The sequence below is a fragment of the Roseomonas sp. OT10 genome, assembly GCF_020991085.1.
Lineage (GTDB): Bacteria > Pseudomonadota > Alphaproteobacteria > Acetobacterales > Acetobacteraceae > Roseomonas > Roseomonas cutis.
The window spans coordinates 671,905-897,600 of record NZ_CP087719.1 but is presented as its reverse complement, the minus strand read 5'-3'; the positions used below and the strand labels follow the sequence as shown (position 1 = coordinate 897,600).

Annotated in this window: 195 protein-coding genes, 1 tRNA gene and 1 pseudogene; 83 read left to right on the top strand and 114 right to left on the bottom strand. The window is 73.4% G+C overall.

Annotation, left to right across the window (positions count from 1 at the left end; translation table 11 throughout):
• Positions 1–19: 19 nt before the first annotated feature.
• The 4 genes from LPC08_RS04130 to LPC08_RS04115 are packed head-to-tail and all read right to left on the bottom strand — an operon-like array spanning position 20 to position 4,224.
• Positions 20–1,066, bottom strand: coding sequence for a polysaccharide deacetylase family protein (locus LPC08_RS04130; RefSeq protein WP_230451476.1), 1,047 nt, complete (start codon positions 1,064–1,066; stop codon positions 20–22).
• Between the two features lie 35 nt (positions 1,067–1,101).
• Entirely contained in the window at positions 1,102–2,226 is a 1,125-nt protein-coding gene (locus LPC08_RS04125) for a glycoside hydrolase family protein (protein WP_230451475.1), read from the bottom strand.
• A 31-nt stretch (positions 2,227–2,257) separates the two neighbouring features.
• The gene (locus LPC08_RS04120; RefSeq protein ID WP_230451474.1) at positions 2,258–3,508 is read right to left on the bottom strand and encodes a polysaccharide biosynthesis/export family protein; all 1,251 of its coding nucleotides are present in this window, start codon (positions 3,506–3,508) and stop codon (positions 2,258–2,260) included.
• Between the two features lie 14 nt (positions 3,509–3,522).
• Positions 3,523–4,224, bottom strand: a complete 702-nt coding sequence (locus LPC08_RS04115) for a sugar transferase (RefSeq protein ID WP_230451473.1) — start codon at positions 4,222–4,224, stop codon at positions 3,523–3,525.
• A 706-nt stretch (positions 4,225–4,930) separates the two neighbouring features.
• On the opposite strand from LPC08_RS04115, the gene LPC08_RS04110 reads away from it, so the two are divergent.
• Positions 4,931–5,503, top strand: coding sequence for a LysR substrate-binding domain-containing protein (locus LPC08_RS04110; protein ID WP_230451472.1), 573 nt, complete (start codon positions 4,931–4,933; stop codon positions 5,501–5,503).
• 71 nt (positions 5,504–5,574) lie between these two features.
• Here LPC08_RS04110 and asnB read toward each other — a convergent pair whose 3' ends face one another.
• Genes asnB through LPC08_RS04095 form a run of 3 tightly spaced genes read right to left on the bottom strand, consistent with a single transcriptional unit; the run spans position 5,575 to position 9,351 of the window.
• Entirely contained in the window at positions 5,575–7,335 is a 1,761-nt protein-coding gene (gene asnB / locus LPC08_RS04105) for an asparagine synthase (glutamine-hydrolyzing) (RefSeq protein WP_230451471.1), read from the bottom strand.
• 1 nt (position 7,336) lies between these two features.
• Entirely contained in the window at positions 7,337–8,368 is a 1,032-nt protein-coding gene (locus LPC08_RS04100) for a glycosyltransferase (RefSeq protein ID WP_230452975.1), read from the bottom strand.
• Between the two features lie 14 nt (positions 8,369–8,382).
• Entirely contained in the window at positions 8,383–9,351 is a 969-nt protein-coding gene (locus LPC08_RS04095) for a glycosyltransferase family 9 protein (protein ID WP_230451470.1), read from the bottom strand.
• Between the two features lie 134 nt (positions 9,352–9,485).
• Between LPC08_RS04095 and ygfZ the strand changes: the two genes are divergently transcribed.
• From ygfZ to LPC08_RS04070, 5 genes are all read left to right on the top strand, one after another.
• Positions 9,486–10,364 (top strand): CAF17-like 4Fe-4S cluster assembly/insertion protein YgfZ, encoded by an 879-nt coding sequence (gene ygfZ / locus LPC08_RS04090; RefSeq protein WP_230451469.1) that lies wholly within the window; start codon positions 9,486–9,488, stop codon positions 10,362–10,364.
• Positions 10,365–10,571: 207 nt separating this feature from the next.
• Positions 10,572–11,804, top strand: coding sequence for a M20/M25/M40 family metallo-hydrolase (locus LPC08_RS04085; RefSeq protein WP_230451468.1), 1,233 nt, complete (start codon positions 10,572–10,574; stop codon positions 11,802–11,804).
• A gap of 172 nt (positions 11,805–11,976) precedes the next feature.
• Positions 11,977–12,441 carry a hypothetical protein gene (locus tag LPC08_RS04080; RefSeq protein WP_230451467.1) on the top strand — a complete coding sequence of 155 codons (465 nt, stop codon included), beginning with the start codon at positions 11,977–11,979 and terminating at the stop codon, positions 12,439–12,441.
• A 304-nt stretch (positions 12,442–12,745) separates the two neighbouring features.
• Complete coding sequence (locus LPC08_RS04075) at positions 12,746–13,102, top strand: type II toxin-antitoxin system RelE/ParE family toxin (RefSeq protein ID WP_230451466.1); 357 nt, start codon at positions 12,746–12,748, stop codon at positions 13,100–13,102.
• Positions 13,099–13,413: a helix-turn-helix domain-containing protein gene (locus LPC08_RS04070; RefSeq protein ID WP_230451465.1), complete on the top strand. Its 315-nt coding sequence runs from the start codon at positions 13,099–13,101 to the stop codon at positions 13,411–13,413. The genes LPC08_RS04075 and LPC08_RS04070 overlap by 4 nt, the downstream gene beginning before the upstream one ends.
• Positions 13,414–13,625: 212 nt before the next feature.
• Here LPC08_RS04070 and LPC08_RS04065 read toward each other — a convergent pair whose 3' ends face one another.
• Positions 13,626–14,366, bottom strand: a complete 741-nt coding sequence (locus LPC08_RS04065; protein WP_230451464.1) for a hypothetical protein — start codon at positions 14,364–14,366, stop codon at positions 13,626–13,628.
• Here LPC08_RS04065 and LPC08_RS04060 point away from each other — a divergent pair.
• The 7 genes from LPC08_RS04060 to ureG all read left to right on the top strand — a co-directional run bounded on the left by LPC08_RS04060 (position 14,365) and on the right by ureG (position 19,409).
• Entirely contained in the window at positions 14,365–14,973 is a 609-nt protein-coding gene (locus tag LPC08_RS04060; RefSeq protein WP_230451463.1) for a transposase, read from the top strand. The genes LPC08_RS04065 and LPC08_RS04060 overlap by 2 nt on opposite strands.
• Positions 14,974–15,049: 76 nt before the next feature.
• Positions 15,050–15,352 (top strand): urease subunit gamma, encoded by a 303-nt coding sequence (locus LPC08_RS04055; RefSeq protein ID WP_230451462.1) that lies wholly within the window; start codon positions 15,050–15,052, stop codon positions 15,350–15,352.
• 76 nt (positions 15,353–15,428) lie between these two features.
• On the top strand, positions 15,429–15,734 hold the full coding sequence (locus LPC08_RS04050; protein WP_230451461.1) for an urease subunit beta: 306 nt from the start codon (positions 15,429–15,431) through the stop codon (positions 15,732–15,734).
• Positions 15,735–15,738: 4 nt separating this feature from the next.
• Complete coding sequence (ureC, locus tag LPC08_RS04045) at positions 15,739–17,451, top strand: urease subunit alpha (protein WP_230451460.1); 1,713 nt, start codon at positions 15,739–15,741, stop codon at positions 17,449–17,451.
• Complete coding sequence (locus LPC08_RS04040; RefSeq protein ID WP_230451459.1) at positions 17,451–18,017, top strand: urease accessory protein UreE; 567 nt, start codon at positions 17,451–17,453, stop codon at positions 18,015–18,017. The genes ureC and LPC08_RS04040 overlap by 1 nt, the downstream gene beginning before the upstream one ends.
• Positions 17,980–18,714: an urease accessory protein UreF gene (locus tag LPC08_RS04035; RefSeq protein ID WP_230451458.1), complete on the top strand. Its 735-nt coding sequence runs from the start codon at positions 17,980–17,982 to the stop codon at positions 18,712–18,714. Before LPC08_RS04040 ends, LPC08_RS04035 begins: the two co-directional genes overlap by 38 nt.
• Before the next feature lie 62 nt (positions 18,715–18,776).
• Positions 18,777–19,409 carry an urease accessory protein UreG gene (gene ureG / locus LPC08_RS04030; protein WP_230451457.1) on the top strand — a complete coding sequence of 211 codons (633 nt, stop codon included), beginning with the start codon at positions 18,777–18,779 and terminating at the stop codon, positions 19,407–19,409.
• 51 nt (positions 19,410–19,460) lie between these two features.
• Here the strand turns inward: ureG and ada are convergent, their stop codons facing one another.
• The 12 genes from ada to LPC08_RS03965 all read right to left on the bottom strand — a co-directional run bounded on the left by ada (position 19,461) and on the right by LPC08_RS03965 (position 31,339).
• Complete coding sequence (ada, locus tag LPC08_RS26155) at positions 19,461–20,564, bottom strand: bifunctional DNA-binding transcriptional regulator/O6-methylguanine-DNA methyltransferase Ada (protein WP_304622059.1); 1,104 nt, start codon at positions 20,562–20,564, stop codon at positions 19,461–19,463.
• Between the two features lie 68 nt (positions 20,565–20,632).
• Positions 20,633–21,481, bottom strand: coding sequence for a pyridoxal kinase PdxY (gene pdxY / locus LPC08_RS04015; RefSeq protein WP_230451456.1), 849 nt, complete (start codon positions 21,479–21,481; stop codon positions 20,633–20,635).
• Between the two features lie 16 nt (positions 21,482–21,497).
• Positions 21,498–22,247, bottom strand: a complete 750-nt coding sequence (locus tag LPC08_RS04010) for a glucose 1-dehydrogenase (protein ID WP_230451455.1) — start codon at positions 22,245–22,247, stop codon at positions 21,498–21,500.
• Positions 22,248–22,385: 138 nt separating this feature from the next.
• The gene (locus LPC08_RS04005; RefSeq protein WP_230451454.1) at positions 22,386–23,903 is read right to left on the bottom strand and encodes an ABC transporter substrate-binding protein; all 1,518 of its coding nucleotides are present in this window, start codon (positions 23,901–23,903) and stop codon (positions 22,386–22,388) included.
• 37 nt (positions 23,904–23,940) lie between these two features.
• On the bottom strand, positions 23,941–24,786 hold the full coding sequence (locus tag LPC08_RS04000) for an ABC transporter permease (RefSeq protein ID WP_230451453.1): 846 nt from the start codon (positions 24,784–24,786) through the stop codon (positions 23,941–23,943).
• Complete coding sequence (locus tag LPC08_RS03995; protein ID WP_230451452.1) at positions 24,783–25,787, bottom strand: ABC transporter permease; 1,005 nt, start codon at positions 25,785–25,787, stop codon at positions 24,783–24,785. Before LPC08_RS03995 ends, LPC08_RS04000 begins: the two co-directional genes overlap by 4 nt.
• The gene (locus tag LPC08_RS03990) at positions 25,787–26,842 is read right to left on the bottom strand and encodes an oligopeptide/dipeptide ABC transporter ATP-binding protein (RefSeq protein WP_230451451.1); all 1,056 of its coding nucleotides are present in this window, start codon (positions 26,840–26,842) and stop codon (positions 25,787–25,789) included. Before LPC08_RS03990 ends, LPC08_RS03995 begins: the two co-directional genes overlap by 1 nt.
• The gene (locus LPC08_RS03985) at positions 26,839–27,843 is read right to left on the bottom strand and encodes an ABC transporter ATP-binding protein (protein ID WP_230451450.1); all 1,005 of its coding nucleotides are present in this window, start codon (positions 27,841–27,843) and stop codon (positions 26,839–26,841) included. The genes LPC08_RS03990 and LPC08_RS03985 overlap by 4 nt, the downstream gene beginning before the upstream one ends.
• A complete protein-coding gene (locus tag LPC08_RS03980) occupies positions 27,840–28,733 on the bottom strand; it encodes a PfkB family carbohydrate kinase (protein WP_230451449.1) in 894 nt (297 codons plus the stop codon). The genes LPC08_RS03985 and LPC08_RS03980 overlap by 4 nt, the downstream gene beginning before the upstream one ends.
• Positions 28,734–28,779: 46 nt before the next feature.
• A complete protein-coding gene (locus tag LPC08_RS03975; protein ID WP_230451448.1) occupies positions 28,780–29,556 on the bottom strand; it encodes a glutamine amidotransferase in 777 nt (258 codons plus the stop codon).
• Between the two features lie 14 nt (positions 29,557–29,570).
• Complete coding sequence (locus LPC08_RS03970) at positions 29,571–30,554, bottom strand: LacI family DNA-binding transcriptional regulator (RefSeq protein WP_230451447.1); 984 nt, start codon at positions 30,552–30,554, stop codon at positions 29,571–29,573.
• A 161-nt stretch (positions 30,555–30,715) separates the two neighbouring features.
• The gene (locus tag LPC08_RS03965; RefSeq protein ID WP_230451446.1) at positions 30,716–31,339 is read right to left on the bottom strand and encodes a TetR/AcrR family transcriptional regulator; all 624 of its coding nucleotides are present in this window, start codon (positions 31,337–31,339) and stop codon (positions 30,716–30,718) included.
• Positions 31,340–31,462: 123 nt separating this feature from the next.
• Between LPC08_RS03965 and LPC08_RS03960 the strand changes: the two genes are divergently transcribed.
• Together LPC08_RS03960 and modD are read left to right on the top strand one after the other, a co-directional pair.
• On the top strand, positions 31,463–32,461 hold the full coding sequence (locus LPC08_RS03960; RefSeq protein WP_230451445.1) for an SMP-30/gluconolactonase/LRE family protein: 999 nt from the start codon (positions 31,463–31,465) through the stop codon (positions 32,459–32,461).
• Between the two features lie 106 nt (positions 32,462–32,567).
• Positions 32,568–33,440, top strand: coding sequence for a ModD protein (modD, locus tag LPC08_RS03955; protein ID WP_230451444.1), 873 nt, complete (start codon positions 32,568–32,570; stop codon positions 33,438–33,440).
• Positions 33,441–33,502: 62 nt separating this feature from the next.
• Here modD and LPC08_RS03950 read toward each other — a convergent pair whose 3' ends face one another.
• Entirely contained in the window at positions 33,503–33,976 is a 474-nt protein-coding gene (locus LPC08_RS03950) for a UPF0262 family protein (protein WP_230451443.1), read from the bottom strand.
• On the bottom strand, positions 33,966–34,442 hold the full coding sequence (locus LPC08_RS03945) for a DUF983 domain-containing protein (protein ID WP_230451442.1): 477 nt from the start codon (positions 34,440–34,442) through the stop codon (positions 33,966–33,968). Before LPC08_RS03945 ends, LPC08_RS03950 begins: the two co-directional genes overlap by 11 nt.
• Positions 34,443–34,657: 215 nt before the next feature.
• On the opposite strand from LPC08_RS03945, the gene LPC08_RS03940 reads away from it, so the two are divergent.
• A complete protein-coding gene (locus LPC08_RS03940) occupies positions 34,658–35,002 on the top strand; it encodes a hypothetical protein (protein WP_230451441.1) in 345 nt (114 codons plus the stop codon).
• 461 nt (positions 35,003–35,463) lie between these two features.
• Here the strand turns inward: LPC08_RS03940 and LPC08_RS03935 are convergent, their stop codons facing one another.
• The 5 genes and pseudogenes from LPC08_RS03935 to LPC08_RS03915 all read right to left on the bottom strand — a co-directional run bounded on the left by LPC08_RS03935 (position 35,464) and on the right by LPC08_RS03915 (position 40,643).
• Positions 35,464–35,823 (bottom strand): DUF952 domain-containing protein, encoded by a 360-nt coding sequence (locus tag LPC08_RS03935; protein WP_230451440.1) that lies wholly within the window; start codon positions 35,821–35,823, stop codon positions 35,464–35,466.
• A 32-nt stretch (positions 35,824–35,855) separates the two neighbouring features.
• On the bottom strand, positions 35,856–37,574 hold the full coding sequence (locus tag LPC08_RS03930) for a stimulus-sensing domain-containing protein (protein WP_230451439.1): 1,719 nt from the start codon (positions 37,572–37,574) through the stop codon (positions 35,856–35,858).
• 86 nt (positions 37,575–37,660) lie between these two features.
• Positions 37,661–38,383, bottom strand: a pseudogene (locus LPC08_RS03925) (ABC transporter ATP-binding protein); the annotation flags it as partial.
• 98 nt (positions 38,384–38,481) lie between these two features.
• The gene (locus LPC08_RS03920; RefSeq protein WP_230451437.1) at positions 38,482–39,525 is read right to left on the bottom strand and encodes a FecCD family ABC transporter permease; all 1,044 of its coding nucleotides are present in this window, start codon (positions 39,523–39,525) and stop codon (positions 38,482–38,484) included.
• Complete coding sequence (locus tag LPC08_RS03915; RefSeq protein ID WP_230451436.1) at positions 39,522–40,643, bottom strand: ABC transporter substrate-binding protein; 1,122 nt, start codon at positions 40,641–40,643, stop codon at positions 39,522–39,524. Before LPC08_RS03915 ends, LPC08_RS03920 begins: the two co-directional genes overlap by 4 nt.
• A gap of 228 nt (positions 40,644–40,871) precedes the next feature.
• Here LPC08_RS03915 and LPC08_RS03910 point away from each other — a divergent pair, with 228 nt between their 5' ends.
• The 12 genes from LPC08_RS03910 (at position 40,872) to phbB (ending at position 57,156) form a co-directional block, all read left to right on the top strand.
• Complete coding sequence (locus LPC08_RS03910) at positions 40,872–41,513, top strand: CDP-alcohol phosphatidyltransferase family protein (RefSeq protein ID WP_230451435.1); 642 nt, start codon at positions 40,872–40,874, stop codon at positions 41,511–41,513.
• The gene (locus tag LPC08_RS03905) at positions 41,513–42,517 is read left to right on the top strand and encodes a phosphatidate cytidylyltransferase (RefSeq protein WP_230451434.1); all 1,005 of its coding nucleotides are present in this window, start codon (positions 41,513–41,515) and stop codon (positions 42,515–42,517) included. Before LPC08_RS03910 ends, LPC08_RS03905 begins: the two co-directional genes overlap by 1 nt.
• A 13-nt stretch (positions 42,518–42,530) precedes the next feature.
• Entirely contained in the window at positions 42,531–43,235 is a 705-nt protein-coding gene (locus LPC08_RS03900; protein ID WP_230451433.1) for a lysophospholipid acyltransferase family protein, read from the top strand.
• Positions 43,236–43,608: 373 nt separating this feature from the next.
• Positions 43,609–46,272 (top strand): pyruvate dehydrogenase (acetyl-transferring), homodimeric type, encoded by a 2,664-nt coding sequence (aceE, locus tag LPC08_RS03895; RefSeq protein WP_230451432.1) that lies wholly within the window; start codon positions 43,609–43,611, stop codon positions 46,270–46,272.
• A gap of 72 nt (positions 46,273–46,344) precedes the next feature.
• Positions 46,345–47,631 (top strand): dihydrolipoyllysine-residue acetyltransferase, encoded by a 1,287-nt coding sequence (gene aceF / locus LPC08_RS03890; RefSeq protein ID WP_255702298.1) that lies wholly within the window; start codon positions 46,345–46,347, stop codon positions 47,629–47,631.
• A gap of 25 nt (positions 47,632–47,656) precedes the next feature.
• Positions 47,657–49,702 (top strand): dihydrolipoyl dehydrogenase, encoded by a 2,046-nt coding sequence (gene lpdA, locus LPC08_RS03880; RefSeq protein WP_370643290.1) that lies wholly within the window; start codon positions 47,657–47,659, stop codon positions 49,700–49,702.
• Positions 49,703–49,902: 200 nt separating this feature from the next.
• Positions 49,903–51,291: a dicarboxylate/amino acid:cation symporter gene (locus tag LPC08_RS03875; RefSeq protein WP_441295827.1), complete on the top strand. Its 1,389-nt coding sequence runs from the start codon at positions 49,903–49,905 to the stop codon at positions 51,289–51,291.
• Between the two features lie 35 nt (positions 51,292–51,326).
• The gene (locus LPC08_RS03870; protein ID WP_230451430.1) at positions 51,327–52,709 is read left to right on the top strand and encodes an NAD(P)/FAD-dependent oxidoreductase; all 1,383 of its coding nucleotides are present in this window, start codon (positions 51,327–51,329) and stop codon (positions 52,707–52,709) included.
• Between the two features lie 29 nt (positions 52,710–52,738).
• Entirely contained in the window at positions 52,739–53,914 is a 1,176-nt protein-coding gene (locus LPC08_RS03865; RefSeq protein ID WP_230451429.1) for an acetyl-CoA C-acetyltransferase, read from the top strand.
• A 107-nt stretch (positions 53,915–54,021) separates the two neighbouring features.
• Positions 54,022–56,073, top strand: coding sequence for a PHA/PHB synthase family protein (locus LPC08_RS03860; RefSeq protein ID WP_230451428.1), 2,052 nt, complete (start codon positions 54,022–54,024; stop codon positions 56,071–56,073).
• Between the two features lie 19 nt (positions 56,074–56,092).
• Complete coding sequence (locus LPC08_RS03855) at positions 56,093–56,374, top strand: DUF6489 family protein (RefSeq protein ID WP_230451427.1); 282 nt, start codon at positions 56,093–56,095, stop codon at positions 56,372–56,374.
• A 59-nt stretch (positions 56,375–56,433) separates the two neighbouring features.
• A complete protein-coding gene (gene phbB, locus LPC08_RS03850; protein ID WP_230451426.1) occupies positions 56,434–57,156 on the top strand; it encodes an acetoacetyl-CoA reductase in 723 nt (240 codons plus the stop codon).
• 521 nt (positions 57,157–57,677) lie between these two features.
• Here the strand turns inward: phbB and recJ are convergent.
• From recJ to LPC08_RS03825, 5 genes are all read right to left on the bottom strand, one after another.
• Positions 57,678–59,474, bottom strand: coding sequence for a single-stranded-DNA-specific exonuclease RecJ (recJ, locus tag LPC08_RS03845; RefSeq protein ID WP_230451425.1), 1,797 nt, complete (start codon positions 59,472–59,474; stop codon positions 57,678–57,680).
• A complete protein-coding gene (gene glpX, locus LPC08_RS03840) occupies positions 59,467–60,459 on the bottom strand; it encodes a class II fructose-bisphosphatase (protein WP_230451424.1) in 993 nt (330 codons plus the stop codon). The genes recJ and glpX overlap by 8 nt, the downstream gene beginning before the upstream one ends.
• Positions 60,460–60,477: 18 nt before the next feature.
• Positions 60,478–61,770 (bottom strand): homoserine dehydrogenase, encoded by a 1,293-nt coding sequence (locus LPC08_RS03835; RefSeq protein WP_230451423.1) that lies wholly within the window; start codon positions 61,768–61,770, stop codon positions 60,478–60,480.
• A complete protein-coding gene (locus LPC08_RS03830) occupies positions 61,767–63,005 on the bottom strand; it encodes an LL-diaminopimelate aminotransferase (RefSeq protein ID WP_230451422.1) in 1,239 nt (412 codons plus the stop codon). The genes LPC08_RS03835 and LPC08_RS03830 overlap by 4 nt, the downstream gene beginning before the upstream one ends.
• A gap of 107 nt (positions 63,006–63,112) precedes the next feature.
• Entirely contained in the window at positions 63,113–63,715 is a 603-nt protein-coding gene (locus tag LPC08_RS03825) for a hypothetical protein (protein WP_230451421.1), read from the bottom strand.
• Between the two features lie 131 nt (positions 63,716–63,846).
• Between LPC08_RS03825 and LPC08_RS03820 the strand changes: the two genes are divergently transcribed.
• The 3 genes from LPC08_RS03820 (at position 63,847) to LPC08_RS03810 (ending at position 67,254) form a co-directional block, all read left to right on the top strand.
• Entirely contained in the window at positions 63,847–65,679 is a 1,833-nt protein-coding gene (locus LPC08_RS03820) for a PHA/PHB synthase family protein (RefSeq protein ID WP_230451420.1), read from the top strand.
• A gap of 112 nt (positions 65,680–65,791) precedes the next feature.
• Positions 65,792–66,682, top strand: coding sequence for a 3-hydroxyisobutyrate dehydrogenase (gene mmsB / locus LPC08_RS03815; RefSeq protein ID WP_230451419.1), 891 nt, complete (start codon positions 65,792–65,794; stop codon positions 66,680–66,682).
• Positions 66,679–67,254 (top strand): NADPH-dependent FMN reductase, encoded by a 576-nt coding sequence (locus LPC08_RS03810; protein ID WP_230451418.1) that lies wholly within the window; start codon positions 66,679–66,681, stop codon positions 67,252–67,254. Before mmsB ends, LPC08_RS03810 begins: the two co-directional genes overlap by 4 nt.
• Before the next feature lie 37 nt (positions 67,255–67,291).
• Here LPC08_RS03810 and LPC08_RS03805 read toward each other — a convergent pair whose 3' ends face one another.
• The 15 genes from LPC08_RS03805 to LPC08_RS03735 form a co-directional block, all read right to left on the bottom strand.
• Entirely contained in the window at positions 67,292–68,014 is a 723-nt protein-coding gene (locus LPC08_RS03805) for a haloacid dehalogenase type II (RefSeq protein WP_230451417.1), read from the bottom strand.
• A 29-nt stretch (positions 68,015–68,043) separates the two neighbouring features.
• Entirely contained in the window at positions 68,044–69,282 is a 1,239-nt protein-coding gene (locus tag LPC08_RS03800; RefSeq protein ID WP_230451416.1) for a metal-dependent hydrolase family protein, read from the bottom strand.
• Positions 69,283–69,294: 12 nt separating this feature from the next.
• A complete protein-coding gene (locus LPC08_RS03795; RefSeq protein WP_230451415.1) occupies positions 69,295–69,789 on the bottom strand; it encodes a GAF domain-containing protein in 495 nt (164 codons plus the stop codon).
• Positions 69,790–69,813: 24 nt separating this feature from the next.
• Positions 69,814–70,713, bottom strand: coding sequence for a branched-chain amino acid ABC transporter permease (locus LPC08_RS03790; protein ID WP_230451414.1), 900 nt, complete (start codon positions 70,711–70,713; stop codon positions 69,814–69,816).
• Positions 70,714–70,717: 4 nt separating this feature from the next.
• Positions 70,718–71,584, bottom strand: a complete 867-nt coding sequence (locus tag LPC08_RS03785) for a branched-chain amino acid ABC transporter permease (protein ID WP_230451413.1) — start codon at positions 71,582–71,584, stop codon at positions 70,718–70,720.
• The gene (locus tag LPC08_RS03780; protein ID WP_230451412.1) at positions 71,584–72,795 is read right to left on the bottom strand and encodes an ABC transporter substrate-binding protein; all 1,212 of its coding nucleotides are present in this window, start codon (positions 72,793–72,795) and stop codon (positions 71,584–71,586) included. The genes LPC08_RS03785 and LPC08_RS03780 overlap by 1 nt, the downstream gene beginning before the upstream one ends.
• A 1-nt stretch (position 72,796) precedes the next feature.
• Complete coding sequence (locus LPC08_RS03775; RefSeq protein ID WP_230451411.1) at positions 72,797–73,555, bottom strand: ABC transporter ATP-binding protein; 759 nt, start codon at positions 73,553–73,555, stop codon at positions 72,797–72,799.
• Positions 73,552–74,340, bottom strand: a complete 789-nt coding sequence (locus tag LPC08_RS03770; RefSeq protein ID WP_230451410.1) for an ABC transporter ATP-binding protein — start codon at positions 74,338–74,340, stop codon at positions 73,552–73,554. Before LPC08_RS03770 ends, LPC08_RS03775 begins: the two co-directional genes overlap by 4 nt.
• Entirely contained in the window at positions 74,337–74,990 is a 654-nt protein-coding gene (locus LPC08_RS03765; protein WP_230451409.1) for a TetR/AcrR family transcriptional regulator, read from the bottom strand. The genes LPC08_RS03770 and LPC08_RS03765 overlap by 4 nt, the downstream gene beginning before the upstream one ends.
• A gap of 167 nt (positions 74,991–75,157) precedes the next feature.
• Entirely contained in the window at positions 75,158–76,129 is a 972-nt protein-coding gene (locus tag LPC08_RS03760) for a tripartite tricarboxylate transporter substrate-binding protein (protein WP_230451408.1), read from the bottom strand.
• 63 nt (positions 76,130–76,192) lie between these two features.
• Positions 76,193–77,149, bottom strand: a complete 957-nt coding sequence (locus LPC08_RS03755) for a tripartite tricarboxylate transporter substrate binding protein (protein ID WP_230451407.1) — start codon at positions 77,147–77,149, stop codon at positions 76,193–76,195.
• Between the two features lie 151 nt (positions 77,150–77,300).
• Positions 77,301–78,248 carry a transglutaminase family protein gene (locus LPC08_RS03750; RefSeq protein WP_230451406.1) on the bottom strand — a complete coding sequence of 316 codons (948 nt, stop codon included), beginning with the start codon at positions 78,246–78,248 and terminating at the stop codon, positions 77,301–77,303.
• Positions 78,249–78,383: 135 nt separating this feature from the next.
• Complete coding sequence (locus LPC08_RS03745) at positions 78,384–79,532, bottom strand: 2-methylaconitate cis-trans isomerase PrpF family protein (RefSeq protein WP_230451405.1); 1,149 nt, start codon at positions 79,530–79,532, stop codon at positions 78,384–78,386.
• Positions 79,529–82,189 carry an aconitate hydratase AcnA gene (gene acnA / locus LPC08_RS03740; protein WP_230451404.1) on the bottom strand — a complete coding sequence of 887 codons (2,661 nt, stop codon included), beginning with the start codon at positions 82,187–82,189 and terminating at the stop codon, positions 79,529–79,531. The genes LPC08_RS03745 and acnA overlap by 4 nt, the downstream gene beginning before the upstream one ends.
• Positions 82,186–82,911, bottom strand: a complete 726-nt coding sequence (locus tag LPC08_RS03735; protein ID WP_230451403.1) for a GntR family transcriptional regulator — start codon at positions 82,909–82,911, stop codon at positions 82,186–82,188. Before LPC08_RS03735 ends, acnA begins: the two co-directional genes overlap by 4 nt.
• Positions 82,912–83,446: 535 nt before the next feature.
• On the opposite strand from LPC08_RS03735, the gene LPC08_RS03730 reads away from it, so the two are divergent.
• Entirely contained in the window at positions 83,447–83,848 is a 402-nt protein-coding gene (locus LPC08_RS03730; RefSeq protein WP_230451402.1) for an HNH endonuclease, read from the top strand.
• Between the two features lie 606 nt (positions 83,849–84,454).
• Here LPC08_RS03730 and LPC08_RS03725 read toward each other — a convergent pair.
• Entirely contained in the window at positions 84,455–85,171 is a 717-nt protein-coding gene (locus tag LPC08_RS03725; RefSeq protein WP_230451401.1) for a nucleotidyltransferase family protein, read from the bottom strand.
• Between the two features lie 14 nt (positions 85,172–85,185).
• Positions 85,186–86,175, bottom strand: a complete 990-nt coding sequence (locus LPC08_RS03720; protein ID WP_230451400.1) for a GDP-mannose 4,6-dehydratase — start codon at positions 86,173–86,175, stop codon at positions 85,186–85,188.
• Positions 86,176–86,532: 357 nt separating this feature from the next.
• Here LPC08_RS03720 and LPC08_RS03715 point away from each other — a divergent pair, with 357 nt between their 5' ends.
• Genes LPC08_RS03715 through LPC08_RS03660 form a run of 12 tightly spaced genes read left to right on the top strand, consistent with a single transcriptional unit; the run spans position 86,533 to position 99,839 of the window.
• Positions 86,533–88,065 (top strand): GumC family protein, encoded by a 1,533-nt coding sequence (locus tag LPC08_RS03715; RefSeq protein WP_230451399.1) that lies wholly within the window; start codon positions 86,533–86,535, stop codon positions 88,063–88,065.
• A 2-nt stretch (positions 88,066–88,067) separates the two neighbouring features.
• A complete protein-coding gene (locus LPC08_RS03710) occupies positions 88,068–88,880 on the top strand; it encodes a glucose-1-phosphate cytidylyltransferase (RefSeq protein ID WP_230451398.1) in 813 nt (270 codons plus the stop codon).
• Positions 88,881–88,891: 11 nt separating this feature from the next.
• Positions 88,892–89,890, top strand: a complete 999-nt coding sequence (locus tag LPC08_RS03705; protein WP_230451397.1) for an NAD-dependent epimerase/dehydratase family protein — start codon at positions 88,892–88,894, stop codon at positions 89,888–89,890.
• Complete coding sequence (rfbG, locus tag LPC08_RS03700) at positions 89,887–91,017, top strand: CDP-glucose 4,6-dehydratase (RefSeq protein ID WP_230451396.1); 1,131 nt, start codon at positions 89,887–89,889, stop codon at positions 91,015–91,017. The genes LPC08_RS03705 and rfbG overlap by 4 nt, the downstream gene beginning before the upstream one ends.
• Positions 91,014–92,024: a glycosyltransferase family 2 protein gene (locus LPC08_RS03695; protein WP_230451395.1), complete on the top strand. Its 1,011-nt coding sequence runs from the start codon at positions 91,014–91,016 to the stop codon at positions 92,022–92,024. Before rfbG ends, LPC08_RS03695 begins: the two co-directional genes overlap by 4 nt.
• A 2-nt stretch (positions 92,025–92,026) precedes the next feature.
• Positions 92,027–93,340, top strand: coding sequence for a lipopolysaccharide biosynthesis protein (locus tag LPC08_RS03690; protein ID WP_230451394.1), 1,314 nt, complete (start codon positions 92,027–92,029; stop codon positions 93,338–93,340).
• Positions 93,337–94,824 carry an O-antigen ligase family protein gene (locus LPC08_RS03685; RefSeq protein ID WP_230451393.1) on the top strand — a complete coding sequence of 496 codons (1,488 nt, stop codon included), beginning with the start codon at positions 93,337–93,339 and terminating at the stop codon, positions 94,822–94,824. The genes LPC08_RS03690 and LPC08_RS03685 overlap by 4 nt, the downstream gene beginning before the upstream one ends.
• Positions 94,821–95,816 (top strand): hypothetical protein, encoded by a 996-nt coding sequence (locus LPC08_RS03680; protein ID WP_230451392.1) that lies wholly within the window; start codon positions 94,821–94,823, stop codon positions 95,814–95,816. Before LPC08_RS03685 ends, LPC08_RS03680 begins: the two co-directional genes overlap by 4 nt.
• On the top strand, positions 95,813–96,967 hold the full coding sequence (locus LPC08_RS03675; protein ID WP_230451391.1) for a glycosyltransferase family 4 protein: 1,155 nt from the start codon (positions 95,813–95,815) through the stop codon (positions 96,965–96,967). The genes LPC08_RS03680 and LPC08_RS03675 overlap by 4 nt, the downstream gene beginning before the upstream one ends.
• A complete protein-coding gene (locus tag LPC08_RS03670; RefSeq protein ID WP_230451390.1) occupies positions 96,954–98,165 on the top strand; it encodes a glycosyltransferase family 4 protein in 1,212 nt (403 codons plus the stop codon). Before LPC08_RS03675 ends, LPC08_RS03670 begins: the two co-directional genes overlap by 14 nt.
• Positions 98,162–98,962: a glycosyltransferase family 2 protein gene (locus tag LPC08_RS03665; RefSeq protein WP_230451389.1), complete on the top strand. Its 801-nt coding sequence runs from the start codon at positions 98,162–98,164 to the stop codon at positions 98,960–98,962. Before LPC08_RS03670 ends, LPC08_RS03665 begins: the two co-directional genes overlap by 4 nt.
• A 46-nt stretch (positions 98,963–99,008) precedes the next feature.
• Positions 99,009–99,839: a class I SAM-dependent methyltransferase gene (locus LPC08_RS03660; RefSeq protein ID WP_230451388.1), complete on the top strand. Its 831-nt coding sequence runs from the start codon at positions 99,009–99,011 to the stop codon at positions 99,837–99,839.
• A gap of 549 nt (positions 99,840–100,388) precedes the next feature.
• On the opposite strand, the gene parE is transcribed toward LPC08_RS03660, so the two are convergent.
• The 4 genes from parE to LPC08_RS03640 form a co-directional block, all read right to left on the bottom strand.
• Positions 100,389–102,362 (bottom strand): DNA topoisomerase IV subunit B, encoded by a 1,974-nt coding sequence (parE, locus tag LPC08_RS03655; RefSeq protein WP_230451387.1) that lies wholly within the window; start codon positions 102,360–102,362, stop codon positions 100,389–100,391.
• Between the two features lie 98 nt (positions 102,363–102,460).
• Positions 102,461–102,991 (bottom strand): DNA starvation/stationary phase protection protein Dps, encoded by a 531-nt coding sequence (dps, locus tag LPC08_RS03650; protein WP_230451386.1) that lies wholly within the window; start codon positions 102,989–102,991, stop codon positions 102,461–102,463.
• 116 nt (positions 102,992–103,107) lie between these two features.
• Positions 103,108–104,700, bottom strand: coding sequence for an MFS transporter (locus LPC08_RS03645; protein WP_230451385.1), 1,593 nt, complete (start codon positions 104,698–104,700; stop codon positions 103,108–103,110).
• A gap of 161 nt (positions 104,701–104,861) precedes the next feature.
• The gene (locus tag LPC08_RS03640; RefSeq protein ID WP_230451384.1) at positions 104,862–105,524 is read right to left on the bottom strand and encodes a glutathione S-transferase family protein; all 663 of its coding nucleotides are present in this window, start codon (positions 105,522–105,524) and stop codon (positions 104,862–104,864) included.
• A gap of 205 nt (positions 105,525–105,729) precedes the next feature.
• On the opposite strand from LPC08_RS03640, the gene LPC08_RS03635 reads away from it, so the two are divergent.
• Positions 105,730–106,950 (top strand): polyhydroxyalkanoate depolymerase, encoded by a 1,221-nt coding sequence (locus LPC08_RS03635; protein ID WP_230451383.1) that lies wholly within the window; start codon positions 105,730–105,732, stop codon positions 106,948–106,950.
• Positions 106,951–107,013: 63 nt separating this feature from the next.
• On the opposite strand, the gene LPC08_RS03630 is transcribed toward LPC08_RS03635, so the two are convergent.
• The 5 genes from LPC08_RS03630 to LPC08_RS03610 all read right to left on the bottom strand — a co-directional run bounded on the left by LPC08_RS03630 (position 107,014) and on the right by LPC08_RS03610 (position 113,726).
• The gene (locus tag LPC08_RS03630) at positions 107,014–108,303 is read right to left on the bottom strand and encodes an NCS2 family permease (protein WP_230451382.1); all 1,290 of its coding nucleotides are present in this window, start codon (positions 108,301–108,303) and stop codon (positions 107,014–107,016) included.
• A gap of 94 nt (positions 108,304–108,397) precedes the next feature.
• Entirely contained in the window at positions 108,398–110,977 is a 2,580-nt protein-coding gene (locus tag LPC08_RS03625) for an HWE histidine kinase domain-containing protein (RefSeq protein WP_230451381.1), read from the bottom strand.
• 26 nt (positions 110,978–111,003) lie between these two features.
• Positions 111,004–111,630, bottom strand: coding sequence for a biliverdin-producing heme oxygenase (locus LPC08_RS03620; RefSeq protein ID WP_230451380.1), 627 nt, complete (start codon positions 111,628–111,630; stop codon positions 111,004–111,006).
• Between the two features lie 148 nt (positions 111,631–111,778).
• A complete protein-coding gene (gene glnA / locus LPC08_RS03615) occupies positions 111,779–113,227 on the bottom strand; it encodes a type I glutamate--ammonia ligase (RefSeq protein WP_304622058.1) in 1,449 nt (482 codons plus the stop codon).
• Between the two features lie 160 nt (positions 113,228–113,387).
• Positions 113,388–113,726 (bottom strand): P-II family nitrogen regulator, encoded by a 339-nt coding sequence (locus LPC08_RS03610; RefSeq protein ID WP_230451379.1) that lies wholly within the window; start codon positions 113,724–113,726, stop codon positions 113,388–113,390.
• Positions 113,727–114,098: 372 nt separating this feature from the next.
• Between LPC08_RS03610 and LPC08_RS03605 the strand changes: the two genes are divergently transcribed.
• The 3 genes from LPC08_RS03605 (at position 114,099) to LPC08_RS03595 (ending at position 116,477) form a co-directional block, all read left to right on the top strand.
• Entirely contained in the window at positions 114,099–115,292 is a 1,194-nt protein-coding gene (locus LPC08_RS03605; RefSeq protein WP_230451378.1) for an aminotransferase, read from the top strand.
• Positions 115,293–115,390: 98 nt separating this feature from the next.
• Positions 115,391–115,466 (top strand) — tRNA-His (locus LPC08_RS03600).
• Between the two features lie 201 nt (positions 115,467–115,667).
• Entirely contained in the window at positions 115,668–116,477 is an 810-nt protein-coding gene (locus LPC08_RS03595) for an aspartate dehydrogenase (RefSeq protein WP_230451377.1), read from the top strand.
• Positions 116,478–116,602: 125 nt separating this feature from the next.
• On the opposite strand, the gene LPC08_RS03590 is transcribed toward LPC08_RS03595, so the two are convergent.
• On the bottom strand, positions 116,603–117,394 hold the full coding sequence (locus LPC08_RS03590; protein WP_230451376.1) for a DUF2189 domain-containing protein: 792 nt from the start codon (positions 117,392–117,394) through the stop codon (positions 116,603–116,605).
• A gap of 384 nt (positions 117,395–117,778) precedes the next feature.
• On the opposite strand from LPC08_RS03590, the gene glgX reads away from it, so the two are divergent.
• The gene (gene glgX / locus LPC08_RS03585; RefSeq protein ID WP_230452971.1) at positions 117,779–120,034 is read left to right on the top strand and encodes a glycogen debranching protein GlgX; all 2,256 of its coding nucleotides are present in this window, start codon (positions 117,779–117,781) and stop codon (positions 120,032–120,034) included.
• Positions 120,035–120,084: 50 nt separating this feature from the next.
• On the opposite strand, the gene LPC08_RS03580 is transcribed toward glgX, so the two are convergent.
• The 11 genes from LPC08_RS03580 to LPC08_RS03530 form a co-directional block, all read right to left on the bottom strand.
• On the bottom strand, positions 120,085–121,680 hold the full coding sequence (locus LPC08_RS03580) for a hydantoinase/oxoprolinase N-terminal domain-containing protein (protein ID WP_230451375.1): 1,596 nt from the start codon (positions 121,678–121,680) through the stop codon (positions 120,085–120,087).
• Positions 121,677–122,753: an S-methyl thiohydantoin desulfurase family protein gene (locus LPC08_RS03575; RefSeq protein WP_230451374.1), complete on the bottom strand. Its 1,077-nt coding sequence runs from the start codon at positions 122,751–122,753 to the stop codon at positions 121,677–121,679. The genes LPC08_RS03580 and LPC08_RS03575 overlap by 4 nt, the downstream gene beginning before the upstream one ends.
• A 3-nt stretch (positions 122,754–122,756) precedes the next feature.
• Positions 122,757–123,440, bottom strand: a complete 684-nt coding sequence (locus tag LPC08_RS03570) for an AroM family protein (RefSeq protein WP_230451373.1) — start codon at positions 123,438–123,440, stop codon at positions 122,757–122,759.
• Positions 123,433–124,500 carry an ABC transporter ATP-binding protein gene (locus LPC08_RS03565; RefSeq protein WP_230451372.1) on the bottom strand — a complete coding sequence of 356 codons (1,068 nt, stop codon included), beginning with the start codon at positions 124,498–124,500 and terminating at the stop codon, positions 123,433–123,435. The genes LPC08_RS03570 and LPC08_RS03565 overlap by 8 nt, the downstream gene beginning before the upstream one ends.
• Before the next feature lie 7 nt (positions 124,501–124,507).
• Positions 124,508–125,536 (bottom strand): extracellular solute-binding protein, encoded by a 1,029-nt coding sequence (locus LPC08_RS03560; RefSeq protein WP_230451371.1) that lies wholly within the window; start codon positions 125,534–125,536, stop codon positions 124,508–124,510.
• An 11-nt stretch (positions 125,537–125,547) separates the two neighbouring features.
• Positions 125,548–126,327: an ABC transporter permease gene (locus LPC08_RS03555; RefSeq protein WP_230451370.1), complete on the bottom strand. Its 780-nt coding sequence runs from the start codon at positions 126,325–126,327 to the stop codon at positions 125,548–125,550.
• Position 126,328: 1 nt separating this feature from the next.
• Positions 126,329–127,210 carry an ABC transporter permease gene (locus tag LPC08_RS03550; RefSeq protein ID WP_230451369.1) on the bottom strand — a complete coding sequence of 294 codons (882 nt, stop codon included), beginning with the start codon at positions 127,208–127,210 and terminating at the stop codon, positions 126,329–126,331.
• A 4-nt stretch (positions 127,211–127,214) separates the two neighbouring features.
• Positions 127,215–127,547: a DHCW motif cupin fold protein gene (locus LPC08_RS03545; protein ID WP_230451368.1), complete on the bottom strand. Its 333-nt coding sequence runs from the start codon at positions 127,545–127,547 to the stop codon at positions 127,215–127,217.
• Positions 127,544–131,374 (bottom strand): hydantoinase B/oxoprolinase family protein, encoded by a 3,831-nt coding sequence (locus tag LPC08_RS03540; protein WP_230451367.1) that lies wholly within the window; start codon positions 131,372–131,374, stop codon positions 127,544–127,546. Before LPC08_RS03540 ends, LPC08_RS03545 begins: the two co-directional genes overlap by 4 nt.
• Before the next feature lie 12 nt (positions 131,375–131,386).
• The gene (locus LPC08_RS03535; protein ID WP_230451366.1) at positions 131,387–132,166 is read right to left on the bottom strand and encodes an IclR family transcriptional regulator; all 780 of its coding nucleotides are present in this window, start codon (positions 132,164–132,166) and stop codon (positions 131,387–131,389) included.
• Positions 132,167–132,373: 207 nt separating this feature from the next.
• Positions 132,374–133,075 (bottom strand): glutathione S-transferase family protein, encoded by a 702-nt coding sequence (locus LPC08_RS03530; protein WP_230451365.1) that lies wholly within the window; start codon positions 133,073–133,075, stop codon positions 132,374–132,376.
• Between the two features lie 102 nt (positions 133,076–133,177).
• Here LPC08_RS03530 and glpK point away from each other — a divergent pair, with 102 nt between their 5' ends.
• Positions 133,178–134,671, top strand: coding sequence for a glycerol kinase GlpK (gene glpK, locus LPC08_RS03525; RefSeq protein WP_230451364.1), 1,494 nt, complete (start codon positions 133,178–133,180; stop codon positions 134,669–134,671).
• Between the two features lie 432 nt (positions 134,672–135,103).
• Here glpK and LPC08_RS03520 read toward each other — a convergent pair whose 3' ends face one another.
• Positions 135,104–136,633, bottom strand: a complete 1,530-nt coding sequence (locus LPC08_RS03520) for a lipopolysaccharide biosynthesis protein (protein ID WP_230451363.1) — start codon at positions 136,631–136,633, stop codon at positions 135,104–135,106.
• A gap of 296 nt (positions 136,634–136,929) precedes the next feature.
• Between LPC08_RS03520 and LPC08_RS03515 the strand changes: the two genes are divergently transcribed.
• Positions 136,930–137,292 carry a plasmid stabilization protein gene (locus LPC08_RS03515; RefSeq protein ID WP_230451362.1) on the top strand — a complete coding sequence of 121 codons (363 nt, stop codon included), beginning with the start codon at positions 136,930–136,932 and terminating at the stop codon, positions 137,290–137,292.
• A 119-nt stretch (positions 137,293–137,411) separates the two neighbouring features.
• Here LPC08_RS03515 and aptA read toward each other — a convergent pair whose 3' ends face one another.
• Positions 137,412–138,740 carry an omega-aminotransferase AptA gene (aptA, locus tag LPC08_RS03510; RefSeq protein ID WP_230451361.1) on the bottom strand — a complete coding sequence of 443 codons (1,329 nt, stop codon included), beginning with the start codon at positions 138,738–138,740 and terminating at the stop codon, positions 137,412–137,414.
• Positions 138,741–138,876: 136 nt separating this feature from the next.
• Complete coding sequence (locus LPC08_RS03505; RefSeq protein WP_230451360.1) at positions 138,877–140,934, bottom strand: thioredoxin domain-containing protein; 2,058 nt, start codon at positions 140,932–140,934, stop codon at positions 138,877–138,879.
• A 136-nt stretch (positions 140,935–141,070) separates the two neighbouring features.
• On the opposite strand from LPC08_RS03505, the gene mnmE reads away from it, so the two are divergent.
• From mnmE to otnC, 3 genes are all read left to right on the top strand, one after another.
• Positions 141,071–142,408 carry a tRNA uridine-5-carboxymethylaminomethyl(34) synthesis GTPase MnmE gene (mnmE, locus tag LPC08_RS03500; protein ID WP_230451359.1) on the top strand — a complete coding sequence of 446 codons (1,338 nt, stop codon included), beginning with the start codon at positions 141,071–141,073 and terminating at the stop codon, positions 142,406–142,408.
• A 103-nt stretch (positions 142,409–142,511) separates the two neighbouring features.
• The gene (locus tag LPC08_RS03495; protein ID WP_230451358.1) at positions 142,512–143,522 is read left to right on the top strand and encodes a Bug family tripartite tricarboxylate transporter substrate binding protein; all 1,011 of its coding nucleotides are present in this window, start codon (positions 142,512–142,514) and stop codon (positions 143,520–143,522) included.
• Between the two features lie 110 nt (positions 143,523–143,632).
• A complete protein-coding gene (gene otnC, locus LPC08_RS03490) occupies positions 143,633–144,262 on the top strand; it encodes a 3-oxo-tetronate 4-phosphate decarboxylase (RefSeq protein WP_230451357.1) in 630 nt (209 codons plus the stop codon).
• A gap of 47 nt (positions 144,263–144,309) precedes the next feature.
• Here otnC and parA read toward each other — a convergent pair whose 3' ends face one another.
• Together parA and LPC08_RS03480 are read right to left on the bottom strand one after the other, a co-directional pair.
• On the bottom strand, positions 144,310–144,936 hold the full coding sequence (parA, locus tag LPC08_RS03485; protein ID WP_304622057.1) for a ParA family partition ATPase: 627 nt from the start codon (positions 144,934–144,936) through the stop codon (positions 144,310–144,312).
• A 109-nt stretch (positions 144,937–145,045) separates the two neighbouring features.
• Complete coding sequence (locus tag LPC08_RS03480) at positions 145,046–146,206, bottom strand: EAL domain-containing protein (protein ID WP_230451356.1); 1,161 nt, start codon at positions 146,204–146,206, stop codon at positions 145,046–145,048.
• Positions 146,207–146,574: 368 nt separating this feature from the next.
• Here LPC08_RS03480 and LPC08_RS03475 point away from each other — a divergent pair, with 368 nt between their 5' ends.
• The 3 genes from LPC08_RS03475 to LPC08_RS03465 all read left to right on the top strand — a co-directional run bounded on the left by LPC08_RS03475 (position 146,575) and on the right by LPC08_RS03465 (position 149,699).
• The gene (locus LPC08_RS03475) at positions 146,575–147,822 is read left to right on the top strand and encodes an ABC transporter substrate-binding protein (RefSeq protein ID WP_230451355.1); all 1,248 of its coding nucleotides are present in this window, start codon (positions 146,575–146,577) and stop codon (positions 147,820–147,822) included.
• Positions 147,823–147,865: 43 nt separating this feature from the next.
• The gene (locus LPC08_RS03470; protein WP_230451354.1) at positions 147,866–148,684 is read left to right on the top strand and encodes a cyclase family protein; all 819 of its coding nucleotides are present in this window, start codon (positions 147,866–147,868) and stop codon (positions 148,682–148,684) included.
• Between the two features lie 262 nt (positions 148,685–148,946).
• On the top strand, positions 148,947–149,699 hold the full coding sequence (locus tag LPC08_RS03465; protein WP_230451353.1) for an SDR family oxidoreductase: 753 nt from the start codon (positions 148,947–148,949) through the stop codon (positions 149,697–149,699).
• A 32-nt stretch (positions 149,700–149,731) separates the two neighbouring features.
• Here LPC08_RS03465 and LPC08_RS03460 read toward each other — a convergent pair whose 3' ends face one another.
• The 4 genes from LPC08_RS03460 to LPC08_RS03445 all read right to left on the bottom strand — a co-directional run bounded on the left by LPC08_RS03460 (position 149,732) and on the right by LPC08_RS03445 (position 153,749).
• Positions 149,732–150,907, bottom strand: coding sequence for a Rossmann-fold NAD(P)-binding domain-containing protein (locus LPC08_RS03460; RefSeq protein ID WP_230451352.1), 1,176 nt, complete (start codon positions 150,905–150,907; stop codon positions 149,732–149,734).
• Positions 150,907–151,959 carry a ring-opening amidohydrolase gene (locus tag LPC08_RS03455; protein ID WP_230451351.1) on the bottom strand — a complete coding sequence of 351 codons (1,053 nt, stop codon included), beginning with the start codon at positions 151,957–151,959 and terminating at the stop codon, positions 150,907–150,909. The genes LPC08_RS03460 and LPC08_RS03455 overlap by 1 nt, the downstream gene beginning before the upstream one ends.
• 110 nt (positions 151,960–152,069) lie before the next feature.
• Positions 152,070–153,038, bottom strand: a complete 969-nt coding sequence (locus LPC08_RS03450; RefSeq protein ID WP_230451350.1) for a Bug family tripartite tricarboxylate transporter substrate binding protein — start codon at positions 153,036–153,038, stop codon at positions 152,070–152,072.
• Between the two features lie 123 nt (positions 153,039–153,161).
• Entirely contained in the window at positions 153,162–153,749 is a 588-nt protein-coding gene (locus tag LPC08_RS03445; protein WP_230451349.1) for a nucleoside 2-deoxyribosyltransferase, read from the bottom strand.
• 145 nt (positions 153,750–153,894) lie between these two features.
• On the opposite strand from LPC08_RS03445, the gene LPC08_RS03440 reads away from it, so the two are divergent.
• Together LPC08_RS03440 and mgtE are read left to right on the top strand one after the other, a co-directional pair.
• A complete protein-coding gene (locus LPC08_RS03440; protein ID WP_230451348.1) occupies positions 153,895–155,076 on the top strand; it encodes an enolase C-terminal domain-like protein in 1,182 nt (393 codons plus the stop codon).
• Between the two features lie 243 nt (positions 155,077–155,319).
• Positions 155,320–156,723 carry a magnesium transporter gene (gene mgtE / locus LPC08_RS03435; RefSeq protein ID WP_230451347.1) on the top strand — a complete coding sequence of 468 codons (1,404 nt, stop codon included), beginning with the start codon at positions 155,320–155,322 and terminating at the stop codon, positions 156,721–156,723.
• Between the two features lie 496 nt (positions 156,724–157,219).
• Here the strand turns inward: mgtE and LPC08_RS03430 are convergent, their stop codons facing one another.
• Both LPC08_RS03430 and LPC08_RS03425 read right to left on the bottom strand, forming a co-directional pair.
• A complete protein-coding gene (locus LPC08_RS03430; protein WP_230451346.1) occupies positions 157,220–158,590 on the bottom strand; it encodes an MFS transporter in 1,371 nt (456 codons plus the stop codon).
• A 160-nt stretch (positions 158,591–158,750) separates the two neighbouring features.
• Positions 158,751–159,512: an SDR family oxidoreductase gene (locus LPC08_RS03425; RefSeq protein WP_230451345.1), complete on the bottom strand. Its 762-nt coding sequence runs from the start codon at positions 159,510–159,512 to the stop codon at positions 158,751–158,753.
• Between the two features lie 128 nt (positions 159,513–159,640).
• Here LPC08_RS03425 and LPC08_RS03420 point away from each other — a divergent pair, with 128 nt between their 5' ends.
• Complete coding sequence (locus LPC08_RS03420) at positions 159,641–160,675, top strand: L-idonate 5-dehydrogenase (RefSeq protein ID WP_230451344.1); 1,035 nt, start codon at positions 159,641–159,643, stop codon at positions 160,673–160,675.
• A gap of 570 nt (positions 160,676–161,245) precedes the next feature.
• Here LPC08_RS03420 and LPC08_RS03415 read toward each other — a convergent pair.
• The 3 genes from LPC08_RS03415 to LPC08_RS03405 form a co-directional block, all read right to left on the bottom strand.
• Positions 161,246–162,442 carry a patatin-like phospholipase family protein gene (locus LPC08_RS03415; protein WP_230451343.1) on the bottom strand — a complete coding sequence of 399 codons (1,197 nt, stop codon included), beginning with the start codon at positions 162,440–162,442 and terminating at the stop codon, positions 161,246–161,248.
• A 110-nt stretch (positions 162,443–162,552) separates the two neighbouring features.
• Positions 162,553–164,307, bottom strand: a complete 1,755-nt coding sequence (locus tag LPC08_RS03410) for an HAD family hydrolase (RefSeq protein WP_230451342.1) — start codon at positions 164,305–164,307, stop codon at positions 162,553–162,555.
• A gap of 126 nt (positions 164,308–164,433) precedes the next feature.
• Complete coding sequence (locus tag LPC08_RS03405) at positions 164,434–164,967, bottom strand: DUF3833 family protein (protein ID WP_230451341.1); 534 nt, start codon at positions 164,965–164,967, stop codon at positions 164,434–164,436.
• Positions 164,968–165,152: 185 nt separating this feature from the next.
• On the opposite strand from LPC08_RS03405, the gene cuyA reads away from it, so the two are divergent.
• Entirely contained in the window at positions 165,153–166,166 is a 1,014-nt protein-coding gene (gene cuyA / locus LPC08_RS03400) for a D-cysteate sulfo-lyase (RefSeq protein ID WP_230451340.1), read from the top strand.
• A gap of 63 nt (positions 166,167–166,229) precedes the next feature.
• On the opposite strand, the gene LPC08_RS03395 is transcribed toward cuyA, so the two are convergent.
• The 8 genes from LPC08_RS03395 to LPC08_RS03360 form a co-directional block, all read right to left on the bottom strand.
• Complete coding sequence (locus LPC08_RS03395; protein WP_230451339.1) at positions 166,230–166,943, bottom strand: metallophosphoesterase; 714 nt, start codon at positions 166,941–166,943, stop codon at positions 166,230–166,232.
• Positions 166,940–168,427: a cryptochrome/photolyase family protein gene (locus tag LPC08_RS03390; RefSeq protein WP_230451338.1), complete on the bottom strand. Its 1,488-nt coding sequence runs from the start codon at positions 168,425–168,427 to the stop codon at positions 166,940–166,942. The genes LPC08_RS03395 and LPC08_RS03390 overlap by 4 nt, the downstream gene beginning before the upstream one ends.
• The gene (pdeM, locus tag LPC08_RS03385) at positions 168,424–169,164 is read right to left on the bottom strand and encodes a ligase-associated DNA damage response endonuclease PdeM (protein WP_230451337.1); all 741 of its coding nucleotides are present in this window, start codon (positions 169,162–169,164) and stop codon (positions 168,424–168,426) included. Before pdeM ends, LPC08_RS03390 begins: the two co-directional genes overlap by 4 nt.
• A 313-nt stretch (positions 169,165–169,477) precedes the next feature.
• Positions 169,478–172,030: a ligase-associated DNA damage response DEXH box helicase gene (locus LPC08_RS03380; protein ID WP_230451336.1), complete on the bottom strand. Its 2,553-nt coding sequence runs from the start codon at positions 172,028–172,030 to the stop codon at positions 169,478–169,480.
• A gap of 142 nt (positions 172,031–172,172) precedes the next feature.
• Positions 172,173–173,186 (bottom strand): Bug family tripartite tricarboxylate transporter substrate binding protein, encoded by a 1,014-nt coding sequence (locus LPC08_RS03375; protein ID WP_230451335.1) that lies wholly within the window; start codon positions 173,184–173,186, stop codon positions 172,173–172,175.
• A 136-nt stretch (positions 173,187–173,322) separates the two neighbouring features.
• Positions 173,323–174,114 carry an ABC transporter ATP-binding protein gene (locus LPC08_RS03370; RefSeq protein WP_230451334.1) on the bottom strand — a complete coding sequence of 264 codons (792 nt, stop codon included), beginning with the start codon at positions 174,112–174,114 and terminating at the stop codon, positions 173,323–173,325.
• Complete coding sequence (locus LPC08_RS03365) at positions 174,107–174,952, bottom strand: ABC transporter permease (RefSeq protein WP_230451333.1); 846 nt, start codon at positions 174,950–174,952, stop codon at positions 174,107–174,109. The genes LPC08_RS03370 and LPC08_RS03365 overlap by 8 nt, the downstream gene beginning before the upstream one ends.
• Positions 174,952–175,911 (bottom strand): ABC transporter substrate-binding protein, encoded by a 960-nt coding sequence (locus LPC08_RS03360; protein ID WP_230451332.1) that lies wholly within the window; start codon positions 175,909–175,911, stop codon positions 174,952–174,954. Before LPC08_RS03360 ends, LPC08_RS03365 begins: the two co-directional genes overlap by 1 nt.
• A gap of 185 nt (positions 175,912–176,096) precedes the next feature.
• On the opposite strand from LPC08_RS03360, the gene LPC08_RS03355 reads away from it, so the two are divergent.
• Positions 176,097–177,236: an iron-containing alcohol dehydrogenase gene (locus tag LPC08_RS03355; protein ID WP_230451331.1), complete on the top strand. Its 1,140-nt coding sequence runs from the start codon at positions 176,097–176,099 to the stop codon at positions 177,234–177,236.
• A 10-nt stretch (positions 177,237–177,246) separates the two neighbouring features.
• On the opposite strand, the gene LPC08_RS03350 is transcribed toward LPC08_RS03355, so the two are convergent.
• A complete protein-coding gene (locus tag LPC08_RS03350) occupies positions 177,247–178,077 on the bottom strand; it encodes an IclR family transcriptional regulator (protein ID WP_230451330.1) in 831 nt (276 codons plus the stop codon).
• Positions 178,078–178,212: 135 nt separating this feature from the next.
• Here LPC08_RS03350 and LPC08_RS03345 point away from each other — a divergent pair, with 135 nt between their 5' ends.
• The 6 genes from LPC08_RS03345 to LPC08_RS03320 all read left to right on the top strand — a co-directional run bounded on the left by LPC08_RS03345 (position 178,213) and on the right by LPC08_RS03320 (position 186,300).
• Positions 178,213–179,181: a cupin domain-containing protein gene (locus LPC08_RS03345; RefSeq protein ID WP_230451329.1), complete on the top strand. Its 969-nt coding sequence runs from the start codon at positions 178,213–178,215 to the stop codon at positions 179,179–179,181.
• 150 nt (positions 179,182–179,331) lie between these two features.
• Complete coding sequence (lysA, locus tag LPC08_RS03340) at positions 179,332–180,672, top strand: diaminopimelate decarboxylase (RefSeq protein WP_230451328.1); 1,341 nt, start codon at positions 179,332–179,334, stop codon at positions 180,670–180,672.
• Positions 180,669–183,335 carry a DUF4175 domain-containing protein gene (locus tag LPC08_RS03335; protein ID WP_230451327.1) on the top strand — a complete coding sequence of 889 codons (2,667 nt, stop codon included), beginning with the start codon at positions 180,669–180,671 and terminating at the stop codon, positions 183,333–183,335. Before lysA ends, LPC08_RS03335 begins: the two co-directional genes overlap by 4 nt.
• Before the next feature lie 191 nt (positions 183,336–183,526).
• On the top strand, positions 183,527–184,504 hold the full coding sequence (locus tag LPC08_RS03330) for a peptidylprolyl isomerase (RefSeq protein WP_230451326.1): 978 nt from the start codon (positions 183,527–183,529) through the stop codon (positions 184,502–184,504).
• Between the two features lie 3 nt (positions 184,505–184,507).
• Positions 184,508–185,746 (top strand): bifunctional glutamate N-acetyltransferase/amino-acid acetyltransferase ArgJ, encoded by a 1,239-nt coding sequence (gene argJ, locus LPC08_RS03325; protein ID WP_230451325.1) that lies wholly within the window; start codon positions 184,508–184,510, stop codon positions 185,744–185,746.
• A gap of 203 nt (positions 185,747–185,949) precedes the next feature.
• Positions 185,950–186,300 (top strand): hypothetical protein, encoded by a 351-nt coding sequence (locus LPC08_RS03320; RefSeq protein WP_230451324.1) that lies wholly within the window; start codon positions 185,950–185,952, stop codon positions 186,298–186,300.
• A gap of 30 nt (positions 186,301–186,330) precedes the next feature.
• On the opposite strand, the gene LPC08_RS03315 is transcribed toward LPC08_RS03320, so the two are convergent.
• Positions 186,331–187,629, bottom strand: a complete 1,299-nt coding sequence (locus tag LPC08_RS03315; RefSeq protein WP_230451323.1) for a sulfite oxidase — start codon at positions 187,627–187,629, stop codon at positions 186,331–186,333.
• A gap of 192 nt (positions 187,630–187,821) precedes the next feature.
• Between LPC08_RS03315 and dctP the strand changes: the two genes are divergently transcribed.
• The 5 genes from dctP to LPC08_RS03290 are packed head-to-tail and all read left to right on the top strand — an operon-like array spanning position 187,822 to position 192,027.
• On the top strand, positions 187,822–188,847 hold the full coding sequence (gene dctP / locus LPC08_RS03310; protein WP_230451322.1) for a TRAP transporter substrate-binding protein DctP: 1,026 nt from the start codon (positions 187,822–187,824) through the stop codon (positions 188,845–188,847).
• Entirely contained in the window at positions 188,844–189,446 is a 603-nt protein-coding gene (locus LPC08_RS03305) for a TRAP transporter small permease (protein ID WP_230451321.1), read from the top strand. Before dctP ends, LPC08_RS03305 begins: the two co-directional genes overlap by 4 nt.
• A gap of 10 nt (positions 189,447–189,456) precedes the next feature.
• Entirely contained in the window at positions 189,457–190,749 is a 1,293-nt protein-coding gene (locus tag LPC08_RS03300) for a TRAP transporter large permease (protein ID WP_230451320.1), read from the top strand.
• Complete coding sequence (locus tag LPC08_RS03295) at positions 190,749–191,633, top strand: alpha/beta hydrolase (protein ID WP_230451319.1); 885 nt, start codon at positions 190,749–190,751, stop codon at positions 191,631–191,633. Before LPC08_RS03300 ends, LPC08_RS03295 begins: the two co-directional genes overlap by 1 nt.
• Before the next feature lie 10 nt (positions 191,634–191,643).
• A complete protein-coding gene (locus tag LPC08_RS03290; protein WP_230451318.1) occupies positions 191,644–192,027 on the top strand; it encodes a RidA family protein in 384 nt (127 codons plus the stop codon).
• A 49-nt stretch (positions 192,028–192,076) separates the two neighbouring features.
• On the opposite strand, the gene LPC08_RS03285 is transcribed toward LPC08_RS03290, so the two are convergent.
• Together LPC08_RS03285 and LPC08_RS03280 are read right to left on the bottom strand one after the other, a co-directional pair.
• Entirely contained in the window at positions 192,077–193,141 is a 1,065-nt protein-coding gene (locus LPC08_RS03285) for a tripartite tricarboxylate transporter substrate binding protein (protein WP_230451317.1), read from the bottom strand.
• A 92-nt stretch (positions 193,142–193,233) separates the two neighbouring features.
• Positions 193,234–194,223 carry a quinone oxidoreductase family protein gene (locus tag LPC08_RS03280; RefSeq protein WP_230451316.1) on the bottom strand — a complete coding sequence of 330 codons (990 nt, stop codon included), beginning with the start codon at positions 194,221–194,223 and terminating at the stop codon, positions 193,234–193,236.
• A gap of 90 nt (positions 194,224–194,313) precedes the next feature.
• On the opposite strand from LPC08_RS03280, the gene LPC08_RS03275 reads away from it, so the two are divergent.
• Positions 194,314–195,474, top strand: a complete 1,161-nt coding sequence (locus LPC08_RS03275; RefSeq protein WP_230451315.1) for a mandelate racemase/muconate lactonizing enzyme family protein — start codon at positions 194,314–194,316, stop codon at positions 195,472–195,474.
• A gap of 577 nt (positions 195,475–196,051) precedes the next feature.
• On the opposite strand, the gene LPC08_RS03270 is transcribed toward LPC08_RS03275, so the two are convergent.
• From LPC08_RS03270 to cobD, 5 genes are all read right to left on the bottom strand, one after another.
• Positions 196,052–196,945 carry a hemolysin family protein gene (locus tag LPC08_RS03270; protein ID WP_230451314.1) on the bottom strand — a complete coding sequence of 298 codons (894 nt, stop codon included), beginning with the start codon at positions 196,943–196,945 and terminating at the stop codon, positions 196,052–196,054.
• Positions 196,942–197,442, bottom strand: coding sequence for an rRNA maturation RNase YbeY (gene ybeY / locus LPC08_RS03265; protein ID WP_370643287.1), 501 nt, complete (start codon positions 197,440–197,442; stop codon positions 196,942–196,944). Before ybeY ends, LPC08_RS03270 begins: the two co-directional genes overlap by 4 nt.
• Complete coding sequence (locus tag LPC08_RS03260) at positions 197,426–198,472, bottom strand: PhoH family protein (protein WP_230452970.1); 1,047 nt, start codon at positions 198,470–198,472, stop codon at positions 197,426–197,428. Before LPC08_RS03260 ends, ybeY begins: the two co-directional genes overlap by 17 nt.
• 62 nt (positions 198,473–198,534) lie before the next feature.
• The gene (gene miaB, locus LPC08_RS03255) at positions 198,535–199,929 is read right to left on the bottom strand and encodes a tRNA (N6-isopentenyl adenosine(37)-C2)-methylthiotransferase MiaB (protein WP_230451312.1); all 1,395 of its coding nucleotides are present in this window, start codon (positions 199,927–199,929) and stop codon (positions 198,535–198,537) included.
• A 194-nt stretch (positions 199,930–200,123) separates the two neighbouring features.
• Positions 200,124–201,104, bottom strand: a complete 981-nt coding sequence (gene cobD / locus LPC08_RS03250; RefSeq protein ID WP_230451311.1) for a threonine-phosphate decarboxylase CobD — start codon at positions 201,102–201,104, stop codon at positions 200,124–200,126.
• On the opposite strand from cobD, the gene cbiB reads away from it, so the two are divergent.
• Positions 201,087–202,121: an adenosylcobinamide-phosphate synthase CbiB gene (gene cbiB / locus LPC08_RS03245; protein WP_230451310.1), complete on the top strand. Its 1,035-nt coding sequence runs from the start codon at positions 201,087–201,089 to the stop codon at positions 202,119–202,121. The two genes, cobD and cbiB, sit on opposite strands and share 18 nt — an antisense overlap.
• 514 nt (positions 202,122–202,635) lie before the next feature.
• Here the strand turns inward: cbiB and LPC08_RS03240 are convergent.
• Both LPC08_RS03240 and hpnA read right to left on the bottom strand, forming a co-directional pair.
• On the bottom strand, positions 202,636–203,796 hold the full coding sequence (locus LPC08_RS03240) for a glycosyltransferase (RefSeq protein WP_230451309.1): 1,161 nt from the start codon (positions 203,794–203,796) through the stop codon (positions 202,636–202,638).
• Positions 203,793–204,806, bottom strand: coding sequence for a hopanoid-associated sugar epimerase (gene hpnA, locus LPC08_RS03235; RefSeq protein ID WP_370643286.1), 1,014 nt, complete (start codon positions 204,804–204,806; stop codon positions 203,793–203,795). The genes LPC08_RS03240 and hpnA overlap by 4 nt, the downstream gene beginning before the upstream one ends.
• A gap of 168 nt (positions 204,807–204,974) precedes the next feature.
• Between hpnA and LPC08_RS03230 the strand changes: the two genes are divergently transcribed.
• Complete coding sequence (locus LPC08_RS03230; protein ID WP_230451307.1) at positions 204,975–205,622, top strand: ABC transporter substrate-binding protein; 648 nt, start codon at positions 204,975–204,977, stop codon at positions 205,620–205,622.
• A gap of 121 nt (positions 205,623–205,743) precedes the next feature.
• Positions 205,744–207,024, top strand: a complete 1,281-nt coding sequence (locus LPC08_RS03225; protein WP_230451306.1) for a glycerate kinase type-2 family protein — start codon at positions 205,744–205,746, stop codon at positions 207,022–207,024.
• A gap of 39 nt (positions 207,025–207,063) precedes the next feature.
• Here LPC08_RS03225 and LPC08_RS03220 read toward each other — a convergent pair whose 3' ends face one another.
• Entirely contained in the window at positions 207,064–207,789 is a 726-nt protein-coding gene (locus LPC08_RS03220) for an MgtC/SapB family protein (protein ID WP_230451305.1), read from the bottom strand.
• Between the two features lie 165 nt (positions 207,790–207,954).
• Between LPC08_RS03220 and LPC08_RS03215 the strand changes: the two genes are divergently transcribed.
• Positions 207,955–209,607 (top strand): peptide chain release factor 3, encoded by a 1,653-nt coding sequence (locus tag LPC08_RS03215; RefSeq protein WP_230451304.1) that lies wholly within the window; start codon positions 207,955–207,957, stop codon positions 209,605–209,607.
• Positions 209,608–209,620: 13 nt separating this feature from the next.
• On the opposite strand, the gene LPC08_RS03210 is transcribed toward LPC08_RS03215, so the two are convergent.
• The 4 genes from LPC08_RS03210 to LPC08_RS03195 all read right to left on the bottom strand — a co-directional run bounded on the left by LPC08_RS03210 (position 209,621) and on the right by LPC08_RS03195 (position 214,684).
• Positions 209,621–210,490: a YihY/virulence factor BrkB family protein gene (locus LPC08_RS03210; protein ID WP_230451303.1), complete on the bottom strand. Its 870-nt coding sequence runs from the start codon at positions 210,488–210,490 to the stop codon at positions 209,621–209,623.
• Between the two features lie 248 nt (positions 210,491–210,738).
• On the bottom strand, positions 210,739–210,981 hold the full coding sequence (locus LPC08_RS03205) for a DUF2171 domain-containing protein (protein ID WP_230451302.1): 243 nt from the start codon (positions 210,979–210,981) through the stop codon (positions 210,739–210,741).
• Positions 210,982–211,538: 557 nt separating this feature from the next.
• Positions 211,539–212,735, bottom strand: coding sequence for a multidrug effflux MFS transporter (locus tag LPC08_RS03200; RefSeq protein ID WP_230451301.1), 1,197 nt, complete (start codon positions 212,733–212,735; stop codon positions 211,539–211,541).
• A 119-nt stretch (positions 212,736–212,854) separates the two neighbouring features.
• Positions 212,855–214,684, bottom strand: a complete 1,830-nt coding sequence (locus LPC08_RS03195) for an ABC-F family ATP-binding cassette domain-containing protein (RefSeq protein WP_230451300.1) — start codon at positions 214,682–214,684, stop codon at positions 212,855–212,857.
• Positions 214,685–214,800: 116 nt separating this feature from the next.
• Between LPC08_RS03195 and LPC08_RS03190 the strand changes: the two genes are divergently transcribed.
• Both LPC08_RS03190 and LPC08_RS03185 read left to right on the top strand, forming a co-directional pair.
• Positions 214,801–216,153: an LLM class flavin-dependent oxidoreductase gene (locus LPC08_RS03190; RefSeq protein ID WP_230451299.1), complete on the top strand. Its 1,353-nt coding sequence runs from the start codon at positions 214,801–214,803 to the stop codon at positions 216,151–216,153.
• 637 nt (positions 216,154–216,790) lie between these two features.
• Positions 216,791–218,500, top strand: coding sequence for a DEAD/DEAH box helicase (locus tag LPC08_RS03185; RefSeq protein ID WP_230451298.1), 1,710 nt, complete (start codon positions 216,791–216,793; stop codon positions 218,498–218,500).
• Between the two features lie 598 nt (positions 218,501–219,098).
• Here LPC08_RS03185 and LPC08_RS03180 read toward each other — a convergent pair.
• From LPC08_RS03180 to LPC08_RS03170, 3 genes are all read right to left on the bottom strand, one after another.
• Entirely contained in the window at positions 219,099–219,614 is a 516-nt protein-coding gene (locus LPC08_RS03180) for a DUF3060 domain-containing protein (RefSeq protein WP_230451297.1), read from the bottom strand.
• A 99-nt stretch (positions 219,615–219,713) separates the two neighbouring features.
• On the bottom strand, positions 219,714–220,538 hold the full coding sequence (locus tag LPC08_RS03175; protein ID WP_230451296.1) for a S8 family serine peptidase: 825 nt from the start codon (positions 220,536–220,538) through the stop codon (positions 219,714–219,716).
• 13 nt (positions 220,539–220,551) lie between these two features.
• Positions 220,552–220,899 (bottom strand): hypothetical protein, encoded by a 348-nt coding sequence (locus LPC08_RS03170; RefSeq protein ID WP_230451295.1) that lies wholly within the window; start codon positions 220,897–220,899, stop codon positions 220,552–220,554.
• Between the two features lie 162 nt (positions 220,900–221,061).
• On the opposite strand from LPC08_RS03170, the gene LPC08_RS03165 reads away from it, so the two are divergent.
• Positions 221,062–222,660, top strand: a complete 1,599-nt coding sequence (locus LPC08_RS03165; protein ID WP_230451294.1) for a zinc-binding metallopeptidase family protein — start codon at positions 221,062–221,064, stop codon at positions 222,658–222,660.
• Between the two features lie 164 nt (positions 222,661–222,824).
• Positions 222,825–223,250 carry an OsmC family protein gene (locus LPC08_RS03160; protein ID WP_230451293.1) on the top strand — a complete coding sequence of 142 codons (426 nt, stop codon included), beginning with the start codon at positions 222,825–222,827 and terminating at the stop codon, positions 223,248–223,250.
• A gap of 161 nt (positions 223,251–223,411) precedes the next feature.
• Here LPC08_RS03160 and LPC08_RS03155 read toward each other — a convergent pair whose 3' ends face one another.
• The 3 genes from LPC08_RS03155 to def all read right to left on the bottom strand — a co-directional run bounded on the left by LPC08_RS03155 (position 223,412) and on the right by def (position 225,278).
• Positions 223,412–223,999 carry a hypothetical protein gene (locus LPC08_RS03155; protein WP_230451292.1) on the bottom strand — a complete coding sequence of 196 codons (588 nt, stop codon included), beginning with the start codon at positions 223,997–223,999 and terminating at the stop codon, positions 223,412–223,414.
• Between the two features lie 149 nt (positions 224,000–224,148).
• Positions 224,149–224,763 carry a COQ9 family protein gene (locus tag LPC08_RS03150; RefSeq protein WP_230451291.1) on the bottom strand — a complete coding sequence of 205 codons (615 nt, stop codon included), beginning with the start codon at positions 224,761–224,763 and terminating at the stop codon, positions 224,149–224,151.
• Entirely contained in the window at positions 224,760–225,278 is a 519-nt protein-coding gene (def, locus tag LPC08_RS03145; RefSeq protein ID WP_230451290.1) for a peptide deformylase, read from the bottom strand. Before def ends, LPC08_RS03150 begins: the two co-directional genes overlap by 4 nt.
• A gap of 201 nt (positions 225,279–225,479) precedes the next feature.
• On the opposite strand from def, the gene rpsU reads away from it, so the two are divergent.
• Positions 225,480–225,683: a 30S ribosomal protein S21 gene (rpsU, locus tag LPC08_RS03140; RefSeq protein ID WP_019459559.1), complete on the top strand. Its 204-nt coding sequence runs from the start codon at positions 225,480–225,482 to the stop codon at positions 225,681–225,683.
• Positions 225,684–225,696 lie beyond the last annotated feature (13 nt).

Sequence of the window (225,696 nt, the reverse complement as noted above, 5' to 3'; positions counted from 1 at the left end):
GCGGGGGGGGGGCGCCGCCTCACCCCAGCGGCGCCGTCACCACGCGCCGCAGCGGGCGGCGCAGGGCGTTCGCCAGGCCGCTGAGCTTGACGCGCACCGCCTCGGGCCCGTCCTCCGGCCCGATGCCGTGGCGCGGCCAGACGCAGGGCTGCCCGAGATGCGCCGGGAAGAGGTTGCCCGGATGGGTGGTGACGGCGGTGCGGAAGCCGAGGGCCTGGGCCAGCCGGGCCTCCCGCGGGCCGGTCGTCACGGGGGTGCCGAAGGGGTAGGCGAAGTGGCGCACCGGCAGTCCGGTCTCCGCCTCCAGCCGCTCGCGGCTGCCGCCCATCTCGGCCAGCGCCGCCGCCTCGTCCAGGGTGGCGAGGCTGGGATGCGACAGGGTGTGCGCGCCGATCGTCACCCAGGGCGAGGCGGCGAGGCGGCGCACCATGTCCCAGCCCATCATGTGCCGGCGGGCCAGGGCAGCGAAGTCCACGCCGTAGCGCTCCGCCAGCGTGGTCGACACGGCGGCGACGGCATCCGGCCGGGCGCGCAGCATGGCGGCGGCGGCGCGGGCATAGGCGGCGTGCTTTGCGCGCCCCTCCGCCGCGGGCAACTCGGCGGCGCCGTCGAGCGGCAGGCGCAGCGCCCCCTCCCGCGCGATGGCCTGGTCGAGCCCGTACCACCACAGCGGCGCGGTGCCGTCGACCAGCCCCGGCGCGACATAGACGATCGCGGGCACGCGCCGGGCCTCCAGGATCGGCAGCAGGATGTCGTGGTTGTCGCGGTAGCCGTCGTCGAAGGTCAGGCAGACGAAGCGCCCCGGCCGCGGCGCGGCCAGGCGCGCGGCCGCCTCCTCCAGCGTGACGGCGGCGATCCCTGCCGCCGCCAGCGCATCCAGCAGGCGGCAGAACAGCCCGGGCGTGACGCTGTTCCGGCGGTTGGGCCCGAAGGTCAGCGTGGGATCGTCCGGCTGCACCCGGTGGAACATCAGCACCGCGCCCGCGCCGCCATGCAGCGGCCGCGCCAGCGCATCGAGCCGCAGCCCGGCGAGCAGGCGCAGCAACAGGGGGCGCAGCGCCGCCACGTCAGCCGTGCCGCGTCATGCCGGGCGGCACGGCATCATGGGCCGCAGGGTGCCTCGGCCAGCACGATCTGCGATTCCAGGCCGCTGCTCGGGCTGGCGAAGTACCACAGGCGCGCGCGCCCGTCCTCGATCAGCGCATGCGGCCCGCCCAGCGACCAGGCATCCGGCTGGCCGGGGCGCGGCGACAGGATGGGGTTGGCCGGGTTGCGCTGCCAGGCGATGCCGTCGGCGCTCCAGGCATGGCCGATGGCCCCGCGCTGGATCTCGACGCCGTCCCGGTAATCGGCGGGGGCGCTGCCGAAGTAGAACATGTGGAAGCCCGCCTTCGGATCCGCGACCACGTTCACATGCGTGGTCCACATCTCGTCCCAGGCGCCCTTGCCGCCCAGGGTCAGGACGGGCGCGGGGCGGCGCGTCCAGGCGATGCCGTCCGGCGAGGTGGCGTGGCCGATGCGGTAGGTGCGGAAGGAGCCGCGCGGCTCGCCGAGCCCGACATACCACATGCGGTAGAGCCGCGCAGCGGGGTCGTAGAGCACGCTGGGCTCCAGCACCCCGCCCATGCGGCAGGTGGCGGGATCGGCGGGATTACCGCAGAGCGGCTTCTCCCAGTCCTGCTGCGCCTCCAGCACGGGCTGGGAACGCCGGGTCCAGGTGATGCCGTCCGGCGATTCCGCCATGCCGATGGCGTAGGTGATGCTGCCCTGCGGCCGGTGGTTGCCGGAATAGTACAGGCGGTAGCCGCCTTCGGGCGTGCGCAGCACGTTCGCCGTCTCGATCCCCGGCGCGTCCCAGCCATCGGCCGGCGGCGCCAGCACCAGGTCCATCACCCGGTCCGGCGCGGAGGCCTTCTTCCAGATGCGCCAGGTCAGCCCGTTCGCGCTCTCGGCATAGGCGATGCCGGTGCGCTGCCGGCTGTCGGCATTGGTGAACCACAGCCGGTAGCGGCCGCCCTCGTGCAGCACGGAGGGATCGGCGGCGATGCGCAGCGGGCTGAGCGGCCCGTTGGCCAGCGTGCGCATCACCTCCACCCGCTGCCAGGGGCCGGGGAAGCGGCATTGCGGCTCGGCCGCCAGGGCGGTCGCGGGCCAGAGGGCCGGGGGCAGCGCCGCCGGGGGCAGCAGGGCCAGCGACAGGGCCAGGGCGCGGGTCCGGGCGGTCATGGCACCATACCGCCTCCGCCCGGCGCGCCCGTCAACGCGCCGCGGTCTCGACCAGGTCGCCCGGCCGCAGCGGCGTGTCCGCGCGGGCGGCGATCCGCTCCGTCCCGCCGCCGGACTGGCGCAGGATGACGAAGCGGTCGGCAGCGTCGCGCGCGCCGCCCGGCGCCGGCAGCGCCTCGCCGACGCGGGTCAGGGAGGCGTGGCTCTCCTCCAGCGTGACGGTCAGGCCGTTGAGCAGATCCGCGTTGTCGCGCAGCCAGCCCGTCACCTCGATCTGGCGCTGCTGCTCCAGCCCGTTCGCGGACTGCTCCAGGCGCACGATCTCCTGCCGGGCGCGGGCGATCTGGGCGGCGATCTGGCGGCGGTCGCTCTCCAGCTGGATGGACAGGCGCTGCAGCTCGTTGATGCGGGGGGTGCGCGGCGTCAGCCCCTGGCGCAGCAGGTTCTGTGCGTAGCGCGTCTCCTCCAGCACCAGATCGCCCTCGCGCTGCTTCGATTCCGCCTGCTCGGTCAGCGCCTGGATCTCGGCGCGGTAGAGCGCCGTCTGGTCGGCGATCATCGCCTTCTGCGTGCGGATCACCTCGTCGCGCTGCGCCATCATGCGCCGCTCGCTCGCCACCACCTCCGCCGCCTTCTCCTCGGAGAGGTAGCGCCGCGTGTCGGGGGCGGTGAAATCCGCGGCGCCGTCGCGTTCCGCCTGCAGCCGCTCGCGCCGGATCAGGGCGAGGCCGATCCCCTGCTGCGCCTGCCGCAGCTTCTCGCGCAGGTTGCCGATCTCGATCTGCGCGCCCAGCTCCTCCGTATCCACGGCGCGCGGCCCGCCGGCCGCGGTGATCGCGTGCAGCACCGTCATGCCGAACTGGAAGGGATAGCTGCCGGGCCGGCGCACGTCGCCCGCGACGAAGACCGGCCGCGCCTCGACCAGGTCGAGCGTGACGCGCGGGTCGAGCAGGAAGGCATCCTCCTTCAGCCGCGCCTGGATGGCGTCGCGCAGCGCGGAGAGGGGCAGGCCGGAAGCGGGCAGGCTGCCGAGGAAGGGCAGGGACAGGGTCCCGCCCGGCAGGATGCGGAACTCGCCCGAGAGATCCGGGCGGCGGAAGACCGAGACGGCGACGCGGTCGCCCGGGCCGAGCAGGAAGTCCGGCGTCTCCGCCCGGGCCGGCGCGGCGACCAGCGAACCAGCGAACGGGGACCCGGCGACGAGGGAACCGGCAAGCAGAAGGGCAAGGAAGGCCGTGCGGCCCCCCCTGCCCGTCCGGTGCCGCCGGCGCCCGGCCGCCATGGCCGTCCGCGGGGTCAGATCAGGCCCGCCGCGGCATGCGGGCGCGGCCGGGCATGGCTCAGCAGCAGGTCCATCACCTGCTCCGGGGTGAAGCGGTAGCCCGGCACCAGCCCGACCAGCACGGTGCCGACCAGGATGCGCAGGTCCAGGAGGGGCGAATAGGCATGCTCCACCACGTGGCAATAGGTCGTCTCCAGCATCAGGCGGTCGCGGTCGGAGATGTGGTCGCGGCCGATCAGCTGCACCGGGCCGGTCAGGCCCGCGGGGGTCAGGAAGCGCGTCTCGGCATCGGGGTACTCCTCGCGCAGCGAGGCGATGACGTTCTCCGGCAGCGGCCGGTTGCCGACGAGGCTCATCCTGCCCAGCAGCACGTAGCAGAGCTGCGGCATCTCCGTCAGCATCAGCCGCTCGATCCAGCGCCCGATGGGGGTATAGACGGGGGAATCGCTGGGCGTGTTGAGGAACCGCACGCCCGCCACCGGCACCGTGTCACGGTTGATCAGGCGGTCGGCGTTGCGCCGCATGGTCCGGAACTTCGCCACCGGCATGGTGATGTCACGATAGACGCGTCGTCGCGAGACGTAGAGGACCGGCCGGCCCTCCAGCGCCAGGATCAGCAGCGCGGCGATGGCGAGGACGGGGATCGCGAAGACCGCGGCCGTCAGCACGATCAGCAGGTCGAAGCCTTGCTTCTGGGCAGGCATCCACTGAGCCATGGTCCGAACTCCTTGCGACGTCTGTGCAAAGGTTCGAGCTTCGTAACGAGCAGCGTGCCATTCGTCAAGAAATGTTAACGAATATGGATTGAATTAATTTTGCGGCATGAATTTGAGACGATGAATCCATGCAGGCCGGCGCTGCCGGTCCATGGCTCCTTCAGGAATGGCGTGCCGCGGACGCGCGGCGTCCTGCCGAGGAGTGGTTCTGGACCCCCCGCCGCTGGCCGGCACCCTCCGAATGGACGATGCGAGGCAAAATTCGCGCCGGGCCTCCTGCCCTGCGACGCCAGGCCCTGCTCTGCGACGCCGGGGTCGCCCCGTGGCCCGGCGCCACGGCGCTGCGGCCGGACGACCCGGCGAAGCCCCCCGCCACCCGCGAGGCATCGCCCCACGAACGCCACGGCACCCCCTGGAGCGACCCGGCCCGGCGCGCGTCGCGGCCCATACCAACGGCGGGATGGCCTGACCTGTCGTTCTATCGTGCTCCGGCGTCGGACCGGGAGGGGACGCCGTCCCCTCCCAGACCCTCCCCTGCCGGGGCCACAAGCGGGCCCCGGTCCCCGCTGGGAGTTTGGTGCTTCCGGTAGACGTCAGCCTGCGGGCGGAACCCTGACGGAATGCGGACAGGCGGGACTCTGAAAGAAACATCAGAGGCGTCAGCGCGAGCGGAGGCCCTACCCGCCGAGGAGCATGGCTCCTCGTCGTGCCGTCGTTCATCGAGCCCCACCTCGGGGAGTTCGCCCGCCGTCATCCCCTGATCCGGCTGGAGGTGGTCGTGGATGACGGGCTGGGCGACATCGTCCGGGACGGCTGCGACGCCGCCATACGCCTGCTGGAAGCGGTGCCGGACAGCATGATCGCCATACCGGTCACGCCGCCGGTCGCGATGGCGGTGGTGGCCTCGCCCGCCTATGTCGCGGCGAACCAGCCACCCGCCGGCCCGGAGGACCTCGCCCGCCACAACCGCATCGGGTACCGGCAGACCGCCAGCGCCGTCCTCTACCGACGGGAGTTCACCGATCCCGGCGATGGGCGCGACCTGTCGATCGAGCCGCAGGGCCATCTCGTCACCAACAGCGACGACGTGATGACGAGCGCCGCCCTCAGGGGATCGGGCTGGTCATGCACATGGATTTCGCCGTGCGGGCGCATCTCGCCAGCGGCCTGCTCGTCCGGGTGCTGGAACCATGGTGCCCGCCCTTCGACGGTTTCCAGCTGTATATCCCGACGCGCGAGCAGATGCCGGCCGAACTGCGCGCCGTCGTCGATGTCCTGACGGAGAAGCGCCGTCTCCTGCCGTCCTGGGGGAAGGCGGGAAGGGCCTGGCCTCTCCCCGCGCCAAGCGCCCTACCGCTGCGCCAGCACCTCGAACACGTTCCCGGCGTCGCTGCGTCGCTCGACATGCCGCGCGTGCCACAGCGCGTAGAACAGCAGGTGCCACGCCGCGAAGCCCTCGCGCTTGTTCGCGGCGGCTCGGAACAGCGGCAGGATGCGGCCGGGCCTGGCGATCTCCGCCACGCCGGGCTGCGCCGCCACCAGCGGGGCGAGGCGGTCCGCCTGCCCGGCGATCCAGGCGCCGACCGGGACAGTGAAGCCCTTCTTCCTCGCGAAGGGCTTCGAGGCGGGGAACTCCCGCTCCAGCCAGCGGCGCAGCAGCCACTTGCCGGACTCCCGCCGCACCTTCAGCGAATCCGGCAGGCGCCAGGCGGCCTCCACCACGCCCTGGTCGAGGAAGGGCACCCGCCCCTCCACCGCATGCGCCATCAGGCAGCGGTCGAGCTTGGTCAGCAGGTCGTTGGGCAGCCAGTCCGCGACGTCCAGCGCCTGCGCCGCCATCAGCCGCGTGCGGCCCGGCAGGGCGACGGCGCTCTCCGCCGCGGTCAGCCCGTCGCGCCACAGGCGCGGCGGGTCGCGCAGCACGTCCAGCCGGTCGAAGGTGCCGTGCGCCCGCATCGCCTTGCCACCCAGCCACCAGGGCCGCATCGCGGCGCGGTAGCGGCCGTAGCCGCCCAGCAGCTCGTCGCCGCCCTCGCCGGAGAGGACGACCTTCACCTCCTCCCGCGCGCGGCGCGCCAGGAACCAGGTGGGGATGATGGCGTAGTCGGCGGCCGGGTCGTCCATGGCGCCGACGATGCGCGGCAGGTTCTGCCAGACCTCCGCCTCGCCGACCTCCAGCCGGACGTGGCGGGCGCCCGCGGCGGCGGCGGCGGCGGCGGCCTGCTCGCGCTCGTCCGTGCCGTGGCCGCTGGTGTCGAAGCCGGCGGTGAAGGCCAGCACCGGGCGGTCGTTCAGCCGCGCCATCATCGCCAGCACGGCGGCGCTGTCCGTGCCGCCCGAGAGGAACATGCCGTAGGGCACGTCGGAGCGCTGGTGGAACTCGACGCTCTCGCGGAAGGCCGTGCCGAAGCGGGCCAGCGCCGTCTCCTCGTCCACCTCCTCGGGCGCGCCCGGCGGCAGAGCGTCGCGCCGCTGCCGCTCCACCACCGCGCCCTCGGCGATGGCCAGGGTCTCGCCGGGCAGGACGCGGTGGATGCCCTGGAAGATGGTCTCGGCGCCGGTCGTGAACTGCAGCTGCAGCAGCTCGTCCCGTGCCTCCGCGCGCAGGCGCGGCGCGACCAGCCCCGCGGCGAGCAGCGCCTGCGGCTCGGACGCGAAGGCGATGCCGCCCGCGACCTCCGCCCAGTAGAGCGGCTTGATGCCGAAGGGGTCGCGCGACAGCACCACCTGCCGCGCGGCGCGGTCGTGGATGGCGATGGCCCACATGCCGCGCAGCGTGTCGGCGAAGCCCAGCCCGTCGCGCCGCCACAGGTGCAGCGGCGGCTCGCAGTCGCTGCCGGTGACGCAGGAGAGGAGGTTCTCCTGCCGCAGCTCCCGGTAGTTGTAGACCTCGCCATTGCCGACCAGCGCGGCCGCGCCCGCGAAGAGCGGCTGGTCGCCGCCCGCCAGGTCGATGATGGCCAGCCGCGTGTGCGACAGCGCGACGTTGCCGGAGACGTGGTGCCCACGCCCGTCCGGGCCGCGATGCGCCAGCGCGCGGGTCAGCGCCTCCAGCACCGTCGGGTCGGGGGTCTGCCCGGCTTGCAGGGCGAGGCCGGCGATGCCGCACATGTCAGCGCGCCTCCCCGGCCCCGGGGGGCGCCATGGTGGGCGCCACGGCGGCGAGGAAGCCGCGCCAGCGCGCGATCACCGGCGCCTCCGCATGCACCGCCTCGTACTCGGCGCGCCCGGCGGCGGCCAGGCGCAGGGCCAGCGCCGGCTCCTCCAGCACGCGGCGCAGCGCGGCGGCCAGCGCGCCCGCATCGTCGACCGGCACCAGCAGCCCCGTCTCCCCGTCGCGGATCACCTCGCCCGGCCCCTGCGCCGCGGCGGCGACCACCGGCCGCCCGGCCGAGAAGGCCTCCAGCACCACGTTCCCCAGCGGCTCGTGACGGGAGGGGCAGACCAGCACGTCACAGGCCGCCAGCAGCGCCCCGGTGTCGCGCCGCCAGCCGAGGAAGGCCACGCGCTCCGCCACGCCCAGCTCCGCCGCCAGCCGCTCCAGCGCGGGCCGCTCCGGCCCCTCCCCGCCCAGGGAGAGGTGCACCCCCGGCAGCCCCGCCAGGGCCCGCAGCAGCACGTCGAAGGCCTTGTTCCGGTGCAGCCGGCCCAGCGCCAGCAGCCGGCGCATCCCCGGCGGCGCGGGCAGGGCGGCGGGTGCCGCGCCGCGCAGGTCGGGCGCGAAGTTCGGCAGGTGGTGCACCCGATCGGCCGGCCAACCCTGCGCCGCGATCCAGCGGGCCAGGTCGCGCGTGTTGCCGACCAGATGGTCGCAGCGGCGATAGTGCCTCAGGTCGTAATACCCCCCCAGCCGCCCCACCAGCGTCCACGGCCCCTTCGGCGCGAAGCGCGCGGCGCGGTTCATCCAGGCCACCGTCACCGCCGGCGCGAAGCCCCGCAGCGCGCTGCGCAGCCGCGGCCCGGTGAGGAGGTCCAGCGGCCCGCCGAAGCGCAGCCCCAGCGGCGCCAGCCCGCCCTCCCGCAGCCGCGCCATCCGCCCCGGCTCCGTCCGGACCACCGGCAGCACCTCCTCGCCCGCGGCGTGCAGGGCGATGCAGAGGCGCTCGTAGAAGGTCTCCGCCCCCCCCAGCACGGCGCCGGCCATCACCTGCGCCACCCTCACGCGGCGACGCCCCCCGGATCCAGGCGTCCCGCATCCGGCCCGGCCTGCCGCGGCAGCAGCGCCCGCGCCGCGGCGAGCACCGCCTCCACCTCCAGGCCCGCCATCGTGCCGTCCGGCGCCACCACGGCCCGGGCGGCGCGGCCGACCGGCGCGTACTCCTCCGCCGGGGTGGGTCCGAACAGCCCCAGCGTCGGGGTTCCCGCCGCGGCGGAGAGGTGCATCAGCCCGGAATCATTGCCCACGAACAGGGCGCAGCGCCGCAGCACCGCCGCCGCCTCCGGCAGGGACAGCCGGCCGATCAGATCCAGCGCCCCCGGCAGCGCGGCCACCAGCGGCGCCGCCATGGCCCGCTCCTGCGCCCCCGGCCCGCCCAGCAGCACGATCCGCGCTCCCGGCAGCGGCCCGCCCGGCGCCGTCAGCGCCGCCGCCAGCGCCTCGAACCGCTCCGCCGGCCAGACCTTGCCGGACCAGTTCGCCGTCGGTCCCAGGGCCAGGATGGGGGCCAGGATGGGGGCCGCGACGGTACCGTCGGCCCCATCCAGCAGCGCCGCCGCCCGCGCCTCGTCCGCCGGTGCGGTCCAGGCCACCGGCGCGGGCGGCGGCGACAGCCCCAGCACCGCCGCGATATGCCCGATCCGGTGCCCGCGCCGCCGCCCGCCGCGCATCACCGCCCGCCGCCGCGTCGGCACCAGCCAGGACAGGGCGGAGCCGCGCAGGTCCACCACCAGGTCCCAGCGCGTCCGCACCACCCGCCGCCACAGGTCGAGCCAGTGGGCGGAGAGCGGCCGCTTGGCCAGGACGATCGTCGCCTCCCGCCGCGGCAGGCGGGCGAAGACCCCCTCCGCCACCGGGCCGCAGGCGATGGTGAACCGTGCCTCCGGATGGGCCCGCAGCAGGTGGTCGAGCAGCCCGGTGGAGAGGACGGCATCGCCGATCCGGGTCGAGGTGACGAAGAGCACACGCATCGTGCCGGGGGCCATAGCACGGACCGCCGCCCTTGCCGCCCCTCGCCGTCGCAGGCGCCGGCCCTGCGCCCCGCGCATTCCCCCCCGCGCATTTTCCATTGCCCTCGCCGGTACCCCGCGCCACCTCTCCCCCCATGCCGATCGCGACCCTCCCCGACCGTGGCGTGCTGGAGATCTCCGGCGAGGACCGCCTCCCCTTCCTCCAGGGCCTCGTCTCCAACGACGTGACCGGCGCCGCTCCCGGCGACGTGACCGGAGCCGCTCCCGGCGACGTGACCGGCGCCGCCCCCGGCACCGCCGTCTGGGCCGCCCTCCTCACCCCTCAGGGCAAGTGGCTGGCGGATTTCTTCCTCCTGTCCGACGGCGTCCGCCTGCTGCTGGATGCCGAGGCCGCGCTCCTTCCCGCCCTGCTCCAGCGCCTGTCCCGCTTCCGCCTGCGCGCCCGCGTCGCCCTGCGCGACGCGTCTGCCGACTTCACCGTGGCCGCCGCCTGGGGCGGGGCCGCCCCGCCCGCCGGCGCCCTCGCCGCCCCCGACCCGCGCCTGCCCGAGGCGGGCTGGCGCCTCCTTCTCCCCGCCGGCACGCCCCTCGCCGCCGACGCCAGCGCCGCCGACTACGACCGCCACCGCTTGGCCCTCGGCCTGCCCGACGGCTCCCGCGACATGGAGGCGGAGAAGTCCGTCCTGCTGGAGGCGGGCTTCGACGAGCTGCACGGCGTCTCCTGGACCAAGGGCTGCTACATGGGCCAGGAGCTGACCGCGCGGACCAAGTACCGCGGCCTGCTCAAGCGCCGCCTCGTCCCCGTCGCCGTGGACGGCCCCCTGCCCGCGCCCGGCACCCCCATCCGTGCCGGCGAGCGCGAGGTGGGGGAGGTGCGCTCCGGCCGCGACGGCACCGCCCTCGCCCTCCTCCGCCTCGACGCGCTGGACGCCGCCGGTCCGCTGCTGGCCGGGGAGGCACGCGTGGCGCCGCGGATCCCGGCCTGGATGCGCCTGCCCCAGGCGGCGGGCTGAACGGCGGACGGTAAGGCCGGGGGCGCCGCCGCCCCGGCCCGCCCCCGGCGGAGGCCGCCTCCCCCCGGTCCGGGGCGGATCCCGATGGCCGGCCAGCGCCGCCGACGCCCCCTCGCCGGGAGGCGCGGTGCGGCGCCGGGGGTGGTTCCCCTCCCCCGCCCTTCGGCCCTATGCGGGAACGGACACCCCCGCGCACCGGAGCACCCCATGGCGGCACCCCAGGACCAAGCGATCCGCGATTGGCTGACCCGGCAGCGGGAGGCACAGACGGCCTTCCTGGCGGAGATGGTGAAGGTCCCCTCCGACAACCCGCCCGGCGACTGCACCGCCCATGCCGAGCGCACCGCCGCGCTGCTGGAGGGGCTGGGCCTGGTCGTCGAGCGCCACGTCGTGCCGGAGGCCCTGGCGCGGGAGCACGGGATGGTCTCGGCCACCAACCTGGTCGTGCGCCACCGCTTCGGCCCCGGCCCGGTGGTGGCGCTGAACGCGCATGGCGACGTGGTGCCGCCGGGCGAGGGCTGGACCCAGGACCCCTACGGCGCCGCCGTCGTGGACGGATGGATGTACGGGCGCGGCGCCGCCGTCTCCAAGAGCGACTTCGCCACCTATGCCTGGGCGCTGCTGGCGCTGCGCGAGGCAGGCGGGCTCAGCGCCGGCACCGTCGAGCTGCACCTGACCTATGACGAGGAATCCGGCGGCGAGATCGGCCCCGGCTGGCTGCTGCGCGAGGGGATCAGCAAGCCCGACCTGGCCATCGGCGCCGGCTTCTCCTACGCCGTCACCAACGCCCATAACGGCTGCCTGCACCTGGAGGTGCAGGTGGACGGCCGCTCCGCCCACGCCGCCATGCCCTTCACCGGGGTCGATGCGCTGGAGGCGGCGACCGGGCTGCTCGGCGGCCTCTACGACTGGCGCAAGGGGCTGGCGCAGCGCGTCTCCGCCATCGAGGGCATCGGCGCGGCGCAGATGACCGTCGGGCTGATCAAGGGCGGCATCAACACCAACGTGGTGCCGGACCGCGTCACCTTCCGCCTCGACCGCCGCATGATCCCCGAGGAGCAGCCTGCGGCGGTCGAGGCGGAGCTGCGCGCGGTGATCGCCCGGGCGGCCGCCGCCTTCCCGCGGGCCACCGTCACCGTGCGCCGCATCCTGCTGGCCGAGCCGCTGGTGCCGCTGCCGGGCGGGACGCGGCTGACCGAACGGCTCTGCGCCCGGGCCAGCGCGGTGATGGGCGAGGCGATCACGGCGAAGGGCGTGCCGCTCTACACCGATGCCCGCCACTACGCGGCGGCCGGCGTGCCCATCGTCCTGTACGGGGCCGGGCCGCGCACGATCGAGGAGGCGAACGCCCACCGGGCGGATGAGCGCCTGCCGCTGGCGGATCTGTACAAGGCGACGGAGGTGGTGGCGTTGGCTCTGCGGGACCTGTTCGAGGGGTAGGCGCGGAGGCGCGGCCGCCCTGTGCCGCGATGCGTTGCCGCGGCGCGGAGCGGCACGGGGCGCTTGTTGCCGCTGCGCGGCACAAGGCGCGTTGACGCGGCGCGGTTCGGCGCGCGACCGTGCCGGGCATGGCGGCCGCGACCCGCGCGGCGTCCTCCACCGGCGGGGCGGCATGGACGGCGAGACCATCATCCTCCTGGGCGTCGGGATGTTCGTGGCGGTGTTCCTGCTGTCCGGCGGCCTGGCGCTGTGGCTGATGCGCCGGCTGCGCCGGGCCTCGGACCAGCCGCTCTCGCACGGCCCGGACGGCAGCGTCGTGATCCCCGTGCGGGGCCTGTCGCGCCGCTTCTCCGCCTTCGCCTATTCGCGGAACAGCATCAGCCCGCGCTTCGCCATCGGGCGCGACGGCGTGCGCTTCAAGGTCTTCCGACCCGACCACTGGCCGTTCAGCGCCATCGAGCGGGTGGACGCGCCCTGGACGCCGTTCGGCACCCGCATCGCCCTCAAGGCGAGAGGCAGGGGGACGCTGTTCGTGGACGTGGCGGGCGAGGCGAAGGGGCGCGAGCTTCTCCGCGCCCTGCCGGCGGGGCTGGCCTTCACGCCGCGTGCGAGCGGGATGCGGGATGGCGTTGCGTGAGGTGTGCCGGGTGGAAGGGGGTGGCGCGCCGTCCCGCTCGTGGCCAGCGACGGAGGACCTGTCGGTACGGTGAGGGCTGGTTGACCTGTCGCAGGCAGGGGCGCTGCCCCCTGCACCCTGGCAGGAAGCTCAGGTTCGTGCACCTCCCGGAGTCTGACGCGGGGTGGAGGGGTTCGGCGGGTCAGGCGAGGCGGTCTGGCGGACGTCATCGCCTGTTGTAGGCAGTGCCGGGCCGTGCGCCACCGGAAGGTGGGGTGTCCGAAGGTGATGACCCGCAAAGTCCACTGTTTCATCGGATACAGCAATGCTGTATTCTTTCCGTGTGCCGCCGAAGCACTCCATCCTTGAAACGTCGATTTTCACACGACAGGCGGATGCCCTGCTGGCCCGCGACGAGCGCGCCGAGATGATCGACACACTTTCCGCCGACCCGCTGGCCGGCGACGTGATCCCCGGTCTGGGCGGCGTCCGGAAGCTGCGCTGGGCACCGAAGGGTCGGGGCAAGAGCGGTGCCTTCCGGGTGATCTACTATCTGCTGACCGACGATCTGCCCGTGCTGGCCCTGCTGCTCTACGGCAAGAACCAGCAGGCCGACCTCAGCTCCGCGCAGCGGGCGGCGGTGCTGACCCTCGCCAAGGCCATGAAGGAGGGCCGGAAATGAGCCACGACACCGACAAGGATACCGAGTTCGGCCGCGACCTGATCGCCTCGCTGGAGGAGGCCGCCGCCATCCTGCGGGGAGCGGCTGAGCCTGCGCGGGTTCACCTGGCGCCGGACGTGCCCGATGTGCGCGCCATCCGGACCCGTATGGGGCTGACCCGCGAGGCCTTCGCGGAGCGCTTCGGGCTCAGGCTCAGTGCCGTGCGGGATTGGGAGCAGGGGTTGCGGAAGCCGGACCCGGCCGCGCGGACGCTGCTGCGGGTGATCGAGCGCGAGCCGGAGGCGGTGGTGCGAGCGTTGGTGGGTGAGTAGGGGCGGCCATGACACGACGCCGTCATCGCCGCCGCTGATCGGTCATCGCCGCAGTCCCATCCTTTCCTGCCATGGTTGCGATCCTCGCTGACAACTTGACAGGGCGCCTCGGCCGAAAGCATCGCAGAAAGCTGTGATGCTGGCTCCCTCATGCTGGTCTGGGGGAGCCATGCAGCGCGGCGCTTCGAATGGCGGAGCATCCGTTGCGACCTCTAGTTTTGTGTGGGAGACCGCGGCTTATTATCACTCGGCGCAATACTGGGCGCTGAAACCACGGAAACATTCAGGTTTGGAAGCTTGTCGATTTCGGCCTTTATTAGAGGCACGCTTGCAGCAATAATTTCCCGCCGCAATCTCAAATATTCCTCTCGCCCGATCCTTCCATTCAAATAGTCTTGGCAGACCGAAGTTGTTTGGTCGCGCGCAAACTGCAAACCTTGAGATCGGCGAGTCATGGCCATGACGGCAGTTGCGAGGGCTCTCTCGTACGAGCCTGCCCCTTGTACATTTCCGCTCTCACCTGCTGCGGCATTAACTGTTCCAGTTGCTTCAAATGAAGTGGCGATTCGTGAGGCCACCGCTTCAGCTGCATCCGGTGGAGGTTCGGCGCAAAAGGAACCTGCTGGCTGACTATTGCCGTCGCCCCTATCCAATGGATTTACGCGGAAGGTCACGATTCTATATGAAGCGCCCGTAGATATAACACCAATTTCTGCCGTGCTGCGGGTGAATAATCCGGGAACGTGAAGCTCCGTCATTGGTTCTTCGCGAGCATTAGAACAGCCTATGGCGGACAGTAATACGCAGGGCCACAAAAATTTTTTGGCCATCATGATGACACTCCATCTTTTTCCTATCATTACCATAAAGAAAAGACTTGTTGTAGATTTTTCGAAGCACAAGACGTAGGAAAACTTGCCTATAACTCGGCTTTCTGCTACCCTTCCTCCCATGTCCCTCCTCCCCCACACCCCCCGCCTCTCCCCTCCCACCCCCTGGTCCCCCCTCTCCGACGCCGCCTGGGCCGCCCTCCTCCCCCACCTCGCCCGCGCCGACCCGCGCGGCCGCCCCGTCCCCGACCTCCGCGCCCGCATGGACGCCATCTTCCACGCCGCCCTCTCCCGCGCCCCCTGGGCCGCCCTCCCGCCCCGCTTCGGCAAGCCCGACACCGTCGCCCGGCACTTCCGCCGCCTCACCCATGCCGGCCTCTGGCAGCGCCTCCTCCTCGCCCTTGCCGAGGCCGACTCCGCCCACCCCCTCCGCACCATCGAGCACGCCATCTGCCGCGCCTGCCGACGCGCCGCCCGCCTCCTCGGCTTCCCCTTCCTTGTCTTGATCCGACGCCTCGGCCTCCGCTCCGCCCTGAACGGACCGCCCTGGCTCCTCCCCGATCCCCTTTTGTCCGAAACCCTCGCCCGCACCCCCATTCCGGACCCGGATACCGCGCCGCACGGCCAGCGCGGCCCGCTGCGCGCCCTCCTCGCCACCCTCCGCGCCCTTCACCGCACGGCGGCAGGCCGCGCCCGCATCCCCCTCTCCGTCCGGCACGCCTGGCCATGACCCCCACCCCTGGACCGCACCCGCGCCGCGCCCCTAACCTCCGCTGCACCGCGACACAGGCCGGACCCATGCGCCCATGCACCTGACCCCCCGCGAGAAGGACAAGCTGCTCGTCGCCATGGCGGCGATGGTGGCGCGCCGCCGGCTGGAGCGCGGCGCGAAGCTGAACCACCCGGAATCCATCGCCCTGATCACCGACTACGTGGTGGAGGGCGCGCGGGACGGTCGCAGCGTGGCGGAACTGATGCGCGACGGCGCCACCGTCCTCACGCGCGACCAGGTGATGGAGGGGGTGCCGGAGATGATCCACGAGATCCAGGTCGAGGCGACCTTCCCCGACGGCACCAAGCTCGTCACCGTCCACGAGCCCATCCGATGAGCGCCAGGCGGTCGCGAGCCCCGCAGCGCAGCGAGGAGCGGAGCGTGAATCGCATGGCCCGACAGGATTCCTGCCGATGATCCCCGGCGAACTCCTCCCCGCCTCCGGCGAGATCGAACTGAACCCCGGCCGCCCCGTGACCGCGCTGGAGGTCGCCAACACCGGCGACCGCCCCATCCAGGTCGGCAGCCACTTCCACTTCGCCGAGACCAACCCGGCCCTGTCCTTCGACCGGACCAAGGCGCGGGGCCAGCGCCTCGACATCGCCGCCGGCACCGCGGTGCGGTTCGAGCCGGGGCAGACCCGCAGCGTGAACCTCGTGCCGATCGCCGGCGCCCGCGTCATCCACGGCTTCCGCGGCGAGACGGAAGGGAAGGTCTGATCCCATGCCCGCCAGGATTTCCCGCAGCGCCTATGCCGGCATGTACGGCCCCACCACCGGGGACCGCCTGCGCCTCGCCGATACCGAGCTGGTCATCGAGGTGGAGAAGGACCTCACGACCTACGGCGAGGAGGTGAAGTTCGGCGGCGGCAAGGTCATCCGCGACGGCATGGGCCAGTCCCAGGTCACGCGCGCGGCCGGCGCGATGGACACGGTGATCACCAACGCCCTGATCCTGGACCACTGGGGGATCGTGAAGGCGGATGTCGGGCTGCGCGACGGCCGCATCGCCGCCATCGGCAAGTCCGGCAACCCCGACACCCAGCCAGGCGTGGACATCGTCATCGGCCCGGGGACGGAGATCATCGCGGGGGAGGGCAAGATCCTCACCGCCGGCGGCATCGACGTGCACATCCACTTCATCTGCCCGCAGCAGATCGAGGAGGCGCTGGCCTCCGGCGTCACGACGATGTTCGGCGGCGGCACCGGCCCCGCGCACGGCACGCTGGCGACGACGGCGACGCCGGGCGCCTTCCACCTCTCGCGCATGATGCAGGCGGCGGAGAGCTTCCCGATGAACCTCGGCTTCCTCGGCAAGGGCAACGCCGCCCTGCCGGCGGGGCTGGAAGAGCAGATCGTTGCGGGCGCCGCCGGCCTCAAGCTGCACGAGGACTGGGGCACCACGCCCAAGGCGATCGACACCTGCCTCGCGGTCGCCGATGCGCTGGACGTGCAGATCGCCATCCACACGGACACGCTGAACGAGGCGGGCTTCGTCGAGGACACGATCAGGGCGATGGCCGGCCGCACCATCCAGGCCTTCCACACGGAGGGCGCGGGCGGCGGCCACGCGCCGGACATCCTGAAGCTGGTGGGCGAGGCCAACGTCCTGCCCAGCAGCACGAACCCGACGATGCCCTACACGGTGAACACGCTGGACGAGCATCTCGACATGCTCATGGTGTGCCACCACCTCGACCCCCGCATCCCGGAGGACGTGGCCTTCGCCGAGAGCCGCATCCGCAAGGAGACCATCGCGGCGGAGGACATCCTGCACGACCTCGGCGCCATCTCGATGATGTCGTCGGACAGCCAGGCGATGGGGCGGGTGGGCGAGGTGATCATGCGCACCTGGCAGACCGCGCACAAGATGAAGGTGCAGCGCGGCCGCCTGCCGGCCGAGACGGGCGACAACGACAATGCCCGGGTCAGGCGCTACGTCGCGAAGTACACGATCAACCCCGCGATCAGCCAGGGCATCGCGGAGCATGTCGGCAGCGTGGAGGTCGGCAAGCTGGCGGATCTGGTGCTGTGGAGCCCGGCTTTCTTCGGGGTGAAGCCGGAGATGGTGCTGAAATGCGGCACCATCGCCTGCGCGCCGATGGGCGACCCCAACGCCTCCATCCCCACGCCGCAGCCGGTGCACTACCGCCCGATGTTCGGCGGCTTCGGCAAGGCGATGCTGCACAGCGCCGTCACCTTCACCTCCCAGGCGGCGCTGGATGCGGGGATCGCCGGACGCCTCGGCCTCACCCGCCCGCTGCTGCCGGTGCGCAACACCCGCGGCGGCATCCGCAAGACGGACATGGTCCACAACGGCGCGCTGCCGCGGATCGAGGTGGATGCGGAGACCTACGAGGTGCGCTCCGATGGCGAGCTGCTGATCTGCGAACCCGCCAAGGTCCTGCCGATGGCGCAGCGGTACTTCCTGTTCTGATGGCCGGGGACGCCAGCCTGCGCCGCGCCACCACCATCCTCCCTGCCGGGGGGTGGGTGGCACGCACCGCCCGCGACACCGTGACGCTGGATTTCGACGACCGCTTCCGCCGCCGCAAGCGCTACCTGGCCGAGGGCGGCACCGAATTCCTGCTCGACCTGCCGGAGGCGGTGGTGCTGCACGACGGCGACGGGCTGCTGCTGGAGGGCGGCGGCGTCATCGCCGTCCGCGCCGCGCCGGAGCCACTGGTGGAGATCACCGCGCGCGACGCGCACCATTTGCTGCGCCTCGCCTGGCACCTGGGCAACCGGCATCTGCCGGCGCAGCTCTCGGCCGACCGCATCCTGATCCGCGACGACCACGTGATCACCGCCATGCTGACGGGCCTCGGCGCCACGCTGCGCCCCGTCTCCGCCCCCTTCGACCCGGAGGGCGGCGCCTATGGCGAGCACAACCGCAGCGACCACCAGCATTTCCGCGCGGCGGGCCATGCCCACGGCCCGGGCGGCCACGACCATGGCCACGGCCATGAACACCACCACGGCGACGGTGACCACCATCACTGAGCCCCCTGGGACAGCCACGGACCCGGCCGCTCTCTACCGGCTGCTGTCCTGGCTCAGCCCCGGCTATCCGATCGGCGCCTTCAGCTACAGCCACGGGCTGGAGGCGGCGGTGGAGGATGGGGCGGTGCGAGACCGCGACAGCCTCGTCGCCTACGTCGCGACCGCGCTGACGGCCGGTGCGGGGGCGGTGGACGGCCCGCTCCTCGCCGCCGCCTGGCGCGCGGCGAGCGCCGGGGACGACGCCGCGCTGGACGCGGCGGCGGAGCTGGCGGCGGCCTGGCGCGGCACGGCCGAGACGGCGCTGGAGAGCCTCGCCCAGGGCAACGCCTTCGCGGCCGTCACCGCCGCCGCCTGGCCCAATCCGCGCTTCGCCGCCCTGATGGCCCGCCACCCGCGCCGCCTCGCCCATCCCGTGGCCTTCGGCGCGGCGGCGGCGTGGCAGGGCGTGGCGCTGCGCGACGCCGCCTTCGGCTGGCTGGCGGGCTTCGCGGCCAACCTGGTTTCCGCCGGGGTGCGCCTCGTGCCGCTGGGCCAGACGGACGGGCAGGTGGCGACCGCCGCGCTGCTGCCCCATGTGCAGGCCGCGACCGGGGCTGCGCTGGCGGCGGCGCTCGACGACATCGGCACCGCCGCCCCGGTGCTGGACCTCTTCTCCATGCGCCACGAGACGCAATACACGAGGCTCTTCCGCTCATGACCGCAGCTTCGCCTGGCCATCCGATTCAGACCTCCGTGCCCGAGGGGCACTCCGGTCATCGGATGGCGCACGGCCCCTTCCGCGTCGGCATCGGCGGGCCCGTGGGCTCGGGCAAGACGGCGCTGACCGACCGGCTGTGCAAGCACCTCCGCGACCACTACGACATCGCCGTCATCACCAACGACATCTACACCCGCGAGGATGCGGAGTTCCTGACCCGCAGCGGCGCCCTGGCCCCCGAGCGGATCACCGGCGTCGAGACGGGCGGCTGCCCGCACACCGCCATCCGCGAGGATGCCTCGATCAACCTTGCCGCCGTACACGAGATGACGGAGCGCTTCCCCGCGCTGGAGGTGCTGTTCATCGAGAGCGGCGGCGACAACCTGGCCGCGACCTTCTCGCCCGAGCTGGCGGACCTGACCATCTACGTCATCGACGTCTCGGCCGGCGACAAGATCCCGCGCAAGGGTGGGCCGGGCATCACCCGCTCCGACCTGCTGGTGATCAACAAGATCGACCTCGCCCCGCTGGTGGGCGCCGACCTCGGCGTGATGGACCGCGACGCGCGGAAGATGCGCGGCAGCCGCCCGTTCCTCTTCACCAACCTGAAGGAGAACAAGGGCGTCGCCGAGATCGCCGAGTTCGTCCTGACCAGCGGCGGCCTGCCCCTGCGGCACCGGGCCGCGCTTGCCTGACGGGTCCGGCGCCGCCGGATCCACCCCGGCGGCGCGGGTGGAGGGCCGGCCTCAGCCCCCGCGCCCGGACCGGGCCGCCGCCTCGCCCGCCAGAAGCGCCTGCTTGCGCGGCACGCCCCAGCGATAGCCCGTCAGGGCGCCGTCCTTGCCGACCACCCGGTGGCAGGGCACGGCGAGCGAGACGGGATTCCGGGCGCAGGCCCGGGCCACCGCCCGCACCGCCTCCGGCGCCCCCAGCGAGGCGGCCAGGCCGCCATAGGTCCGCGTCTCGCCCAGGGGGATGGCCCGCAACGCCTCCCAGACCCGGCGCTGGAAGGCGGTGCCGCGCAGGTCCAGGGGCAGGTCCAGCGCTGCCCGCGGCTCCGCCACGAACGCCACGGCGGACCGGACGATCTCCGCCAGGGCCTGCTCCGCGGGCTCGATCCTGGCCTGAGGGAAGCGGGCGCGCAGGTCGCCCTCCAGCGCCTCCGGCGGCTCGCCGAAGCCCAGGAAGCAGACGCCCTTCTCCGTGGCCCCCACCAGCAACGGCCCCAGGGCGCTCTCGGCCAGGGCGGTGCGGATCACCTCGCCCTGCCCGCCGCGACGGGCGGCGCCGGGCGTCATGCCCAGAACGCGGCCGGGCCGCTCGTAGACCCGGCTTTCGCTGCCGAAGCCTGCCTCCGCCACGGCATCGGCGACCCGCGCCCCGTCATGCAGTGCGGCGGAGAGGCGCCGGGCCCGCACCCCCTCGGCATAGGACCGCGGGGTAACGCCGGTAATGTCCCGGAACAGCCGCAGGAAGTGGTGCCGGGCATAGCCCGCCCGCTCCGCCAGGCGGGCCAGGGAGGGGATGGTCTCCGACTGCTCGATCAGGGCACAGGCGGCCCGCACCGCCTCGGCCTGCAGCGCCGCCCGCTCGCCGCGGGGGTCGCAGCGGCGGCAGGCGCGGAAACCGGCGGCCTCGGCGGCCGGGCCATCGGCGAAGAAGCGGGTGTTGCGGCGCAGCGGTGGCCGGGAGGGGCAGCCGAAGCGGCAGTACACGCCCTGGGTGGTGACGGCATAGACGGCGTCCCCGCGCGCCTCGCGCCTTTGCAGGGAGGCCCAGAGCGCCTCCTCCTCCACCGGCCGGGTGCCGGCCGGGTTGGCTTCCGGGATCAGGTCTGGGGTATCGCGCATGTCGCTACCTCCCATGTCCGGCCCGGACGGCGCCATCCGGGCGTTGCGCCCGCATCCGGGGACCGGCCTCAGCAGGGCTCGGCGACGAAGGTCTGGCTGGGCCGCACGAACTCGTCCTGGGCGGCAACGGTCAGGATCTCGCGCGACCCTGCCTCGGCGGTGCGGGCCAGCAGCCCATGGATGGAGGACGCCGCGGAGGAGACGGCCACGCGGACATCGCGCCAGCGCAGGCAGTGGAACAGGAACAGCGCCGCGATGGCGTCCCCCGCGCCGTTGACGGAGATGGGCAGCAGCGGCGTGCGCACGCGCCAGAAGGCGGGACCGTCCGCCGCCAGCATCTCGATGCAATCCGCCGGCGTGTCCTCGACGTGCAGCGAGGTGACGAGGACGATGCGCGGCCCCTTCGCCTGGAGCGCGGTGATGGCGCGCCGGGCATCCGCCAGGGTGTTGACGGGGCGGCCGGTCAGCCATTCCAGCTCGAACTGGTTCGGCGTGACGATGCCGGCGGCTGGGACGGCGCGGTCGCGCATGAATTCCGGGATGCCGGGGCGGACGAAGATGCCCCGCCCGACATCGCCGATCACCGGGTCGCAGCAGTAGAGCGCCTTCGGGTTCAGCGCCTTCACGCGCGCGGCGGCGTCCAGGATGGCCTCGCCGATCGCGGCATCGCCCATGTAGCCGGAGAGCACGGCATCGGCCTTGCCGAGCACGCCGCGCTCCTCGATCCCCGTGACCAGGTCGCGGATCAGCTCCGCGCCAAAGACCTGGCCGCGCCAGGCGCCGTAGCCGGTGTGGTTGGAGAACTGCACCGTGTTCAGCGCCCAGACCTCCGCCCCCAGCCGCTGCAGCGGGAAGACGGCGGAGGCGTTGCCCACGTGTCCGTAGGCGACCCAGGACTGGATGGAGAGGATGTTCATGGCCTCTCCTTCCTACTCAGGCGCAGCGGCCGCCGTCCACCGGCAGCAGCACGCCGGTGATGAAGGAGGAGGAGTCCTCGGCCAGCCACAGGCAGGCATTGGCGATGTCGGCGGGGGTGGAGAAGCGGCCGAGCGGGATGGTGGCCAGGAAGCGCTGCCGGTTCTCCGGGGTGTCCGGCATGCCCATGAAGCTCTCCAGCAAACCGGTGGCGCCGATCACCGGGCAGACGGCGTTCACCCGGATGTTGTCCTTCGCGAATTCCTGCGCCATCGCCAGGGTGATGGTGTTCGCCGCCCCCTTGGTGGCGTTGTACCAGGTGAGGTTGGGGCGAGGCCGCAGCCCGGCGGTGGAGGAGACGGTGATGAAGGACCCGCCCTTCCCGCCGTTGCGGCGCATGGCGGGGATGGCGGCGCGGGCCATCAAATAGAGCGACTTCACGTTGATGGCGAAGACGCGGTCGAACTCCTCCTCGCTGACGTCCAGCGACGGCTGGTTGCGGTAGGTCCAGCCGGCATTGTTCACCACCGCGTCGAGCCGGCCATGGGCCTGGAGCGCCGTGTCCACCATGGCCTGCACGTCGGCGGTGCGGGCGACGTCGCCACCCACCGGCGTGCCGCCGATCTCGCCCGCCACGCGCTTCGCCCCCTCGAGGTTGAGATCGGCCACCACGACCTTCGCCCCCTCGGCGGCGTAGAGGCGGGCGATCCCCTCGCCGAAGCCGGACGCGGCACCGGTGACGAGCGTGACCTTGTCCTTCAGGCGCATGACATTCCCCCTGTTCTGCCCGATGCGGCGGCGCAGCGCGATGGCTCGGACGGCAGCAGCCTGCCGCCGGCCCGCCGTGCCGCGCGATCCCTAGAGCATATCGCCGCCCGGGGGAATCACCCCGGGCGGGGCTTCCGCTCAGGTGGCCTTGGCGTCGAACAGGCGGAACACGGCGTCGGGGTATTGCGTCCAGCGCAGCCGCCCGACCGAGGCCTGGAGGATGGCGTCGAAGTGCAGGAACAGCATCGGCGCGTCCTCCTGGACCTGCCGCTGTGCCTGGCGATACAGGGTGGCCCGCTCCGCCTGGGCGGAGGTGGCGCGCGCCCGCTGCAGCAGCTCCGTCACCGCATCGCTCTCGTAGCCCGCGAAGTTGTTCGGCCCGCCCTTGGTGAAATAGAAGTACATGTTGCCGTCCGGGTCGTAGCGGCCGGACCACGGTGCCATGCAGATGTCGAAGTCGCGCTGGCGCAGCACAGTGATGAGGCTGGTCGGGTCGATCTGCCGCACCTCGACCTTGAAGCCGGCGACGTTGCCGGCCGCCTGCAGCACCTGGGCGATGCGCACCATCTGGGGCGAGTTGGTCACCGTCACGGTCACCGGCACCGGCTGCGTGGCGCCCACCTCGGCCAGCAGGGCGCGGGCGCGGGCCGGGTCGTGCGCGATGCCGGTGGCGGATTCGTCGAAGGCCCAGGGCACGGCGGGGGAGAGCGGCCCGCGGGCGACGCGGCCGGTGTTGAAGTAGACGACGCGGTGGATGACCTCCGGGTCCACCGCCGCGCTGAAGGCCCGGCGCAGGCGCGGATCGTTGAAGGGCGCGCGGGTGCAGTTGAAGGCGAAGGCGTTGAAGCCGAGCGAGGGCATCTGCGACACGCGCAGGTTCGCCTCCCGCTGCAAGGCCGCCACGGACTGGGGCGGGATCGCGTCGATCAGCTGCAGCGTGCCGGAGCGGAGGTTGGCGAGGCGCACCGTCTCGTCCGGCAGCGGGCGGAAGACCAGCCGCGCGAAGGGGTGGCCGTCGCCCGCCCAGTAGCCGGGGAAGCGCTCCAGCACCAGCTCGCTGTTCTTGGTCCAGCTCGCGAGCTTCCAGGGCCCGGCCCCGACCGCCCTGGCCGCGAAGTCGGCGCCGAGCGAGCGGACCGCGCTGGGCGAGACCATCATGCCGGCGCGGTTCGTCAGCACCAGCGGCAGCGGCGCATAGGGCGCGGAGAGCCGGATCTCCACCGTGCGCGGGCCGGTGACGGCGACGCCCGCGAGCGGCCCGAAGTCGGAGCGGCGGATGGAGCCCCCCGCCGGGTCGGTATAGCGGTCGATGTTGAACTTCACCGCCTCCGCGTCGAGCGGCGTGCCGTCGTGGAAGGTCAGCCCCTCGCGCAGCGTCAGCACATGCGTCAGCGGGTCCTTCTGCTCGTGCGTGGCGAGGCCGGGGAAGACCTGCCCGTCCGGGCGGGCGACCAGCAGCGTCTCGTGCAGGTTGTAGAGGACCTGGTTCTCGAAGAAGGAGCCGGCGAAGGCCGGGTCCAGGGTCACCGGGTCGGAGACGACGCCGATGCTCAGCGTCCCGCCATTCTCCTGCGCCGCCGCGCCGCGCGGCAGGGCGAGGGCGGCCGGTGCGGCGAGGGCGGTGCCCAGCAGCGCGCGTCGGGTGGTTCCGGTCATGGCAGCGGCACTCCAGCGGTTCGGGGTTGGCGTGACGTCATCCGCGCGGGTCCAGCCGGTCGCGCAAGCCGTCGCCCAGCAGGTTGAAGCCCAGCACGGTGAGGAAGATGGCGAGGCCGGGAAACCAGGCGAGCCACACCGCCTGGTCGAGGAAGCCCACGGCATCGCGCAGCATGTTGCCCCAGGTCGGGGTCGGCGGCTGCACGCCCAGCCCCAGGAAGGACAGATAGGATTCCGTGATGATGGAGGAGGCGAGCAGCAGCGAGCCCTGCACCAGGATCGGCGAGAGGGTGTTGGGCAGCACGCAGCGCCACAGGATCGTCACTTCGCCGAAGCCGAGCGCCCGCTCCGCCGCCACGTAGTCCAGCGACCGCACCGCCATGGCCTGCCCGCGCGCCACCCGCGCCAGCACCGGGAGGTTCACCGCGGCGATGGCAATGACGGTGTTGACCAGCGAGGCACCCAGCGCCGCCGTGATGCCCAGCGCCAGCAGGATGCCGGGAAAGGCGAGCAGCACGTCCATGCAGCGCATCAGCACCGCGTCCACCCAGCCGCCGGCATAGCCTGCCACCAGCCCGATGGGCACGCCCAGCAGCAGCGCGGCGCCGACGCTGGCGACGCCGACCAGCAGGGACACCCGCGCCCCAGCCAGGATACGCGCCAGCACGTCGCGGCCGAGATCGTCCGTGCCCAGCCAATGCGCGGCGGAGGGCGGCGCGAGGGTGGCGAGGAAGTCCGGCTCCTCCGGCGCATGGCCGGCGATCCAGGGGGCGAGCAGGGCGAGCAGCAGCACCGCCACGACGAGGACGAGGCCCAGCCCGGCGCGCGGCCCGGAGACGAGGCGCCGGCGTGGCGCACGGGCCGTGGTGGCCGTGGCGCTCATGCGCGCCGCCGCAGCCGCGGGTCGAGCACGGCGTAGAGCAGGTCGGTGGCGAGGTTGATCAGCACGAAGAGCGTCGCGGTCACCAGGATCGCGCCCTGCACCACGGGATGGTCACGGGCGAAGATGGCATCCACCGTCAGCTTGCCGATGCCGGGCCAGGAGAAGACGCTCTCCGTGATCACCACCCCGCCCAGCACCTGCCCGAACTGGAGGCCCACCAGCGTCACCACCGGCAGCAGCGCGTTGCGCAGCGCGTGGCGCCACACCACGCGGCGGGCGGGCAGGCCCTTGGCCCGGGCGGTGCGGATGTAGTCGGCCGACAGCGCCTCGATCATGGCCGAACGGGTCATGCGCATCGTCGCCGCCGCCATGGCCGCGCCGAGGGTCAGCGCCGGCAGCACCAGATGCCGCAGCGCCGCCAGCGGATCGGTGCTGAAGGGCACGTAGCCCGAGGAGGGAAGCAGCGGCAGGTGCACCGACAGCCCCAGGATCAGCAGCAGCCCCAGCCAGAACGAGGGCAGCGAGAGGCCGCAGAGGGCGAGCAGCGAGGCGGCGAGGTCGGCCGGCCGGTCGCGGCGCGTCGCGGCCACGATGCCGGCGGGAATGGCGATCAGCAGCGACACCGTCATCGCCGCCACGGCGAGCTGGAGGGTGGGCACCAGCGCCGTGCCCACCATGGTGAGCACCGGCCGCCCCGTCTGGATCGAGCGGCCGAGGTCCCCGGTCAGCACCGCCCCGAACCAGGCGAGGAAGCGCGCCGGCAGCGGCTCGTCCAGCGCGTATTTCGCGCGCAGCGTGGCGACGGCGGCCGGATCGGCCTCCAGCCCCAGCATGGCGGTCACCGGATCGCCCGGCACCAGCGCCAGCAGGGTGAAGGAGAGCAGGCAGAGGCCGAACAGCACCGGCAGCAGGGCCAGCAGCCGCCGCGCGACGGCGCCCAGGGGGATAGGCCGGGGGATAGGCCGGGGGATCCCCCACGGACGCTTGGCCGCGGGCCGCATCAGGCGGCCGCCCCGGCCCGGTCGCGGGCCCGGCGGTAGGCGGCGACCCGGGCGGCGAGCGGCCCCCGCTCCGCCGCCTCGGGGGGGCGCGGCGCGGGCTCCGGCAGCATCTCGGCGAAGAGGCAGGCGGAGGCGTGGCCCCCACCCAACGGCCGCAACGGCGGGTGCTCGCCCGCGCGGCAGACGTCGCGTACCTCGGGGCAGCGCGAGGCGAAGCGGCAGCCGGGCGGCGGCGCGGTGGGATCGGGCGGCTCGCCGGCGATCGGGGCATGGCGCCGGGCCCCCGTCTCCGCCCGCGGCGCGGCGGCGAGCAGGGCGCGGGTATAGGGGTGCGACGGATGGTCGAAGAGGCGCGCCGCCGGCCCCGTCTCGACCACCCGCCCGGCATACATCACCGCCACCCGGTGGGCGAGGTGACGCACCACCGCAAGGTCGTGCGAGATGAACAGCAACGCCACGCCCGTCTCGCGCTGCAGCCCCTGCAGCAGGTTCACCACCTGCGCCTGCACGGAGACGTCGAGGGCGGAGACGGGCTCGTCGCAGACGATCGCCTCCGGCTGCACCGAGAGGGCGCGGGCGATGGCGATGCGCTGCCGCTGCCCGCCGGAGAACTCGTGCGGCAGCCGGTCCAGCGCCGTGGGCGCCAGGCCGACGCGCTCCAGCAGGGCGGCGGCGCGGCGCGGCGCCTCCCGCGCATCGGCCAGCCCGTGCAGGCGCATGGGGCGGCAGAGCACGTCCCGCACCCGCTGGCGCGGATCGAGCGAGGCATAGGGGTCCTGGAACACCACCTGGAGGCGCCGTCGCGCCGCCCGCAGAGCGCCCCCGCGCAGGGCCCGCAGATCGGCGCCGTCGAGGGCGATGCGCCCGGCATCCGCCTCCTCCAGCCGCAGCAGCAGCCGGCCCAGGGTGGACTTGCCGCAGCCGCTCTCCCCCACCACGGCCAGGGTCTCGCCGCGCTCCAGGGTCAGGTCCACGCCGTCGACCGCCAGCAGGCGCCGTCCGCCGGCCAGGGCGAAGCTCTTGCGCAGCCCCTCGGCCCGCAGCAGCGGCGTCATGCCGGCGCCTCCGCCAGGGTGTCCACGGGCGCGCGCCAGCAGGCGGCGTCGTGCTCCGGCCCGAAGGCGCGCATCGGCGGCGGCTCGGCGCAGATCTCCGCCGCGAAGGGACAGCGCGGCGCGAAGCGGCAGCCGGGCGGGGCGGTCCCGGGGGCGGGCATGCGGCCGGGGATGGGCTCCAGCCGCTCCACCGTGTCGGAGAGGGAGGGGCGGGCGGCCAGCAGCGCCAGGGTGTAGGGGTGCTGCGCCGCTTGGAACAGCGTGGCCGCGGGCGCGCGCTCCACCACCTGCCCGGCATACATGACGCAGACGGCGTCGGCGACCTCGGCCACCACGCCCAGGTCGTGGGTGATCAGCAGGATGGCGGTGCCGGTGCGGTCGCGCAGCTCGGCGAGCAGGGCGAGGATGCCCGCCTGCACCGTCACGTCCAGCGCGGTGGTGGGCTCGTCCGCGATGATCAGCGCCGGCTCGGTGGCGAGCGCCATGGCGATCATCGCGCGCTGGCGCAGCCCGCCCGACAGCTCGTGCGGGTAGGCGTCCAGCCGCCTTTCCGCCGCGGGCACGCCAACCGCGCGCAGCGCCTCCAGCGCACGGGCGCGGGCCGCGGCGGCGGACAGGCCGCGATGCACGCGCAGGGATTCGCCGATCTGGTCGCCGATGGTGAAGACCGGGTTCAGCGACGTCATCGGCTCCTGGAAGATCATCGCCATGCGGTCGCCGCGCAGGCGGTTCATGCCGCGCTCGTCCAGGGCGAGCAGGTCCGTGCCCGCGAAGCGCAGGGCCGTCGCGGTGACGGCGGTGATGCCCGGCGGCAGCAGCCGCATCAGCGCCATGGCGGTGACGCTCTTGCCCGAGCCGCTCTCCCCCACCACGCAGAGGATGCGCCCGGGATCGAGGCGCAGCGAAACCCCCTCCACCACCGGCACGCGCCGGCCTGGCGGGCCGAGGGCGATGGTGACGTCCTCCAGCCACAGGGTCGGGGGCGGGAGCGCCGGGGTCATGCTGCCGCCAGGGCGCGCAGGGTGGGCCCGTCCGGCAGGGCGTCGAAGGCGCCCTCCCGCTCCACCGTCCGGGCGCCGGCGCGCTGCGCCGCGGCCAGGGCCGGCTCCGGCGCCGCGCCGGCGGCCAGCATCGCCGCCAGCACGCCGCAGAAGGCATCGCCCGCCCCTGTGGTGTCGCGCACCCGGGCCGGCGCGGCCGGCAGGCGGCGCACGCCCGCCCCGGTGGCCATGGCCAGCCCGGCGGCGCCGAGCGTGACGACCGCCACGGCCGCGCCGGCCCGGTGCAGCGCCAGCGCCGCCGCCTCCGCCTCCAGCCCGGTCAGGTCGCGCGCCTCCACGGCATTCGCGACGGCGAGGTCGAGGCCCGGCAGCAGCGCCATGGCCGGCCAGCGCAGCGGCGCGAGGTTGAGCAGGCATCGCGCGCCGGCCGCCCGCGCCGCGGCGAGGGCGGCGGCGGTGGCGTCCAGCGAGAGGTTCCCCTGCAGCAGCACCCAGCCGCCGGCGCCGGCCTCCGCCGCAAAGGCCGCGGCCGGCGCCGCCCCCAGCGCATCGGCGCAGGCCCCGGCGGTGACGATGGCGTTCTCGCCATCGGGCGAGACCAGCAGCACCGACAGGTCGGTGGGCGGGCCGGGGTGGTGGAACGTCGCGTCCAGGGGCTCCGCCGCGAGGCGCGCCGCGACCTCCCGGCCCTCCGCATCCGTGCCCAGGGGCGCGCAAAAGCGCACGGGGCCGAGGCCGCAGCGGGCGGCCGCCACCGCCTGGTTCAGCCCCTTGCCCCCGGGCGCCCGGCTGGCCGCGCCGCCGACCAGCGTCTCGCCCGGACGGGGCAGGCGCGGCACGGGCAGGCGCAGGTCAAGTCCTGCATTGCCGAGGACGCAGAGGCGGCTCACCGGCGTGGCGGCCTCCGCGCCGCGGGGTGGGAGGGGCTGCCCGGCATCAGCGCGCCCCGGTCACCCAGGAGAGCACGTTGCGCCACAGCGTCGCATAGCCGGGCCAGCGGACGAAATCCTCCGGCAGCCAGTGCGGGCCGATGTCGGAGGTCCAGGCCAGGGTCCGCCCCTCGCCATGCCGGCCGGTGACCAGCAGCGGATGGCCGCCCTGCTCCGCCGGCAGCCGCGCCAGGATCTGCACGTCCTCCCGCTCCCGCGCCATCACCTCGTTGGCGCCCAGCAGCAGCGGCCACTCCCCCTCCAGCCCGCGCAGGATGGGGTGGTCGGCGGGGCCGGTGATCTCCGGACGGAAGCCCTCCGGGGCCTCGATACGGTCGTCATAGGGCAGGCAGGTGACGGGCAGCGCCGCCTCCACCGGGGTGCGGTGCCAGCGGCCGCGCCCGTCGAAGCCCTGGAAGGTCAGGTAGCCGCCGATCATCACCAGCCCGCCGCCGGCCGCCGTCCAGTCGCGGATCAGCTTCAGGCGGTTCGGCGTCGGCCGGCCATGCAGCCAGACGGATTGCGGCAGCAGCAGCGTGTTGGCGCCGATGTCGGAGAGCAGGATGGCGCGGTAGTCCGACAGCCCCTCCAGGGTGAAGGGAAAGCCCTCCGCCGCCTCGTGCGCGGTCATGTAGGTCAGGTCGAACGCGCTGTCCCGCAGCGCCTCGGCCAGCGGCTCGGCCCCCTTGTGGAAGGTGACGCTGCCGAAGGCGTCGAATCCCTTGTAGTGGGTCGCGGCGCTGACCCAGCTCTCGCCGACCAGCAGGACCTTGGTCTTGGGCAAAACGGCGTCTCCCCTCAGCATCCGGGCGGCGCGACGGAGCCGCGCGCGATCAGTTCCACCGGCAGGCGCAGCGGCGCCTGCGGCACCGGCCCGCCGCGCAGCCGCGCCAGCAGCAACGCCACCCCCTGGCGGCCCATCTCGGCGACCGGCTGGCGGATCGCGGTCAGCGGCGGCTGCATCAGGCCCATCGGGCCGACATCGTCGAAGGCCACGACCGACAGCCTCCCCGGCACCGCCACGCCGCGCTCCCGCGCCGCGAGCAGCAGGCCGAGCGCGGTCTCGCCGGAGCTGGCGAAGGCCGCCGTGGGCGGCTCGGCCATGGCGAGGAGGCGCAGCCCGGCGGCATGGCCGGCGGCGGCGAGGTAGTCCCCCGCCGCCTCGAACACCACCGCCCCGCCGCCGGCGGTGACGGCGGAGCGGAAGCCCGCGGCGCGCTCGGCCGCGCTCATCACCCCCGGCGGCCCGCCCAGCAGGGCCAGGCGCCGGTGCCCGGCCGCCAGCAGGTGTTCGGCGGCGAGCCGGCCGCCGGCCAGGTTGTCGGCGAAGACCTTGGGCACCCGCGCGCCGGCCACGTCCTCGTCCAGCAGCACCAGCGCCTGGCCGTGCCGGGCGATTGCCGTGGCCAGGGTGCCGTCGTCGGCGTGGTTGGTGACGAAGAGCACGCCATCCGCATCGGCACGCTGCAGCCGGGCAAGGTCGTCCAGCTCCCGCCCCAGGCGGTTGCGGGTGGCGCAGAGCAGCAGGTCCTGGCCCTGCGCCTCCGCCTCCGCCTGCACCGCGTCGGCCAGGGCGGCGAAGAAGGGGTTGGCGATGTCGGGCAGCACCAGGCCGAGCGTGTCGCTGCGCCCCAGGCTCAGGCGGCGGCCGAGCGGGCTGGGGCGGTAGTCCAGCTCCGCGACGGCCGCACGGATGCGCCGCGCCGTCTCCTCCGGCAGGTGCAGCCCGCCGTTGAGGAAGCGCGACACCGCGGCCGGGGACAGGCCGGCGAGCGCGGCCACGTCCTGCAGCCGCGCCGCGCCCGTGCGATCAGGGCGGCGCCCCTGCCCTGGGGCCGGAAGGGTTCGGTCGGCGGAAATGCCAGCACGCCTTGTAAAGCGGTTTACCGATCATCCTACGGCCATGGCGGCTGTCAAGCGCCATGGTGCGGCCCGGGGCCGCGTCAGGCCGGCGCGAGGATCGCCTCCACCCCGGCCGCGCAGAAGCGGGCGAGGCGTTCCGCCAGGGCCTCCGGCGCCTCCTCCGGCGTGAGGCTGCCGGTCAGGCGGCGGAGCCGGTCCGTCCCGGCCATCGCGGTGACGAGCGCCCCCATGGCGAAGAGATAGGCCTCCACCAGCGCGTCGCGCGGCGCATCCGGGTGGAGGCGGGCAAGGGCGGCAAGGAAGCGCTCGGCGGTCGGGTCGAAGAAGTCGGCGATGATGCCACGCTCCGCCTCGCGCGGGCTGGTGGCCTCCAGCGCGGTCAACAGGGCGAAGGCCGCGCCCTGGGCCCCGGTGCCGAAGCGCTGCCGCACGGACGGGCCGACGAAGGCACGCATCAGCGCCGTGACGTCGCCAGGCGGGGCCTCGGCCAGCGCGGCGGCCCGCGCGGCCGCCAGGGCCTCCGCCCGCCGGGCGAAGACCGCGCGGTACAGCGCCTCCTTGGCGGCGAAGTAGTAGGTGACATGGGACAGGCGCACCCCCGCCTCGGCCGCGATGTCGCGCATGGAGGCCCCGTCCGGCCCGCCCCCGGCGGCAAAGAGCCGTTCGGCGGCATCGAGGATGCGGTCGCGGGTCGTCTCGCTCATCGCGGGCATCACGCGGGGGCCCCGGGCGCTTGTCAAAGCCGGGCCGCGGGGCTTCTCTTGGTCGAACGTCCAAGACCAGGAGGAAGATCCATGCCAGGGGCAGGGCCAGGGGCAGGCAATCCGTTGCGCGGCTTCGTCGTGGACCCGGCCGCGATCCGCCATGTCGGGCGTGACCTGCAACGGCCGGAATGCATCCTGGCCGAGCGCGACGGCACGCTCTGGTCGGCCGATGCGCGCGGCGGGGTGATGCGCATCGCCCCGGACGGGACGCAGCGCTTCGTCGGGCAGCGGACGCCCGCCTTCGCGGCCGCCGCCGACGATGCGGAGCGCTTCACCACCGGCACGCTGCCGAACGGCCTGGCCTTCGACCGGGCGGGGCGCTTCCTGATCGCCAATTTCGGCACCGATCGGCTGGAGCTGATGGAGCGCGACGGCACCTCCCGCGTGCTGCACGATTCGATCGACGGGATGCCGATCGGCAAGGTGAACTTCGTGCTGCGCGACCGCCGCGACCGGGTCTGGCTGACCGTCTCCACCCGCCGGCGGAACTGGATGGAGGCGATGCGCCCCGGGCCCGGCGACGGCTATGTCGCCATGGCGGACGGGCGCGGGCTGCGGGTGGTGGCGGAGGGCTTCGCCTTCACCAACGAGATCCGCTTCGACGCCGCGGAGGAATGGCTCTACGTCGCCGAGACCACGGGGCGGCGCATCACCCGCCTGCGCATCGGCGACGACGGCGCGGTCACGGGGCGGGAGGTCTTCGGACCGAGCGAGATCGCCCCGGGCTTTCCCGACGGCATTGCCTTCGACGCCTTCGGCAACCTCTGGATCGCGCAGGTGATGGCCGACCGCGTGCTGGCGCTGACGCCGGAGGGCGAGCTGCTGACCCTGCTGGACGACGGCGATCCCGCCGCCACCGCGGCGCTGGAGGCGGCGTTCCGCGCCGGCACCGCCACGCCGGCGGACATGCTGGCCGCGGGCGGGCGGCTCGCGCCCTGGTTCGCCAGCATCACCTTCGCCGGGCCGGACCTGCGCACCGCCTGCATCGGCAGCCTGCGCGGCACCACGATTCCCTGCTTCCCCAGCCCCGTCGCCGGCCTGCCCATGGCGCACTGGCGGTAGGCGGCCGCCCGCAACGCCTGTGCCCGGCGCAGCCCGGCAACGCGCGCGCGGCGCTTGAGCCGCCCTGGCGTTTCGGCGCCTTATCGGCGGCGAGAGGACGCCGCCCATGAGCTTCGCCATCGCCCCATCCCGCCTGGAGGCCATGCTCCAGGAGGACTCTCCCTATGGCGACCTGACCACCGCCGCGCTGCGGCTGGCCGAGGTCCCGGGGCGTGCCGTGCTGCGGGCCGGGGCGCCGATGACCGTCTGCTGCCCGGAGGAGGCGGAAAGCCTGTTCCGCCTGGCAGGCGCCACGGAGGTGCGGCGCTTCTGCACCACCGGCGCGCAGCTCGAACAGGGCAGCCCGATCCTGCAGGCCGAGGGGATGCTCGGCGCGCTGCATCGCGCCGCCCCGGTGGCGCAGTCGCTGCTCGGGGCCACCTCCGGCGTGGCCACGCGGGCGGCGAGTATCCGCGCGGCGGCCCAGGAGGTGCGGGCGGAGGTCTCGGTCGCCTGCTCCCGCCGCCACCTGCCGGGGACGCGCGACGCGATGCTGAAGGCCGTGATGGCGGCCGGCTGCGTGCCGCACCGGCTGGGCCTGTCCGATGCGGTACTGGTGCTGGCGCAGCACCGCGCCCTGCTGGGGCGCGAGCCGCCCTATCTCTGGGTCGCCCGGCTGCGCGCCGCGGAGCCCGCCCGCCGCATCGCCGTCGAGGTGGCGAGCGTGGACGAGGCGGTGCAGCTGGCCCATGCCGACGTGGACATCGTCCAGCTCGCCGGGCTGAAGCCCGAGCAGGTGGCGGAGGTGTCCAAGGCGCTGGGCCGCCATCCGCGCCGGCCGCTGCTGGCCGCCGCCGGCGGCGTGACGGAGGCGAACGCGGCGGCCTATGCGCGGGCCGGAGCGGACGTGCTGGTCACCTCGGCGCCCTGGGCGGCGTCCCCGCTGCCGGTTTCGGCATTGCTGGAACGGGCCGGGCGCCGGCTGGCGGAAGCGGGGTAGCGGCTGCGGCCGGCTGAGGTTCGGCGTGGGGCCAGCCGTCCGGCCGGCGGCGCCCCGCCGCCCTATACCCGGTTGTGCAGGGCGCAGACCAGCGTGAAGAGCCGGCGGGCGGTGGCGAAGTCCACCTCCACCCGCCCGGCGAGGCGCTCGCGCAGCAGTTCCGCCGCCTCGTCATGCAGGCCGCGGCGGCCCATGTCGATCGCCTGCACCCGCGCGTCCGGCCCTCCCCCGGCCACCGCCTCCTCATGGCTGCCGACCACCATCAGGTAGTCCTTGATCAGCCGGCGGAACGGACCGAGCGCCAGGGCGTAGCCGTGCAGTGGCGTGTCCGCGGCATCGCGGATGTCGAGCAGCAGCCGCCCGTCCCGCAGGTCGAGATTCAGCCGGTAGGGACCGGGGGGCAGGCCGGGCGGGTCGAAGCGGTTCTCCGCCAGCAGGTCGGCCACGGCCTGGTTGCGATCGGCCTCGGCATAGGCGCTGGGCGAGGCCACCCCCGGGGGCAGGCGGATCTCCGCCAGGCGCTGGTCAGACGTCACGCCGCGAATCATCCGGGGAGGAGGCCGGGGCCGGCGCGCTGCCGCCGAAGCCCAGGCGCAGCATCAGCCCCACCGTCGCGCCCTTGACGGGCCGCAGCAGCAGGGTAGAGGCGATGGCGAAGAGCGGCAGCCACACGGCCATGTGGACCCACATCGGCGGCTCCCAGTTCCGCTCCACCCAGAAGACCACCGGCACCAGCAGGTGGCCGACCAGGAAGATGGTGAAATAGGGCGGGGCGTCGTCCGCCCGCAGCGAGCCCAGGGGAGCGTGGCAGACGCTGCATTCCGGCACGACCGTCAGGTAGCCCTGGAACACCCGGCCCTCGCCGCAGACCGGGCACCGGTTCACCGCCCCCCGGCCCAGCATGGTCCAGAAGCTCGGAAGGGGCGCAGCCGTGGCCACGTGACGCCCCGGCACCCAGCGCGCGGGCGTGGCTTGCAGGGGCCGGGCCGCAGGCTGATCCATGTCGGGGTCTCCACTCCTGGCGGGCCCAGCTCTGGCAGGGCCTTCTTGTGCAGTGCAATATCAGTTCTAAGGGTAGCCGCTTTCAAGGAGGAATGCGCGCGGCGTCCAAAGGTGTACAGACCTGCGCGAAAGGTGATCCTTCCCTCGGGCACCGCCGGCGCCCGGCCCCGGCGTTAACCGCATGGCAGCCCGCCCTGCCTCAGGCTGCGGGAAGGATGCATTCCCTTCCGATCCTGCTCTCCGGCCTTCTCCTGCTCGGCGGCGCTGCCTGGGCGGATGGTGTGGGTGAGGGCTTCGGCGACGCCTTCCCCCAGGGCGCCCCGCCCATGCCCGTCTGCAACGCCCCGCGCGAGGGCGTGGCGGCCTGCCTTGGCGGCAAGCAATGCCTCTGCCGCTTCGAGCGTGGTGGCAGCCTGACCGGGCGCCAGGACGGGTTCCGCTGGGATTGCGGCCCGCTCCGCCCCGCCTGCCCGGACCCTGCCCCGCCTGCCGCGGTGCCGATGCCCCTGCCCCCGGTGGTCCTGCCGGACTGGCCCTGGACGCCCCGGCCGAGTCGCTGATACCGAAGGTGGAATGACCTGAACTGTCCGTCATGGTCCGGCGGCGGACCGGGAGGGGATGCCGGCCTGCGGCATCGACGCCGTGCGTCGATCCCCGTCCCGGACCCTCCCCTGCCGGGGCCACAAGCGGGCCCCGGTCCCAGCTGGGAGTCTGGTGCTGCGCGGCTGCCGTCAGCCTGCGGGCTGAACCCTGACGGAGCGCGGACAGGCGGGACTCCGAAGAAAGCTTTCAGAGGGCGTCAGCGAGTGCGGCGGCCGGTCCCGCCGAGGAGCATGGCTCCTCGGCGCCGTGACCCCGTCGCAGGCTGTCCCGCGGCAGCACCCTCCGGGTCCAGGGCCCGCAGGGTCCTGGCGGAGTGGGGGTATCGGGGGCGAGGCAGCGCCTTGCCCCCGGGCCACCCGCGCTACGCCGGCACGGATCGAGGTATCGCACCGCGCGTATGAGGCGCGGCGGCAGCCGGTCAGGGGATGCCGGGCGGAAATTGGTGCAGCCCGTCCGGGCCGAGCGGCAGGGGGACCGCGGCCTCCACCGCCGCGACCGGCAGGGCGCCGTAGAGATGCGGGAAGAGGCCGGGCCGCCGCCCGCCCGCCGCCGGCTCCCAGCGCAGTGCCGCGCCCAGGGAGGCGGCCGGCACCGCCAGCAGCCACAGGTCCGCCTCGCCCGCGCGGTGCTTCGCGGCGCTCTGCCGCAACTGGGCGGCGGTGGAGAAGTGCAGGAAGCCGTCGCGCCGGTCGTCGGCGGAGCCGTGGTAGGCGCCGGCCGCCTCGGCGGCGCGCCAGTCCTCGCCGCGGACCATCGTGTAGATCAGGGCCTCGTTCATGCCTTCGGTCCGGATGGGGGGGTACGGCCGCGTCAGCTCGCGGGCAGGCGCACGACGAAGCGGGCCCCGGCCACGTGACCCGCGGCGTCGCGGCGGTTCTCCGCCATGATGCGGCCCGACAGCCCCTCGACGATCTGGCGGCAGATGGACAGGCCGAGGCCCGAATGCTGGCCGAAGCGCTCGCCCAGCGGCCGCTCGCTGTAGAAGCGGTCGAAGATGTGCTCCAGCTTGGCCTCGGGGATGCCGGGGCCCTCGTCCTCGACGCAGATCTCCACCATCGCCCCGGTGGGCCGCGCCCGCACCGTCACCGTGCCGCCGGGCGGCGAGAAGGAGACGGCATTGCCCAGCAGGTTGCGCAGGACCTGCACCAGCCGTCCCTCCACGCCGCGCACCACCAGCCCCTGGGCCGGCGCCTCCAGCACCAGCTGCGGCGCGTCCTCGCCCTGCCGCGTGGCCGCGTGCAGCTCGGCCAGGGCGGAGAGGATCGGGGCGATGTCCACCGGCTCGGTCGCGGTGCGCGACAGCTCCGCATCCACGCGCGAGGCATCGGCGATGTCGCCGATCAGCCGGTCCATGCGCACCGCATCCTCGGCGATGATGGCCAGCAGACGGTTGCGGTGCTCCGGGTTCTCGATCCGCCGCAGCGTCTCGATGGCGGAGCGGACGGAGGTGAGCGGGTTGCGCAGCTCGTGCGCGACATCCGCCGCGAAGCGCTCGTTGCTGTCCACCCGCGCCCAGAGCGCCGTCGCCCCCTCCTGGAAGGCACGGGCCAGGGTGCCGATCTCGTCGCCGCGCGCCAGCAGCGGCGCGGGCACCGAGCCGGCGCGGCCCTTGCCCTGGCGCATCGCCCGGGCGGCCTGGGCCAGGGCCAGGATCGGCGAGGCCAGGGTGCGGGCGAGGTAGAAGGACAGGCCCACCGTCACTGCCAGCGCCAGCACGAACAGGCCCAGCACGCTGCCGCGGATCTGCACCAGCCGGCGGTCCACCTCCCGCGCCTCGCCGGTGAGCAGCACGATGCCCACGGACTGGTTGGCCCGCCGCGCCGGCTCCGCCACCGACACCAGCAGCCGGCCGTCGCCCGTGCGGCGGACATAGGGGTTCACCCCGCCCTCCAGGGCGAGGCGCAGCTCCTCGCGCCGCTCATTGCCGTTCTGGCCGCCGAACTCCGGCTGCCAGTCGAAGGACGGCGCATCGGGACGCAGGTCCACCACGACGTCGTTCGGCGCCCGCGGCGCGCCCCCCCAGCGCAGCAGGCTGGTCACCAGCCAGTCCGCCAGCCCGCGCACCGCGCCGGGCGGGTCGGGCGGCGGCAGCGGCTCGGTCACGATGCTGCCGCCCGAGCCTTCCCGCACGCGGCTGTCCGCCACCAGCAAGCCGTTGATGTCGAAGAGCTTGGCCTGCACGTTGGGGCTCGGCTCGGCCAGGCGGCGCAGCAGCGGGCGCGCCGCCTCCGGGTCCAGGATCGGCTTGTCGTCGCGCATGCGCACGGCCGCCTCGGCCACGCCGTTGGCGTAGATGCGCGCCTGGGTCCGCAGCCCCGCGACCTCGGCCGCAAGCAGCCCGTTCTGGTACTGGTCGAGGTAGAGCAGCGAGGCCGCCAGCAGGAAGGGCGGCAGGGCGTTCAGCAGCAGGATCCGCCGCAGCAGCGGCGAGACGCGCCAGGACGATCCTCGCCCCGCCCTGGCCGGGGTGACGGACGGGTCGGCGAGGCGGGCCGGCGACAGGCCCTGTGGCGCGATGCCCTCGGGCATCCTCCCTCCGCGGCGTGGAATGCCCGGTGTAGCCCCTCCGGCGCCGGCTGGGGAGGGTGCCCCCGGGCCGGGCCGGGCGCGGCCGGTCAGGCCCGGGCCGCGCCGTCCTCCCGCGGCAGGGCCGCGTCCGCCAGCACCAGCAGGTGGTTCTGCGAGCAGCGCTCGATCCGCGCCTGCACCCCGTAGACGCGGGCCAGCATGGCGGAGGTCATCGTCTCCTCCGGCGTGCCGTCCGCGTCCAGGGCGCCGTCGTGCAGCATCACCACCCGGTCCGAGAAGCGCGCGGCCAGCACCAGGTCGTGCAGCACCACCACGCCGACCAGCCCGTGCTCCAGCACCATCTCCCGCACCAGCCCCATCACCGAGAGCTGGAAGCGGAGGTCCAGCGCACTGGTCGGCTCGTCCAGCAGCAACACCTCCGGCTCGCGGATCAGCGCCTGGGCCAGGCCCGCGAGCTGGCGCTGCCCGCCGGAGAGGCGGTCCAGCCCGCGCAGCGCCAGGTCGGCCACGCCCAGCCGCTCCAGCAGGGCGAGGCCGCGCCGCGCCGCCTCCTCGCCGGTGACCGGGCCCGAGGCGGGGGCCACCGCCTTGAGCGCGCCGACCAGCGTCTCCAGCACCGTCAGCGCCACGCCCTGGGGCAGGCCCTGCGGCATGTAGGAGACGTGGCGCGCCCGCTGCCCGATCGACATGGCGGCGAGGTCGAGCGGCCCCAGGCGGATGGCGCCCTTCGCCGGCACCAGCCCGGCGAGGCCGCGCAGCAGGGTGGACTTCCCCGCCCCGTTCGGCCCGACCAGGGCGGTGAGGGTGCCCGGCAGCATCGGCGCCAGGGAGAGGTCCCGGATCACCTGCCGCCGGCCATAGCCGACGGAGATGTGCTCCGCGATCAGCGGCGCGCGCACGTGCTCCGTCACGCGGCGCGCCCCCGGCCGAAGACCAGCGCGATGAAGACGGGCACGCCGACCAGGGCGGTGACGATGCCGATCGGGATCAGCAGGCCGGGGACGAGCAGCTTGGCCGCGATGGAGGAGAGCGAGAGCAGCAGCGCGCCGCAGAGCGCCGAGGCCGGCAGGAAGAAGCGGTGGTCCTCGCCCACCATCAGCCGCGCGGCGTGCGGGCCCACCAGCCCGACGAAGCCGATGGTGCCGACGAAGGCGACGGAGACGCCGGCGAGCAGGCTGACGCGCAGCAGCGCGCCGCGGCGCAGGGCGGCGGCATCCACGCCGAAGGAGCGCGCCCGGTCCTCGCCCAGGCGCAGCGCCGTCAGCTTCCAGGCGGCACGCACCAGGAAGGGGACGCAGACGGCCAGGGCCAGCGCGGCCACGCCGATCTTGGGCCAGGTGGCGCGCGCCAGGCTGCCCATGGACCAGAAGACGAGCTGCTGCAGCGCCTGCTCGGTGGCGACGAACTGGAGCAGCGCGACGAGCGCGTTGAAGGCGAAGACCAGGGCGATGCCGAACAGCACGAGGGAATCCACCCCCGCCCCGCGCAGCCGGCTCATGAAGTGCAGCAGCATCATCGAGCCGAAGGCGAAGACGAAGGCATTGGCCGGGATCAGCCAGTCCTGCGGCACCCAGGGCACGCCGCGCCCGAGCACGATAGCCAGCGCCGCGCCCAGCGAGGCGGCGGAGGAGACGCCGAGGGTGAAAGGGCTGGCCAGCGGGTTGTTCAGCACCGTCTGCATCTCCGCCCCCGCCAGCGCCAGCGAGGCGCCGACGAGGACGGCCATCAGCGCATAGGGCAGGCGCACGTCCCAGACGATGACGCGCAGCGGCCCCGTCGCGGTGGAGGGCGAGAAGACCACCGCCAGCAGGTCCCCCGGCGGCAGGCGGGAGGGCCCGGTCAGCACGTCGCAGGACAGCGCCACGACCAGCAGCACGGCGAGCAGCGCCAGCAGCGCCTGGCGCCGCAGGAGCAGGCGGCGATAGCCCGCCGCGGCGGTGGCGGCGCTCAACGCAGCGACACCCAGTAGGTCCCATCGAGTGGCACGGCCAGGAAGCGCGCGTTGATGGCGGCCAGGGTCGCGCCGGGGTCGAGATCGGCGAAGATCTGCGGGTGGAACCACCGCGCCATCGCCTCCAGCGCCAGGATGTTCAGCGGGCTGTTGTAGAAGCTGTGCCACAGGCCGTGGGCCCGGCCCTCCCGCACCGCCGGAAGTCCCGCGATGCCCGTGCGCGCCACCGTGCCGCGCAGCGCCGCGCGCGCCTCCGCCTCGGTGACGCCGGCGCCCAGCTTCGGCGCACCATCGGCGCCGCCGCCCGTGCCGCCGGTGGCGACGTAGACCGCCGGCTGCTGCGCCACGACGTATTCGGTGTTGAGCTGCCCCAGCGCGCCGGGGATGATGTCAGCCCCGATGTTGCGGCCGCCGGCGAAGGCGATGAACTCGCCCAGGTTGCCGCGGCCGGGAGAGCCGCAGCATTCCCGCCCGCCCCCCGCCCGCATCTCCATCAGCACGGCGGGTTGGGCGGGGTTGGCGGCGGCCAGGGCGGCGCGGATCCGGTCCATCCGGCCCTGGACGAAATCCAGGTACTCCCGGGCCTGCGCCTCCCGCCCGATCAGCCGGCCCACGAGGCCGATGCTGCGGGCGGAGTTCTCCAGCGGCTCCTGGCGGAAGTCGATGAAGACGACGGGCACCCCCGCGCGCTCCAGTTGCGCCACCGCCTCGGCGGCCTTGCCCGGCCCGTGCCCGTCCAGGCCGAGGATGGCGAGGTCCGGCCTCGCATCCAGCGCGCGCTCGATGGAGAAGGTCTCGGCGGCCGAGGCGCCGACCACGGGGATCCGCGCCGCCGCCGGGAAGCGGGCGACGAACTGGGCATGGCCCTGGGGATCGGTGCGCTGGAACTCGCCCATCCAGGCGGCGACCAGCCCGGCCGGGTCCTGCCGCTCCAGCAGGGCGAGGAGCTGGATGAAGCGCCCCTCCCCCAGCAGCAGCCGCCTGGCCGGGGCGGGCAGCGTCACCTCGCGGCCGACGACGTCGCGCACGGTCACGGCCCCGGCGGCGCGGCCGAGGGCGGGCATGGCCAGGAGGCCGGCGAGCGGCAGCAGGCCGCGCCGGGGCAAAGGCAGGGTCAAGGAGCGCCTCGCAACGGATCGATCGCGCAGACGATAATCATTCGCGCCTCTCAGGGAAACCTCGTGTCCGGAAGGGCTGACCCGCTCCGCCACCATCCGCCCCGCCACCGGGAATCGGCGGCCGACTGACCGGAGGTCGGACCCGTGCCAGGATCGGCGCCACACGGCCAAGGGAACGATCCGGGAGATGCTGCGGTGACGGCGGAGCAGGGAGGAGAAGCGGGCGGGATGCGGGCGCCGGGCGACAGGCGCCCGATCGCGGCGCGGGATCTGGCGGTGACGGGGCGGGTGGCCGCCTGGCTGGTGCGGCGCCGGGCCTCGGCGGACGGAATCTCGCTCGCCGGCATGGCTGCGGGGGTGCTGGCGGGTCTCGCCTTCGCCGGCACCGCCTGGGCGCCGGAGGCGGCGCGGCCGCTCTGGCTGGCCGGTGCGGTGCTGGTGCAGTTGCGGCTGCTGGCCAACCTGCTGGACGGGATGGTGGCGGTCGGGCGCGGCATCGCCTCGCCGCTGGGGGAGCTGTTCAACGAGGTCCCGGACCGCGTCTCCGACACCGCCGTGCTCTGGGGACTGGGCGTGGCGGCGGGGGCGCCCGCGCTGGGGCTGGGGGCGGCGCTGGCCGCGATGGCGACCGCCTATGTCCGCGCCGTGGGCAAGGCGGCCGGGGCGCCGAGCGACTTCCGCGGCCCCATGGCCAAGCAGCAGCGCATGGCCCTCGTCACCGCGCTGGGTGCCTGGGGGGCCCTGGCGCCGTTCTCCTGGCAGGCGGCGGCCGCCCTGCCCGCCTGGGCGCTCTGGCTGATCCTGCTGCTGTCGCTCGCCACGGCCCTGCGCCGGCTGGCGGGCACGGCGCGCGCGCTGCGGCGGGCGTGATGCTGCACCGTCCGACCGCCCCCGAGGGCTTCGCCCGCGCCTTCGAGCATCCGGTGACGCAGGGCATCGTCGCCGCCACCGCCGCCGTGCTGCTGCTCGCGGCCCTGGCGATCGGCGGACTGCAGCTCGCGGGCCGGCTGTCGCCCGCGCTGCGGCGGGAGCTGTGGCTGCGGCTCGGCGCCTGGATGGTGCTGCTGCCGCTGATGCTGGGGCCGGTGCTGGCTGGGCGCGCCTGGACCATCGGCGCGGTCACGGTCCTCGGCCTCGCCTGCCTGCGCGAGTTCGACCGCGCCACGGGGCTGTTCCGCGAGCGCGTGCTGGTGGCGATCGTCGCGCTGGGCATCCTGCTGGTGAACCTCGCCGCGCTGGACCACTGGTACGGCTTCTTCGTCGCGCTCTGGCCGCTGACCACGGCGGCCATCGCCATCGGCACCATCCCGCAGGACCGGCCGGAGGGCTACGTGCAGCGCGTGGCGCTGGGCGTCTTCGCCTTCATGCTGTTCGGCGCGGGGCTCGCGCATCTCGGCTACATGGCCAACGATCCCGGCTACCGTCCTCTGGTGCTGCTGCTGCTGACCGCCGTCGCGCTGAACGACGTGGCTGCCTTCACCTTCGGCAAGCTGTTCGGACGCCGCAAGCTGCTGCCCGCCACCAGCCCGAACAAGACCGTCGCGGGCGCGCTGGGGGCGCTGGCGACGACGACCACGCTGGTCGCCTTGGTGGGCGCGCGCATCTTCGCCGGAACGCCGATGGCGAACCCGGCCTTGCTGGTGCTGCTGGGCCTGCTGGTCAGCATCGGGGGACAGTGCGGCGACCTGATGCTGTCCTCGATCAAGCGCGACCTGGGCATCAAGGACATGGGGGCCGCGGTGCCCGGCCATGGCGGCATCCTGGACCGCTTCAACAGCCTGCTGCTGGTGGCACCCATCGCCTTCCACCTGATCGGCTACCTCGTCGGCTTCGGGCTGGACCAGCCGACGCGCGTGCTGACCGGGGGGTCGTGAGGTGAAGTGGGAGATGAAGCCCGCGCGCGACCTCGGCCTCGCGCCGGGCGAGCGGCTGCGCAGCCAGATGCGGGAGGCGGGGCTGGGCGGCGCGCTGCTGCAGGGCGTCTGGCGCCGGCTGGTGCGGGGCTACCTGCGCGCCGCCCATTCCCTGTGCGTCGAAGGGCGCGAGAACCTGCCGGCCTCGCCACCCTTCGTGCTGGTCGCCAACCATTGCAGCCACCTCGACGCGCTGACCCTCTCCGCCGTGCTGAGCGGCGAGGCGGCGCGGCGCGCGCATGTGCTGGCGGCGGGGGACTACTTCTTCGGCAACGCCGCCGCCTCGGCCTTCGCCGCCTATGCGGTCAACGCCCTGCCCGTCTGGCGCAAGCGCACGGGGCGGCGCGACATCGCGACGCTGCGCGAGCGGCTGGTGCAGGACAGGCTGGTCTACATCCTGTTCCCCGAGGGCACGCGCAGCCGGGACGGTCGGATGGGGCCCTTCCAGCCGGGGCTGGGCGCGCTGGTCGCGGGCACGGCGGTGCCGGTGGTGCCCTGCCACCTCCACGGCGCGCATGCCGCTTGGCCCGCGGGGCGCGGCCTGCCGCGGCCAGGGCCGCTGCGCCTGGTGATCGGGCCCGCCCTGGACGCGCGCGGCCTGACCAACGACCGCGCGGGATGGGAGGCCCTGGCACGGGGCTGCGAAACCGCCGTGCGCCAACTGGGCGAGGCCGGATAGCCACCGCATTCTTCTAAAAGACAAAGATCAACTCAGGCAAATGAGCGTGTCGGTTGCGCAACCATCCGCCCCGGCCGATAGTCCGAAACCTTTCGGGCGTCGGCCACGATCTTGTGGGGTTGCCGCCGGCGCCTCTAGGTGAGGCCATTCGAGTGTCGGCATCGCCAGCCAGGAGAACACGTCGACAGGGACGGAAGCCGCCGTGTCAGCCCATGCGAATTGACACGAATATTACGCCCTCCCCCCTATTCCTTGTCGATTTGTGACACCCTATGGTGATTCGGCAGAAGGAAGTTGCGTCCGTTTCCCGGGCCAGTCTCCGGGTCGCGGCCGGTGGGGTCGCGTGCGAAGCGCCGCCCCTGGGAGGAGACCTATGGAGCAGCTGCGCGACATCGACCCGATCGAGACCCGGGAGTGGCTCGATTCCCTCGAAGGCGTCATCGAGGTGGGCGGGCAGCTCCGCGCCACCTACCTGCTCGACGAGCTGATGCGGCGGGCGCGCCAGCGCGGCGCGCCGGTGCCCTACTCCGCCACCACGCCCTACCTGAACACCATCCCGACGGAGCTGGAGGCGAAGCACCCCGGCGACCGGGAGATCGAGCACCGCATCCGCTCCTACATCCGCTGGAACGCGCTCGCCATCGTGCTGCGCGCCAACAAGGAAAGCTCGGAGCTGGGCGGCCACATCGCCAGCTTCCAGTCCTCCGCCACGCTCTACGACGTGGGCTTCCAGCACTTCTGGCACGCGCCCTCGGCCAATCACGGCGGCGACCTGATCTATGCCCAGGGCCACATCTCGCCCGGCATCTATGCCCGCGCCTTCCTGGAAGGCCGGCTGTCCGAGGCGCAGCTCCTCAACTTCCGCCAGGAGACCGAGGGCAAGGGCATCAGCTCCTACCCGCACCCCTGGCTGATGCCGGATTTCTGGCAGTTCCCGACCGTCTCCATGGGCCTCGGCCCGCTGATGGCGATCTATCAGGCGCGCTACCTGAAGTATCTCCAGGGCCGCGGCCTGGCCGACACGGCGAACCGCAAGGTCTGGGCCTTCCTGGGCGACGGCGAGACGGACGAGCCGGAGAGCCTGGGCGCGATCTCGCTGGCCTCGCGCGAGAAGCTGGACAACCTCGTCTTCGTCATCAACTGCAACCTGCAGCGCCTCGACGGGCCGGTGCGCGGCAACGGCAAGATCATCCAGGAGCTGGAGGGCAACTTCCGCGGCGCCGGCTGGAACGTCATCAAGGTCATCTGGGGCGGCGGCTGGGATCCGCTGATCGCCTCCGATGACGGGCTGCTCGTCCGCACCATGGAGGAGACGGTCGACGGCGAGTACCAGGACTTCAAGTCGAAGAACGGCGCCTATGTCCGCGAGAAGTTCTTCGGCAAGCACGCCGAGCTGAAGGCGCGGGTCGCCAACATGACGGACGAGCAGATCTGGTCGCTCGCCCGTGGCGGCCACGACCCGCAGAAGGTCTACGCCGCCTACCACGCGGCGGTGAACACCACCGGCAAGCCCACGGTGATCCTGGCCAAGACGGTCAAGGGCTATGGCATGGGCGAGGCCGGCGAGGGGCAGAACATCACCCATCAGCAGAAGAAGATGGGCGAGACGCACCTCAAGGAGTTCCGCGACCGCTTCGGCCTGCCGCTGACCGACGCGCAGCTCAAGGAGATCCCCTTCCTGCGCTTCGAGGAGGGGTCGAAGGAGCTGGACTACCTGCGCGCCCGCCGCGCCGCGCTGGGCGGCTCGCTGCCGCAGCGCCGGGCGAAGACCTCGGTGCAGGTGAAGGCGCCGCCGCTCTCCGCGCTGGAGGCCCAGACCAAGGGCACCGAGGGGCGCGAGATCTCCACCACCATGGCCTTCGTGCGCATCCTCAACAGCCTGCTGCGCGACAAGGGCATCGGCCAGCGCATCGTGCCGATCGTCCCGGACGAGAGCCGCACCTTCGGCATGGAGGGGATGTTCCGCCAGTTCGGCATCTTCTCGCAGGTCGGGCAGCTCTACCGCCCGCAGGATGCCGACCAGCTCATGTTCTACAAGGAGGACAAGCGCGGCCAGATCCTCCAGGAGGGGATCAACGAGGCGGGCGCCATGTCCTCCTGGATCGCGGCGGCGACCTCCTACTCGACCTCCGACCAGCCGACAGTGCCGTTCTACATCTACTACTCGATGTTCGGCTTCCAGCGCATCGGCGACCTGGCCTGGGCGGCGGGCGACATGCGGGCGCGCGGCTTCCTGATCGGCGGCACCTCCGGCCGCACCACGCTGAACGGCGAGGGGCTGCAGCACGAGGACGGGCACAGCCACATCCTCTCCGCCACCATCCCCAACTGCGTCTCCTACGACCCGACCTTCTCCTACGAGGTCGCGGTGATCGTGCAGGAGGGCCTGCGGCGGATGCTGGAGGCGCAGGAGGACGTCTTCTACTACATCACCACGCTGAACGAGAACTACGAGCACCCGGCCCTGCCCGAGGGCGCAGCGGAGGGCATCCTCAAGGGGCTCTACCCGCTGAAGTCGGTGGAGGCGTCGGACAAGAAGGCGCCGCGGGTGCAGCTGATGGGCTCGGGCGCGATCCTGCGCGAGGTGATCGCGGCGGCCGACCTGCTGGCGCAGGACTGGGGCGTCTCCTCCGACGTCTGGAGCGCGCCGAGCTTCACCGAGTTGGCCCGCGACGCGGTGGATGCGGAGCGGTGGAACCTGCTCCACCCCACGGAGACGCCGCGCCGGAGCCATGTCGAGACCTCGCTCGCCGGCCGCCAGGGCCCGGTGATCGCGGCGACCGACTACATGCGCCTCTATGCGGAGCAGATCCGCGCCCATGTCCCCGGCCGCTACCGGGTGCTCGGCACGGATGGGTTCGGCCGCTCCGACTACCGCCGCCGGCTGCGCGACTTCTTCGAGGTCGACCGCCGCTGGGTGACGGTGGCCGCGCTGGAATCCCTGGCCAAGGACGGGGCGATCCCGGCCGCCAAGGTGGCCGAGGCGATCGCGAAGTACGGGATCGACCCGAACAAGCCGAATCCGGCGAAGGTCTGAATCCCCCTACCCCACTGCGCGTCCCGGGCGGCGGAAACCCCGCCGCCCGGCCGGGATGGAAACACGGCGAAGGTGCCAGAGATGAGCCAGATCACGGTCCCCGACATCGGTGACTTCAAGGACGTGCCGATCATCGAGGTGCACGTCTCCCCCGGGGACACGGTCCAGGTGGACGACACGCTGATCACCCTGGAATCCGACAAGGCGACCATGGAGGTCCCGGCCAGTGCCGGCGGCAAGGTCGCGCAGGTGCTGGTCAAGGTCGGCGACCGGGTCAGCCAGGGCACGCCGCTGCTGGTGCTGGAGGGCGGCGCCCCCGCCGCCGAGGCGCCGGTGACCCCGCCCCCATCCGTCATCGCGCAGCAGGAGCCCGCGCCGCAGGACAAGGCCCCGGTTCCCGCCCCTGCCCCGGTCAGCACCCGCGCCGGCGGCACCTCGCCCGACTTCTCCGGCGTGCATGCCAGCCCCGCCGTCCGCCGCCTGGCGCGCGAATTGGGCGTGGACCTGACCGCGCTGAAGGGCAGCGGCGAGAAGGGCCGCATCACCCCGGACGACGTGAAGGCCTTTCTGCGCGGTCCCGCGCCGGCCGCCGCCGCGGCGGCTCCGGCCCCCGCCGCCGGCTCGGGCATCCCCGAGATCCCGGCCGTCGACTTCTCCAAGTTCGGCGCGATCGAGAGCAAGCCGCTGGCGCGCATCAAGCGCCTCTCCGGGCCCCACCTGCACCGGTCGTGGCTGAACATCCCGCACGTCACCCACAATGACGAGGCGGACATCACGGAGATCGAGAAGTACCGCAAGGAGCTGGACGCCGCGGGCAAGGAGAAGGGCTACCGCGTCACCCTGCTCGCCTTCCTCATCAAGGCCAGCGTCTCCGCGCTCCGCGCCTTCCCGGAGTTCAACAGCTCGCTGAGCCCGGAGAAGGACGCGCTGATCTTCAAGAAGTACTACAATATCGGCATCGCGGTGGACACGCCGGACGGGCTGGTCGTGCCCGTCATCAAGGATGCCGACCGCAAGGGCATCGTGGAGCTGAGCCAGGAGATGGGCGCCATCTCCAAGAAGGCGCGCGACGGCAAGCTGGGCGCGGCGGACATGTCCGGCGGCACCTTCACCATCTCCTCCCTGGGCGGCATCGGCGGCACGGGCTTCACCCCCATCGTGAACGCGCCGGAAGTCGCGATCCTGGGCGTGGTGCGCTCGAAGATGGCGCCGGTCTGGGATGGCGCGGCCTTCCAGCCGCGGCTGATGTTGCCGCTCTGCGTCTCCTACGACCACCGCGTGATCGACGGGGCGCTGGCCGCCCGCTTCACCCGCCACCTCGCCCATGTCCTCGAGGACGTGCGCCGGCTGGTGCTGTGACGGGAATGGAAGGGAGGCGGCGCGCATGAGCGTGGAGATCAAGGTCCCCGATATCGGGGACTTCAAGGACGTGCCCGTCATCGAGGTGCACGTGGCCGAGGGTGCGACGGTGGCGGTGGACGATCCGCTGCTGACGCTCGAATCCGACAAGGCCACCATGGACATCCCGGCGCCGCAGGCGGGGACGGTGGCGAAGCTGCTGGTCAAGCCGGGCGACCGGATCAGCCAGGGCACGCCGATCCTGCTGCTCGACGGGGCGGAGGGGGGCGCCGCGGCGGCCCTGCCCGCGGTGGCGCAGGCAGCGGCCCCCTCCGCGGCCCCCGCAGGCGCGGCGGAGATCGAAGTCCGCGTTCCCGATATCGGCGACTTCAAGAACGTGCCGGTGATCGAGGTGCATGTCGCCGCCGGCGCCACGATCCAGGCGGACGACCCGCTGCTGACGCTGGAATCCGACAAGGCGACCATGGACATCCCCGCCCCGGCCGGGGGCGTGGTGAAGGCGCTGAAGGTCGCCGTCGGAGAGCGCGTCAGCCAGGGCACGCTGATCCTGACGTTGCAGGGCGCGGCCGGTGCCGCCGCCCCTGCCCCGGCCGCCCCCGCGCCCCAGGCCGCCCCAGCCATCGCCGCCCCGGCGGCGAAGCCCGCCGCCGGCAAGGGCGACCTGCATGCCGAGGTGCTGGTGCTGGGCGCCGGCCCCGGCGGCTACACCGCCGCCTTCCGCGCCGCGGACCTCGGCAAGCAGGTGGTGCTGGTGGAACGCTGGCCGAGCCTGGGCGGCGTCTGCCTGAACGTGGGCTGCATCCCGTCCAAGGCGTTGCTGCACGCGGCCAAGGTGCTGGACGAGGCGGAGGAGGTCGGCCATGCCGGCATCACCTTCGCCAAGCCCTCGGTGGACATCGACGCGCTGCGCGGCTGGAAGGACGGCGTGGTCAAACGCCTGACCGGCGGGCTCTCGGGCCTGGCCAAGCAGCGCAAGGTCACGGTGGTCCAGGGGCTGGGCCGCTTCACCGCCGCCAACGAGGTGACGGTGGAGGGCGAGGCCGGGCGCAAGACCATCACCTTCGACCAGGCGATCATCGCCGCGGGGTCGGAGCCGGTGACGCTGCCCTTCGTGCCGCATGGCGATCCGCGGGTGATCGACAGCACGGGCGCACTGGCACTGGCGGACGTGCCGAAGAAGCTGCTCGTCATCGGCGGCGGCATCATCGGGCTGGAGATGGCGACGGTCTACCACAGCCTCGGCTCCGCCGTGACGGTGGTCGAGCTGATGGACCAGATCATTCCCGGCGCCGACAAGGACATCGTCACGCCGCTGATGAAGCGGATCGAGAAGCGCTACGCCGCCATCCTACTCAAGACCAAGGTGCTGAAGGTCGAGGCGACGGCCGAGGGGCTGGTCGCGACCTTCGAGGGGCCGAAGGGCCAGAGCAGCGAGACCTTCGACCGGGTCCTGGTCGCCGTCGGCCGCCGCCCCAACGGCAAGCTGATCGGCGCCGAGAATGCGGGCGTCGCAGTGGACGAGCGCGGCTTCATCCCGGTGGACCGGCAGCAGCGCACCAACGTGTCGAACATCTTCGCCATCGGCGACGTGGTCGGCCAGCCCATGCTCGCCCACAAGGCGGTGCATGAGGGGCGCGTGGCGGCGGAGGCGGCCTCGGGCAAGGCCAGCTTCTTCGACGCCAAGGTCATCCCCTCCGTCGCCTATACCGACCCCGAGGTGGCCTGGGTCGGCATGACGGAGAACGAGGCGAAGGCGAAGGGCATCAAGCTCGGCAAGGGGGTCTTCCCCTGGGCCGCCAGCGGGCGCTCGCTCTCGCTTGGCCGCGACGAGGGCATCACCAAGGTGCTGTTCGACGAGGCGACGCACCGCCTGGTCGGCTGCGGCATCGTGGGGCCCAGCGCGGGCGACCTGATCGCGGAGGCCGCGCTCGCCATCGAGATGGGCGCGGATGCCGAGGATATCGGCCTGACGATCCACCCCCACCCCACCCTGTCCGAGACGATCGGCATGGCGGCGGAGGTGTTCGAGGGCACGATCACCGACCTCTACATCCCGAAGAAGAAGGGCTGAGGCCGGCATGACCACCCCGGCCGGACGACAACCGCGCCCCGCCCCGACCGGGGCTGCGCGGGTGGGGGCCGTCCGGCCGCCGGCTCCCGGAAGAGCCGCCATGCGGGCGGCCATGGCGGACCGGGCCTCCAGGCACTACCTTTCCGCGACGCGCCATCCCCGGGCCGAGGCCCGAGGCCCGGCCTAGGAGAACCGCCGTCATGGACATGCCGGCCCACGCCGCGCCGATTCCGGCCCCGCCGCCCCGCAAGCCGCACCGCTGGTATTCGAACCTCTATGCCCAGGTGCTGGTCGCCATCACCCTCGGCGTGCTGCTGGGGCATTTCTGGCCGGAGATCGGCGCCTCGATGAAGCCGTTGGGCGACGGGTTCATCAAGCTGATCAAGATGCTGATCGCGCCGATCATCTTCTTCACCGTGGTCCATGGCATCGCCAGCATGGACGACATGAAGCGGGTCGGGCGCGTCGGGCTGAAGGCGCTGATCTACTTCGAGGTGATGACCACCGCCGCGCTGATCATCGGGCTGGTGGTGGTGAACCTGTGGCGGCCGGGCGCGGGGATGAACGTCGATCCGGCGGCGCTGGATACGCGCGCCATCGCCACCTACACCTCCCAGGCGGCGCACCAGACGACCGTCGACTTCCTGCTGCACATCATCCCCAACACCGTCGTCGGCGCCTTCGCCGAGGGCGAGATCCTCCAGGTCCTGCTCTTCGCCGTCCTCTTCGCCTTCGCGCTCCAGGCGCTCGGCCCGCGCGGCCAGCCGGTGCTGCACCTGATCGACCTGACGGCGAACGTCTTCTTCAAGATCGTCGGCTACGTGATGAAGCTGGCGCCGCTGGGCGCCTTCGGGGCGATGGCCTTCACCATCGGGCGCTACGGCGTGGGCACGCTGGTCTCGCTCGCCTCGCTGATGGCCGCCTTCTACGTGACCTGCCTGATCTTCGTGCTGGGCGTGCTGGGCATCGTGGCCTGGCTGTCGGGCTTCTCGATCCTCAAGTTCATCCGCTACATCAAGGAGGAGCTGCTGATCGTGCTCGGCACCTCCTCCTCGGAATCCGTCCTGCCGCGCATGCTGGCCAAGATGGAGAACGCGGGCGCGGACAAGTCCGTGGTCGGGCTGGTGATCCCCACCGGCTACTCCTTCAACCTCGACGGCACCTGTATCTACCTGACCATGGCCGCCGTCTTCCTGGCCCAGGCGACCAACACCCCGCTCTCCCTGGGGCAGGAGCTGGCGCTGATCGGCATCCTGCTGCTCACCTCGAAGGGCGCGGCGGGCGTTACCGGCTCCGGCTTCATCGTGCTGGCGGCCACCCTCGCCTCGCTGGGCACAGTGCCCGTGGCCAGCATCGCGCTGATCCTGGGCGTGGACCGCTTCATGTCCGAGGCACGGGCGCTGACCAACCTGGTCGGCAACGGCGTCGCCACCATCGTGGTCGCGAAGTGGGAGGGGGCGCTGGACATGGCCCGGCTGAACCGGGTGCTGAACGGCGAGACCGAGGCCGAGGCCGACGCGCCGGAGGACGTGGCGATCGCGCATGACGCGGCGGGCGAGACCACCCTCGCCAGCCGCCAGTCCCACTAGCGTCGCACGGGCTGGCGATGGCGGACAGGGCGGGCATGTCGGACCGGGAGCAGGGCGGCGCCGCGGCCGTGGCCGCCACCCCCCGCGCGCCCGAGACCCGGCCCGATCCCGGCCTGCACCGCATCGTCATCGTGGGCGGCGGCGCCGGCGGGCTGGAGCTGGCGACGCGGCTGGGCGACACGCTCGGCCGGCGCGGCGAGGCGGAGATCTCCCTGGTCGACCGCGGCCGCCGCCACCTGTGGAAGCCGCTGCTGCACGAGGTCGCGGCCGGCAGCATGAACGTGGACGAGCACGAGCTGGACTATCTCGCCCAGGCGCACTGGCACCATTTCCGCTTCCGCTACGGCGAGATGATCGGCCTCGACCGCGCCGCGAAGCAGGTGTTGCTGGCTCCCACGCTGGACGAGGAGGGGCGGGAGATCACGCCCCGCCGCACCATTCCCTACGACACGCTGGTGATCGCCGTCGGCAGCGTGGTGAACGATTTCGGCACCCCCGGCGTGGCGGAGCACGCCATCGCCCTCGACACCCTGGCCCAGGCGGAGCGCTTCAACCGGCGCCTAGTGAACGCCTGCCTGCGCGCCCATACCCAGCACGGGCCGGTGCGGCCGGAGCAGCTCCACGTGGCCATCATCGGCGCCGGCGCCACGGGGTCGGAGCTGGCGGCCGAGCTGCACCGCACGACGCGCACCGTCATCGCCTATGGCCTGGACCGGGTGGACCCGGAGCGCGATATCCAGATCACCCTGATCGAGGCGGCGGAGCGTATCCTGCCCGGCCTGCCGCCGCGAATCTCCGCCGCCGCGACCGGCGTGCTGACGCGGCTCGGCGTCGAGATCCGGGTGAACGCCAAGGTCAGCGAGGTCCGCGCCGATGGCGTGCAACTCGCCGATGGCGGCTTCATCCCCTCCGAGCTGGTGGTCTGGGCGGCGGGGGTGAAGGGGCCGGCGGTGCTGGCCGAGCTCGACGGGCTGGAGGTGACGAAGACCAACCAGCTCGTCGTCGGGCCGACCTTGCAGACCACGCGCGATGCGGACGTCTTCGCCTTCGGCGACTGCGCCGCGGCGCCCCGGCCCGGGCACGACCGCCCCGTCCCGCCCCGCGCCCAGGCGGCGCACCAGCAGGCGGAGCACCTGTTCCGCCAGCTCCGCCGCCGGCTGCGCGGGGAGGCGCCGGAGCCCTACACCTATCGCGACTTCGGCTCGCTGGTCTCGCTGGGCGAGGAGCGGACGGTGGGGAACCTGATGGGCTTCCTCTCCGGCAAGAGCATGATGATCGAGGGCTTCGTCGCCCGCATCATGTACCAGTCGCTCTACAAGATGCACGAACGCGCGCTGCACGGCTGGCCCAAGGTGGCGCTGACGACCCTGGCGCGGCTGATCACGCGGCGGACCGAGCCGCATGTGAAGCTGCACTGACGGTTTCCCGACAAGGAAGGAAGCGAGAGATGGACGACATCGTCATTGCCTCGGCGGCGCGGACGCCGGTGGGCGCGTTCAACGGGGCCCTGGCCGGGCTGCCGGCCTCGGCGCTGGGCACCATCGCGATCAAGGCCGCGCTGGAGCGTGCGGGGGTGAGCGCGGAGGAGGTGGACGAGGTGATCCTCGGCCAGGTCCTGACCGCGCTGGGCGGGCAGAACCCGCCCCGCCAGGCGGCGGTGAATGCGGGCATCCCCGTCGAGCGCACCGCCTTCGCGATCAACCAGGTCTGCGGGTCCGGCCTGCGCTCCGTCGCGCTCGCGGCACAGCAGATCCTGACCGGCGACGCGTCCATCGTGATCGCGGGCGGGCAGGAGAGCATGAGCCAGTCGCCGCACGCCGCGCACCTGCGCAACGGGCAGAAGATGGGTGACCTGGCCTTCGTCGACACGATGATCCGCGACGGGCTGTGGGACGCCTTCAACGGCTACCACATGGGCACGACAGCCGAGAACGTGGCCAAGGCCTTCCAGATCACCCGCGAGCAGCAGGACGCCTTCGCCGCCGCCAGCCAGCGCAAGGCAGGCGAGGCGCAGAAGGCGGGCCGCTTCGACGAGGAGATCACGGCCGTCACCGTGAAGGGCCGCAAGGGCGACACGGTGGTGGACAAGGACGAGTACCCGAAGCCGGAGACGACCGCCGAGATCCTGGCCAAGCTGCGCCCCGCCTTCTCCAAGGACGGCACGGTGACGGCCGGCAACGCCTCGGGCATCAACGATGGCGCCGCCGCCTTCGTGGTGATGAAGGCGTCCGAGGCGGCGAAGCGCGGCATCACGCCGCTGGCGCGCATCGCCTCCTGGGCCACGGCGGGGGTCGATCCGACCATCATGGGCACCGGGCCGATCCCGGCGTCGCGCAAGGCGCTGAAGAAGGCCGGCTGGAACATCCAGGACCTCGACCTGATCGAGGCGAACGAGGCCTTCGCGGCGCAGGCCTGCGCGGTGAACAAGGACCTCGGCTGGGACCCGGACAGGGTGAACGTGAACGGCGGCGCCATCGCGCTGGGCCATCCGATCGGCGCCTCGGGCGCGCGCGTGCTGACGACGCTGCTCTACGAGATGAAGCGGCGCGGCGCGAAGAAGGGCCTGACCACGCTGTGCATCGGCGGCGGCATGGGTGTCGCCATGTGCGTGGAAGCCGCCTGAGGCGGTGACGCGCCGGCCCCGGGGCGATCCCGGGGCCGGCGCCCCAGAACAGCCGGACGGGGAGGAACGGGAAGAACGCCATGGCACGCAGCCCCAGAAGCAGGAAGGTGTCTCCCGCAGCCGAGGAGATCCCCGAGCCGCCGCCCGCCGAGGCCCTCCAGGCCCCGGACGGCGACGTGCGCCCGCCCGAGGCGAAGGGACCCGACGCCCCGCCGGGCTGGACCCCGCCGGAGCCGCCGCCCGCCGAGGCGGGCGCCGAGACGGGCGGCCCGCCGGGCCCCGATGCCATGCTGGGCCTCTGGTCCTCCTGGATGCGGGCCATGTCCGGGGCCACGCCCGCCTGGAGCAACCCGAGCGCCGCCTGGTGGCAGGGCGCGGGCGACGAGATGGCCGGCGCCTTCCTGGCCGGCGGGGTGCGGCAGGTGAACGAGGCGCTGGCCCGCGACCCCGTGCTGCGCGCCGTGGACAAGGTGTGGAACGCCAACCCGCTGCGCCAGGTGGTGCCGGTGGACTGGGCGGAGATCGCCCGCGCGCTGCGGACCGTCTGGCTGCGCTCGCTCGGCAACCCGGCCACCGCCATGGCCGCGGCGGCGGAGCTGAACGCCTCGCTCTGGCGCACGGCGATGGAGAACTGGAACGAGGCGAGCCGCCGCTGGCTCGGCACCGCCGAGGCCGCGGCGCCGGAGGCCAAGGGCAGCGACAAGCGCTTCGCCGCGCCGGAATGGCAGAACAACCCCGCCTACCGCACGCTGAAGGACGCCTACCTGCTCGCCTCCGACTGGCTGCTGCGCCAGGGGGAGAGCGGCGACATGGACGAGGCGGAGCGGCAGCGGCTGAACTTCCACCTGCGCCAGTTCGTCGATGCGACCAGCCCGTCGCTGATGCTGCTCTCCAACCCCGCCGCGCTGAGGCGCGCGATGGAGACGGGCGGCGCCAGCCTCGCCGACGGCGCGCGCAACCTCGCCAACGACCTGCGCGAGGGGCGGCTGTCCATGGTGGACGCCACCGCCTTCGCGCCGGGGCGCAACCTCGCCCTCTCGCCGGGCAAGGTCGTCCACCGCAGCAAGCTGATCGAGCTGATCCAGTACGCGCCGACGCAGGAAAGCGTGCACAAGGTGCCGCTGCTGCTGCTGCCGCCCTGGATCAACAAGTTCTACATCCTCGACATGCAGCCGAAGAACAGCCTGGTGAAGCACCTGAACGACCAGGGCTTCACGGTGTTCATGGTGTCGTGGAAGAACCCCGACGCCTCGATGGACGGCACCACCATCGAGGACTACATCGACCTGGGCGTGCTGGAAGCCAGCGACGTGGTGCGCGACATCACCGGCAGCGCCAAGGTCAACATCATGGGCTACTGCATCGGCGGCACCATGCTGGCGATGGCGCTGTCCTGGCTGGCGGCGAAGGGGGACGACCGCTTCGCCTCGGCGACCTTCATGGTCTCGCTGCAGGACTTCTCGAAGGTCGGCGACACCGCCGTCTTCGTGGAGGAGCCGGCGGTGGACCTGATGGAGCAGCAGATGATGGAACGCGGCTACCTGGACAGCCGCGAGATGTCCAACATGTTCAACCTGCTGCGCTCGAACGACCTGATCTGGGCCAACGTCGTCAACAACTACCTGATGGGCGAGAAGCCGCCGGCCTTCGACCTGCTCTACTGGAACAGCGACGGCACGCGCATGGCCCGCGCCGCGCACAGCTGGTACCTGCGCAACACCTACCGCGAGAACAACCTGATCAAGCCGGGCGCGATCCGCCTCAAGGGCGAGGCGATCGACCTGGGGAAGATCACCCTCCCCCTCTACGCCGTCGGCGCGGAGAAGGACCACATCGTCCCCTGGGACGCGGCCTGGCGCATCACCAAGCTGGCGGGCGGCGAGGTCCGCTTCATCCTCGCCTCCAGCGGCCACATCGCGGGCATCATCAACCCGCCCGGCGGCAAGGGCACCTACTGGACCCAGCCGGCGGAGGCGCCGGAGGTGGCGACGGCGGGCGAGTGGCGCCGCGCCGCCGAACGGCACGACGGCAGCTGGTGGACGGACTGGACCGCCTGGCTGGCGCAGCGTTCCGGCCGCAAGGGCCCGCCGCCGCCGATGGGCAGCGCGTCCCATCCCCCCTTGATGGACGCGCCGGGCGACTACGTGATGGAGAAGTAGCCGGGAAAGGGTTCGGGCCATGAAGTTCAACATCGAGGTGGACTGCACGCCGGAGGAGGCGCGAAGCTTCTTCGGCCTGCCCGACGTGAAGCCGATGCAGGACGCCGTCATGGCCCGGATGGAGAAGCAGATGCTGGAGGCGTTGTCGGCGACGACGCCGGAGGCGCTGTTCAAGGCATGGATGCCGCTCTCTCCCTGGAACCCCGCCCAGGCGCAGGAGATGATGGCCAACATAATGCGCGCGCCGTTCGGCAACATGGGTGGCTCCGCCGGAGCGACCGGCGGCAAGCGCGAGAAGTGACCGGCGGCCCGGTCCGGGCCGTCGGAACGTTTGGGGCTTCACAGCAAGGAGGAATCTCCATGGCACGCGTAGCATTGGTGACGGGCGGGCAGCGCGGGATCGGCGCCGCCATCAGCGAGGCGCTGAAGGCGCAGGGGCGGACGGTCATCGCCTCCTATGCCGGCAACGAGGCGGCCGCCGCCGCCTTCACCGAGCGCACCGGCATCCCGACCCGCAAGTTCGACGTGGGCGACTTCGAGGCCTGCCGGACGGCGGTCGCGGCGATCACCGAGGAGTTCGGCCAGATCGAGGTGCTGGTGAACAATGCGGGCATCACCCGCGACGGCACCATGAAGCGCATGGACCGGAAGATGTGGGACGAGGTGATCGACACCAACCTCGGCTCCTGCTTCAACCTGTGCAAGCTGGTCTGGGACGGCATGACGGCCAAGAAGTTCGGCCGCATCGTCAACATCGGCTCGATCAACGGCCAGGCCGGCCAGTACGGTCAGGTGAACTACGCCGCCGCCAAGTCGGGCATCCACGGCTTCACCAAGGCGCTGGCGCAGGAAGGCGCCAAGGGTGGCATCACCGTGAACGCCATCGCGCCCGGCTACGTGGACACGGAGATGGTCCGCGCGGTGCCGCCCGACGTGCTGGAGAAGATCATCGCCCGCATCCCGCGCGGCCGGCTCGGCACGGCGGAGGACATCGCCCGCGGCGTCGCCTTCCTCACCGCGGACGAGGCGGACTTCATCACCGGCTCCACGCTGTCGATCAACGGCGGCCAGCACATGTACTGAAGGCCAGCGGGCGGCGAGGGCCATGCCTTCGCTGCCCGGTGGCAGAGGGGGCGCCGACAGTTGCGCCCCTTGTCCAGGCGCAGACCTCATGCGTGCGGCGGGATGCGTTGGCGTCCGGCGCCCGTGGCCCGGGGGCAAGGCGCGGCCTCGCCCCCGTACCCCCACTCCGCCAGGACCCTGCGGGCCCTGGACCCGATTGGCGCTGCCGCGGGACAGCCTGACACGGGGTCACAGCGCCGAGGAGCCATGCTCCTCGGCGGGACCGGCCGCCGCACTCGCTGACGCCTTCTGAAGTTTTTCCAGAGTCCCGCCTGTCCGCGCTCCGTCAGGGTTCAGCCCGCAGACTGATACCCACCGCACAGAACCAACTCCCAGCGGGGTCCGGGGCCCGCTTGTGGCCCCGGCAGGGGAGGGTCTGGGAGGGGACGGCGTCCCCTCCCGGTCCCACGCCGGAACACGACAGCACCACAGGCCAGGTCATCCCGCCGTCCGGATCAGGTCCCCTTTCTCGGGCCGGGACCTCAGGCGCGGGCGGCGTCCTGCACGTGCAGGCTGGTGGTGACGGTGCCGTTCCAGCTTTCCGCCCGCAGCGCGCCGCACAGGTGGACCGGCGCCCCGCCGGAGGTCAGGAGGAGCTGCGCCAGCGGCCCGTCCTTGGCGCGGAAGCAGATGGCCTTCAGCCGTCCGCCCCCCTCCCCTTCCAGGAAGGCGCGCACCGTCCCGCCCTCGCGTCCGACGCGGTCGGCGCGCACGATGCGGGCCCGGCGCAAGGCGAAGAGGGGCTCCTCGTTGCCCGGACCGAAGGGCGCTAGGCGTCCCACCTGCCCCGCCATCTCGGCCGTCGCGGCCTGGACGGACAGCGTGCCCTCCACCGCCAGGTCGGCCGCGGCTGGCAGGGCGTTGGCGTGGCTCAGCCGCTCGGCCAGGAAGGCGCGCAGCTCCGACTCCCGGTCGGGCGCGAAGGAGAAGCCGGCGGCCATGGCATGCCCGCCGCCGGTCAGCAGCAAACCTGACTGCCGGGCGGCGATGATGGCGGCCCCCAGGTCGACGCCAGGGACCGAGCGGCCGGAGCCACGCGCCACCCCGTCGGCGATGCCGGCCACCAGGGACGGGCGGTTGAAGCGTTCTTTCAGCCGGCCGGCGACGATGCCGACCACGCCGGGATGCCAGCCCTCGCGGGAGACCAGCAGCACGGGGCTGCCCGCATCCGCCTGCCGCTCGCCCTCGGCGATGGCGGCACCCAGGACGTCGGCCTCCACCTCCTGGCGCCGGCGGTTCACCGCGTCCAGCCGCTCCGCCATGGCGCGGGCCTCGACCGGGTCGTCCCCGGCCAGCAGCCGCAGGGCGAGGTCCGGCTCGCCGATCCGGCCGGAGGCGTTGATGCGGGGGCCGAGGACGTAGCCGAGCGTATGGGCGGTCGGCGCCTCCTTCACCCCGGCCACCTCCAGCAGCGCGGCGATGCCGGGGCGCTCGCGCCGGGCCATCACCTTCAGCCCCTGCGCGACCAGCGCGCGGTTCAGCCCGGTCAGCGGCATCACGTCGCAGACGGTGGCCAGCGCCACGAGGTCCAGCAGCTCCAGCAGCCGCGGCTCGTCGCGATGGGCGAAGAAGCCGGAGCGGCGCAGCACCCGCTGGGTCGCCACCGCGGCCAGGAAGCCCACCGCCGCGGCGCAGAGATGGTTCAGGCCGGAGGTGCAGTCGATCCGGTTGGGGTTGACCGCCGCGACGATCCGGGGCGGCGGGCCCTCCGCCTTGTGGTGGTCCAGCACGACCACCTCGGCGTGGCCGCGCGCCGCCTCCAGCGCCTCGTGCGCCGCGATGCCGCAATCGACGCAGACGATCAGCGTCGCGCCGTCCTCGCAGAGCCGGGCGATGGCGGCCGGGTTGGGGCCGTAGCCCTCGCGGATGCGGTCGGGGACGTAGTGCTCCGCCTCGCAACCCAGGGCGCGCAGCACCCGCACCATCAGCGCGCCGGAACAGGCGCCGTCCACGTCGTAGTCGCCATAGACCGCGACCCGCTCGCCCTCGCGCACGGCGCGCGCCAGCCGGTCGGCGGCCGCGTCCATGTCCACGAGGCAGGAGGGGTCGGGCAGCAGCGCCCGCAGCGTCGGGTCGAGGAAGTCCGGCGCCGCCTCCGGGCTCACGCCCCGGCCGGCGAGGAGGCGCCCGACCAGCTCGGGCACCGCCAGGCGCTGGGCGATGGCGAGGCCCAGCCGCTCGTCGCCGCCGCGCCAGACCCAGCGGCGGCCCGTGACGCTCTGGGCGACGCCGAGGACCGGTTCGGCGCCCGCCGCTCTGCCGGGCTCCCCGTCAGGCAAAGAAGCGGCCCGGCTTCAGGGTCTGGTTGTGGTGGCCCTCGATGTAGCGGACGGTGCCCGTCTTGCTGCGCATGACGATGGAATGCGTCACGGCGCCCTGGCCGGTCTTGCGCACGCCGCGCAGGAAGGCGCCGGTGGTCACGCCGGTCGCGGCGAAGATCACGTCGCCCCGCGCCATCTCGTGGGTCGAGAACTTCTTGTGCGGGTCGAGGATGCCCATGGCCTTGGCGCGCTCGACCTGGCTGTCATCCTCGTAGAGCAGCCGGCCCTGGAGCTGGCCGCCGATGCAGCGGAAGGCGGCGGCGGCCAGCACGCCCTCCGGCGCGCCGCCCGAGCCCATGTAGATGTCCACCCCCGCCTCGGGCTGGGAGCAGGCGACCACGCCGGCCACGTCGCCATCGCCCAGCAGCATGATGCGCGCGCCCGCCTCGCGGCAGGCGCGGATCATCTCCTTGTGGCGGTCGCGGTCCAGGGTGCAGACGACCAAGTCGTTGATGTCGCACTTCTTGGCCCGTGCCAGCTCGCGCAGGTTCTGGGCCGGGGTGGCGTCCAGGTCCACCACCCCCGCCGGCAGGCCGGGGCCCACCGCGATCTTGTCCATGTAGATGTCGGGCGCGTGCAGGAAGCCGCCGGATTCCGCCACCGCCAGCACGGCGATCGCGTTGGGGCCGCCCTTGGCGGTGATCGAGGTGCCTTCCAGCGGGTCCACGGCGATGTCCACCGCCATGCCGCCGGCCCCGACCTTCTCGCCGATGTAGAGCATCGGCGCCTCGTCCATCTCGCCCTCGCCGATCACCACCGTGCCGGTGATGGCCACCGCGTCGAAGGCGCGGCGCATCGCGTCCACCGCGGCGCCGTCGGCCGAGTTCTTGTCGCCCCGCCCGATCCAGGCGGAGGCGGCGAGCGCCGCCGCCTCGGTCACCCGCACCAGCTCCAGGGCGAGGTTGCGGTCGGAATGGGTGGCGTCGCGCGTGATGTCCGACATGGTCCCGGCTCCCGTGCCTCAGAAGGTCTCGATTCGGATCAGCGCCGGCGGCTCCAGCACCGTCTCCAGCGCCTCGATCCGCGACAGGGCGGCGCGCATCGCCCGCTCCGTCGCGTCATGCGTGGTCAGCACCACCGGCACCGCCTCGCCCGGGGCGCGGCCGCGCTGGATCATGGATTCCAGGCTGATGCCGGCATCGCGCAGCGCGCCCGTCACGTCCGCGATCACGCCGGGGCGGTCCACCACCATCAGCCGCAGGTAGTAGGCCCCGGCGCGCTCCGCCATCGGGACGGAGGGGTCGGGGCTCAGCGCCTCCAGCCCCGCGCCCCAGACGGGGGTGTGGCGCTCGCGGGCGATGTCGATCAGGTCGGCCACCACCGCGCTGGCGGTGGGTCCCGCCCCGGCGCCGCGGCCCTCCAGCACCACGCGGCCGACGAAGTCGCCCTCCGCCACCACGGCGTTGAACACCCCGTCCACCCGCGCCAGCGGATGCGCGACCGGCACCATGCAGGGATGGACGCGGGTCTCGATCCCCGCCGCGGTGCTGCGGGCGAGGCCCAGCAGCTTGATGCGGAAGCCCAGCTCGTCGGCGAGCCGGATGTCGAGCGCCGAGATGCGCCGGATGCCCTCGACATGCACGGCCGAGAAATCCACCGGCCGGCCGAAGGCCAGCGCCGCCAGGATGGCCAGCTTGTGCGCGGCGTCGATGCCGTCCACGTCGAAGGAGGGGTCGGCCTCGGCGTAGCCGAGCTTCTGCGCCTCCCCCAGCACCTCGGCGAACTCGCGCCCCTGCTCGCGCATCACGGTCAGGATGTAGTTGCAGGTGCCGTTGAGGATGCCGGTGACGCGGGAGAGGCGGTTGGCCGCCAGCCCCTCGCGCAGCGCCTTGATGGCGGGGATGCCGCCCGCGACCGCCGCCTCGAAGGCCAGCGGCACGCCCCTGGCTTCGGCGGCGCGGGCCAGCTCCGCGCCATGGACGGCGAGCAGCGCCTTGTTCGCGGTGACCACGGGCTTGCCGGCGGCCAGCGCCGCCTCGACCGTGGCGCGGGCCGGGCCCTCGGCGCCGCCGATCGCCTCGACCACCACCTCCACGTCCGGGTCGTGGGCGAGGGCGGCCGGGTCCTCGTACCAGCGCAGCCCTTCCAGCGAGAGGCCGCGGTCGCGCGCCCGGTCGCGCGCGGCGACGGCGGTGACGGCGAGCGGCCGGCCGGCGCGGGCGGCGATCAGCTCCGCATTGGCACGCAGCAGGGCGAGCGTGCCCGCGCCCACGGTGCCGAGGCCCGCGAGCCCGATGGCGAGGGGACGGCTCACGCCCGTGCGAGCTCCGTGGGGGCCAGATCCGTGGGGGCCTCGGCGGAAGGCCCGCCATTGTCGGCGGCGAGGAAGGTGCGGATGCCGCGCAACGCCTGGCGGATGCGGTGGGCGTTCTCCACGGTCGCGATGCGGACATGGCCGTCGCCATACTCGCCGAAGCCGATTCCGGGTGCCACGGCGACCTTGGCCTTGGCCAGCAGCAGCTTGGAGAACTCGACCGAGCCCAGGTGGCGGAAGCGCTCCGGGATCGGCGCCCAGACGAACATGGAGCCCTCGGGCGAGGGCACGTCCCAGCCGGCCTGCTTCAGCCCCTTCACCAGGATGTCGCGGCGCTCCCGGTACAGGGTCCGCATCTCCGCCACGCAGTCCTGCGGCCCGTTCAGCGCGGCGGTGGCGGCGACCTGGATCGGCGTGAAGGCGCCGTAGTCCAGGTAGGACTTCACCCGCGTCAGGGCGGCGATCAGCTTCGGGTTGCCGGCGGCGAAGCCCATGCGCCAGCCGGGCATGTTGTAGGTCTTGGACATGGAGGTGAACTCCACCGCCACGTCCTTGGCCCCCGGCACCTCCAGGATGGAGGGCGGCACCTTGTCGCCGAAATACAGCTCCGCATAGGCGAGGTCGGACAGCACGAACAGGTCGTGCTGCTTCGCCATCCGCACCACCTCGCGGTAGAACTCGATATCGGCCAGCAGCGCCGTCGGGTTGGACGGGAAGTTCACGATCAGCGCGGTGGGCTTGGGCACGGAATGCCGCACCGCCCGGTCGATCGCCGCCAGCATCTCGTCATCCGGGGTGTGCGGGATGGACCGCACCGACGCGCCGGCGATGATGAAGCCGAACTGGTGGATCGGATAGGACGGGTTGGGCACCAGGATGGTGTCGCCCGGCGAGGTGATGGCCTGGGCCAGGTTCGCCAGCCCCTCCTTCGACCCCAGGGTCGCGACCACCTCCGTCTCCGGGTCGAGCTTCACCCCGAAGCGGCGGGCATAGTAGCCGGCGAGCGCCTTGCGCAGCCCGGGGATGCCCTTCGAGGCGGAATAGCGGTGGGTGCGCGGGTCCTGCACCGCCTCGACCAGCTTGGCCACGATGTGCGGGGGCGTCGGGCTGTCCGGATTGCCCATGCCCAGGTCCACGATGTCCTCCGCCGCCGCCCGCGCCTTGGCCTTGGCGCCGTTCACCTCGGCGAAGACATAGGGCGGCAGTCGGCGGATGCGGTGGAATTCGTCGCTCATGATGGCAGTCCGGGTTATCGATCCGGCCACGTGTAGCCCCACCGCCGCTCCAGGGCGAGGCCCGGCGTCGCGGCAACCCCGCCGCCCGCGCCGCCCCGGGGCGGCGGCTAGGGGTTGCGCAGCAGCGCCGGCGGCGGGGGCGGGGCGGAGAGGTCGGGGGCCGGCGGGGCCAGCAGCTCGGCCGGCGGGGCGGCCGGGGCCTGCGGACCGGGGTCCGCCGTGTCGCCGCGCAGCACCTCGCTGCTCGGGCTGGGGCCGATCGGCGGGGCGGCGGCCAGGCGGGCCGGCGCCGGCGGCTGGCGGGGGACCTCCGCGGCGCCCGGGGTGGCCGGCGGGTCGGGCAGCGGAACGTCCGACGGCAGGGGGCTGCGGGACTGGGCGCGGTAGTCGGCCAGGGCGCGGGACAGCGCCTCGCGGGCCGAGGCCTCCCCGCGGGCCGGGCGCTGCGGCACGTTGGCCAGGTTCGGGTAGCGATCGTCCAGGCCGGGCGGCATGGCGCGGCCGTCCAGCGCCTCGCCGGAGACCTGGCGGTAGAATTCCAGCGGCCCCTCGCCGGGGGAGCCGACGCAGCCGGCCAGCAGCAGGAGGCCCGGTAACAGGAGGCCCGGCAGCGGCCGGCAGGCCGGCAGCAGGGGGGGCAGCGGCCATGCGGCCCACCATCCTTGCCGCCCCCTGCCGCCCCGCCTAGTTTCGTCCTGCCTGTGGTCCATCCCGCAACCGTCCCGCTACTCCAAGCCGGTTTGCCGCAGAACCGAAGAGCCGTGAAGCGCCTTCGGCAGGCCGTGCGGGCGACGCGGCGGGAAGGGGCCGGAGGCGAGGAAGCGCGAGAACGACGAGCACGATGAGCCAGGATTCCGGTTCCACCGACAAGCCCTTCGCCATGCCCGATCCGGCCCTGGTCAGCCGCACCATGGCCGATGTCGCCGAGCGTGGGCAGCGCATCGTCGCCGACTTCCTCAAGCGGCAGCGCGACATCCTGCCGCCCGGAAGGCCGGATGCGGGGAGCAACCCGCTCGACCCGCTGAACCTGGGCGGCGCCTTCATGGAGATGGCCGCGCGGCTGATGACCAACCCGGCCCGGCTGATGCAGGCGCAGATCGGCTTCTGGCAGGACTACCTGACGCTGTGGCAGAACACGGCGCGGCGGATGATGGGCGATCCGGTCCAGCCGGTGATCGCCGAGCCGAAGGGCGACAGGCGCTTCAAGGACGACGCCTGGCGCGAGAACGAGGTCTTCGACTTCATCAAGCAATCCTACCTGCTCTCCGCCCGCTACCTGCAGAACGTCGTGCGCGGGACGGAGGAGACGCTCGATCCGCGGATCGTTCAGAAGGTGGATTTCTACACCCGCCAGTTCGTGGACGCGATGAGCCCGAGCAACTTCCTGCTGACCAACCCGGAGGTGCTGCGGCGCACCGCCGAGACGGGCGGCGAGAACCTGCTGAAGGGGCTGTCCAACCTGCTGGGCGACCTGGAGCGCGGGCGCGGCAACCTGCGCATCAGCATGACCGACCACAGCAAGTTCGAGGTCGGCGGGAACCTCGCGGTGACGCCCGGTCAGGTGGTGTACCGCAACGCGCTGATGGAGCTGATCCAGTACGCGCCGACGACCGAGACGGTGCTGAAGCGGCCGCTGCTGATCGTGCCGCCCTGGATTAACAAGTACTACGTGCTGGACCTGCGGCCGAAGAACTCCTTCATCCGCTGGGCGGTGGCGCAGGGGCATACGGTCTTCGTCATCTCCTGGGTCAACCCGGACGAGACGCTCGCGGCCAGCGGCTTCGAGGACTACATGCGCCAGGGTCCCTACGAGGCGCTGGACGCCATCCAGAAGGCGACGGGCGAGCGGCAGGTGAACGCCATCGGCTACTGCCTGGGCGGCACGCTGCTGGCGGCGACGCTGGCGCACATGGCGGCGAAGCGCGACACGCGCATCCGCTCGGCGACCTACTTCACCACCATGGTGGATTTCGAGGAGGCGGGCGAGCTCGGCGTCTTCATCGACGAGGAGCAGCTCCAGGCGCTGGAGGAGCGCATGGAGCGGCGCGGCTTCCTGGAAGGCCGCGAGATGGCCGCCACCTTCAACATGCTGCGCGCCAACGACCTGATCTGGTCCTTCGTGGTGCAGAACTACCTGCTGGGGCAGGAGCCCTTCCCCTTCGACCTGCTCTACTGGAACGACGACAGCACCCGCATGCCGGCGGCGATGCACAGCTTCTACCTGCGCCGCATGTACCAGCAGAACGACCTGGTGAAGCCGGGCGGGGTGACGCTGGACGGCGTCGCGCTCGACCTGCGGAAGATCAGGGTGCCGAGCTACGTCCTCGCCACGCGCGAGGACCACATCGCCCCGTGGAAGAGCGCCTATCGCGCCACGCAGCTCTATGGCGGGCCGACGCGCTTCGTCCTCGCCGCCTCCGGCCATATCGCCGGCGTCGTGAACCCGCCCGAGGCCGGCAAGTACAGCCACTGGGTCGGCGGCGAGCTGCCGAAGGAACCGGAGCAGTGGCTGGAAGGCGCGACGGAGCTGGCCGGCTCCTGGTGGCCCGACTGGCAGCGCTGGGTGACGGGGCTGGACGACACGGAGGTGGCCGCGCGCGAGCCGGGCAGCCCTGCCCTGCCGCCGCTGGAGCCGGCGCCGGGCCGCTACGTGACGGTCACGGATCTCGACTGAGGACGGCGCCCCGCCGCGGGCCGGCGCCCACGGCGGGAGGAGGGCGAGACCCCCGGCACGCCGGCGGGGGCCGCCCGGGAACGGGCACAGGCGGCGGACAGGGAGGGCGGGCATGGCACGGATCGGCTTCGTGGGGCTGGGGAACATGGGGGGCCCGATGGCGCGCAACCTGCTGCGCGCCGGCCACGAGCTGGCGGTCTTCGACCTCTCGGCCGAGGCCATGGCGCATGTCCCGGGCGCCCGCCAGACCGGCTCCGCCGCCGAGGCGGCGCGGGGGGCGGAGTTCGTCCTCACCATGCTCCCCGCCGGGCAGCATGTGCGCGAGGCCTGGATCGGCGCCGGCGGGATGGCCGATGCCTGCGCGGGCGACGCGGTGCTGATCGACTGCTCCACCATCGACGTGGCAACGTCGCGCGAGGTGGCGACCGCCAGCGGCCGGGCGATGCTGGACGCCCCCGTCTCCGGCGGAGTGATGGGGGCGGAGGCGGGCACCCTCACCTTCATGGTCGGCGGCCCCGACGCCGCCTTCGCCCGGGCCGAGCCGGTCCTGGCCGCCATGGGCAGGACCATCGTGCATTGCGGCGCCTCCGGCGCCGGGCAGGCGGCCAAGGCCTGCAACAACATGCTGCTGGCGATCAGCATGATCGGCACCTGCGAGGCCTTCGTCCTGGCGGAGCGGCTCGGCCTGTCGCATCAGGCGCTGTTCGACGTCGCCTCGAAATCCTCCGGCCAGTGCTGGGCCCTGACCACCTACTGCCCCGTACCGGGGCCGGTGCCGGGCAGTCCGGCCAACCGCGACTACCGCCCCGGCTTCGCCGCCGCGCTGATGGCCAAGGATGTCGGGCTGGCGCAGCAGGCGGCGGGGGAAACCGGTGCCCAGACCCCGCTGGGGGCCCAGGCGCTGGCGCTGTACCAGCGCTTCGTCGGGGACGGAAATGGCGGGGTGGATTTCTCCGGAATCATCCGCATGCTGCGGGGCAGCAAGACGGAGACGGATGGATGAGCGAAACCGGGGACCTGCCGCTGCTGCTCGGCCTGTCGGGCAGCCTGCGCAAGGCGTCGCACTGCACGGCCGTGCTGCGCGCCCTGCAGGAGGCGGCGGCGCCGCAGGCACGGATGGAGCTGCTGCCGCTGGACGAGGTGCCGCTCTACAACCAGGACCTGGACACGGAGGACCCGCCGCTGGGCGTGAAGATGCTGCGCGCCGCGGTGGGCCGGGCCGACGGGCTGGTGATCTGCTCGCCGGAATACAATGGCGGCATGTCCGGGGTGATCAAGAACGCGCTGGACTGGGCGTCCCGCCCCTATGGCAAGTCGAAGCTGAAGGGCAAGCCGGTGCTGATCATGACCGCCTCCCCTGCCTCGACCGGCGGCGCGCGCGCGCAGAGCCAGCTGCGCGACACGCTCTTCTCGACCGAATCCCGCATCGTCACCCGGCCCGAGGTGGCCATCGCCCAGGCGGACAAGAAGGTCTCCGAAGGCAAGCTGGTGGAGGAGGCGGCGCTGCGCTTCGCCCTCAATGCCGTCGGCGATCTCCTGCGCGACATCCGCGCGCTGCACGCCGCCGCGGCCTGAAGGACCGGGGCCCGCCCGGATGGCGGGCCCGCCGGGATCAGCCCGCCTGCTCCGCCGCATGCGCCCGCGCCAGGGCCGCCATGCTCTCGAAGCGGAAGTCGAAGCGGGGCCGCTCGCCCGGATCCATGGTCGCGCCGAAGCCCTCCTGCTGGTGGCGGCGGTGGATCCAGCAGGAGGCCAGGCCGACCTCGTTCGCCGGCTTGTGGTCGTGGAACAGGCTCTCCGCCGTGTGCAGCACCTCGCCCGCTCCCAGCCCCATGCTGCCCAGGCGGTCGAGCATGTAGCGGAAGTTGCGCAGGCTGGGCTTGTAGCTGCCGGCGTCCTCCGCCGTGATGATGGCGTCGAACTCCACGCCCAGGCGCCGGTTGCTGTACGTGAAGGTCTCGTTGTCCACGTTGGACAGGATGACCAGCCTGTAGAAGCGCTTGAGGTAGGCGAGCGCCTCGGCCGAATCCGGGAAGGCCGGCCAGTCCCGGACCGAGAGGCCGTAGCGGACGCACTCCTCCCAGTCCGCCGCCACACCCCATTCCTCGGCGAGCCGCTTGTAGACGATCGCCAGCAGCTCCCGGTACGGCTTGGTCGGCGTCTGCGCCTGCTGCGCGGATTCGTGCCGCGCATGCGCCTGCAGGATGGCGTCGCGCGTCAGGCCGCGCCCCGCGCGGTCGGCCAGCGGCTGCAGCGCCGCGACCATGCCGCCCTCCCAGTCGATCAGCGTGCCGTAGCAGTCGAAGGTCAGCACCTTGTAGTCGCTCAGCCGCATGCGGGCCTCCCGTTCCGTCCGTGGCACGCTCAGGCGCCCAGCTCGTCCTTGACGAAGCGCCCGCCCTTCAGGATGGCGGGCATGTGCCGGCCCTGGCCGGTCAGCAGGGACAGGTCGGCCAGCGGATCGCCGTCGACCACGATCAGGTCGGCCAGCGCCCCGGGAGCCAGCACGCCCAGCCGCCCCTCCTGCTTCACCACCTTCGCGGCGTTGACGGTGGCGGAGCGGATCACCTCCATCGCCGGCAACACCCGGCCGCGGAGGGTGAACTCGTCCGACTGGTGCCGGTGCATGGGGCCGAGCAGGTCGGAGCCATAGGCCATCATCACCCCCGCCTCGTGCAGGATGCCCAGCGCCTCGATGCCCTGGCCGCGCACCACCTCGATCTTGGCGACGGAGGCGGGCGGCAGGCCGAGCTGCGCCCCCTCCTTCGCCAGCCGGTCGAAGGTGACGTTGGTCGGCACGACATAGGCACCGCGCTCCTTCACCAGCCGCGCCGTCTCCGGCGTGATCAGGTTGCCGTGCTCCACGGAGACGACGCCCAGCTCGACCGCCCGCCGGATCGCGTCGTCCGTGTAGAGGTGGGCGGCGACGTAGGTGCCGGCATTGCCCGCCTCCTCCACCGCCGCGCGGACCTCGTCGGCGGAGAAGCCCAGGAAGTGGATCGGGTCGGTCGGCGAGGAGACGCCGCCATTGGCCATGATCTTGATGAACTGCGCGCCCGTCTTCAGCTCCTCGCGCGCCGCGCGGCGGAGGGCATCCACCCCGTCCACGACCCGGCCCAGCGTGCCCGCGCGCTCGGCGTAGTAGGCGACGTCGCGCGCGTGGTAGGGGCCGCGGTAGTCGGTGTGCCCGCCGGTCTGGGACAGGGCCTTGCCGCAGATCATCAGGCGCGGCGCCTCGATCAGCCCCTCCTCGATGGCCATCACCAGCCCGATATCGGCGCCGCCCAGGTCGCGGACGGTGGTGAAGCCGCGCAGCAGCATCTCCTTCATGATCCGCGCCGAGCGCAGCGCCACCAGCGTGTTGGGCAGCTCCGCATTGGCGCCGAGATTGGCCATGCTGGCGATGACGTGCACGTGGCAGTCGATCAGCCCGGGCATCAGCGTCCTGCCGGCCAGGTCGACCACCCGGGCGGACGCGGCCCTGATCGGCCGGTCGGAGACCTCGCGGATCTCCTCGCCCTCCACCAGCAGGTCATGGCCCGGCAGGGCGCCCTCTCCCGTGCCGTCGAGGAGCGTCGCGTTGCGGAACAGGATCGCGGTCATGCTCGGCCTCCGTCAGGCGCGCTTGGCCAGAAGGGCGGGGATCAGGTGCGGGGTGAAGGCGCGCACCAGCGACACCTGCTCCTCGCCCGTGTAGGCGCCCTCGCGGTCCAGCACGTTCACCGTGCCCAGCACCTCGCCGCCCAGCTGCGCCGTCACGTTGATCACGCTGCCCAGGCCGAGGCTCTCGATCAGCTCGTGGTCCGGGAAGGCCCAGCGGATGGCGGCGACGTCGGGGCCGAGGAAGGTCTGCTTCCGCGTCAGCACCAGATCGCCCCAGGGGGTCGGCCCCATGCGCTTGCGGCCCTGCACGGGATAGGAGCCGGGGTCGGAGGAGTAGATGCGCTCCACCTCCTCGCCCCCCTCGCAGACGGTCAGGATGGTGAAGAGCCCGTGGTCCAGCAGCCGGCCGATGGCGGCGTCCACCGCGGCGAAGGCGGCCTCCGGCGCGCCGTCGCGGGCGATGGCGTCGGTGACGGTGAGCAGCTCGGGAAGCAGGCGGTCTTTCATCGGCGCATCCTCAATGCAGGGGGCTCAAGGCAGCGGGGCCTTCTGGGATCTCTCGGGAAGCAGCCCGTCGGGCCGCAGGCTGAGCACCAGCACCAGCCCGATCCCCACCAGCATCTCGCGCAGCGAGGCGCGCTGGACGGCGGACAGCGCCGGGGCCAGCTCCGCCAGGAAGCGCGTCGCCTCCAGGAAGGCGACGAGCAGGTAGGCGCCCAGCACCGCCCCGGCGGGCCGCGCATGCCCGCCCGCCGTGGCGGCGAGGAAGATGTAGATGGTGATCAGCGGCTGGAACTGGTCCGGCGCGACGTAGCTGGTGTAGTGGCCGTAGATCGCGCCCGCGAGGCCGGCGACGGCGGCGGCCAGGCAGAAGGCCTGCGCCTTGAAGCGCACCACGTTCTTGCCGGCCACCGCGGCGACCACCTGGTCCTCCCGCACGGCACGCAGGGCGCGGCCCCAGGGCGCGTGCAGCAGGCGGCGCTGCAGCGCATAGACCGCCGCCACCGCCGCCACCGCGACGGCCAGCGAGCCGAGGTGGAAGCCCAGCCCCGCCTCCCGCCGCACGAAGCCCGGGACGCCCGCGATGCCGTCCGTGCCGCCGGTCAGCCAGACCTCGTTGGAGGCGACGAGCCGCACGATCTCGGCGAAGCCCAGCGTGACGATGGCGAGGTAGTCGTCGCGCAGCCGCAGGGTGGTGAAGCAGACCACCAGCCCCGCCAGGCCGCCCGCCAGCATGGCGGCCAGCATCCCGAGCGGCACCGGCATCCCGGCCCAGGTGGTCGGCATGGCGGAGGCATAGGCGCCGACCGCGAAGAAGCCGGCCAGGCCCAGGTTGACCAGCCCGGCCATGCCCCAGGACAGCACCAGGCTTTGTGCCAGCAGCGCGTAGACCGAGCCGATGACGAGGGTGAAGAGGAGGTAGGTTTCCACGCGCTCAGCCCGCCCGGCTGCCGAGAAGCCCGGCGGGCCGCACGGAGAGCACCGCGAGGATCACCAGGAAGCCCACCGCCAGCCGGTAGGCGGGCGAGAGGGCCAGCACCGTCAACTCCTCCGCCATGCCGATCAGGAAGGCGCCCGCCACCGCGCCGGGGATGCTGCCCAGCCCCCCCAGCACCGCGGCGGCGAAGACGGAGAGCAGCACGCGCCCGCCCAGCAGCGGGTCGATGGCGGTGTCCAGCCCGATCAGCGTGCCGCCCAGCCCGCAGAGCCCGCCGCCGACCGCCACGGTCAGCAGCGCCACGCGGCGCGGGTCGACGCCGCGCAGCCGGGCCAGGTCGGGGTTGTCCGCCACCGCGCGCATCGAGCGCCCGACGGAGGTCAGCGCCAGGAAGGCCCAGAGCGCGCCCATCACCCCCAGCGCCACCAGCAGGTTGGTCACCTGTTGCGGCCCGATGCGGATGGGCCCCAGCACGAGGTCGCGCGCCAGCGGCAGGTCGAAGGCCTGCAGGTCGTTGCCGAAGGCGAAGCGCAACGCGTTCTCGACCACCATGGCCAGGGCCAGGGAGCCGATCGCCTGCATCAACGCCCCGCCGCGCGACAGCCGCTCCAGCGCCCCGGCCTGCAGGATCACGGCGAGCAGGGCGGCCAGGGCGAAAGCCGCCAGCAGGCCCGCCCCGATGGGCATGGCCAGCGGGACGTTCGCCGCCCAGGCGGCATAGGCGCCGGCGGTCGCCAGCGCGCCGATGGCGAAGTTCGGGAAGCGCAGCACGGCGAAGATGGCGCTGAATCCCAGCGCCGGCAGCGCCAGCAGCGACCCCGAGACGACGCCGTTCACCAGCGCCTGGAGGACCGCCTCGCCCATCAGGCGATCTTGAGGAGGGTGATCTTGCCGCCCTTCACCTGCTCGTAGCGGAACTTCGCGTCGGTGATGTCGCCCGCCGGGGTGAAGTCGCAGGGGCCGGAGGCGCCGTCATAGTCCACCCTGGTGCCGGCGGCGATGAGCCGCAGCCCGTCCACCGCGTTGTCCACCCGCTGCCCGCCACCCTGCGACACGGTGCGGATGCTGTCCTTGATGACGGTGCCCGTGGTTCCCTTGCCCGCCGCCATGGCCATGGCGATCAGGTTCAGGTGGTCGAAGACCTGGCAGCTGTAGGTGTCGGGCGTGGCATTGCCCAGCAGGCGGCCGACATGGGCATAGCCGCCGGCCCCCTCCGCCGGGGAGGGCGAGAGGGTGTAGATGCCCTCGCTGACATCGGCGGGCAGGGAATCCACCAGCTGCTTGTTCACCGCATAGGCGAAGCCCACCAGCTTGCCGCGGAAGCTGGCCCGGTAGAGGTCGCGCACCAGCACGGCCGTGTCGGTGGTGTAGCCGCCCATCACGATCACGTCCGGCCGGCCGCGCAGCACCTGGTCGACCTCCGTGCGCAGCGTCGTCTTCTTGTCGTCGTAGATCAGCTTGCTCGTCTTGCCGCCGGCGGCCTCCACGGCCTTGCTCAGCTCGCCGAACTGGCTGTCGGTGAAGGGCGTCTGCGGCGAGACGAAGGCCACCGTCCTGCCGCCGATCTCCAGCGCGAACTCGCCGAACTTGCGGCCCTGCAGCGTGGTGTTGGGCTGGGTGCGGATCAGGAAGCCCTGGTGCGGCAGCTGGGTGATGGAATCCGCCCCCGAGACGGTGGCGAGGAAGGTGCCCGACTGCCAGCAGACCGGCGCCACCGCCGTGGTGACCGACGACGCCCAGGTGCCGATGATGGCGGCGACCTTGTCGATGTCGATCAGCTTGCGCGCGGCCCGCAGCCCGGCCTCGGGATTGGTCTGGTCGTCCTCGGAGATGATGGCGAGCGGCCGGCCCAGCACGCCGCCGGCGGCGTTGATCTCCGCCGCCGCCTTGCGCACCACCTCCGCCATGGCGGGCCCGTAGGAGCCGCCGGAGCCGGTCAGCGGCGTCAGCGTCCCGAGCCGGATCGGCTCGCCGGAAGCGCCGGCCGGCTGGGCCCGCGCCAGGGACGGCAGGGCGAGGGGGGCGGAGAGGAGGGCGCCGGCCCCCAGAAGCTGGCGGCGGGACAGGTCGGTCATGTCAGGCTCCGGGAGGGGTGGGGGACGGATTCTGGCTGCGCCCGCCGAGGAAGAGGCGGCGGATGTCGGGGTCGTCGGCCACGGCCCTGGCCGGGCCGTCGAGGTGGTTGCGGCCATCCACCAGCACATAGGCCCGGTCGGAGATGGAGAGGGATTCCAGCGCGTTCTGCTCCACCATCAGCACCGCCAGCCCGTCATCGGCGATGCGGCGGATGAGCGCGAACAGCTCCTCCGCCGCCTTGGGGCTCAGCCCCGCGGTGGGCTCGTCCAGCAGCAGCGCGCGCGGCTGCGCCATCAGCGCCATGGCGACGGCGAGGATCTGCCGCTGCCCGCCGGAGAGGCTGCGCCCCGGGGCACGGCGCTTCTCGGCCAGCATCGGGAAGCGGTCGTAGAGCGCGGCGGCGCGGTGGCGCGTCTCCGCCCGTTCGAAGAGGCAGCCCATCTCCAGGTTCTCGGCCACGGAGAGCGCACCGAAGACGTTGCGCTCCTGCGGCACCAGCACCATCCCGGCCCGGGCGATGGCCTGGGGGGAGCGGCCGGCCAGCGCCTCGCCCTGCAGCAGGACCTGCCCGGCGGAGGGGCGCAGCAGCCCCGTCACCAGCTTCAGCGCGGTGGACTTGCCGGCGCCGTTGGGGCCGATGACCGTCACCAGCTCGCCGGCATCGGCGGCGAGGTGCACGCCCTTCACCACCTGCTCGGCGGAGGCATAGCCGCCGACGATGCCCTCGGCGCGCAGCAGCGCGGTGGCCGGGGCGCTCACCGCCGGCCCCCGAGATAGGCGTCCTGCACGGCGCGGTCGGCGCGCACCTCGTCGAAGCTGCCCTCGATCAGCGTGCGGCCCTGCGCCATGACGATGACGCGGGCGCAGATGCGCTCGATCAGCGCCATGTCGTGCTCGACGATCAGCACCGTCAGCCCGACCTCCGCCAGCGCCAGCAGGTGGTCGCCGATCTCCTCCGCCAGCGTCGGATTCACCCCCGCCGCGGGCTCGTCGAACAGGATCATGCGCGGCTCGGCCATCAGGGCGCGGCCGATCTCCAGCAGCTTCTTCTGCCCGCCCGACAGGTCGGTGACGCGGTTGTCCAGCACGTGCGACAGGCGCAGCCGCCCCGCGATCCCCAGCGCCCGCTCCGCCAGCTCCGCCTCCCGCCGCCGCGCCGCCGCCGTGCCCAGCAGCGCGGGCCACAGCGCCTCGCCCGGCTGGCGCGCGCCATAGGCCATCAGGTGCTCGAAGACCGTCAGCTTCGGGAAGCCGCGCGCGATCTGGAAGGTGCGGATCAGCCCGCGCCGGGAGATGCGGTGCGGCCGTTCGCCCTCGATCCGCTCGCCGAAGAAGGTGACGCGCCCCGCATCCGGCACCAGCAGGCCGGAGAGCACGTTGAACATCGTGGTCTTGCCGGCGCCGTTCGGGCCGATCAGCCCGGTGACGAGGCCCGGCGCGACGTGGAAGCCGGCGCCGTCCAGCGCGTGCAGCCCGCCGAAGGCGAGGCGGATGTCCTCGGCCACCAGCGGCCAGGCCGGGGCCTCCCGCGCGGCGGCGCTCACCGGTCGGCCCCCGCGAGGGCGGGGGCGTCCCGCCGCGCCGGGGCGCGGGGGAACTCGCGCCGCAGCTGCTCCTTCCAGAACTCCAGCAGGGCCTGGAAGTAGGGCGGGTCCTCCCGCACCGTGGTCTGGGCGATCATGCCGCGGATCAGGCACATGGTCGCGTTCATCAGCACCAGCGCGCGCCCCGCCTCCACCCCAGCCTGCGACGCCAGCTCCGCCCAGACGGCGTCGAGCCCCTGATGGAACTCCTTCACCACCGGCAGGATCCGGTCGCGGAACTCGGGGTTGTGCCGGGCTTCCGGCAGGTACTCCAGCGTCACGTAGAAGAGCCGGTCGTTCATCATCCGCCAGAGGTGGTCGACGATCCCGTCGCTGCTGCCGCCGGAGCGGCGGATGCCGCGCGCCATCTCGTGCAGGTCGCGCGTGCAGCCGCCCAGTTGCCGCGCGATCGCCGCGGCGACGATCTCCTCGCGCGAGGGGAAGTGGTGCGTCAGCGCGCCGCGGGAAACCCCGGCCCGCGCGGCGATGTCCGAGGTGGACATGCGGTGCAGCCCGCGGTCGTGCAGCAGGTCGATGGTCGCGTCCAGCAGCCGCGCCGTGGTGTCGGCGCTGCGCTCCTGTTGCGTCCTGCGGCTGTTGCTGCGGTCCATTCCGCCTCCATCCGATGGCGGAAGGTTCGTCCGGATGGGAAGATACAGTCAAGCCTGTTTGTTTTAGGCACCCTGCCGTCCATCTGGACAGGCCGTGCCCATCCGGTGGCCAGACGCGCGGCCCGGGGGGGCAGTCCCGCACGGGGCCCCCTCCCCCCGGGACCGGCTCAGTTGGCGGTGATGCGCTTCTCCCGCACCACCTGGGTCCAGATCGCCGCCTGCTGCTCCAGGAAGCGGTCGAACTCCGCCGGGGTGGAGGCGACCACGTCCACCCCCTGCCCTTCCAGCGGCTGGCGGATGGCGGGTTGCCGCAGCGCCTCGACCAGCGCCGCGTGGAAGCGGGCGAGGATCGCGTCCGGCAGCCCCGCCGGCGCCATCAGCCCCCAGAAGGCCTTGGCGGAGACGCCGGGCACGCCGCCCTCGATCAGCGTCGGGATATCCGGCCGTAGCGGGGACCGCGCCTCACCCGTCTGCGCCAGGGCGCGCAGCGTGGTGCCCACCTGCCCGCCCAGCCCGACGACGCTCGCCACGGCCAGGTCGATCTCGCCCGCCGAGGCCGCCGTGCTCATCGGCCCGCCGCCGCGGTAGGGGACGTGGATCATCTTCGTCCCCGTCACGTCCTGCACCCGCTCCATCGTCAGGTGCGCCAGGCTGCCGATGCCCACCGTGCCATAGGTCACCGTCTCCGGCGCCGCCTTCGCCCGCGCGATCAGCGCCGGCAGGTCGGCGAAGGGCTTGGCCTTCGCGGTCGCCACCAGCATTGGCGCGCTGGCGACCAGCATCACGCCGCGCAGGTCCTTCGGCTCGAAGCCGAGCGTGGGGTTCAGCGCCGGGTTCACCACATGCGTGTCGAAGACCAGCACGAAGCTCTGCCCGTCGGCCGGCGCGCGGGCGACCACTGCCGTGCCCAGCGCGCCGCTGGCGCCGGGCCGGTTCTCGACGACGATCGGCACGCCCAGCGAGGCCTGCAACGGCGCCTGGAGCAGCCGGCACAGAAGGTCGGCGCTGCCGCCCGGCGGAAACGGCGCCACCAGCCGGACCGGGCCGTTCGGCCAGCTGCCCTGGGCGTGGGCGAGGTAGGGCCGGGCCAGCGGGGCGGCCGCGAGTGCCAGCAGGGCACGGCGCACGAATACGGACATTCCTGTTTCCTCCCGTCATGCGGTACGCGCCGGCCCGTCCCGGCGCGTCCGTCGCGTCCCGGCTCAGGCGAGGCCGAGATCCTTCAGCACCCCCTCCGTATCCTTGCGGTCGCGCGCGAGGAAGTCCGCGAAGGTCCCGCCGGTCAGGAAGGCGTCGTCCCAGCCGCGCGTGTCCAGCAGCTCCTTCCAGGCCGGCAGGGCATGCAGCGCCGTGGCGAAGCGGACATGCGCCGCCTTCGCCTCGGCCGTGATGCCCGGCGCCGCGAAGAGGCCGCGCCAGTTGGTGGCGACCACGTCGTAGCCGCTCTCCTTCAGCGTCGGCACCTCCGGCGAGAGGCGCCGCTCGCCGGAGGTGGCCAGCGCCCGGACCCGGCCGGTCTTCACGTACTCGCTGAACTCGCCCCAGCCGGCGACGGCCGCCTTCACCTGCCCGCCGATCACCGCCGCCGTGGTGGCGCCGCCGCCGGGGAAGGAAACGAACTGCGCGTCCAGCGGCTTGCGGCCCAGCGCCTTGAACAGCAGGCCGAGGATGACGTGGTCCACCGTGCCGCCGCCGGCCCCGGCGATCGGGATTCCCTTCGGCTCGGCCCGCAGCGCGTCGCCGAGCTGGCGCATGTCGCGGAACTCGCTGTCGGCGGGGACCACCACCACCGCCGCCTCCTCCGTCATCCGCGCGATCGGGGTGATGTCGGCCAGGCTCAGCGGCGAGCGGTTCACGATGGGCGGGCCCACCAGGGAGGCGCCACCGATGAACAGGCTGTCCGCCCGGCCACGCCGCGTGGCGACGAAGCGCGCCAGCCCCACCGTGCCGGCACCGCCGGCCAGGTTCTCGAACTGCACGGACTGCACCAGCCCGCCCGGGCGGGCGACCAGCTCGATGGCGCGGCCCAGCCCGTCCCAGCCGCCGCCGGGCGCGGCGGGGACGAAGATGTTCAGCGAGGAGGCGGGCTCCGCCGCGCGGGCGGCGGGGCCGGCGGCGGCGAGCAGCGCCGTGGCGGCGAGAAGCTGGCGTCGTTGCATGGGACGTTTCCTGTCTTGCTGGTCGGGTGGTTCGGAGGGAGCGCACGGCACCGCGAACCGGGGCGCCGCCCGGGCAGCCCCGTCCGTCGCTCCCGGGTGTCGCGGCCCCGCGGCCGGACCGGCCTCGCCCCGTGGCGGGGTGGGCCGGGTGTCAGGCGGGCGTCGCGCGAAGCTGCTGCTGCGGCACCACGAGCCGGCCGGCCGAGGGTTCGCCGGCCTTCGGCGCCTCGGGCACGGCGGTGACCGTGACGTTCACGTGCAGACCCTTGGTGTCGCCCGCCGCGCCGTAGTAGCCGCCGGCGATGGGGATCGCCTGCTCCGGCCCGCGCGTCACGCCGATGCGCACCAGGTTCGTGCCGGCGATCAGCCCGTTCGTCGGGTCGTATTCCACCCAGCCGGCGCCGGGCAGGTAGACGCTGCACCAGGCATGGGTGAAGCCGCCGCCCCGCGTGGTGCCGCAATCGTCGTAGAGATAGCCGGTGACGAACTTCGTCGCGACGCCCAGATGGCGCAGCGCCTCCATCATCAGCAGCGCGAAGTCGCGGCAGGTCCCCGTGCCCAGCGCCAGCGTCTCGGCCGGGGGCTGCGTGCCCTCCTCGTGCCGGGCGCCGTAGCCGAACTCCGCCTTGATCGCCCGCGTCATGTCGCGTAACAGGTCGAGGGTGCGCGCGCCCTCGCCGGCGAAGCGCCGCGCCCAGTCGCGCACCCGCCCCTCCGGATCGGGGAATTGCGGCGTGGCCAGCAGGGCCAGGTCCGGCGCCTCCAGCTCCGGATAGGCGAAGGGGAAGCTCTCCGCCCAGGGGTAGAGCGCCGGCGCCGGCAGGTCCGGGCAGTCCGGGTAGTGCGTGAGGTCCAGGGTGGAGACGATGCGCAGCCGCGTCGTGCGCAGTTCCTCCGGCCATTGCAGCAGGCAGACGGAGTTGCCGAAGACGTCGTGCGCCCAGTGGACGGAGGCGGGTGCCGGATCGACCTTCAGCGTCGCGCCGTGCAGGCGCAGGTCGTGGCTGTCGCGCGGCCGCACCATCAGCCGGTGCCGGGTGAGCCCGACCGGGTTGTGGTAGGCGTATTCCGTGACGTGCTCGATGGCGATGCGGGCCATGGCGTTCCTCGCTTCCTCCCGCCGCGGCGCCATTCCGTGCGCCGTCGGCCTTTGCGCGGAGCATAGACCCGCCCGCCGGCCGAGGGCAGCCGGCGATGGCCCCGGCCTGCGGCGCGCGTTCCGGCCCGCCGCGCATCACGGCAGCCGGGCGAGCACGCGGCCTTCCATCAGCCGGCGCGCGGTGCGGTAGACCACCGCCTCCTCGGCGATGACGGCGCCATCCTCGACGCGGGTGCGCGCGGCCACGGGCAGGATGCCGGAGGGGTGCGCGACGCGCAGGTCCTCGCTCTCGCTGCGTGGCCGGGCGAGGCGCTGCGGCAGCGAGCCCGGGATGCGCGCCGCGACGGCCAGGCACATGGCTCCCGTCAGCGGCGTCGCCTTGTGCGGCAGCCCGGCGGAGACGGCGCGCACCAGCACGTCCATCTCCTCCGCGCGCAGCGTCGCGCCGGTGGCCGAGGGCGCGTCGCGCGGCGGGGCCACCAGCATCACCTGCGGCACGTTCTTCACCTTGCGCCGCGCCTCCTCCGCCTCGCCCACCAGCCCCATGGCGACGGCGGCGGCGACGCGGATCGCCTCGAACTGCGCGAGGCGCGCGGGATCGGCGGTCAGCGCGTCCGGCTTCTCCGAGCCCGTCAGGCCGAGGGTTTCCGCCGCGACGAAGACCACGGGATTGGCGGCATCGACCAGCGATACCTCCAGCGCGCCGAGCCCTTCCACCTCCAGCACCTGCCGCGCCTCGCCGGAGGGCAGCAGGCGGCCGGTCGCGGCCCCGCCGGGCTCGCGGAAGGCGAGGCGGATCGGCGCCGCCGTGCCGCCGATCCCCTGCAGCGCGAAATCGCCGTCGGGGTCGAGCAGCCCGTCGCGCAACGGGAACTCGGCCACGATCACCTTGCGCGTGTTGGTGTTGTGGATGCGCACCGTGGCGCGGTCGCCGGAGGCCGCGACCAGCCCCTCCTCCAGCGCGAAGGGCCCGACGGCGGAGGAGATGTTGCCGCAGTTGCCGCGATAGCCGACCAGCGCCTCCGTCACCTGCACCTGGGCGAAGGTGTAGTCCACATCCGCATCGTCGCGGCTGGGCGGACCGATGACCGCGACCTTGGAGAGGGAGGAGATGCCGCCCCCCATGCCGTCGAGCTGCCGTCCGTTCGGGTCCGGGCTGCCCAGGGCGGCGCAGAAGATCGCGTCCCAGGCCGCGCGTTCCGCCGGCAGGTCGCGCTGGTGGAAGAACAGCGCGCGGCTGGTGCCGCCGCGCATGTAGACGGCGGGGATGCGGATCAGGCTCACGCGGCGATCTCCCCGGCGGTCATGCGGCGCAGCATGAAGGGCAGGATGCCGCCCGCCCGCCAGACCCGCGCGTCGTAGGCGCTGTCGAGCCGGGCATGCAGCGTCAGGTCCTCCGTGCTCCCGTCCGCGCGCCGCAGCACGGCGCGGATCGCGGCGCCCGGCCCGGCCTGGGCGTCGAGATCGGGGATGTCGAGGACCTCGCTGCCGTCCAGGCCCAGCGTCAGCCGCGTGACGCCGCCGGTAAACTCCAGCGGCAGCACGCCCATGCTGACGAGGTTGGAGCGGTGGATCCGCTCGAAGCTCTCCGCCACCACCGCCTTCACGCCCAGCAGGCGCGGGCCCTTGGCCGCCCAGTCGCGCGAGGAGCCGGTGCCGTACTCCTTCCCCGCGAAGACCACCGTCGGCACGCCCTCGGCGCGGTAGCGCTCCGCGGCGGCATGGATGGTCATCGCCTCGCCCGAGGGCATGTGGCGGGTGAAGCCGCCCTCCACCCCGGGGACCATGGCGTTGCGCAGGCGGATGTTGGCGAAGGCACCGCGCATCATCACCTCGTGGTTCGCGCGGCGCGCGCCATAGGCGTTGAACTCGCCGGGCGGCACCTGGTGCGCCGAGAGGTATTCCCCCGCCGGGGCATGGGCGGGAATGGCGCTGACCGGCGAGATGTGGTCGGTGGTGATGCTGTCGCCCAGGATCAGCAGCGGCCGCGCGCCGAGCAGCGCGGGGGGCGGCGGATCGCCCTCGGGCAGGTCGTCGAAATAGGGCGGGCGGCGGATATAGGTGCTGCCGGGATTCCAGCGGAAGCGCGCATCCCCGGCCTGGGGCAGCGCCGCCCAGTCCGCATCGGCCTCGAACAGCCGCGCATAGGTGCCGGCATAGAGGTCCGGGGTGACGGCGCCGTGCAGAACCGCCTCGATCTCCGCCGCCTCCGGCCAGAGGTCGCGCAGGAAGACCGGCCGCCCGTCGCGGTCCGCGCCCAGCGGCTCCGTCTCCAGGTCGAGCGTCACGCGGCCGGCCAGGGCGAAGGCCACGACCAGCGGCGGCGACATCAGGTAGCCGGCGCGGGCCAGCGGGTGGATGCGGCCCTCGAAGTTGCGGTTGCCGGACAGCACGGCGCAGGCGACCAGGTCGCGCGCCCGGATGCGCTCCGCCACCGCCTCGTCCAGCGCGCCGGAATTGCCGCCGCAGGTGCCGCAGCCGAAGCCGGTGAGCTGGAAGCCCAGCGCGTCGAGGTCGCGTTGCAGACCGCTCGCCTCCAGGTAGCGCGCCACCACGCGCGAGCCGGGGGTGAGCGAGGTCTTCACCCAGCCGGGCACGGCCATCCCCCGCGCGACCGCCTTGCGCGCCAGCAGCCCGGCGCCGACCATCAGCGCCGGGTTGGAGGTGTTGGTGCAGGAGGTGATGGCGGCGATCACCACCGCGCCATCCCCGAAGGACCCATCTTCCCACCCCGCCTCCGCCGTGCTGCCGGGGCGCATGGCGTCGCGGAAGCTCTCGCGCACGCGGCCGAGCGGCACGCGGTCCTGCGGCCGGCGCGGGCCGGCGACGCTGGGCTCCGCCTCGGCGAGGTCGAATTCCATCAGGCGGGAGAAGGTGGGCTCCGGCATCCCCGGCTCGCGGAACAGCCCCTGCTCGCGGCAATAGGCTTCCACCAGCGCCACCTGCGCCTCCGGCCGCCCGGTGCGGCGCAGGTAGTCGAGCACCGCCGCATCCACCGGGAAGAAGCCGCAGGTGGAGCCGTATTCCGGCGCCATGTTGGCGATGGTGGCGCGGTCGGCGAGCGTCAGCGCGCCGTCCAGCGCGGGGCCGGTGAACTCCACGAAGCATTCCACCACGCCCAGCCGGCGCAGCCGCTGCGTCAGCGTCAGCACGAGGTCCGTCGCCGTCACCCCGGGCCGCAGCGCGCCGGTCAGCCGCACCCCCACCACCTCCGGCAGGCGGAAGACCAGCGGCTGGCCGAGCATCGCCGCCTCCGCCTCGATCCCGCCCACGCCCCAGCCCAGCACGCCCAGCGCGTTGACCATGGTGGTGTGGCTGTCCGTGCCGACCAGCGTGTCGGGATAGGCCAGCGTCCGGTCCCCTTCCTCGCGGGTCCAGACCACCTGGGCGATGTGTTCCAGGTTCACTTGGTGCAGGATGCCGCCGCCCGGGGGCGCGACGCGGAAATTGCCGAAGCTGCCCTGGGCCCAGCGCAGGAAGGCATAGCGCTCGGCGTTGCGGCGGTACTCGTTGGCGACGTTCGCCGCCATGGCGTCGTCGCTGCCGGCCCGGTCGATGATCAGCGAGTGGTCCACGATCAGGTCCACGGGGATGACCGGGTTCACCCGCCGCGTGTCGCCGCCGCGCGCCGCGCAGGCATCGCGCATCGCCGCCAGGTCCACCATGCCGGGCACGCCGGTGAAGTCCTGCATCAGCACCCGCGCCGGGCGGAAGGCGACGTCGCCCGGCAGGACCTCGCCGCGCCCGGCGGCCAGCACGGCCTGGATGTCGGCTTCCGTCACCGTGTCGCCGTCGGCGTGGCGCAGCAGGTTCTCCAGCAGCACGCGCAGGGAATAGGGCAGCGCGCGCAGCGCGGCCTCCGTCCCCGCGGCGTCGCGCAGGCTGGTGATGGCGTAGTCCTGCCCGCCGACGCGCAGGCTCTTCCGCGGGGCCGAGTTCATTCCGGGCGTTCCTTCTTCCTGCGCCGACGTGGCGCGGCCGCGCCATCCGGCGCGAAGCTGGGCACGAGGGCGGCATAGGAGGCGGCGATGTGCCGCCGCATCTGCAACTCGGCCATTTCGGGGTCGCGGTCCTCGATCGCGTCGAGGATGCGGCGGTGCTCCTCCACCGCGCGCCGCCCACGCCCGGCGACGCGGCGCAGCTGCGAGCGGTAGAGGCGGAGCTGCTGGTAGAGGTCGTCGCAGAGCAGCCGCACCAGCAGCGCGTTGCCGCTGGCGCGCGCGATCAGCGCGTGGAAATCCTCGTCGGCGCGGCCCAGCGCATTGGGGGCGTCGTCGCCCGAGGCCTCCAGCGCCGCGCCCTGCGCCGCCAGCAGCCGGCGCAGCCCGGCCAGGTCCTCCGGCGCCATGACGGAGGCGGCCTCGCGCGCCGCCATCCCCTCCAGCGCGCCGCGGACGCCGTAGATCTGGCGCAGCGTCTCCGCCGACAGCGTGACGACCCGCGCGCCGAGGCGCGGGACCCGGTCGATCAGCCGCCGCTCCTGCAGCCGGTTCAGCGCCTCCCGCAGGGGTCCGCGGCTGACCTGGTAGCGGCGCGCCAGGGTGGGCTCGCTGATGCGGGAGCCCAGGGCGAGTTCCCCCTGGATGATCGCATCGCCGATGCGCTGGACCAGGGCCTCCGCCAGGGTATCGCTACCCGGCTCCGCCGGGGACAGGCCCGCCATTGGTTTGTTGTCGACAAGAATCGGCATTTCTGACCGGGTTACACGGCAATTCCGGCACTCTGCTACCACCCATGCTGCATCTTGTAGACAGTTTGCGCGGAAGCCATGCGAATCATCATGTCTTGCGATGCCGGATTGCGGAATTTCAGCGGTTCTTCAGATCGAATGGAGAACACATATCCACGGAGCCGGCGGGCAATGGGGCCCGCGGCCCAGGGAAGCGGCTGCCATGCCCCTCGTCCTCTCTCGACTCGCTGCGGCCGTGGCTCTCCCGGTCGATGCGGCGGCAGTGCCGGCGCTGGCCGGAAAGGCCCTTGAGCACGGCGGTAGCGCCCCGGCCACCGGGTGGCCGCCCGCCCTGGCGATGACCACCGCCACCCGGACGGCGCCGCCGGACCGGGGCGGCCCGGCCGGCCTGGCGCCTGGGCAGGCTGGCGGCCTGCCCGTCTTCCTGCGACGCTGAGCGATCCGGGGGCAGCGCCGGAACCCCGGCGCCACCCCAGGACGTTCAGCCACCATGAGGCATGGTGGGGCCATGATCACCCGGGACGCGGAACGACGCCGCCAGGAGATGGACGCCGCCTGGGCCTGCCATCGCGGCCCCGACCGCGAGGCAGCGGTCGCCGCGAATCCCTGGGAGGAGCGGCACCTGCGGCTGCTGTGCGAGGATGCCCGGCTGACCGGCGACACGCGCTGGAACACGCCCCGCTTCCGCGAGCGGCTCTCGGGCGAGCAGAACCACCGCTGCTGCCACTGCGGCAAGCGCATGGAGGAGACCGCCGCCGATCCCGCGGACCGGCCGAGCTTCGAGCACATCCTGCCCCGCAAGCTGGGCGGCACCGACCGCCCGGCCAACCTCGCCGTGGCCTGCCGGCGCTGCAACACCGAGCGGGACTGCCGCCTGGGCTGGCGCCCCCGGCCACAGGGATGCCGATAGGGCGGGGCCTATACCGACGGCGGGATGACCCGTCATGCTGTGGTGTTCGGGCGTCGGACCGGGAGGGGACGCCGGCCTGCGGCATCGACGCCGTGCGTCGATCCCCGTCCCCGACCCTCCCCTGCCGGGCCACAAGCGGGCCCCGGTCCCCGGCAGGAGTTTGGTTGGGAGCCGGGCCGCGGACTGCATCAGGGCAGTGGTCAACAGGCGCATCAACAGGCCGGACACATGACCGCACCCGACCGCGGCCTCTCAACGTCCCATCCCACTTGTACCAAGGGGGCCGTCCACACATGGCTCTCCGGAGATGCCGTCAGCCTGCGGGCTGAACCCTGACGAAACACGGACAGGCGGAACTCTGAAAAAGCTCAGAAGGTGTCAGCGAGGGCGGACGCCGTGCTCGCCGAGGAGCGTGGCTCCTCGGCGCCGTGACCCCGTCGCAGGCTGTCCCGCGGCAGCACCAATCGGGTCCAGGGCCCGCAGGGTCCTGGCGGAGTGGGGGTACGGGGGCGAGGCAGCGCCTTGCCCCCGGCCACAGGCGCCACGCTGGCAGGCGTCAGCGCATCGCGCCGAGCGGATCAGGCGCCGCCCCCTGCCGCGCCCGTCTCACGCTCCGTCCGGCAGGAAGGCGCTGCGGTTCCCCTCGAAGGCCTCGCTGGCGCGGGCGTAGTCGGTCGGGTTCCCCATGTCGAGCCAGGACGCTTCGGAACGATAGGCCAGGACGGGCTGCCCGGCCTCGATCAGGCGCACCACCAGGCTGGGCACGTCCAGCGGCTTGCCCGGCTCCATGAAGCCGAAGATGCGCGGCGAGCAGATGTAGATGCCCATGCTGGCGGGGAAGATCTGGACCGGCTTCTCCGTGTAGCCGGTGATCCGCTGGTCGGGCTCGATGCCCAGCACGCCGACCTCGATCTGGTAGCGGCGGTCGGTGACGGCGACGGTCAGGGTGGCGTCGCGCTCGCGGTGGAAGCGCATCATCGCCGCGTAGTCCAGGGTGGTGAGGAGGTCGCCGTTCATGGCGAGGAAATCCTCGTTCAACCCCTCGATGCTGGCCAGCGCGCCGGCGGTGCCGAGCGGCTCGCTCTCCTGGTGGTAGCGGATCCACATGCGCTGGGTCAGCGGGTTGGGATCGAAATAGGCCCGGATCAGCGGGCTGAGGTAGCCCACCGCCAGCACCACCTCGGTGAAGCCGTGGTGGCGGAGCTGCCGCAGCACCGTCTCCACGATCGGGATGCCGCCGACGGGCACCAGGGGCTTGGGCAGCACGGTGGTATAGGGCGCCAGGCGCGTGCCCTTGCCGCCGGCCAGGATGACCGCCTTCATCGCCTCATCCTTCCTCAGACATGGTAGTCGGCGTGCTGGAAGAAGCCGGGATTGGCGCGGATCCACTCGATGGTCCGGCCCAGCCCCTCCTCCAGCGTGACGCCCGGCGCCCAGCCGAGCAGGCGGCGGCACTTCTCCTGGCTGGCGATCAGCCGCATCACCTCGCTCTTGCCGGGGCGCAGCCGCTTCTCGTCGGTGACGATCTCCGGCTCCCGGCCGATCAGGCGGAAGATCATCTGCGCCAGCTCGCCGATGGAGATCTCCCGGCCGGTGCCGATGTTGATCACCTCGCCCAGCGCCGCCTCGCTCTCGCAGATCCGCACCACGCCTTCCGCTGTGTCGCCGACGTAGCAGAGGTCGCGCGTGGGGCTGACGGCGCCGAGCTTCACCGCCCCGCCGCGCAGCGCCTGGCTGATGATGGTGGGGATCACCGCCCGGGTCGATTGCCGCGGCCCGTAGGTGTTGAAGGGCCGCACGATCGCCACCGGCAGGTCGAAGGAGCGGTGGTAGCTCAGCGCGATCTGGTCGCTGCCGATCTTGCTGGCCGAATAGGGGGACTGGCCCTGGAGCGGATGGTCCTCGTCGATCGGGGCGTAGAGCGCCGTGCCGTAGACCTCGCTGGTGGAGAAGCAGACGATCCGCTCGATCCCCTCGCGCCGGCAGCCCTCCAGCAGGTAGGTGGTGCCCAGGGTGTTCGTGCGCACCACCTCGACCGGGTGGACATAGCTGTAGGGGATGCCGATCAGCGCGGCGGCATGGACGATGATGTCCTGGCCGCGCGGCAGGGCGGCGGCGGTCCCCGGGTCGGCTAGGTCGCCGTAGGCGATGTTCAGCGAATCGCGGATCTCCCGCGGCACGAAGGCCAGCGTGCCCAGGTCCCCGCCGGAGCGATAGCGCAGGAAGGCGGTGACGGCGGCGCCGCGGGTGGCCAGCGCCTCCACCACGTTGCTGCCGATGAAACCGCCGGCGCCCGTCACCAGCACCCGCTTGCCTGTCCAGTTCATTGATCGATCGGTCCCGGTCAGAGCTTCGTCATTACAACTTCTGCGTGCATAGGCCGCGCCGCATTTTGTGTCGGCAAAGAAACATTACCTCACTCATTACCATTTGCAACCATTTGCGGAGCGTGCCAGACACCGTGTCAAGTTGCATGGAATGGACTGTATAGCCCGATCTGCGCACCAGAAACGACCATGTATCTCGTGCCCTGAACCGGGGCCTGGCGCGACGGGCGCCTGACGTCGCCGCCCTCCGGGCGCGATGCCCCGGGCCGGCGGGGCTCCCTGATTCCGGTCGCCGTTGAACGTCGTCGAATTTCTCTTTTTTTGGGATATGCTTCGCCTGATGGAACCGCGCCGATCGTGACCGAGCTTCGGACCCTGCAGGGCCTGCCGCGCGCCACATGGACGCCGCTCGACGCCATGGGGATGCTGCGCGTCCTGGTGCGGCACTGGCGACTGCTCCTGGCCGGGGCCGGGGCGGGCGTGCTGGCGATGCTCGGCGTGATGATGATCTCCTCGCCCATCTACGCCGTCACGACCAAGGTGCTGGTGCAGCAGGGCCAGGAGACCACCGCGCCACCCGTGCTCGGCGTGCGCGACGGCGCCCAGGTGATGCCGGCCAGCCGCCGCCCGGAGGACGTGGCGCTGGAGGTGGAGATCCTCACCGACCCCCGGCTGATCCGGCAGGTGGTGGACGACCTCGGGGCGGATTTCTTCCTCGCCGAGACGGAGCCGGCGACGCTCTGGCAGTGGATCAAGTGGGTCCCCAAGACCCTCATGCGCAAGGCGAACGACGCGCTGCGCGAGATCAACGTGATGCTCGGGCTGCGGCCGCGCACCACGCCGCTGGACCGGGTCGTGCTGGCCATCGGCGGGGCGCTGCAGATCGAGCAGGTGCGCAAGTCCGACGTGATCGAGGTGACGCTGCGCTTCCCGGACCGCGAGGGCGGGGAGCTGGTGCTGCAACGCTTCCTCGACAAGGCGGTGGAGAGCCACCTGCGCGTCCACCGCAGCCCCGCGGTCGGCGAGTTCTTCGGGCGGGAGCGCGACGCGGTCGCGGCGCAGCTGCGCGCGGCCGAGGAGCGGCTGCTCGGCCTGCGCGGCCAGCGCGCGGCCGCCTGGTCGGCGCCGGAGCAGCGCAGCCTGCTGCTGAAGGCGGAGGGCGACCTGCAGCTGCAACTGGCGCAGACCCGCTCCGATTCGGCCCAGGTCGCCGCGGAGCTGGAGCCGGCGAAGCGCGCCCTGGCGGGGCTCTCCCCCGAGACGGTGGTGACCAGCACCCAGGCCCGCAACCGCGCGGGCGACGAGATGCGGGCGCGGCTGCTGCAGCTGCGGCTGGAGCTGGTGAACCTGCGCGCGCGCTATGCCCCCGGCAGCCCGGAGGTCGGCGACGTGGAGCGCCAGATCGCGGCGCTGGAGCGGGACCTGGCCGGCGAGCCCGAATACCTGGTGGCCGAGGTCACGCGCGGCGCCAACCAGCAGTATGACAGCCTGTCGCGCGAGGTGGTGGCGAAGCAGGGCGCGCTGGACGGGCTGAACGCCCGCGCCGGGCAGCTGGAGGCGCAGCTGCGCCAGGTCCGGGAGCTGCTGCGCGAGACCGCGGCGGCCGAGATCGGCATCGCCCAGGCGGAGGGCGAGGTGGAGCGGTTGCGGAGCCTGCGCGCGCGCTACGACCGCGGGGTGGAGGAGGCACGCATCGCGGAGGCGCTGGGCCAGGCGGCGCTGACCAACCTGCGCATCATCATGCCGCCGACGGCGGAGGTGCTGCCCTCCTCCCCCAACGTGCGGCGCTTCCTGATCATGGGGCTGGCTGGCGGGCTGGTGGCGGCGGCGGGCTTCGTCCTGCTGCGCGAGCTGCTGCGCCTGAACCGGCGCCCCCTTACCGGAGGATGAAGATGAGCGACGGACGGGCGCCAGCACGCGACATCCCCGTGGTGATCCTCTGCGGCGGGGAGGGCACGCGCTTCCACGAGGAGAGCCAGTACCGCCCCAAGCCGCTGGCCGAGATCGGCGGCTGGCCGATCCTGTGCCACATCATGAACCTCTACGCCCGGCACGGCTTCAAGCGGTTCGTCCTGTGCCTCGGCTACAAGGGCCAGATGATCAAGGACTTCTTCCTGCAGTACGAGCCGCGGCTGCGCGACTTCGCCCTGCGCCTGGACGAGGGCACGCCGCGCTACCTCGACGCCCGGCAGAAGGACGACTGGGACATCAGCTTCGTCGACACCGGCGCCAAGACCCAGACCGGCGGGCGGGTGAAGCGGGTGCAGCGCCATGTCGGCGAGGTGGAGCACTTCATGCTGACCTATGGCGACGGGGTGTCCGACATCGACATCGGCGCGCTGCTGGACTTCCACCTGGCGCACGGCGCGATCGGCACGGTGACCGGCGTGGTGCCGAACTCGCAGTTCGGCGTGCTGGGGGTGGAGGGCGACCGGGTCCGGGCCTTCGCCGAGAAGCCGCGCACGACGGCGGTGATCAACGGCGGCTTCTTCGTCTTCCGCCGCGAGTTCTTCGACTACCTCGACGCCGACGAGGGCTGCATCCTGGAGCGCGAGCCGCTGTCGCGGCTGGCGGCGGATGGCGGTCTGCGGGTGCGCCGCCACGACGGCTTCTGGCAGTGCATGGACACCTTCAAGGACTACCGCCAGCTCAACGAGATCTGGGCCACGGGGGAAGCGCCCTGGTCCACCAGGGCCCTGCCGTGACCGGAGCGGCGATGCCCCGGCCGGTGGAGGCGCCCGGCTGGGCCGGGCGGGCGGTGCTGGTCACCGGCGTCGGCGGCTTCCTGGGCGGCGCGCTGGCGCGGCTGCTGGCGGAGCGCGGGGCGCGGGTGGTCGGGCTGCTCAACCCCGCCGGCGCCCATGCCCGGCCCGACGGGATGCCGGGGGTGGAGCTGGCGGCGGCGGACATCCGCGACCCCGCCGCGCTGGCGCCGCTGCTGGCCCGGCCGGGGCTGCATGCCGTCTTCCACCTGGCGGCGCAGACGCTGCCGACGGTGGCGCGGGACAACCCCGCCCCGGCCTTCGAGCTGAATGCGCGCGGCACCTGGAACCTGCTGGAAGCGGCACGGCGCGCGCCCGTCCCGCCGCGCGTGGTGCTGGCCTCCACCGATTCCGTCTATGGCGAGAACGACGGCACCCCCTTCACCGAGGACAGCCCGCTCGGCGCCAGCTTCCCCTACGAGGCGTCGAAGGTCTGCGCCGAGACGGCGGCGCGCTGCTACCACGTCACCTACGGCCTGCCGGTGGCGATCGCCCGCTTCTGCAACCTCTACGGCCCGGGCGACGTGGCGCTGATCCGGCTGATGGCCGGCACCATCGTCGCGACCCTGGAGGGGCGCCGCCAGGTTCTGCGCGGCGACGGCAGCTCCATGCGCAACTACCTCTATGTGGATGACGCGGCGGAGGCGCTGCTGACGCTGGCGGAGGCGCTGGACCGGCCCGGCATCGCGGGCCAGGCCTTCAACTTCTGCGATGAGGCGGCCCATACCGTGCTGGAGATCGTCGAACGCGTCCTCACCCTGGCCGGGCGCCCGGACCTGGCGCCGGCCCTGGGGCGCAGCACGCCGGGGGAGATCTCGATCAAGCGCGCCTCCGCCGCCAAGGCGGCGCGGGTGCTGGGCTGGCACGCGACCACCGGGCTGGAGGAAGGGCTGCGGCGCACCATCGCCTGGCAGCGCCACCGCATGGGCCTGCCGGCGGAGGCCGTGGCATGAGCGCCCCGCTCTCCGGCGCCGACTTCTTCGGGGCCTATGCCGGGCGGCGGGTGCTCGTCACCGGCCATACCGGCTTCAAGGGCTCCTGGCTCTCGCTCTGGCTGCGCCAGCTGGGGGCGGAGGTGATCGGCGTCTCCCTCGACCCGCCCACGACGCCGAGCCACTACGCCGCCTGCGGCATGGCGGGGCAGCTGGCGGACCTGCGCTGCGACGTGCGGGACTACGCGCGCCTCGCCGGCATCCTCGCGGCGGAGGCGCCGGAGATGGTCTTCCACCTCGCCGCCCAGCCGCTGGTCCGGCGCGCCTTCGTCGACCCGCGGGAGACCTTCGAGGTCAACGTGATGGGCACGGTCAACGTGCTGGAGGCGGCCCGCCGCACCCCCTCGGTGCGGGCCGCGCTCGTCGCCACCAGCGACAAGTGCTACCGCAACGTCGGCTGGGAATGGGCCTATCGGGAGACCGACCCGCTGGGCGGGCACGAGCCCTATGCCGGCAGCAAGGCCTGCGCCGAGCTGGTGGCGGAGGTCTACCGCGACGAACGCTTCCAGCGCCACGCGGAAGCCCCGCGCGGCTTCGCCGTCGCCTCCGCCCGCGCCGGCAACGTGATCGGCGGCGGCGACTGGGCGGCGGACCGGCTGGTGCCCGACATCGTGCGCGCCATCGCCGCCGGCGAGGAGATCGTCGTGCGCAACCCCGAGGCGACGCGGCCCTGGCAGCACGTGCTGGACTGCCTCTCCGGCTACCTGCACCTCGGCGCCCGGCTGCTGACCGAGCCCGGCACCGCCGAGGAGGGCTGGAACTTCGGCCCGCGCGAGCTGGTGCCCCTGCCGGCGGCGGCGCTGGTGCGGCTGGTGCTGGATCGCTGGCCCGGCCATTCCACGCGGCTGGTGATCCGCCGCGACCCGGCCGGGAAGGAGGCGCAGGTGCTGCGCGTCGATTCCAGCAAGGCGGTCCACCGCCTCGGCTGGCGCTCCGCCTGGGAGGCGGAGGCGGCGCTGGGCGCCACCATCGACTGGTACCGGGCCCATCTGGCGGGAGGGACGGAGATGCGGGACTTCTCGATCGCGCAGATCGCCGGCTACACCGCCGCCGCGCGCGCGGCGGGCGCCGGGTGGGCCGTGGCGTGAGCCCGCTCGCTCCCGGGGCGCCTGCCCCCAGGGTCACGGTCGCCATCCCGACCCACAACATGGCCGAGTACCTGCCGGCGGCCGTGGAGAGCGTGCTGGCCCAGTCCTTCACGGATTACGAGCTGCTGGTGCTGGACAACGTCTCCACCGACGACACGCCGGCGGTGATGGCGCGCTACGGCGACCCGCGCCTGGCGTATCGACGCAACGAGGCCAATCTCGGCCTGGCCGGCAACGTGAACCGCGGCTGCAGCCTGGCGCGGGGCGAGTACATCGTCTTCCTCGGCGCCGACGACCGCTGGGAGCCGGACTTCCTGAAGGAGGCGGTGGCCTTCCTCGACGCCGAGCCGCGGGTGTCCCTGGTGCACGGCCCCGCCGCCTGGATCGACCGCGACGGGCGGCGCTTCGGCGGCACCGGCCACGCCTGGCCGCGGCTGACGCCGGGGCCCCGCGCCATGCTGGGCGCCTTCGGCAGCGGCTTCTGCTTCTCCACCATGCTGATGCGCACGGCGGCGATCCGCGCCACCGGGGCCTTCGACCAGCGCTGGCAGGAGGTGATCGACCTCTGGCTGTTCCTGCGCATGTGCCTCGTCGGCGACATCGGCTACCTCGCCCGCGTGCTGGTGGAGTACCGGGTGCATGCCGAGGCCATGTCCATGCCCATGTACCGGCAGAACCTGATGTTCCGGCGGCAGATGACGGCGGCGCGGGAATGCTTCGCCTGGCCGGAGGCGGTGGCGATCGGGGCCGCCGGCTACCGCCGCGCGGCGGAGCGCCACATCGCCCGCATCGCGCTGGAGGTGATGCACCTCAGCCGCGCCGACGGCCGCCTGCGCTACCTGCGCAACCTGGGCGAGGTGTCGCGCGCCGTGCCGGAGGTGCTGCTGAAGCCCCGCAGCTGGGCCCGGATCGGCTTCGGGATGCTGCCGGCCGGGGCCATGCGCCGGCTGCAGCAGGTGCGGCACCGCCGCTCCGTCGCCCGCGCCGTGGACGAGCAGGGCCGCTGACCGTGATCCGCCGTCCCGCCGCGCTGGAGGCCCTGCTGGTCACCGGCGGACGGATCGCCTTCGTCGGCTTCTGGTTCGTTGCCGTCATGCTGGTCTATCGCGGCCTGGGGCAGGGCCCGGAGGGGCTGGCCCAGGCGGGGCAGTTCGCGGTGGCGATCGCGGCGGTGAAGATCGCCTCCGGCGTCGTCTCCGATCCGCTGGACCTGGCGGTGATGCGCCGCGTCCCGCCCCTGCTGCGCGAGGCGCCGGAGCGCGCCTGGGAGGTGCTGCGCGCCGCCTTCGGCCTGCGCTTCGCGGCCGTCGCGGTGATGGCCGCCACGGGCGCGGCGCTGGCGCCCTGGCTTGCCGAGCTGGTGCTGCACGACCCGGCCGCCGCGCCGGTGCTGCGCCTCGCCGCGCTGGCGGCGCTGGGGGATGCGGTGTTCCGCGCCGTGCTGGTGGTGCTGCAGGCGCAGGAGCGCTTCCGCCGCTTCGTGATGGTCGAGGCGCTGCTGCAGCTCGGCCGCTTCGTCTCGATCCTGCTGCTCTGGGCGGCCGGCGGCATGGACGTGGCGCGGGTGCTGGCCTTCTACGCCGCCATCCCCTGGCTGGCGGCGGCGGCCGGGATGCTGGCGCTGCCGCGGCCGCTGCTGCGCGGGTGGCGGGTGCGCCGGGACGACCTGCTCGACCTCGTCCACTACCTGAAATGGGTGGTGCCGGCGATGGTGCTGGCGGCGCTGAACGAGCGGCTGGACATCTTCCTCGTCACCCTGTTCCGCGGCCCCGACGAGGCGGGGCTCTATGGCGCGATGATCACCCTGGCGCTGGTGCCCGACATCATCGCCGGCTGCCTCTCCACCCTGCTCCAGCCGCGCATCGTGGCGATGCAGTCCGGCGGGCGCTTCCCCGTCCAGTTGCGCCGCTTCCTGATGGCCTCGCTGCCCGTCTGCGCGCTGGGCTTCGTGGTGGCGCTCGCGGTCTCCGGCCCGGTGATCGGCTGGGTGCTGGGGCCGCGCTACCTCCCTGCCCTGCCCGCCTTCCACTGGCTGCTGGCGGGGACGCTGTTCTGGCTCGCCGTCACGCCGCTGCCGCTGACCCTGGTGGCGGTGCAGGCGCCACGGCGGCTGGCGCTGCTGACCGTGGTGCAGTCCGGCATCGTGCTCGCGGGCGGGCTTCTGCTGCTGCCCCGGCTCGGGCTGGTCGGCATGGCGCAGGCGGTCTTCGTCATGCGGGCCAGCGTCGCGCTGCTGGTGCTGCTGCTGGCGCGGCGGATGGTGGCCCCGATGGTGGCCCCGGCTGAGGATGCCGTGCCGCCCCGGGCGGTGCCGCTGCGATGATCCGGCGCGACGACCTGCTGGCGCTGGGGGGCATCCTGGCGCTGCTGGGCCTGCTGGGCGCGGGGGCCGGGGCGACGCTGGCGGCCGGCGCGGTCATGGGCGTGGCGCTGCTGGCGGCGATCCTCGCCCTGCCCGTCATCGGCGTCGCGCTGATGATCCTGGCCGGCACGGCGCTGCAGGTGCTGGGCAGCGAACACCTGACCGGCCTGCCGACCAGCCTGGGCAAGGCGGCGGGGGCGGCCACGCTGCTGGCCTGGGCGGCGCGCTCGCTGCTGCTGCGCAAGCCGCTGACCTGGTCGCCGCAGCTGCCGGCGCTGGCCGTCTTCGCGGCCGTGCTGCTGCTCTCCACCGCCTGGGCGCCCGACCCGCTGATGGCCCGGGACGGGCTGTTCCGCTACGTGCAGCTCTTCCTGCTGTTCTTCATGATCGCCAACATCGCGGGCGAGGGCGAGACGCCGCTGGATCTCGCCTGCCTCGCCTTCACCGGCTCGATGCTGGTCTCCTCGCTGATCGGGATGGCGGAGTTCCTGCTGCCCTCGCTGGCGCTGGAATCCGACGATCCCAGCCTGGAGCAGGGCAATGTCGGCGCCATCATCGACCGCGATTCCTTCGAGGGGGTGGAGATCCGGCGCATCACCGGCGGGCTGTCGGATTCCAACTGGTTCGCCTACACGCTCGTCGCCGCGCTGCCGCTGAACCTCTACCTGCTGCGCCGCTACCAGGGGCCGGCGATGCGGGGCTTCATCCTGGCCGCGGCCGCGCTGCAGAGCATGGGCGTGGTGCTGTCCTACACCCGCTCCGCGCTGATCGCGCTCGCCGTCTCCGTGCTGATCCTGCTCTGGCGCCGCCGCCTGCCGGTGATGCCCTTCGTCCTGGCGGCCGTGATCGGCTCCGCCGGGATCCTGGCCTGGAACCCGCCCGGGCTGCAGCGGATCTTCTCGCCGGAATACGCGCGGGAGGGCAGCACCCCGGTCCGCACCTACCTGCTGCTGGGCGGCAAGGACCTGATGCTGGCGCAGCCCCTGGCCGGCTACGGCTACGGCCAGTACGGGCCCAACTTCTTCCGCTGGCTGGACCACCAGCACAACGTCTCGGAATCCGTGGACGACTGGGCGAGGGAGCTGCGCAAGCGCGTCGACAACGACGAGGAGCGCGAGGAATACGTGATGCCCCACAACACGGTGGTGCAGATCTGGGTGGAGTACGGGCTGCTCGGCTTCATCCCCTTCTGCGCCTTCGTGTGGTTCATCCTGCGCGACCTCGCCACCGCGCGGCGCCACGGCACCGCCTCGCAGGCGGAGCTGGCGGATTGCCTGCTGGCCAGCACATGGGGCTTCCTGGTCTGCGCCCTGTTCGGCCACCTCGCCTTCCTGAAGAGCATCTGGATCCTGGGCGGCCTGGCGGCCGCGCTGCGCCGCGTGGCGCTGACCCGCGGGAACCCGCTGCCGGAGGCGCTCCCCGTGCTGCGGCCGGCGCCACGATGACCCGGCTGCGCCGGATCCTGCGCGGCGCCGCGCTGCTGCTGGGCAGCGGCTACGTGCTGTTCTTCTTCTCCGAGCGCGTGTTCTGGTCGCTCTGGCGCCCGGGGGACGCGTGGCCGGCGATGCTCGGCGGCTGGCTGCTCTACAGCTTCTTCGGCTACCTGCTGCTCGCCGCCATCCGCTTCTTCCGGGTGGGCGACCTCTGGTCGCTCTTCCTGGCCGGGGCCTTCTTCGGCTGGCTGGGCGAAGGCGTCTACGCCATGACGCTGTTCGGCTATCCCGGCATCCCCTTCCCGCTGACCATCTCCTGGACGGCGCTGGCCTGGCACGCCCCGATCACCGTGGTGCTGGGCTGGTACGGGCTGCGCCGGGCGCTCCAGGCGCCGGGGATCGGGCCGGCGCTGGCCGCCTCCTGCGGCTTCGGCCTGTTCTGGGGCATCTGGGCGGTGGCCTGGGCGCTGGAGACGCCGCCCATCCTGGCCACGCCGGGCGAGTTCCTGGCCCATGCCGCGGCCGCGACGGCGCTGCTGGCCCTGGCACAGGGCGCCATCACGGCCGGGCGGCCGCAGGGCTTCGACCCCTCGCGCTGGGGCGTGGTGCCGGCGGTGGCGCTCGTCCTCGCCTTCCTCGGGCTGGTCACCACCCCCGCCATCCCCATCGCACCGCTGGTGCTGCTGCCGCTGGCGCTGCTGCTGGCCTGGGCCGGGCGGCGCAACCGCGCGCGCGCGCGCGGCGAAGCGGGCGGCGGCGACCTGCTGGACCGGATGGGCGCGCCGGTGCGGCGGCGGAACCTGCCCGCCCTGGCGGCGATGCCGCTGGTCGCCACCGGCACCTATTCCGGGCTGAACGCCGCCGGGCTGGTGTGGCCGACCAACCTGGTGATCGCCGGGATCACCACCCTCGCCGGCTTCGTGCTTCTGGCCATGGCGCTGTGGAAGGTGCTGCGGCGAGGGGCCGCGCCGCTGCTGGCCCCGGCGCTGGAGGAAGGTGGATGAGCCGGGACATCGTCATGGTGAAGGGCGCCTACGACAAGGCGGGCGGCCCGGAGACCCTGCTGCAGATGATCGCGGCGGAGCTGGACCGCGAGCGCTATCGCCCGCTGCTGGCGCTGCTGGCCCGCCCCGGCGCCGAACTGCCGCCCGTGTTGGCGGAGGTGGCGGCGAGCCTGCCCTCCACCCGCCTGCCCTGGACCGGGCTGGGCAGCACGGCCGGCGCGGTGCGGGCGCTGGACCGGCTGCTGCGCGACCGCCCCGGCGCGGTGCTGCACACCAACGACATGCGCGCCGACCTGCTGGGCTTCCTGCTGACCCGGGTGCGCCGGGTGCCCTGGATCGCGCATGTCCACGGCTGGCTGCGCCACACCCATTCGGGGAAGCACAAGGTCTACGAGGACATCGACCGGATGCTGGTGCGCGGCGCGGACCTGGTGCTGGTCGGCTCGGAGGCGATGGCCGAGGAGGCGCGCATCGCCGGGGCGAGGCGCGTGGGCATCGTCACCAACGGCGTCCCCCTGGCCGATCCCGCCGCCCATGCCGCCGAGGCCGCGGCGCTGCGCTCCGGCCTGCCCGTCGGGCCGGGCGGCACGGTGCTGGGGCTGCTGGGGCGCCTGCATCCGGGCAAGGGCCACGCGCTGCTGATCCGCGCCCTGGCGGAGCTGCGGCGCAAGGGCCACGACGCCTGCGCCCTTCTGGTCGGCGAGGGACCGGCGGAGGCGGAGTACCGTGCGCTGGCCGCGGAGCTGGGCGTGGCGGAGGCGGTGGTCTTCGCCGGGCTGGTGCCGGACAAGCTGCCGTATCTCTGCGCCATGGACATCGTCTGCGTCCCCTCGCTGAAGGACAGCCTGCCGCTGACCGCCATGGAGGCGATGAGCGTGACCCGCCCGGTGGTGGCCTCCCGCGCCGGCGACCTGCCGCTGGCCTTCCGCGACGGGGAGAACGGGCTGCTGGTCGAGGTCGGCTCGGCCGAGGCGCTGGAGGCTGCGATCGCCCGGCTGATCGCCGATCCGGCGCTGGCGGCACGGCTGGCGGCGGCGGGGCGGCAGACGCTGGCGGCGCGCTACAGCCCGGCGGCGATGCTGCGCCAGCTCGAGGGCTTCTGCGACACGCTGCTGGCGGAGAAGGAGGGGATGGTCCGTGCCGCGGCGTAGGGTCCTCTTCGTCCAGCCGAACAGCGAGGTCGGCGGCTCCGATCTCGCCCTGCTGCGCTTCGTCGAGGCGCTGGACCGCACGCGCTACGAGCCCGTCGTGCTGCTGCCGAAGGAAGGGCCGCTGGCCCCGCGGCTGCGCGCGGCCGGGGCGGCGCTGCACCTCGTCCCGATGATGCAGCTTCGCACCCTCCCCTCGCCCGGCTACCAGGCGCGCTACCTGGCGCGCATCTGGCCGACGGTGCGCGCGATCGCGCGGCTGATCCGCGAGGAGCGGATCGACTTCGTCCACAGCAACTCGCTCTACTGCCTCTACGGCGCCTTCGCCGCGCGGGTCGCGAAGGTTCCGCACCTGTGGCACGTCCGCGAGATCCCCCCGAACATCCCCGTGGCGCGGCCCGCCCTGGCACGGATGGTGCTGTCGCTGTCCGACATCGTGCTGTGCATGACCCGCGCCTGCACCGACGGGCTGTTCGGCCCGGGGCCGGAGCACGCGAAGATCCGCTACCTCTCCGAGGGGCTGGACCTCGGCACCTGGTCGCGCGAGCACGTCCACCGCTCCATCCGCGACGAGCTGGGCATCGCGGCGGGAACGCCGGTGGTCGGCTTCGTCGCGCGGCTCGATCCCTGGAAGGGGCTGGACGTCTTCCTCGATGCCGCGGCGCAGGTGCGGCAGCGCGTGCCGGAGGCGGTCTTCCTCGTCTCCGGCGACGCGCCCGCGGGCTTCGAGCCCTATCGCGACGCGATGCAGGAGCGGGCGCGCTCGCTGGGCCTGGGGGAGAGCGTGCGCTTCCTCGGCTGGCGCTACCGCATGGATGACATCCCGGCGCTGATGGCGAGCCTGGACGTGTTCTGCCACACCAGCTCGTCGCAGCCGGAACCCTTCGGCCTCGTCATCATCGAGGCGATGTCGATGGGTTGCGCCGCCATCGCCGCCCGCGCCGGCGGCCCGATGGAGATCATCCGCGACGGCGTCAGCGGGCTGCTCACCCCGCCGCGCGACGCCAGGGCGCTGGCCGAGGCCGTCACCAGCCTCCTGACCGATCCGGAGAAGCGCCGCGCCATCGCCGCCGGCGGCCGCGCCCGGGTGGAGGAGGAGTACTCGCTCCCCGCCTTCCGCCGCAGCATCGCCGCACTCTACGCGCAGATGCCAGGGGGAGCGGGGGACGGGGCGGTGGGCGGCGCGGCGCGCGCGGCATGAGCGAGGCGCCCGACCTCTCCATCGTCATCGTCAGCCATGGGCACGAGGCGATGCTGCCGCGCTGCGCCGACTCCCTGGCGCCGGCGCTGGAGGGGCTGCGGGCCGAGATCATCCTGGTGGACAACCTCCAGGCCGGCGGCGTCGCCGCGGCGATGCGCGGCCGGCCGGTGACGGTGCTGGAGAACACCCGCCGGCTGGGCTTCGCCGCCAACGTCAACAGGGGCGCCGCCGCGGCGACGGGCCGCCACCTGCTGGTGCTGAACCCCGATACCGAGCACCAGGCCGGCCGGCTGGCCGAGGCGATCCGCTACCTGGACGGCCAGCCCGGGACGGGGATGCTGACCTGCCGCCTGCTGAACCCGGACGGCACGGTGCAGCAGAACACGCGGCGCTTTCCCAGCCCGCTCTTCCTGCTGGTGCGCGGCCTCGGCGGCGACCGCTGGCGCTGGCAGCCCGGCTTCTACCGGCGCGGCCTGATGCGGGAGCCGGGGACTTCGGTGATGACGGCGCAGCAGCCTTGCACGGTGGACTGGGCCTTCGGCGCCTTCCTGCTGCTGCGCCGCGCGCTCTTCCAGGAAGTCGGCGGCTTCGACGCTGCCTACCGCCTGTACTACGAGGATGTGGACCTGGCGCGGCGGCTGCGGCGGAAGGGATTGTCCGTCCAGCTCTATCCCGGCCTCATCTTCCGGCACGAGCACCAGCGCAGCAGCGCTGCCAGACCCTTCAGCCAGACGTGGCGCTGGCACGTGGGCAGCGCCATCCGCTACTTCGCGACTGACATTGCGAATACGAAATAGTATAGGGAAGAACGCTGCCGGCAACCCCGGGCATGGAGGCGGAGCGATGACCGCGCAGTCGAAGCTGGAACGGGAAAGCCAGTTCTGGGACGCGAAGCAGACGGAAACCGGGTCGCTGGACCCGGCGCTCTACCGCGTCTCGGCCAGCGACCGCGATGACCGCAGCGTGCCCTGGCTGCCCTATCTGGGCTTCCGCGAGCAGGTGCAGACGGTGCTCGACCATCTGGGCGAGCTGAAGGGCCGACGGGTGCTCGACCTCGGCTGCGGCACCGGGTTCCTTGCCTCGCTGCTGGCGGCCCAGGGTGCGGAGGTGGATGCCCTCGACATCTCCCCGGCCTCGGTCGCGATCGCCCGCCACCGCGCCGAAATCAGCGGCGTGGCCGACCGCATCCGCTTCCACGTGATGCCGGCCGAGGCGCTGGGCTTCCCCGATGCCAGCTTCGACGCCCTCTGCGGCGCCTTCGTCCTGCACCACCTGGACCTGGCGACGGCGGCGCCGGAGCTGCGCCGCGTGCTGCGCCCCGGCGGGCGGGCCGCCTTCATCGAGACCTGCGGCCACAGCGCGCTGCTGATGACGGCGCGCCGGATGCTGCCCGGCCGGCTCGGCATCGAGAAGGCCAGCAGCGACGACGAGGCCCCCCTCGCCTCCGCCGCGGAGGCGCTGCTGCGCCGCAGCTTCGGCGACAGCGTGCGATTCCACTATCCCAGCACGCTGATGTTCCGCATGCTCAGCTACGTGCCGCCACTGCACAAGCGTCCTGCCCAGCAACTGCTTTCGGCAGTGGACGCGACAGTGCACCGCCTGCCCTTCCTGCGCTCGCAATCCTACTGGGGCGTGGTGACGCTCGAACGTCCGGCGGCTGACGAGCCAGCCTAAGGACCACGCCTCCCCACGGCCGCGGGCCGGATCATGCAGGCGGCGCGATGCCTCGATCCGTGCCAACTCGAGGTGCGGCCCGTGGCCCGGGGGCAAGGCGCTGCCTCGCCCCCGTACCCCCACTCCGCCAGGACCCTGCGGGCCCTGGACCCAATGGGTGCTGCCGCGGGACAGCCTGCGACGGGGTCGAGACGCCGAGGAGCATGGCTCCTCGGCGGGTACGGCCTCAGCCCGCGCTGACGCCCTCTGAAGCTTTTTTCGGAGTCCCGCCTGTCCGAGCTCCGTCAGGGTGCAGCCCGCAGGCTGACGCCTACCGGAAGCACCAGACTCCCAGCGGGGTCCGGGGCCCGCTTGTGGCCCCGGCAGGGGAGGGTCTGGGAGGGGACGGCGTCCCCTCCCGGTCCGACGGCCCGAACACCACAGCGCGACAGGTCAGTTCATCCCGCCGTCGGGATCAGATCCTACCCGGCACCATCCCCGCGCCGAGACCGGGCGACGTGCCTCCGGCAGGCGATCCTGGCCGGGCGCCGGATCGGGCTTGGGCGGAGATCAGGCGTCCACCGCTGCCGCGTCGAGGCTGGCCGCATTCTCCTGGATGAATCGGAAGCGCAGTTCCGGGCGGCGGCCCATCAGCGCTTCCAGCAGTTCCGCCGTGCGGGCCCGCTCCTCGGGCGGCAGCACCACCTTGAGGAGGGTCCGCTTGCGCGGGTCCATGGTGGTTTCCTTCAGCGAAGCCGGGGGCATCTCGCCCAGGCCCTTGAAGCGGCTGACCTCGACCTTCTGGCTCGGCTTGAAGTGCTTCCTGCGCACCTTCTCCAGATCCGCGTCGTCGCGGGCATAGACGGAGGTGCTGCCGGACTGGAGGCGGTAGAGCGGCGGCTGCGCCAGGAAGACCCGCCCCTGGCGCACCAGCTCCGGCAGCTCCTTGTAGAAGAAGGTCATCAGCAGGGCGGCGATATGGGCGCCGTCCACATCCGCGTCCGTCATGATGACGATGCGGCCGTAGCGCAGGCGGGCGGCGTCGAAGCGGTCGCCCGCGCCGCAGCCCAGCGCCTCGATCAGGTCCTTCAGCTCCTGGTTCTGCCGCAGCTTGTCGGCGGAGGCGCTGGCGACGTTCAGGATCTTGCCGCGCAGCGGCAGCACCGCCTGGGTCTGGCGGTCGCGCGCCTGCTTGGCCGAGCCGCCGGCGGAATCGCCCTCCACCAGGAACAGCTCCGTCGCCTCGGCATTCTCCAGCGTACAGTCGGTCAGCTTGCCCGGCAGGCGCAGGCGGCGGGTGGCGGACTTGCGCGCCGTGTCCTTCAGCTCGCGCCGGCGCAGCCGGTCTTCCGCCCGCTCGATCGCCCAGGCGAGGAGGTTGTCCGCGTTGCGCGTGTCGCCGGTCAGCCAGTGGTCGAAATGGTCGCGCAGCGCCCCCTCGACCAGACGTGCGGCCTCGGGGGAGGTCAGCTTGTCCTTGGTCTGGCCCTGGAACTGCGGCTCGCGGATGAAGACGGAGAGCATCGCCGCCATGCTGCCGAACAGGTCCTCGGCGGTGATGGTGGCAGCGCGCTTCTCCTTCTTCAGCTCGCCATAGGCGCGCAGCCCCTTCACCAGCACCGCCCGCAGCCCCGCCTCGTGCGTGCCGCCCTGCGGCGTCGGGATGGTGTTGGCATAGGTGTTCAGGAAGCCGTCGCCCTGCTCCAGCCAGGTGACGGCCCATTCGGCGCGGCCCTGGCCATCGGGGAAGCTCACCTCCCCGGCCCAGGGGGCGGGAACGACGGGCGAGCGGCCCTCGATGGCGGCGGAGAGGAAGTCCGACAGCCCGCCCGGGAAGTGCAGCGTGGCCTGGGCGGGGGTGCCCTCGACGGCGAGCGACGGGTCGCAGGCCCAGCGGATCTCGACGCCGCGGTACAGATACGCCTTGGACCGGCAAAGCCGGTACAGCCGCGTAGCGGAGAAGAGCTGCCTGCCGAAGATCTCCGGGTCCGGGAGGAAGCGGATCTGCGTGCCGCGGCGGTTGTGCACGGAACCGGCGTTCTTCAGCTTCGCGACGGGCCGGCCGCGCTCATAGGCCTGGGTGAAGAGGGTGCGGTCGCGGGCGACCTCCACCTCCAGCCGCTCCGACAGGGCGTTCACCACCGACGACCCCACCCCGTGCAGCCCGCCCGAGGTGTCATAGGCCTTGCCGGAGAACTTCCCCCCCGAATGCAGGGTCGTGAAGATCACCTCCAGCGCCGACAGCTTGGGGAATTTCGGGTGCGGATCGACCGGGATGCCGCGGCCGTTGTCGCGCACGGTCAGCCAGTTGCCCGGCTCCAGCGTCACCTCGATGCGGTCGGCATGGCCCGCCACCGCCTCGTCCATCGCATTGTCGATGATCTCGGCCGCAAGGTGGTGCAGCGCGTTCTCGTCGGTGCCGCCGACATACATGCCGGGGCGGCGCCGGACGGGCTCCAGCCCCTCCAGCACCTCGATGTCGGCCGCGGAGTAGCTTTGGTTGGCGGCTGCCTTGGGGGCTCGGCCGCCGAACAAGTCGTTCATGTTGTGTTCCGGTCCCCTGGGCGGAAGCTACCCCGCCCGGGGTGGAATCGCAACCTTTGCCCACCCCGCCCCGGCGGGGCGGGGGGAGCGGCCGGGCCTCAGCGCCCGCCGGAGCCGTGGCCGTGCAGATGCGCCTCGATCATCCACAGGTTCTTGTCGATCGCCCGCGACAGCTCCGTCAGCAGGTCGGAGGTGTCGGCGTCGCCCGCATCGTCCGTCTCGTCGATGCCGTCGCGCAGCGCCTTGCCCACCTGGGCATAGCGGTCGGCCAGCTCGCGCAGGTGCTCCATGCTGTCCAGCAGGTCGGCCGGATAGGGCGCCAGGCGGGAGGAGCCGGCGACGTTCTGGCTGGTGCCGTTGGGCACGCCGCCCAGCAGCACGGCCCGCTCGGCGAGCATGTCCGTCTGCTCGTTCAGCGCGTCGTAGAACTTCTCCAGCATCTCGTGGACGCCGATGAAGTTGCTGCCCTTCAGGTTCCAGTGCGCCATGCGGGTCGCGTTGTAGAGGTCGATCGAATCGACCAGCAGCGCCTGCAGCGTGGTCAGGGAGACGTTCTTGGCGTTCTCGCCGACACTGTTGCGGGTGGACCAGCGCGTGCCGCTTGTCGCATCCGCCTTGGTCTTGGCCATCAGATCAACTTCCTTCCTGCTCTTGCCGCCGGATCAGGCGGCCCTTCCAGCCTACGGGGCACGGGTCGCACTTGCCCATCGTCCAGCCTCGGAGCGCCGCGCCACAGAGGATGGTTTCACGGCTCCACATTCAGGTAGCGGCCTGCTTCCGGGCCGCCCTGCGCGCGGTGCATGGCGGCGGCCCGGGACAGGATGGCGGCGTCGTCCGGGGTGAGCCTCTCCCCCTCGCGCAGGTGGTCCGTCCAGGATTCCATGGTCCAGACCTCCACGAAGCGCTCGGGATGGGCGATGTCCTCGGCCAGCCGCCAAGCGACGGCACCGGAGCGTTGCCGGACCCTCCGCACCTCCCGCATCACCTCCAGGAAGGCGGCACGGTCGGCCGGGTCGATCAGGTAGTGCACGGACTCCATCAGCTGGCCCGACCCCTGGTGCAGCAGCGGCGCAAGCTCCGGCGACGGCGCCTCCGGCAGCGCCGCGGCGGCGCCGTTGCCCGCGGCCGGGGCTGCCATGGCCTCCATCGGCATGCGGCGCAGCAGCCAGCCCCCCAGGGCCCCCGCGACCCCGAAGCCGGTCAGCGCCGCCGGGATGCCGATGAGCCCGCCGAGCACGCCGGACAGGGTGGCGCCGACCGCCATCGCGCCGAAGGTGGCCACCTGGAACAACCCCATCGACCGCGCCCGGACCCAGGAGGGAGAGGAGAGCTGCGCCGCCGCGCTCAGCGTGCTGGCGACCGTGATCCAGGAGGCGCCATAGGCCAGCATGGCCAGCCCCGCCGGCAGCCAGTGGGTGGAGAGGCCGAGCACGGCCAGCGCCACGCCCAGCGCCACGGAGCCCAGCACCACCATGGACGAGTTGTCGAAGCGCTGCCGCATCCGCGGCAGCAGGAATCCGCCCCCCACCGCGCCGGCGCCCATGGCGGCCAGCATCAGCCCATAGGCCTCCGGCCCCAGCCCGAGTCGCTGCCGCACCAGCAGCGGCAGCAGACCCCAGACGGCGGCCCCCGCGAAGAAGGCGACCATGGCGCGCGCGATCGTGCCCCGCAGCACCGGGCTGGCACGGACATACCGCAGCCCCGCCCGGATGGCGGAGAGGAAATGCTCGTTGGGCAGGGGGTGGTCCCGCTCCTCCCGCCGCCACAGGAACAGCGCCACCACCAGCACCAGCACGCAGAGCGCGTTCAGGGCGAAGGCCGCCTGCACCCCCGCGACGCCGATCAGCAGCCCGCCCAGCGCGGGCCCCAGCGCCCGGGCCAGGTTGAAGCCGATGCCGTTCAGCACGATGCCCTGCGCCAGGTCCTGGCGCGGCAGCAGCTCCGGCGCCACCGCGGCGAAGGCGGGGAAGTTGATGGCGGCGCCGATCGCCAGGGCGAAGGTCAGCCCCAGCAACCCCCAGGCCCCCACCAGCCCGGCGGCGGTGAGCAGGCAGAGGGTCAGCGCCACCGCCGACATCCAGAGCTGCGCGCCGATCAGGAAGCGCCGCCGGTCCACGATGTCGGCCAGCGCCCCGGCCGGCAGGGCCAGCAGGAAGACCGGCAGCAGGCTGGCCGCCTGGACCAGCGAGACCATCAGCGGCCGCCCGTCCAGGGAGGTCATCAGCCAACCCGCCCCGGTGTTCTGCACCCAGCCGCCCAGGTTGCTGACCAGGGTCGCGCACCAGAGCAGGCGGAACGCCGGATGACGCAGCGGAACGAAGGCGGCGGGAAGTGGCATGGGACTCCCGGTATCGTCGGCTAGGCCGGGAGGCGCCGGGCCACGCGGCCCGTGCCATGGCGCCGTGCCCCAACCGGGCACGCGCACCCCTCCCTGCACCGACCGTCATGCCAGCTACGCCCGCTCCTGGCCACACTCTGCCGGAGGCGGGGCGGCCCGCCTCAGAAGTCGGAGGCGAGCTCGAGCTCGCTGATGGTCTCCGGCTCGCGCCGGGCCTCCTCGACCCAGCGCATCAGGTCCGGCCATTCCCGGATGGCGCGGCCATAGCCCTGGACGTCGCGGTGCAGCGCCACGTCGTAGGTGACGAAGCGCATGACCACCGGGGCGTACATCGCATCGGCCACGGTCAGCCGGTCGCCGAACAGGTAGGGGCCGCCGGAACGCTCCAGGCATTCGCGCCAGATCGCGGTGATGCGGTCGATATCCGCCTGGGCCGAGGACCAGACCCGGAAGCCGGGCACCCGGGCCCGGAGGTTCTGCGGCAGGGAGGAGCGGAGGGCGGCGAAGCCCGAATGCATCTCGCCGGCGATCGAACGGCACAGGGCGCGGGCGGCCCGTTCGGCCGGGTACATCCCCGCCTCGGGCTGGAGCTCGTGCAGGTACTCGGCGATGGCCAGGGTGTCCCAGATCTCCAGCCCGTCGTGGATCAGGCAGGGCACCCGGATCGAGGAGGCCTGGAGCAGCAGTTCCGCCCGCGCGGTGGGATCGTCCGTCGAGACCACCTCCTCCACGAAGGGCAGGCCCGACAGGCGGAGCAGCAGCCAGCCCCGCAAGGACCAGGAGGAATAGTTCCGACTGCTGATGAGCAGCTTCGCCTCGGCCATCGGGCGGCTCCGTTCCGGCGTTCCCGATCCCAGTCTAGCAGGAGCCATGCCAGGGGGAACCGCTCCCTGGCAGGTTTCTGGAAACCGTCTCATCACGCGGGCTTGCCCTAACCCTTCCGGAAACCCCACGTTAGAGACGGTGATGGCATGAACGGGCCGGGGCCGGCGAGCTGTTCGCGGGGCCGTGGTGGGGAAACAGGTCTTGATGACGATCTACCAAGCCTACCAGGCGCAGCAGGACCTCGTCGGACCGTTCCAGGACTTCGCCCGCAATGCCGGCAGCTTTCTCCGGCAACTCCACGGCACCGTGCCGGACGTGTTCCAGCTTCGCCGCGTCACCGCCGCGCTGGAGATCTTCGGGGAGGCCCGGACCACCCACAAGCGCCCGCCCTTCGGCTTCGACAGCGTCGCGGTGGGCAACCGGATCGTCGCCGTCCAGGAGGAGGCCGCCCTCACCACCCCCTTCGGCACGTTGCTGCATTTCCGCAAGGATACGGACATCCCGCAGCCGAAGGTGCTGGTGGTCGCGCCCATGTCGGGACACTTCGCCACGCTGCTGCGCGGCACCGTGGCGGTCATGCTGCCCGAGCACGACGTCTACATCACCGACTGGCACAATGCCCGGGACGTTCCCGCCTCCGCGGGGCGCTTCGGCTTCGACGAATGCATCGAGCACGTGATGCGCTTCCTCGAGGCGATGGGCGACGACACCCATGTCGTCGCGGTCTGCCAGCCGGCGCCGATCGTGCTGGCGGCCACCGCCCTGATGTCCGAGGACAACAACCCCGCCACCCCGCGCAGCCTGACCCTGATGGCCGGACCGATCGACACCCGGGTCAATCCGACGCGCGTCGACCAGCTCGCCACCTCCCGCCCCATCGAATGGTTCGAGAAGAACCTGATCAGCGAGGTGCCGTGGCGCTACGCCGGGGCCGGGCGCAAGGTCTACCCGGGCGCCGTGCAGGTCGCGGCCTTCATGAGCATGAACCTGGAGCGGCACCAGCGCGCCTATGCGGAACAGTTCCGCAACCTGGTGACCGGCGACACGGGCAAGGCCGAGGCTCATCGCCGCTTCTACGATGAGTACCTGGCGGTGATGGACCTGCCGGCGGAATTCTACCTGGAGACGGTGAAGACCATCTTCCAGGACCACTCCCTGCCGGAGGGCAGGCTGACCTGGCGCAACCGCCTCGTGCGGCCGGAGGCGATCCGGCGCACCAGCCTGCTGACGGTGGAGGCGGAGCGGGACGACATCTGCTCCATCGGCCAGACCGGCGCCGCGCTCGACCTGTGCCGCGGCCTGCGCCCGACCATGAAGCGCCACCACCTGCAGACGGGCGTCGGCCATTACGGCGTGTTCAACGGCCACCGCTGGGCCAACGAGATCTACCCGCTCGTGCGCGAGGTCATCCAGACCAGCCAGTGATGCGGGGCCGCCGGGGCGGGGAGGAACCGCCCCGCGAACCGCCCCACCCCGGCGGCCGTCCCGCTACCCGGCCATGGCGAACTTCACGACGCAGAGAGCGGCGATCAGCCACACCGCACCGCCGACCTCGCCCGCCTTGCCGGCCAGGGTCTTGACCGCGGCGTAGGTGATGAAGCCCAGGCCGATTCCCGTGGCGATGGAGAAGGTCAGCGGCATGGCGATCGCGGTGACGATGGCCGGCAGGTACTCCGTCTCCTCCGCCCAGTTCAGCGATTCCAGCGACTTGGCCATCAGGCAGGCGACGTAGACCAGCGCCGGCGCGGTGGCGTAGCCGGGGATGGCGGTGGCCAGCGGCGCCAGGAACAGGGTCAGCAGGAACAGCACCGCCACGGTCAGCGCCGTCAGCCCGGTCCGGCCGCCCTGCTGGATGCCGGCCGCGCTCTCGATGTAGCTGGTGGTGGTGGAGGTGCCGAGGACGGAGCCGATGATCGCCCCGCCGCTGTCGGCCACCAGCGCCTTGCCCAGCCGGGGGATGGAGCCGTCGCGGTTCATCAGCCCCGCCCGGTGGGTGGTGCCGATCAGCGTGCCGGCATTGTCCAGCAGATCCACCAGGAAGAAGGTGAAGACGATGCCCGCGACCCCCAGCCCGATGGCGCCGGGGATGTCGAGCTGGAGGAAGGTCGGCGCCAGCGAGGGCGGCAGGGAGAAGACCCCGTTGAAGGTGGTCAGCCCGAAGGGCACGCCGGCGAAGGCGATGACCAGGATGCCCAGGATGATGGCGCCCGGCACCTTGCGCGCGACCAGCCCCGCGATCAGCAGGAAGCCGGCGCAGGAAAGGATCACCTTGGCGCTGCCCAGCTTGCCCATGGCGACCAGCGTCGCCGGGTGGTCCACCACCAGCCCCATGCCCTGGAGCCCGATGAAGCCCAGGAAGAAGCCGATGCCGGCGGCGATGCCGAGCTTGAGCGAGAGCGGGATGGAGTTGATCAGCCATTCCCGGAAGCCCGCCAGCGAGACGGCCAGGAAGATGACGCCCGAGAGGAACACCGCTCCCAGCGCCACCTGCCAGGGGATGCCCATCCCCCCCACCACGGCGAAGGCGAAGTAGGCGTTCAGCCCCATCCCCGGCGCCAATGCGATCGGGTAGTTGGCCAGCAGCCCCATCAGCGCCGAGCCGATGGCGGCCGCGATGCAGGTGGCGGCGAAGGCCGCGCCGTGGTCGATGCCGGCGGCAGCCATGATGCCGGGGTTGACCACGACGATGTAGGCCATCGTCATGAAGGTCGCGAGGCCGGCCATGATCTCCGTGCGCGGCGTCGTGCCGTGCTCGCGCAGTCGGAAGAGCGATTCCACTGTGCAGGTCCCCCATGCAAGTCACTGCCACGGTAACAGTGCGTCACAGGGGGGCAAGCAAGCCCGGGGCCGCTTGGCCCCGGCGGCGGCGGGGTCAGCCGCGGCCGGACTTCGCCATCACCCGGGCCAGGGCCTCCGCCACCTCCTCGCCGGTATAGGGCTTGCTCACCACTGCCATGGCGCGGAAGCGCTCCGGGATCACCGTGGGGGCGTCGTAGCCGGTGGTGAAGAGGAAGGGACGGCCCTGGGCCACCAGCAGGTCGGCCACCGGGTAGACGGCCTCCCCGTCCAGGTCGACATCCAGCACCGCCGCATCCGGCGCGGCGGTGACCACGAGATGGATCGCGGCCGGCAGGGTGCCGGCGGGGCCGAGCGGCACGGCGCCGTTCCGCGCCAGCGCATCGCGCACCTCCATCGCCACCAGCGCCCCATCCTCCACCACCAGCACCCGGATCCCGGCCAGCGAGGCCTGCGGTGGTTCGGGGTCGGCGGGCGCCGGCGCCGGCGCGGCACTGCCCGCCGTGTCCACCAGCTGCTGCAGCGGGATGGTGACGATGCAGCGCAGGCCGGCGGGGTCGAAGTTCAGGGTGGAACGGCCGCCCAGCTCGTAGGACAGGCCGCGCTCCACCACCGTGGAGCCGAAGCCGCGGCGCTTGGGGGGCGAGACGGGCGGCCCGCCGCTCTCCACCCAGTCCAACGCCGCCTCCTCCTCGTGCACGGTCCAGGAGACGGTGACATGCCCCCCGGGAATCGACAGCGCGCCGTACTTGGCGGCATTGGTCGCCAGCTCGTGCAGGGCCAGGCTCAGGGCGAGCGCCGCCTTGGGCCGCAGCCGCAGCTCCGGCCCGATGATCGAGGCCCGGTCGGTGTTGCTGCCGACGGTCCCGCGATAGGGGCGCAGCTCCTCCTCGACCAGCGCGCGGAGGTCCGCCCCCTCCCAGCGGCTGGTGGTCAGCAGGCTGTGGGCGACCGCCATGGCCCGGATGCGGCGGTCGAAATCGTGGACGAAGCCTTCCAGGCTGCCGGCGCCGCTGCGGGTGTGGCGCACCAGGGCCTGGATGTTGGCCAGGGTGTTCTTCACCCGGTGGTCCAGCTCCGCCATCAGCAGGTCCTGCTGCGCCCGGGCGCGGCTGCGCTCCTGCGCCACCTGGTCCAGCCGGCGCAGCACCACCTCCAGCAGGCTGACGTGCAGCGCCTGCGCCGCCTCGATCTCCCAGGGCTTCCAGGGTTCGGCGCGGTGCCGCACCTCCTCCTGCCAGGCGGCGAAGGAGCTGCGGGGGGCGATGTGCCCGGAGGGGCCGGGCTCGGTCGGCTTGTTCGGGTTGCCGGCCCAGGTGACGGTCTTCACCAGCTCCGGCCGGAACCACAGGATGAAGGCGTTCGGCGCACGGCTGATCGACATCGCGAGCACACCGCTGGCGATGTCGGCGAATTCCAGCGCCGGCGGATAGGCTTCGGGCAACCGGTCCAGGGCGGTGACGCCATCGCCCGCCCGCTCGGCCAGCCAACCGGCGAGGGCCCGCACCTGCGCCTCCTGCGGCACCACCCCGGTGCTCGCGTAGCGCCCGTCGATCAGCAGCGCGACGCCGGCCGAGGGAAGGTAGTCGAGCAGGTTGGGGCGGTAGCGGATCAGCCCCTCGGCCAGATCCTCCTCCCGCGTCATCACCTGCACCAGCTGCTCGTAGACCCGGCGCATCCGGGCGCTCTCGGCATGGGCGGCCTGCTGCTCCAGCGCCTCGAGCTGCAGCGAGACCATCTGCGCGAAGAGCTCGCAGGCGCTGCGCAGCATGGGCGGAAGGTGCCAGGGCGTCCGGTGGTGGCAGGCAATCAGCCCCCAGAGCTGCCCGCCGCGGATGATGGAGAGCGACATGGAGGCGACCACCCCCATGTTGCGCAGGTACTCCAGATGGATGGGGGACACGCTGCGCAGGGCGCAGTCGCTCATGTCCAGCGGCTGCCCGGTGCGCGGGCTGATCTGGGGCTGCAGCGGCAGGGGCGCGTAGCCGGCATCGGGAATCAGCCGCACCCAGTTGCGGACATAGAGCGCCCGTGCCTGCTTCGGGATGTCCGCGGCCGGGTAATGCAGGTCGAGATAGGCCCCGATCCCCGGATCGCGCGCCTCGGCGATGACGGCGCCGCTGTCGTCGCCGAGGAAGCGGTAGATCATCACCCGGTCGAAGCCGGTGACGCGCCGGACCTCGTCGGCCGCCTCCTGCAGGAAGTCCTGCGCCCGCGCGGCGCCCTGCAGCCGCAGCATCATGGCGCGCACCAGGGGCAGCGCCTGGGGACGATGCGAGGGGCCCAGATCGGACAGCGGCTCCAGCTCGAGCAGCAGCCCGGCCGGGTTCTCCCGCACCACCACGTCGAAGCGCCGGCCCGGGGCGAGCTCGGCCGCCTCGAAGGTCATGGGATGGGCGGCGGTGCCGGGCGCCGGCTTGACCCAGCCACCGCGCAGGCCGGCGGCCAGCCCCTCGCCCAGCAGCTCCGCCACGCTGGCGCCCGGCAGGCTCCCGGGGGCACGGCCGAGCAGGCGTTGGGTGTCGCCGGCGAACTGCAGCACGCGCAGCTCGTCCGGGTCGACCACCAGCAGGAGGCCGTGCGGCTGGATCGAGCCCGGGACATGGATCGGCTCGCGGTCGCAATTGGTCAGGTCGACCTTGCCGGCAAAGGACATGGCGGGTTGCCCGGACCCCACGCCCGTCACGGGGCGGCCATCGCCATGGACAGCGTCCGACGGTCGCAGGCCGCCGCCGCCCGCGCCGCTGCCCAGCCTTCCATCAGCTGGAAGGTCGTGGCCGCGGCCGCGGCCGCGGCCGGGATATCGGTGCAATGGGCTTCCAGGGCGGCCCGGAAGGCGCGCCACCCCTCCCCGACCGGCGGCCGGCCGAGGGCGGCGTGGAAGGAGGCGCCGTCCCCGGGAGAGACCCCCAGCGCCTCGCGGGCCCGGCGGAGGATCAGCTGGCCCCCCAGGGCGGAGCCCTCCAGGACGTAGAGGGCGCCGAAGCCGGCATCGGGCGAGGGCAGGCCGGGCAAAGCCGCGCAGCGCGGCAGGGCCTCGATCTCCGGCCGGCCGAGGCCCAGCGCCCCCAGGTCGTCCTCGATGCGCGGGGTTCGCCAGCAGGCCACCTCCGGATCGAGGCCGGCGGCGAGCCAGTCGAAGCGGCCGAGGGCGGCCTCGAGCGGGGCGATGACGCCCAGCAGGGTACCCAGCATCGCGGCGTAATCCGCCCGCGAGGCGAGGCAGCGGTCGAGGTCGAAGCGTTCCTCGAGCCGGGCATGGAGGGTTTCGGTGGCGGCCCGCAGCGCGGACAGGACGGGAGCGGGCATGGCGTTCATACGGGCGATAGCCGCCGATCCTCCGGCATGCCTCCCCGTTTGGCCAGCGGCGCGCCGTTCGCAACCGCGTGTGCCGTCGTGAAAAAGGGGAGCGCCCTGCGGCGCCCCCCTTTCCCGAAACGCGCCCGGACGGGCCGTCTCAGACGGAGTAGTACATCTCGAACTCGACCGGGTGCGGCGTGTGCTCGAAGCGGTACACGTCCTGCCACTTCAGCTCGATGTAGCTGTCGATCTGGTCCTTGCCGAACACGTCGCCGGCCAGCAGGAACTCGTGATCGGCCTCGAGCGCGCCCAGCGCCTCGCGCAGCGAGCCGCAGACCGTCGGGATGCCCTTCAGCTCCTCCGGCGGCAGGTCGTACAGGTCCTTGTCCATCGCCTCGCCCGGATGGATCTTGTTCTTGATGCCATCGAGACCGGCCATCAGCATCGCCGCGAAGGCGAGGTAGGGGTTGGCGGTCGGGTCGGGGAAGCGGACCTCCACGCGCTTGGCCTTCGGGCTGGTCGCGTAGGGGATGCGGCAGGAGGCGGAGCGGTTGCGGGCCGAGTAGGCCAGCAGCACGGGAGCCTCGAAGCCCGGGATCAGGCGCTTGTAGGAGTTGGTCGACGGGTTGGTGAAGGCGTTCAGCGCCTTGGCGTGCTTGATGATGCCGCCGATGTACCACAGGGCGTAGTCGGACAGGTCCGCATAGCCGTTGCCGGCGAAGAGCGGCTTGCCGTCCTTCCAGATCGACTGGTGCACGTGCATGCCAGAGCCGTTGTCGCCGTAGATCGGCTTGGGCATGAACGTCGCGGTCTTCCCGTAGGAATGCGCCACGTTGTGGATCACGTACTTGTAGATCTGCATGTGGTCGGCCTGGGTCACCAGCGGGCCGAACTTGGTGCCCAGCTCGTGCTGCGACTGCGCCACCTCGTGGTGGTGCTTCTCGCCTGCCACGCCCATCTCCATCATCGTGGAGAGCATCTCGGCGCGCAGGTCGACCTCGGAATCCACCGGGTTGACCGGGAAGTAGCCGCCCTTGACCAGCGGGCGGTGACCCATGTTGCCCTCGGGGTAGTCCTTCATGTTGGCCCCGGGGCCCTCGATGCTCTCCAGCTTGTAGTGGCCGAAGTTGCCGCCCGTGCCGAACTTCACGTCGTCGAACACGAAGAACTCGGCCTCGGGGCCGAAGAAGGCGGTGTCGCCGATGCCGGAGGACCGCAGATAGGCCTCGGCCTTCTTCGCCGTGCCGCGCGGGTCGCGCGAGTAGAGCTGGCCGGTCGAGGGTTCGACGATGTCGCAGAACAGGATCAGCTGCGGCTTGGCCGAGAAGGGATCCATGCAGGCGTTCAGCGTGTCCGGCATCAGGATCATGTCGGACTCGTTGATCGCCTTCCAGCCGGCGATCGACGAGCCGTCGAACATGATGCCGTCCTGGAAGACCTCAGGCTCGATGGTCGAGACATGCTGGGCGGTATGCTGCCACTTGCCCTTCGGGTCGGTGAACCGGAAGTCGACGTACTCGACGCTGTTCTCCCGGATCATGTCCATGACCCTGGAGACGCCTTCCGGCATCGCCGGCGCTGCGGGTGCTGCGGGCTTCTTCGCCATCGTGCTCTGTCCTGTTCCCCTCAAGCTGCGACCGGGGGCCGCAGATGTTTGGCCAAGGCGGGTCCCCCCCGCCCGTTACTCAGCGGGTCGCCCCGCAGGCGCCGGCCCCCGCGCGCCGGCCCCTCGGGGCCAGCCGGCGGGCTGCCGGAATCTCGCTCGCTCAGACGGCGTCGTCGCCGCGCTCGCCGGTGCGGATGCGGATCACCTCCTGCACGTCGGAGACGAAGATCTTGCCGTCGCCGATGCGACCCGTCCGGGCGGCGGCGGTGATCGCCTCGATCGCGCGCTCGGCCAGGTCGTCGGGGCAGATCACCTCGATCTTCACCTTCGGCAGGAAGTCCACGACGTACTCCGCGCCACGGTACAGCTCCGTATGGCCCTTCTGGCGGCCGAAGCCCTTCGCCTCCACCACGGTCAGCCCCTGCAGGCCGATCTCGTGCAGCGCGTCCTTCACCTCGTCGAGCTTGAAGGGCTTGATGATGGCCTCGATCTTCTTCATCGGCTCCGTGTCTTCTTGCCCCGCGCCGCGGGCGGCACGGCAGGTCGCTTCCTCGGACCCGCCGGGCTGCGCCGGCCTCGGCCCGCGGGCCGGCAGCCGGTGGGCCGCGCCGCATGACCCGCCAGAGCGGTGTTGCACGGCCCGTGCCGGGCCGGCAATGCCGGGCGGGCGGGGTTTTCGTCACTTCGGCAACAGCCTTCCGCCACCGTCCGGGGCAGGCTGCCCGTTTTGGGGGCAGCCCCGCCGGAAGCGCGGTTGTTGCGGGGGGCGGGGCGGCCCATTATCCGCAACCTCGCCCCGCCGGGGTGCCCGCCGGGACGGCCCGCGGGGCCGCCGGGGCCCTGGAACATGCGCAGGGAGGTCCTTCCCGGGATGAAGCCGCAGAACACGCTGCTGTCCAACACCGGCACCACCGTCTTCACCGTGATGTCGGCGCTGGCGGTGCAGCACGGCGCTATCAACCTGGGCCAGGGCTTCCCCGACCAGGAGGGTCCGCAGGACGTGGTCCGCGCCGCCGCCGACGCGCTGCTGGACAACCGCAACCAGTACCCGCCCCTGACCGGCGTGCCGGAGCTGCGCGAGGCCGTGGCCGCGGCCAACCGCCGCTTCTACGGGCTGGAGATCGACCCGGCGGCGGAGGTGGTCGTCACCTCCGGCGCGACCGAGGCGATCACGGCGAGCCTCATGGCCCTGCTCAACCCGGGCGACGAGGTGGTGCTGATCGAGCCGCTCTACGACACCTATCTGCCGGTGGTGCGGCTGCTGGGCGCCGTGCCGCGCCTCGTCCGCCTGACGCCGCCGAGGTGGGAGCTGCCGCGCGCCGAGCTGGCCGCCGCCTTCGGCCCGAAGACCAAGGCGATCCTGCTCAACAGCCCGATGAACCCCTCCGGCAAGGTCTTCACCGCCGCCGAGCTGGCCTTCGTCGCGGAGCTGGTGCAGCGCCACGACGCCTATGCCGTCTGCGACGAGGTATACGAGCACCTGACCTTCGACGGCTGGAAGCACATCCCGCTGATGACCCTGCCGGGCATGCGGGAGCGCTGCCTGCGAATCGGCTCGGCCGGCAAGACCTTCAGCCTGACCGGCTGGAAGGTGGGCTACGTCACCTGCGACCGCTCCATCGCCCCCAACGTCGCCAAGGCGCACCAGAACCTGACCTTCACCACCGCGCCCAACCTGCAACGGGCGGTGGCGGTCGGGCTGGCCAGGGGCGACGACTACTACGAGGGCCTCTCCGCCTCGCTGCAGGCCAAGCGCGACCGGCTGGCCGCCGGGCTGACGGGCCTCGGCTTCGGCGTGCTGCCGGCCCAGGGCTCCTACTTCATCACCGCGGACTTCCGCCCGCTGGGCTTCGCCGGGGACGACGTCGCCTTCTGCCGGCACATCACCGAGGCGGCGAAGGTCACGGCCATCCCGGTCAGCGCCTTCTACGACGGGCCGGACGCCCCGACGCACTACGCCCGCTTCGCCTTCTGCAAGCGGGAGACGGTGCTGGACGAGGCGATCGCACGGCTGGCGGCCTGGAAGCAGGCGCGCAACGCCGGCGAGGCGCGCGCGACGGGCTGAGCGCCGGGGGGGCCGGGGGCGGCGGGAGATCCCCCCGCCCTTCTCCGCCGCCGGTTGACGCGATCCCGGTCGCGGCCGTAAACCCCGCCCGCTGTGTGGCGGCCTTAGCTCAGTTGGTAGAGCGCCAGGTTGTGGTCTTGGATGTCACGGGTTCGAATCCCGTAGGTCGCCCCAGCCTCCCCTCCCGCCATCCGCCCGCCTGGTCCGTCCCCGGCGTCCGGGGGTCCGGCCGGAGGGTCCCGCGGGCCGGCCCGGACGGGCCGTCGGGCCTTCGCCCTGGCCTTGCCTCCACGACCGGGAGAGGACAGGGGGACGGTGCGGCACCTGCGCCGCCAGGGGTGCCGCCGGCACCCGGCTCGGACGAGGACTCTTCGCATGTCCCCAAGGACCGTCGCCATCGCCGGGCTGGGTGCCATCGGCCTGCCCCTGGCCCGTTCGCTGGATGCCGGGGTGGAAGGCCTGCGCCTGACGGCCGTCGCCGCGCGGAACCCCGAGCGCGCCACGGCCAAGCTGGCCGGCTTCCGCGACCCGCCCCGCGTGGTGCCCCTGGAAGCGCTGGCGGAACAGGCGGAGATCGTGGTCGAGGCGGCCCCGGCCAGCGTCTTCGAAGCCCTCGCCCGCTCCGCCATCGCGCGGGGGCGGATCTTCGTCCCGGCCTCGGTGGGGGCGCTGTTGCCCCGGATGCATCTGGTGGAGGAGGCGCGGCGCAGCGGCGCCCGGATCGTGGTGCCCACCGGCGCCCTGCTGGGGCTGGATGCCGTGCGCGCCGCGGCCGAGGGCCCGGTGGAGAGCGTCACGCTGGAAACCCGCAAGCCGCCGCGCGGGCTGGAGGGCGCGCCCTACCTGGTCGAGCACGGGATCGCCGTCACGGGCCTGACCGGGCCGTTGCGGGTCTTCGCCGGCAATGCCTTCGACGCCGCGCAGGGCTTCCCCGCGAATGTGAACGTGGCGGCCGCCCTCGCCCTGGCGGGCATCGGCCCGGAGCGGACCAGGGTCGAGATCTGGGCCGATCCCGGCGTGACCCGGAACACCCACACCATCCGCGTCGAGGCGGCCGCCGCGCGGTTGACCATGACCATCGAGAACGTGCCCAGCGAGGAGAACCCGCGCACCGGCCGGATCACCCCGCTGTCGCTGCTGGCCTGCCTGAAGGGCCTGGTCGCGCCCCTCCGCGTCGGCACCTGACATCCTCCCAGGGCAGGCGTGACGGCCGGCCACGCGGGCGGCTCGCTTCGCCAGTCCCCCGGCCCGGGGCAGGCACCGTCTGGCCCCGGGCGTCGCCGCCGTGCCTGAGCCTCCCGCCCCCCGGGTCAGGAGGCGACCATGCGCCGGTACAGGTGCCAGGTCGCATGGCCCAGCACGGGCAGGACGACCGCCAGGCCGACGAAGAGCGGGATCGAGCCCAGGACCAGCAACGCCCCGACGATGATGCCCCAGAGCAGCATGGGGCCAGGATTGGCCATGACCGCCCGCATGGAGGTCAGCACCGCCGCCCCGGCGCCGGGATTGCGGTCCAGCAGCATCGGGAAGGACACCACCGTCAGGGTGAGCACCACCAGGGCGAAGGCGGCGCCGGTCGCATTGCCGACCAGCAGGAGGTGCCAGCCCTGGGGCGACTCGAAGACATGCCGCAGGAAGCCGCCCAGGCTGGCGGGGGCGAAGCCGCCGACCGTGGCGTCGTAGATCAGCCGCGCGGTCCCCAGCCAGGCGACGAAGAGCGCCAGCAGCAGCACCGCCAGGGCCAGGATGGAGGGCATGGCCGGAGAGCGCAGCACGTCGAGGGCATTGGCCCAGGAGGTGGGCAGCCCCTGTTCGCGCCGCCGGCTCAGCTCGTAGATGCCCAGCGCCGCCACCGGCCCGAGCAGCGCGAAGCCGGACACCAGCGGCCAGAGCAGCGGCATCAGCGCGCCGCTGTAGGTCGCCCGCGCCAGGACCAGGCCCAGGATCGGATAGAGCAGGGCCAGGAAGACCAGTTGCGTCGGCGTCTCGCGGAAATCCTGCCAACCCTGCGCCAGTGCCGCCCAGACATCCCTGTTGCCGATCCGGCGGATGGCGGGCGCGGCCGGATCGGCCATGCGGTCCATGGTCCAGACGCTGGCCATAAGGTCTGCCTCCCTCCCTGCCGCCCGGGGCCGGGCGGGATGCTGCGATGCCATGGAAGGCCCGCCTGGAGGCAGCCACGTCGGCGAGAGACCACGCCACGCAGGCCGGGTCGTCCAACCTCCGGGAGGTAGGGCGGGTCCACCCTGTTGCAAGGCAGTATCGTTCCGCGTCCGCGCCGGGTGGCGCCATGGCCAGGGCGGCGTGACCCGGCGGCCACAGCGATGCCGCATCGCACAAGGATGGGCCGCCGGCCGCAACCGGCCCCCGGGGGACGGGGTTCTGGACGAACATCGCTTTCGAGGCCCCCTCCCCGCATGCCCGAGACCAAGCCGACCAACGGCCGCGCTCCCTTGGCGAGCGCGTCGATCAGCCGCGACCTGCGCATGCGGGAGGGCAATCCCTTCCCGCTCGGAGCGACCTGGGACGGGCTGGGGGTCAACTTCGCGCTGTTCTCCGCGCATGCCAGCAAGGTCGAGCTGTGCCTCTTCGACCGGAAGGGGGAGACGGAACTCGAACGCATCGAGATGCCGGAATTCACCGACGAGGTCTGGCACTGCTACCTGCCCGATGCACGGCCGGGCACGCTCTACGGCTACCGCGTCCACGGGGCCTACGACCCGGCGAACGGGCATCGCTTCAACCCGAACAAGCTGCTGCTCGACCCCTATGCCAAGGGGCTGAGCGGCGAGCTGCGCTGGGATGCGTCCCATTTCGGCTACGCCATGGAGAGCGGCGACGACCTCTCCTTCGACGAGCGCGACAGCGCGCCCTTCATGCCCAAGTGCCGCGTCGTGGACCCGGCCTTCACCTGGGGCCGCGACCGCTCGCCCAGCATCCCCTGGGGCGAGACCATCTTCTACGAGACCCATGTGAAGGGCTTCACCCAGCGCCATCCCGCCGTGCCGGAGGAGCTGCGCGGCACCTATGCCGGGCTCGGGCAGAAGGAGGTGGTGGACTACATCCGCTCGCTCGGCGTCACCTCGGTCGAGCTGCTGCCGGTGCACGCCTTCGTGCAGGACCAGCACCTGACGGACAAGGGGCTGGCCAACTACTGGGGCTACAACACCATCGGCTTCTTCGCGCCGGAGCTGCGCTACTCCGCGACAGGCTCGCTCGCCGAGTTCAAGGAGATGGTGGCGCGGCTGCACGATGCGGGGCTCGAGGTCATCCTCGACGTGGTCTACAACCACACCGCCGAGGGCAACGAGAAGGGGCCGACCCTCTCCTTCAAGGGCATCGACAACGCCAGCTACTACCGGCTGATCCCCGACAACCAGCGCTACTACATCAACGAGACGGGCACCGGGAACACGGTGAACCTCTCCCACCCGCGCGTGCTGCAGATGGTCACCGACAGCCTGCGCTACTGGGTGCAGGAGATGCACGTCGACGGCTTCCGCTTCGACCTCGCCACCATCCTGGGGCGCGAGCCCTACGGCTTCGACGAGGGCGGCGGCTTCCTCGATTCCTGCCGCCAGGACCCGGTGCTCTCCTCCGTCAAGCTGATCGCCGAGCCCTGGGACATCGGCCCCGGCGGCTACCAGGTCGGCGGCTTCCCGCCCGGCTGGGCGGAATGGAACGACAAGTTCCGCGACACGGTCCGCAGCTACTGGAAGGGCGACGAGGGCAAGCTGCCCGGCCTCGCCACGCGGCTCACCGCCTCCGGCGACGCCTTCAACAAGCGCGGGCGGCGGCCCTGGTCCTCGGTGAACTTCGTCACCGCGCACGACGGCTTCTGCCTGCACGACCTCGTCAGCTACAACGAGAAGCACAACGAGGCCAATGGCGAGGACAACCGCGACGGCCATTCCGACAACCAGTCCTGGAACTGCGGTGTCGAGGGTCCGACCGACGACCCGGAGATCCGGGCGCTGCGCGAGCGGCAGAAGCGCAACCTGCTCTCCACCCTGCTGCTCTCGCAGGGCACGCCGATGATCCTGGCCGGCGACGAGCTGGGCCGCACGCAGCAGGGCAACAACAACACCTACTGCCAGGACAACGAGCTGAACTGGATCGACTGGGAGGGCATCGACGAGGACGGCCAGTCGCTGATCGCCTTCACCCGCAAGCTGATCGCCCTGCGCAAGACCCTGCCGATCCTGCGCCGCGGCCGCTTCCTGACGGGGCGGCACAATGCCGAGCTGGACGTGAAGGACGTGGAGTGGATCTCGCCCACCGGCGAGCCGATGCAGCAGGGTCAGTGGGACGATGCCAGCGCCCGCTGCCTGGGCATGCTGCTGGACGGCCGGGCCCGGGCGACGGGGCTGCACCGGCCCTCGATGGACGCCACCGCCCTGCTGGTGCTGAACGCGCACCACGACGTGGTGAAGTTCCGGCTGCCGGAGGTGGTCGGCGGCAAGACCTGGCACTGCCTGATGGACACCAACCTGCCCGATGGGCTGGAGGCGGAGCTGTTCGGCAGCGGCGACGAGTACCTCGTCACCGGCCGCTCCGTGCTGCTGTTCGCCCTGGAGCCGGAGGATGGCGAGTCCATCGCCCTCAACCGCGCCACCCGCGCCCTGCGCCGGCTGACGGAGGTTCCGGCCCCCGTGCCCGTGGCCAGTGTCGAGGAGGCGCCCGCCCCCGACACCCCTCCCGAGGCCCCGGCGGCCGCCGAGCCCCCCTCCCCGGCCGGCTGACGCCCGGCCCCCGCCCCGGCAGCGGAGCGCGGGGGCCGGTCAGGCGGCCGTCACGCGGCGATGTCGCCCACCACCCGCGCCCGCACCCGCAGCGCGCCGCCGGGCATGTAGGCGAGCGGCAGGTCCTCGATATCCACCAGCGACAGGCTGGCCTCGGCGCCGCCCGCCTCCACCGCGCGGGAACGGGCGAGGCGTTCGGCCTCGGCCATCGCCTCGGTGCGGGAGAGGCCCTGGAAGACCTGGTCCACCTCGCCCGAGACCTGGGCGATGGCGGCGCCGACCGCATTGGCGACGTGCCCGTTCTCCGGCCGCAGCACGGCGGAGCAGCCGGCGAGCCGGTCCGGCACCAGGAAGGCGCCGCCGCCGACCGCGAGCAGCGGGACGTCCGCGGCCTCGGTCTTCATCCGGTCCACCGCATCCTCCAGCATCCGCGCCGCCCGGGCGAAGACCGCCTCGACCTGGGCGGCGGAGAGGTCGGCCACGCGGGCGGCGTCGCCCAGCGCCAGCCGCCCGCCCGCCACCGCGACATCCGTGGTGGTGAGGGTGGCGCCGCCGAAGACCCGCGCCTCGGAGAGCAGGCGGAAGCCGACGCTGCGCGGCCCGATGGAGAGCGGATCGAGGGAGACGTGCGAGCCGCCGCCCAGCCCGATGGAGAGCAGGTCGGGCATGCGGAACAGGGTGCGGACGCCCCCGACCTCGACGACGGAATTGGCCTCGCGCGGGAAGCCGGCGCGCAGCGCGCCCACGTCGCTGGTGGTGCCGCCGACATCGACGACCAGCGCGTCCTTCAGCCCCGTCAGGAAGGCGGCGCCGCGCATGGAGTTGGTCGGGCCGGAGGCGAAGGACAGGACGGGGAAGCGCTCCGCCATGGCCGCGCGGATCACCGTGCCGTCGTTCTGGGTGACGTAGAGCGGGGCGTCGATCCCCGCATCGCGCAGCGCCGCCTCGAAGGCGCGGATGGTGTGGCGCGCGAGCGGGGTGAGGGAGGCGTTCATCAGCGCCACGTTCTCGCGCGCCAGCAGGCCGATGCGGCCGAGCTGGTGCGAGAGGGTGATGCTGGCCTCCGGATGCTCCTGCCGCACGATCGCCTCGGCCCGCACCTCCATCGAGGGATCGAGCGGCGAGAAGATGCCGCTGATGGCAATGCAGGACAGGCCGGCCTCGCGGATCGCGCGCGCGGCCCGGGCGACGCCGCGCTCGTCCAGCGGCATGATCGGCCGGCCGTCATAGTCGTAGCCGCCCTCGACCATGTGCACCGCGCCCTCCACCAGCGGCGCCAGGTCGGCGGGCCAGTCGCAGAAGGGCGGCAGGGAGGCGGCGGCGGGCATGCCCAGCCGGATCGCGCCCACCTTCTCCAGATCCCGCCGCTGCACCACGGCGTTCACGAAATGCGTGGTGCCGATCATCACCGCCTGCACCGCCGTGGTACCGGCGGCGGCCGTCGGCTGTTGTCCGGGGGTGACGGCCGAGGCCGTCGGTTGTTGTCCGGAGGTGACGGCCGAGGCCGTCACCTCCCGCAGCGCCTGGCGCACGCCGGAGAGCACGTCCGCCGTGGTGGGCGTCTTGACCGCGGCGGCGATGCGATCGCCGTCCAGCAGCACGGCATCCGTGTTGGTGCCGCCGACATCGATGCCGATACGTCTCATGACGGGAACACCGAGGTGAAGTCGAGGTCGTAGCCGAAGGCGCGCGGGCCCACGAACTCCAGCCCCCGGGGGGTGAGGAAGACCGGCGGCGCCGGCAGGGCGATGACGGTGACGCGCTGGCCGTAGCGGATGGTCTCCGTGCCGATCGCCTCGCCCGAGGCGGTGTCGAGCACGCAGATCAGGTCCGGCGTCATCACCCGCGGCACGCCATCCTGCCAGCCCACCGCCCATTCGTTCTGGAAGGCCAGCTCGAAGCGGCTGTCGCGGTCCTCGTCCAGCCCCTCCACCTGCAAGGTCCCGCGCAGGAAGCCCTCGGTGGTGCGGCGGGCGACGTCCTTCACCTTGCCGCGGAACAGCTTCACGCCCTTCTGCTGGCGCAGCACCGCCTCGATCGGGTCGCTGTGCTCGCGCTGCGCCCGGCGCACGGCGTTGCCGAGGTCGATGGCCTGGGTGGTGGTGTGCAGGATGCCCCAGCGCTTCACCTCCGCCCCCGTGCGCGGCGCCTTGCAGTTGGCGACGGTGGAGCCCAGCTCGACGCACATCTTGCGCGCCATGCGCTCCATCCACTTCCAGGACGGGACCTTGGCGACGATGCCCTCGATGCCGCGCGGATCGACCATGGCGAGCGGCCAGGGGCGCAGGTCGCCCACCGCGAAGCTGGTCATCTGCGCCTCCGGGTAGGCGCGGCCCATGGCATCGGCGTCCAGCACGGGGATACCCAGCTCGGTCGCGGCCATCAGCGGCTTGACGCCGTTGTTGCCGCCGATCTCGATGCTCATCACCGCGCGGAAGCGGATGCCCGCATACTCCTCCATCAGCCGGATGGCGCGGGCGATGCTCTCATTGTCCGGCAGCCGCTCCTGGCTCACCAGCGGCGCGCCCATGCCGGAGATGACGGCGACCCAGTCGTCGTCGGCCAGCTCCTCCGGCTGCATCAGCGAGACGCGCTTCCCCGCCGCATAGGCCCGGCGCACGTTCAGCAGGGCGTGATAGGGAGAGCCGCCGCCGCCCGTCCCCAGCACCCAGGCGCCGACGGACAGCGCCTCCACATCCTCCAGGCTCAGCTCCCGCATGGATCAGGCCGGCAGCAGGCAGGCGGCGGCACGGGCCGCGACCTCGATGGAGACCAGCACGGGGCAGCCGACGATCGGCCCCAGGATCGCCTTGTCGGCGGCGGTGTAGGACATGCAGTCCAGCACCAGCAGGTCGGGCTTGTGCGCCGCCATGGCGCGGCCGGCGGCCTCGATTGTGGCCTCGTCGGAGAGCGGCTGCAGCGGCATCGCCACCACCTCCAGCCCCGGGCGGGCACGCTTGGCGGTCAGGCTCTCCACCTGCTCCGGCACGGGCACGAGGAGGCCGAGCCGGCCCTTCGGCAGCAGCGCCGCCGTCAGCCCCTCCAGCACCGCGGAGGGCTGGACCAGGTCGGCGCGCTCCGGCAGGCCCTTGAAGGCGCCGGTGCAGTTGAGCAGCGTCGGGCCGGGCACGCCCAGCTTGCCCACCAGCTTCTCCGTCACCACCGCCTTGGAGATCTTCGTCGTCTCGCCCGAGGGCAGCACGGTGAAGAGCGTGTCCGCATCGGAACGCGGCGCGGCGTCGCGCGCGATCTCCTCGCGCGTCATGCCGTCCAGCGCGCCCTCGACGGCAATGCGCATCCCCGGCACGGCGAGGGCGAACTGCTCCTCGATCTCCGGGCGCGGCGACTGGCCGATCACCAGCACGCGCAGCGTCGCGGTCGTGTTCGTCGTCGGAGCATCAAGCATCGGCCAGCACCACCGGGTCTTCGGGCAGCCAGGCCAGGCTGACCTGGCCGCCGGGTTGCAGGAAGGGCGCCTCGGTGTGCCGGGGCGCGCGGGCGAGCATTGGGGTGCCGCCCGGAAGGGCCAGCTTGAGCAGCACGGAATCGCCGAGGAAGTTGGCCTCCTCCACCGCCGCGTCCACCAGCCCCTGGCCGGGCGCATCCAGCCGCACCCGCTCGGGGCGCAGGGCGACGGCGGTGCGGCCGGCCGGGGGAACGGGAAGCGGCAGGTGCCAGCCCCCGGGCATGGCCAGCCCGGCGCCAGAAGCCTCGCCCTCCAGGATGTTCGTGTCGCCGATGAAGTCGGCCACGAAGCGGGTGACGGGACGGTCGTAGATCTCGCCCGGCGGGCCGAGCTGCGCGACCCGGCCGGCATGCATCACCGCCATCCGGTCGGACATGGTCAGCGCCTCCTCCTGGTCGTGGGTGACGTAGACCATGGTGAGGCCGAGGCGGCGATGGAGCTGCTTCAGCTCGAACTGCATCTCGCGGCGCAGCTTCTTGTCCAGCGCGCCCAGCGGCTCGTCGCAGAGCAGCACGGTGGGGCGGATGACGATGGCCCGCGCCAGCGCGACGCGCTGCTGCTGCCCGCCGGAGAGCTGCGACGGGCGCCGCTCCCCGAAGCCGGTCAGGCGGACCAGGGCCAGGGCCTCGGCGACGCGGGAGGCGATCTCCGCCTTCGGCAGGCCGCGCATCCGCAGCCCGAAGGCGACGTTCTCCGCGATGGTCCGGTGCGGGAAGAGGGCGTAGTTCTGGAACACCATCCCCATGTCGCGCCGCTCCGGCGGCAGGGGGGTGATGTCCTCCGATCCCAGCAGGATGCGGCCCGCATCCGGCAGCTCGAACCCCGCGATCATGCGCAGCGTGGTGGTCTTGCCGCAGCCGGAGGGGCCGAGGAGGGAGAAGAACTCCCCCTCCTCGATCCGCATGCTCACCCCGTCCACAGCGGGCGCGCCGGTGCCGAAGCCCTTGCGCAGCCCATCCAGCGCGAGGGGACGCGGCCCCTCGCGGCCCGTTCCGCTCATGTCCGGATCAGCCCCGGAAGATGCGGTTCACGCGGTCGTCGATCCGGTCCTTGTTCTCGTTGTACCAGCGCCAGGGGAGCTGGATCAGCGTGGCGACCTCGGCCGGCGTGGTCAGCAGCTTGCCGCGGTACTTCGCGTCCAGGTCGATGTCCTTGCGGACGGGGCTGTACCACACCTTCTCCGCCATCAGCTTCTGGACCTCGAGGCTGAGCATGTGGTTGATCCAGGCGTTCGCCAGCTCGGTCTTCTGCGTGCCCTTGGTGGTGGAGAGCACCTGCTCCAGCGCCATCACCCCCTCGGTCGGCGCGGTGAACTCGGCCGGGACCTTGTCCTGGTTGCGGTAGACGGCCGTGTCGTGGAGGACGCAGATGTCGATCTCGCCGGCCAGGATCGCGTTCTCCGCCCCGCCCGTGAAGTCGAACAGTCGCACCGGGCGCAGCCGCTCCATCGCCTTGAAGGAGGCGTCGAGGTCCTGGTAGCCCTTGCCGAAGACCCGGCCCGCCATCATGAACAGCGACTGGCCCAGCGAGTTCGCCGGGATGACGTAGCTGGCGCGCTTGCCGGCGAATTCCGGCTTCCAGAAATCGGCCCAGCCCACCGGCGGGGCCTGGATGCGGTCCTTGCGCCAGGCGATGCCGATGGCGGAGGTGAAGATCGCGACGCCCACCATGTGGTCGGAGGTGGCGTAGGCGTGGATGTTCGCGGCGTTGGGGATCTTCGACAGGTCCGGCCGGCGCTCCACCAGCCCCTGCTCGAAGACCGACCACTGCTCGTTGGTGTTGGTGTGCAGCACGTCGTAGATCGGGCGGCCGCGCGGACTGGCCAGCAGCTTCGGCACGAAGGGGAAGGCGGTGTCCACCTCGACCGTGCAGTTGTGCGCCTTCTCGAAGGCGGGGATCACGTTGGCGCGCATGGTCTCGCCCCAGAGCCCGCCCCAGCCGGTGATGCGCAGCGTGTTGGCGGCCTGCGCGCCCACCAGGGCAGGCATGGCCAGGGTGCCGGCGGCGGCCCCCAGGAAGACGCGACGGTTCAGCATCGTGGTCCCTTTCACAACTTCGAGGAGGTTTGCAGGCCGACCGTGCGTTCGATCGCCAGCACCAGCAGGACGGCCAGCGCCACGGAGACGGTGCTGGCCGCGGCGATGGTGCCGTCGAAGTCGAAGCGCAGGTAGTTGAACATGGTGATGGGCAGGGTCTCGCTGCCCGGCGCCACCAGGAAGAGGCTGACCGGGAACTGGTCGAAGCTGGTGATGAAGGCGAAGAGGCCGCCCGCGATCACCCCGGGCCGGATCAGCGGCAGCGTCACCTCGCGGAACACCACCGAGGGCGTCGCGCCGAGGCCGCGCGCCGCCTCCTCGATCGAGCGGTCGGCATTCGCCAGCACGGCCAGCACCGTGCGCATCACATAGGGGATGGCGACCACCGTATGGCCGGCCAGCAGCACCCAGGTGTTGCGCCCCACCCCCAGCACCATGACGAGCTGGAACATGGCAAAGCCCGTCAGCAGCCCGGGCAGCACCAGCGGCGAGAGGAAGACGGCCGTCAGCGCGTGCCGCCCCGGCAGGTTGCCGCGCGCGATGGCCAGCGCCGCCAGGGTGCCGATGCTGCCCGCCAGGATCACGGTGGCCACGCCCAGGCCGAGGGAGAGGCCGAAGGCGCCCATGAAGTCGCGGCTGGTCAGGAACTTCGCGTACCAGCGCAGGGAGAAGCCGCTGGGCGGGAAGGCGATGAAGGGCTCCGGGTTCAGCGCGAAGAGGAGGACGATCGCGACCGGTAGCAGCAGGAAGGCCAGGATCGCGATGTTGGCGGCGAGGAAGAGGCGGCTCATCTCACGCCGCCCCCGCCGCGCGGGCCATCGCCCGGTTGTAGGCGGCGACCAGCACCAGCGCGACCGCCAGCAGCACCACGCCCAGTGCCGCGGCGAAGCCCAAATTGAAGGAGGAGGAGATCTGCTGGTAGATCAGGATCGGCAGGGTCTGGATCTCGTAGTTGCCGATCACGATCGGCGTCACATAGGCGCTGATCGCCAGCGCGAAGACCAGCAGCGACCCCGCCACGATCCCCGGCACGGAGAGCGGCAGCGTCACCTCCAGGAAGGCGCGGAAGCGGCTGGCGCCCAGGCCGCGCGCCGCCTCCTCCTGCCGCACGTCGATGCGCGCCAGCACGCCGGTCAGCGTCAGGATCATGTAGGGGACGTAGATGTGCGCGAGCGACACCACCACCGCCGCCTCGCTGCCCAGGATGGGGATCGGCTCGTCCAGGATGCCCAGCCCCACCAGCGTGCCGTTGATCACGCCCCGGTTGGAGTACATCGCGAGCCAGGCATAGGTGCGCACGACGAGGCCCATCATCATGGGCGCGAGGACCGCCATCATCAGCAGTGTGCGCGTGCCGCGGCTCGGCGCGCGGGCGATCCACAGCGCGGGCGGATAGCCGATCAGCAGCGTCGCCGCCGTGGTCAGCAGCCCCAGGCGCAGCGTCGCCCACAGGGTCTCGAGGTAGTAGGTGTCCTCCAGCATCCGGTCGAAGTGCCGGGTGGTGAAGCCGGCGGTCGGGCTGACCAGCGGATTGCCGCTCATCACGGACATGGTCGCCATGGTGACGAAGGGCACGGCGAAGAACAGCAGGAACACCGCCAGCGCCGGCGCCAGCATGAGCCAGGCGGCGGGGCGGGAGACGCTGGGCGCGCCATGCGCGGCGGTGGCGGCCATCCGCTCAGTCCACGATGAAGAGACGCGCGCCCGTCTCGGTCGAGGAGCGGTGCGGGCTGTCGCCGAAATCGGAGACGGTGTAGCCGTGCCCGGCGGTGAGGGTGAAGCGCCGCCCGTCCTTCAGCTCGGAGACCAGCGTGCCCTCCAGCACGTAGATGACGTGGCCGCGGTCGCACCAATGGTCCGCCAGGTAGCCGGGCGAATACTCCACCACCCGCATCCGCACGTCGCCGTTGTTCAGCGTGCGCCAGACCGCCGTGCCCGTCTCGCCCTTGTGCTCGGTGGCCGGCAGGGCGTCCCAGTGGACGGCGGTGAAGGGGAGGGGCGGAAGCTTCACTGGGCGGTCTCCTCGGTGCGGGCGGGCTGCCAGCCGTAGTCGCGCTGGGCGGCCGCCTCGGTGATCAGGCCCAGGCGCAGGTCGCGTTCGATGGCAGCGGGGTCGCGCGCGGCGGGGTCGCCGTAGCCGGAGCCGCCATTGACCACGACCTCCACCACCTCGTGCGGGCCGGTGGTCTCGACCATCTCGCCATTGCCGCAGTCGTGCACCTCGTTGCCGTCGAGGTCGAGCACACGGCCGCGCGCGCCGGAGCCGGGGCAGCCGCCGAACAGCCCGTCGATCGGGTTGGTCACGCCCTCCGGATAGACGGAGAAGAGCGCGGGCCGGCCGTCCTCCAGCAGCTTGCGCATCCGCACCCGCTGCCCGAGCCCGCCGCGATGCTGCCCGGCGCCACCGGTATCGGCGACATAGCTCTTCTCCACCACCAGCACCGGCGCCCGCGTCTCGAACAACTCGATCGAGGTGTTGGAGGCGGAGGTCGGCCAGAGCAGGCCGGACTTGCCGTCGCCGCGCGAGGAGGCGCCCTGGCCGCCGCCGATGAACAGGTGGTCGGAGTAGTAGCGGCCCGAGGCATCCTGGCCATAGACGTTGGTCGCCACCGGCAGGCCGGTATTCGCCTGCACCAGCCCCGGCGCCGCGTCGGACAGGGCGCGGAAGATGTTCGGCGCCAGGTACCAGCCGGTGCGGGTGCGCATGTTCACCGCCGCCGGGCGACGGGGGTTGAGGATGGAGCCCTCCGGCGCCTCCACGGTGAAGGGACGGTAGCAGCCGGCATTGCCGCGCACGTTGGGCGTCAGCATGCATTTCAGCGGATAGGTCGCGTGCGCCGCGGTGTAGTTCAGCGTGGAGTTCAGCCCGCCCTGGGGAAGCTGCGGCGGCGCGCCGTCGAAGTCGAGGTGGATGGCATCCCCCGCGACGGTCAGCCTGAGCGGGTAGCGCAGCTCCTGCCCCATCGGGTTGTTGCGGATCTCGCCGAAATAGTCGCCGTCGGGCAGGGCAGAAATGGCGTCGCGCATCGCCTTCTCCGACCGGCCCTGCACCACCGCCGCCAGCGCGCGCAGGTCGCTCATCCCGTAGTCGCGCATGAAGGCGAGAAGGCGCTCGCCGCCCAGCGCGTTGGCCGCGACGAAGGAATGCAGGTCGCCCAGCACCTGGTCGGGGTTGCGCACGTTCTCGCGGAACAGGGCGAAGAAGCCCTCGTTCGGCACGCCGCCGTCGAACAGCTTCATCGGCGGGATCTGCAGCCCCTCCTCGAAGATCTCGCGCGCCTTCAGGGAATCCTTGGTGCCGCCGATATCGGAGACATGGCCCACCGTGCCCATCAGCCCGACCACCTTACCCTCCCGGAAGACGGGCGTGACGACGGCGATGTCGAACAGGTGCCCGGCGCAGAGCCACGGGTCGTTGGTGATCAGCACGTCGCCCGGCTTCATCGTCTCCGCCGGATACTTCGCGAGCAGCGCCTTCACCGCGCGCGGCAGGGTCAGGTTGAAGACGGGCATGGCACGCGGGGAATGCGCCAGCGTCTCGCCCGTGGGGTCCAGCAGCTCGCAGGCGAAGTCCTGGCTCTCGGAGACGATGAGGGAGAAGGCGGTGCGCACCACCGTCAGCCACATCTCCTCGACCACGTTCACCAGCCGCGACCACATGATCTCCAGCGCGATCGGGTCCGCCTCGATCCGCGCCATGGCCTCGGCCAGCGGCATCTCCGCCGTCACCAGCTCGCCCGCCATGGCAGGGGCGGCGATGGCGATGCGCAGGTTCAGCGTCGCGTCCACGCGCACCGCGTCGCCGGGCGGGACGATGGTGGTGGCCTCGCGCTCCTCGATGATGGCAGGACCTGCGATCTCGTCGCCCTCGGCCAGGGCGTAGCGGTCGTAGACGGTGGCGTCCTGCCAGCCGCCCTCGAACCAGGCGCGGCGCGTGCCCTTCACCGCCTGGGCCGTGTCGCCGCCGCCGACCGCGCCGGTCAGCGACAGCTTCGGCTCCGGCCCGATGCAGCGGACGCGGAAGTTGATCGCCTCCATCCGCGCGCCCTCGTAGACGGAGGTGAAGCGCGCGGCATAGACGCGGGTGAACGCGTCGCGGATGGCGTCCAGGCTGCCCGGACCGATCTCGCCCGCCGGCAGCGCCACGGCGATGTCGTGCATCTGCCCGACCAGCCGCATGTCGGCGGAACGCTCGACGCGGACGGCCTCCGGGGCGACGCCCGCCTCCGCCAGCCGCGCGCGGCCCTCCGCCTCCAGCTCCGCCAGCAAGGCGTTCAGGCGCGGCGCGTCGAAGCCCTCCGACAGCTCCAGCGGCAGGGAGCGCACCAGCTCGAAGGAGAGCGGGGCGGCGAGGAAGCCCAGCGCGGAGGCGGCGCCGGAGGCGGGCGGGATGATCACCTCGCGCACGCCCAGCGCGCGGGCCACGTCCGCCGCATGGGCCGGGCCGGCGCCGCCGAAGCCCACCATGGCATAGGCGCGCGGGTCCTTGCCCTTCTCCACCAGATGCACGCGGGCGGCGGCGGCCATGCTCTCTACCACGACCTTGTGGATGCCCCAGGCGGCCTCCGTCACGCCGAGGCCCAGCGGCGCCGCCACGCTCGCCACCGCGCGTTCCGCGGCACCCTTGTCCAGCGCCATGCGGCCGCCGAGGAAGAAGCCCGGATCGTAGTAGCCGAGGACGAGGTTGGCATCCGTCACGGTGGGCTTGGTGCCGCCCATGCCGTAGCAGGCCGGGCCGGGGTCGGAGCCGGCGGAATGCGGGCCGACTTTCAGCAGCCCGACCTCGTCGATGCCGGCGATGGAGCCGCCGCCGGCGCCGATCTCGATCATGTCGATCACGGGCGCCTTGATCGGCAGGCCGGAGCCCTTGCTGAAGCGGTGCACGCGCCCGGCTTCCAGCATCGGGGCGATCTCGACGCGCCCGTCCTCGACCATGCAGGCCTTGGCGGTGGTGCCGCCCATGTCGAAGGAGATGACGTCCTTCTGGCCCGCCAGATCGCCGAACAGCGCCGTGGCCAGCCCGCCGCCGGCCGGGCCGGATTCCAGCAGCCGGATCGGGAAGGCGCGCGCCGTGGCGGGGGAGACGAGGCCGCCCGCGGAGTGCATCAGCCGCAGCGCGCCGGCGAAGCCACGCGCCGCCAGCTCGCGTTCGAGGCGCTTCAGGTAGCGATCCATCAGCGGCTGGACATAGGCATTGGCGCAGGTGGTGACGCAGCGCTGGTACTCCCACATCTCCGCCACCACCTCGGCGGAGAGGGAGACGGCGAGCTCGGGGAACTCCTCGCGGGCGATGCGGCCCACCGCCTGCTCGTGCGCCGGGTTGCGGTAGGAATGCAGGAAGCAGACGCCCACCGCCTCCACCCCGTCCGCCAGCAGCGCGCGGAAGGCGGCGCGCACGGCCTCCTCGTCTAGCACCTCGACGACGCGGCCGTCGCGGTCCATCCGCTCCGCGACCTCGAGCCGGCGGTCGCGCGGCACCAGCGGCTGGGGGAAGCCCAGGAACAGGTCGTAGATGTCGTAGCGCTGCTCGGTGCCCATCTCCAGCAGGTCGCGGAAGCCGCGCGTGGTGATCAGGCCGAGCTTCGCGCCCGTCCGCTCGATGACGGTGTTCGTGACCAGCGTGGTGCCGTGGATGATCTCGCCCGCATCCGCCGGGGTGATGCCGGCCATGGCGACCAGCTCCTCCAGCCCGATCAGCGCCGCCTCCGACGGGTCGTGCGGGGTGGTCAGCCGCTTGTGCAGCCGCACCGTGCCCTCTGCCGCGTCGTAGAGGATGAAGTCGGTGAAGGTGCCGCCGATGTCGAAGCCGATGCGCCAGCGGGTGTTGGTCGTGTTCATGCGGGGCTTCCGTCAGGCGGCGCGGGCGGCGGCGCGCCCGGCGGGGAACAGGGGGTCGCCGGTGCGCACGGCGATGTCGCGCGACTCGGCCAGCAGCGCGTCGCGGATCGTGTCGCGCTCCGGCGCCTCGACCATGCTGGTCGGGTAGACGATGCAGAGGCTCAGCTCCTCGCCCGTCACCGGATCGCCGACGGCGACGGCCAGGGATTCCGCGCCCTCGTTCGCCTCGTGCTGGGACAGCGCGAAGCCCTCGTGGCGGATGGCGGCGAGGTGGCGCAGCAGCGCCTCCATGTCGGCGGGGGAATGCGCGCTGGTCGGCTGCAGCGGCGCGGGGTAGAGGGCGCGCACCGCCGCGTCGTCGCGGCGCGCCAGCAGGCTGCGGCCGGTGGCGGTGGCGAAGGCGCGCAGGCGGATGCCCGGCGGCGTGCCGGCGCGCAGCACCTTCGTCCCCTCATGGGCGGCGATGCCCAGCACGTCGCCGCCGTCGAGGATGCTGACATAGCCGGTATGGCCGCAGCGTCGCGACACGCGCTCCATCGCCGCGCGCGCCTGGGCCAGAAGGGTGGAGCCACGGCGGTAGGTGTGGCCCAGCTCGAACATCAGCAGCCCGGGGCGGTAGCGGCTGCTCCCCGGCACGGACTCCAGGAAGCCCGCGCCCAGCATGGCGCGGAGCAGGCGCGAGACCGTGCTCTTCGGCATGGCCAGGAGGGAGGAGACCTCGGTCACCGACAGCTCCAGCCGCTGGGCGGAGAAGCAGCGCAGGACTTCGGCGGCGTTGAGCAGGGTGGTCATGAGTTCCGAAAAATGGAACGAATGTTGCTGTAACCGCAACGCTAGCTCCCCTGTCGCGCCGGCAGCAAGCGTTTCCGGTCGGAGGGCATGCGGGAATCGCTCCCGCGGATCACGGACTGCCCTTCTCGCGATCACCGGAGGGCGGGCGTGATGAAACCGCCGGCAGCCGTCAGGCTCCGGTCGACACTCTCCGGACAGGGCGGAGGATCAGGCGGCCGCGGTGTCCTCGGCCGGACCCTGCCGCGCCAGCCCGCCGAAGGCGTCCAGCAGCCGCCCACGCCAGGCGAAGACCGGGTCGTCCGGGGTCAGCACCGGGAAGGCGCTGACCACGCGGGCCCACTGGAAGGGGCCGAAGGCGATGTAGTCCGCCGCGGCCGGTGCGTCCCCGTGCAGGAACGGGCGCTCGCGCAGGATCATGCGCAGCGGATGGATCTCGCGCCGGAAGGCCTCCACCTGCCGGTCGCGATCGGCGTTCAGCGCCTCCAGCGTGCAGCCGAAGCGCGCCTCGCGCGAGCGGACGAAGTACTCCCGGTCCGCTGGCCCCAGCCAGCGCGGGATGTCAGAGACGACCAGCCGCGCCATGCCGGCGGCCAGCACCGAATCCGCCCAGGCGTTCATGAAGCGCGCCAGCGCCCGGCCTCCCGGTCCCTGGAACAGCGATGGCTCCGGATAGGTATCCTCCAGGTATTCCAGGATGTCCCAGGACTCGCCCAGCGCCCGGTCGCCGTCGCGCAGCACCGGCACCTTCTCCACCCCCGCATCGGCGATCGCCGCCTTGTCGGAGAAGCGCCAGGGGATCGTCTCCACCGCCAGCCCCTTGTGCGCCAACGCCATGCGGACCCGCCAGCAATAGGGGCTGAAGCGCCGGGCCGGGTCGCTGCCGCACAGGTCGTGCATCCGGATGGCCATGCGATCGCTCTCCCTCGCGCCGGGCCGGCGGTTCCCGCCGCCGCCTCCCTCCCCCTATGCTGGCCCTCTATGCCGGACAAGCAAAGGCCAGGGAGGAAGGGGATGGCGGACGGGACGGTTCTGCTCGCGCTCGACCAGGGGACGACCTCGACCCGCGCCATCGCCTTCGGCGCCGACCTGCGCCCCCGCGCGGCCGCCCAGCGGGAGCTGCCGCAGCACTTCCCCTCCCCCGGCTGGGTGGAGCACGCGCCCGAGGACCTGCTGGCCCACAGCGTCGCCTGCCTGCGCGAAGCCCTGGCGGCGAGCGGCGCCGGGGCGCGGCAGGTCGCGGGCATCGGCATCACCAACCAGCGCGAGACCACCCTGCTCTGGGACCGCGCCACGGGCCAGGCGGTGCACCGCGCCATCGTCTGGCAGGACCGCCGCACCGCCCCGCTCTGCGACCGCCTCCGGGCGGAAGGGCTGGAGGAGACGATCGCCGAGCGCACCGGCCTGCTCGCCGATCCCTATTTCTCCGCCACCAAGCTCGCCTGGATCCTGGAGGAGGTCCCCGGCGCGCGGGAGGCGGCGGAGCGCGGCCGGCTCGCCTTCGGCACGGTCGACAGCTTCCTGCTCTGGCACCTCACCGGCGGCGCGGCGCACGCGACGGACGCGACCAACGCCGCGCGCACCATGCTGTTCGACATCCGGCGCGGCGACTGGGACGACGACCTCCTCCGCCACCTCCGCATCCCCCGCGCCGTGCTGCCGCAGGTGCGCGACTGCGCCGGCGAGTTCGGCACGACCGATCCGGGCATCCTGGGCGCGGCGGTGCCGATCCGCGGCATGGCCGGGGACCAGCAGGCGGCGACGCTGGGGCAGGCCTGCTTCGCCCCGGGGATGGTGAAGGCCACCTACGGCACGGGCTGCTTCGCGCTGCTGGTGACGGGCGATGCGCCGGTGCGCTCCGCCCACCGCCTGCTGACCACCATCGCGTGGCAGCTCGGCGGGCGGCGCGCCTATGCGCTGGAGGGCGCGATCTTCGTCGCCGGCGCCGTGGTGCAGTGGCTGCGCGACGGGCTGGGGCTGATCGCCTCCGCCGCCGAGAGCGGTCCCCTCGCCGCCCGCGCCGACCCGGCGCAGCGCGTCCACTTCGTCCCCGCCTTCGTCGGCCTGGGCGCGCCGCACTGGGATGCGGCGGCGCGCGGCGCCATCCTGGGCCTCACCCGCGGCACCGGCCCGGCCGAGATCGCCCGCGCCGCGCTGGAAAGCGTCGCCTGGCAGACCCGCGACCTGCTGGAGGCGATGCGCGCGGACTGGCCCGCCCTGTCGGAAACGGTGCTGCGGGTCGATGGCGGCATGACCGGCAGCGACTGGACCATGCAGTTCCTGGCGGACGCGCTCGGCGCCCCGGTGGACGTGCCGGAGGTGGCGGAAACCACGGCGCTGGGCGCCGCCTACCTCGCCGGCCTGCAGGCCGGGCTCTGCCCCGCCCCGGGCGAAGGCGCCCCGACCCACTGGCGCCTGGATCGCCGCTTTGCCCCCCGCATGGCACGAACGGAGGCGGAAGAACGCTATGACGGCTGGAGGGAGGCGGTAGGACGGGTGCTGCGCTGAGGGCGGCCCGCCCCATACAGACGGCGGGACGCGCCGGTCCATGCCAGCGCGGGGTGCGGCCCGTGGCCGGGGGCAAGGCTCTGCCTCGCCCCCGTACCCCCACTCCGCCAGGACCCTGCGGGCCCTGGACCCGATCAGCGCTGCCGCGGGACAGCCGGATACGGGGTCGAGGCGCCGAGGAGCTTGGCTCCTCGGCGGGTAAGGCCGCAGTCCTCGCTGACGCCTTCTGAAGCTTTTTCAGAGTCCCGCCTGCCCGAGTTCCGTCAGGGTTCAGCCCGTAGGCTGACGCCCACCGCTCCGAGCCAACTCCCAGCGGGGTCCGGGGCCCGCTTGTGGCCCCGGCAGGGGAGGGTCTGGGAGGGGACGGCGTCCCCTCCCGGTCCGCCACCGGAACACCGCAGCACGACGGGTCAGGTCATCCCGCTGTCGGGATCAGGCCACGCCGTCCGGCGCAGGAACCTCGGCCGGCCGGCGCTTGCGCTTCGCTGCGCCGCGCAGCACCTGCACCAGGTCACGCAGGCGCCGCCGCGCGAGCAGCGCCAGCGCGGCCCCGTAGACGAGTGCGCCGAGCGCCACATCCACGGCCAGGCCGGCCAGGGCGTCCAATTCCGGCAGGGCCGCGCGCCCGGCCAGCACCGCCGCGGCCATCAGTGCGGACGCGGCGAGCGGGGCGGCGAACTGCGTGGCATAGGTGCCCGGCCGCATCGCCAGCAGGCGCAGCGTCATGCCCACGGGCACGGGCCAGAACAGGTAGGTCTTCGCCACCATGACGGCGAGCATGACCGTGGTGCCCTGGGAGGCGAAGGCGAAGACGATCGCGAAGTTCGTCACGCCCGAGAAGAGCTGGTACCAGAACCACCAGTTGGCGCGGCCCAGGCTGTTGATCAGCCCCGCCTGCAGCATGCCGATGCAGGTGATGATGCCGAGCCCGCAGAGGATGCGGATCGGCCACACCGCCTCGACCCATTGCGCACCGAAGAGCAGCGGCACCGCACGGTCCGCCACCAGCGCCAGCCCGACGAAGAGGGGGAAGGCGACGATGCTGGACAGCAGCGTCGCCGTCAGGAAGCCGCGCCGCACGCGGTCCAGGTCGTCCTGGATGCCGGAGAAGAGCGGATGTGCCACGGCGCTCAGCGCGCCGCTGGTGACGTCGTTCAGGATGGCGAAGACGCGGCGGGCGAAGTTGTAGAGGCCGAGCTGCACCGTGCCGAGCACGAAGCCGACCACCGCCTGGTCCGCCTGGTTCATCAGGAACTGCAGCGCCCGCGTGCCGGAGGCATAGGCGCCATAGGCCGTCAGCTCGCGCAGGGCGGTGCCGCGGAAGGACCAGCGCGGCCGCCAGCCGGCGGTCCAGAACAGGCTGATGGTGGCCACGACGGAGTTGGCGAGTTGGGCGAAGACCAGCGCCCAGAGCCCGAAACCCGCCAGCACCAGCGCCACCGAGACGATGGAGGCGACCAGCGTCGCGACCATGGTCCGCAGCGCGACGAGGTGGAAGGACAGGGCGCGCAGCACGACCGCCTGCGGCACCACCGCGGCCACGTCGGAGATGACGCGCAGCCCCAGCACGGGCAGCAGCAGCGCGAGCGAGGGCGCGCCGAAGAAGCGCGCCAGGGCCGGCGAGGCAAACGCGAGCGCCGCATAGGTGACGAGGCCGGAGAGCAGGCAGAGCCAGAACACGCCGTCCATGTGCTCCGGGCGCATGTCCTTGCGCTGCACCAGCGCCTCGCCGAAGCCGGCCGGCACCAGGGCGGAGGCGAAGGCGGCCAGGCTCGCGGCCAGGGCGACCTGGCCGAAGTCGTTCGGCGTCAGCAGGCGGGAGGTGACGACGAAGACCAGCAGGTTCGCCGCCGTCGGCACCAGGATGTTGATGGCCGACCAGAAGACGCCCTTGAAGGCTGCCGAGGAGCGGCCCCCGCCCGGCGGCGGGGCGGGCATGGATTCGGGCTTCGGCTCCGCCATGATGTGTCGAACCTGTCCTGCACGGCCGCCCGTGCAGTCCGGGGCTGCGCGGCGTCGCCCGGACCATAGCCCGTCCCGCCCGGGGGTGGAACCGCCTTTGCTGCAATGCAGCGTAAACTTGTCGACCCGTGTCCGGCACGACGCGCTCCGACGCCGCGGGCAGGGCAACCGCCCGGCGCGGAAGGGCGTTCCCGTGGGAGCCGGCATTCCGGTGGGCGTGCCGTCGGAGCAGGCCGGCATAGGGCAGGGCGGGGCCTCGACATGCCTCGCCGGGCGGATCAGGCGGGGAGGTGCGGATGGCACAGGGCCGCGGCAGCAAGGACGCCTATACGGACAAGCAGAAGCGTCAGGCGCAGCATATCGAGGAGGGCTACGAAGCCCGGGGCGTCCCGGAGGACGAAGCCGAGGCGCGCGCCTGGGCGACGGTGAACAAGCAGGATGGCGGCGGCAAGAAGAGCGGGTCCGGCCGTGGTCACGCCGTCTCCCACGAGCCGTCGCGCAAGGGTGGCCGGCTGGGCGGTGCGTCGTCGGCGGCACGGCCTGCCAGCGCCCGGTCGGCCTCCGCCAAGAAGGCCGCCGCCCGGCGGACGCCGGAGGAACGCTCCGCCTCCGCTCGCAAGGCGGCGGCGACCCGGCGCGAGAACGCCACCAAGCATTGAGACGACCCTGAACGGGACGCTGGCCGGCCTTCCGTTGCCGGCCGGCGAGGGGTGGGTCGCACCTCTTCTTCGACAGGGCGGCGGCCTGTCGCCCTCACGGAGGCGACAGGCCGGCCCGCTCAGGCTGCCTCGGCGCGGATCGCCTCGTCCAAGGTGTTCAGCAGGCGGTCCACCTGGGGCTTCTCCACGATCAGCGGCGGCGACAGGGCGACGATGTCGCCGGTCACCCGGACCAGCACGCCGGAATCGAAGCAGCGCCGGAAGACGTCCATCGCCCGGGCGCCCGGCGCCCCCTGGCGCGGCGCCAGCTCGATGCCCGCGATCAGGCCGAAGTTGCGCAGGTCCACCACGCCCGGCGTGCCGCGCAACTGGTGCACCTGCTCCTCCCAATAGGGCTCGATGGCACGGGCCCGGCCGGGCAGGTCCTCCTCCCGGTGCAGGTCCAGCGTGGCGATCGCCGCCGCGGCCGCCAGCGGATGGCCGGAATAAGTGTAGCCGTGGAACAGCTCGATCCCCGCCGGGCTGCCCTCGACGATGGCGCGGTAGATCTCCTCGCTGGTGGCGACGGCGCCCATGGGCACGGCGGCGTTGGTCAGCCCCTTGGCCATGGTGATGATGTCGGGCGTGACGCCCAGCCGCTCGGAGCCGAAGGGCGTGCCGAGGCGGCCGAACCCGGTGATCACCTCGTCGAAGATCAGCAGGATGCCGTGCTTCGTGCACAGCTCGCGCAGGCGCTCCAGGTAGCCCACAGGCGGCACCAGCACGCCGGTGGAGCCCGCCACCGGCTCGACCATCACCGCCGCGATGGTGTCGCCGTGCAGGGCGACCAGGTTCTCCAGCACGTCGGCGAGGTTCGCGCCGTGCTCCGGCTGGCCCTTGCTGAAGGCGTTCTGCGCCGGCAGGTGCGTATGCGGCAGGTGGTCGACATAGGGCAGCATGGCGCCGAACTGCTTGCGGTTGCCGCCGATGCCGCCCACCGACATGCCGCCGAAGCCCACGCCGTGATAGCCGCGCTCGCGGCCGATCAGGCGCACGCGCTGCGACTGGCCGCGTGCCTTGTGATAGGCCAGCGCGATCTTCAGCGCCGTATCCGCGCTCTCGCTGCCGGAATTGGTGAAGAAGACCCGGTCCATCCCCGCCGGCGTCAGCTCCGCGACCCGTGCCGCCGCCTCGAAGGCGATGGGGTGGCCGAGCTGGAAGGTCGGGGCGAAGTCCAGGATCGCCGCCTGCTTCTGGATGGCCTCGACGATCTCGCGCCGGCCGTGCCCGGCGTTGGAGCACCACAGCCCCGCGGTGCCGTCCAGGATCTCGCGCCCGTCCGGGGTGAAGTAGGACATGCCCTCTGCCCGCGCGAGCAGGCGCGGGTTCGACTTGAAGTAGCGGTTGTCGGAAAAGGGCATCCAGAAGGCGTCGAGGTCGTTCGGACGCGGCACGCGGATCTCGTTCATCGGCGGGGCACCTCGGTGGCGGGCGGCGGGCAGGTGCGCGCACGATGCGTCAGGCCGCCGGGGCGGGCAATGACGACCGCGCATGGCCGCCGCGAGGTGAGGAGGCCCGCCTCCCCCGGCCGGCCGCCGCGCCGGGTCAGGCCACCCCCTCCCCGGCCGGCACGCCCGCGCCCATCCCCAGCAGCCGCGCCAGTTCCTCCGGCCGGACCACCGGCAGGCCGCAGCGCCCCGCCTGGCAGACATAGGCGGCCGCCCTCCCCTCCACGGGCCCCTTCCCGGCCGCCGGGTGCGACCCCGGCACATCCTGCCCCGTCGCCGTCTGCAGCACGGTCACCGCGGGGTCGGGCGTGGCCAACGCCACCGCCAGCAGGGGCCGCGCTCCCTCCGCCGGGCCGGCCAGGACGACGCTCGGCCCTTCCACCAGCAGGTCCGCCGCCGCCAGCAGGGTGGTCATGCCCGCCAGCCCGTCCTGCTGGCCAGCGAAGGCTCCGATCGTGGCCTCGGCGCGCCGCGCCCAGGACGGATCGCCGGTCAGGTGGAACAGCCGCGCCTGCACCTCGGCCAGGACGCCGTTGCCCGCGGGGGTCGGCCCGTCCCCGGCCCCGCGCACGCGGAAGAGCACGTCGGCCGCGTCGTCGGCGCTGGCGAAGGCGCCGCCATCGGGCGCGGCGAAGTGCCGCTCGCAGGCGTCGATCCAGCCGATGGCCAGGTCCAGGAAGCGCGCCTCGCCGGTCGCCGCCTGCAGCGCCAGGGCCGCGCGCGCCATGTCGGCGTGGTCCTCCAGCAGCCCCGCCGCGCCGGGGCGGCCTTCGCGCCAGCTATGCCACAGCCGGCCGTCCGGTGCCGCCAGCATCCCGGCCACCGCCCCGAAGACCCGGCGCGCCATGGCCAGCCAGTCCGGCCGGTCGAAGGCCGCCGCCGCGCGGACCAGCCCGCAGACCGCCAGCGCGTTCCAGTCCGCCAGGATCTTGTCGTCGCGACCCGGGCGGGGGCGTCCCTCCCGCGCCGCCAGCAGCCTCGCGCGGGCCGCGGCCAGGGCGGCCTCCGCCGCCTCCGGCTGCAAATCGGGCCGCTGGGAGCGGTTGAGGACCACCTTCCCTTCCCAGTTGCCGGCGTCCGTCACGTCATAGGCGGCCGCGAAGGCCGGGGCATCGGCGCCGAGCACGGCCTCCACCTCCGCCTTCGTCCAGACGTAGAAGCGTCCTTCCTCGCCCTCGCTGTCCGCATCCAGCGAGGCGGCATAGGCCCCGCCCTCCGCCACCATCTCGCGCTCCAGCCATCCCACCAGCTCGGCGGCCCGCCGGGCGTAGAGCGGATGCGGCCGGTCGGCCTGGGCGAGGGCCAGCAGTTCCAGCAGCTGGGCGTTGTCGTAGAGCATCTTCTCGAAATGCGGCACCAGCCACCGGGCATCGACGCTGTAGCGGGCGAAGCCGCCGCCGAGGTGGTCCCAGATCCCGCCCTGCGCCATGCGTTGCAGCAGCAGGTGCAGGGCGGCCATGGCCTCCGGCCGCTCCAGCCGGCGCGCCATCTGACAGAGGAAGCGGTAGATCGGCGGGTTGGGGAATTTCGGTGCCCCCTGCAGCCCGCCGCGCGCCCGGTCCTGGAGCCCCAGCAGCGCCTCCGTCACCCGCTCCATCGCCGCCCGGTCCGGCAGCCCGCCCTGGCGCCCCGCCGCCATCCGCGCCAGCCCGGCCCGCAGCGCCGCCGCGTTCTGCGCCACCTTGTCCGGCTCCCCGGCATGGGCCGCCGCGACCGCCGCCAGCACCTGCCGGAAGGAGGGCCGGCCCCAGCGCGGCTCCGGCGGGAAGTAGGTGCCGCCCCAGAAGGGCTCGCCCCCGGGGGTGAGGAACATGGTCAGCGGCCAGCCGCCCTGCTCGCCCAGCAGGTGCAGCGCATGCATGTAGGCGGCGTCGATCTCCGGCCGCTCCTCGCGGTCCACCTTCACGTTGACGAAGAGGCGGTTCATCAGCGCCGCCGTCTCCGCGTCCTCGAAGGATTCATGGGCCATGACGTGGCACCAGTGGCACGCGGCATAGCCGACCGAGAGCAGGATGGGCTTGCCGGCGGCCTGCGCCTCGGCCAGGGCGGCGGCGCCCCACGGCCGCCAGTGCACGGGGTTCGCGGCATGCTGCAACAGGTACGGGCTGGTCTCGTCGCCCAACAGGTTGCGGGGGATCGGCGTCACGTCCGGCATGACAGGAACCTGTGGAAGGAATGACAGGAATAATAGACGGAACCGTGAAACGTTTCCTGACGTCTCAATCCCGATCCCGGGATCGCGGCCGGGCGGCGGGCTGGACAAGCCGCGCCCGGCCGCACAGAGCACGGGCATGACGGAGACGGCAGCCACCCCGGTCGCCACGGCCGACACCATCTTCGCCCTCGCCTCCGGGGCGGGGCGCGCGGCCGTCGCGGTGCTGCGACTCTCCGGCCCCGGCGCCGGCCCGGCGCTCGATGCGCTGGCGGGCGGACGGGGGGAGCCGCGCCGGGCGCTGCTGCGCCGGCTGCGGGCACCGGACGGCACCGTGCTCGACCGGGCGCTGACCCTCTGGTTCCCCGGCCCCGCCTCCTACACGGGCGAGGATTCGGCGGAGCTGCACCTGCATGGCGGCCGGGCGGTGGTCGCCGCCGTCTCCGCCGCGCTGGTCGTCCTTGGCCTGCGCCCCGCCGAGCCGGGTGAGTTCACGCGCCGCGCCTTCCTGCATGGCAAGCTGGACCTGACCGCCGCCGAGGGCATCGCCGACCTGATCGGGGCGGAGAGCGAGGCGCAGCGCCGCCAGGCCCTGCGCCAGGCGGAAGGCGCGCTGGCCCGGCCGGTGCGGGACTGGTCGGCGCGGCTGGCGTGGCTGCTGGCGCAGCAGGAGGCGGCGATCGAGTTCGCGGAGGAGGGGCTGCCGTCGGACCTGGAGGAGCGCGTGCGGGAGGGCGCGGCGGGGCTGGCGGCGGAGATCGCGGCGCAACTGTCGGATGGCGGCGCGGCGGAGCGCCTGCGCGAGGGGCTGGAGGTGGCGATCCTCGGCGCGCCGAACGTGGGCAAGTCCTCCCTGCTCAACGCGCTGCTGGGGCGGGAGGCGGCGATCGTCTCCGCCCGCCCCGGCACCACGCGCGACGTGGTCGAGGCCCGGATCGAGCTGGACGGGCTGCCGGTGACGCTGGCCGATACCGCGGGGCTGCGCGAGGCGGCGGAGGAGATCGAGGCCGAGGGCATCCGCCGCGCCCGGCACCGGGGCGAGGCGGCGGACATCGTGCTCGCCGTCTTCGCCGCCGACGCGCCGCCGGATGCGGAGACGCTGGCGCTGCTGGAACGGCGCGAGGCGGTGGTGGTGGCCAACCGCTGCGACCTCGCCGCCCCGCCCGCGGCCTATGCCGGGCAGGCGGCGCTCGCCGTCTCCGCGCGCACCGGCGAGGGGCTCGCGGCGCTGCGCGGGCGGCTGGCGGCCGAGGCGGCGCGGCAGGCGGGCGGCGCCGGGCTGCTGACCCGGCCGCGCCACCGCGCCGCGCTGGCGGAATGCCTGCGCGCCCTGGCGGAGGTGCCGCCCGCCCCGGTGCCGGAGCTGGCGTCGGAGGCGCTGCGCCTCGCCCTCCGCGCGCTGGGGCGCCTCACCGGGGAGGTGGGGGTGGAGCAGGTGCTCGATCTTGTGTTCGGGGAGTTCTGCATCGGGAAGTAGCGCCCGGTATGGCGCCGCCCGGCGGAATGGTAATGCCGGCGAGCCGCCTGCGGGACGGCAGGCCAGCGGGAACGCCGCGGCCCAAGCCAGGGAGACCGGGGACATGACGTTCGAGGAAGGGGCGGGCCATCCGCTGACGCGTCGGCTGGCGCTGGGTGCGGGCCTGGGCGGGCTGGCGGCCGCCGCCCTGCCGTCCGGCGCCGGGGCGCAGGGCAACTGGCCGAGCCGGCCGGTAACGGTGGTGGTGGGCTTCCCGCCGGGCGGGCAGACCGACTTCGCGGCGCGGATCGTGCAGCCCGGCCTGGGCGCGGCGCTGGGCCAGACCATCGTGATCGAGAACCGCGGCGGCGCCGGCGGCAACATCGGCACCGAGGCGGTGCTGCGCGCCCGCCCCGACGGCTACACCCTGCTGGCCGGCAATTCGAGCCCGATCGCGATCAACCCGCACACCTTCCCGAGCATGACGATCAACCCGCTGGAGCTGATCCCGATCGGGCTGACGCTGCAAAGCTCGCTGATCCTCTGCGTCCATCCCTCGGTGCCGGCGACCAACGTCGCGGAGCTGACCGCCTGGATCAAGGCGCAGCGCAACGGGGTGAACTACGGCACCCCCGCCGCCGGCAGCCTGTCCCACTGCGCCATGGAGCTGTTCCGCGAGCGGATCGGCAGGCCGGAGATGGAGAGCGTGCCCTATCGCGGCAGCGGCCCGGCCATCCAGGACTTCATCGCCGGGCGCTTCAGCCTGATGTTCGACGGCGCCTCGGTGATGGCGCCCTACCTGAAGGCGGGGCAGCTGCGCGGCATCCTGGTCACCGGCGCCAACCGCTCGCCCGCCTTCCCGGACATCCCGACGGCGACGGAGCAGGGCTTGCAGGACTTCACCTTTACCGCCTGGATCGGCCTCTTCGCGCCCAAGGGCACGCCGGCCGAGATCGTCCAGAAGATCTACGCCGCGCAGAACACCGCGCTGCAGGACCCGACGATGCGCGAGCGCATCACCAGCCAGGGCGACGAGCCCGGCAGCGGGACGATGGAGGAGTTCGCCGCCATGGTGCGCCGCGACCATGCCCGCTGGGGCGAAGTGGTGAAGGCGAACAACATCACCGCGACCTGATCGCCGCGGGCCGCGGCCGCCTGTGGCCGGGGGGCGCGGCCTCGCCTCCGCGGCGGCCCGGCGGCATGCTGGCGCGGATGGCGGCCGCGCCGCAGGAGGACGTCAAGGCTATGGACGAAACCAGGCTTCGCGAGGACATGGCCCGGCTGTCGAAGTCGCTCTTCGACCGCGGCTTCTCGGTCGGCTCGGCCGGCAACATCAGCGCGCGCGTCGAGGACGGGCTGTTGATCACGCCGACCAACAGCTGCCTCGGCTTCCTCGACCCGGCGCGGATCAGCAAGCTGGATCACCACGGCAACCACCTCTCGGGCGACCGGCCATCCAAGGAGGTGTTCCTGCACCGCGCCTTCTACGACACCCGCCCCGGCACCGGCGCGGTGGTGCATCTGCACTCCACCTACGCCACGGCGCTGTCCTGCATGGCCGGGCTGGACCCCGAGGACTGCATCCCCCCCCTCACCCCCTATGTCGTGATGCGGGTCGGGCGGGTGTGCCTGGTGCCCTATTTCCGGCCGGGCGACGCCCAGGGCGGCGCGCTGATCCGCGCCCTGGAGGGGCGGCACGCCGCCGTGCTCCTGGCCAATCATGGTCCGGTGGTGAGCGGCCGGGACCTCGCCGCCACCGTCTACGCGGCGGAGGAGCTGGAGGAAACGGCGAAGCTGGTCGTCACCCTGCGCGGCATCCCCACGCGCCTGCTGGGCACCGACGAAGTGGCGGAGCTGCAGCGCAGCTTCGGCTGATCCGAGGCGGGCGTGGCCGCCAGAGGCCGGCCATCAAGGGCCGGCCATCAAGGGCTGGCCTCGCGCAGGATCGCCTCGGCCAGGGCCCGGGCCTCGACGGCGGCCTGGCTGCGCGGCGCGTCCTCCACCACGCCCAGCCCGCGCCCGAAGGCGCTGGCATAGGCGGTGCGGTTGCCCAGCGGCGCGGGCAGCACCGGCAGGTTCCGCCCGGCCAGCGCGGCCGACACCTCGTCGCGCAGCCTGCCCTGGGACGGCACGCGGTTCAGCAGCAGGGCCACGGGACGGCGCTCGGCGGCGGCGGTGGCCAGCGTGGCGTCGATCGCCCACAGATCCGGCAGCGAGGGCTGCAACGGGATCAGCACCAGATCCGCGGCGCGGATCGCGAGCTTGGAATCGGTGTCCGAATGCGGCGGCGTGTCCAGGATGACGAAGCCGGGCTGGCGGCGGCGGCGGTCCACCGATTGCGGCCCGCGCCAACCGGACGGCGCCTCGAAATCCAGCGTGGGGGCCGCCTGCGGCCGTGCCTCCGCCCAGCGGGCCAGCGTGCCCTGCGGATCGGTGTCGATCAGCGCCACGCTTTCGCCCGCCTCGCGCAGCGCGGTGGCGAGGTTCGCTGCCACCGTGGACTTGCCCGCGCCGCCCTTGCGGCTCGCCACCGCCACCACGAATGCCATGCCTCGCACTCCTACCCGGCCACCGGTGGCCCGCGTGTCGCCCGGCCCGTCCATGCTCGCCGCACGCGCGGCGGCCTGTCCATGCCACCCGGCGTGCGCCTGCGCCCGCTCAGACCGGAAAGCCCCGCCGGCTGCGTGGTTGCACCCAGGCGGAGCGCCAGGCCTGCACCCAGGACGACAGGACATCCGCCGGCACCGGGCGGCCGATGGCGAAGCCCTGGGCGAAGTGCACGCCGGCGGTCTCCACCGCCCGCCACAGCCGGGCATCGGCGACGCCTTCCGCGGTCACGGTCATGCCCATCCGCGCGGCCCGCGCCATCAGCCGCTCCACCCGCGCCCGCGCGGCGCGGCTGCGCGGCATGGCGGCCACCAGTCCCCGGTCCAGCTTGAAGCCGTCGAAGGGCAGGTCGAGCTGCTCGTCCCGGTCGGCCTCCGGGCTCAGGTCATCCAGCACCACGGCGAAGCCCGCGCCTTGCAGCCGCCGCAACGCGCGCCCGAGCACGGAGTGATCACGCACCTGCATGGTCTCCGTCAGCTCCAGCACCACGTCCCGCGGCTTCAGCCCGGCCCGGCCCACGATCCTGGCCAGCCAGCTGCGCGCATCCGCTTCCAGCAGCACGGACAGCGGCAGGTTCACCGACATGCGCGGCGGCGCCTGGCCTTCATGCTGCAGGGCGGCGAACTCGCGGGCGGCGCCGCCGACGACGGCCATGGACAGGTCCCGCCCCAGCCCCTCCCGCTCCGCCAGCGGGACGAAGCGCTCCGGCGTCAGGTGCTCGGGCGGCTCCACCCAGCGCGCCAGCGCCTCCACCCCGACCGGCCGGCGGTCGGCGATGCGCACGATGGGCTGGTAGCGCAGGACGATGCTGCCCTGCTGCAGTCCCTGGCGCAGCCGGTCGCCGTCATCGTCCAGGCCGGGAGAGGGCTGCCGCGGCTGCAACGCGGCCCGGATCACCCCCGAGGCCGACGGCTCGTCCGACACGCCGCGCAGCAGCACCATCCGGGTGGGGCCGAAGGGGTCGATGGCAGCGGCATGCAGCACCTGCAGCCCGCGATCATCCAGGTCGTCCGGCAGGATCAGGAGGGATGGCGGCGTGCCGGGCGCCAGCAGGGCCGAGAGCGCCTCGCGCGAGGTGCCGACCTGGTGCACCTCCCCGGGCATGCCGGAATCCGAAAGCGCCGCACGGGTGATTTCCACCACGCGGTCGTCGCAGCCGAGCACGAGGACCGACGTCCAGTGCGGGACGCGCCAAGAATCCGAAACGGCCATGCCGGAGTCGTCTGCGCCCCAGAATTGGTTGTACTCTCTAGCGACGACCTCAATGGGGTGCAATCGCCCCGGTTGTCGTTCCGGGAACGTCTCGGCGATTTGTTGCGCTTTCATTCTGCCTAATAGATCGGCGGCGGTAAAGTCGCCGGCGACGGCACGGGCTGCACCGTTCTGCCATGCCACGGGGCCGCGCCCATGCGACGAGGCCAGTCGCTCCCGCCTGTCCGCGGGTGGCTTCCGGCGCCGACGGACCACCGCCGGAATCCACTCCGAGAGGCCGGGAAAGGCGCTTGCATCCCTTCGCGGTGCGCGCCAGCATTCCCTTGGACGATCGACCAAGACAGGCTCGACACCGGAGGAGATGGACCATGGCTGCCCGAACCCTGCCGCGCTGGGGCGCTGCGCTCGCGCTTTCCGCCCTGGCCGCCTTCGCCCCGCCCGCGCGGGCGGAGATCTCGGACGGGGTGGTGCGGATCGGGGTGCTGACCGACCTCGCCGGCCCCTATGCCTCGCTGGCGGGGGAGGGGTCCGTCGTCGCCACCCGCATGGCGGTCGAGGACTGCCTGAAGGCGGAATGCGCCGGCATGCGGATCGAGGTGATCTCCGCCGACCACCAGAACCGCGCCGACACCGCCGTCGCCATCGCGCGGCGCTGGATCGACCAGGACAAGGTGGATGCCTTCGGCGACCTGGTGAACGCCTCCGTCCAGCTCGCGGTGCAGCAGCTGGTGCGGGAGCGGAACCGCGTCGCCCTCTATCCCGGCGGCACCACGCGGCTGACCAACGAGGATTGCGCGCCGGAGAACAGCGTGCAGTGGATGTGGGACACCTACAGCCAGGTCGCGGCCGCCGTGGTGCCGACCGCGAAGCCGCAGCAGCGCTGGTTCTTCGTCACCGCCGACTACGCCTTCGGCCACGCGCTGCAATCCGACGCCACCGCCCTGGTGCAGCGCGCGGGCGCGACGGTGGCGGGCGCCGTGCGGCACCCCTTCCCGGGGACGACCGACTTCTCCTCCTTCCTGCTCCAGGCCCAGTCCTCGCGCGCCGACGTGCTGGCGCTCGCCAATGCGGGCACGGATGCGGTGAACAGCCTGAAGCAGGCCCGGGAGTTCGGGCTGATCGGCGGCGCGCGGTCGCGCCAGCAGGTGCTGGCCTTCGTGCTGATGCTGCCCGACATCCGCGCCATCGGCCTGCCGGCGGCGCAGGGCACGACGCTGGCCGAGGGCTTCTACTGGGACATCGACGAGGGCACCCGCGCCTTCTCCCGCCGGTTCGAGGCGGCCTATGGCAAGGGCAAGCCCAGCATGATCCACGCGGGCGCCTATTCCAGCACGCTGCACTACCTGCGCGCGGTCGCGGCCGCCCGCAGCGACGAGGCACGGACGGTGGTGGCGAAGATGCACGAGCTGCCGATCCGGGACGAGGTGGTGCGCAACGCCCGGCTGCGCCCGGACGGCCGCATGGTGCACGACTACTACCTGTTCCGGGTGAAGGAGCCGGGCGCCTCGCAGGGGCCGGACGACCTCTACGAGGTGCTGGCGACGGTGCCGGGCGATCGCGCCTTCAAGCCGATCGAGGAGAGCGCCTGCCCCGCCCTGCGGAGCGCAACCCGGTGAGGGCGCGCGACACGACCCGGCCGGACGCGCGGAGCGTGACGCGATGAGCCCTCGCCCGCGCCGGCGGATCGTCGACCTCTCCGTGCCGCTGGAGAACAACCCGGCGGCCGATCCGCCCGGCTATTCGCCCGAGATCGAGTACCGGCACCACCGGCAGACGGCGGCGGAGGTCACCGCCTTCTTCCCCGGCATGCGCGAGGACCAGCTGCCGGGCGGCGAGGGCTGGGGGATCGAATGGGTGCGGATGTCCACCCACAACGGCACCCATCTCGACGCGCCCTGGCATTTCCATTCCACCATGGATGGCGGCAGGCCGAGCCTGACCATCGACCAAGTGCCGCTCGACTGGTGCTTCGGCCCCGGGGTGAAGCTGGACTTCCGCCACCTGCCGGACGGGCATGTCGCGACCGCCGCCGAGGTGGAGGCGGAGCTGGCCCGCATCGGCCATGCGCTGGAGCCGGGCGACATCGTCGTGGTCAACACCGCCGCCGGCGCCGCCTATGGCCGGCCGGACTACGTCTCGCGCGGCTGCGGCATGGGGCGGGAGGCGACGCTCTACCTCACCGCCCGCGGCGTGCGGGTCTGCGGCACGGATGCCTGGTCCTGGGACGCGCCCTTCGTCCACACCCGGGAGCGCTGGCTGGCGACGGGCGATCCCGGCCTGATCTGGGAGGGCCACCGCGCCGGGATGGAGCGGGCCTACTGCCACATCGAGAAGCTGCACAACCTGGAGGCGCTGCCCGCCTCCGGCTTCGAGATCGCCTGCTTTCCGGTCAAGGTGAAGGGCGGCTCCGCCGGCTGGTGCCGGGCGGTGGGCTTCGTGGAGGATGATCCGGCGCCGGGCGCCCGGGGAGGCGCGTAGGGCCTGCGCCCGGCGGCGACAGGATGCCATCACTCGGCGGCCAATAGTTCTTATTTGAACGACAAGTTCGTGTTTTAGTATTTTCGGCCGATTCCACATTGCCCGCCCGCGACCCGGCCTGCATACTGGCGGCATCGTCACGCCGGCTGCCTGGAGGGCCGCCGACGGGGCGATGCTGCACAGGCCGCCGCCTGCACGGCGCGGCATCCCGTCCTGGCTGCCTGCCCGTCCGGCGCGCCGCCGGAAGCAAGGGCTGATACGCATGTCGAAGCGGTTCGAGGGTCAGCGCGTCGTGATCACCGGCTCCGGACGGGGCCTCGGCTTCGCCTTCGCGGCCCGGCTGGGCGCCGAGGGCGCCAGCGTCATCCTGGCCGAGCTGGATGCGGAGCTGGGCACCAGGGCGGAGGCGGAGCTGCGCGGCCGTGGCATCGACGCACGCTTCGTGCAGACCGATGTCAGCTCCGAGGAATCCGTGGCGGCGATGGCGAAGGTCGCCGCCGAGGGCGTGGACGGCATCCACGGCCTCGTCACCAATGCCGGCTGGGCCAACAATGTCGGCGGCCGCCTCTATGACGAGATCCCGCCGGATGCGTGGGACCGGATGATGTCCATCAACGTGCGGGGCACCTGGCTGACCATCCGCGCCATCGGCCCGTTGATGCGGCCCGGCGGCTCCGTCGTCACCCTGGGTTCGGATGGCATCTACTGGGGCGCCCCCCGGCTGCTGCACTACGTGACCAGCAAGTCCGCCATCACCGGCATGACCCGCTCGCTCGCCCGCGAGCTGGGCGAGCGCATGATCCGCGTGAACTGCCTCGCCCCGGGCCTGACGGTCGGCGAGGCGACGAAGGACATCCCGCGCAGCCGCTGGGACGACTATGCCGAACGCAGGCTGCTCAAGCGCGACCAGGTGCCGGAGGATCTGGACGGCGTCGTCGCCTTCCTGCTCTCCGAGGATTCGCGCTTCATGACGGGGCAGACGCTGATCGTCGATGGCGGCTTCGCGCTGAACTGAGCGCGGGCCGGCTTCGCGCCCCCGTCCCGGTCCTAGACCCGGATCGCCTCCGGCCCCGGCACGTCGGTGTAGAGCCGCCGCAGCGCCGACCGGAACGGCTCCCTCCCCTTCCTGCGCGTGTCCTCGACCACGTCGCTGCCCGGCAGGAGCGTGTCGCTGGCGGCAAGGGAGAGGTCGCGCACGAAGGCCACCCGCGGGTCGCGCAGCGCCGCGACCTGCTCCACCCCGCCCCCGGCCCGCAGCACGGCCGCGGCCAGCACGCCATCCTCCACCGCCGAGGTCGCGCCCTGCCCCAGGGTGGGCACCATCGCCTGCGCCGCATCGCCCAGGAACATCGCCCGCCCCTTCGCGGCATGGCGCAGGATCGGCGCGGTCTGCGAGCGGGCCCAGTGGATCTCGGGCAGTCGCTGCTCGATCTGCCGCAGCATCCAGGCCACCGCGGCGCTGGGCGGGGCGCCGGGCGGCAGGAAGAGCCGGCGCTGGTACTCCGCCGTCCGCGCCTCCCGCGGGATGGCGCCACTGCCCGGCAGGGGGAAGGTCCCGGCGACGTAGACGGCATCCCCCGGCACGCGGAACGCCAGCAGTCGCGCATGGCCCTGGAACCACTGGCCGTAGTCGTCGAAGGGACAGCCGCCGCCATCGGGCACCAGCAGGCGCCAGATGCACACGCCCAGCAGCTCGGACTCCGGCTCGCCCGCGGTCAGCGCCCGCAGGCGGCTGTAGCGCCCGTCGCCGCCGACCAGCAGGTCGAAGCCGCCCTCGCGCACCAGCCTGCCGCTGGCGGCGCGGAAGACGGGCACCAGCCGCCCGGCCGCATCCTCCTCCAGCGCCTCCAGCGCATAGCCGTGCCGGGTGATCCCGGCGATCGGGGCGCGCAGCACGCGGTACAGCTCGGACCAGCGGATGCGCACCCCCGGCTCCTCCGCCACCGAGAGCATGTCCAGGTCCAGCAGCGAGGTGCCGTCGGTCAGCTCCACGGTCCAGCGCTGCCAGGGCAGCGACGCGGCGCGCAGCGCGTCGTGCCGCGGGCGGGCGTGCAGGCGCAGCGCCTTCAGCGCGTTCGGCCCCAGGTTCAGCCCCGTCCCGGCCTCCGCATGCTCGCCGGGCAGGACGCGCTCGAAGGCCACGGCCTCGATGCCCGGCGCGCCGGAAAGCCGCTCCGCCAGCAGGCTGCCGGCCACGCCCGTGCCGATGATCCCGATCCGCATCACCCCTCCTGCGCCTCGCGCGCGATCACCGCGACCAGCCCGCCCCCCGGCGGCCCCTGATGCGCCGCGCCGCCGGAAACGAAGACGCGCCCATCCCCCGCGACGGCCGCGATCACTGCGCCGGCCGCGCAGCGCAGGTGGCGCTGCGCGTCGATGTCGGTATCGCCCAGCATCGTGTGGCGCTGGCCGCGCACCGTGCCCCGCCGGTCCGGCTCCGCCTTGGCCAGCACGGCGGCGATACGGCCGCGCTGCTCCTCCGGCACGTCCGGCACGGCGTCCAACCCTGCCCCGCGGAAGGCGTCCTGCACCGCCGCCAGGTCCAGCGCATCGGCCATCGGCCGCACCGCCATGCGCCAGCCGCCCGACCAGCCCGGGGCACGGCCCAGCACCACCACCTCGTCGCGCGTCACCTCCACCCCCGCCGAGGCGCTGACCCGGCCGGACCAGAGCGACAGGTCCTCCAGCAGCGCCGCCCCCCTGGCGGCCCCCGCGGGCACGTCCCCCAGCGCCAGCGCCGCGCCCATGGCCCCGCCGGCCACCGAGCGCAGCAGCAGCCCCGGCCCTCCGGCAGGGGACTTCACCTGCACCAGCGCCACCCGGGCGGGATCGTCGATCCCGGCGTCGCGCATCGCCGCGCGGGTGGCCGCGGCGACGCGGGCGATCTGCGCGTCGTTGCCGACATCGCCGGGGGCGACCACCGGGCCGAAGGCGGTGCCCAGTGCCAGCCCCTCCCCCACCGCATCCGGCGCGGCCTGCACCGCGAAGACGACGTAGTGCGGGGAGAGCACGCCCTCCGTCCCGCCGGAGAGCACGCAGGGGATGCGACCCGCCAGCGCCTCCATCGCCTCGCCGGTGCAGCGGGAGAGCAGGAGCAGCAGCGACTGGGCAAAGAAGCCGCGGGTGAAGTCGTTCAGCCCGCCATTGCCCTCGGTCTTGCCGATCACCGCGCGCACGTCGCGGGCGTCGAGCGCCCCGGAGCCGAGCAGCCCGGCCAGCGCGGAGACGTCGCCGGGATGCGCCATGGACAGGCGATGGAGGACGAGGCGGGGCATACGGCGATCCAGCAGGTCGATACGGGCCGCCGAGACAGGCCACCAAGACGGGCCGCCGGCACGCCCGCCCGGCAGGCAAATGCCGGGCCAGGGGAGGCGGCGGCCGGCCCCTACTCCATCCGGATGCCGGCCTCGCGCACCACCCGGCCCAGCCGCTCCCGCTCGGCCGCGTAGAACCGGCCGAGGTCCTCCGGCGTTCCGCCGCGGACATCGGCCCCGCTCTCCACGATCCGCCGGCGGGTCTCCGGCTCCTCCAGCAGCCGGTTCACGGCGGCATTGATCCGCTGGACGATCTCGGCCGGCATGCCGGCCGGCGCCATCAGGCCCCAGTCGCTGGCCAGCTCCACCCCCTCGATCCCCGCCTCCCGGAAGGTCGGCACCTCCGGCAGCGCCGCCGAGCGCCGGGCGGAGCTCACCGCCAGCGCCCGCACCCGCCCGCCCTCGATATGCCCGCGCAGGGTCGGGATGGAGCCCATGTAGCTGTCGATCTGCCCGTTCAGGAGATCGGGCAGGGACTGCGCGATGCCGCGATAGGGGATGTGGTTCAGCCGGATGTCGGCGCTGCGCTGCCACAGCTCCAGGATCAGGTGCGACACCGTGCCGATGCCGGGCGAGCCGAAGGTGAGCTGCCCGGCCTGCGCGCGGGCGGCGGCGGTGAACGCCGCCAGGTCCTTCCAGGGCGCGTCGGCCCGCACCACCAGCACGGCGGCGCCGCTGGCGACGAACACCACCGGCATCAGGTCGCGGTCGGGGTCGTAGGGCAGCCGCTGGTAGGTCAGGGGGTTCAGCACGACGTTGTCGGTCTGCGCCATCACCATGGTGTAGCCGTCCGGCCTGCTCCTGGCCGTCGCTTCCAGCGCGAGGTTGCCGCCGGCGCCCGGCCGGTTCTCCACCACCATCGTCCAGCCTATCGTGGCCGTCAGCCGCTCCGCCATCAGCCGCGCCAGGCTGTCCGTGCCGCCGCCCGGCGGGAACGGGACGATGATGCGCACGGGGCGGTCCGGATAGCCCTGCGCGAAGGCGGGAGCGGCCGCGGTGCAGAGGCTGGCGGCCAGGAGCTGCCGTCGTGTCGGGCTCATGCGTGGGATCCTCCCGTGTAGCGGGCCTGCCGGCCGGATTGTCGGCCCGCCGAGGAGCGGGCGCCGATCAGGTGATGCCAGGGTATGCCGGGGAAATCGACCGGCCCGATCGGACGGACCCGATCAGGCATCCCGATCAGGCCCCCCCGGGCCGGCCCCGCCCCTGAGGGTCGCTGCGGCCAGGGCCACGCAGCGCTCGAACACGTCCAGCGCGTCGAAGGGACGGTCCTGCCCATCCTCCGGCAGCACCAGGGGGTGGCCGCCGGTCAGGATGGCGCCGGCGATCATCAGGTTGTCCGGCAGGCCGAAGCCGCCGGTCCCCAGGCCCGGCAAGGGGTCGGGCACCGCCGCCACCTGCGCCCGGTTGCGGGCCTCGAAGGGGCTGGCACAGTTGGAGTAGCCGAAGACCGGGCGGTTGCGGCCGAGGTACCAGCCCAGCTCCACCAGCGTCCCCGCATCGGCCGAGGCGCCGCGGAAGGGGGTGAGGTTCAGGATGGCGACGGGGCAGGATTCCATCATCGCCAGGTCCTTGGCGAAGATGGTGCGCCAGGCCGCCTCCTCCGGCATGGCGGCGAGGCTGGCCACGTCCTCGTTCAGCGGCGGGCAGCCGAGGATGCCGTGGCGGGCGCAGATGGCCACCTTGCGCGCGGCATGGGCGGGCGCATCGGGCAGGAAGACGTCCGGCCCGGCGAGATAGGCGCGGATCGTCACGCGCAGCGCCGGGTGCCGCCGGCCCTCCTCGCCCGCCGCGTCCTCGCCGCCATGCCGACCTCCCCGCGCTCCCGCCCTCTGGACACTCCCGGAAGGGGCTGCGCACCCTGCCGCCGCCCGCGCGACCGTGGAAGAGGGGGAACGCATGCGCATCGCTTCTGTGAAGGACGGCGTCGCGCCGATCGCGAGCAAGATCGCCAACGCCTATATCGACTTCTCCGCCATGACCGCCTCGATCGTCGCCGTGACGGTGGAGGACGGCAACGGGAAGCGCGCCACCGGCTATGGCTTCAACTCCAACGGCCGCTACGCCCAGCCGGGGCTGCTGAAGGAGCGCTTCGTGCCGCGCCTGCTCGCGGCCACCGAGGCGCAGGTGAGCCACGAGGACGGCTCGCTGAACGTGGCCGGCGCCTGGGCGGCGATGATGCGCAACGAGAAGCCGGGCGGGCACGGCGAGCGCTCCGTCGCCGTCGGCGTTCTGGACATGGCGCTGTGGGATGCCGCGGCCAAGCTGGAGGGCAAGCCGCTCTGGCGCCTGCTGGCGGAGCGCTTCCGGGGCGGCGAGGCGGACGACACGGCCTGGGTCTATGCGGCCGGCGGCTACTACCACCCGGGCAAGGACGAGTCCGCGCTCGTCGAGGAGATGAAGCGCTACCTCGGCCTCGGCTACTCCACCGTGAAGATGAAGATCGGCGGCGAGCCGGGGATGGAGCTGCGCGAGGCGCTGCCGCTCGACCTCCGCCGCATCGAGGCGGTGCTGAAGCTGCTGGGCGGCGACGGCTCGCGGCTCTGCGTGGACGTGAACGGCCGCTTCGGGCTGCATGCCGCGCTGGCCTATGCCGCGGCGCTCCAGCCCTTCGGCCTGCGCTGGTACGAGGAGCCGCTGGACCCGCTGGACTATTCCACCCACGCCACCCTGGCCGAGCATTACGGCCCGCCGATCGCGACCGGCGAGAACCTGTTCTCGATGGCCGATGCGCGCAACCTGATCCGCCACGGCGGGCTGCGGCCGGACCGCGACATCCTGCAATTCGACCCCGCGCTCTCCTACGGGCTGGTGGAGTACCTGCGCACGCTGCGGATGCTGGAGCAGCACGGCTGGTCGCCCCGCCGCTGCGTGCCGCACGGGGGCCACCAGTTCGCCCTGAACATCGCCGTCGGCCTCGGCCTGGGCGGCAACGAAAGCTACCCGGAGGTCTTCGCCCCCTTCGGCGGCTTCGCCGACGACACGCCCGTGCAGGACAGCCGCATCCGCCTGCCGGACGTGCCCGGCATCGGCTTCGAGGCGAAGTCGGCGCTCTACGCCGTGCTGAAGGAGCTGGGCTGAGTCCGGCCCGGGGCGCCGCCCCGCACGGACTCCCCGCCATCAGGACTTGGCTTGACAAGCCAGGGCCGGAGGTTCACTGGCCGCGCATCGCGCCCCCGGCCTCCGGCCCGGCGCGGTCCCCGCAACAGTTGAGCATCATGCCCGACATTCCCGGACGATCTTTCGTGCCGTCGATGGCTGCTGCGGACTGATCCCCGGATCGGCTCCCCCGCCGCCGTCGGCGGCGCGACGGCGAGGTGAGCCATGGACACGAACACCCTTCCCTCCCAACCCGGTCCCTCCCAGCCTGGCCCGTCCCAGCCTGGCCCGAACCCGGAGCCCCTCGTCACGCTGCTGGCCGCCGGCCATGTCGCGGATGCGGTGGAGCGGCTGAACGAGGAGGAGCCGGAGGCCGCGGCCGCCGCCCTCGCCCGCCTGCCGCCCGAGCGCGCCGTCGAGATCCTGGACAAGCCGGAGCTGCTGGACCCGGCCGGCATCGTCGCCGCCCTGCCGGTGGAGCGCGCCGCGCCGCTGCTCGACGCCATGTCGGCCGACCGCGTCGCCGACGTCTTCCGCGAGCTGACCGAGCCGCCGCGCGCCCTGCTGCTCGCCCGGCTGAGCGAGGAGATGCGCCAGGCGGTGCAGCGCCTGCTCTCCTACCCCGCCCATACCGCCGGCAGCATCATGACGACGGAGGTGCTGACCGTCCCCGACGACTGGACGGTCGCGCGCACGCTGCAGCACATCCGCGAGGTGGAGCGCACGCGCGAGACGGTCTACGCCATCTACGCCATCGACCGGCGCACCCGCGCGCTGCGCCGCGCCGTGCCGCTGCGCCGCCTCATCACCGCCGATCCCGCCGCCCCCGTGCTGTCCGCCGCGCGCGAGGGCGAGCCGGTGACGGTGCCGCCGCTGATGGAGCAGGAGGAGGTGGCCCGCGTCATCCGCCGCCACGACCTGCTGGCCGTGCCGGTGGTGGACGATGCGCGCCGCATCCTGGGCATCGTCACGGTGGACGACGTGATCGATGCGATCGTCGAGGAGGGGACGGAGGACGCGCACCGCTTCGGCGGCATGGAGGCCTTCGACGAGCCGTACAGCCAGCTCGGCTTCCTGGACATGATCCGCAAGCGCGCGGGCTGGCTGTGCATCCTCTTCGTCGGCGAGATGCTGACGGCCAGCGCCATGCAGCATTTCGAGGACGAGCTGGAGAAGGCGGTGGTGCTCACCCTCTTCATCCCGCTCATCATGAGTTCGGGCGGCAATTCCGGCAGCCAGGCGACCTCGTTGCTCATCCGCGCCCTGGCGCTGGGCGAGGTGAAGCTGCGCGACTGGTGGCGGGTCGCCCTGCGCGAGCTGCCGACCGGCCTGACGCTGGGCGGCATCCTGGCCATTCTGGGCATGACGCGCGTGACCGCCTGGCAGATGATCGGCCTCTACGACTACGGGCCGCACTGGCCGCTGGTCGCGCTGACGGTCGGCACCGCGCTGGTCGGCATCGTCACCTTCGGCTCGCTCGCAGGCTCGATGCTGCCCTTCCTCCTCAAGCGGCTGGGCTTCGACCCCGCCAGCGCCTCCGCCCCCTTCGTGGCGACGCTGGTCGACGTCATGGGGCTCATCATCTACTTCACCGTGGCAATGGCGATCCTGAGCGGCACGCTGCTGTAGGGCCCGCGACCCGATAACGCCCGTCGTGCTGCCGTGGTCCGGCGTCGGACCGGGAGGGGACGTCGGCCTGCGGCATCGACGCCGTGCGTCGATCCCCGTCCCAGACCTTCCCCTGCCGGGGCCACAAGCGGGCCCCGGTCCTCGCTGGGAGTCTGACGCTTCCGGTGGGTGTCAGTCTGCGGGCTGAACCCTGACGGAACGTGGACAGGCGGGACTCCGAAAGAAGCTCAGTAGGCGTCAGCAAGTTCGGACACTGTACTCGCCGAGGAGCGTGGCTCCTCGGCGCCGTGACCCCGTATCATGCTGTCCCGCGGCAGCACTCTTCGGGTCCAGGGCCCGCAGGGTCCTGGCGGAGTGGGGGTATCGGGGGCGAGGCAGCGCCTTGCCCCCGGGCCACGGGCGCCCTCCGCGCCGGCGCATCCGCCGTCCACAGTCCAGTCCGGCGGGGTGAGGCGAACCGCCTCCGGCGGCGCCATGCTCCACCTCGATGCGGCGCCTATCGGCCGGGCGTCGGCCGGCTGGTCAGGAGGCGCAGGCTGCTGACCCCGGCCGCCACCGCGGCCGCGACGGCGCCGAGGCCGAGGGCGATGAGCGGCCCGTTCGCCCCGCTCCGGGCCAGCACCAGCGCGACCAGGGCGGCGCCGGTGGTCTGGCCCAACAGCCGGGCGGTGGAGAGCATGCCGCCCGCGGCGCCGCTGCGTTCGCGCGGCGCCGAGGAGACGATGGTGCGGTTGTTGGGCGACTGGAACAGGCCGAAGCCCATGCCCGCCAGCGCCATGCGCCAGCCGATGTCGAAGGCGCCCGGCTGGTCCGGCAGCAGGGCGAGGCTGGCCAGCCCCAGGGAGAAGATGGCGAGGCCCAGCCCACCCAGCATCCCGGCGTGGTAGCGGTCCGCCAGCCGGCCGGCGAGCGGCGCGGTCAGGGCGGTCGCCACGGGCCAGGGCGTCATCATCAGCCCCGTCTCCACCGCGCTGAGCCCCAGCCCCGTCTGCAGGTGAAAGGGCAGCGCGGCATAGGCCAGCATCTGCGCCAGGAAGGAGCAGACGGAGGTCCCCATGGACAGCGCGAAGATGGGGATGCGCAGCAGGTCGAGGGGCAGCAGCGGCGCCCTCTCCTGCCGCTGCCGCCGCACCAGCAGCACCCCCGCCAGCAGGGAGACGAGGAGTTGCAGGGCGACGACCGGTGCCGAGGCGCCATGGGCTACCCCGTCCAGCGTGCCGACCAGCAGGCCGATGGCCAGGGCGCTGAGCACGGCGCTGGCCAGGTCGAAGCGCTGGCCGGACCGCGGGCTCTCCGGCAGGCTGCGCCATCCCACCACCATCGCCGCCAGGCCGAGCGGGATGTTCACCGCGAAGAGCCAGGGCCAGGAGGCGACGGCCAGGATGCCGCTCGCCACCGTGGGCCCCAGGGCGGAGGAGGTGGCGACCACCAGCGCGATCATGCCGATGCCGCGGCCGAGCTGGTCGCGCGGATAGGTGAAGCGCACCAGCGCGGCATTGGTGCTCATCAGCGCCGCCGCCCCCACCCCCTGCACCACCCGCGCCGCGACCAGCATGGGAAGCGAGCCGGACAGGGCGCAGGCGAGCGAGGCGAGGACGAAGACCGCCAGCCCGACCATGTAGACCCGGCGATAGCCGTAGATGTCCCCCAGCGAGGCCATCGGCAGCAGCAGCACGGTGATGATCAGCTGATAGGCGTTCACCACCCAGATGGAGCTGGCCGGGGAGACCTGCAGCTCCTGCGCCAGGGTGGGCAGGGCGACATTGGCGATCGAGCCGTCGATCACCGCCATGCAGATGGCCAGCGCCGCCGCCAGGGTGGCCCAGTGGCGGCGGGGGACCGGCAGCCCGTCCGCGGCCGGCGTCACCGCCGGGGCTCCGCGGGGAGAGGATGGCGCGGCTCGGCGCCGCGGCGGGTCGGGTCAGGCAGCATGCGGCCGGCAGGTTAGAGCAGATCGCTGCACCGCGGCATGACCCGCCCGCACGACCCTGCCCTGCCGCGCCGGCGGCCCGGCGGGGCCGCCCCCGCTACACCACGGCGGTCAGGCCGCCATCCACGTAGAGGATCTGCCCGTTCACGAAGTCCGAGGCCGCGGAGCACAGGAAGACGGCCGCGCCGCCCAACTCCTCCACCTTGCCCCAGCGTCCGGCGGGCGTGCGCTTGCACAGCCAGTCGGAGAATTCCGGATTCTCGACCAGGGCCTTGTTCATCTCCGTCGCGAAGTAGCCGGGGCCGAGGCCGTTCACCTGCAACCCGTGCTTCGCCCAGTCGGCGCACATGCCCTTGGTCAGCATCTTCACCGCGCCCTTGGTCGCCGTGTAGGGGGCGATGGTCGGCCGCCCCAGCTCGCTCTGCACCGAGCAGATGTTGACGATCTTGCCGCGCCCGCGCGGGATCATGTGGCGCGCCACGGCCTTGGCCACGAAGAAGACGCTGTCGAGGTTGGCGCGCACGATCTCGTGCCAGGTCTCCTCGGGGAAGTCCTCCAGCGGCGTGCGGCGCTGGATGCCGGCGTTGTTCACCAGGATGTCGATCGGGCCGGCCCGGTCCTCGACGCGGGCCACGCCCTCGGTCACGGCGGCCGCGTCGGTGACGTCGAAGGCCGCCGTCTCCACCTTCGCCCCGCCCTCGCGCAGCAGCGCCGCCGCGCGGTCCAGCTTGGCGGCGTCGCGGCCGTTCAGCACCACCGTCGCCCCCGCCGAGGACAGCGCCCGGGCCAGGGCCAGCCCGATTCCCTGGCCGGAACCGGTGACCAGGGCGCGTCGCCCCGCCAGGTCGAAGATCTCCATGCCCGTGCCATCTCCTGCCCGCCCCCCGCCCAGCCGCTGGGGCGGGTCCTGGCGATGGCCACCGGTTACCGGTAACGTGATGCCAAGGCAAACGGGCCGGCTCCGCCGACCGCCAGAAGGAGACAGCCATGGTCAAGGCCGCCGTACTGCACGCCCCGCACGACCTGCGCATCGAGGAGATGGCGCTGGCCGAGCCTGGTCCGGGCGAGGTCGCGGTCCGGATCCGGGCCGGCGGCATCTGCGGCTCGGACCTGCACTACTACCACAAGGGCGGGTTCGGCGCGGTGCGGCTGCAGCAGCCCATGGCGCTGGGGCACGAGGTCGCCGGCGAGGTGCTGGCGGTCGGCGACGGCGTGACGCGGGTGCGGCCCGGCCAGCTGGTGGCGGTGAACCCCTCCCTGCCCTGCGGCACCTGCCGCTACTGCCAGGCGGGGATGCAGAACCACTGCCTGGACATGCGCTTCTACGGTTCGGCCATGCGCTTCCCGCACGTGCAGGGCGGCTTCCGCGAGGCGCTGGTCTGCGACGCCAGCCAGGCTGTGCCGGTGCCCGAGGGCGTCGCGGCGGAGACGGCCGCCTTCGCCGAGCCGCTCTCCGTCTGCCTGCACGCGGCGCGGCAGGCGGGGCCGCTGATGGGCCAGCGCGTGCTGGTGGTGGGGGTGGGCCCCATCGGGATGCTCACCCTGCTGGTCGCCCGCCATGCCGGGGCGCGCGAGGTGGTGGTGACCGACATCGCCGATTCCCCCCTCGCCCTCGCCCGCCGCCTGGGCGCGGCGCAGGCGCTGAACACCGCGGCCGAGCCATCGGCGATGGACCGCTTCCGCGCCGACAAGGGCCACTTCGACGTGGTCTTCGAGGCCTCGGGCAGCGGCCCCGGCCTGGCGGACGCCCTGTCCGCCGCCCGCCCCGGCGCGACCGTGGTGCAGATCGGCACGGGCGGGGATGTCCCCCTGCCGCTCAGCACCCTGGTCGCCAAGGAGATCACCCTGCGCGGCACCTTCCGTTTCCACGAGGAGTTCGCCTGGGCCGTGGGCTTCCTTGCCTCGGGCGCCATCGACGTCTCCCCCCTGCTGACGGAGGTCGTGCCGCTCGCGGAGGCCATCCGCGCCTTCGACCTCGCCAGCGACCGGTCCCGCGCGATGAAGGTGCAACTGGCGCTGTAGCCGCGGGGCTCCCCGCCCGGCCGCTGCGTCCCGTGGCGGGCGCCGGGGGGAGAGGCTCCGCCTTGCCCCCGCCCCCCCTTCACAGGCGCTTCGGCATGCCGAGGAGACGGCCTCCCCGGGACGGCCGCGTCCGCACGCGCCGCCCGCCTCATATGGGCAGCGGGATGCCTTGATCCGTGCCGGCGCGGGATGCGCCCGTGGCCCGGGGGCAAGGCTCTGCCTCGCCCCCGTACCCCCACTCCGCCAGGACCCTGCGGGCCCTGGACCCGATCAGCGCTGCCGCGGGACAGCCGGACACGGGGTCGAGGCGCCGAGGAGCCATGCTCCTCGGCGGGACCGGCCTCCGCACTCGCTGACGCGCTCTGAAGCTTTATTCAGAGTCCCGCCTGTCCGCGCTCCGTCAGGGATCAGCCCGGAGACTGACGGCAACCGCACAGCACCAGACTCCCAGCGGGGACCGGGGCCCGCTTGTGGCCCCGGCAGGGGAGGGTCTGGGAGGGGACAGCGTCCCCTCCCGGTCCCCGCCCGAACGCCACAGCACGACAGGGCAGGTCAGCCTCGCCGTCGGGATCAATCCGCCCCGGCGCGCTCCGCGGCGGTCAGGGCGTTCAGGTCGAAGACGGCGATGCCGCTCTCCGCCCGGCAGCGGCCCTGCCAGTCCGGCCGTTCCAGGGCGCGGCGCATGTCGTCGCGGCCGGCATCCCAGTGGTCGAGCATGGTGAGGCGGGAGAACTCGTAGTCCTTCGAGCTGCGCTCGTGCTGCTTCCGACGGTAGATCAGGTGCGCCACCGTCACGCGGTTGGCGTGGCTCATCTCCGCCAGGAAGGCGGCGTCCTCCGCCTCCAGCACACCGTCCGGCAGGCGGGCGAGCAGGCGCCGCACCAGGCTCTTGGCGCGCTGGATCTTCATCTGCGCATCGGTGTTCAGCCGGGTGCGGCTGGAGTAGCGGATGTCCTTCTCCCGCTCCATCACCTCCGGCAGGCTGCGCGGCATGGGGCCGCGGGCGCTGAACAGGTCCACCTGCAGCACCGTCAGGTCGCGCCGCTGCTCCTCGTCCAGAACGTATTGCAGCGGCGTGTTGGAGACGATGCCGCCGTCCCAGTACGCCTCGCCGTCGATCTCCACCGGTGGGAAGCCCGGCGGCAGCGCGCCGGAGGCCATGATGTGCTCCGGCCCGATCCGGGTCTCCCGGCTGTCGAAATAGGTGAAGTTGCCGGTCCGCAGGTTCACCGCCCCGACGCTGAGGCGCATCCCCCCGTCGCGGATCCGATCGAAGTCGACCAGCCGCTCCAGCGTCCGGCGCAGCGGCGCCGTGTCGTAGATGCTGAGCGCGCCGGGCGTGCCGGGCGCCCGGAGCAGCGCGGGCGGCCAGCGCGGGGCGAAGAAGCCCGGCACGCCCGCCGCGGCGATCCAGGCGGCGCTGGCCTCGTTGAACAGCGCCCGGCCCTGCGCGCCCAGGGGCGGCGGCTCCACCAGGATGGCGGAGGAGACCTCCTCCCAGAAGGCGCGCAGCCGCTCCACCCGGCGGCCCGGCGGGTTGCCGGCGATCAGCGCGGCGTTGATCGCCCCGATCGAGATCCCCGCCACCCAGTCCACCGGTTGGCAGTTCTCCACCATCGCCTCGTAGACTCCCGCCTGGTAGGAGCCGAGGGCGCCGCCGCCCTGCAGCACCAGGACGTGGCAGGGGGTCTCGGGCGAGGGGGACAGGGCGTTCATCGCGTCATCCGGCCTGGAATGGGACGTGGCCAGCCGGAATCGGGTGGCCATGCAAGGATGCTCGGGAAGCGGCGCCAGAGCGATGCTGCCCGGAGCGCGTTTCCGGGCGCCGGGCAAGAGGGGGAGAGCCCGACCGGCCAACGGCCGGCGCAGGGCAGGGTTCAGCCGGGCGCGGTGTAGCGGCGCTCGATCGCCTCGCGGATCGCGGCCCGGGCCTCCTCGAAGGGGGCCTCGCTGTCCTCGATCTGGGCGACCTCGCCTGCCAGCTCCTCGTCCTTCACGCATGCCTCCATCCAGCGGGAGTAGTCCCCCTGGCGGCGGTGGTGGGTCCAGGTCTCCTCGTCCACCCCCTCGGCCATCTGCACGAACAGCGTGAGGTTGTGGGCGCGCAGGTTCAGCCGCCCCTCCGGGCCGCGGAAGTAGAAGCTGAGGTCGTCGCGCAGCTTCCCTTCGGCGTACTTGCGCTGGTGGCGGCGGCGCGTGCCGGTGCCCGGGATCACCTCCACCCGCCGCACCGCCGCGGCGGGATCGCCGCCCTCCGCCAGCACGGCGGTGTCCAGCAGGAGGGCCTGGCCCGTCTCGATCCCCGGCACCGCGCCGGGGGCGGGCAGGCCGCGCGCCTCGCAGAAGGCCGCCAGCGAGGCGCCGGGCTCGGCGCCCACCACCAGCATCCGCCCGATCCCCTCCAGCACGCGCTGCGTCAGCAGTTGCGGCCGCATGGTGATGAACAGGAAGCCTTCGAGCCGTCCCGGCAGGGCGGCGGCGCCGGGGTCGAAATCCGCCGGCAGCATGTGGTGCGCCTCGTCCACCACCACGACATGCGGCCGCCCGGTGCGGGCGCGGAGCCCCATCAGCTCCGGCAGCAGGGCGGCGAGATAGGCCGGCCGATCCGCGAGCTTCACGCCCAGCATGTTCACCACCACCCCGTTCTGGGTCCGGCGCAGCAGCTCCACCACCCGGGCGGGGTCGGGCGGGGCGTCCGGCGCGCCCTCCATCACCGTGCCCCTGGTGCCCTCGTAGTCGCCCTCGGGGTCGAGGATGCAGGTCTGGAACCCCGCCTCGTGCAGCCGCTCCAGCAGGCCGAAGGTCAGGGTGGACTTGCCGCCGCCGGAATGGCCGGTCAGCAGCAGGCTCTCGCGCTGCGGCACCAGCGGGAGGGGCACGCGCCCTTCCTCCGGCTTGGCCAGCGCCACCCGCTCCCGCGCCGCCGGGCCCTCGGGGATGCCCTCCGGCGCCAGGTCGATCTCCGCCAGATCGGTGTCGAGCAGCCGGTCGACCAGCTCCGCCACCCCCTCGCCGCGCTCGCCCCGCGTGACCAGCGCCACGCGCTCCCGCAGGGACGGCAGGGCATTGGCCACCGCCACCGGCAGGCCGACGGAGTCCAGCATCGCCATGTCGTTCTCGGCATCGCCGACCGCGACGCAGTTCAGCGGCGACAGCTCCAGCGCCTCCAGCGCCGCGCGCAGGCCGGAGGCCTTGGTGACGCCGCCCGGCAGCACCATCACCGCGCCCTTGTTGAAGGTGATCTGCAGCTCCAGCCCCAGCTCGCGGATCGCCTGGAGCACCGCCGTCTCGTTGGGCTCCCAGGTGGCGACGATGACGCGGCCGACCGAGAGCGGCTCCACCCCCAGCTCGCGCAGGCGTTCGGCGAAGCGCTCCGGCGGCGGCTCGGCCAGCGGGCGCTCCTCCCTGGTCTCCGGGTGGTAGAGCAGGGCGCCGTTCTCCGCGACCACCAGGTCGAAGACGGACAGATCCGGCATCACCCGCAGCAGGTCGGGCAGCTCGCGCCCCGTCACCAGGATCAGCTTCCGCGCCCCGGCGCGCAGGCGTTCCAGCGCCTCCAGGGTGGGGGCGTCCACGGCGCCGTGATGCGCGATGGTGCCGTCGTAGTCGGTCGCGAGCGCGACGTAGTGCATCCCATGCCCGCACGACGAGCGTCGTGTCCCTGGCGCAGCCCGGCCCGCCGCCGGCCCGGTGACGGCGGCGCCCGGCGCGCAGGGCGGTAAGCCCCGGCGGGCCCGGCGGTTGCGTGCCCGGGCGGCTCAGCCCAGGCGGCGGAAGGCGACCTGGGCCGTGCCGACCTGCACCAGCCCATGCCAGGAGACGGCGGCGCGGGACAGCGCCTCCTCCTCCGAGACGCGCACGAACCACTGGTCGAAGGACAGGCGGCGCCGGCTGCCGTCGGCGCGCGGCATGTCGAGGGTATGGAGGAGGTGGAAGGCGTTGCCGGACTCCTCCGCCGCCACCTCGCCCACCGCGTCGGTCGCCGTGCCGCGCCAGCGGGCGGGGGCGATGCGCCGCAGCTCCCAGTGGCGCCGGTCGGTGAAGCCGTCCTCGTAGTGGAAGGTCTCGTCGAAGGTCAGGGTCTGCCCGTCCCAGCGCCCTTCCAGCTCCGCGGTGAACCAGCGGTCGATGGCGCCGAGGCGGTTCGCGAAGAGGCCCTGGCTGCGCAGCCGCCCGGCGAAGAACTGCTCCGGCCGGAAGGGCGGGCCCTGCGACGCGAAGGTCCCGGCGGTGGTGCCGCAGGCGGCAAGCGGCAGGAGGGCGGCGAGGCAGGCGCGTCGGCAAAGGGGCATGCGGTGCTGAACGGCGCAGGCGGGGGATGGATGGGCCGTGCGGCGCGGATGGCCCCGCTGGCACCGCGCGTCCGGGCCCGGCACGGGGATGCCGCCCGGCCGGTGCGGCCGCCCCCGCCTCGGTTGGCGCGGCGGGGCCCTTGGCCTAGCCTGCGCCGCCCGACGTCCAGGTCAGACCCAACGCCATGAACCTCGCCCGCTTCCCGCGCCTCCGCCTGGGCCACCTGCCCACGCCCCTGGAGCCGATGGAGAACCTCTCCCGCCACCTCGGCGGGCCGCGGCTCTGGGTCAAGCGCGACGACTGCACCGGCCTGTCCACCGGCGGCAACAAGACCCGCAAGCTGGAATACCTGATGGCCGATGCGCGGGCCCAGGGCGCCGACACCGTCATCACCCAGGGCGCGACGCAGTCCAACCATGCCCGCCAGACGGCGGCGGCGGCGGCGAAGCTGGGCTTCGCCTGCCACCTGCTGCTGGAGGACCGCACCGGCAGCACCGACCCGGCCTATACCCGGTCCGGCAACGTGATGCTGGACAAGCTGCACGGCGCGACCGTCTCCCGCCGCCCCGGCGGCGCGGACATGCAGGCGGAGATGGAGGCGCTGGCGGAGGACCTGCGGCGCCAGGGCCGGCGGCCCTACGTGATCCCGGGCGGCGGCTCCAACCCCGTGGGCGCACTGGGCTACGTGGCCGCGGCGCTGGAGCTGGTGGCGCAGGCCGCGGCGATGGATCTGAGGATCGACCATGTGGTGCACGCGACCGGCAGCGCCGGCACCCAGGCGGGGCTGGTGGCCGGGCTGGCCGGGCTGAACAGCGGTATCCCCGTGCTGGGCATCGGCGTGCGCGCCCCCCGCGAGCGGCAGGAGGCGAACGTGCTGGCCCTGGCGCAGCGCACGGCGGACCACCTCGGCCTGCCGCCCGGCACGGTGCGGGCCGAGCAGGTGCGCGCGAACTGCGACTATGTCGGCCAGGGCTACGGCATCCCCACCCGGGGCATGGTGGAGGCGGTGAGGCTGGTGGCGGAGCAGGAGGGCCTGCTCCTCGACCCCGTCTATTCCGGCAAGGGCATGGCCGGGCTGATTGACCTGATCGGCAAGGGCCAGTTCGGGCCGGAGGAGAACGTGGTCTTCGTCCATACCGGCGGCGCCGTGGGCCTGTTCGGCTACCCCGACGCCTTCGACCTGCCGGCGGACGCGTAAGGGGTCAGGACCGGGGCTGCGGGCCCGGCAAGGTTGCGGGGGCCGCTTTCCCCGGGGCCCCGCCTACCAGGGCAGGTCCACCCAGGACAGGTGCCCCCCCTTGCCCGCCCCGGTGTCCATGAACACCGCCGCCCCGCCCATCGCCCCGACATGCGTCAGCGGCCGGCCGTCGCTGCTGCGGATCTCGTGGCCGCAATAGACGGTGATGCCGGGCGGGATGCGGTCCACCCAGTCGTGCAGCCGCACCGGGTAGCCATCCGCCTGCATCCGCCCCGCGACCTGGCCGAAGATGGCGCGCGGGACCAGCCCCTCGGGCCGGTTCGCCCCGGCCTCGGCGGGCGGCGGGGTGTGCAGCATGCGCGGGTGGAAGCCGGCATGGACGAAGACCCGCTGGTCGATCCGCAGCCAGGGCGGCGCGTGCCCGATCTCCCGCAGCGCGCGCGCCTTCAGCGCCGCCCCGTCCGGCGCCGCCTCCAGTTGCGTCAGGGTCGTGCCCAGCCCGGCGGCGTCGATCCGCAGCCGCGCGCCGGTCAGGGCGCGGCGCAGCTTGTGGTCGTGGTTGCCCAGCAGGAACAGCCCGGCGCGGGCATCCAGCAGGGCGAAGACGCGGCGCAGCACGCCCGGGGCGTCCGGGCCGTGATCGGTGAGGTCGCCGAGCTGGATGACGAACAGCCGCTCGGCCGCGGCCCCGTCCAGCGCGGCGGCGAGGCCCCGGGCATCGCCATGGGCGTCGCCGATCACGCGCAGCCCGTCGAAGCGGGACCGCAGCGGCTTCAAGCGGCCTCGGCCTCCCCGGCCGGCCCCGCCGTCCTGTCGCGCAGCCCCCGCAGGGCCGCCAGCGCCCGGGCCCGGCCTTCCGCATGTCCGACCACGGGGCGAGGATAGCGGCCCGCGCCCGATTCGCGCAGCCCGGCGGCGCGGCGGACCTCCTCCGGCGCGTCCCAGGGGCGGTGGATGTAGCGCGCCGGCATGCGGGCCAGCTCCGGTACCCAGCGCCGGACATAGGCACCCTCCGGGTCGAAGCGCTCGCCCTGGGTCACCGGGTTGAAGACGCGGAAATAGGGCGCGGCGTCGCTGCCGCAGCCGGCCACCCACTGCCAGTTGGCGCTGTTGTTCGCCAGGTCGGCATCCACCAGCGTGTCCCAGAACCAGTCCGCCCCGGCCTGCCAGGGCTGCAGCAGGTGCTTCACCAGCAGCGAGGCCGCGACCATCCGCACCCGGTTGTGCATCCAGCCGATCCGCCAGAGCTGGCGCATCCCCGCATCCACGATCGGGTAGCCGGTGCGCCCGCGCTGCCAGGCGCGCAGCAGGGCCGGGTCGGGCTCCCAGGGGAAGGCGGCATAGGCGGGGCGCAGGGGCTGCTCCGGCATCTCCCGGCGGTGCGCCAGCAGGTGCTGGTTGAACTCGCGCCACAGCAGCTCGCGCAGGAAGGGCTTGGCACGGCCGGGATCCTCGCCCGCGACGTCGCGGGCCGCCTGCCAGACCTGGCGGGGCGATATCTCGCCCCAGTGCAGGTGGGGCGACAGGGCGGAGGAGCCTTCGACGCCCGGATCGTCGCGCCGCCGGGCATACTGGCCCAGCGCGCCGTCCATGAAGCGGCCCAGCCGGTCCCGCGCCCCGGCCTCGCCGGGCGTCCAGGCCCCGCCGAACTCCGCCGCCCAGTCCGGCGTGGACCGGGCGGGCCCCGGCGGGCGCGGCAGCAGCTCCAGCGCCGCGAGAGGCAGCCCCGCCTCGGGCGGCCGGGCGGGGCACAGGCGCGCGGGAGCCTCGAGCGGCGGCGCCGGCTCGCCCAGCGTCTCCAGCCGGCGGGCGAAGGGGGTGTAGACCCCATAGGGCCGGCCGGCGCCGGTCCGCACGGCCTCGGGCGCGACGAGCTGGCCGGAGAGATGCAGCTCCAGCCGCCGCCCCTCCGCCGCCAGGGCGCGCGCCACCGCCGCCTCCTGCGCCACCGCCCAGGGTTCCAGCATGCGCCCGGCCTGCACCGAGGCGGCGCCGATCCAGGCCGCCAGGCGCGGGATCTCCCGCGCCGCCTCCCCCCGCAGCAACAGCAGCGGTGCGCCCCGCTGGGCCAGCGCGGCCGAGAGCGCCGCCAGGGAATGGTGCAGCCACCAGCGCCCCGCCCCGCCCGGTGCCCAGCGCCCGGCCGCCGCCTCGTCCAGCACGTAGACCGGCAGCACCGGCGCGCCCTTCGCCGCCTCCAGCGCCGGGTTGTCCGAGAGGCGGAGGTCCTGGCGGAACCAGAGGAGGACGGGGGCGGTCATGTAACCGATGTAAGGTCGATCTCGCCGCGTGCCATCCGTCGCACGGGCGCCATCGGCATGGCGTAGACCCGGTCCCGCCCGAGCAGGAAGGCCCGCCCCCCGCGCGGGAACAGCCCGGCGATGGCCGGGTCGCAGACGTTCAGCCCGCCCGTATAGGCGCCGAAGGAGGGCAGGATCAGCCGGTGCGCGTCCGCCGCGAAGCAGGGCCGGCACACCCCGCCCGCCCGGGTGGGCATGGTCGCCTTGGGGTGGAAGTGCCCGCTGACCTCGCCATGCAGCGGCCGGCGCGGGCCGGGGCCGTGCAGGGCCGGGTCCGCCTCATGCCGGAAGCGCAGCGGGCCGTCGCGGAACTCGTCGCAGGCCACGCCCGGCAGCCCCTCCGGCGGGGTGGGGTCGTGGTTGCCCAGCACCCAGACCACCTCCTCCACCCCCGCGAGCGCATGCAGCAGCAGCGCCCGGTCCTCGGCCGACAGCCGCGCCGAGCCTTCGGCATCGTGGAAGGAATCCCCCAGCAGCAGCAGCCGCTTCGGCGCGTGCCGCCGCAGCGCCGAGGCCAGCCGCGCGATGGTCTCCCGCGTGTCGTAGGGGGGGACGAAATGCCCCCGCCGGGCGAAGTGGCTGCCCTTCTCCAGATGCAGGTCCGCCACCGCCAGCAGCCGCCGCGACGGCCAGGCGAGCACGCCCGCCGGGTCGAGCATCAACCGCTCGCCAAGGAGGTGGAAGGGGGCGGCCATCATGGCGTGGGTGCCCCTTCCCCGGTGGAGGCTTTGCCTCCCCCGATACCCCCTCCACCGGGGGCGAGCCGGCCCCCGGCCCCCGGCGGGAGTCGGGTGCCCGTGGCCAGGGAACGGGCTTCGACGAAAGGGAGCACCAAGCAGGAATCTTTCGGGCAGCGAGCGTGGCGGCCGAACCCGCCGGAGGTCATCGACCTCCGGCGCGACCCCGACCGAACGCGCGAACGAATGGAAGGTCCAGGAAACTCAGTTTCCTGGCGGATAGGGGGTATCGGGGGGAAGGCAGAGCCTTCCACCCGGGGGACAGCGCCACGCCTCACGCCCGCACACCCTTCGGCGCATGCCGGATGAAGCGCGCGTTGCGGGGCCGGCGGGGCTTGTCGATCACGCCGGAGCGGACGCGGATGCCTTCGGTCACCTCGGACAGGGTTTCGGCGAAGTGTTCGGCGCCGCCCGTCACCTCGTCCACCAGGGCGGCGGCCTCGGCGAGGAGGGCGTCCTCGGCGCCGCCGGCGACCCATTCGCGGCCTTCCTCGATCAGCGCCGGCACGGCGAGGGGGGAGACGCGGTCGAGGCGGCGGTGGCGGATGCGGCCCTGCACGCGGGCAAGGAGGGTGGCGATGCGGCGCACGTCGGTCAGGCCATAGGCCGCCTCCTGGCGGGTGGCGCGGAGGAGGATGTGCTGCGGGTCGTGCTTGCGCAGCACGTCGTAGATCAGGTCGGCGTTCATGCTCATCTGCCGGCCGGACTTCTCCGCCCCGGGGTGGTTCTTCTCCAGCAGGCCGGCGACGGTGGCGATGTTGCGGAAGGTGCGGCGAAGCATGCTGCTCTCCGCGATCCACTCCTCCAGCTCTTCGCCCAGGATGTCCTCCTCGAACAGCCGCTCCGGCTCGGTGGGCTCGAAGGCGCTCCAGGTGGCGAGGACGTAGTCGGTGGCGAGGTAGCCCAGCGGGGCGTGGCCCAGATGCTCCATGCGCTTGGTGACCAGCATGCCCAGCGTCTGGTGCGCCAGCCGGCCCTCGAAGCAATAGGCGACCATGAACCAGCGCCCCGGCCCGTCCGGGCCGCCGCCGCGCGGGAAGGTCTCGATCAGCAGGCCGTCGCGCTTCGGCAGCTCCGACTGGCGGCGTTGCAGGGAGAGCCATTCCCGCACCGGTTCCGGCAGCGCCTTCCAGCGCCTCGGCTCGGCCAGGATGCCGCGCACGCGGAAGGAGAGGTGCGTGGAGAGCGGCATGCGCGCGCCGGCATAGGTGGGCACGCGCGGCTCGCCCTCCCCCCCGCGGGAGACGACGACGCCCATCCCCTCCATCCCCTCGTAGCGGAGGAGCTGCCCGGCGAAGAGGAAGCAGTGCCCCGGCTCCAGGGTGGAGACGAACCACTCCTCCACCTCGCCCAGCACGGGGCCGCCGCGCAGCCGCACCTTCAGCATCGGGCTGTCGGTGATGGTGCCGAGGTTCATCCGCGCCTGCCGCGCCACGCGCTCGTCGCGGATGTGGACCATGCCCTCGGAATCGGTGAACAGCTTGCGGAAGCGTTCGTAGGCGCGCAGCGCGTAGCCGCCATCCTCGACGAAGCGCAGCACGTCGTCGAAGTCGCGGCGGGCCAGCGCGGCATAGGGCGCGGCCCGCGTCACCTCGGCATAGAGGTCGTCCGGGCGGAAGGGCGCGTGGCAGGCCATGGCCAGGACGTGCTGCGCCAGCACGTCCAGCCCGCCGGGACGCGGCGGCTCGCCGTCCAGCTCGTGCGCGGCCACCGCCTCGGTGGCGGCGACGCATTCGATCACCTCGAAGCGGTTGGCCGGCACCAGCACGGCGCGGGAGGGCTCGTCCATGCGGTGGTTGGCGCGGCCGATGCGCTGCATCAAGCGGGAGACGCCCTTGGGCGCGCCGACCTGGATCACCTGGTCCACCGCGCCCCAGTCGATGCCGAGGTCGAGGCTCGCCGTCGCCACCACCGCGCGCAGCCGTCCCTCGGCCATCGCCGCCTCCACCTTGCGGCGCTGCTCGATCTCCAGGGAGCCGTGGTGCAGCCCGATCGGCAGGTTGTCGTCGTTGATCCGCCACAGCGCCTGGAAGATCAGCTCCGACTGGGCGCGGGTGTTGACGAAGACGATGGTCACCCGCGCCTGGCCGATGCGGCGGTAGATCTCGGGCGCCGAGGCCAGGCCCATATGCCCGCCCCAGGGCAGGTGGCCCTCCGGCAGGACGAGGTCCAGCTCCGGCTCCGCCCCGCCGCTGCCCTGGACCAGCACCGCATCCTCCGCCCGCGCGGTGGGGGAGATCCATTCGCGCAGCGCCTGGGGGTGCGCGACGGTGGCCGAGAGCCCCACCCGCCGCAGCCCCGGCGCCAGGGCCTGCAGCCGCGAGAGGCAGAGCGCGAGCTGGTCGCCGCGCTTGGTCCCGGCCAGCGCATGCGCCTCGTCCACGATGGCCGCGCGCAGGCCGCCGAACATGCTCCTGGCCTCGGCCAGGGAGAGGAGGAGGGTCAGGCTCTCCGGCGTGGTCAGCAGGATGTTGGGGGGCGCCGCGCGCTGCCGGGCGCGGCGGTTGGCGGGGGTGTCGCCGGTGCGGGTCTCGACCGTGACCGGCAGGCCCATCTCCGCGATCGGGGCGGTCAGGTTGCGGGCGATGTCCACCGCCAGGGCCTTGAGCGGCGAGACGTAGAGGGTGTGCAGCCCCTCGGCCGGGTGGGCGTGCAGATCGGTCAGGCTGGGCAAAAAGCCCGCCAGCGTCTTGCCACCGCCGGTGGGCGCGACCAGCAGGGCGCTGCGCCCCGCCTGCCCGGCCTCCAGCAGGGCGAGCTGGTGCGGCCGCGGCGCCCAGCCCCGGGCGGCGAACCAGCCGGCGAAAGGTTCTGGCAATGTTCCCATGCAGGTGGGGAGATATGGCACCCGTCGCGCCGGCTGGCGAGTCGCGGGCGGCCCCCGCCCCATGCCCGCCGCGATGGCGGGCCTGCCGGGGGTGCGGAAGCCTGTCCGGGCGGAGGGGGCAGCGCCGCTGCCCCGCCCCGCGTCAGAGGCCCGACTGGATGTTGCGGCTGCGGATGACCTCCGCCCACATCGCCGTCTCGCGACGGATGCGGGCGTCGAACGCCGCCAGCCCCTCGTCGCTGACGGTCAGGCCCTGGGCGGTCAGCGAGGCCAGGGTGGCGGGGCTGTGGATCACCGCGCGGACCTCCTGGTGGATTGCCGCCTGCAACTCGGCCGGCATCGCCTTCTGCCCCAGCAGCCCGTACCAGGAGGTGATGTCGAAGCCCGGCAGGCCGAGCTGCTCCAGCGTCGGGATCTCCGGCGCGACCTCCGACCGGGCGGCGGTGGTCAGGGCCAGGGCGCGCACCTGCCCGCCGCGGATCGCCGTCAGCACCGCCGGCAGGTTGGTGAAAAGAAGCTGCACCTGGCCGGAGATCACGTCCGTCACCGCCTGGCTGGACCCGCGATAGGGCACGTGCAGCATGGCCATGCCCGTGCGCTGCGCCAGCAGCTCGCCCGCCAGGTGGAGCTGGCTGCCGACGCCGGGCGAGGCATAGGTGACGCCGTCGGGGCGCGACTTCGCATAGGCCACCAGCTCCTCGACCGTCCGCACCGGCAGGCGCGGGTCGCAGACGATGACGTTCGGCGCGGTGGCGAGCAGGCTGATCGGCGCCAGGTCCCGCTCCACGTCGAAGGGCATGTTGCTCAGCAGGGTCGGGTTGATCGTCAGGTTCCCCGCCGGCACCAGCAGCAGGGTGGAACCGTCCGGCGCGGCACGGCGGGCGGCGTCGATGCCGATGTTGCCGTTGGCGCCGGTGCGGTTCTCGACCACCACGTTCTGGCCGCTGCGGGCCTGGATGCCCTGCGCCACCACCCGCGCCAGCACGTCCACCGGCCCGCCCGGGGTGAAGGGGGCGACGATGGTCACCGGCTTCGTCGGCCAGTCGGCCGCATGGCCGGGGCGGGGCAGAAAGGGCAGGGCCAGGGCGGCGGCCAGCGCCCCGCGCCGGGTCAGGCCGGGGCGGCGGGTGGGCATCCGGGGCGGTGCAGGAAGCATGACGGGGATCCTCGGGACAGGCGGCATCGTGCCGTGATCGGAGAAGCCGGGCCAGCATCGGCCCCGGCCCGGATGGCCGTCTCCCTTCCCGGGGCCGGGGCCTTCTGCGGGCCCCGTTGCGGCGGCCGGGGCCGTGTCAGGCGGCGGCTGGCTCCGCGCCGCGCGGGGCGCTGACGCGGGCCAGCTCCTCCGTCATGCGGCGGCGCACGGCGTTGAACTCGGCCGACATGGGGTCGCGCGGGCGTGGCAGGTCGATGGCGACATCGGCGGCGACGCGGCCGGGATGCGGTTGCAGCACCACGACGCGGTCGCCCAGCATCACCGCCTCCTCCACTGAATGGGTGACGAAGAGGACCGTGACCTTCTCCCGCTCCCAGATGCCCAGAAGCTCGCTCTGCAACCGCTCGCGCGTCATCGCGTCCAACGCGGCGAAGGGCTCGTCCATCAGCAGCATGCCGGCGCCGTTGGCCAGCACGCGCGCGATGGAGACGCGCTGCTTCATGCCGCCGGAGAGCTGGTGCGGATGGGATTCGGCGAAGGCAGAGAGGCCCATCATGGCGAGGAAGGCGTCCACCTTCTCGCGCAGCACGGCGCGCGGCACCCGGCGCTGGCGCAGGCCGAAGCCCACATTGTCGCGCACGGTGAGCCAGGGGAAGAGGCCGTAATCCTGGAAGACCATGCCGCGGTCCGGGCCCGCGCCCTTCACCGGGCGCCCCTCGACCAGCACGCTGCCGCCGCTCGCCGCCTCGAAGCCGGCGACGACGCGCAGCAGGGTGGACTTGCCGCAGCCGGAGGGTCCGAGCAGGCAGACGAACTCGCCGCGCCGCACCTGGAGGTCGATCCCCGCCAGCACCGGCAGCGCGCCCTGGGGCCCGTCGAAGACCTTCCACAGGCCGGAGACGTGAAGGTGCAGGGGGCTGTCAGACATGCTGCGGACTCCAGGCGAGGAGGCGGCGGCCGATCGCGACCAGGGCGCGGTCGGAGAGGAAGCCGGCGAGGCCCATCACCACCATGCCGACCAGGATCATGTCCGTGCGGGAGACGGAGCGCGCCTCCATGATGACGGCGCCGAGGCCGAGCGGCACGCCCGTCATCTCGCCCACCACGATGATCACCCAGGCGATGCCCAGGCCCAGGCGCAGCCCGGTGAAGATGCTGGGCAGCGCCCCGGGCAGCACGACCTGGCGGAACAGGCCGGAGCCGCGGCAGCCCAGCATCGCCGCCGCCTCGAACAGGCGCGGCTCCACGCTGCGCACGCCGAGCACGGTGTTGAGCAGGATGGGGAAGAAGCAGGCCAGCGCGATCAGCGCCAGCGCCGCCTTGGCGCCCAGCCCGAAGAACATGATGGAGAGCGGCAGCCAGGCCGTGACCGGCACGGGGCGCAGCATCTGGATCGGCGGGTCCAGCAGCTCCCGCACCCAGGCCAGCCGCCCGATGGCCAGGCCCATCGGCACCGCCAGCAGGGCCGCGATGGCGAAGCCGCCGAAGACGCGCCCGGCCGAGGCGCCGAGATGGTCGAGGAAGGTGCCGGAGAAGGCGTCGTCGTTGATGCCGCCGAAGACGAAGTCCACCAGGGTCTGCGCCACCTCCCAGGGGGCGGGCAGCAGCACCGAGGGGCTGAGCCAGGCGCTGACCGACCAGAAGAGCAGCACCAGCCCGGGGATGGCCACGGCCAGCAGCGCCGGCCGCCAGCGGGCCAGGGCCGGACGACGTGCGGCAGAGGAGCCCGCCGGCGCGGCGGGAAGCACGGCGGCGGGCGCGGACATCAGGCGAGGCCCTGCTTCGCGACCTCGTCGGAGACGCTGCGGTCGATCAGCCTGTCCAGATCGGGCAGGCGGCGGATCTGCTTCGCCTCCAGCATCGCCTGGGCGAAGTGGCCGGCGCGCTCCTTGAAGGCGTCGTCGATCCGCCAGGCGGGCTCGACGTTGCGCACCGCGACCTCCATAGCGTCGCGGCGCACGCCGTAGCGCTCCACCCCCATGTCCACGAAGGCGGCGGGGTTGGCGCGGAGGAACTCCGAGGCCCGGGCATGGGCGAGCAGGAAGCCGCGCACGAGGTCGCGCTTCTCCGCCAGCACCTCGGGCCGGGTCAGCAGGGCGGCGTTCAGCTTGCCCATGGCGGTGGAGTAGGGGTACTCGACCACCTTGCCGGCGCCGCTGGTCACCGCCACGCCCGAGGAGGGCTCGGTGCCGACGAAGGCGTCGATGTCGCCGCGGATCAGCGCCTGCGCCATCTCGCCGAAGGTCAGGCGCACCACCTGCACGTCGCGGATGCTCATGCCCTCCTGGCGCAGCCGGGCGTTGAACACCAGCTCCTGCGTCGAGCCGGCCTGGAGGCCGACGCGCTTGCCCTTCAGCCCGCGCAGCCCGTCGATGGCCTGGTCGGCCCGGCCGGTGATGTTGATGGAGCCGTCGAGGAAGTCGCCGAAGACCACCACCGGCTCGCCGTTGACCGAGGCGGAGATGGCCGTGCCGATGCCCGCATTGGCGATGTCGGCGGAGCCGGAGAGCAGCGCGTTCTTCGCGTCGGCCGGCACGTCCACGCCGATGATCTCGATCTTCAGCCCGGGCGGGGCGAAGCGCTCGTAGAAATAGACCACGGCGGCGGCGGCGGCCTTCACGTGCACGAAGCGGACGGTGCGGGCGTCCTGGGCCCGGGCCTGGCGCGCGAGGAAGGGCGTGGCCAACGCGGCCGCCGCGAGGCGATGGAAGTTCCGACGATGCATTCCGGTGGGCCCCCGTCCGTGAAAGCCGCGTGTCGCTGGAAACGGCGCGCGCCCCGGCTTGCGGCCCTGGGCGGCCGCCACGCACGGGGTTGATGGCATGGCGGAGGAGTGACACCATACCGCTCCCCTGTCAAACAGTGTTTTGCCGACAAAACGGCATGCCGCGCCCAGCGAAAGCCGCCCCGATGGACCTCGACCTGCTGCCCATGCCCCGCCTGCTCTCCGCCCCGGGCGCGCTGTCGCGCCTGCCGGCGGAGCTGCGCGCGCTGGGCGCGACCTCGGTCCTGGTGGTGACCGACCCCGGCCTGACCCGCGCCGGGCTGGCGGGGCGGGCCGTGGCGCTGCTGCGCGAGGCGGGGCTGGATGCCCTCCCCTACGACGGGGTGGAGGCCGACCCGCCGGCGCGCTGCGTCGAGGCGGCGGTGGCGCGGGGCGCCGGGGCGGATGCGGTGGTGGGGCTGGGCGGCGGCAGCTCGCTGGACGTGGCCAAGCTCGCCGCGCTGCTGCTGCGCTCGCCGCAGCCGCTGGAGGCGATCTACGGCCGCAACCTGGCGCGCGGCCCGCGCCTGCCGCTGGTCCAGGTGCCCACCACCGCCGGCACCGGGTCGGAGATGACGCCGACCGCCGTCATCACCCGCGGCCCCTTCGACAAGCGCGGCGTGATCGCGCCGCAGCTGCTGCCCGACCTCGCCCTGCTCGACCCCGCGCTGCTCGCCGGCCTGCCCGCCGCCGTCACCGCCGCGACCGGCATCGACGCGATGACGCATGCGGTCGAGGCCTACACCACGCGCCACCGCAAGAACCCCGTCTCCGACGCGCTGGCGATCGGCGCGCTGCGCCTGCTCGCCCCGGCGTTGGAGACGGCGGTGCGCGAGCCCGGCAACCTCGCGGCGCGGGAGGCGACGCTGCTCGGCGCGGCCATGGCCGGGGCCGCCTTCGCCAACGCCCCCGTGGGCGCCGTGCACGCCCTGGCGCACCCGCTGGGCGACGGCCGCTTCAAGCTGCCCCACGGCCTGGCCAATGCGCTGCTGTTGCCGCATGTGGTGCGGTTCAACGCGCCCGCCGCCGCGCCGCTCTATGCGGAGCTGGCGGAGGCGCTGGGCTGGCCCCTGCCGCCGGGCTGCGCCGCGGACGGCTTCGCCGCCCGGATCGAGGCGCTGATCCGCGCCACCGGCCTGCCGCCCCGCCTGCGCGAGCTGGGCATCGGCGAGGCGGACCTGGCCCTGCTCGCCGAGGAAGGCATGAAGGTGGACCGCCTGCTCGCGAACAATGCCCGGGAGGTGACCCCGGACGATGCGCTGGCGATCTTCCGCGCCGCCTGGTAGCGCCCCCCGGCTACCGCCCCGCCTCCGCCTCCCCGACATGCCCCAGGGCGCGGGAGATGGCGGCCGCCGCGGCCAGCACCTCCTTCGCCAGCCGGCCGCGCATCTCCGCCTCGTTGGTGAGGAGGGCGACGGTGGAGACGTTCACCGCCGCCACCACCTGTCCCGACACGTCGCGCACGGGGGCCGCGACGCTGGCGACCCCCGCCTCGTAGCCCGCGACATGGGCGACGAAGCCCCGCGCGCGGTCCGCCTTCAACTGCGTCGCCAGGGCCGGCAGGGTGGTCGCCGTGCCGGCGCCGTAGCGGCGCATCGGGTGGCTGGCGAAGCGGGCCGTCACCTCCGCCGGATCGAGGGCGGCGAGCAGCACGCGCCCCATGGTGGTGGCATGCGCCGGCAGGCGGCTGCCGACATGCACCACGCTGGCCAGCGCCGCGCGGGTCGGCAGGCGGGCGAGGTAGACCACCTCCACCCCCTCCAGCACGCCCAGATGTGCCGTCCAGCCGGTCCGGTCGCGCAGCGCCTCCAGATGCGGCGTCGCCACCTCCACCAGGTCGCGCCCGGCGAGGTAGCCATAGCCCAGCCGCAGCACCTGCGGCCCCAGCGAATAGGTCCGGGTCGCGGGATCGTGGAGCAGGAAGCCGAGCTGATCGAGTGTATAGGCGATGCGGTAGGTGGCGGAGCGGGTGACGCCCAGGGCCGCGGCCAGCTCGCCGAGCGTCAGGCGACGGCGATCGGCGGAGAAGGCCTGGAGCGCCTGGAGCCCGCGCACCAGGCCGGGGACGAGGTAGCGGTCGTCCGCCACGCCCTCCGGCCCCGCGGCTGCCGCCTCCGTGACTGCCATCGCCCCGCCTCATGTTTTACCTGTAAAACATCGTATAGCAGGCCAAACGTCGTGGCGCTACCTCCTCCGTCACGCGAGGCGCCGCGACGGCCCCGCCCGAACGTCCCCACCGGCTTCAGCCAGGAGGCACCGCCCATGAACGCCATCACCAAGCCCGCCCCCGCCTCGCCCGCCCAGGCGTCGCTCGCGGCGGAGCTGCAGCGCCATATCGGCCGCCACGCCCAGAAGTCCTTCGACTGGGACGCCTTCCCCTCGAACCGCGGCTATCCGGAGCTGGCGCGCGCCCAGATGCGCTATATCGGCGCCGGCGGCTCGCCCAAGGTCGGCGACAGCGCCACCATGAAGCCGGACCACTTCACCCTGAGCCTGATCTACAAGGAGCCGGGCAAGTACGCCGCCTGCCACGCGCACGAGATCGAGGAGTCCTTCCTCATCCTCAAGGGCGTGCTGACCGTGGGCTGGGAGCAGGACAACCGTGTGGTCGAGGTGAAGCTCGGCCCCAAGGACATGATCCTGAACGCCCGCGACGTGCCGCACGGCTTCCGCAACGAGGGCGTGGAGCCGGTGCTGATGAGCATCAGCGTCGATGTCGGCGCGCCGCAGCCGCCGCGCTATGCCTTCCACCCCAAGGACACGGATGCCGCCCTGGCCCGCGCCTTCGGCGCCAAGCCCGGCCAGACGGAGGTGCTCTCGGCCGAGGGCAGCCACCCGCTCCAGCAGCTGATGGCGCACCACGTCATCCGCTTCGCCGAGCAGCCGACGATCTGGGACGCCGCCGGCTTCTCGCGCAAGGTCTATGTCGGCGAGGGCGGGGTGCAGTCCACGACGGCGCGCAAGGAGATGATCGGCATCCCCCGCGGCGTCGGCGTGAAGCCCTATGTCCGCCCGGTCGAGGACGCCTACCTCGTGACCGAGGGCGTCGTGACCGTCGGCTGGTTGGGCGATGACGGCGAGGCGGTCGAAGCGAAGCTCGGCCCGCTCGACGTGGTGAAGACCCCCGCCGGCCGGCCGCACTGGTTCCGCAACGACGACATGGCCGACGCCCAGATGTTCCTGGTGGTCGGCGAGCCGGGCAAGGAGACGGTGCGCTTCGAGAAGGCCTGAGCCGTCGCGCGGCCGCGGGGGAGGGTCCGCCCCTCCCCCCCGGATGCCGGCCTTGCCGCCGCCCGCCGGGCCACCGCATGGCGGCCCGGCGGGTCTCCCGATGTTTCCTGCCTTCCCCCCTTGCCCGGGCGCCCCCACACTAGGGGCACCATGTCCGCCCCCCTTCCCGCCCCGGCCGAGGCCGGGGACCCCGATTTCGCCGAACTGCTCGCCCAGCGTCCGCAGCTCTCCGCCCATGCCCTGGATGGGCTCTGCCTGGAGGGGGTGCCGCTGGCGCGCCTCGCCGAGGCAGTGGGCACGCCCTGCTGGGCCTATTCCGCCGGGACCCTGCGCCGCCGCTACGGCGCCTTGCGCGCCGCGCTGAAGGGCGCGGGGCTGGACGCCTCCATCCATTACGCGGTGAAGGCGAACGACAACCTCGCCGTCCTGCGCGTCCTGGCCGCCGAGGGGGCGGGCGCGGACGTGGTCAGCGAGGGCGAGCTGCGCGCCGCCCGCGCCGCCGGCATCCCGGCGGGGCGCATCGTCTTCTCCGGCGTGGGCAAGACGGAACGCGAGATCCGCCTGGTCCTGGCGGAGGGCATCTTCCAGCTCAATGCCGAGAGCGTGGAGGAGATCGACATGATCTCCTCCGTCGCGGCCTCGATGGGCCAGGTCGCGCCCGTCTCGATCCGGGTGAACCCGGACGTGGACGCCCGCACCCATGCCAAGATCACCACCGGCAAGGCGGAGAACAAGTTCGGCGTCGCCATCGACGACGCCGCCGCGCTCTACGCCCGCATGGCCGCCCTGCCCGGCCTCCGCCCGATCGGCATCGCCGTGCACATCGGCAGCCAGATCACCGCCGGCCTCGCCGCCTACCGCGCCGCCTATGCCAAGGTGGCGGAACTGGTTCGGGCGCTGCGCGGCCGCGGCCTGCCGGTGGAGCGGGTGGATGGCGGCGGCGGACTGGGCATCCCCTATCGCGACGAGATCGCTCCCCCGCCCGAGGCCCTGGCCGGTGCCCTGGCCGGCGCCTTCAAGGGCCTCGGCCTGCCGGTGATGGTCGAGCCCGGCCGCTGGATCGCGGGGCCCGCCGGCGTGCTGCTGGCACGCGTCGTGCTGGTCAAGCGCGGCGCCACGCGGCGCTTCGTGGTGCTGGATGCGGGGATGAACGACCTGATGCGGCCCGCCATGTACGACGCCTGGCACGGCATCCTCCCCGTCTCGCCGGGGGCGCTGCACGCGCCGCGCAGCCCGGCCGACGTGGTGGGCCCGGTCTGCGAGACGGGCGACACCTTCACCCAGGGCCGCGCCCTGCCGGAGCTGGCGCCCGGCGAGGTGGTCGCCGTGCTGGATGCGGGGGCCTACGGCGCCTCCATGTCCTCCACCTACAACGCCCGGCCGCTGGCGGCCGAGGTGCTGGTGGAGGGCGACCGCTGGGCGGTGGTGCGGGACCGCCAGCCCTTCGAGGACCTGCTGGCCCGCCAGCGCATACCGGAGTGGATGGGATGACGGCACCGCCAGAGAGCCTTCCCCCGGGCCTGGACCGCCGCCGCCGGCTGGCGCGGCTCGCCCTGTTCTGGGAAGCCCTCTGGCCCCGTGCCTGGCCGGTTCTGGCGGTGCTGGGGGTCTTCCTGACCGCCGCCCTCGCCGGCCTGTTCCTGATCCTGCCGGCGGCGCTGCACGTGGCGCTGCTGCTCCTCTTCGCCGCCGCCCTGGGCTGGAGCCTGTGGCGCGCGGCCCGCGTCTTCCCGCGCGCCGATGCCGCCGCCGCCGACCGGCGGATCGAGACGGCCTCCGGCCTCTCCCACCGCCCGCTCGCGGCCCTGGCCGACCGCCCCGCCACCAACGACCCCGCGGCGCTGGCCATGTGGCAGGCGCACCTGTCGCGCCAGTTGGCGAAGCTGCGCGACCTGCGCGTCGGCACCCCCCGCCCCGGCCTGCCGCGCCGCGACCCGCGCGCCCTGCGCCTGGGGCTGGTGGTGGCGCTCCTGGCCGCCGTGGTCGTGGCCGGGGGCGAGGCCGGGGAACGGCTGCGCCGGGCGGTGCTGCCGGCCATGGCCGCTCCGGTCCCGGTGCCCGCGCTGCGGCTGGAAGCCTGGGTCACGCCGCCCGCCTATACCGGGGCGGCGCCCGTCTTCCTCAACCCCGCGGGTGGGGCCGTCACCGTGCCGGCCGGCTCCGGCCTGCGCGTGGCGTTGTCCGGCGGGACGGGCGGCGTGCCGGAGCTGGTGCTGGCCGGCAACGCCACCCCCTTCCGCGGCCTGGACGCGCAGAGCTTCGGCGCCGAGCTGCCCTTGCAGGCGGGCGGCCGCCTGCTGATCCGCCGCGACGGGCAGGAGCTGGCGGCCTGGTCGCTCTCCGTCCAGGACGACGCCCCGCCGAGCATCGCCTTCGCCGAGCCGCCCGCCCCGGCGCCGCGTGGCCTCGCCACCCGCCTGCCCTGGCGCGCCGAGGACGACTGGGGCGTGGCCGAGGCACGGGCCGAACTGCGGCTGGAGGCACGGCCGGAGGCGCCGCCTCTGGTGGTGGAGCTGCCCATCCCCCCCGGCCAGGCACGCAACCCGCGCGGCACCGCGCAGCCCGACCTCTCCGCCCATCCCTGGGCCGGGCTGCCGGTGCAGGTGCGGCTGGTGGCCCGCGACGGCGCGGGGCAGGAGGGCCGCTCGGACGCCGCGACGCTCAGCCTGCCGGAACGGAGCTTCGAGCACCCGGTCGCCCGCGCCGCCATCGCCGTGCGCAAGGCGCTCTCCCTCGACCCCACCGCCCGGATCCCGGCCCGGGAGGCGCTGGACCGCATCGCCGCCGCGCCGGAGGCCTTCGAGAACGACACCGCGACCTACCTCTCCCTGCGCGTCGCCCGCAGCCGGCTGACCCGCGACCGCCGCCCGGAGGCGGTGGGCGAGGTGCAGGAGATCCTGTGGGACCTCGCCCTGGCGCTGGAGGAGGGCCGCGTCGACCGCACCGCCCGCGCCCTGGCCGAGGCGCGGCAGGCGCTGCGCGAGGCGCTGGAGCAGCAGCGCCAGCAGGAGCGCGCGGAGGCGGAGCGCCGCGAGAGCGGCCAGCCCCCCTCGCCCGAGGAGCGGCAGGCGCAGGACCAGCGCCGCGCCGAGACGGAGCGCCGCGTCCAGGAGCTGCGCGAGGCGGTGCGCCGCCACCTGGAGGCGCTGTCGGAGCGGCTGCAGCGCGAGAATGCCGAGGCCATGCCCTATGACCCGTCGCAGCGCATGATGGACCGGCGCGACATGGAGCGCCGCGCCGACCGCATGCGCGACGCCGCCCGGGAGGGCCGCACCGAGGACGCCGAGCGGGAGCTGGCCGAGCTGGAGGAGATGCTGCGCGCCCTGGAGGAAGGGCGGGTGCAGCGGGCCGAGCCGCGGCAGCGCCAGCAGCAGCGCGAGCGCGGCCAGCAGCAGATGGGGGCGCTGCAGGACATGGTGCGCCGGGAGTCGCAGCTGCTGGACCGCAGCCATCAGCGCAACGAGGCGGAGGAGCAGCGCGCCGCCCGCGAGCGCCGGGCGCAGCCGCAGCGGCCGGCCCCCGGCCCGTCCGGCCAGCGCAGCCCGCAGCCGCCCCCGCCGGGCCAGGGCGAGCAGGAGCGCCGGCAGGCGGATCGGGACGAGCAGCAGGATGCCCGCACGCAGCGTGCCCTGCGCCGCGCCCTGGGCGAGCTGATGCAGCAGTTCGGCGACCTGACCGGCGAGGTGCCGGAGGCGCTGGGCCGCGCCGACCAGGCGATGCGCGAGGGCGCCGAGGCGCTGGCCCAGGGCGGCGACGCCCGCCCGCACCAGGAGCGCGCGATCCGCGAGCTGGCCGAGGGCGGCCGGCAGATGGCCCAGTCCATGCAGCGCCAGTTCGGCCAGAACGGCCAGCAGGGCGAGGACGAGGGCGAAGGCCAGGAGGGCGAGGGCACCGCCAACGCCGACGGCAACGAGCAGGGCGGGCAGCAGGGCCGCGATTCGGCCGCGGCGCAGGGCCAGGGCCGCGACCCGCTGGGCCGCCGCACCCGCGAGGCGCCCGGCGCGGCCGAGGAGGGCGGCGATACCAGGGTGCCGGAGGAGGCGGAGCTGCTGCGCACCCGCCGCATCCAGGAAGAGCTGCGGCGGCGCGTCGGCGAGCGCGAGCGCCCACCGCAGGAGCTGGAGTATTACGACCGCCTGCTGCGGCGGTTCTGACGCGCGCCGGGGCGGACGGCACCCCCCCGGCCGGCCACACGCCCGGGCCGGGGCGGCCACGCACCCGGGCCGGGACGGCCACGCACCCGGGCCGGGACGGCCACGCGGCGGCGTGATGGCGTGGGGGTTGTCGCCCCCCGGTGCCGGCGGCATCTTCCGGGGCCGAACCCCCCTCCTGGACACCTGTTCCGATGCGTCTGTCCGTTCCGGCCCCTCTCCTGCGGGCCCTGTCCCGGGGGGCGCTGCCTCTCGCCGCCCTCTCCATCGGCCTCCTCGCCCAGCCGGCCGCGGCCCAGGCCCCGGCGGCGGCCCCCCCGGCCTCGGGGGCACGGACACCCGGCAGCAGCCAGGCGGTGCCCGATCCGGTGGTGGCGCGCGTGAACGGCCAGGAGATCCGCTTCTCGGAGCTGCGCGAGGCGGCGGAGCAGTTGCCGGAGGAGGTGCGGGGCGCCCCGCCGCCGGTGCTCTACCCGCTGATCCTCGACCAGCTCATCGCGCAGAAGGCGCTGGTCGCCGCCGCGCGGGCGGAGAAGCTGGACCAGGATCCGGAGGTGCGCCGCCGCGTGGCCCGGGCCGAGGAGCAGGAGATGCAGCAGGCGCTGCTGCGCCGCGAGGTGACGCCCGCCCTGACCGAGGAGGCGCTGCGCCGCCGCTTCGAGGCGACCGCCGCCAGCCGCCAGGGCGAGGAGGAGGTGCATGCCCGCCACATCCTGGTGGCGAACGAGGCGGATGCCCGCGCCATCCTGGAGGAGGTGAAGCGCCCCGGCGTGGACTTCGCCGAGGTGGCGCGGCGCCGCTCCTCCGGCCCCGGCGCCCAGCAGGGCGGCGACCTGGGCTTCTTCAAGAAGGGCGACATGGTGCCGGAATTCGCCGAGGCCGCCTTCGCGCTGCAGGCCGGGCAGATCTCCGATGCCCCGGTGCGGACCAATTTCGGCTGGCACGTCATCAAGGTGGAGGAACGCCGCAAGGCCCCGGCGCCGACCTTCGAGGAGAGCCGCGAGCAGCTCCGCCAGGCCGCCTTCGAGGAGGCGGTGAACGCGGCGGTGGAGCGCTACCGTGCGGCGGCGCAGGTGGAGCGCTTCAACCTGGACGGCAGCCCGCTCCGCGCCCCCTCGGCGCTGGACGGCGCCACCCCGCCGCCGGCCGCGGCCCCGGCGCAGCGGCGCTGAGCCATGGCCGGCAAGGACCTTCCCGTCTCGCCCATGGCGGTGCCGCTGCCGGGGCTGCCGCCGCTCGCCGGCGTCTCGCTCGGCACGGCCGCGGCCGGCATCCGCTACAAGGGCCGCGACGACGTCATGATGATGCAGCTCGCCCCCGGCACCACCGTGGCGGGCGTCTTCACGAGCAACAAATGCCCCGGCGCCCCGGTGGACTGGTGCCGCGCGGCGCTGAAGGGCGGCCGCGCCCGGGCGGTGGTGGTCAATGCCGGCAACGCGAACGTCTTCACCGGCCGCGCGGGGACGGAGGCGACGCGGGCCACCGCCGAGGCGGCGGCGCGGCTGGTCGGCTGCGACCCGTCCGAGGTCTTCCTCGCCTCCACCGGCGTGATCGGCGAGGCCCTGCCGCACGACCGGCTGACCGCTGCCCTGCCGGCGCTGCACGGGGCGCTGCAACCGGACGGCTGGGCCGCGGCGGCGCGCGGCATCATGACGACCGACACCTTCCCCAAGGCCGCGACCCGCACCGCGCGGATCGGCGAGGGCACGGTCACCATCACCGGCATCGCCAAGGGCTCCGGCATGATCGCGCCGGACATGGCGACGATGCTGTGCTTCGTGGCCACCGATGCGAAGGTCCCCGCCACCCTGCTGCAGGTCATGCTGCGCCGGGCGGTGGACCAGTCCTTCAACCGCACCACGGTGGATTCCGACACCTCCACCTCCGACACGGTGCTGCTCTTCGCCACCGGGCAGGCGCAGCATGCGAAGGTGCCGCTGCTGGGCGGGCAGCTGCTGCGCGACTTCCAGCAGGCGCTGAACGACCTGCTGCTCGACCTCGCGCTGCAGGTGGTGCGCGACGGGGAGGGCGCGCAGAAGCTGATCCGCATCGAGGTGACGGGCGCCGTCTCCGACAGCTCGGCCAGGACGGTCGCCATGGCCATCGCCAACTCGCCGCTGGTGAAGACCGCGATCGCCGGCGAGGACGCGAACTGGGGCCGCATCGTCATGGCGGTGGGGAAGGCCGGCGAGCCGGCCGACCGCGACCGCCTGTCCGTCGCCGTCGGCGGCACCTGGATGGCCAAGGATGGCGGCGTGGTGCCGGGCTATGACGAGACGCCGGTGGTGGCGCACATGAAGGGCCGCGAGATCGAGATCGCGGTGGACCTGGACCTGGGACGCGGGACGGCCACGGTGTGGACCTGCGACCTGACGCACGGTTACATCGACATCAACGGCGCGTATCGGAGCTGACGCGCCACCCCCGGCGCGACGCGCCGGGGAGCCGGCCGCCAGGGACCGGCCGGGGGTGCGGCGTCCGCCCCGGCCGCCGCGACGCCCCCGGCGGCAGCGCCCTGCCCGTCCGGACCAAACCCTACCCGGCGGCAGGCGTTCTCCTGGTCCGGTCCCAAGGGCATCGATCACCCCCCTTGGCTGCGGCAAGGACACGCCTCCGCATGCATCCCCGATCCAGAACTGCCCGCCGCCATGCCCGCGCCGCCGTGGCGAGCCCTCTGGCCGGCGAGGTGATCCTGCTATGGGCCGGGGCCATGCTGCTCGGCCTGGCCCTGGCCTGGCCGGCCCTGGGGCAGACAGCGGTCCAGCCGCCGGTCGCCTCGCCCACCCCCGGTCCGACGATGCCCAACCCACCCCGCGACGCGGATGGCCGGCCGGGCGGTCTCGTGCGCCCGCCCGCCGGGGTCGACCCGGGCATCCATGCGCCGGCCCCCGATCCGGCGCCCCATACCACGCCGGTCATTCCCCCGCCCGGCACGCCGGGGGGCAACCCCTCCCTCCAGCCGCGCTGACGCGCCGGGCGGTCGCCACGGGGCGCGCCGCTACCCCAGCAGGATCGCCGTCCGGATGATGGCGTTGCCGCCATACCCCTGCGGGTTCCAGTTCTCCGCCCGCAACGGCTGGGTCCGGCCGCTTGTGTCGGTGGCGCGGGTCCAGACCTCGACATACCCCGCACCGGGCAGCGTCACGGCGCCCGCCCAGCGTTGCCAGGCGTAGCGGTTGATCGGCGAGGCCACCGCCATCTCCTGCCAGGTCGCGCCGAAATCCACCGAGACGGCGACCGCCCGCACCGCCTCGTCACCGGCCCAGGCATGGCCACGCAGCTCCAGCCGCCGCAACCCCGCCGGCAGCCGGGCGCCGTGCGGCAGGTTGGTCAGCACCGCGCGCACCGGCATCGACGTCAGCTCCACGAAGTCATGCCCATCCGGCGCGGAGCCCGGCTCGATCGGCCGCACCGGGACGCGGTAGGCGGTGCCGCCCATGCCCGGCCCGTCGTGCGGATCGGGACGCAGGGTGATCCGCGTCAGCCATTTCTGCGACAGCGACCCGGGCCAGCCCGGCACCACCAGCCGCAGCGGATGGCCATGCACCGGCGGCAGGGGCTGCCCGTTCATCCGCACCGCCAGCAGCGTGTGCGGCTCCAGCGCCTTGGCCAGCGGCATGCCGCGGCTGATCGCCTGCCGGCCGGTCGCGGGATCGGCATCGGCGCCGAAATGGCCGGTGAAGCGCGCATCCGCCCTCGGCTCCGCCGCCCGGATCAGGTCCCGCAGCCGGTAGCCGGTCCACTCGCACTGGCTGACGGCGCCATTGCCCCAGGGGTTGCCGTGCGTCGCCGGCACGAAGCCGGATCGCCCGTTGCCGCCGCATTCCAGTTGCAGCCGCAGGGTCACCGGCCGGAAGCGCCGCTCCAGCTCCGCCACCGTCAGCTCCAGCGGCCTGGACACCGCGCCGTCGAGGCGAAGGGTCCAGGCGGACGGGTCGGGACAGGGCGGCGGCTCCCGGCCGTTGTTGCGGACGAAGACGTGCCCGACCGGCGTCACCTCGTCGTCCAGCAGGGTCTCGGGCGTCTCCGCCACCAGCGGGGCTGCCTGCAGCAGGCGCAGCGGCGCCTTGCCGCCGCGCCGCAGGGCGGGACCTTCCGCTCCGGCCGGGGGACGCAGCGCCGCGGCCAGGGGCAGGCCCGGCGGCAGCCGGTCGAGGAACGGGATCGGGGTGTCCGGCGGCGCGCCCATGGCCGCCAGCGCCGCCGCGAAGGGCTCCTCCCCCCGTGTCCAGGCGAGCGGCCCGCCGCCCGGGCCGATGGCGGGCAGGTCCCGCCGCAGGTGATCGGAATAGGTCATCGCGGCCTCCCTGATCCCGGCCGAGCGCACGGCCCCGGCGACAGTTCCATTCCCTCCGGATGCGGCGCAACGGAAGATTTTGCTCCCGCCCTGGCACGCCGGCTGCTTCCCGTCGGGACGTGGGCGCGGAATGCTGCGCCGACGGTGGAGTCGCCCGCCACCAGGCACCACCAGGCCGAGGAGACCCGCACCATGCCGCCCAGCCCCCCGCCCTCCCCGGCGCCGTCCCGCCGATCCCTCCTGGGGCTGGCGGCGGCCCTGCCGGCCCTGGCCTGCCCTCCCCTCGCCCGTGCCCAGGGGACGCCGATCCAGCTCCGCATCTCCACCGCCGCCACGGAGACCGACTGGCTCGCCCAGGCGATGATGCGGTTCAAGGAGGGTGTGGAGCGTGCCAGGCCCGGCGCCTTCGCCGTCGCGGTGCATCCCACCTCCTCGCTGTTCCGCCAGGGGACGGAGCTGCCGGCGCTGCAGCGCGGCAACCTGGAGATGAGCACGATGACCACCTTCGAGGTGGACCAGCAGCTCCCGGAGCTGGGTGCCTATTCCGGCGGCTACGTGCTGCGCGACCACCCGCATCTGCGCCGCGTCTTCGACGGGCCGCTGGGCGCCGAGTATGCGGAGCGGGTCGCCGCCGGGATGGGGGTGCAGCTCCTCGGCACGGTCTATCTCGGCACGCGGCAGGTGAACCTGCGCAACCCGCGCGAGGTGAAGCTCCCTGCCGACCTGCGGGGCGTGAAGCTGCGCATGCCGCCCGGCCCGGGCTGGACGGCGCTGGGGCGGGGGCTGGGCGTGACGCCGACGCCGATGCCCAACCCGGACGTCTACCTGGCGCTGAAGAGCGGCGCGATCGACGGGCAGGAGAACCCGCTGGGCCTGACCCGCGCGAACAACTTCCACGAGGTGACGCAGCAGCTTGTCCTGACCGCGCACCTGGTGCAGCCCGTCTTCCTCGCCTTCGGCAAGCCCTTCTGGGACCGGCTGAACCCGGCCCAGCGCGACGTGCTGCGCGAGCAGGCGAAGCTCGCCGCCACCTGGCACGACGAGCGGCGCGTGGCGGACGAGGTGGCGGTGCTGGAGCAGTTCCGCGCCGGCGGCATGAAGGTCGCCACCCCCAACCGGGACGCCTTCCGGGATTCGGTGCGCAAGCAGTACGCGGAGGCCGGCATCTCGCAGAAATGGCTCCCCGGTCTGGAGGACCGCATCCAGGCCGTGGCGTGAGCGCGCCGGTCCCGCGCCGCGCGGCGGAGATCGCCCCCGCCGTCGCGGCGCCGGCCCCCCGCGCCGACCGCCCTTCGCGCGGGCCCCGCCTGCTGGCCTGGGCCGAGGCGGGCGCGGAGGCCGTCTCCGTCCTGCTCTTCGCCGCGATCCTGGCGATCTGCCTCGCGGGCATCGCCTGGCGCTACCTGCTGGACGACCCGCTCTATTGGTCGGACGAGCTGGCGATGGTCGCCTTCGTCTGGGCCACCTTCTGGACGGACGCGCTGGTGACGCGGGAGCGCGACCACGTCGCCTTCGACATCCTGTGGGACGTCTCCGGCCCGGTGGCGCGGCGCTGGACGGGCATCGCGCAATGCGCGCTCTTCGCCGGGCTCTTCGCCGCCGCCCTGCCGGCGGTGGTGGACTATGTGCTGTTCCTGCGGCTGGAGCGCAGCTCGGCGCTGGAATGGCGGCTGGACCTGATCTTCTCCTGCTTCATCCTCTACATGGCGAGCGTGGTGGTGCGGCTGCTGGTCAAGCTGGCGCGTCTCTGCGGCCCCGGCTGGCGCGCGCTGGTGGCGCCGGACGAGGCGCCCAACACCGCCAACATCGTGGGCTGAGCACGCGCGCATGAGCCTCTCCCTCGCCGTGCTGCTCGGCGTCTTCGTGGTCGCGGCGCTGCTGCGGCTGCCGGTGGTGCTGTCCATGTTCGCCGCCGGCATCGCCTATCTCTGGGCCAGCGGCCAGGATGTCGGGCTGCTGGTGGACCAGACGCTGAACAGCCTCTTCACCATGTCCGTGATGCTGGCCGTGCCGCTGTTCATCCTGACCGCCAACCTGATGAACGCCGCCACCATCTCCGACCGGCTGTGGTCGGCGGCGAACCTGCTGGTCGGGCGCCTGCCCGGCGGGCATGGCCATGTCACCGTGCTGATGAACCTCGTGATGTCCTCGATGACCGGCTCCGCCGTTTCCGACGCGGCGGGGGCGGGGATGGTGGCGATCCGGCAGATGCGCAGCCAGGGCGGCTATCCCGGCGGGCTGGCGGTGGCGGTGGCCTCGGCCGCCTCGCTGCTCGGGCCGATGATCCCGCCCTCCATCCCGATGGTGCTCTACGCGCTGATCTCCGGCGCCTCGATCGGGTCGCTGTTCCTGGCCGGGATCGTGCCCGGGCTGCTGATGGCGGCCTCCATCTCCGCCCTGATCCTGCTGATCGCGAAGCGCCGCGGCCTGCCGCGGGCGGAGAGCCTGCCCTGGCGCGAATGGCCGGGCGTGCTGGGGGCGACCGCCATCCCGCTGACCCTGCCGCTGGTGCTGCTGGGCGGCATCTGGAGCGGCGTCTTCACCCCCACCGAGGCGGCGGCCTTCGCCGCGCTCTGGGCGCTGCTGATCGGGGGCGTGATCTACCGCACCATCGGCTGGCGGGCGCTGCGCGAGGTGTTCCGCGAATCCTCGCGCCAGTCGGCGGTGGTGATGATGCTCCTCGTCTCCTCCTTCCTCATCAACTACGCCATCACCAACGAGGGCGTGGCGGACGGGCTGGCGCGCTGGTTCGCGCAGGCCGGGCTGTCGCCGCTCGGCTTCATGCTGCTGGTGAACCTGCTCTTCCTGGTGCTGGGGACGGTGCTGGACGCCTCGGTGATGCTGATGGTCTTCGTCCCCGTGCTGCTGCCCACGGTGCGGGCGCTGGGGATCGACCTGACCTATTTCGGCGTGGTGGTGATCCTGAACTTCATGATCGCCATCATCACCCCGCCCTACGGGCTGATCCTCTTCGTCCTGTCCACGCTGACGCGGGTGCCGATGCGCGAGATCAACCGCGAGATCTGGACCTTCTGCGTGCCGCTGACCGTCGTGCTGCTGGTGCTGATCGTCTTCCCCGGCATCACCCTCTTCGTGCCGCGCCTGTTCGGGATGCACTGATGGAGACCGTCCTGCGCCACGGCTTCCGCCTCGCGCGGCAGCCCGACCCGCCCGTGCCGGCGGCGCTGGCCTATGCCGACGCGGCGCTCGCCGCCTCCGCCGCGCCGATGCAGGGGCTGATGGCCCTGCGCGACCTGCGCTTCGGCGGGGCGCCGTGGCAGTCCTTCGACCTGTTCGGCCCGCATCCGGACGGCACGGCGCGGCCGGTGCTGGTCTTCCTGCACGGCGGCGGCTGGGTCAGCGGCCACAAGGAGTGGTGCGGCTTCCTCGCCCCCGGCGCGGCGGCGGCCGGCGCGCTGCTCGCCGCGCCGACGCACCGGCTGGCGCCGGAACACCGGCTGCCGACCCAGCTCGGCGACCTGATCGCGGCATTGCGCGCGATCCGGGAGCGGGTGGGGCCGTTCGGCGGCGACCCGGACCGGCTCCTCCTCGCCGGGCATTCCGCCGGCGGGCACCTCGTCTCCCTCGCCGCGCTGCGCCCCGAGGCCCTGTCGGCGGGCGGGGTCGATCCCGGCGCCATCCGCGGGCTGCTGCCGGTCAGCGCCATCCTCGACCTCGTGCATCCCGACCCGGCGCCCGGCAGCCTGGAGGCGATGGTCTATTCCACCGTCCTGGCCGACCCGGCCGAGGATGCCGCCAGCAGCCCGCTCCGCCTCGCGGATCGGTTGCGCGTGCCGCTGCACCTGTCCTGGGGCGCATCGGACACGCCGCGCGTGCTGCGCTCCAACCCCGCCATGGCCGAGGCGCTGCGCGGCACGCCCTGGCTGCGCGGGGCGGAGGCGGGGGCGGGGCTGGACCATTTCGGCACGCACCTCGCCCTGCGCGACCCGTCCCATCCCTGGTTCGGCGCGCTGCGGCGAATGATCGAGGAGACGCCCGCATGAGAGGTTTGGCATGAGGGAAGAGATCGCGACCGGCCTGCCCTCGCTGGGCCAGCCCTTCTCCTGGGCGGTGGCGGCGAACGGCATGGTCTTCACCGCCCACGGCCCCGTCACCGCCGAGGGCCGCATCCTGGAGGGCGATATCGCCGCCCAGACGGAGCTGACCCTGCGCAACCTGGAGACCGCGCTGCGCGCCGCGGGCGGCAGCCTGGACGACGTGGTGCAGGTGACGCTCTACATCCTCGACGTCGCGGACATGAAGCCGGTGGACGCCGTCTACGCCCGCCACTTCCGCCAGCCCTGGCCCAACCGCTCCACCGCCGTCGTCGCCGGGCTGGTCGCGCCGGGGATGCGGATCGAGCTGATGGCGACCGCCGTGCTGCCGGCACGGCCATGACCGCCAGGGCCCGGCGCCGGTCCGGGGTCCGCCGGCGGGCCCGTGCCGCTCAGCCCTCTGCCTTGATCCCGAGCTCCTGCACCAGGGCGACGTAGCGCGCCTGCTCGCGGCGCATCTGGTCGGCGAACTCCCCGGGCGGGCCGCCGGCGACCTCCGCCCCCAGCAGGCCGAGCCGGTCGCGCACCTCCTTCTCCGCCAGGATCGCGTTGACCGCCGCGTTCAGCCGCGCCACCGCCGCCGGCGGCGTCCCGGCCGGGGCCAGCAGACCGCCCCAGGAGGTGGCGCCGTAGCCCGGGAAGCCCTGCTCGGCGATAGTGGCCAGGTCCGGCAGCAGCGGCGAGCGCCGCGGCCCGGCCAGGCCGAGCAGCCGCAGCGCGCCCGCCTGGACATGCGGCTGCACGGCGGCATAGGCGTCGAACATCATCTGCGTCCGCCCGGCCAGCAGGTCGGCATGGGCGGCGGTGGAGCCGCGATAGGGCACGTGCTCCATCTCCACCCCGGCGCGGCGCAGGTAGTCCGCGGCGAAGATGTGCGGGTTCGAGCCATTGCCCGAGGAGGCATAGGCCGCCCGCCCGTCCTGGGCCTTCGCCCAGGCCGCGAAGCCCTTCGCGTCGCGCGCCGGGTGGCCGGCCGGGACCACCATCACCAGCTGCACCTGCGCCGTCATCACCACGGGCGCGAAATCCGCCAGCGGGTCGTAGGGGATGGTGGGGAACAGTGCCTTGTTCACCACGTGGCTGCTGGCGATCATCGCGAGCGTGTGGCCATCCGCCGGCGCCTTGGCCACCGCGTCGGTGCCGATGATGCCGGAGGCGCCGGGGCGGTTCTCCACCACCCCAGGCTGGCCCAGCACCGGCCGCAGCCGCTCGGCCACCAGCCTTGCGGTGATGTCGGAGGCGCCACCCGCCGTGTAGGGCACGACGATCCGGATCGGCCGGTCGGGCGACCAGTCCGCCCCCGGGGCACCCTGGCCCCGCGCGAGTCCCGGCGCGGCGAGCAGGGGAAGCGCCAGCAGGGCGCGGCGCGGCAGGGCGGCCGGCGGCGGTCCTCCCCCCTCCGGCCGGGATGCGCCTGCTGCGGGGCGGAGGGGCTTGGCGGGGACAGGGGCGGACATGGCGGGTTTCCTCGGCCGGGGCCTCGATGGCCCCGTTGCGCGGCGCGCAGGATGCCGCCCCCGGTCCCGGCAGGAAATGGGCGAGGCGGCCGTCAGCCGATGATGAGGAGGGGCTTGCCCACCATCCGCCGGCTCTCCAGCGCTTCGTGGGCGTGCTCGACGGCGTCGAAGCCGTAGCGGCCGGCCTCCTCGATCGACAGCGCGCCGTCGAGCAGCGCGGCGAAGATGTCGGCCGCCCGGCGCCGGATGGTGGCGGCATCCGGCAGGTGGTCGGCGAGGCGGGGGCGCGTCAGGAACAGCGACCCGGCCTCGCCGAGTTCGATGGGATCGAGATCCCGGACGCTGCCTCCCACGCTGCCGAAGCTCACGACCAGCCCCCTGGTCCACGCGGCGCGCAGGCTGTCGCGCAGGGTCGGCCGGCCGATCGGGTCGAAGACGACGTCGACGCCGCGGCCGCCGGTCAGATCCCGCACGGCGTCCGCGAAGCGGCCGTCCTCATAGAGCAGGGCGGCGGCCGCACCACGCCGCCGGGCGACCTCCGCCTTGGCCGGCGTGCTGGTGGTCGCGTAGACCGTCGCGCCCAGCCGGCCCCCGAGTTGCACCAGGAGCTGCCCGATCCCGCCCGAGGCTGAGTGCACGAGGCAGGTGACGCCGGGCCCCAGCCGGCCGAGGTCGTGGGCCAGGTAGTGGGCCGTCAGCCCGTGGAACATCGCCGCGGCGGCGCGTTCCAGCGGCAGCGCGTCGGGCACGGGCACCGTCCGCCAGGCGGGGACGACGGCGAAATCGGCGTAGCTGCCCCAGACCAGGCAATAGGCCACCCGGTCCCCAGCCCGGAACTCCCGCACCCCGTCCCCGATGGCGGCGACGGTGCCGGCCCCCTCGATGCCCAGCGTGGTCGGCAGCGTCTGGGGATAGGTCCGGGAGCCCGCGTACTTCCCCTGCCGCGTATGGATGTCCATGAAGTTGATGCCGGAGCAGGCCAGCCGGATGAGCACCTCCCCGGGTCCGGGGCTGGGGACCGGCAGGTCACGCCGGATGAGGACCTCCGGCCCGCCGTATCGGTCGATCTGTATGGCCCGCATGGCCCTGCCCCCCTGCCCCGGCTAGCATTCCACCCGATGGCGGCCGGCGGGGGAATAGGTCCGCTGCGCCGCCCGCCGGGAGGGAACGGGATGGACGACCTGCGCATCGCATCCGTGCGCCACTGGCTGGTGCGGGTGCCCTTCCGCAAGCTGATCGAATGGGGCTCCGGCACGCGCAGCGGCGCGACGCGGCTGGTGGTGCGGATCGAGACGGCGGGCGGGGTGGTCGGTTGGGGCGAGAGCATCTGCCTGCTCGACGCCATCCCCGCCGTGCTGGAGCGCATCGTCGCCCCCCTCGCCCTGCAGCACCGCGCCGACGAGGCGGAGGCGCTCCACCGCCACGTCCTCGGCGCCGGCTACTACCACCACAAGCGCGCCGCGGTGATGGCCATGGCGGCGGTGGAGATGGCGATGTGGGACGCGCTGGGACGCGCCACCGGCCGGCCGCTGCACGCGCTCTGGGGCGGGCGCTTCCGCGAGAAGGCGGAGATGGTCGCCTATCTCCTCGCCGCCGATCCGGGTGCCGCGGCGGAGACGGCGGCGGAGTTCCTCCGCCAGGGCCACCGCTCCTTCAAGGTGAAGATCGGCATGTCGGAGGCGACGGACATCCCCCTGGTCCGCGCCGTGCGCGAGGCGGTGGGCGACGCGCCCTTGCGCGCCGACGTGAACGGCGCCTGGACCCCCGGCACCGCGCGGCGGCAGCTGCACAAGCTGCTGCCCTACGACCTAGCCTGGGTGGAGCAGCCGCTGGAGCTGGACGACCTGCTCGGCCATGCCGAGCTGCGCCGCGCCCAGCCGGTGCCCATCGCCCTGGACGAGAGCGCCTACACGCTCCAGGACGTGGGCAACATCGTCCGCATGGGCGCGGCCGACGTGGTGCTGCTGGACCCGCACGAAGCGGGCGGTCTCTGGCCCGTCGTCAAGCAGGCCGCCATCTGCGAATCCGCCGGCATTCCCGTGACGCTGCATTCCGGGGGCGAGCTGGGACTGTCCCAATCGGCCTACCTGCATCTCGCCGCCTCGATTCCCAACATGTCCCTCTCGATCGACACGGAGCACACCTATCTCGGCGGCGACATCGTGGCCGAGCGCTTCACGCTGGAAGAAGGCTGCTTCCGCGTCCCCACCGGCCCCGGCCTGGGCGTGACGGTGGATGAGGACGCGCTGCGACGCTTCAGCGTGGAACGGATCGAGGGGGCCTACCTCGACCCGGCCCGGCCCGGCTGGTTCCCGCTGAAGCCCGCCTACTGATACGGATGGCGCGATGCGCTGATCCGTGCCGGCACGAGGTGCGCCCGTGGCCCGGGGGCAAGGCGCTGCCTCGCCCCCGTACCCCCACTCCGCCAGGACCCTGCGGGCCCTGGACCCGATCGGCGCTGCCGCGCAGATGACTGCGACGGGGTCACAGCGCCGAGGAGCTTGGCTCCTCGGCGGGTACGGGGTCGGCTTTCGCTGACGCCTTCTGAAGCTTTTTCGGAGTCCCGCCTGTCCGCGGTCCGTCAAGGTTCAGCCCGGAGGCGGACGCCTACCGGAAGCACCAGACTCCCAGCGGGGACCGGGGCCCGCTTGTGGCCCCGGCAGGGGAGGGTCTGGGAGGGGACGGCGTCCCCTCCCGGTCCGACGCCCGAACACCACAGCACCACGGGTCAGGTCATCCATCCGTCGGTCCGACAGGGCCGGGCGGGCGCCGCCCACCCGCCGGCCGACGCCGCGCACTTGGTCGGCACACCCCGCGGCTGTTGCCAGCCTGCGGGCGCGGCCCGGGGAGGGTGCCGACAGCCAGGACTCCAGGGAGAAACCGGAGGCGCAGGCAAGCGCTGGCGGCGCGCTACTCTGCTGCCTGGGCGGCCGCCGCATCCAGGGATGGGGGGCGGCGCACGCGCAGGCGCCGGATGCGGCGCGGGTCCGCCTCCAGCACCTGGAACTCCAGCCCGGAGGGGTGGGAGATCAGCTCGCCCTTGGTCGGCACCCGGCCGGCAAGGTTGGAGACCAGCCCGCCCACCGTGTCGATGTCCTGGATCCGCTCCTCGGCCGTCAGGGTCGGGCCCAGCCGCTCCTCCAGATCCTCCACCGGCATGCGGGCATCAAGGTCGATCGAGCCGTCCGGGCGTTCCACCGCCTGGGGCGCGTCCTCCTCGTCATGCTCGTCGGCGATGTCGCCCACGATGGTCTCGACCAGATCCTCGATGGTGACCAGGCCGTCGATGCCGCCGTACTCGTCCACCACCAGCGCCAGGTGGATGTGCGCCTGGCGCATCTGCAGCAGCAGGTCGAGCACGGGGACCTGGGGGACCACCAGCAGCGGCTTGCGCAGGATGGCGGAGAGGCTGAAGGGCCCCTCCCGTCCCACCGCGCCGAAGACGTCCTTGATGTGGACCATCCCCACCACGTCGTCGAGGTTCTCGCGGTAGACGGGCATGCGCGAATGACCCTCGCGCTGGATCAGGCGGATCGCCTCCTCCAGCGTCAGCGTCTCCGGCATGGCGACGATGTCCGCGCGCGGCACCATCACGTCGAGCGCCGTCTTGCCGCGCAGCTTGAGGACGTTGCCCAGCAGCACGCGCTCGGCCGCGTCCAGCTCCGGCAGGCCGTCCGGCGCCTCGCCGTTCTCCTGGCCCTCCATCAGGGCCTCGAAGCGCTCGCGGACCGTCTCCGCCTCGCGCTTGCGGGTCAGGGCGCCCAGCCACCACAGCAGGCCGCGCTCGGGGGAAGCCTCGCTCATGCCAGCCCCCGCCAGGGGTTGGGCAGGGCGAGGCGGCGCATGATCCGCGCCTCCGCCCGCTCCATGCGCCGGGCTTCCCCGGCGCGCAGGTGGTCGTGGCCGGCCAGGTGCAGCGCGCCATGGGCCACCAGATGCGCCAGATGGGCGTGGACCGGCCGGCGCGCCGCACGGGCCTCGCGCTCCACCACTCCCAGCGCCACGGCCACGTCGCCCAGGAAGGGGGCGTCCCCACCCGGGGGGGATTCCGCCGGGAAGGACAGCACGTTGGTCGGCTTGACCTTGCCGCGGTGCTCGCCGTTGAGGCGCTTGACGGCGCGGTCATCGGCCAGCAGCACCGTGACCGCGCCCCGGACGCCGGCCTCCGCCAGCGCCGCCGCGGCGGCCGTCCGGGCCAGGCGCTCGGCCCGCGGCACCGCCGCCCGCCACCGTGGCTCCGCCACGATGACGTCTATGTCCGAGTCCCCGGCCTCGCCGGGGACGCTACTCGACGGGTCCATCCCGCTCCTTCCCACGCGCCGGGCGCCCTCTGCCCCCGGCCGCCTTCTCGTCGAACCTGGCGTAGGCGGAGACGATCCGCCCGACCAGCGGGTGCCGCACCACGTCGCCCTCGGCGAAGCGGGAGACCCCGATGCCCTCCACCCCGTCCAGGATGGACAGGGCCTGGACCAGCCCGGAGGCCTGTCCCGGCGGCAGATCCACCTGGGTGGGGTCGCCGGTGATGACCATCCGCGTGCCCTCGCCCATGCGGGTGAGGAACATCTTCATCTGGGCCGGCGTGGTATTCTGTGCCTCGTCCAGGATGGCGAAGCAGTGCGCCAGCGTCCGGCCGCGCATGAAGGCCAGCGGCGCGATCTCGATCTCCCCCCCGGCGATCCGGCGGGCGACCTGATCGGCCGGCAGCATGTCGTGGAGCGCGTCATAGAGGGGGCGGAGGTACGGGTCCACCTTCTCCTTCATGTCGCCGGGCAGGAAGCCCAGCCGCTCCCCCGCCTCGACCGCCGGTCGCGACAGCACGATGCGGTCCACCCGCCCCGCGAGCAGCATCGCGACCCCCTGCGCCACGGCCAGGTAGGTCTTGCCCGTGCCGGCGGGACCGATGCCGAAGACCATCTCGTGCTTCGTGAGCTGGTCCATGTAGGCGGCCTGGGCGGGCGAGCGCGGGCCGATGGCGCCCTTGCGGGTGCGGATCGCCGGTAGGTCGGCGAGCGGCAGGCGCGGGTCCTCCGCCTCCGCCGGCCCCGCGAAGCGCAGCGCGGCCTCCACCTCGGCCGGGCCCACCGGCTCGCCGCGCTGCAATCGCTTCCACAGGCCCCGCAGGACCCCCTCCGCCGCCTCGGTCGCCTCGCCGCTGCCGCTGACGCTCACCCGGTTGCCGCGCGCGGCGATGCGCACGCGCAGCTTCTGCTCGATGCGCGCGACGTTCCGGTCGTGCTCGCCGAGGAGGAGCGGCAACAGGGTGTTGTCGTCGAAGGTCAGGGCGACGGAGCGGGTGCCCGGCGGCGCGTCGGCCAGCAGCGGGCGGGCCAGGGCCCGGGGGTCAGACCGGGGATCGCTCCCTGGGGTGGGGCGGAAGGTGATGGCGGGGCTGCTCAAGCGGCGGCGTGCTCCTGGACGTCCAGAGTGGCGGAGAGGGAATTGGGGTGGGCCGCGGTCAGCCGCACCCGGGCCAGGCCGCCGATCAGGGATGCGGGGCCGGTGAAATGCACGGGCTGCAGCCAGGGGGTGCGCGCGGCGAGCTGGCCGGCGTGCCGGCCCGTGCCGGTGACCAGCACGTCGCAGTCGCGCCCGACGCAATCGGCGTTGAACGCCGCCTGCTGCGCCCGCAGCAGGGCCTGGAGGGATTGCAGCCGCGCGTCCTTCTCCGCCTCCGGCACCTGGAGCGGCGCGCCGGCCGCGGGCGTCCCGGGACGCGGGGAGTACTTGAAGGAGTAGGCGAGCGCGAAGCCCACCTCCTCCACCAGCTTCATCGTGGCGTCGTGGTCCGCCGCCGTCTCGCCGGGATGGCCGACGATGAAGTCGGAGGAGAGGGCGATGTCCGGCCGCGCCTCCCGCAGCCGGTCCACGACGCGGCGGAACAGCTCCGCCTTGTGGCCGCGGTTCATCGCGGCCAGCACCCGGTCGGAGCCGGACTGCACCGGCAGGTGCAGGAAGGGCATCAGCGCCGGCACCTCGCCATGGGCGGCGATCAGGTCGTCATCCATGTCGCGCGGGTGGCTGGTGGCATAGCGCAGCCGCTCCAGCCCGGGGATCTCGGCCAGCGCCCGCAGCAGCCGGCCCAGCCCCCAGACGCGGCCGTCCGGCGCCTCGCCATGATAGGCGTTCACGTTCTGCCCGAGCAGCGCGACCTCCCGCGCCCCCTGGGCCACCAGCCGCCGCGCCTCGGCCAGCACGGACTGCACGGGGCGGGAGAACTCGGCGCCGCGTGTGTAGGGGACGACGCAGAAGGAGCAGAACTTGTCGCAGCCCTCCTGCACCGTCAGGAAGGCGACCGGCCCCTGCGGCGCGCCCGCCTCCGGCAGGTGGTCGAACTTGTCGTCGGCGGGGAAGTCCGTCTCGATCACCTGGCCGGCGGCGCGGGCGACGCGGGCGACCATCTCCGGCAGGCGGTGATAGGTCTGCGGCCCCAGCACCATGTCCACCCAGGGGGCGCGGGCGGTGATCTCCGCCCCCTCCGCCTGGGCCACGCAGCCCGCCACGGCGATGATGGTCGCCTTGCCCGCCGCCGCGCGCTCCTTCTTCGTCTCGCGCAGGCGGCCGAGGTCCGAGAAGACCTTCTCCGACGCCTTCTCCCGGATGTGGCAGGTGTTCAGCACCACCATGTCCGCCTCGGCCGGGTCCTCCGTCGGCGCATAGCCGAGCGGCGCCAGCACGTCCGCCATCCGGGCGCTGTCGTAGACGTTCATCTGGCAGCCCCAGGTGCGGATCAGCAGCCGCTTGCGCGGCGCGCCGGGGGAGGTGCCAGAGGGGATGGGGCAGTCGGTCATGCGCGGCGGAAACCCTTCCGAACCGGCCAACGGGCCGGGTCGGCGCGGCATGTGCGGGCCGCGCGGGCGGGGGTCAAGCGACTCCGTGTGACAGGAGGTCTGCCGTCATTGCGGCGAGCCTCGCGGAGAAGCCCGCGCCGGGTCAAGCCATGCCTGCCCGGGTCGCCGGAAGGTGAGGGCCGGCGGCGGTCCGGTCAGCCCGGCCGCAGCACCGCCTCCAGCCGCTCCCAGGCTGCCGCCCCGCCCGGCAGGCCGAAGCGCAGCCAGCGCGGCCGGGCCGGGAAGCGCCGCACCAGGATGCCGGCGCGGCCGAGCCGGTCGAACCAGCCGGGCGCGTCGCCCTCGGCCAGCCGGAACAGCCGCGTGCCGGCCAGGACCCGCAAGCCCGCGGCATCCAGCAGCGCGTCCAGCCGCGCGGCGTCCCGCGACAGCCGCGCGGCCGCCGCCTCGCGCCAGGCCGCATCCGCCAGCGCCTGCCGCCCCGCCGCCAGGGCGGGGCCGGAGACGGCCCAGGGGCCCAGCGCGCCGCGGATCGCGAGGGCCGTGCCGGGGTCGGCCAGCGCGAAGCCGAGGCGCAGCCCCGCGAGGCCGTAGGTCTTGCCGAAGGAGCGCAGCAGAACGAGTCCCGGCCGTGGCAGGCACGGCGCGAGGCTGGGCGCCCCGTCCTCAAGGTCGGCGAAGGCCTCGTCCACCACCAGCCGGCCGACCTGCCCGGCCAGGGCCAGCAGCGCGGCGGGGTCGTGCCGGCGCCCGTCCGGGTTGTTGGGATGGACCAGCACGGCGACCTCCGCCCCGGCCAGCTCCTCGAGCCGCTCCGCCTCCTCCACCGTCGCGCCGGCGCCGGCCCAGGCGGCGGCGTGCTCGGCATAGGTGGGGCCCAGCACCCGCACCCGCCGTGCCGGGAACAGGCGCGGCAGCAGCCCGATCAACGCCTGGGTGCCCGGTGCCGCCGCCACCATGGCCGGATCCGGCGCGCCATAGGCGCGGGCGGCGGCCTCCCGCAGCGCCTGCTCCGCCTCCGGCTCCGGCAGCCGGGTCCAGGCTTCGGGCGGCAGCGGCGGCATGGGATAGGGGTGGGGGTTGATCCCGGTCGAGAGGTCCAGGAAAGGCTCCGGCGCGCCGGGGAAGAGCCGCCGCGCCGCGCCCAGCCGCCCGCCATGCTCCAGCCCGCCCATGCCGCCCCTCCCCCGTACCCGGACCCCGCAGCCCTGACTCCCGCCGACACCCTGCCCATCCTGGCCGGCGCCCTGCTGATCGAGGCGGCCTTCGGCTACCCCGATGCGCTGTTCCGCGCCATCCGCCACCCCGTGGTCTGGGCGGGCGCGCTGATCGCCGCGCTGGACCGGCGCTGGAACGGGCCGGAGCTGTCCGCCGCCGCGCGCCGCCGCAACGGCGTCGGGGCGCTGGCCGTGCTGGTCCTGGCCGCCTCGGTGCCGGCCGGGCTGTTGCAGGCGGCACTACTGGCCTGGCTGCCCTGGGCGGCGGCGATCCCGCTGCTGGCTCTGCTCGCCGCCAGCCTGCCGGCGCAGCGCAGCCTGGAGCAGCATGTCCGCGCCGTGGCCGAGGGGCTGGACCGCGGCGGCCTGCCCGCCGGGCGCGAAGCCGTCTCCCGCATCGTCGGCCGCAACCCCGCGACCCTGGACGAGGCGGGCGTCGCCCGCGCCGCCATCGAGAGCCTGGCGGAGAACTTCTCCGACGGGGTGGTGGCGCCGGCCGTCTGGTGCGGGCTGCTGGGCCTGCCCGGGGCCTGCCTCTACAAGGCGGTGAACACGGCCGACAGCATGATCGGCCACCGCACCCCGCGCCACGAGGCCTTCGGCTGGGCCGCCGCACGGCTGGACGACCTGATCAACCTGCCGGCCTCCCGCCTCACCGCCCTCTGGCTGATCCTGGCGGCGGCGCTGCTGCCGGGTGCCGACCCGGCCGGCGCCTGGCGCGCGGTGCGCCGCGACGCCCGCCGCCACCGCTCGCCCAATGCCGGCTGGCCCGAGGCCGCCATGGCCGGCGCCCTGGGCCTCCGCCTGGCCGGGCCGCGCGTCTACGGCGCCGTGCGGGTGGAGGATGCCTGGATGGGCGACGGCCGCGCCGAGGCCACCGCCTCCGACCTACGCCGCGCGTTGCGGCTCTACCGCCTGGCCTGCGCGATCCAGCTCGCCGCCGTGCTCGGACTGGCCGTCCTCGCGCTGGGGTGAGGCGGGAGAAGACCAGCTCCGCACGCGGCGGCGAAGCCCCCTCCCCCACGCGCCTGCCGGGCCGTCCGGCGCCGGCCGGATCACCGTGCCGGCTTGCTCATACCGACGGCGGGATGTCGTGACCCGTCGTGCTGCCGTGGTCCGGCGGCGGACCGGGAGGGGACGCCGTCCCCTCCCAGACCCTCCCCTGCCGGGGCCACAAGCGGGCCCCGGACCCCGCTGGGAGTCTGGTGCTCCGTGGTAGGTGTCAACCTCCGGGCTGAACCCTGACGGCGCGCGGACAGGCGGGACTCTAGAATAGCTTTGAAGGCGTCAGCGATTGCGGCGGCCGGTCCCGCCGAGGAGCCAAGCTCCTCGGCGTCGCGACCCCGTCGCAGGCTGTCCCGCGGCAGCGCCAAATGGGTCCAGGGCCCGCAGGGTCCTGGCGGAGTGGGGGTATCGGGGGCGAGGTAGAGCCTTGCCCCCGGGGAGCGGGTGCCAGTCCGGCCCGGATCAGGGTATCCCGCCGTTCGTATCAGTCCGCTGCCATGGCCTGGGCGCGCCCTTTCCACATGCCACCGCGCCCGCGCCAGACCTGCCAGGCGGATTGCAGGGTGAACAGCGTGTAGGCCGCGCCGATGACCGGCAGGGCGAGGCCCCAGAGCGGCGAGACGCGGTAGAAGCGCAGCATCGGCTGGAAGGCCAGCGCCATCAGTCCCCAGGCGGCCAGCCCGCACCAGCGCGCCGCGCCGGTGCCGAACAGGGCGAGGAGCGGCGGGGCCAGGTAGACCAGCGCCATTCCGGCCAGCGTCCCCGCCAGCAGCCAGGGCGAGTAGCCGAGCTGGGCATAGGCGGAGCGGGAGATCATCCGCCCGATCTCCGCCACGCCGCCATAGGGCCGCAGGCTGCGCGCCCGCCGGGTCAGGCCGAGCCAGACGGGCCCCTGGGCCTTCATCCGCCGGCCGAGGGCGCAGTCGTCGATGATGTCGGCGCGGATGGAGTCGATGCCGCCGGCATGCTCCAGCGCCTCGCGCCGCACCAGCATGCAGCCCCCGGCGGCGGCGGCGGTGCGGCGGCGCGGGTCGGCGACCCAGGCGAAGGGGTAGAGCATCTGGAAGAAGAAAACGAAGGCCGGGATCAGGAAGCGTTCCGCCGGGGTCGCGCAGGACAGCTGCGCCATCAGCGAGACCATGGCGTGCCGGCCCGCCTCCGCCCGCGCCACCAGGGCACGCAGGTTGTCCGGGGCGTGGCCGATATCGGCATCGGCGAACAGGATGTAGGCCGGTGCCGCCCCCGCCCGCTCCACCCCCTGGCGCATCGCCCAGAGCTTGCCCGTCCAGCCGCGCGGCAGCGGCGCGCCCGCCAGCACCTCCAGCCGGCCCTCCGCCCCGGCCGCCGCCGCCTCCGCCCGGGCCACGGCCGCCGTGCCGTCCGCGCTGCCGTCATCGACCAGCACGACGCGGAAGGGGCCGGGATAGTCCTGCCGCAGCAGGCTGCCGACCGAGCGGGCGATCACGTCCGCCTCGTCGCGGGCCGGCACCACCGCCACCACGGCGGGCCAGCGCGCGGGCGGCGGCGGCGCGTCGCGGTCGTCGCGCTCGCGGGCCAGCCAGAAGCCACCGCGCCCGAGCAGCAGCACCAGCCAGACGGCCAGGGCGGCGAGCGCCAGGACGAGGTCGAGGCCGGGGAGGCTCATGCCAGGTAGCCCGCGCCGCGGAACCAGGCGAGCGCATCGGCCACGCCCTCCCGCGCCGGGCGCGCGCGGTAGCCCAGCTCCCGCTCGGCCTTGGCCGAGGTGAAGAACATGCGATGGCCCGCCATGCGCAACCCGTCCACCGTCAGCAGCGGCTCCTTGCCCGTGACGCGCGCCACCGCCTCCGCGCCATAGGCCAGAGGGAAGAGCGGCCGGCGCGGCAGCCGCAGCCGCGGGGCGGGACGGCCCGTCAGCTGCGCGATCTCCGCCAGCAGCAGCCGCAGCGGCAGGTTCTCGCCGCCCAGGATGTAGCGCTCGCCGGCGCGGCCACGCTCATGCGCCAGCAGGTGGCCCGCGGCGATGTCGTCCACATGGGCGATGTTCAGCCCCGTCTCGACGAAGGCGGGGATCCTGCCGCGCGCCGCGTCCAGGATGATCCGCCCCGTCGGCGTCGGCCGGATGTCGCGCGGCCCGACCGGGGTGGAGGGATTCACGATCACCGCCGGCAGCCCCTCCCGCGCCACCATCTCCTCCACCAGCCGCTCGGCCAGGGTCTTGCTGCGCTTGTAGGCGCCGATGGCCTGGTCGGGGGCGGCGGGGGCGGTCTCGTCCACCGGGCCGGCCGCCCCGGCGACGCGCAGGGTCGCGACGCTGCTGGTATGGACGACCCGCTCGACCCCGGCGGCCAGGGCGGCGCGCATCAGGTTCCGCGTCCCCTCGACATTGGCCAGCAGGATCGCCGCGGGATCGGGGGCCCAGAGGCGGTAATCCGCCGCGACGTGGAACAGGTGCCGGGCGCCGCGCAGCGCGGCGGGGAGGGAGGCCGCATCGGTCAGGTCGCCCTCGACGATCTCGCAGCCCAGCCCCTCGAGGTTGGCGCGCGGGCTGGTGGGGCGGACCAGGGCGCGCACCCGCAGCCCCCGGCCCCGCAGCGCCCGCAGCACCGCCGAGCCCAGGAAGCCCGATCCCCCTGTCACCAGGACGAGGTCGCCGGCCGCCAGCGGTGCGGCCACGGGTGGTCCGGGCCGGTTGGGGACGGTCTGCATCGCGGGAGATTGCGTCGGCCTCCGGGCGATGGGAAGGCGCAGGCCGGAACGGCACCGGGAGCCGCTTCCGCCTCCGGTAAACGTGTCCGCCCCCTCCCGACGCCGTGGCCGGGCCTGTGGTAAGCCGCCGGCGCCATGGCGAACCGATCCCCCTCCCCCCCGCCCGGCCGACGCAGGCTGCTGGCCGCCCTGCTGGGCGGCGCCGGGCTGGCCGCTGCCCGGCCCCGCCCCTCCCTGGCCCAGGGCGCCGGGGCACCCGCCGAGGTGGTGGAGCGTTTCCACGCGACCCTGCTGCAGGTGATGCGCGACGCCGCCCGTCTGGGGGTGCAGGGCCGTGCCCGCGTGCTGCGCCCGGCCATGGAGGCCGCCTTCGACCTGCCCGCCATGGCCCGCATCGCGGTCGGCCCGCCCTGGTCCGGGATGACGGCGGAGCAGCAGGCGCGGATCGCGCAGGCCTTCGCCGACTGGTCGGTGGCGACCTATGCCAGCCGCTTCGACGGCTATTCCGGCGAGAGCTTCGCCATGGCCGGCGAGAGCACGCTGCGCAGCGGCGACCGGATGGTGCGGACGCTGCTGAACCGCGGCGGCGGCGAGCCGGTGCAGCTGGGCTATCTGCTGCGCCCCGGCGCCTCGGGCTGGCGGATCGTGGACGTGTACCTGACCGGCAGCATCAGCGAGCTGGCCTCGCGCCGGGCGGAGTTTACCACCCTGTTGCGGGAGGGCGGGCCGGAGCGGCTCCTGGGCGAGCTCGACCAGCGCACCGCGCGGCTGCTGCGGGGCTGACGGGGGCCGCCCCCGGCCCGCGCCCCCGGCCCGCGCCGCGCGGGCCCTCGCTGCCCCGGACGGTGCCGTTGGGGGCGAACTGCTCTACGCTGCCCGCCATCACGGAACGGGGGACCGGGGTTTGGACCACACGTCGGCCAGGGCGCTGCTGCGGCAGCTCTTCGATGTCGGGCTGCGCGCCGCCGATCCGCGCGCGGTGCTGGCGAAGCACCTGCCCGCCCCCCCCGAGGCGCCGGGCCGCGTGCTGGTGCTGGGTGCCGGCAAGGCCAGCGCCCTGATGGCGGCCGCCCTCGAGGAGGCCTGGCCGGAGGTGCCGCTCTCCGGCCTGGTGGTCACCCGCTACGGACATGCCGTGCCGACCCGGCGCATCGAGATCGTCGAGGCCAGCCACCCCGTCCCCGATGCGGCCGGCGAGGCGGCGGCGCGGCGCATGCTCTCGCTCTGCCACGACCTGACGGAGCGCGACCTGGTGCTGTTCCTCGCCTCCGGTGGCGGCTCCGCCCTGCTCGCCCTGCCGGCGGAGGGTCTGACCCTGGAGGACAAGCAGGCGGTGAACCGTGCCCTGCTCGCCTCGGGGGCGACGATCGGGGACATGAACATCGTCCGCAAGCACCTCTCCGCCATCAAGGGCGGGCGGCTCGCGGCGGCCTGCCACCCGGCGCGGGTGGTGACGCTCGCGATCTCGGACGTGCCGGGCGACGACCCCGGCACCATCGCCTCCGGCCCCACCGTGCCCGAGCCGGCGGGCTTCGCCGAGGCCCGCGCCATCCTGAAGCGCTTCGGCATCGCCCTCCCCCCCGCCGTCGCCCGGCACCTGGACGCGGCGGCGGAGGAGGTGCCCAAGCCGGGCGACCCGCGCCTCGCCGGGGCGGAGTTCCGCATGATCGCCACGCCGATGATGGCGCTGCAGGCCGTGGCGAAGGCGGCCGCCGCCAAGGGCTATACGCCCATGATCCTGGGCGATGCGCTGGAGGGCGAGGCGCGTGAGCTGGGCACGGTGCTGGCCGGCATCGCCCGCTCCATCGCCACCCACGGCATCCCGGCGCCGACGCCCTGCATCCTGCTCTCGGGCGGCGAGGCGACGGTGACGATACGCCACGCCAAGCCGGGGCGCGGCGGCCGCAACACGGAGGCGCTGCTGGGCTTCACCCTGGCCTGCGCCGGCCGCGACGGGGTCTGGGCGCTGATGGGCGACACGGACGGAATCGACGGGGTGGACGAGGCCGCCGGCGCGCTGGCCACCCCCGATACCCTGGCCCGCGCCCGCGCGCTGGGGCTGGACCCGCGGGAGGCGCTGTCCGCCCACGACGCCACCGGCCTCTTCGCCGCGCTGGGGGACCTGGTGGTGACCGGGCCGACCCTGACGAACGTCAACGACCTGCGGATCGTCCTGGTCGCCTGAACGTGCCGCGCGCCCGGCGGCCGGGCGCCGCCGCGCGGATCACCCCTCGGCCGAGCCCTCGGGCAGCCACTGCACCAGCCGCACCCCGTCCTGACCGGCCAGAGCGCGCAGGAAGGCCGGCGGCAGCACAGCATCGCGCGGGCCGCGCCAGCGCAGGTCGTAGTGGCGCCGGCAGAGGCGGCCCTGCTGCCGCAGCCGCAGGGCGAGCCCGGCCACGCGGTAGCCACCGGCGGCGAGCTGCCGCTCCAGGGCCTCGGCCGGTGCCTCGGCCTCCGTCTCCAGCACCAGCGTGGCGCGGTGGTCGCGCCGGATCACCGCCTCCACCTGCTTCAGCGCCCAGAGCGTGAGGAGGACGAGCACCGTCCCCGCCAGGCCGAGCGCGATCTGGCCGGCCCCGAAGCAGAGGCCGATGACGGTCACGACCCAGAGCGTGGCGGCCGTGGTCAGGCCACGCACCATGTCGCCGCGGCGCAGGATCGCCCCGGCGCCGAGGAAGCCCATGCCGGTGAGGATGCCCAGCGGCAGGCGCAGCACGTCCATGGACACAAAGGAATCCGCCCCCTTGCCGGTGCTGGCCTGGAGGGCATGGGCCAGCAGCATGGCCAGCGCCGCCGCCAGTGCGACCAGCAGCGTGGTCCGCAGCCCGGCCGGCCGGCCGTGCATGTCGCGGTTCAGCCCGATCAGGGCACCGGCCAGGACGGTGAGCGCGAGGCGGAGCGCCGCGTCCTCCCACCCCAGGCCCGGCGTCATCGGCGGCAGGAACATGCGGCCAGGGTGCCGCGGCTGCTCCGCGATGCAAGGGGGCGCCGGGCGGGAGCGCGTTGCCCCGCGCGGCCGCAGCGACTAGATGACGGGCACCCCTTTCCCCCGGCCCTCCCGGCGCCTTCGCGCGCGCCCTCCCGTGCCGGCCCGTGCCGGAAGCCCGACCCCATGAGCCAGACCGCCGACCCGATCGCGTCACCGTCCGCCGTCGCCCGCTCCAACGCCGCCGCCGATCCGCTCGCCGCCCAGGTGGCGGCCGAGGCCGCGCGGCGCCGGGCCTTCGCCATCATCGCCCACCCGGATGCGGGCAAGACCACGCTGACCGAGAAGCTGCTGCTGCGCGGCGGCGCCATCCAGCTCGCCGGCCAGGTGCGGGCCAAGGGCGACCGGCGGCGGACGCGCTCGGACTGGATGAAGATCGAGCAGGACCGCGGCATCTCCGTCGCGACCTCGGTGATGACCTTCGAGCGCGACGGGGTGGTGTTCAACCTGCTCGACACGCCGGGGCACGAGGACTTCTCCGAGGACACCTACCGCACGCTGACCGCCGTGGACGCGGCGGTGATGGTGCTGGACGCGGCCAAGGGCATCGAGGCGCAGACGCGCAAGCTGTTCGAGGTCTGCCGCCTGCGCGACATCCCGATCATCACCTTCATCAACAAGATGGACCGGGAATCGAAGGACGTCTTCGAGCTGCTGGACGAGATCGAGAAGACGCTGGCGCTCGACGTCGCCCCCGTGGCCTGGCCGGTGGGAGCGGGGCGGGACTTCGTCGGCACCTACGACCTGCTGAACCCGGCGCTGCACCTGCTGGCCGAGGGGACCGGGCCGCAGCCGCTCTCGGGGCTGGACGATCCGCGGCTGGAGACGCTGGTGCGCCCCGACCTCGCGGAATCCCTGCGCGAGGGCGCGGAGCTGGCCGGAGCCTACCAGGATTTCGACGTGGAGCGCTTCCTGGAAGGGACGATGACGCCGGTCTATTTCGGCTCCGCCCTGCGCGACTTCGGCATCGGCCACCTGCTGGAGGGCCTCGCCCGCTTCGCGCCCCCGCCCCGCCCGCGCGCGGCCGACACGCGCGAGGTGGCCCCCGACGAGCCTGCCCTGACCGGCTTCGTCTTCAAGATCCAGGCGAACATGGACCCCAACCACCGGGACCGCGTCGCCTTCCTGCGCGTCTGTTCCGGCCGGCTGCAGAAGGGCGCGCGGCTGAAGCAGCCCCGCACTGGCAAGACCGTCCCGGTGAACGCGCCACTGTTCTTCTTCGCCCAGGACCGGCAGGTGGCGGAGGAGGCCTGGCCGGGCGACGTGGTGGGCATCGCCAACCACGGCATCCTTCGCATCGGCGACACGCTGACCGAGGGCGAGATGCTGAACTTCCGCGGCGTCCCCTCCTTCGCCCCCGAGATCCTGCGGCGGGTGATGATCGAGGACGCCATGGTGGGCAAGAAGCTGCGCACCGCCCTCGAACAGCTTGCCGAGGAGGGGGTGGTGCAGCTGTTCCGCCCGCTGGACGGCACGCCGCCGGTGGTGGGCGTGGTCGGCGCGCTCCAGCTCGACGTGCTGGCGGCGCGGCTGGTGGCGGAATACGGCGTCCCCTCGCGCTACGAATCCACCCCCTGGGGGCTGATGCGCTGGGTGGCTTCCGAGGACAAGGCGGCGCTGGAGCGCTTCCGCCGCACCGTGCCGCACGACATCGCCGAGGACCATGACGGCGAGCTGGTGGCCTTCTTCACCAGCGACTGGCGGCGCAACCGCGCCGCCGAGGACTTCCCCGAGCTGCGCTTCCTGGAGCTGCGCGAGCAGCACGGGCTGGCGCGCTGAGGCGGGGCGCCGGCTATTCCGCCGGCGCCGCGGCCTCCTTCTGCACGGGCCGCCAGTGCCCGCGCATCTCCGCATAGACGCGCGTGACCTCCGCCCCGAAGAGGAAGATCAGCGCCGAGTAGTAGATCCACAGCAGCGCCACGAAGACCGTCCCCGCCGCCCCGTAGGAGGAGGCGACGCCCGCGCGCGTCATGTAGAGGGAGATGCCGTAGCGCCCGGCCACCATCAGGAGCGCGGTGACCACCGCCCCCATGGCGACCTCTCGCCAGTCCAGCCAGCGATTCGGCAGCACGCGGTACAGCACGGCGATTCCCGCGACCATCAGCAGGAAGGAGATGCCGACGTTGATCAGCCAGACCCATTCCTGGGTGTGCGGCAGCAGGTCGATATAGGTCCGTACCGAATCCAGCACCGCGTTGATCACCAGCAGCGCGACCAGCAGCAGGCCGACCGAGATCACCAGCGCCAGCCCCAGCACGCGCGCCCGCAACGCCGCCCAGACGCTGGAGCGCGGCGGATCCACCCGCAGGATCATGTTCAGGGCGGATTCGACCGCCCCGAACATCGCCGTCGCCGTCACAAGGATGGTGACGAGGCTGATGACCGTCGCCGTCAGCCCGGTTCCGAAGTTGCTGGCGCTGCGCAGCATGGAGCCGATGAGTTCGGAGACCTGCGGCCCCATGAAATCGGCCACCTGCTCGGTGACCGCCTCCTGCGCCGTCTCCGTGCCGAAGGCATAGCCGGCGATGGCGACGGCGATGACCAGCACGGGAGCCAGGGAGAAGATGGTGTAGAAGGCGATCGCCGCCCCGCGCGTCATCGCATCGTCGGCGATGAAGGACAGCACGCTGCCCTTCAGCAGGTCCCAGGCCCGACCCAGCATTCCATCGTCTCCGGCATGGCGATCCGCCGGCGAGCCACCAGCTTGCCCGACCCGGTCGCGTCGACCCTGCTGTGGCGCAGCATAGAGGCGGACAGGAAGGCTGTCCTGGCTCTCCGTGCTTGCCGGCCCATGTCACCGGGCCACGCGGCCTCGGACTCCGGTCCCTCCCGGACGAGCCCTGGGCATGGAACAAGGGACCGGCCTGGTCATGACCGGCCCCCTGCCCGCGCCCTGCGGCCCGAACCGGCTCAGCCGGACTTCTGCGTCTCCCAGAAGTCGGGGGCGAGCTCGGCCTTGAAGGACATGCGCACCTTGCCGCCATCCACGTCCTCGACCATCGAAATGGGGACGTAATGATGCGTGCCCGCGGCCCCACGATCGGTCTTGGTCAGCTTCAGGCGCTCGCCATCGACATGGTCCACCGTGCCGATATGCCCGCCATCGGCCCCGATGACCTCCATATGCTCCCGAATCGCGCTGGTATCTGCCATGTCCTGCTCTCCTGCCGCCGGCCCGCCCCATAACTTCCGGCCATGGGGCGCAGGCAGGCGGTTAACGGCCGTGGGCTGCCCGGGATGCGCCCGCACACGAAGCTTGTTCCCGTCGCACGGGCGTTCGCCCTGGCCCCTCCCCTATCCGACCAGCGGAATGTCGTGGCCTGTCGCCCTCGGTGTTCTGGCGGGGGACCGGGAGGGGACGCCGTCCCCTCCCAGACCCTCCCCTGCCGGGGCCACAAGCGGGCCCCGGTCCCCGCTGGGAGTCTGGCGCTTCGGGTGGGCGTCAGCCTACGGGCTGAACCCTGACGGAGCTCGGACAGGCGGGACTCTGGATAAAGCTTCAGAAGGCGTCAGCGGGGGCGGACCCCGTACCCGCCTAGGAGCCATGCTCCTCGGCGCCTCGACCCCGTGTCCGGCTGTCCCGCGGCAGCGCCCTTCGGGTCCAGGGCCCGCAGGGTCCTGGCGGAGTGGGGGTACGGGGGCGAGGCGGAGCCTTGCCCCCGGGCCACGGGCACCCCGCCGGTACGGATCAGGGCATCCCGCCGTCCCTATCAGGCCCCCGCGGGGCGGGAGCGCAATGCGGTCAGGAAGCAGACGAGGCCCAGCAGCGACGCGCCCGTCAGCACCACGGCGCTGGACAGGGCCGGGTTGGTCCCCAGCCCTGCGAGGGACGTGCAGACCGCCCCCACCGCCATCTGGCTGAAGCCGTACAGCCCGGAGGCGGAGCCGATCAACCGGGGGTTGACGCTGACCGCGCGGGTGAGCGCCACCGGGCTCGCGATGCCGACGCCGATGGTGAAGAGCAGCATCGGCCCGACCACCAGCGGCACCAGCAGATGGCCGCTCAGCGCCGCGCCCAGCAGCATCAGCGCCCCGGACAGTCCCAGCAGGCTGCCCGCCAGCAGCAGCCGCCCGCTGCCCATCGGCCGCACCAGCCGCGCCGCCAGCAGGTTGCCGAACGACGTTCCGCCGACCAGCAGCAGGTAGTACAGCCCCAGCTCGTGCACCGGGCGGTGCATCTGCTCCACCACGATGAAGGGGCTCGCCGCCAGGAAGGCATACATGCTGGTGGTGGCGCAGCCGCCGCCGATGGTGAAGCCCAGGAAGACCGGCGAGCGCAGCAACTGGCCATAGTCCCGCAGGGAGGGCGAGGTGTTCGCGCCACCCGGCGGGCGGGTCTCCGGCAGGCGCCAGAAGGCGGCGACCAGGGCTGTCACGCCGAGAGCCAGGGTCGTCGCCAGCACCCAGCGCCAACCCAGCCACTCCGCCAGGAAGCCCCCCAGCAGCGGCGCCGCGGCCGGTCCGACCGCGACCACCATGTTCAGCAGGGCGAGGCGGGAGGCTGCCTCCTCCATCGGGGTGGTGTCGCGGACCATGGCCCGGGTCAGGGCCAGGCCGGCGCAGCCACCCAGCGCCTGCACCAGCCGCGCCCCGATCAGCATCCCGGCGGAGGGGGCCAGCGTCGCCGCCAGCCCGCCGAGGCTGTACACCCCCAGCCCCGCCAGCAGCACCGGCCGCCGTCCGAAGCGGTCCGAAAGCGGGCCGTAGAAGAGTTGCCCGATCGCCAGCCCTGCCATGTAGAGGCTGACGGTCATCTGCATGGTGGCCGCCCCGGCCTGCAGCGCGCGCCCCGCCTCCGGCAGGGCCGGGACCAGCATGTGCATGGCCAGCGTGCCGCAGAAGCTGCACAGCATCATCAGCCAGAGAGCCGGCCGGGTCACGGCCGGCACGGGGGGCGTGGCGGTCACGCCGCGGGCGGCCAGGCCCGGACGGGTGCCGGGCGGGCTGCGGGGGAACGGGGTGGGCGGGCCCGTGTCATCCCGCCAGTCTGACGCCGATGCTGCACTGCGTCACGGGGTAGGCGGCATCAACCCGCCTCGATCTCCTCGCGCAGCATCTCCAGCTCCAGCCACTCCTCCTCCGCCGCCGCCAGCTCCGCCTGCCGCTGGGCCGTCATCTCGGAGGCCTTGGCGAAGCGCGCCGGGTCGCGGGCGTAGAGGCCGGGATCGGCCAGGATCTCGCCCAGCCTGGCGATTTCGGCGGAGAGCTTCTCCATCCGGCCCGGCAGGGTCTTGAGCGCCTGCTGCTCCTTCATCCCCAGCTTGCGGCGCGAGGCCGGCGCGGGCGTAGCGGCGGGGGCCAGCCCGGACGCGGCCCGCGGGGTGGCGGCCGGCGCCACGGCCTCCGGCGCCCGCGCCCGTACCCCGTGCCCGCGCTGGGCCACCATGTCGGAGTAGCCACCGGCGTATTCCTGCCAGCGCCCGTCGCCCTCATAGGCGATGACCCCGGTCACGGTGCGGTCGAGGAAGTCGCGGTCGTGGCTGACCAGGATGACCGTGCCGGGATAGTCCGCCACCAGCTCCTGCAGCAGGTCCAGCGTCTCCAGGTCCAGGTCGTTGGTCGGCTCGTCCAGCACCAGCAGGTTGGACGGCCGGGCGAGGGCGCGGGCCAGCAGCAGCCGCCCGCGCTCGCCGCCCGAGAGCACGCCCACCGGGGTGCGCGCCTGCTCCGGCAGGAACAGGAAGTCCTTCATGTAGCCGATGACGTGCCGGGGCGTGCCGCCGACATGCACCGTGTCCCCCCGCCCCCCGGTCAGCGCGTCCGAGAGGGTGATGTCCGGGTCCAGCGTGGCGCGGCGCTGGTCCAGGCTGATCATCTCCAGCCCCGTGCCCAGCCGCACCTCGCCGGAATCCGGGGCCAGCGCGCCGGTCAGCATGGAGAGCAGCGTGGTCTTGCCGGCTCCGTTCGGCCCCACGATCCCCACCCGGTCGCCGCGCAGGATGCGGGTGGAGAAGGGGCGGACCACCGCACGGCCGCCATAGGATTTCGCGATCTCCTCCGCCGCGACGACCAGGCTGCCGGAGCCGCTGCCCTCGGCCGCCGCCATGCTGACCCGGCCCACCGCGCCCACCCGCTCCCGCCGCCGCTTGCGGAGCTCGTGCAGCTCGCCCAGCCGACGGACGTTGCGCTTGCGCCGGGCGGTGACGCCGTAGCGCAGCCAGTCCTCCTCCCGCGCGATCTTGCGGGTCAGCTTGTGCGCGGCGGCCTCCTCCTCCTCCAGCACCTGGTCGCGCCAGCCCTCGAAGGCGGCGAAGCCCTGCTCCAGCCGGCGGGTGGTGCCGCGGTCCAGCCAGACCATGGCGCGGGAGAGGGTCTCCAGGAAGCGCCGGTCGTGGCTGATGAGGACGAGGGCGGAGCGCATGCCGCGCAGCTCGCCCTCCAGCCATTCGATCGCCGGGAGATCGAGGTGGTTGGTCGGCTCGTCCAGCAGCAGGATGTCGGGCGAGGGCGCCAGCACCCGCGCCAGCGCCGCCCGCCGCGCCTCGCCGCCCGAGAGATTCCCCGGGGCCTCCTGCCCGGTCAGGCCGAGCTGTTCCAGCAGGTAGGCGGCGCGGTAGGGATCGTCGCCCGGCCCCATCCCCGCCTCGACATAGGCGAGGGTGGTGGCGAAGCCCGAGAGGTCCGGCTCCTGCGGCAGGTAGCGCACGGTGGCGCCGGGCTGCACGAAGCGGGTGCCACCGTCCGGTTCCACCAGCCCGGCCGCGACCTTCAGCAGGGTGGACTTGCCCGAGCCGTTGCGGCCCACGAGGGCCAGCCGCTCGCCCGGTGAGACGGAGAGCGAGGCGCCGGCGAGGAGGGGCGTGGTGCCGAAGCTCTGGCGGATGTCGGTGAGGAGGAGGAGCGGAGGAGGAGCCATGTCGGCCGCGCCCTTAGCACGGGACGCGGGCCTTGGCGCGGCGGGCGAGCAGCGGCGGCGCCTTGTCCGGGCCGCCCGGTCCGGGCGAGGATGCGGCGGCACGGCGGAGAGCGGGGATGACGGGCGCGGACGGGCGGATGCTGCATCTCGGGGCCTTCCTCTACACCCCCGGCAACCACTCCGCCGGCTGGCGCCAGCCGGACGCCGTTCCCTCCACCGACATGGACTTCGCGCAGTACGTCGCCATGGCCCACACCGCCGAGCGCGGGAAGATGGACATGCTGTTCTTCCAGGACACGGCGGCGGTGAACGGCAGCGCCGGGCTGACCGGCGGCAGCGGCATCCGCCCGAACCAGGGGCGGCAGGTGCATCTCGCGCCCGTGGAGCTGATCGCGGCGCTGGCCGCGGTGACGACGCGCATCGGCCTCGTCTCCACCGCCACGACCACCTACAACGAGCCGTACAACGTCGCGCGCGCCTTCGCGACGATCGACCACATCAGCGGCGGCCGCGCCGGCTGGAACCTCGTCACCTCGCAGAGCGAGGACGAGGCGGGGAACTTCAGCCGCGACAAGCATGTCGAGCACGGGCTGCGCTACGAGCGCGCGGAGGAGTTCTACGACGTCGTCGCGGGGCTGTGGGACAGCTGGGACGCGGACGCCTTCCTCCACGACAAGGAGCAGGGCGTCTACTTCGACCGCGACAAGGTCCACTACCTGCACCACAAGGGCGGGCACTTCTCCGTCCGCGGGCCGCTGAACGTCTCTCGCACGCCGCAGGGGCGGCCGGTGGTGTCGCAGGCCGGGTCGTCCGAGGCGGGGATGGAGCTGGCGGCGCGCACCGCCGACCTGGTCTTCACCGCCCAGACCACCGTGGCCGAGGGCCGCGCCTTCTGCGCCGACCTGCGCGCCCGCGCCGTGCGGCACGGCCGCGCGCCCGGGGACATCAAGGTCCTCCCCGGGCTGATGCCCGTGCTCGGCCGCACCGAGGCGGAGGCGCGCGAGCGCTACGAGGCGCTGCAGGCGATGCTGTCGGAGGAGACGTCGATGCGCGCCCTGGCACGGCTCTGCGGCGGGCTGGACATCTATGCCTTCGACCCGGACGGGCCGCTGCCGGAGCTGCCGGATTCCAACGCCGCCCGCGCGCGCCAGGACATGGTGCGCCGCTGGGCGCGCGAGGACGGGCTGACCATCCGCCAGGTCGCGAAGCGCCTCGGTGCGTCCCAGGGGCACCACCTGGTCCATGGCACGCCGGAGCGCTTCGCCGACCTCATGGGGGAATGGCTGCGGGAGGGCGCCTGCGACGGCTTCAACCTGCTCTTCCCCTACTTCCCCGGCCCCCTGGAGGATTTCGTGGACTGGGTGGTGCCCGTCCTGCAGGAGCGCGGCATCTACCGCCGCGACTACGCCGGCACGACGCTGCGCGAGCATCTGGGCGTGCCGGTGCCGCGCAGCCGCCACGCCGGGTGAGGGCCAGGCCCAGCTCCCCCGCCGCCGGCAGGCCATCGCGCCGCTCTCCCACCCGCACCGGAACTGCCGCCCCGGCGCATGGGCGCCGATGCCGAGCCACTCCGGGCGGTCCTCGACCGGCCGGGGCAGCGGCGCCGCCTCGACGCTGTCGGCGGAATCCAGGCTGCCGGTGCCGTGGGAGCGGTGATCACGGGTAGGGGACGACCGGCCGGCTGCGCGCCACGCGCGGGTCGTTCAGGCACGGCCAGGGCGAGCGGGGGACGGACGCGCATCGGTCCCCCCGGCTCGCCGGTCGGGCCCGCGCCCTCGCGGCGAGGAGGAATCGGCCGGTTCAGCGCCGTCAAGGGCGGGTTGGGCCCTTCCCTGCCCCCGCTCCTCCCGCACGCATGGGCGGGCCGCATTCCCGGCGCTGGTGCGGCGCGGCACGCCCCCCTATATCCGCCTCACCGCAGGGTCGCGCCATTTCGCCTGGCCCACGTTTCCCGCGAGAGGACAGGGATCGAGCAGGGCGCCCGGAGGGACCGGGACCGACGCCCCGCCACGCCCTTGCTTCCGCGACCACCCGAAGCAAGGCGCCGTTCCGCGCCCGATGCCGTGGCCGCATCCGGCCCCGCATCGCCTCTCCTCTGGATACCGAATGCCCTTTCCTGTTCTTCCCGCCCCGCTGGCCCAGGCGCTGACCGAGCGCGGCTATGCGGAGCCCACCCCCGTCCAGGCCGCCGTGCTGGAGGCCGAGGCCGGCACGCGCGACCTGCTGGTCTCCGCCCAGACCGGCTCCGGCAAGACCGTCGCCTATGGCCTCGCCATGGCCTCGGACCTGCTCGGTGACGGCGAGCGCCTGCCCCCGGCCGGCGCGCCGCTGGCCCTGGTCGTCGCCCCCACCCGCGAGCTGGCGCTCCAGGTCCGCCAGGAGCTGTCCTGGCTCTACGCCCCGGCCGGCGGCCGGGTCGCCGCCGGCGTCGGCGGCATGGACCCGATCGCCGAGCGGCGCGAGCTGGCGCGCGGCGCCCACCTCGTCGTCGGCACGCCGGGCCGGCTGCGCGACCATATCGAGCGCGGCAACCTGCGCACCGAATCCCTGCGCGTCGTCGTGCTGGACGAGGCGGACGAGATGCTCGACCTCGGCTTCCGCGAGGAGCTGGAGGCGATCCTCGACGCCGCCCCCGAAGGCCGCCGCACGCTGCTCTTCTCCGCGACCATGCCGCGCGAGATCGAGGCGCTGGCCCAGCGCTACCAGCGCGATTCCCTGCGCCTCGCCATCGCCGGCGAGGGCCGCCAGCACGGCGACATCGAGCACCGCGCCATGCTGGTCGCGGGGCACGAGCTGGAGCGCGCCGTGGTGAACGTGCTGCGCCTGGAGGACCCGCGCATCGCGATGGTGTTCTGCGCCACCCGCGCCGCGGTCGCCCGCCTGCACGGCAACCTCTCCGAGCGCGGCTTCTCCGCCGTGGCCCTGTCCGGGGAGCTGACCCAGGCGGAGCGCACCCGCGCCCTGCAATCCCTGCGCGACGGCCGCGCCCGCATCTGCGTCGCGACCGACGTCGCCGCGCGCGGCATCGACCTGCCCGACCTGGGCCTGGTCATCCATGCCGAGCTGCCGCGCGACCCGGAGACTCTGCTGCACCGCTCGGGCCGCACCGGCCGTGCCGGGCGCAAGGGCATCAGCCTGATGCTGGTCCCGCCCGGCCGCCGCCGCATGGCCGAGCGCCTGCTGGCCGGTGCCCGGCTGCAGGTCGCCTGGATGGCGCCGCCCTCCTCCGAGGCGGTGCATGCCCGCGACGACGAGCGGCTCGCCGCCCAGGCGGGCGCGCTGCTGGCCGAGGAGATGGGCGAGAACGACCTGGCGGTCGCCCGCGCCCTGGCCGCGGAGCACGGCGCCGAGGCCCTGGCCGCGGCCCTGGTCCGCACCCTGCGCGCGCCGCTTCCGGCGCCGGAGGACCTCTCCCCCATCGCCGATCGCGGTCCACCGCGCGACCGTGACAACGCCGCCCCGCGCGAGGGAGGCGACGGCGTGTGGTTCCACATGAACGTGGGCCGCAACGACCGCGCCGATCCGCGCTGGCTGCTGCCGCTGCTCTGCCGCCGTGGCGACGTGTCGCGGCAGGAGATCGGCCGCATCCGCATCCTGGGCGACGAGACACAGTTCGAGGTCTCCCCCCGCGCCGCGGCGCATTTCGCCACCGCCATCCGGCGCTCCTCGGACGAGGACGAGGTGCGGATCGAGCCGATGCACGGCCAAGCCCGCCCGTCCCACGCCCCGGCGCACCGCCCGCACCGCGCCGGCCCGCCGCGCCGCGCGGTGCCAGGCAAGGCACCGCGCCCGGCCATGGCGCGCCGCGCCCGTTAACGGGGCGCCCGCCGGTCGGCGCCTTCGCGCGCCGCCGGCCTTCCCCCGGTCCCCGGCAGGAGTTTGATACGGTAGACGGCCCCTTCGCTCGCTGATCTCAACAGCCGTGAGCCTGGCACATCGATGCCGCTCAAGGGCCGTCCACCGTATCAAGCGCCTTGTGCGCGTGCGTTTGATTGGGAGCCGGGCGCGGACTGCATCAGGGCCAGCGGTCAACAGGCGCATCAATAGGCCGGACACATGACCGCACCCGACCGCGGCCTCTCAACGTCCCATCCCACTTGCACCAAGGGGGCCGTCCACACATGGCTCTACGCGGTGGGTGTCAGCTTCCGGGCTGAACCCTGACGGAGCTCGGACAGGCGGGACTCCGAAAAAGCTTCAGAAGGCGTCAGTGAGAGCAGAGGCCGTACCCGCCGAGGAGCATGGCTCCTCGGCGCTGTGACCCCGTCGCAGGCTGTCCCGCGGTAGCACTCACCGGGTCCAGGGCCCGCAGGGTCCTGGCGGAGTGGGGGTACGGGGGCGAGGCAGCGCCTTGCCCCCGGGCCACGGGCGCCCCCGCGCCGGCACGGATCAAGGGGGCATCCAGCCGTCCGTATCAGTCGCCGCGGCGCAGGACGTTCCCCTCGCCGCTGATCTCCGCCTGGGGCACCGGAACGCCGGGCGGGGCGGTCCAGACGACCTCATGCCGTGCTCCGGCCAGGCTGATCCGGATCGGACCGGCCAGCCGCAGCCGGAGGCGGGCTTCGGCGCCGTTCACCTCCACCCGCGCGTCGGGGCCGGTGCCGATCCCCGCCTCCACCCGCTCCTGGGCGCCGTTGACCAGCAGAAGGCCGCGCAGCTTGCCGCTGACCGTCACGCTGTTCCCCTCGCCCGAGACGTCGAGGCTGGCGGCGGAAGGCAGGGCGATGACGTGGCGCGCGCCGCCCACGATGATGTGGCCGCATTCGCCGCTGAGGGTGATGCGGTTGCCCATGCCGCTGATGGTCACGTCGCGCCCGCCGCAATCCACCTCCCGGGACTGCATCGCCCCGCCGATCTCCAGCGGTGCCGCCCGGACGGGGACGGCCATGACGGTCGCGGCGAGGAGAGCGAGCGGCAGGGTCAGGCGCATGGCTTCAGGGGCCTCCGGCTGGTTCGGGCGTCGCCGCCCGGGGCATGGAGGTAGGGCAACCGGGCCGGGGGGCAACCACCGGGCCGGCCGCGCGGCCGGCTACAGGGGCAGGCGCCGGACGACGGCGTGGCTGGGCGCCGCCACGGTGCCCGTGCCCAGCCCGGCCTGGTTGCTGCTGCCGACGGCCATGATGCCGTTCGGGGGCAGCTTCCCCTGGTCCGCCAGCAGACCGGCCTGGGCCGGGCAGGCGGTGCGGCCGGCGGTGTTGCCGGCGGCGACGCAGAGCATCACCTCCTCCGACAGCGCGACCGCTGCCCGGCACAGCCGGCAGCTTCCGTCGCAGGCCAGGAAGCCCCAGCGGCGGCGGTGGATGCCCAGGCTCATATTGGCCACCCGCAGGCCGGGCCCCTCCGCCGGCTGCGGCCGGTGGCGCAGCCAGTCCATGGCGGCGAGCAGGTTCTCCTCGGAGCCCTGCCCATTCGCGCCCACCACCTTCAGCACCACCAGGAAGGGCGGCGGCAGGCCGGGCTTCTGCAACCGCAGCAGCATCGCCACCGCCGTGCCGTGGCCGACCCGGTCCTCGATTCCCTCGCCGGTGAAGTCCACCGTCTCGGCGATCTGGGACGCCAGCAGCGGGTGGCCGGTGAGGATGCCGGTGTCCAGCACGGCGACCTGGGCCATGGCCGTGGGGTCGTAGCGGCATTCGTCGAGCCGCCAGGGCTGGCGCCAAAGTGCCTCGAAGCGCGCGGCATCCGGGGCGGGAGCGTGCTGCCGATAAGCCATCTCCAGCGTCGGCCGCAGGTGATCCGGCGCCTCGCAGCCGAAGTACCGGCCGCTCTCCGGGTCGCGCCAGCTCTCCAGCTGCGCGAAGTCGCCGGGCCCGCCCGTGTCGAACAGCTCGACCGGGTCCTCCGCCTCGCTCATGGCCCGGCCGCCCTCAGCGCCAGGCCAGCGCCAGGGCGAGGACCAGGGCCGCCAGCCCGATCCCCAGCAGCGGCACGGCGAAGGGCTCCAGCCGCGTGCCCAGGTCGGGCGGCGAGCGGTCAGAGAAGACGCGGACATGCTTGGGCATCTTCACCGCCACGATGCCGGCCAGCGCTGCGCCGATCCCCGCCAGCGCCAGGCCGGAGTTGGTGGTGGAAAGCTTCGCCCCAGCCGCCTCAGCCGAGAACTGCACCGCCCCGCCCAGCCCCAGTGCGACCAGCACCGCGCCCAGCAGCACCAGGACCAGCCCGACCCCGATCAGCGCCGTGTAGGTGACGGACGGCCTGGGCTGGGCTGGCATGGGCGTTTCCGGATTCCGTGGCTGACCTCGCGGCCATCATGGTCCCGTCCGCGCAACGATCACAAGAACGACCTGCGCGGGCTTTTCGTGGCATCCCGCGCGCGGCAGGCTGGCCGGGTCGTGCCGCGATCGCGCGGCAGCCGCCGCGAGAGGAGAAGGGCCATGGCCGAGCTTCAGGCCGTCCGTCAGCACGCGCTGGACTGGATCACCGCGAACGAGGAGCGGCTCTCCGCCTTCAACGCGCGCATCTGGTCGCATGCCGAGCCCGCCTGGCGCGAATACAAGTCGGTGCGCGACTACGTCGAGATCCTGCGTGCCGAGGGCTTCGAGGTGGAGGAAGGCTCCGGCCAGATGCCCACGGCCTTCGCCGCGCGCTGGGGCTCGGGCGGGCCGGTGCTGGCGAGCTTCTCGGAATACGACGCGGTGCCGGGCAACTCGCAGCAGGTCGTGCCCTACAAGGCGCCGCGCGAGGGGCTGCATCCCTATGCCGCCGGGCATACCGACCCGCATTCCGTCCTCGGCACCGCGGCGCTGACGGCGATGCTCGCGACCAAGGCGGCGCTGGAGGCGACGGGGACCCAGGCGACGCTGAAGCTGTTCGGCGAGCCGGCGGAGAAGGTCTGCGGCTCCAAGCCGATCCACGCGGCGAAGGGTTATTTCGACGATCTCGACGCGGCGGTGGTCTGGCATCCCTGGCCCGCGAACACGGTGACGTCGGAGACGCATTTCGGCGCCTACTGGAGCGTGGTCATCTCCTTCGAGGCACCTTCGCCCGAGACCTGGATCGACCCGCGCCTCGTGCCCATCGAGGGCGCCCATGCCGCGGCGCGCTGCCCCGGCGCGGTGGACGCGCTGTGCCTGATGTACACGATGACGAAGTACACCAAGGAGGCGATGTTCCCCCACGCGGGATCGTGGACGCTGAACGAGTTCATCCTGGGCGACGGCGGCGCCACCTCGGACAACCTCGCGCCGCGCTTCAGCCAGATCCAGTATTCCTGGCGCGCCTCCTCGCTCGGCATCATGGAGCAGATCTGGCGCGTGCTGGCGAACAACGCGCGCCAGGCGGCCGCCACCACGGGCTGCAAGGCCTTCGTGCGCTGGGTGACCAAGACCCGCGTCGGCCTGCCCAACACGGTGATGACCGAGGCGACCTGGGCGAACCTCCAGGAGGTGGGCGCACCGGTCTATGGCGAGGCGGCGAAGGAATTCGGCCGCGCCATGCAGAAGGAGCTGGGGCTGGAGCCGATGGAGGACCCCTTCATCGCCAGCGTCTCCCGCCTCACCCCGCCCGCCGAGTTCGAGGCGGCGCTGCGCCGCAGCCTGCCCGACTGGCAGAAGCACCTCAGCGCCGACGACTACGTGGAGTATTCCTGGCACTGCCCGACGGTCCGCCTCCTCGCCGGGCGGCCGCGGCTGCGCGCGCCGGAGGGCGGCTACAGCTATCCCAACTGGACCTACAACGCCCTCGGCGGCCTGCCCGCCGCGGTCGATCCGGGCCTGTTCGTCGCGGCGCGCACCATGGCGCTGACGCTGGTCGACCTGGCCGCCAAGCCCGGCCTGCTCGACGCCGCCCAGGCGGAGTTCCGCGAGCGCACCGGTGGCGGCGTGGGCGGCAGCCAGTGGGTCGGCCCGCTGCTGCCGGCCGATTTCGACCCGCCGGTGGACCTGCGCTGGCCGGAATACGTCACCACCGTGCGTGGCGAGGAATGGTGCATCCCCACCCCGCATGAGGGCACCGGGGCGGGCGAGGCGCTGTAGCGGGCCGGCCTGCCTGCGCGATGCGGGACGGCGTGGGCCGCCTTCACCTTCCCGGGAGGCGGTCGGCGCCCCGGCCGGTGGGGGCGTTGCGTCCCGGGGTACCCGCGGGGCGCCCACGGGGTGATGGCTCCCGCATCCCGCACCGGCACGGAGAGGAGGAACAGATGAAGGCACAGGGTTCTGCCGTCTGGCAGGGCGGGCTCAAGGATGGCAAGGGCATGCTGTCGACGAGGAGCGGTGCGCTCAAGGACGTGCCCTACGGCTTCGCCAGCCGCTTCGAAGGCCAGCCGGGGACCAACCCGGAGGAGATGATCGGCGTCGCCCATGCCGGCTGCTTCAGCATGGCGCTGTCCAACATCCTGGGCGAGGCGGGGCTGAAGGCGGAGCGCCTGGCGACCACCGCCGAGGTCACCCTGGAGAAGGTCGCCGACGGCTTCGCCATCACCCAGGTCCACCTCACCCTGAAGGCCAGGGTGCCAGGCGTGGAGGACGCGGCGTTCCAGGAGCTGGCCGCCAAGGCGAAGGCGGGCTGCCCCGTCTCCAGGCTGCTCAAGGCGGAGATCACGCTCGACGCCTCGCTGGAGGCGTGAGCCGGAGCCGTCACGGCGCGCCGGCCGCTCCGTGACGGTCGCCGGGCGATTTCCGCCGCCCGGCCGGAGCCCCCACAGACCGGAAGTGCCCACGGAGAGGGCGCCCATGGACAGGGCGCACACGGCGTGCCGTCACGCCGTGCCGGGCGGCGTGCGACGGCTCAGCGGGTGACGGTCTGCCGCGCCGTGGAGGCCTGTACCGTCCGCTGCGGTGCCGCCGCGGAGCGGTTGGTCGAGGCCGGGCGGGTGGTGGCAGGACGGTTGGACCGGGTCGTCGCAGCCGCCGGCGTGGTGGCGCAGTCGCCGAAGCCATGCGGGTTGGACAGGTTGTTGGCCTGCGCCACCGCGCTCAGCGCCGAGCTGTCGGTCGGGGCGGCCAGCGCGGCGTCGAACATCGGCCGGGCGTTGGCGCAGAAGCGCGTGCCCTGTCGGATGCCGTCCTGCGACTGCGCATTGGCCAGGGTGGTGATGTAGCCGTCCAGCGCCTTCGTGCCGCCGGCCCGGCGATAGCTGGCGGTGAGGGTCCGGAAGGACGAGGTCAGCTCGCGCTCGTAGCGCTTCACGAAGGCGTTGTAGCGGTCGTGCTCGCCGCAGGTCAGCGCGATGACCATCAACTGGCTCTGCAGCGCGCGGACGTCGAAGGCGGTCTTCTCGGCGGGCTGGACGCACTGGGTCTGGGCCATGGCGGGCAGGGCGGCGCCGGTGAGGGCCATGGCCAGACCAGCGACCAGGAAGCGGGACGGCATCATTGTGGCCGGTGTCTCCGAAGGAAGAGGTGGCGAGGGCAGCCCTGCCCCCAGCGCGGCATATAGCCCGCGCCTTCCGGCCTGCCCAGCAAGAAGCCGCGGCTGTTGCAATCCCAGGTCAATGGGTTGCAGGACGTTGCGAAAATGCCATGTCAGCTTCGGGCAGCGGCGGGCGGCGTTCGGGCCCCGCCCCGTCGCTGCAGCCGGCCCAGCCGCGCCAGTTGGCGGTCGAGGAAGTCCAGGCTCCTCGCCTGCCCCGGCGAGGCGTCGGCCAGCCAGAAGGCCAGCACGGAGGCGTAGAGCCCCAGCAGCGTGGCCCGCCGCGTGTACCAGGACAGGTCGTCGGAACGGTCGCCCGCCGCAGCCCAGACCGCATCCGCCGTGCGGGCGGCCGTGCGCGCCGCCGGGCGGGCATTCCAGGGCAGGGCGAGCAGCGCCACCGCGCGGCGGACCGCCTCGCGGTGCGGCGCCGCCTGTTCCAGCCGCAGGGCGAGCAGGGCCCGGATGCGCTGCGGCGTCCGCAGCCCCTCCGTCCGCCCCTCGCGCGCCGCGGTCTCCGCCATGTCGCGATCGGCCAGGTCGCACCAGGCCTCCAGGAGGCCGGTCGGGCCGGTGGGGAAGAGCGAGTCCGCCACCTCCGGCGGCTCGCCAAGGTCGCGCAGGCCCGCCGCCATCGCCGCCCGGGTCCAGCCCAGAGCCGGAACATGCGGCAGGGTGGCGCGGATCAGCGCGTCGCGCTCCGGGCTGCGCTCGATGGCCGGGATCACCGGGCCGGCTCCGGTGACGCGGGACGGGCGGCGTGGCGGGCCACCTCCTCCTGGAAGCCGAGCTGCCGCAGGTCGTGCATGCGCATCAGGTAGAGCAGGCCGTCGAGGTGGTCGACCTCGTGCTGGATCACCCGCGCGGACAGGCCCTCCGCCTCGCCGGCCAGGCGCCGGCCCTCGGTGTCGTCCGCCTCCCAGGCGAGGCGGCGGGCGCGCGGCACCAGCCCGCGCAGGCCAGGGATGGAGAGGCAGCCCTCCCACCCCTCCTCCACCGCCCCGTCCAGCGCGGCGATGACGGGATTGACGAAGACCCGGGCCGAGTCGCCATCCCGCATGACGAAGAGTCGCAGCGGCACGTGCACCTGCGGCGCCGCCAGCCCCACCCCGCCGGCATCGGCCATCGTCTCGATCATGTCGGCGGCCAGGCGGCGGATCTCCGGCGCGGCGGGATCGGCCACGGGCTCCGCCCGTTGCAGCAGCACCGGGTGTCCCATGCGCGCGATCTTCAGCAATGCCATGCCCGAACGGTCTCCCCAGGCCCTGTCGCCCCCGCACATCTGGGTTGCGGCGCAGCACGCGTAAGGGCTTTCCTCCGCCCCTTCGCCCGTGCTATCGGCGCCGCTCCCGAAGGGCAGGCCCTGCGCCTGCCCCTTTGGCACGCCTTCATTCAACCAGACTCCATCCAACCGCACACCCATTCCCGAAGGAGAGCGAGCCGCGTGCAGGTCGTCGTTCGTGACAACAATGTCGATCAGGCCCTCAAGGCCCTGAAGAAGAAGCTTCAGCGCGAGGGCGTCTTCCGCGAGATGAAGCTCCGCCGGCACTACGAGAAGCCGTCCGAGCGCCGTGCGCGCGAGGCCGCCGAGGCCGTCCGCCGCGCCCGCAAGGTCGAGCGCAAGCGGCTGGAGCGCGAGGGCTTCTGAGCCCCGCGCCGCC

Bases quoted from the DNA above. Each gene is read 5' to 3' on its own strand.
- LPC08_RS04125 (WP_230451475.1), bottom strand. From the start codon at position 2,226: ATGACCGCCCGGACCCGCGCCCTGGCCCTGTCGCTGGCCCTGCTGCCC.
- LPC08_RS04120 (WP_230451474.1), bottom strand. From the start codon at position 3,508: ATGGCGGCCGGGCGCCGGCGGCACCGGACGGGCAGGGGGGGCCGCACG.
- LPC08_RS04115 (WP_230451473.1), bottom strand. From the start codon at position 4,224: ATGGCTCAGTGGATGCCTGCCCAGAAGCAAGGCTTCGACCTGCTGATC.
- asnB (WP_230451471.1), bottom strand. From the start codon at position 7,335: ATGTGCGGCATCGCCGGCCTCGCCCTGCAAGCCGGGCAGACCCCCGAC.
- LPC08_RS04100 (WP_230452975.1), bottom strand. From the start codon at position 8,368: ATGGCCGGCGCCGTGCTGGGGGGGGCGGAGACCTTCTACGAGCGCCTC.
- LPC08_RS04095 (WP_230451470.1), bottom strand. From the start codon at position 9,351: ATGCGTGTGCTCTTCGTCACCTCGACCCGGATCGGCGATGCCGTCCTC.
- ygfZ (WP_230451469.1), top strand. From the start codon at position 9,486: ATGCCGATCGCGACCCTCCCCGACCGTGGCGTGCTGGAGATCTCCGGC.
- LPC08_RS04085 (WP_230451468.1), top strand. From the start codon at position 10,572: ATGGCGGCACCCCAGGACCAAGCGATCCGCGATTGGCTGACCCGGCAG.
- LPC08_RS04080 (WP_230451467.1), top strand. From the start codon at position 11,977: ATGGACGGCGAGACCATCATCCTCCTGGGCGTCGGGATGTTCGTGGCG.
- LPC08_RS04075 (WP_230451466.1), top strand. From the start codon at position 12,746: ATGCTGTATTCTTTCCGTGTGCCGCCGAAGCACTCCATCCTTGAAACG.
- LPC08_RS04070 (WP_230451465.1), top strand. From the start codon at position 13,099: ATGAGCCACGACACCGACAAGGATACCGAGTTCGGCCGCGACCTGATC.
- LPC08_RS04060 (WP_230451463.1), top strand. From the start codon at position 14,365: ATGTCCCTCCTCCCCCACACCCCCCGCCTCTCCCCTCCCACCCCCTGG.
- LPC08_RS04065 (WP_230451464.1), bottom strand. From the start codon at position 14,366: ATGGGAGGAAGGGTAGCAGAAAGCCGAGTTATAGGCAAGTTTTCCTAC.
- LPC08_RS04055 (WP_230451462.1), top strand. From the start codon at position 15,050: ATGCACCTGACCCCCCGCGAGAAGGACAAGCTGCTCGTCGCCATGGCG.
- LPC08_RS04050 (WP_230451461.1), top strand. From the start codon at position 15,429: ATGATCCCCGGCGAACTCCTCCCCGCCTCCGGCGAGATCGAACTGAAC.
- ureC (WP_230451460.1), top strand. From the start codon at position 15,739: ATGCCCGCCAGGATTTCCCGCAGCGCCTATGCCGGCATGTACGGCCCC.
- LPC08_RS04040 (WP_230451459.1), top strand. From the start codon at position 17,451: ATGGCCGGGGACGCCAGCCTGCGCCGCGCCACCACCATCCTCCCTGCC.
- LPC08_RS04035 (WP_230451458.1), top strand. From the start codon at position 17,980: ATGAACACCACCACGGCGACGGTGACCACCATCACTGAGCCCCCTGGG.
- ureG (WP_230451457.1), top strand. From the start codon at position 18,777: ATGGCGCACGGCCCCTTCCGCGTCGGCATCGGCGGGCCCGTGGGCTCG.
- ada (WP_304622059.1), bottom strand. From the start codon at position 20,564: ATGCGCGATACCCCAGACCTGATCCCGGAAGCCAACCCGGCCGGCACC.
- pdxY (WP_230451456.1), bottom strand. From the start codon at position 21,481: ATGAACATCCTCTCCATCCAGTCCTGGGTCGCCTACGGACACGTGGGC.
- LPC08_RS04010 (WP_230451455.1), bottom strand. From the start codon at position 22,247: ATGCGCCTGAAGGACAAGGTCACGCTCGTCACCGGTGCCGCGTCCGGC.
- LPC08_RS04005 (WP_230451454.1), bottom strand. From the start codon at position 23,903: ATGACCGGAACCACCCGACGCGCGCTGCTGGGCACCGCCCTCGCCGCA.
- LPC08_RS04000 (WP_230451453.1), bottom strand. From the start codon at position 24,786: ATGAGCGCCACGGCCACCACGGCCCGTGCGCCACGCCGGCGCCTCGTC.
- LPC08_RS03995 (WP_230451452.1), bottom strand. From the start codon at position 25,787: ATGCGGCCCGCGGCCAAGCGTCCGTGGGGGATCCCCCGGCCTATCCCC.
- LPC08_RS03990 (WP_230451451.1), bottom strand. From the start codon at position 26,842: ATGACGCCGCTGCTGCGGGCCGAGGGGCTGCGCAAGAGCTTCGCCCTG.
- LPC08_RS03985 (WP_230451450.1), bottom strand. From the start codon at position 27,843: ATGACCCCGGCGCTCCCGCCCCCGACCCTGTGGCTGGAGGACGTCACC.
- LPC08_RS03965 (WP_230451446.1), bottom strand. From the start codon at position 31,339: ATGAGCGAGACGACCCGCGACCGCATCCTCGATGCCGCCGAACGGCTC.
- modD (WP_230451444.1), top strand. From the start codon at position 32,568: ATGAGCTTCGCCATCGCCCCATCCCGCCTGGAGGCCATGCTCCAGGAG.
- LPC08_RS03945 (WP_230451442.1), bottom strand. From the start codon at position 34,442: ATGGATCAGCCTGCGGCCCGGCCCCTGCAAGCCACGCCCGCGCGCTGG.
- LPC08_RS03940 (WP_230451441.1), top strand. From the start codon at position 34,658: ATGCATTCCCTTCCGATCCTGCTCTCCGGCCTTCTCCTGCTCGGCGGC.
- LPC08_RS03935 (WP_230451440.1), bottom strand. From the start codon at position 35,823: ATGAACGAGGCCCTGATCTACACGATGGTCCGCGGCGAGGACTGGCGC.
- LPC08_RS03930 (WP_230451439.1), bottom strand. From the start codon at position 37,574: ATGCCCGAGGGCATCGCGCCACAGGGCCTGTCGCCGGCCCGCCTCGCC.
- LPC08_RS03910 (WP_230451435.1), top strand. From the start codon at position 40,872: ATGCGGGCGCCGGGCGACAGGCGCCCGATCGCGGCGCGGGATCTGGCG.
- LPC08_RS03905 (WP_230451434.1), top strand. From the start codon at position 41,513: ATGCTGCACCGTCCGACCGCCCCCGAGGGCTTCGCCCGCGCCTTCGAG.
- LPC08_RS03900 (WP_230451433.1), top strand. From the start codon at position 42,531: ATGAAGCCCGCGCGCGACCTCGGCCTCGCGCCGGGCGAGCGGCTGCGC.
- aceE (WP_230451432.1), top strand. From the start codon at position 43,609: ATGGAGCAGCTGCGCGACATCGACCCGATCGAGACCCGGGAGTGGCTC.
- lpdA (WP_370643290.1), top strand. From the start codon at position 47,657: ATGAGCGTGGAGATCAAGGTCCCCGATATCGGGGACTTCAAGGACGTG.
- LPC08_RS03875 (WP_441295827.1), top strand. From the start codon at position 49,903: ATGGACATGCCGGCCCACGCCGCGCCGATTCCGGCCCCGCCGCCCCGC.
- LPC08_RS03870 (WP_230451430.1), top strand. From the start codon at position 51,327: ATGTCGGACCGGGAGCAGGGCGGCGCCGCGGCCGTGGCCGCCACCCCC.
- LPC08_RS03865 (WP_230451429.1), top strand. From the start codon at position 52,739: ATGGACGACATCGTCATTGCCTCGGCGGCGCGGACGCCGGTGGGCGCG.
- LPC08_RS03855 (WP_230451427.1), top strand. From the start codon at position 56,093: ATGAAGTTCAACATCGAGGTGGACTGCACGCCGGAGGAGGCGCGAAGC.
- phbB (WP_230451426.1), top strand. From the start codon at position 56,434: ATGGCACGCGTAGCATTGGTGACGGGCGGGCAGCGCGGGATCGGCGCC.
- glpX (WP_230451424.1), bottom strand. From the start codon at position 60,459: ATGTCGGACATCACGCGCGACGCCACCCATTCCGACCGCAACCTCGCC.
- LPC08_RS03830 (WP_230451422.1), bottom strand. From the start codon at position 63,005: ATGAGCGACGAATTCCACCGCATCCGCCGACTGCCGCCCTATGTCTTC.
- LPC08_RS03825 (WP_230451421.1), bottom strand. From the start codon at position 63,715: ATGGACCACAGGCAGGACGAAACTAGGCGGGGCGGCAGGGGGCGGCAA.
- LPC08_RS03820 (WP_230451420.1), top strand. From the start codon at position 63,847: ATGAGCCAGGATTCCGGTTCCACCGACAAGCCCTTCGCCATGCCCGAT.
- mmsB (WP_230451419.1), top strand. From the start codon at position 65,792: ATGGCACGGATCGGCTTCGTGGGGCTGGGGAACATGGGGGGCCCGATG.
- LPC08_RS03810 (WP_230451418.1), top strand. From the start codon at position 66,679: ATGAGCGAAACCGGGGACCTGCCGCTGCTGCTCGGCCTGTCGGGCAGC.
- LPC08_RS03805 (WP_230451417.1), bottom strand. From the start codon at position 68,014: ATGCGGCTGAGCGACTACAAGGTGCTGACCTTCGACTGCTACGGCACG.
- LPC08_RS03800 (WP_230451416.1), bottom strand. From the start codon at position 69,282: ATGACCGCGATCCTGTTCCGCAACGCGACGCTCCTCGACGGCACGGGA.
- LPC08_RS03795 (WP_230451415.1), bottom strand. From the start codon at position 69,789: ATGAAAGACCGCCTGCTTCCCGAGCTGCTCACCGTCACCGACGCCATC.
- LPC08_RS03785 (WP_230451413.1), bottom strand. From the start codon at position 71,584: ATGGGCGAGGCGGTCCTCCAGGCGCTGGTGAACGGCGTCGTCTCGGGG.
- LPC08_RS03780 (WP_230451412.1), bottom strand. From the start codon at position 72,795: ATGACCGACCTGTCCCGCCGCCAGCTTCTGGGGGCCGGCGCCCTCCTC.
- LPC08_RS03765 (WP_230451409.1), bottom strand. From the start codon at position 74,990: ATGGACCGCAGCAACAGCCGCAGGACGCAACAGGAGCGCAGCGCCGAC.
- LPC08_RS03760 (WP_230451408.1), bottom strand. From the start codon at position 76,129: ATGTCCGTATTCGTGCGCCGTGCCCTGCTGGCACTCGCGGCCGCCCCG.
- LPC08_RS03755 (WP_230451407.1), bottom strand. From the start codon at position 77,149: ATGCAACGACGCCAGCTTCTCGCCGCCACGGCGCTGCTCGCCGCCGCC.
- LPC08_RS03750 (WP_230451406.1), bottom strand. From the start codon at position 78,248: ATGGCCCGCATCGCCATCGAGCACGTCACGGAATACGCCTACCACAAC.
- acnA (WP_230451404.1), bottom strand. From the start codon at position 82,189: ATGAACTCGGCCCCGCGGAAGAGCCTGCGCGTCGGCGGGCAGGACTAC.
- LPC08_RS03735 (WP_230451403.1), bottom strand. From the start codon at position 82,911: ATGGCGGGCCTGTCCCCGGCGGAGCCGGGTAGCGATACCCTGGCGGAG.
- LPC08_RS03730 (WP_230451402.1), top strand. From the start codon at position 83,447: ATGATCACCCGGGACGCGGAACGACGCCGCCAGGAGATGGACGCCGCC.
- LPC08_RS03725 (WP_230451401.1), bottom strand. From the start codon at position 85,171: ATGAAGGCGGTCATCCTGGCCGGCGGCAAGGGCACGCGCCTGGCGCCC.
- LPC08_RS03720 (WP_230451400.1), bottom strand. From the start codon at position 86,175: ATGAACTGGACAGGCAAGCGGGTGCTGGTGACGGGCGCCGGCGGTTTC.
- LPC08_RS03710 (WP_230451398.1), top strand. From the start codon at position 88,068: ATGAGCGACGGACGGGCGCCAGCACGCGACATCCCCGTGGTGATCCTC.
- LPC08_RS03705 (WP_230451397.1), top strand. From the start codon at position 88,892: ATGCCCCGGCCGGTGGAGGCGCCCGGCTGGGCCGGGCGGGCGGTGCTG.
- rfbG (WP_230451396.1), top strand. From the start codon at position 89,887: ATGAGCGCCCCGCTCTCCGGCGCCGACTTCTTCGGGGCCTATGCCGGG.
- LPC08_RS03685 (WP_230451393.1), top strand. From the start codon at position 93,337: ATGATCCGGCGCGACGACCTGCTGGCGCTGGGGGGCATCCTGGCGCTG.
- LPC08_RS03680 (WP_230451392.1), top strand. From the start codon at position 94,821: ATGACCCGGCTGCGCCGGATCCTGCGCGGCGCCGCGCTGCTGCTGGGC.
- LPC08_RS03675 (WP_230451391.1), top strand. From the start codon at position 95,813: ATGAGCCGGGACATCGTCATGGTGAAGGGCGCCTACGACAAGGCGGGC.
- LPC08_RS03665 (WP_230451389.1), top strand. From the start codon at position 98,162: ATGAGCGAGGCGCCCGACCTCTCCATCGTCATCGTCAGCCATGGGCAC.
- LPC08_RS03660 (WP_230451388.1), top strand. From the start codon at position 99,009: ATGACCGCGCAGTCGAAGCTGGAACGGGAAAGCCAGTTCTGGGACGCG.
- parE (WP_230451387.1), bottom strand. From the start codon at position 102,362: ATGAACGACTTGTTCGGCGGCCGAGCCCCCAAGGCAGCCGCCAACCAA.
- dps (WP_230451386.1), bottom strand. From the start codon at position 102,991: ATGGCCAAGACCAAGGCGGATGCGACAAGCGGCACGCGCTGGTCCACC.
- LPC08_RS03645 (WP_230451385.1), bottom strand. From the start codon at position 104,700: ATGCCACTTCCCGCCGCCTTCGTTCCGCTGCGTCATCCGGCGTTCCGC.
- LPC08_RS03640 (WP_230451384.1), bottom strand. From the start codon at position 105,524: ATGGCCGAGGCGAAGCTGCTCATCAGCAGTCGGAACTATTCCTCCTGG.
- LPC08_RS03635 (WP_230451383.1), top strand. From the start codon at position 105,730: ATGACGATCTACCAAGCCTACCAGGCGCAGCAGGACCTCGTCGGACCG.
- LPC08_RS03625 (WP_230451381.1), bottom strand. From the start codon at position 110,977: ATGTCCTTTGCCGGCAAGGTCGACCTGACCAATTGCGACCGCGAGCCG.
- LPC08_RS03620 (WP_230451380.1), bottom strand. From the start codon at position 111,630: ATGCCCGCTCCCGTCCTGTCCGCGCTGCGGGCCGCCACCGAAACCCTC.
- glnA (WP_304622058.1), bottom strand. From the start codon at position 113,227: ATGGCGAAGAAGCCCGCAGCACCCGCAGCGCCGGCGATGCCGGAAGGC.
- LPC08_RS03610 (WP_230451379.1), bottom strand. From the start codon at position 113,726: ATGAAGAAGATCGAGGCCATCATCAAGCCCTTCAAGCTCGACGAGGTG.
- LPC08_RS03605 (WP_230451378.1), top strand. From the start codon at position 114,099: ATGAAGCCGCAGAACACGCTGCTGTCCAACACCGGCACCACCGTCTTC.
- LPC08_RS03595 (WP_230451377.1), top strand. From the start codon at position 115,668: ATGTCCCCAAGGACCGTCGCCATCGCCGGGCTGGGTGCCATCGGCCTG.
- LPC08_RS03590 (WP_230451376.1), bottom strand. From the start codon at position 117,394: ATGGCCAGCGTCTGGACCATGGACCGCATGGCCGATCCGGCCGCGCCC.
- glgX (WP_230452971.1), top strand. From the start codon at position 117,779: ATGCGGGAGGGCAATCCCTTCCCGCTCGGAGCGACCTGGGACGGGCTG.
- LPC08_RS03580 (WP_230451375.1), bottom strand. From the start codon at position 121,680: ATGAGACGTATCGGCATCGATGTCGGCGGCACCAACACGGATGCCGTG.
- LPC08_RS03575 (WP_230451374.1), bottom strand. From the start codon at position 122,753: ATGCGGGAGCTGAGCCTGGAGGATGTGGAGGCGCTGTCCGTCGGCGCC.
- LPC08_RS03570 (WP_230451373.1), bottom strand. From the start codon at position 123,440: ATGCTTGATGCTCCGACGACGAACACGACCGCGACGCTGCGCGTGCTG.
- LPC08_RS03565 (WP_230451372.1), bottom strand. From the start codon at position 124,500: ATGAGCGGAACGGGCCGCGAGGGGCCGCGTCCCCTCGCGCTGGATGGG.
- LPC08_RS03560 (WP_230451371.1), bottom strand. From the start codon at position 125,536: ATGCTGAACCGTCGCGTCTTCCTGGGGGCCGCCGCCGGCACCCTGGCC.
- LPC08_RS03555 (WP_230451370.1), bottom strand. From the start codon at position 126,327: ATGAGCCGCCTCTTCCTCGCCGCCAACATCGCGATCCTGGCCTTCCTG.
- LPC08_RS03550 (WP_230451369.1), bottom strand. From the start codon at position 127,210: ATGGCCGCCACCGCCGCGCATGGCGCGCCCAGCGTCTCCCGCCCCGCC.
- LPC08_RS03540 (WP_230451367.1), bottom strand. From the start codon at position 131,374: ATGAACACGACCAACACCCGCTGGCGCATCGGCTTCGACATCGGCGGC.
- LPC08_RS03535 (WP_230451366.1), bottom strand. From the start codon at position 132,166: ATGACCACCCTGCTCAACGCCGCCGAAGTCCTGCGCTGCTTCTCCGCC.
- LPC08_RS03530 (WP_230451365.1), bottom strand. From the start codon at position 133,075: ATGGCCATCCGGATGCACGACCTGTGCGGCAGCGACCCGGCCCGGCGC.
- glpK (WP_230451364.1), top strand. From the start codon at position 133,178: ATGGCGGACGGGACGGTTCTGCTCGCGCTCGACCAGGGGACGACCTCG.
- LPC08_RS03520 (WP_230451363.1), bottom strand. From the start codon at position 136,633: ATGGCGGAGCCGAAGCCCGAATCCATGCCCGCCCCGCCGCCGGGCGGG.
- LPC08_RS03515 (WP_230451362.1), top strand. From the start codon at position 136,930: ATGGCACAGGGCCGCGGCAGCAAGGACGCCTATACGGACAAGCAGAAG.
- aptA (WP_230451361.1), bottom strand. From the start codon at position 138,740: ATGAACGAGATCCGCGTGCCGCGTCCGAACGACCTCGACGCCTTCTGG.
- LPC08_RS03505 (WP_230451360.1), bottom strand. From the start codon at position 140,934: ATGCCGGACGTGACGCCGATCCCCCGCAACCTGTTGGGCGACGAGACC.
- mnmE (WP_230451359.1), top strand. From the start codon at position 141,071: ATGACGGAGACGGCAGCCACCCCGGTCGCCACGGCCGACACCATCTTC.
- LPC08_RS03495 (WP_230451358.1), top strand. From the start codon at position 142,512: ATGACGTTCGAGGAAGGGGCGGGCCATCCGCTGACGCGTCGGCTGGCG.
- otnC (WP_230451357.1), top strand. From the start codon at position 143,633: ATGGACGAAACCAGGCTTCGCGAGGACATGGCCCGGCTGTCGAAGTCG.
- parA (WP_304622057.1), bottom strand. From the start codon at position 144,936: ATGGCATTCGTGGTGGCGGTGGCGAGCCGCAAGGGCGGCGCGGGCAAG.
- LPC08_RS03480 (WP_230451356.1), bottom strand. From the start codon at position 146,206: ATGGCCGTTTCGGATTCTTGGCGCGTCCCGCACTGGACGTCGGTCCTC.
- LPC08_RS03475 (WP_230451355.1), top strand. From the start codon at position 146,575: ATGGCTGCCCGAACCCTGCCGCGCTGGGGCGCTGCGCTCGCGCTTTCC.
- LPC08_RS03470 (WP_230451354.1), top strand. From the start codon at position 147,866: ATGAGCCCTCGCCCGCGCCGGCGGATCGTCGACCTCTCCGTGCCGCTG.
- LPC08_RS03465 (WP_230451353.1), top strand. From the start codon at position 148,947: ATGTCGAAGCGGTTCGAGGGTCAGCGCGTCGTGATCACCGGCTCCGGA.
- LPC08_RS03460 (WP_230451352.1), bottom strand. From the start codon at position 150,907: ATGCGGATCGGGATCATCGGCACGGGCGTGGCCGGCAGCCTGCTGGCG.
- LPC08_RS03455 (WP_230451351.1), bottom strand. From the start codon at position 151,959: ATGCCCCGCCTCGTCCTCCATCGCCTGTCCATGGCGCATCCCGGCGAC.
- LPC08_RS03450 (WP_230451350.1), bottom strand. From the start codon at position 153,038: ATGAGCCCGACACGACGGCAGCTCCTGGCCGCCAGCCTCTGCACCGCG.
- LPC08_RS03440 (WP_230451348.1), top strand. From the start codon at position 153,895: ATGCGCATCGCTTCTGTGAAGGACGGCGTCGCGCCGATCGCGAGCAAG.
- mgtE (WP_230451347.1), top strand. From the start codon at position 155,320: ATGGACACGAACACCCTTCCCTCCCAACCCGGTCCCTCCCAGCCTGGC.
- LPC08_RS03425 (WP_230451345.1), bottom strand. From the start codon at position 159,512: ATGGAGATCTTCGACCTGGCGGGGCGACGCGCCCTGGTCACCGGTTCC.
- LPC08_RS03420 (WP_230451344.1), top strand. From the start codon at position 159,641: ATGGTCAAGGCCGCCGTACTGCACGCCCCGCACGACCTGCGCATCGAG.
- LPC08_RS03415 (WP_230451343.1), bottom strand. From the start codon at position 162,442: ATGGCCACCCGATTCCGGCTGGCCACGTCCCATTCCAGGCCGGATGAC.
- LPC08_RS03410 (WP_230451342.1), bottom strand. From the start codon at position 164,307: ATGCACTACGTCGCGCTCGCGACCGACTACGACGGCACCATCGCGCAT.
- LPC08_RS03405 (WP_230451341.1), bottom strand. From the start codon at position 164,967: ATGCCCCTTTGCCGACGCGCCTGCCTCGCCGCCCTCCTGCCGCTTGCC.
- cuyA (WP_230451340.1), top strand. From the start codon at position 165,153: ATGAACCTCGCCCGCTTCCCGCGCCTCCGCCTGGGCCACCTGCCCACG.
- LPC08_RS03390 (WP_230451338.1), bottom strand. From the start codon at position 168,427: ATGACCGCCCCCGTCCTCCTCTGGTTCCGCCAGGACCTCCGCCTCTCG.
- pdeM (WP_230451337.1), bottom strand. From the start codon at position 169,164: ATGATGGCCGCCCCCTTCCACCTCCTTGGCGAGCGGTTGATGCTCGAC.
- LPC08_RS03380 (WP_230451336.1), bottom strand. From the start codon at position 172,030: ATGGGAACATTGCCAGAACCTTTCGCCGGCTGGTTCGCCGCCCGGGGC.
- LPC08_RS03375 (WP_230451335.1), bottom strand. From the start codon at position 173,186: ATGCTTCCTGCACCGCCCCGGATGCCCACCCGCCGCCCCGGCCTGACC.
- LPC08_RS03370 (WP_230451334.1), bottom strand. From the start codon at position 174,114: ATGTCTGACAGCCCCCTGCACCTTCACGTCTCCGGCCTGTGGAAGGTC.
- LPC08_RS03365 (WP_230451333.1), bottom strand. From the start codon at position 174,952: ATGTCCGCGCCCGCCGCCGTGCTTCCCGCCGCGCCGGCGGGCTCCTCT.
- LPC08_RS03360 (WP_230451332.1), bottom strand. From the start codon at position 175,911: ATGCATCGTCGGAACTTCCATCGCCTCGCGGCGGCCGCGTTGGCCACG.
- LPC08_RS03355 (WP_230451331.1), top strand. From the start codon at position 176,097: ATGGACCTCGACCTGCTGCCCATGCCCCGCCTGCTCTCCGCCCCGGGC.
- LPC08_RS03350 (WP_230451330.1), bottom strand. From the start codon at position 178,077: ATGGCAGTCACGGAGGCGGCAGCCGCGGGGCCGGAGGGCGTGGCGGAC.
- LPC08_RS03345 (WP_230451329.1), top strand. From the start codon at position 178,213: ATGAACGCCATCACCAAGCCCGCCCCCGCCTCGCCCGCCCAGGCGTCG.
- lysA (WP_230451328.1), top strand. From the start codon at position 179,332: ATGTCCGCCCCCCTTCCCGCCCCGGCCGAGGCCGGGGACCCCGATTTC.
- LPC08_RS03335 (WP_230451327.1), top strand. From the start codon at position 180,669: ATGACGGCACCGCCAGAGAGCCTTCCCCCGGGCCTGGACCGCCGCCGC.
- LPC08_RS03330 (WP_230451326.1), top strand. From the start codon at position 183,527: ATGCGTCTGTCCGTTCCGGCCCCTCTCCTGCGGGCCCTGTCCCGGGGG.
- argJ (WP_230451325.1), top strand. From the start codon at position 184,508: ATGGCCGGCAAGGACCTTCCCGTCTCGCCCATGGCGGTGCCGCTGCCG.
- LPC08_RS03320 (WP_230451324.1), top strand. From the start codon at position 185,950: ATGCATCCCCGATCCAGAACTGCCCGCCGCCATGCCCGCGCCGCCGTG.
- LPC08_RS03315 (WP_230451323.1), bottom strand. From the start codon at position 187,629: ATGACCTATTCCGATCACCTGCGGCGGGACCTGCCCGCCATCGGCCCG.
- dctP (WP_230451322.1), top strand. From the start codon at position 187,822: ATGCCGCCCAGCCCCCCGCCCTCCCCGGCGCCGTCCCGCCGATCCCTC.
- LPC08_RS03300 (WP_230451320.1), top strand. From the start codon at position 189,457: ATGAGCCTCTCCCTCGCCGTGCTGCTCGGCGTCTTCGTGGTCGCGGCG.
- LPC08_RS03295 (WP_230451319.1), top strand. From the start codon at position 190,749: ATGGAGACCGTCCTGCGCCACGGCTTCCGCCTCGCGCGGCAGCCCGAC.
- LPC08_RS03290 (WP_230451318.1), top strand. From the start codon at position 191,644: ATGAGGGAAGAGATCGCGACCGGCCTGCCCTCGCTGGGCCAGCCCTTC.
- LPC08_RS03285 (WP_230451317.1), bottom strand. From the start codon at position 193,141: ATGTCCGCCCCTGTCCCCGCCAAGCCCCTCCGCCCCGCAGCAGGCGCA.
- LPC08_RS03280 (WP_230451316.1), bottom strand. From the start codon at position 194,223: ATGCGGGCCATACAGATCGACCGATACGGCGGGCCGGAGGTCCTCATC.
- LPC08_RS03275 (WP_230451315.1), top strand. From the start codon at position 194,314: ATGGACGACCTGCGCATCGCATCCGTGCGCCACTGGCTGGTGCGGGTG.
- LPC08_RS03270 (WP_230451314.1), bottom strand. From the start codon at position 196,945: ATGAGCGAGGCTTCCCCCGAGCGCGGCCTGCTGTGGTGGCTGGGCGCC.
- ybeY (WP_370643287.1), bottom strand. From the start codon at position 197,442: ATGGACCCGTCGAGTAGCGTCCCCGGCGAGGCCGGGGACTCGGACATA.
- miaB (WP_230451312.1), bottom strand. From the start codon at position 199,929: ATGACCGACTGCCCCATCCCCTCTGGCACCTCCCCCGGCGCGCCGCGC.
- cbiB (WP_230451310.1), top strand. From the start codon at position 201,087: ATGCTCCAGCCCGCCCATGCCGCCCCTCCCCCGTACCCGGACCCCGCA.
- cobD (WP_230451311.1), bottom strand. From the start codon at position 201,104: ATGGGCGGGCTGGAGCATGGCGGGCGGCTGGGCGCGGCGCGGCGGCTC.
- LPC08_RS03240 (WP_230451309.1), bottom strand. From the start codon at position 203,796: ATGAGCCTCCCCGGCCTCGACCTCGTCCTGGCGCTCGCCGCCCTGGCC.
- LPC08_RS03230 (WP_230451307.1), top strand. From the start codon at position 204,975: ATGGCGAACCGATCCCCCTCCCCCCCGCCCGGCCGACGCAGGCTGCTG.
- LPC08_RS03220 (WP_230451305.1), bottom strand. From the start codon at position 207,789: ATGTTCCTGCCGCCGATGACGCCGGGCCTGGGGTGGGAGGACGCGGCG.
- LPC08_RS03215 (WP_230451304.1), top strand. From the start codon at position 207,955: ATGAGCCAGACCGCCGACCCGATCGCGTCACCGTCCGCCGTCGCCCGC.
- LPC08_RS03210 (WP_230451303.1), bottom strand. From the start codon at position 210,490: ATGCTGGGTCGGGCCTGGGACCTGCTGAAGGGCAGCGTGCTGTCCTTC.
- LPC08_RS03205 (WP_230451302.1), bottom strand. From the start codon at position 210,981: ATGGCAGATACCAGCGCGATTCGGGAGCATATGGAGGTCATCGGGGCC.
- LPC08_RS03195 (WP_230451300.1), bottom strand. From the start codon at position 214,684: ATGGCTCCTCCTCCGCTCCTCCTCCTCACCGACATCCGCCAGAGCTTC.
- LPC08_RS03190 (WP_230451299.1), top strand. From the start codon at position 214,801: ATGACGGGCGCGGACGGGCGGATGCTGCATCTCGGGGCCTTCCTCTAC.
- LPC08_RS03185 (WP_230451298.1), top strand. From the start codon at position 216,791: ATGCCCTTTCCTGTTCTTCCCGCCCCGCTGGCCCAGGCGCTGACCGAG.
- LPC08_RS03180 (WP_230451297.1), bottom strand. From the start codon at position 219,614: ATGCGCCTGACCCTGCCGCTCGCTCTCCTCGCCGCGACCGTCATGGCC.
- LPC08_RS03175 (WP_230451296.1), bottom strand. From the start codon at position 220,538: ATGAGCGAGGCGGAGGACCCGGTCGAGCTGTTCGACACGGGCGGGCCC.
- LPC08_RS03170 (WP_230451295.1), bottom strand. From the start codon at position 220,899: ATGCCAGCCCAGCCCAGGCCGTCCGTCACCTACACGGCGCTGATCGGG.
- LPC08_RS03165 (WP_230451294.1), top strand. From the start codon at position 221,062: ATGGCCGAGCTTCAGGCCGTCCGTCAGCACGCGCTGGACTGGATCACC.
- LPC08_RS03160 (WP_230451293.1), top strand. From the start codon at position 222,825: ATGAAGGCACAGGGTTCTGCCGTCTGGCAGGGCGGGCTCAAGGATGGC.
- LPC08_RS03155 (WP_230451292.1), bottom strand. From the start codon at position 223,999: ATGATGCCGTCCCGCTTCCTGGTCGCTGGTCTGGCCATGGCCCTCACC.
- def (WP_230451290.1), bottom strand. From the start codon at position 225,278: ATGGCATTGCTGAAGATCGCGCGCATGGGACACCCGGTGCTGCTGCAA.